The sequence below is a fragment of the Dactylosporangium sp. NBC_01737 genome (genome assembly GCF_035963215.1).
In the GTDB taxonomy this organism is placed as follows: Bacteria; Actinomycetota; Actinomycetes; order Mycobacteriales; family Micromonosporaceae; genus Dactylosporangium.
In genome coordinates, this window is the sequence record NZ_CP109153.1 from 1,490,919 (window position 1) to 1,721,604 (window position 230,686).

Annotated in this window: 190 protein-coding genes, 9 pseudogenes and 4 CRISPR repeat arrays (2 of these 203 only partly in view); of the genes and pseudogenes, 62 read left to right on the top strand and 137 right to left on the bottom strand. The window is 70.0% G+C overall.

The annotated features are described in order from the left end of the window. On the bottom strand, positions 1 to 658 hold the 5' portion of the coding sequence (locus OHA72_RS06430; RefSeq protein WP_327006934.1) for a helix-turn-helix domain-containing protein. Its footprint begins 413 nt before the window's first position; 658 of the gene's 1,071 nt are visible here — the first part of the coding sequence; it begins with the start codon at positions 656 to 658; its stop codon lies off the left edge, out of view. 392 nt (positions 659 to 1,050) lie between these two features. On the opposite strand from OHA72_RS06430, the gene OHA72_RS06435 reads away from it, so the two are divergent. Together OHA72_RS06435 and OHA72_RS06440 are read left to right on the top strand one after the other, a co-directional pair. Beyond that, positions 1,051 to 1,317: a hypothetical protein gene (locus OHA72_RS06435; protein ID WP_327006935.1), complete on the top strand. Its 267-nt coding sequence runs from the start codon at positions 1,051 to 1,053 to the stop codon at positions 1,315 to 1,317. 76 nt (positions 1,318 to 1,393) lie between these two features. Further along, entirely contained in the window at positions 1,394 to 1,846 is a 453-nt protein-coding gene (locus OHA72_RS06440; protein WP_327006936.1) for a GNAT family N-acetyltransferase, read from the top strand. Positions 1,847 to 2,135: 289 nt separating this feature from the next. On the opposite strand, the gene OHA72_RS06445 is transcribed toward OHA72_RS06440, so the two are convergent. From OHA72_RS06445 to OHA72_RS06465, 5 genes are all read right to left on the bottom strand, one after another. Further along, positions 2,136 to 3,068, bottom strand: a complete 933-nt coding sequence (locus OHA72_RS06445; RefSeq protein ID WP_327006937.1) for a hypothetical protein — start codon at positions 3,066 to 3,068, stop codon at positions 2,136 to 2,138. Between the two features lie 65 nt (positions 3,069 to 3,133). After that, on the bottom strand, positions 3,134 to 3,883 hold the full coding sequence (locus OHA72_RS06450) for an ABC transporter permease (protein ID WP_327004838.1): 750 nt from the start codon (positions 3,881 to 3,883) through the stop codon (positions 3,134 to 3,136). Next, positions 3,880 to 4,815: an ATP-binding cassette domain-containing protein gene (locus OHA72_RS06455; protein WP_327006938.1), complete on the bottom strand. Its 936-nt coding sequence runs from the start codon at positions 4,813 to 4,815 to the stop codon at positions 3,880 to 3,882. The genes OHA72_RS06450 and OHA72_RS06455 overlap by 4 nt, the downstream gene beginning before the upstream one ends. 65 nt (positions 4,816 to 4,880) lie before the next feature. Further along, positions 4,881 to 6,263 (bottom strand): class II fumarate hydratase, encoded by a 1,383-nt coding sequence (locus OHA72_RS06460; RefSeq protein ID WP_327006939.1) that lies wholly within the window; start codon positions 6,261 to 6,263, stop codon positions 4,881 to 4,883. A 30-nt stretch (positions 6,264 to 6,293) separates the two neighbouring features. Continuing rightward, the gene (locus OHA72_RS06465) at positions 6,294 to 9,191 is read right to left on the bottom strand and encodes an AfsR/SARP family transcriptional regulator (RefSeq protein WP_327006940.1); all 2,898 of its coding nucleotides are present in this window, start codon (positions 9,189 to 9,191) and stop codon (positions 6,294 to 6,296) included. A gap of 394 nt (positions 9,192 to 9,585) precedes the next feature. On the opposite strand from OHA72_RS06465, the gene OHA72_RS06470 reads away from it, so the two are divergent. Continuing rightward, a complete protein-coding gene (locus OHA72_RS06470) occupies positions 9,586 to 10,872 on the top strand; it encodes an esterase-like activity of phytase family protein (RefSeq protein ID WP_327006941.1) in 1,287 nt (428 codons plus the stop codon). Positions 10,873 to 10,957: 85 nt separating this feature from the next. Here OHA72_RS06470 and OHA72_RS06475 read toward each other — a convergent pair whose 3' ends face one another. Further along, the gene (locus tag OHA72_RS06475) at positions 10,958 to 11,653 is read right to left on the bottom strand and encodes a hypothetical protein (protein ID WP_327006942.1); all 696 of its coding nucleotides are present in this window, start codon (positions 11,651 to 11,653) and stop codon (positions 10,958 to 10,960) included. A gap of 19 nt (positions 11,654 to 11,672) precedes the next feature. After that, positions 11,673 to 11,954 (bottom strand): type II toxin-antitoxin system TacA family antitoxin, encoded by a 282-nt coding sequence (locus tag OHA72_RS06480; RefSeq protein ID WP_327006943.1) that lies wholly within the window; start codon positions 11,952 to 11,954, stop codon positions 11,673 to 11,675. 176 nt (positions 11,955 to 12,130) lie between these two features. On the opposite strand from OHA72_RS06480, the gene OHA72_RS06485 reads away from it, so the two are divergent. Beyond that, complete coding sequence (locus tag OHA72_RS06485) at positions 12,131 to 13,462, top strand: PQQ-binding-like beta-propeller repeat protein (protein WP_327006944.1); 1,332 nt, start codon at positions 12,131 to 12,133, stop codon at positions 13,460 to 13,462. Positions 13,463 to 13,465: 3 nt separating this feature from the next. Here the strand turns inward: OHA72_RS06485 and OHA72_RS06490 are convergent, their stop codons facing one another. Next, on the bottom strand, positions 13,466 to 14,017 hold the full coding sequence (locus OHA72_RS06490; protein ID WP_327006945.1) for a helix-turn-helix domain-containing protein: 552 nt from the start codon (positions 14,015 to 14,017) through the stop codon (positions 13,466 to 13,468). A gap of 93 nt (positions 14,018 to 14,110) precedes the next feature. On the opposite strand from OHA72_RS06490, the gene OHA72_RS06495 reads away from it, so the two are divergent. From OHA72_RS06495 to OHA72_RS06505, 3 genes are read left to right on the top strand one after another with little or no spacing between them, the layout of a single operon-like run. Continuing rightward, entirely contained in the window at positions 14,111 to 14,800 is a 690-nt protein-coding gene (locus tag OHA72_RS06495) for an AzlC family ABC transporter permease (protein WP_327006946.1), read from the top strand. Then, positions 14,797 to 15,105 (top strand): AzlD domain-containing protein, encoded by a 309-nt coding sequence (locus tag OHA72_RS06500; protein WP_327006947.1) that lies wholly within the window; start codon positions 14,797 to 14,799, stop codon positions 15,103 to 15,105. The genes OHA72_RS06495 and OHA72_RS06500 overlap by 4 nt, the downstream gene beginning before the upstream one ends. Positions 15,106 to 15,119: 14 nt before the next feature. Beyond that, a complete protein-coding gene (locus OHA72_RS06505; RefSeq protein ID WP_327006948.1) occupies positions 15,120 to 16,748 on the top strand; it encodes a fumarate hydratase in 1,629 nt (542 codons plus the stop codon). A 2-nt stretch (positions 16,749 to 16,750) separates the two neighbouring features. On the opposite strand, the gene OHA72_RS06510 is transcribed toward OHA72_RS06505, so the two are convergent. Beyond that, positions 16,751 to 17,548 (bottom strand): hypothetical protein, encoded by a 798-nt coding sequence (locus OHA72_RS06510; protein ID WP_327006949.1) that lies wholly within the window; start codon positions 17,546 to 17,548, stop codon positions 16,751 to 16,753. Between the two features lie 40 nt (positions 17,549 to 17,588). Continuing rightward, positions 17,589 to 18,104, bottom strand: coding sequence for an Lrp/AsnC family transcriptional regulator (locus OHA72_RS06515; RefSeq protein WP_327011473.1), 516 nt, complete (start codon positions 18,102 to 18,104; stop codon positions 17,589 to 17,591). A 66-nt stretch (positions 18,105 to 18,170) separates the two neighbouring features. On the opposite strand from OHA72_RS06515, the gene hppD reads away from it, so the two are divergent. Genes hppD through hisC form a run of 4 tightly spaced genes read left to right on the top strand, consistent with a single transcriptional unit; the run spans position 18,171 to position 21,976 of the window. Then, a complete protein-coding gene (hppD, locus tag OHA72_RS06520) occupies positions 18,171 to 19,328 on the top strand; it encodes a 4-hydroxyphenylpyruvate dioxygenase (protein WP_327006950.1) in 1,158 nt (385 codons plus the stop codon). Positions 19,329 to 19,338: 10 nt separating this feature from the next. Further along, complete coding sequence (locus tag OHA72_RS06525) at positions 19,339 to 19,989, top strand: RDD family protein (RefSeq protein WP_327006951.1); 651 nt, start codon at positions 19,339 to 19,341, stop codon at positions 19,987 to 19,989. After that, complete coding sequence (locus OHA72_RS06530) at positions 19,986 to 20,942, top strand: RDD family protein (protein ID WP_327006952.1); 957 nt, start codon at positions 19,986 to 19,988, stop codon at positions 20,940 to 20,942. Before OHA72_RS06525 ends, OHA72_RS06530 begins: the two co-directional genes overlap by 4 nt. Further along, entirely contained in the window at positions 20,939 to 21,976 is a 1,038-nt protein-coding gene (gene hisC / locus OHA72_RS06535; RefSeq protein WP_327006953.1) for a histidinol-phosphate transaminase, read from the top strand. The genes OHA72_RS06530 and hisC overlap by 4 nt, the downstream gene beginning before the upstream one ends. Positions 21,977 to 22,488: 512 nt before the next feature. Here the strand turns inward: hisC and OHA72_RS06540 are convergent. The 4 genes and pseudogenes from OHA72_RS06540 to OHA72_RS06555 all read right to left on the bottom strand — a co-directional run bounded on the left by OHA72_RS06540 (position 22,489) and on the right by OHA72_RS06555 (position 26,406). Further along, positions 22,489 to 23,088, bottom strand: coding sequence for a DUF305 domain-containing protein (locus tag OHA72_RS06540; RefSeq protein WP_327006954.1), 600 nt, complete (start codon positions 23,086 to 23,088; stop codon positions 22,489 to 22,491). Beyond that, complete coding sequence (locus OHA72_RS06545; protein ID WP_327006955.1) at positions 23,088 to 24,437, bottom strand: outer membrane protein assembly factor BamB family protein; 1,350 nt, start codon at positions 24,435 to 24,437, stop codon at positions 23,088 to 23,090. The genes OHA72_RS06540 and OHA72_RS06545 overlap by 1 nt, the downstream gene beginning before the upstream one ends. 106 nt (positions 24,438 to 24,543) lie before the next feature. Next, a pseudogene (locus OHA72_RS06550) lies at positions 24,544 to 25,570 on the bottom strand (fumarylacetoacetate hydrolase family protein). Next, positions 25,567 to 26,406 carry a hypothetical protein gene (locus tag OHA72_RS06555; protein ID WP_327006956.1) on the bottom strand — a complete coding sequence of 280 codons (840 nt, stop codon included), beginning with the start codon at positions 26,404 to 26,406 and terminating at the stop codon, positions 25,567 to 25,569. Before OHA72_RS06555 ends, OHA72_RS06550 begins: the two are co-directional and overlap by 4 nt. A gap of 83 nt (positions 26,407 to 26,489) precedes the next feature. Between OHA72_RS06555 and OHA72_RS06560 the strand changes: the two genes are divergently transcribed. Then, complete coding sequence (locus OHA72_RS06560; RefSeq protein WP_327006957.1) at positions 26,490 to 27,650, top strand: homogentisate 1,2-dioxygenase; 1,161 nt, start codon at positions 26,490 to 26,492, stop codon at positions 27,648 to 27,650. On the opposite strand, the gene OHA72_RS06565 is transcribed toward OHA72_RS06560, so the two are convergent. The 4 genes from OHA72_RS06565 to ispF form a co-directional block, all read right to left on the bottom strand. Next, a complete protein-coding gene (locus OHA72_RS06565; protein WP_327006958.1) occupies positions 27,647 to 28,753 on the bottom strand; it encodes a hypothetical protein in 1,107 nt (368 codons plus the stop codon). The two genes, OHA72_RS06560 and OHA72_RS06565, sit on opposite strands and share 4 nt — an antisense overlap. Continuing rightward, entirely contained in the window at positions 28,753 to 29,259 is a 507-nt protein-coding gene (locus OHA72_RS06570; protein WP_327006959.1) for a SigE family RNA polymerase sigma factor, read from the bottom strand. Before OHA72_RS06570 ends, OHA72_RS06565 begins: the two co-directional genes overlap by 1 nt. A gap of 73 nt (positions 29,260 to 29,332) precedes the next feature. Then, positions 29,333 to 29,701: a PPOX class F420-dependent oxidoreductase gene (locus tag OHA72_RS06575; RefSeq protein ID WP_327011474.1), complete on the bottom strand. Its 369-nt coding sequence runs from the start codon at positions 29,699 to 29,701 to the stop codon at positions 29,333 to 29,335. A gap of 12 nt (positions 29,702 to 29,713) precedes the next feature. Then, positions 29,714 to 30,190, bottom strand: coding sequence for a 2-C-methyl-D-erythritol 2,4-cyclodiphosphate synthase (ispF, locus tag OHA72_RS06580; protein WP_327006960.1), 477 nt, complete (start codon positions 30,188 to 30,190; stop codon positions 29,714 to 29,716). 110 nt (positions 30,191 to 30,300) lie between these two features. Between ispF and OHA72_RS06585 the strand changes: the two genes are divergently transcribed. Next, positions 30,301 to 31,041: a TVP38/TMEM64 family protein gene (locus OHA72_RS06585; RefSeq protein WP_327006961.1), complete on the top strand. Its 741-nt coding sequence runs from the start codon at positions 30,301 to 30,303 to the stop codon at positions 31,039 to 31,041. A gap of 560 nt (positions 31,042 to 31,601) precedes the next feature. Here the strand turns inward: OHA72_RS06585 and OHA72_RS06590 are convergent. From OHA72_RS06590 to OHA72_RS06600, 3 genes are all read right to left on the bottom strand, one after another. After that, complete coding sequence (locus OHA72_RS06590) at positions 31,602 to 32,108, bottom strand: hypothetical protein (RefSeq protein ID WP_327006962.1); 507 nt, start codon at positions 32,106 to 32,108, stop codon at positions 31,602 to 31,604. A gap of 2 nt (positions 32,109 to 32,110) precedes the next feature. Next, positions 32,111 to 32,782 carry a 2-C-methyl-D-erythritol 4-phosphate cytidylyltransferase gene (gene ispD, locus OHA72_RS06595; RefSeq protein WP_327006963.1) on the bottom strand — a complete coding sequence of 224 codons (672 nt, stop codon included), beginning with the start codon at positions 32,780 to 32,782 and terminating at the stop codon, positions 32,111 to 32,113. A gap of 96 nt (positions 32,783 to 32,878) precedes the next feature. Next, positions 32,879 to 33,364 carry a CarD family transcriptional regulator gene (locus OHA72_RS06600; RefSeq protein WP_033363204.1) on the bottom strand — a complete coding sequence of 162 codons (486 nt, stop codon included), beginning with the start codon at positions 33,362 to 33,364 and terminating at the stop codon, positions 32,879 to 32,881. A gap of 366 nt (positions 33,365 to 33,730) precedes the next feature. Here OHA72_RS06600 and OHA72_RS06605 point away from each other — a divergent pair, with 366 nt between their 5' ends. Then, entirely contained in the window at positions 33,731 to 34,510 is a 780-nt protein-coding gene (locus tag OHA72_RS06605) for a hypothetical protein (RefSeq protein ID WP_327006964.1), read from the top strand. Here the strand turns inward: OHA72_RS06605 and OHA72_RS06610 are convergent. Both OHA72_RS06610 and OHA72_RS06615 read right to left on the bottom strand, forming a co-directional pair. Beyond that, the gene (locus OHA72_RS06610; RefSeq protein ID WP_327006965.1) at positions 34,499 to 35,515 is read right to left on the bottom strand and encodes a type III polyketide synthase; all 1,017 of its coding nucleotides are present in this window, start codon (positions 35,513 to 35,515) and stop codon (positions 34,499 to 34,501) included. The genes OHA72_RS06605 and OHA72_RS06610 overlap by 12 nt on opposite strands. Before the next feature lie 20 nt (positions 35,516 to 35,535). Next, positions 35,536 to 36,246, bottom strand: coding sequence for a methyltransferase domain-containing protein (locus OHA72_RS06615; protein WP_327006966.1), 711 nt, complete (start codon positions 36,244 to 36,246; stop codon positions 35,536 to 35,538). 45 nt (positions 36,247 to 36,291) lie between these two features. Between OHA72_RS06615 and OHA72_RS06620 the strand changes: the two genes are divergently transcribed. The 3 genes from OHA72_RS06620 (at position 36,292) to radA (ending at position 39,372) form a co-directional block, all read left to right on the top strand. Then, the gene (locus tag OHA72_RS06620) at positions 36,292 to 37,113 is read left to right on the top strand and encodes a UbiA family prenyltransferase (protein ID WP_327006967.1); all 822 of its coding nucleotides are present in this window, start codon (positions 36,292 to 36,294) and stop codon (positions 37,111 to 37,113) included. An 86-nt stretch (positions 37,114 to 37,199) separates the two neighbouring features. Beyond that, positions 37,200 to 37,925, top strand: coding sequence for a hypothetical protein (locus OHA72_RS06625; protein WP_327006968.1), 726 nt, complete (start codon positions 37,200 to 37,202; stop codon positions 37,923 to 37,925). Positions 37,926 to 37,962: 37 nt separating this feature from the next. After that, on the top strand, positions 37,963 to 39,372 hold the full coding sequence (radA, locus tag OHA72_RS06630; RefSeq protein ID WP_327006969.1) for a DNA repair protein RadA: 1,410 nt from the start codon (positions 37,963 to 37,965) through the stop codon (positions 39,370 to 39,372). A 614-nt stretch (positions 39,373 to 39,986) separates the two neighbouring features. On the opposite strand, the gene OHA72_RS06635 is transcribed toward radA, so the two are convergent. Next, positions 39,987 to 40,577: a hypothetical protein gene (locus tag OHA72_RS06635; protein WP_327006970.1), complete on the bottom strand. Its 591-nt coding sequence runs from the start codon at positions 40,575 to 40,577 to the stop codon at positions 39,987 to 39,989. A gap of 122 nt (positions 40,578 to 40,699) precedes the next feature. Between OHA72_RS06635 and disA the strand changes: the two genes are divergently transcribed. Next, positions 40,700 to 41,821, top strand: coding sequence for a DNA integrity scanning diadenylate cyclase DisA (gene disA / locus OHA72_RS06640; RefSeq protein ID WP_327011475.1), 1,122 nt, complete (start codon positions 40,700 to 40,702; stop codon positions 41,819 to 41,821). 1 nt (position 41,822) lies between these two features. Here the strand turns inward: disA and OHA72_RS06645 are convergent, their stop codons facing one another. Genes OHA72_RS06645 through OHA72_RS06655 form a run of 3 tightly spaced genes read right to left on the bottom strand, consistent with a single transcriptional unit; the run spans position 41,823 to position 43,552 of the window. Next, entirely contained in the window at positions 41,823 to 42,479 is a 657-nt protein-coding gene (locus tag OHA72_RS06645; protein WP_327006971.1) for a hypothetical protein, read from the bottom strand. A gap of 60 nt (positions 42,480 to 42,539) precedes the next feature. Further along, the gene (gene def / locus OHA72_RS06650; RefSeq protein ID WP_327006972.1) at positions 42,540 to 43,043 is read right to left on the bottom strand and encodes a peptide deformylase; all 504 of its coding nucleotides are present in this window, start codon (positions 43,041 to 43,043) and stop codon (positions 42,540 to 42,542) included. Further along, positions 43,040 to 43,552 carry a glycine cleavage system transcriptional repressor gene (locus OHA72_RS06655; protein WP_327006973.1) on the bottom strand — a complete coding sequence of 171 codons (513 nt, stop codon included), beginning with the start codon at positions 43,550 to 43,552 and terminating at the stop codon, positions 43,040 to 43,042. Before OHA72_RS06655 ends, def begins: the two co-directional genes overlap by 4 nt. A gap of 17 nt (positions 43,553 to 43,569) precedes the next feature. On the opposite strand from OHA72_RS06655, the gene OHA72_RS06660 reads away from it, so the two are divergent. Together OHA72_RS06660 and OHA72_RS06665 are read left to right on the top strand one after the other, a co-directional pair. Then, positions 43,570 to 44,442 carry an iron-sulfur binding domain-containing protein gene (locus OHA72_RS06660; protein ID WP_327011476.1) on the top strand — a complete coding sequence of 291 codons (873 nt, stop codon included), beginning with the start codon at positions 43,570 to 43,572 and terminating at the stop codon, positions 44,440 to 44,442. 84 nt (positions 44,443 to 44,526) lie between these two features. Continuing rightward, positions 44,527 to 45,429, top strand: coding sequence for a polysaccharide deacetylase family protein (locus tag OHA72_RS06665; RefSeq protein WP_327006974.1), 903 nt, complete (start codon positions 44,527 to 44,529; stop codon positions 45,427 to 45,429). Here the strand turns inward: OHA72_RS06665 and OHA72_RS06670 are convergent. From OHA72_RS06670 to lysS, 4 genes are all read right to left on the bottom strand, one after another. Continuing rightward, positions 45,417 to 46,172, bottom strand: a complete 756-nt coding sequence (locus OHA72_RS06670; protein WP_327006975.1) for a hypothetical protein — start codon at positions 46,170 to 46,172, stop codon at positions 45,417 to 45,419. The genes OHA72_RS06665 and OHA72_RS06670 overlap by 13 nt on opposite strands. A 1,801-nt stretch (positions 46,173 to 47,973) precedes the next feature. Further along, the gene (locus OHA72_RS06675; protein ID WP_327006976.1) at positions 47,974 to 50,511 is read right to left on the bottom strand and encodes an ATP-dependent Clp protease ATP-binding subunit; all 2,538 of its coding nucleotides are present in this window, start codon (positions 50,509 to 50,511) and stop codon (positions 47,974 to 47,976) included. A 397-nt stretch (positions 50,512 to 50,908) separates the two neighbouring features. After that, positions 50,909 to 51,265, bottom strand: a complete 357-nt coding sequence (locus OHA72_RS06680) for a histone-like nucleoid-structuring protein Lsr2 (protein ID WP_033363218.1) — start codon at positions 51,263 to 51,265, stop codon at positions 50,909 to 50,911. Between the two features lie 90 nt (positions 51,266 to 51,355). After that, positions 51,356 to 52,810, bottom strand: a complete 1,455-nt coding sequence (lysS, locus tag OHA72_RS06685; protein WP_327011477.1) for a lysine--tRNA ligase — start codon at positions 52,808 to 52,810, stop codon at positions 51,356 to 51,358. A gap of 125 nt (positions 52,811 to 52,935) precedes the next feature. Here lysS and OHA72_RS06690 point away from each other — a divergent pair, with 125 nt between their 5' ends. Beyond that, positions 52,936 to 53,640 (top strand): class I SAM-dependent methyltransferase, encoded by a 705-nt coding sequence (locus tag OHA72_RS06690; protein ID WP_327006977.1) that lies wholly within the window; start codon positions 52,936 to 52,938, stop codon positions 53,638 to 53,640. Here the strand turns inward: OHA72_RS06690 and OHA72_RS06695 are convergent. Next, the gene (locus OHA72_RS06695) at positions 53,637 to 54,401 is read right to left on the bottom strand and encodes a type III pantothenate kinase (RefSeq protein ID WP_327006978.1); all 765 of its coding nucleotides are present in this window, start codon (positions 54,399 to 54,401) and stop codon (positions 53,637 to 53,639) included. The two genes, OHA72_RS06690 and OHA72_RS06695, sit on opposite strands and share 4 nt — an antisense overlap. A gap of 65 nt (positions 54,402 to 54,466) precedes the next feature. On the opposite strand from OHA72_RS06695, the gene OHA72_RS06700 reads away from it, so the two are divergent. Further along, a complete protein-coding gene (locus OHA72_RS06700) occupies positions 54,467 to 56,347 on the top strand; it encodes a hypothetical protein (protein WP_327006979.1) in 1,881 nt (626 codons plus the stop codon). 56 nt (positions 56,348 to 56,403) lie between these two features. Here the strand turns inward: OHA72_RS06700 and nadC are convergent, their stop codons facing one another. From nadC to OHA72_RS06750, 10 genes are all read right to left on the bottom strand, one after another. Continuing rightward, positions 56,404 to 57,282: a carboxylating nicotinate-nucleotide diphosphorylase gene (nadC, locus tag OHA72_RS06705; protein ID WP_327011478.1), complete on the bottom strand. Its 879-nt coding sequence runs from the start codon at positions 57,280 to 57,282 to the stop codon at positions 56,404 to 56,406. A gap of 20 nt (positions 57,283 to 57,302) precedes the next feature. Continuing rightward, positions 57,303 to 58,943: an L-aspartate oxidase gene (locus OHA72_RS06710; RefSeq protein ID WP_327006980.1), complete on the bottom strand. Its 1,641-nt coding sequence runs from the start codon at positions 58,941 to 58,943 to the stop codon at positions 57,303 to 57,305. Positions 58,944 to 58,974: 31 nt separating this feature from the next. Next, positions 58,975 to 59,820: a septum formation family protein gene (locus OHA72_RS06715; RefSeq protein WP_327006981.1), complete on the bottom strand. Its 846-nt coding sequence runs from the start codon at positions 59,818 to 59,820 to the stop codon at positions 58,975 to 58,977. Between the two features lie 42 nt (positions 59,821 to 59,862). Then, a complete protein-coding gene (locus OHA72_RS06720) occupies positions 59,863 to 60,753 on the bottom strand; it encodes a septum formation family protein (protein WP_327006982.1) in 891 nt (296 codons plus the stop codon). A 68-nt stretch (positions 60,754 to 60,821) separates the two neighbouring features. Next, complete coding sequence (locus OHA72_RS06725; RefSeq protein ID WP_327006983.1) at positions 60,822 to 61,733, bottom strand: septum formation family protein; 912 nt, start codon at positions 61,731 to 61,733, stop codon at positions 60,822 to 60,824. 97 nt (positions 61,734 to 61,830) lie between these two features. Beyond that, positions 61,831 to 62,751: a septum formation family protein gene (locus tag OHA72_RS06730; protein ID WP_327006984.1), complete on the bottom strand. Its 921-nt coding sequence runs from the start codon at positions 62,749 to 62,751 to the stop codon at positions 61,831 to 61,833. 16 nt (positions 62,752 to 62,767) lie between these two features. Then, positions 62,768 to 63,190 (bottom strand): aspartate 1-decarboxylase, encoded by a 423-nt coding sequence (gene panD, locus OHA72_RS06735; RefSeq protein WP_327006985.1) that lies wholly within the window; start codon positions 63,188 to 63,190, stop codon positions 62,768 to 62,770. After that, complete coding sequence (panC, locus tag OHA72_RS06740) at positions 63,187 to 63,999, bottom strand: pantoate--beta-alanine ligase (RefSeq protein WP_327006986.1); 813 nt, start codon at positions 63,997 to 63,999, stop codon at positions 63,187 to 63,189. The genes panD and panC overlap by 4 nt, the downstream gene beginning before the upstream one ends. Next, positions 63,996 to 64,940, bottom strand: a complete 945-nt coding sequence (locus OHA72_RS06745; protein WP_327006987.1) for a Rossmann-like and DUF2520 domain-containing protein — start codon at positions 64,938 to 64,940, stop codon at positions 63,996 to 63,998. The genes panC and OHA72_RS06745 overlap by 4 nt, the downstream gene beginning before the upstream one ends. Before the next feature lie 159 nt (positions 64,941 to 65,099). After that, complete coding sequence (locus OHA72_RS06750) at positions 65,100 to 65,645, bottom strand: TetR/AcrR family transcriptional regulator (protein WP_327011479.1); 546 nt, start codon at positions 65,643 to 65,645, stop codon at positions 65,100 to 65,102. A gap of 227 nt (positions 65,646 to 65,872) precedes the next feature. On the opposite strand from OHA72_RS06750, the gene OHA72_RS06755 reads away from it, so the two are divergent. Further along, entirely contained in the window at positions 65,873 to 67,165 is a 1,293-nt protein-coding gene (locus OHA72_RS06755) for a D-arabinono-1,4-lactone oxidase (RefSeq protein WP_327006988.1), read from the top strand. Positions 67,166 to 67,882: 717 nt separating this feature from the next. Here OHA72_RS06755 and topA read toward each other — a convergent pair. The 6 genes from topA to OHA72_RS06785 all read right to left on the bottom strand — a co-directional run bounded on the left by topA (position 67,883) and on the right by OHA72_RS06785 (position 76,009). Then, complete coding sequence (gene topA, locus OHA72_RS06760) at positions 67,883 to 70,708, bottom strand: type I DNA topoisomerase (protein WP_327006989.1); 2,826 nt, start codon at positions 70,706 to 70,708, stop codon at positions 67,883 to 67,885. A 253-nt stretch (positions 70,709 to 70,961) separates the two neighbouring features. After that, on the bottom strand, positions 70,962 to 71,945 hold the full coding sequence (locus tag OHA72_RS06765) for a hypothetical protein (protein WP_327006990.1): 984 nt from the start codon (positions 71,943 to 71,945) through the stop codon (positions 70,962 to 70,964). Then, positions 71,936 to 72,478, bottom strand: coding sequence for a hypothetical protein (locus tag OHA72_RS06770; protein ID WP_327006991.1), 543 nt, complete (start codon positions 72,476 to 72,478; stop codon positions 71,936 to 71,938). The genes OHA72_RS06765 and OHA72_RS06770 overlap by 10 nt, the downstream gene beginning before the upstream one ends. 87 nt (positions 72,479 to 72,565) lie before the next feature. Further along, positions 72,566 to 74,923, bottom strand: a complete 2,358-nt coding sequence (locus tag OHA72_RS06775; RefSeq protein WP_327006992.1) for a sodium-translocating pyrophosphatase — start codon at positions 74,921 to 74,923, stop codon at positions 72,566 to 72,568. A 230-nt stretch (positions 74,924 to 75,153) separates the two neighbouring features. After that, a complete protein-coding gene (locus OHA72_RS06780; protein ID WP_327006993.1) occupies positions 75,154 to 75,642 on the bottom strand; it encodes an ATP-binding protein in 489 nt (162 codons plus the stop codon). Positions 75,643 to 75,646: 4 nt separating this feature from the next. Continuing rightward, positions 75,647 to 76,009, bottom strand: coding sequence for an STAS domain-containing protein (locus OHA72_RS06785; protein ID WP_327006994.1), 363 nt, complete (start codon positions 76,007 to 76,009; stop codon positions 75,647 to 75,649). Between OHA72_RS06785 and OHA72_RS06790 the strand changes: the two genes are divergently transcribed. Continuing rightward, positions 76,008 to 78,725 (top strand): DEAD/DEAH box helicase, encoded by a 2,718-nt coding sequence (locus OHA72_RS06790; RefSeq protein WP_442788525.1) that lies wholly within the window; start codon positions 76,008 to 76,010, stop codon positions 78,723 to 78,725. The genes OHA72_RS06785 and OHA72_RS06790 overlap by 2 nt on opposite strands. Positions 78,726 to 78,962: 237 nt before the next feature. Here the strand turns inward: OHA72_RS06790 and OHA72_RS06795 are convergent, their stop codons facing one another. The 7 genes and pseudogenes from OHA72_RS06795 to ssd form a co-directional block, all read right to left on the bottom strand. Next, on the bottom strand, positions 78,963 to 79,295 hold the full coding sequence (locus tag OHA72_RS06795) for an Rv3654c family TadE-like protein (protein WP_327006996.1): 333 nt from the start codon (positions 79,293 to 79,295) through the stop codon (positions 78,963 to 78,965). A 71-nt stretch (positions 79,296 to 79,366) separates the two neighbouring features. Then, complete coding sequence (locus tag OHA72_RS06800) at positions 79,367 to 79,663, bottom strand: TadE family type IV pilus minor pilin (protein WP_327006997.1); 297 nt, start codon at positions 79,661 to 79,663, stop codon at positions 79,367 to 79,369. 110 nt (positions 79,664 to 79,773) lie between these two features. Next, on the bottom strand, positions 79,774 to 79,953 hold the full coding sequence (locus OHA72_RS06805; RefSeq protein WP_327006998.1) for a DUF4244 domain-containing protein: 180 nt from the start codon (positions 79,951 to 79,953) through the stop codon (positions 79,774 to 79,776). A 55-nt stretch (positions 79,954 to 80,008) separates the two neighbouring features. Beyond that, positions 80,009 to 80,614: a type II secretion system F family protein gene (locus tag OHA72_RS06810; RefSeq protein WP_327006999.1), complete on the bottom strand. Its 606-nt coding sequence runs from the start codon at positions 80,612 to 80,614 to the stop codon at positions 80,009 to 80,011. After that, on the bottom strand, positions 80,614 to 81,816 hold the full coding sequence (locus OHA72_RS06815; protein ID WP_327007000.1) for a type II secretion system F family protein: 1,203 nt from the start codon (positions 81,814 to 81,816) through the stop codon (positions 80,614 to 80,616). The genes OHA72_RS06810 and OHA72_RS06815 overlap by 1 nt, the downstream gene beginning before the upstream one ends. Continuing rightward, positions 81,813 to 82,979, bottom strand: a complete 1,167-nt coding sequence (locus OHA72_RS06820; RefSeq protein ID WP_327011480.1) for a TadA family conjugal transfer-associated ATPase — start codon at positions 82,977 to 82,979, stop codon at positions 81,813 to 81,815. Before OHA72_RS06820 ends, OHA72_RS06815 begins: the two co-directional genes overlap by 4 nt. A 92-nt stretch (positions 82,980 to 83,071) precedes the next feature. Continuing rightward, a pseudogene (gene ssd / locus OHA72_RS06825) lies at positions 83,072 to 84,200 on the bottom strand (septum site-determining protein Ssd). A 609-nt stretch (positions 84,201 to 84,809) separates the two neighbouring features. Between ssd and OHA72_RS06830 the strand changes: the two are divergent. Then, positions 84,810 to 85,622 (top strand): HAD family hydrolase, encoded by an 813-nt coding sequence (locus tag OHA72_RS06830; RefSeq protein ID WP_327011481.1) that lies wholly within the window; start codon positions 84,810 to 84,812, stop codon positions 85,620 to 85,622. 241 nt (positions 85,623 to 85,863) lie between these two features. On the opposite strand, the gene OHA72_RS06835 is transcribed toward OHA72_RS06830, so the two are convergent. After that, entirely contained in the window at positions 85,864 to 86,607 is a 744-nt protein-coding gene (locus OHA72_RS06835) for a Fic family protein (protein ID WP_327007001.1), read from the bottom strand. Positions 86,608 to 86,758: 151 nt separating this feature from the next. Here OHA72_RS06835 and acs point away from each other — a divergent pair, with 151 nt between their 5' ends. Continuing rightward, the gene (acs, locus tag OHA72_RS06840) at positions 86,759 to 88,723 is read left to right on the top strand and encodes an acetate--CoA ligase (RefSeq protein WP_327007002.1); all 1,965 of its coding nucleotides are present in this window, start codon (positions 86,759 to 86,761) and stop codon (positions 88,721 to 88,723) included. 791 nt (positions 88,724 to 89,514) lie between these two features. Here acs and OHA72_RS06845 read toward each other — a convergent pair. The 3 genes from OHA72_RS06845 to OHA72_RS06855 all read right to left on the bottom strand — a co-directional run bounded on the left by OHA72_RS06845 (position 89,515) and on the right by OHA72_RS06855 (position 94,332). Then, the gene (locus tag OHA72_RS06845) at positions 89,515 to 90,876 is read right to left on the bottom strand and encodes a DUF1501 domain-containing protein (RefSeq protein WP_327007003.1); all 1,362 of its coding nucleotides are present in this window, start codon (positions 90,874 to 90,876) and stop codon (positions 89,515 to 89,517) included. 26 nt (positions 90,877 to 90,902) lie between these two features. Further along, complete coding sequence (locus OHA72_RS06850) at positions 90,903 to 92,906, bottom strand: DUF1800 domain-containing protein (RefSeq protein WP_327007004.1); 2,004 nt, start codon at positions 92,904 to 92,906, stop codon at positions 90,903 to 90,905. 274 nt (positions 92,907 to 93,180) lie between these two features. Continuing rightward, positions 93,181 to 94,332 carry a C45 family autoproteolytic acyltransferase/hydrolase gene (locus OHA72_RS06855; protein WP_327007005.1) on the bottom strand — a complete coding sequence of 384 codons (1,152 nt, stop codon included), beginning with the start codon at positions 94,330 to 94,332 and terminating at the stop codon, positions 93,181 to 93,183. A gap of 50 nt (positions 94,333 to 94,382) precedes the next feature. On the opposite strand from OHA72_RS06855, the gene OHA72_RS06860 reads away from it, so the two are divergent. Both OHA72_RS06860 and OHA72_RS06865 read left to right on the top strand, forming a co-directional pair. Beyond that, entirely contained in the window at positions 94,383 to 95,306 is a 924-nt protein-coding gene (locus tag OHA72_RS06860) for an alpha/beta fold hydrolase (protein WP_327007006.1), read from the top strand. A 44-nt stretch (positions 95,307 to 95,350) separates the two neighbouring features. Then, positions 95,351 to 96,583, top strand: a complete 1,233-nt coding sequence (locus OHA72_RS06865; protein WP_327007007.1) for an IS4 family transposase — start codon at positions 95,351 to 95,353, stop codon at positions 96,581 to 96,583. A gap of 203 nt (positions 96,584 to 96,786) precedes the next feature. Here OHA72_RS06865 and OHA72_RS06870 read toward each other — a convergent pair whose 3' ends face one another. Further along, the gene (locus tag OHA72_RS06870) at positions 96,787 to 97,149 is read right to left on the bottom strand and encodes a UCP033725 family protein (RefSeq protein ID WP_327007008.1); all 363 of its coding nucleotides are present in this window, start codon (positions 97,147 to 97,149) and stop codon (positions 96,787 to 96,789) included. Continuing rightward, the gene (locus OHA72_RS06875) at positions 97,146 to 102,206 is read right to left on the bottom strand and encodes a hypothetical protein (protein ID WP_327007009.1); all 5,061 of its coding nucleotides are present in this window, start codon (positions 102,204 to 102,206) and stop codon (positions 97,146 to 97,148) included. Before OHA72_RS06875 ends, OHA72_RS06870 begins: the two co-directional genes overlap by 4 nt. Before the next feature lie 340 nt (positions 102,207 to 102,546). Between OHA72_RS06875 and mycP the strand changes: the two genes are divergently transcribed. After that, the gene (gene mycP / locus OHA72_RS06880; protein ID WP_327007010.1) at positions 102,547 to 103,635 is read left to right on the top strand and encodes a type VII secretion-associated serine protease mycosin; all 1,089 of its coding nucleotides are present in this window, start codon (positions 102,547 to 102,549) and stop codon (positions 103,633 to 103,635) included. Between the two features lie 186 nt (positions 103,636 to 103,821). Here the strand turns inward: mycP and OHA72_RS06885 are convergent, their stop codons facing one another. Beyond that, complete coding sequence (locus tag OHA72_RS06885; protein WP_327007011.1) at positions 103,822 to 104,118, bottom strand: WXG100 family type VII secretion target; 297 nt, start codon at positions 104,116 to 104,118, stop codon at positions 103,822 to 103,824. An 18-nt stretch (positions 104,119 to 104,136) separates the two neighbouring features. Further along, entirely contained in the window at positions 104,137 to 104,454 is a 318-nt protein-coding gene (locus OHA72_RS06890; protein ID WP_327007012.1) for a WXG100 family type VII secretion target, read from the bottom strand. A 126-nt stretch (positions 104,455 to 104,580) separates the two neighbouring features. Between OHA72_RS06890 and OHA72_RS06895 the strand changes: the two genes are divergently transcribed. Continuing rightward, positions 104,581 to 105,378: a DNA adenine methylase gene (locus OHA72_RS06895; RefSeq protein WP_327007013.1), complete on the top strand. Its 798-nt coding sequence runs from the start codon at positions 104,581 to 104,583 to the stop codon at positions 105,376 to 105,378. On the opposite strand, the gene eccB is transcribed toward OHA72_RS06895, so the two are convergent. Further along, on the bottom strand, positions 105,372 to 106,703 hold the full coding sequence (eccB, locus tag OHA72_RS06900) for a type VII secretion protein EccB (protein WP_327007014.1): 1,332 nt from the start codon (positions 106,701 to 106,703) through the stop codon (positions 105,372 to 105,374). The two genes, OHA72_RS06895 and eccB, sit on opposite strands and share 7 nt — an antisense overlap. 68 nt (positions 106,704 to 106,771) lie before the next feature. Between eccB and OHA72_RS06905 the strand changes: the two genes are divergently transcribed. The 4 genes and pseudogenes from OHA72_RS06905 to rarD all read left to right on the top strand — a co-directional run bounded on the left by OHA72_RS06905 (position 106,772) and on the right by rarD (position 110,923). Next, positions 106,772 to 107,812 carry a type VII secretion protein EccE gene (locus OHA72_RS06905; RefSeq protein ID WP_327007015.1) on the top strand — a complete coding sequence of 347 codons (1,041 nt, stop codon included), beginning with the start codon at positions 106,772 to 106,774 and terminating at the stop codon, positions 107,810 to 107,812. Between the two features lie 80 nt (positions 107,813 to 107,892). Beyond that, positions 107,893 to 108,486, top strand: a complete 594-nt coding sequence (locus OHA72_RS06910; RefSeq protein WP_327007016.1) for a hypothetical protein — start codon at positions 107,893 to 107,895, stop codon at positions 108,484 to 108,486. Positions 108,487 to 109,477: 991 nt separating this feature from the next. Further along, a pseudogene (locus tag OHA72_RS06915) lies at positions 109,478 to 109,837 on the top strand (phage holin family protein); the annotation flags it as partial. Between the two features lie 156 nt (positions 109,838 to 109,993). Beyond that, the gene (gene rarD, locus OHA72_RS06920; protein ID WP_327007017.1) at positions 109,994 to 110,923 is read left to right on the top strand and encodes an EamA family transporter RarD; all 930 of its coding nucleotides are present in this window, start codon (positions 109,994 to 109,996) and stop codon (positions 110,921 to 110,923) included. A 26-nt stretch (positions 110,924 to 110,949) separates the two neighbouring features. Here rarD and OHA72_RS06925 read toward each other — a convergent pair whose 3' ends face one another. From OHA72_RS06925 to OHA72_RS06930, 3 genes and pseudogenes are all read right to left on the bottom strand, one after another. Further along, positions 110,950 to 111,402, bottom strand: a complete 453-nt coding sequence (locus OHA72_RS06925) for a hypothetical protein (RefSeq protein ID WP_327007018.1) — start codon at positions 111,400 to 111,402, stop codon at positions 110,950 to 110,952. A gap of 255 nt (positions 111,403 to 111,657) precedes the next feature. Then, positions 111,658 to 111,732 (bottom strand): annotated as a pseudogene (locus OHA72_RS64555) (hypothetical protein); the annotation flags it as partial. Beyond that, positions 111,722 to 112,222, bottom strand: coding sequence for a sigma-70 family RNA polymerase sigma factor (locus OHA72_RS06930; protein WP_327011482.1), 501 nt, complete (start codon positions 112,220 to 112,222; stop codon positions 111,722 to 111,724). The gene OHA72_RS06930 and the pseudogene OHA72_RS64555, both read right to left, overlap by 11 nt. A 165-nt stretch (positions 112,223 to 112,387) precedes the next feature. Here OHA72_RS06930 and OHA72_RS06935 point away from each other — a divergent pair, with 165 nt between their 5' ends. Beyond that, positions 112,388 to 114,505: a PhoX family protein gene (locus OHA72_RS06935; protein ID WP_327007019.1), complete on the top strand. Its 2,118-nt coding sequence runs from the start codon at positions 112,388 to 112,390 to the stop codon at positions 114,503 to 114,505. A gap of 48 nt (positions 114,506 to 114,553) precedes the next feature. Here the strand turns inward: OHA72_RS06935 and OHA72_RS06940 are convergent, their stop codons facing one another. The 17 genes from OHA72_RS06940 to OHA72_RS07020 form a co-directional block, all read right to left on the bottom strand. After that, positions 114,554 to 115,330 carry an IclR family transcriptional regulator gene (locus tag OHA72_RS06940; protein ID WP_327007020.1) on the bottom strand — a complete coding sequence of 259 codons (777 nt, stop codon included), beginning with the start codon at positions 115,328 to 115,330 and terminating at the stop codon, positions 114,554 to 114,556. Positions 115,331 to 115,729: 399 nt separating this feature from the next. Beyond that, positions 115,730 to 116,803 carry a polyprenyl synthetase family protein gene (locus OHA72_RS06945; protein ID WP_327007021.1) on the bottom strand — a complete coding sequence of 358 codons (1,074 nt, stop codon included), beginning with the start codon at positions 116,801 to 116,803 and terminating at the stop codon, positions 115,730 to 115,732. A gap of 53 nt (positions 116,804 to 116,856) precedes the next feature. Then, the gene (gene nuoN / locus OHA72_RS06950; RefSeq protein ID WP_327011483.1) at positions 116,857 to 118,338 is read right to left on the bottom strand and encodes an NADH-quinone oxidoreductase subunit NuoN; all 1,482 of its coding nucleotides are present in this window, start codon (positions 118,336 to 118,338) and stop codon (positions 116,857 to 116,859) included. 47 nt (positions 118,339 to 118,385) lie between these two features. Next, the gene (locus OHA72_RS06955; protein ID WP_327007022.1) at positions 118,386 to 119,915 is read right to left on the bottom strand and encodes an NADH-quinone oxidoreductase subunit M; all 1,530 of its coding nucleotides are present in this window, start codon (positions 119,913 to 119,915) and stop codon (positions 118,386 to 118,388) included. Then, on the bottom strand, positions 119,912 to 121,822 hold the full coding sequence (nuoL, locus tag OHA72_RS06960; RefSeq protein WP_327007023.1) for an NADH-quinone oxidoreductase subunit L: 1,911 nt from the start codon (positions 121,820 to 121,822) through the stop codon (positions 119,912 to 119,914). The genes OHA72_RS06955 and nuoL overlap by 4 nt, the downstream gene beginning before the upstream one ends. A gap of 10 nt (positions 121,823 to 121,832) precedes the next feature. Next, positions 121,833 to 122,132 carry an NADH-quinone oxidoreductase subunit NuoK gene (gene nuoK, locus OHA72_RS06965; protein WP_033363255.1) on the bottom strand — a complete coding sequence of 100 codons (300 nt, stop codon included), beginning with the start codon at positions 122,130 to 122,132 and terminating at the stop codon, positions 121,833 to 121,835. Beyond that, entirely contained in the window at positions 122,129 to 122,902 is a 774-nt protein-coding gene (locus tag OHA72_RS06970; RefSeq protein WP_327007024.1) for an NADH-quinone oxidoreductase subunit J, read from the bottom strand. Before OHA72_RS06970 ends, nuoK begins: the two co-directional genes overlap by 4 nt. Further along, on the bottom strand, positions 122,899 to 123,447 hold the full coding sequence (gene nuoI, locus OHA72_RS06975) for an NADH-quinone oxidoreductase subunit NuoI (RefSeq protein WP_327007025.1): 549 nt from the start codon (positions 123,445 to 123,447) through the stop codon (positions 122,899 to 122,901). Before nuoI ends, OHA72_RS06970 begins: the two co-directional genes overlap by 4 nt. A gap of 82 nt (positions 123,448 to 123,529) precedes the next feature. Next, the gene (nuoH, locus tag OHA72_RS06980; RefSeq protein ID WP_442788700.1) at positions 123,530 to 124,882 is read right to left on the bottom strand and encodes an NADH-quinone oxidoreductase subunit NuoH; all 1,353 of its coding nucleotides are present in this window, start codon (positions 124,880 to 124,882) and stop codon (positions 123,530 to 123,532) included. Next, on the bottom strand, positions 124,876 to 127,335 hold the full coding sequence (locus OHA72_RS06985; RefSeq protein ID WP_327007027.1) for an NADH-quinone oxidoreductase subunit G: 2,460 nt from the start codon (positions 127,333 to 127,335) through the stop codon (positions 124,876 to 124,878). Before OHA72_RS06985 ends, nuoH begins: the two co-directional genes overlap by 7 nt. Then, positions 127,335 to 128,657: an NADH-quinone oxidoreductase subunit NuoF gene (nuoF, locus tag OHA72_RS06990; protein WP_327007028.1), complete on the bottom strand. Its 1,323-nt coding sequence runs from the start codon at positions 128,655 to 128,657 to the stop codon at positions 127,335 to 127,337. The genes OHA72_RS06985 and nuoF overlap by 1 nt, the downstream gene beginning before the upstream one ends. Beyond that, positions 128,654 to 129,442: an NADH-quinone oxidoreductase subunit NuoE gene (nuoE, locus tag OHA72_RS06995; protein WP_327007029.1), complete on the bottom strand. Its 789-nt coding sequence runs from the start codon at positions 129,440 to 129,442 to the stop codon at positions 128,654 to 128,656. Before nuoE ends, nuoF begins: the two co-directional genes overlap by 4 nt. Continuing rightward, entirely contained in the window at positions 129,442 to 130,758 is a 1,317-nt protein-coding gene (locus OHA72_RS07000) for an NADH-quinone oxidoreductase subunit D (RefSeq protein ID WP_327007030.1), read from the bottom strand. Before OHA72_RS07000 ends, nuoE begins: the two co-directional genes overlap by 1 nt. Then, a complete protein-coding gene (locus OHA72_RS07005) occupies positions 130,755 to 131,453 on the bottom strand; it encodes an NADH-quinone oxidoreductase subunit C (protein ID WP_442788526.1) in 699 nt (232 codons plus the stop codon). The genes OHA72_RS07000 and OHA72_RS07005 overlap by 4 nt, the downstream gene beginning before the upstream one ends. Further along, on the bottom strand, positions 131,450 to 132,121 hold the full coding sequence (locus OHA72_RS07010; protein ID WP_203849521.1) for a NuoB/complex I 20 kDa subunit family protein: 672 nt from the start codon (positions 132,119 to 132,121) through the stop codon (positions 131,450 to 131,452). Before OHA72_RS07010 ends, OHA72_RS07005 begins: the two co-directional genes overlap by 4 nt. Before the next feature lie 3 nt (positions 132,122 to 132,124). Beyond that, the gene (locus OHA72_RS07015) at positions 132,125 to 132,490 is read right to left on the bottom strand and encodes an NADH-quinone oxidoreductase subunit A (protein WP_327007031.1); all 366 of its coding nucleotides are present in this window, start codon (positions 132,488 to 132,490) and stop codon (positions 132,125 to 132,127) included. A 222-nt stretch (positions 132,491 to 132,712) separates the two neighbouring features. Continuing rightward, positions 132,713 to 133,987, bottom strand: a complete 1,275-nt coding sequence (locus OHA72_RS07020) for a geranylgeranyl reductase family protein (RefSeq protein WP_327007032.1) — start codon at positions 133,985 to 133,987, stop codon at positions 132,713 to 132,715. A 281-nt stretch (positions 133,988 to 134,268) separates the two neighbouring features. On the opposite strand from OHA72_RS07020, the gene OHA72_RS07025 reads away from it, so the two are divergent. Then, positions 134,269 to 135,171, top strand: coding sequence for a type IV toxin-antitoxin system AbiEi family antitoxin (locus tag OHA72_RS07025; protein WP_327007033.1), 903 nt, complete (start codon positions 134,269 to 134,271; stop codon positions 135,169 to 135,171). 1,619 nt (positions 135,172 to 136,790) lie between these two features. Here the strand turns inward: OHA72_RS07025 and OHA72_RS07030 are convergent. Then, positions 136,791 to 137,483 carry a demethylmenaquinone methyltransferase gene (locus OHA72_RS07030; protein WP_327007034.1) on the bottom strand — a complete coding sequence of 231 codons (693 nt, stop codon included), beginning with the start codon at positions 137,481 to 137,483 and terminating at the stop codon, positions 136,791 to 136,793. Beyond that, positions 137,480 to 138,742: a cyclic dehypoxanthinyl futalosine synthase gene (gene mqnC, locus OHA72_RS07035; RefSeq protein WP_442788527.1), complete on the bottom strand. Its 1,263-nt coding sequence runs from the start codon at positions 138,740 to 138,742 to the stop codon at positions 137,480 to 137,482. Before mqnC ends, OHA72_RS07030 begins: the two co-directional genes overlap by 4 nt. Positions 138,743 to 138,798: 56 nt before the next feature. Here mqnC and OHA72_RS07040 point away from each other — a divergent pair, with 56 nt between their 5' ends. After that, the gene (locus OHA72_RS07040) at positions 138,799 to 139,746 is read left to right on the top strand and encodes an aldo/keto reductase (RefSeq protein ID WP_327011485.1); all 948 of its coding nucleotides are present in this window, start codon (positions 138,799 to 138,801) and stop codon (positions 139,744 to 139,746) included. Here OHA72_RS07040 and OHA72_RS07045 read toward each other — a convergent pair. From OHA72_RS07045 to paaA, 7 genes are read right to left on the bottom strand one after another with little or no spacing between them, the layout of a single operon-like run. Beyond that, positions 139,736 to 140,434, bottom strand: coding sequence for an anti-sigma factor (locus tag OHA72_RS07045; protein WP_327007036.1), 699 nt, complete (start codon positions 140,432 to 140,434; stop codon positions 139,736 to 139,738). The two genes, OHA72_RS07040 and OHA72_RS07045, sit on opposite strands and share 11 nt — an antisense overlap. Continuing rightward, positions 140,434 to 141,042, bottom strand: a complete 609-nt coding sequence (locus OHA72_RS07050; protein ID WP_327007037.1) for a sigma-70 family RNA polymerase sigma factor — start codon at positions 141,040 to 141,042, stop codon at positions 140,434 to 140,436. Before OHA72_RS07050 ends, OHA72_RS07045 begins: the two co-directional genes overlap by 1 nt. Positions 141,043 to 141,091: 49 nt before the next feature. Then, a complete protein-coding gene (gene paaE, locus OHA72_RS07055; RefSeq protein WP_327007038.1) occupies positions 141,092 to 142,186 on the bottom strand; it encodes a 1,2-phenylacetyl-CoA epoxidase subunit PaaE in 1,095 nt (364 codons plus the stop codon). Then, on the bottom strand, positions 142,183 to 142,641 hold the full coding sequence (gene paaD, locus OHA72_RS07060) for a 1,2-phenylacetyl-CoA epoxidase subunit PaaD (RefSeq protein ID WP_327011486.1): 459 nt from the start codon (positions 142,639 to 142,641) through the stop codon (positions 142,183 to 142,185). Before paaD ends, paaE begins: the two co-directional genes overlap by 4 nt. Then, positions 142,635 to 143,378: a 1,2-phenylacetyl-CoA epoxidase subunit PaaC gene (gene paaC / locus OHA72_RS07065; RefSeq protein WP_327007039.1), complete on the bottom strand. Its 744-nt coding sequence runs from the start codon at positions 143,376 to 143,378 to the stop codon at positions 142,635 to 142,637. The genes paaD and paaC overlap by 7 nt, the downstream gene beginning before the upstream one ends. Next, positions 143,375 to 143,668, bottom strand: coding sequence for a 1,2-phenylacetyl-CoA epoxidase subunit PaaB (gene paaB, locus OHA72_RS07070; protein ID WP_327007040.1), 294 nt, complete (start codon positions 143,666 to 143,668; stop codon positions 143,375 to 143,377). The genes paaC and paaB overlap by 4 nt, the downstream gene beginning before the upstream one ends. Then, positions 143,634 to 144,656 carry a 1,2-phenylacetyl-CoA epoxidase subunit PaaA gene (gene paaA / locus OHA72_RS07075; RefSeq protein ID WP_327007041.1) on the bottom strand — a complete coding sequence of 341 codons (1,023 nt, stop codon included), beginning with the start codon at positions 144,654 to 144,656 and terminating at the stop codon, positions 143,634 to 143,636. Before paaA ends, paaB begins: the two co-directional genes overlap by 35 nt. A gap of 239 nt (positions 144,657 to 144,895) precedes the next feature. On the opposite strand from paaA, the gene OHA72_RS07080 reads away from it, so the two are divergent. Next, positions 144,896 to 145,780, top strand: coding sequence for a serine hydrolase (locus tag OHA72_RS07080; protein WP_327007042.1), 885 nt, complete (start codon positions 144,896 to 144,898; stop codon positions 145,778 to 145,780). A 418-nt stretch (positions 145,781 to 146,198) separates the two neighbouring features. On the opposite strand, the gene OHA72_RS07085 is transcribed toward OHA72_RS07080, so the two are convergent. Further along, on the bottom strand, positions 146,199 to 147,047 hold the full coding sequence (locus OHA72_RS07085) for a menaquinone biosynthetic enzyme MqnA/MqnD family protein (protein ID WP_327007043.1): 849 nt from the start codon (positions 147,045 to 147,047) through the stop codon (positions 146,199 to 146,201). A gap of 203 nt (positions 147,048 to 147,250) precedes the next feature. Between OHA72_RS07085 and OHA72_RS07090 the strand changes: the two genes are divergently transcribed. Next, positions 147,251 to 147,982, top strand: coding sequence for a serine hydrolase (locus tag OHA72_RS07090; RefSeq protein ID WP_327007044.1), 732 nt, complete (start codon positions 147,251 to 147,253; stop codon positions 147,980 to 147,982). On the opposite strand, the gene OHA72_RS07095 is transcribed toward OHA72_RS07090, so the two are convergent. Both OHA72_RS07095 and OHA72_RS07100 read right to left on the bottom strand, forming a co-directional pair. Further along, positions 147,888 to 149,135, bottom strand: coding sequence for an MFS transporter (locus OHA72_RS07095; RefSeq protein ID WP_327007045.1), 1,248 nt, complete (start codon positions 149,133 to 149,135; stop codon positions 147,888 to 147,890). The two genes, OHA72_RS07090 and OHA72_RS07095, sit on opposite strands and share 95 nt — an antisense overlap. A 45-nt stretch (positions 149,136 to 149,180) precedes the next feature. Continuing rightward, the gene (locus OHA72_RS07100; protein ID WP_327007046.1) at positions 149,181 to 149,771 is read right to left on the bottom strand and encodes an ArsR/SmtB family transcription factor; all 591 of its coding nucleotides are present in this window, start codon (positions 149,769 to 149,771) and stop codon (positions 149,181 to 149,183) included. A gap of 120 nt (positions 149,772 to 149,891) precedes the next feature. On the opposite strand from OHA72_RS07100, the gene OHA72_RS07105 reads away from it, so the two are divergent. Beyond that, on the top strand, positions 149,892 to 150,665 hold the full coding sequence (locus tag OHA72_RS07105) for a VOC family protein (protein WP_327007047.1): 774 nt from the start codon (positions 149,892 to 149,894) through the stop codon (positions 150,663 to 150,665). Positions 150,666 to 150,883: 218 nt separating this feature from the next. Here the strand turns inward: OHA72_RS07105 and OHA72_RS07110 are convergent, their stop codons facing one another. Further along, the gene (locus OHA72_RS07110) at positions 150,884 to 151,372 is read right to left on the bottom strand and encodes a MarR family winged helix-turn-helix transcriptional regulator (protein WP_327007048.1); all 489 of its coding nucleotides are present in this window, start codon (positions 151,370 to 151,372) and stop codon (positions 150,884 to 150,886) included. Positions 151,373 to 151,452: 80 nt separating this feature from the next. Between OHA72_RS07110 and OHA72_RS07115 the strand changes: the two genes are divergently transcribed. From OHA72_RS07115 to OHA72_RS07125, 3 genes are read left to right on the top strand one after another with little or no spacing between them, the layout of a single operon-like run. Beyond that, positions 151,453 to 152,496 (top strand): LLM class flavin-dependent oxidoreductase, encoded by a 1,044-nt coding sequence (locus OHA72_RS07115; RefSeq protein WP_327007049.1) that lies wholly within the window; start codon positions 151,453 to 151,455, stop codon positions 152,494 to 152,496. Further along, complete coding sequence (locus OHA72_RS07120; RefSeq protein ID WP_327007050.1) at positions 152,489 to 153,517, top strand: LLM class flavin-dependent oxidoreductase; 1,029 nt, start codon at positions 152,489 to 152,491, stop codon at positions 153,515 to 153,517. The genes OHA72_RS07115 and OHA72_RS07120 overlap by 8 nt, the downstream gene beginning before the upstream one ends. Then, a complete protein-coding gene (locus tag OHA72_RS07125) occupies positions 153,514 to 154,167 on the top strand; it encodes an NADPH-dependent F420 reductase (RefSeq protein WP_327007051.1) in 654 nt (217 codons plus the stop codon). Before OHA72_RS07120 ends, OHA72_RS07125 begins: the two co-directional genes overlap by 4 nt. 172 nt (positions 154,168 to 154,339) lie before the next feature. Here the strand turns inward: OHA72_RS07125 and OHA72_RS07130 are convergent, their stop codons facing one another. Next, on the bottom strand, positions 154,340 to 154,573 hold the full coding sequence (locus OHA72_RS07130; protein ID WP_327007052.1) for a hypothetical protein: 234 nt from the start codon (positions 154,571 to 154,573) through the stop codon (positions 154,340 to 154,342). 103 nt (positions 154,574 to 154,676) lie between these two features. Then, positions 154,677 to 155,660 (bottom strand): hypothetical protein, encoded by a 984-nt coding sequence (locus OHA72_RS07135; protein ID WP_327007053.1) that lies wholly within the window; start codon positions 155,658 to 155,660, stop codon positions 154,677 to 154,679. 550 nt (positions 155,661 to 156,210) lie between these two features. On the opposite strand from OHA72_RS07135, the gene OHA72_RS07140 reads away from it, so the two are divergent. The 3 genes and pseudogenes from OHA72_RS07140 to OHA72_RS07150 all read left to right on the top strand — a co-directional run. Beyond that, positions 156,211 to 157,152 carry a ricin-type beta-trefoil lectin domain protein gene (locus tag OHA72_RS07140; RefSeq protein ID WP_327007054.1) on the top strand — a complete coding sequence of 314 codons (942 nt, stop codon included), beginning with the start codon at positions 156,211 to 156,213 and terminating at the stop codon, positions 157,150 to 157,152. A 371-nt stretch (positions 157,153 to 157,523) separates the two neighbouring features. Next, positions 157,524 to 158,411 (top strand): endonuclease III domain-containing protein, encoded by an 888-nt coding sequence (locus OHA72_RS07145; RefSeq protein ID WP_327007055.1) that lies wholly within the window; start codon positions 157,524 to 157,526, stop codon positions 158,409 to 158,411. Between the two features lie 22 nt (positions 158,412 to 158,433). Next, a pseudogene (locus OHA72_RS07150) lies at positions 158,434 to 158,784 on the top strand (AAA family ATPase); the annotation flags it as partial. Between the two features lie 14 nt (positions 158,785 to 158,798). Here OHA72_RS07150 and OHA72_RS07155 read toward each other — a convergent pair. Both OHA72_RS07155 and OHA72_RS07160 read right to left on the bottom strand, forming a co-directional pair. Then, positions 158,799 to 160,055 (bottom strand): DUF6880 family protein, encoded by a 1,257-nt coding sequence (locus tag OHA72_RS07155; RefSeq protein ID WP_327007056.1) that lies wholly within the window; start codon positions 160,053 to 160,055, stop codon positions 158,799 to 158,801. Further along, positions 160,055 to 161,272 carry a hypothetical protein gene (locus tag OHA72_RS07160; protein WP_327007057.1) on the bottom strand — a complete coding sequence of 406 codons (1,218 nt, stop codon included), beginning with the start codon at positions 161,270 to 161,272 and terminating at the stop codon, positions 160,055 to 160,057. Before OHA72_RS07160 ends, OHA72_RS07155 begins: the two co-directional genes overlap by 1 nt. Before the next feature lie 151 nt (positions 161,273 to 161,423). On the opposite strand from OHA72_RS07160, the gene OHA72_RS07165 reads away from it, so the two are divergent. Next, complete coding sequence (locus OHA72_RS07165; protein ID WP_327007058.1) at positions 161,424 to 161,987, top strand: Uma2 family endonuclease; 564 nt, start codon at positions 161,424 to 161,426, stop codon at positions 161,985 to 161,987. 228 nt (positions 161,988 to 162,215) lie between these two features. Beyond that, positions 162,216 to 162,833, top strand: a pseudogene (locus OHA72_RS07170) (AAA family ATPase); the annotation flags it as partial. Positions 162,834 to 163,014: 181 nt separating this feature from the next. Here OHA72_RS07170 and OHA72_RS64560 read toward each other — a convergent pair. From OHA72_RS64560 to OHA72_RS07280, 22 genes and pseudogenes are all read right to left on the bottom strand, one after another. Then, positions 163,015 to 163,290, bottom strand: a pseudogene (locus OHA72_RS64560) (ISL3 family transposase); the annotation flags it as partial. 26 nt (positions 163,291 to 163,316) lie between these two features. Next, positions 163,317 to 164,417 carry a tyrosine-type recombinase/integrase gene (locus tag OHA72_RS07180; protein ID WP_327007060.1) on the bottom strand — a complete coding sequence of 367 codons (1,101 nt, stop codon included), beginning with the start codon at positions 164,415 to 164,417 and terminating at the stop codon, positions 163,317 to 163,319. Continuing rightward, positions 164,414 to 165,358, bottom strand: a complete 945-nt coding sequence (locus tag OHA72_RS07185) for a tyrosine-type recombinase/integrase (protein WP_327007061.1) — start codon at positions 165,356 to 165,358, stop codon at positions 164,414 to 164,416. The genes OHA72_RS07180 and OHA72_RS07185 overlap by 4 nt, the downstream gene beginning before the upstream one ends. Before the next feature lie 679 nt (positions 165,359 to 166,037). After that, on the bottom strand, positions 166,038 to 166,643 hold the full coding sequence (locus OHA72_RS07190; RefSeq protein ID WP_327007062.1) for a transposase family protein: 606 nt from the start codon (positions 166,641 to 166,643) through the stop codon (positions 166,038 to 166,040). A 502-nt stretch (positions 166,644 to 167,145) separates the two neighbouring features. Then, a CRISPR array of direct repeats spans positions 167,146 to 167,786; the repeat unit is 37 nt; unit sequence GTTGCGATCCTCGCCCGACCGGGAGGCCGGGCGCAGC. A 111-nt stretch (positions 167,787 to 167,897) separates the two neighbouring features. Next, positions 167,898 to 168,522: direct repeats of the CRISPR family, unit length 37 nt; unit sequence GTTGCGATCCTCGCCCGACCGGGAGGCCGGGCGCAGC. Positions 168,523 to 168,626: 104 nt separating this feature from the next. Beyond that, positions 168,627 to 170,426 carry an IS481 family transposase gene (locus tag OHA72_RS07195; protein WP_327007063.1) on the bottom strand — a complete coding sequence of 600 codons (1,800 nt, stop codon included), beginning with the start codon at positions 170,424 to 170,426 and terminating at the stop codon, positions 168,627 to 168,629. Between the two features lie 81 nt (positions 170,427 to 170,507). Beyond that, a CRISPR array of direct repeats spans positions 170,508 to 175,573; the repeat unit is 37 nt; unit sequence GTTGCGATCCTCGCCCGACCGGGAGGCCGGGCGCAGC. A 124-nt stretch (positions 175,574 to 175,697) separates the two neighbouring features. Beyond that, positions 175,698 to 176,006, bottom strand: coding sequence for a CRISPR-associated endonuclease Cas2 (gene cas2 / locus OHA72_RS07200; RefSeq protein WP_327007064.1), 309 nt, complete (start codon positions 176,004 to 176,006; stop codon positions 175,698 to 175,700). Continuing rightward, the gene (gene cas1c, locus OHA72_RS07205; protein WP_327007065.1) at positions 175,991 to 177,019 is read right to left on the bottom strand and encodes a type I-C CRISPR-associated endonuclease Cas1c; all 1,029 of its coding nucleotides are present in this window, start codon (positions 177,017 to 177,019) and stop codon (positions 175,991 to 175,993) included. Before cas1c ends, cas2 begins: the two co-directional genes overlap by 16 nt. After that, the gene (cas4, locus tag OHA72_RS07210) at positions 177,012 to 177,656 is read right to left on the bottom strand and encodes a CRISPR-associated protein Cas4 (protein WP_327007066.1); all 645 of its coding nucleotides are present in this window, start codon (positions 177,654 to 177,656) and stop codon (positions 177,012 to 177,014) included. The genes cas1c and cas4 overlap by 8 nt, the downstream gene beginning before the upstream one ends. Beyond that, the gene (gene cas7c / locus OHA72_RS07215) at positions 177,653 to 178,516 is read right to left on the bottom strand and encodes a type I-C CRISPR-associated protein Cas7/Csd2 (RefSeq protein WP_327007067.1); all 864 of its coding nucleotides are present in this window, start codon (positions 178,514 to 178,516) and stop codon (positions 177,653 to 177,655) included. Before cas7c ends, cas4 begins: the two co-directional genes overlap by 4 nt. Next, the gene (cas8c, locus tag OHA72_RS07220; RefSeq protein ID WP_327007068.1) at positions 178,513 to 180,339 is read right to left on the bottom strand and encodes a type I-C CRISPR-associated protein Cas8c/Csd1; all 1,827 of its coding nucleotides are present in this window, start codon (positions 180,337 to 180,339) and stop codon (positions 178,513 to 178,515) included. Before cas8c ends, cas7c begins: the two co-directional genes overlap by 4 nt. Next, positions 180,339 to 181,028: a type I-C CRISPR-associated protein Cas5c gene (gene cas5c, locus OHA72_RS07225; RefSeq protein ID WP_327011487.1), complete on the bottom strand. Its 690-nt coding sequence runs from the start codon at positions 181,026 to 181,028 to the stop codon at positions 180,339 to 180,341. Before cas5c ends, cas8c begins: the two co-directional genes overlap by 1 nt. A 907-nt stretch (positions 181,029 to 181,935) precedes the next feature. Next, positions 181,936 to 184,197 carry a CRISPR-associated helicase Cas3' gene (gene cas3, locus OHA72_RS07230; RefSeq protein WP_327007069.1) on the bottom strand — a complete coding sequence of 754 codons (2,262 nt, stop codon included), beginning with the start codon at positions 184,195 to 184,197 and terminating at the stop codon, positions 181,936 to 181,938. Between the two features lie 294 nt (positions 184,198 to 184,491). Next, positions 184,492 to 186,226: a CRISPR direct-repeat array (repeat unit 37 nt; unit sequence GTTGCGATCCTCGCCCAGCCGGGAGGCCGGGCGCAGC). A gap of 179 nt (positions 186,227 to 186,405) precedes the next feature. Further along, positions 186,406 to 187,221 carry a phosphotransferase gene (locus OHA72_RS07235; RefSeq protein ID WP_327007070.1) on the bottom strand — a complete coding sequence of 272 codons (816 nt, stop codon included), beginning with the start codon at positions 187,219 to 187,221 and terminating at the stop codon, positions 186,406 to 186,408. An 86-nt stretch (positions 187,222 to 187,307) separates the two neighbouring features. Next, positions 187,308 to 187,475 carry a hypothetical protein gene (locus OHA72_RS07240; RefSeq protein ID WP_327007071.1) on the bottom strand — a complete coding sequence of 56 codons (168 nt, stop codon included), beginning with the start codon at positions 187,473 to 187,475 and terminating at the stop codon, positions 187,308 to 187,310. Beyond that, positions 187,472 to 188,593, bottom strand: coding sequence for a radical SAM protein (locus tag OHA72_RS07245; RefSeq protein ID WP_327007072.1), 1,122 nt, complete (start codon positions 188,591 to 188,593; stop codon positions 187,472 to 187,474). The genes OHA72_RS07240 and OHA72_RS07245 overlap by 4 nt, the downstream gene beginning before the upstream one ends. 177 nt (positions 188,594 to 188,770) lie before the next feature. Then, the gene (locus OHA72_RS07250; protein WP_327007073.1) at positions 188,771 to 189,619 is read right to left on the bottom strand and encodes an SAM-dependent methyltransferase; all 849 of its coding nucleotides are present in this window, start codon (positions 189,617 to 189,619) and stop codon (positions 188,771 to 188,773) included. 35 nt (positions 189,620 to 189,654) lie between these two features. Beyond that, the gene (locus OHA72_RS07255; RefSeq protein ID WP_327007074.1) at positions 189,655 to 191,982 is read right to left on the bottom strand and encodes a hypothetical protein; all 2,328 of its coding nucleotides are present in this window, start codon (positions 191,980 to 191,982) and stop codon (positions 189,655 to 189,657) included. 351 nt (positions 191,983 to 192,333) lie between these two features. Continuing rightward, the gene (locus OHA72_RS07260) at positions 192,334 to 192,570 is read right to left on the bottom strand and encodes a helix-turn-helix domain-containing protein (protein ID WP_327007075.1); all 237 of its coding nucleotides are present in this window, start codon (positions 192,568 to 192,570) and stop codon (positions 192,334 to 192,336) included. A gap of 215 nt (positions 192,571 to 192,785) precedes the next feature. Further along, positions 192,786 to 193,526 carry a GOLPH3/VPS74 family protein gene (locus OHA72_RS07265; protein WP_327007076.1) on the bottom strand — a complete coding sequence of 247 codons (741 nt, stop codon included), beginning with the start codon at positions 193,524 to 193,526 and terminating at the stop codon, positions 192,786 to 192,788. A gap of 6 nt (positions 193,527 to 193,532) precedes the next feature. After that, positions 193,533 to 194,531: an acetamidase/formamidase family protein gene (locus OHA72_RS07270; protein ID WP_327007077.1), complete on the bottom strand. Its 999-nt coding sequence runs from the start codon at positions 194,529 to 194,531 to the stop codon at positions 193,533 to 193,535. Continuing rightward, positions 194,528 to 195,820, bottom strand: a complete 1,293-nt coding sequence (locus OHA72_RS07275) for an APC family permease (protein ID WP_327011488.1) — start codon at positions 195,818 to 195,820, stop codon at positions 194,528 to 194,530. Before OHA72_RS07275 ends, OHA72_RS07270 begins: the two co-directional genes overlap by 4 nt. Positions 195,821 to 196,110: 290 nt before the next feature. Continuing rightward, the gene (locus tag OHA72_RS07280) at positions 196,111 to 196,314 is read right to left on the bottom strand and encodes a hypothetical protein (protein ID WP_327007078.1); all 204 of its coding nucleotides are present in this window, start codon (positions 196,312 to 196,314) and stop codon (positions 196,111 to 196,113) included. A gap of 492 nt (positions 196,315 to 196,806) precedes the next feature. Here OHA72_RS07280 and OHA72_RS07285 point away from each other — a divergent pair, with 492 nt between their 5' ends. Both OHA72_RS07285 and OHA72_RS07290 read left to right on the top strand, forming a co-directional pair. Continuing rightward, a complete protein-coding gene (locus OHA72_RS07285; protein WP_327007079.1) occupies positions 196,807 to 197,868 on the top strand; it encodes a helix-turn-helix domain-containing protein in 1,062 nt (353 codons plus the stop codon). Between the two features lie 13 nt (positions 197,869 to 197,881). Next, the gene (locus OHA72_RS07290; RefSeq protein WP_327007080.1) at positions 197,882 to 198,442 is read left to right on the top strand and encodes an HD domain-containing protein; all 561 of its coding nucleotides are present in this window, start codon (positions 197,882 to 197,884) and stop codon (positions 198,440 to 198,442) included. A 550-nt stretch (positions 198,443 to 198,992) separates the two neighbouring features. Here OHA72_RS07290 and OHA72_RS07295 read toward each other — a convergent pair. Together OHA72_RS07295 and OHA72_RS07300 are read right to left on the bottom strand one after the other, a co-directional pair. Then, a complete protein-coding gene (locus OHA72_RS07295) occupies positions 198,993 to 201,176 on the bottom strand; it encodes a GmrSD restriction endonuclease domain-containing protein (protein WP_327007081.1) in 2,184 nt (727 codons plus the stop codon). A gap of 10 nt (positions 201,177 to 201,186) precedes the next feature. After that, positions 201,187 to 201,852 (bottom strand): hypothetical protein, encoded by a 666-nt coding sequence (locus OHA72_RS07300; protein WP_327007082.1) that lies wholly within the window; start codon positions 201,850 to 201,852, stop codon positions 201,187 to 201,189. A 2,212-nt stretch (positions 201,853 to 204,064) separates the two neighbouring features. Here OHA72_RS07300 and OHA72_RS07305 point away from each other — a divergent pair. The 3 genes and pseudogenes from OHA72_RS07305 to OHA72_RS07315 form a co-directional block, all read left to right on the top strand. Then, positions 204,065 to 204,352, top strand: a pseudogene (locus OHA72_RS07305) (replication-relaxation family protein); the annotation flags it as partial. 199 nt (positions 204,353 to 204,551) lie between these two features. Beyond that, positions 204,552 to 205,436, top strand: coding sequence for a replication-relaxation family protein (locus tag OHA72_RS07310; RefSeq protein WP_327007083.1), 885 nt, complete (start codon positions 204,552 to 204,554; stop codon positions 205,434 to 205,436). Between the two features lie 116 nt (positions 205,437 to 205,552). Next, positions 205,553 to 206,158, top strand: a complete 606-nt coding sequence (locus tag OHA72_RS07315) for a DUF2637 domain-containing protein (RefSeq protein ID WP_327007084.1) — start codon at positions 205,553 to 205,555, stop codon at positions 206,156 to 206,158. 382 nt (positions 206,159 to 206,540) lie between these two features. Here OHA72_RS07315 and OHA72_RS07320 read toward each other — a convergent pair whose 3' ends face one another. The 4 genes from OHA72_RS07320 to OHA72_RS07330 form a co-directional block, all read right to left on the bottom strand. Continuing rightward, complete coding sequence (locus tag OHA72_RS07320; protein WP_327011489.1) at positions 206,541 to 208,601, bottom strand: HelD family protein; 2,061 nt, start codon at positions 208,599 to 208,601, stop codon at positions 206,541 to 206,543. Positions 208,602 to 208,874: 273 nt separating this feature from the next. Further along, positions 208,875 to 209,810 carry an ImmA/IrrE family metallo-endopeptidase gene (locus OHA72_RS64565; RefSeq protein ID WP_442788701.1) on the bottom strand — a complete coding sequence of 312 codons (936 nt, stop codon included), beginning with the start codon at positions 209,808 to 209,810 and terminating at the stop codon, positions 208,875 to 208,877. Positions 209,811 to 209,973: 163 nt separating this feature from the next. After that, positions 209,974 to 210,885 carry a hypothetical protein gene (locus OHA72_RS07325; protein ID WP_327007085.1) on the bottom strand — a complete coding sequence of 304 codons (912 nt, stop codon included), beginning with the start codon at positions 210,883 to 210,885 and terminating at the stop codon, positions 209,974 to 209,976. Positions 210,886 to 211,425: 540 nt separating this feature from the next. Beyond that, positions 211,426 to 212,946: a recombinase family protein gene (locus OHA72_RS07330; RefSeq protein ID WP_327007086.1), complete on the bottom strand. Its 1,521-nt coding sequence runs from the start codon at positions 212,944 to 212,946 to the stop codon at positions 211,426 to 211,428. Between the two features lie 49 nt (positions 212,947 to 212,995). On the opposite strand from OHA72_RS07330, the pseudogene OHA72_RS07335 reads away from it, so the two are divergent. Both OHA72_RS07335 and OHA72_RS07340 read left to right on the top strand, forming a co-directional pair. After that, positions 212,996 to 214,348: pseudogene (locus OHA72_RS07335) on the top strand (HelD family protein); the annotation flags it as partial. Between the two features lie 132 nt (positions 214,349 to 214,480). Further along, positions 214,481 to 215,230: a VOC family protein gene (locus OHA72_RS07340; protein WP_327007087.1), complete on the top strand. Its 750-nt coding sequence runs from the start codon at positions 214,481 to 214,483 to the stop codon at positions 215,228 to 215,230. 64 nt (positions 215,231 to 215,294) lie between these two features. Here OHA72_RS07340 and OHA72_RS07345 read toward each other — a convergent pair whose 3' ends face one another. The 3 genes from OHA72_RS07345 to mqnE form a co-directional block, all read right to left on the bottom strand. Continuing rightward, a complete protein-coding gene (locus OHA72_RS07345) occupies positions 215,295 to 217,085 on the bottom strand; it encodes a M14 family metallopeptidase (protein WP_327007088.1) in 1,791 nt (596 codons plus the stop codon). A gap of 44 nt (positions 217,086 to 217,129) precedes the next feature. After that, positions 217,130 to 217,411 (bottom strand): DUF4229 domain-containing protein, encoded by a 282-nt coding sequence (locus OHA72_RS07350; protein ID WP_327007089.1) that lies wholly within the window; start codon positions 217,409 to 217,411, stop codon positions 217,130 to 217,132. 145 nt (positions 217,412 to 217,556) lie between these two features. Beyond that, positions 217,557 to 218,726 carry an aminofutalosine synthase MqnE gene (gene mqnE / locus OHA72_RS07355; RefSeq protein WP_327007090.1) on the bottom strand — a complete coding sequence of 390 codons (1,170 nt, stop codon included), beginning with the start codon at positions 218,724 to 218,726 and terminating at the stop codon, positions 217,557 to 217,559. A 344-nt stretch (positions 218,727 to 219,070) separates the two neighbouring features. Here mqnE and OHA72_RS07360 point away from each other — a divergent pair, with 344 nt between their 5' ends. Continuing rightward, complete coding sequence (locus tag OHA72_RS07360) at positions 219,071 to 220,543, top strand: NlpC/P60 family protein (protein WP_327007091.1); 1,473 nt, start codon at positions 219,071 to 219,073, stop codon at positions 220,541 to 220,543. A 920-nt stretch (positions 220,544 to 221,463) separates the two neighbouring features. Here the strand turns inward: OHA72_RS07360 and OHA72_RS07365 are convergent. Together OHA72_RS07365 and OHA72_RS07370 are read right to left on the bottom strand one after the other, a co-directional pair. Next, on the bottom strand, positions 221,464 to 222,420 hold the full coding sequence (locus OHA72_RS07365; protein WP_327007092.1) for a hypothetical protein: 957 nt from the start codon (positions 222,418 to 222,420) through the stop codon (positions 221,464 to 221,466). 1,089 nt (positions 222,421 to 223,509) lie between these two features. Further along, positions 223,510 to 224,061 (bottom strand): hypothetical protein, encoded by a 552-nt coding sequence (locus tag OHA72_RS07370; RefSeq protein ID WP_327007093.1) that lies wholly within the window; start codon positions 224,059 to 224,061, stop codon positions 223,510 to 223,512. Positions 224,062 to 224,322: 261 nt separating this feature from the next. Here OHA72_RS07370 and OHA72_RS07375 point away from each other — a divergent pair, with 261 nt between their 5' ends. The 3 genes from OHA72_RS07375 to OHA72_RS07385 all read left to right on the top strand — a co-directional run bounded on the left by OHA72_RS07375 (position 224,323) and on the right by OHA72_RS07385 (position 227,051). Continuing rightward, a complete protein-coding gene (locus OHA72_RS07375; RefSeq protein ID WP_327007094.1) occupies positions 224,323 to 224,922 on the top strand; it encodes a hypothetical protein in 600 nt (199 codons plus the stop codon). 152 nt (positions 224,923 to 225,074) lie between these two features. Beyond that, a complete protein-coding gene (locus tag OHA72_RS07380) occupies positions 225,075 to 226,361 on the top strand; it encodes a DEAD/DEAH box helicase (protein WP_327011490.1) in 1,287 nt (428 codons plus the stop codon). 84 nt (positions 226,362 to 226,445) lie between these two features. Next, on the top strand, positions 226,446 to 227,051 hold the full coding sequence (locus OHA72_RS07385; protein WP_327007095.1) for a putative glycolipid-binding domain-containing protein: 606 nt from the start codon (positions 226,446 to 226,448) through the stop codon (positions 227,049 to 227,051). On the opposite strand, the gene OHA72_RS07390 is transcribed toward OHA72_RS07385, so the two are convergent. Then, on the bottom strand, positions 227,048 to 227,494 hold the full coding sequence (locus OHA72_RS07390) for an Lrp/AsnC family transcriptional regulator (RefSeq protein ID WP_327007096.1): 447 nt from the start codon (positions 227,492 to 227,494) through the stop codon (positions 227,048 to 227,050). The two genes, OHA72_RS07385 and OHA72_RS07390, sit on opposite strands and share 4 nt — an antisense overlap. 187 nt (positions 227,495 to 227,681) lie before the next feature. Between OHA72_RS07390 and OHA72_RS07395 the strand changes: the two genes are divergently transcribed. Next, complete coding sequence (locus tag OHA72_RS07395) at positions 227,682 to 227,909, top strand: BldC family transcriptional regulator (RefSeq protein WP_327007097.1); 228 nt, start codon at positions 227,682 to 227,684, stop codon at positions 227,907 to 227,909. Here OHA72_RS07395 and OHA72_RS07400 read toward each other — a convergent pair. Beyond that, positions 227,872 to 228,501 carry a UbiX family flavin prenyltransferase gene (locus OHA72_RS07400; protein ID WP_327007098.1) on the bottom strand — a complete coding sequence of 210 codons (630 nt, stop codon included), beginning with the start codon at positions 228,499 to 228,501 and terminating at the stop codon, positions 227,872 to 227,874. The genes OHA72_RS07395 and OHA72_RS07400 overlap by 38 nt on opposite strands. A 69-nt stretch (positions 228,502 to 228,570) precedes the next feature. Here OHA72_RS07400 and OHA72_RS07405 point away from each other — a divergent pair, with 69 nt between their 5' ends. Together OHA72_RS07405 and mqnP are read left to right on the top strand one after the other, a co-directional pair. Then, entirely contained in the window at positions 228,571 to 230,031 is a 1,461-nt protein-coding gene (locus tag OHA72_RS07405; protein ID WP_327007099.1) for a menaquinone biosynthesis decarboxylase, read from the top strand. After that, positions 230,028 to 230,686: the 5' portion of a menaquinone biosynthesis prenyltransferase MqnP gene (gene mqnP / locus OHA72_RS07410; protein ID WP_442788528.1), read on the top strand. Its footprint extends 253 nt past the window's final position; the window shows 659 of its 912 coding nt (coding positions 1–659); it begins with the start codon at positions 230,028 to 230,030; the stop codon falls past the right edge of the window. The genes OHA72_RS07405 and mqnP overlap by 4 nt, the downstream gene beginning before the upstream one ends.

Here is a 230,686-nt window from a genome sequence, read left to right on the forward strand (position 1 = left end):
GCGTGAGCAGGTCACGCGTCAGGACATTCCAGTCGACACCGCCGAGGACCACAAGGTGTGCCGTGTAGTCGTCGTCGCGCAACGCCGAGGCCAACCGCAGGTTGACCTGGCTGGAAGGATTCACCGCGCGGATGTGGCCATACAGTTCGAAGAGCGAATCAAGATCGGTATAGGTCAGCAGTTCGACATAATCCGGGCTCCGTGGGTCGGCATAAGGCATCGCGTCTCGCAGGTCATCGGGTAGCGGTGCACACACGATGGAAACGTCCATGCCCGGCTTGAACTGCCAGAAACCACTGTCGAGGGATGCACCGGCGGGTGAACGCAGGCCCGCGGGCGGCTCGATCTGGGTCAGCTCCACGAGCTCCTGCTCCAGCCTTGCGCGGCGGGCGCGCTCGCCCTCGTTGAGGTCGTGCTCGTCCGGAAGCTCGTCGCCGTCCGGGAACCGGTCGAGCGCGAACAGCACCGCAATTGCGGCGAGACGCTCGGGCGGTGGGATCTTCGGCGCGGCCAGGCTCTCCCAGGACGAGATCAGCGGAACACTCACACCCAGCGCCTTTGCGACGCGCCCCTGGGTGAGCTGCGGCCCTGGCCAGGTGTCTCTGCGCAGCTGGCGAAGCCGACGAGCCAGGCGGGCGTGGGTCTCAGACACGTCCATGTCCGACGCCTTCAGTGATTTCAGCTGAACTCTGAACTTCCATCAACCGATTGGCGGTGAGTGAACGGTGGGTCACGTGAATATGGCGTGATTCCTCATTCATGTAATCACCGCCTGCCAGATGGACCGCAGTCGTTGCTTCAGCACCTGCTGAAGCCTACCCTGAAATCACTATCAATCCAGCCCAACTTCAGCAACATCACTGAAGTCCAGGGAAGGATGATCATCATGATCCAGGTCGATCGGCAGCGGCGATCAAGGCCGCCACGGCGAGCGCGGGGTCCCCCCACCCGCGATGCGACATCACGGCGCAACGGCAGACGCCCCCGGATTGCGGCCGAGGGCGACTGCACAGCAACGACTCAACCCTGCATCCAGGCAAAGGAATCGTCATGCTCACATTAGCCCACCTGGCCATGCTCGAACACCATGCAGCCGCGGGCATCATGCTCGCGGTTGAACCGGACGCACAGCAACCAGTCGGTCTCATGGCGATCGCAGTCGCCGCAGCAACGGTCGCCGTGGTCGCCGGTCGGGCCCTCGCCCGACTGCTCGCCGTGATCGTCGAGACGATGCGAATGGCGCTCCGGCTCGCCGCCCTGCTCGCCGGCGTCCTCTTTGTGCTCGGCATCTCCATTGTGCAGCTGCTGCCGATTTAACTTCGTCACCCCACGTCGTGGAACAGTGCGCACACGGTTAACATCGAAAAGCATCATTGAGCGGGGGTGACTGCTCGTGAAGATCGACCTTGCCACCGAGGCGGACCTGCCGGCGCTCGTCGCCGACATGCCGCAGCAGGAGCTGCTCGCGGAACGGCTGCTGCGGCAGTCGCGCGGCGACGGCCAGCTGCTGGTCGCGCGCGTCAACCGGCGGCCGATCGGCATGGTGTACCTCTGGCGGGAGCCCGCGGACGAGCCCGAGATCCGCGAGCACCTGCCGGAGGTGCCACTGATCATGCACTTCGAGGTGCTCAAGGAGTACCGCGGCAACGGCATCGGCACCCGGCTGTTGCAGGACGCGGAGCAGCGCCTCCGCGATGCCGGACACAGCCGGGTGGCGCTGGGCGTCAACCCGAAGAACCAGGACGCCATCCGGCTCTACGTGCGGCATGGGTACCGGCAGTGGCCGCACGGCGATGTCACCACCGACAGCGACGAATACAGCATCTACGTGAAGGCCCTGGGGTGACTTGCGTCCGAGGGTAAAATGACGGCAGGGCTGGCAGGTGTTGCTTCGGGCGCCGTCAATCCCGCGCACGGCAACGCAAGACGTCGGAATCGCTTTTCACCGCGCCCTCCGAGCGGGCGGCCAGGTGAAGGGGGGCTTCGAGGTGGAGTCATGTTGTCGATGCCCTGGGTCCTGCTCGCCGTCGCTGTGCCGTCGGCCTTCCTGACGATCCGTTATGCGCTGTCGCTGGTCTTTGCCCTGATCGTCTACCTGCGCGACGGCAGGGAAGCGCTGAAGGACATGCAGCCGATCATCGACGCCGGTGCGCGCCTGCCCCTGCCGCATCAGACGCGGCAAGGAGATCGCCGAACTGCTGGCGCAGGGCGAGGAGGCCGAGATCGGTCCGGCCGGTCGCCTGCCGGATCAGCTCAGTGAGCGGCCATTGCGCGAGGTACCCGAACCGGACCGCGTAGACGCCGACCGTGTGCAGCGCGTACCGGTCGGAGAAGTCCATGAGCGCGTAGCCGAGCAGCTGGTACACGTCGGTGCTGGCGAGTGCCGGCGACCGCGTCCCGTCCCGGCGTGGCTTGCCGCCGCAGCCCGCCTTGAAGTCGATGAGCACACCATCGGCGACGAGGTCGGCGTCCGCTCCGAGGTATGCGCTGCCGTCGAACGTCGGTCCGGTGTGGACAGTGCCGGCCGTCAACCGCGGCAACAGGTGCGACAGGGCGAGATCGCGCATCGCGATCAGGTCGGCGACCTCGTCGTCGTTGGCGAGCGCCAGCAGGTCCGCCGCCGTGCTCCCCCGCGACAACGTGAACAGCCGCGATCCCGTGATCACCGGGTTGCGGAACCGCTCGACCAGCAGCGCCAGCGCGTAACAGACCCGCGCCCACCACTCGTCCGTCTCCGACGCGTGCACCGCGGGCTCGAGAATGGTCGGGCGGCGCGGGCAGAGCACGTCGAGCAGCTCCCGCCCCGCCCCGTCGAAGCCGGCCCCGCGATCCCACAGCCCCCGCATCGGCAGCTCAAGGGAGACCCGCCGGTCAATCAGCAGACGCAGCCACCAGTCGATCGCTGCGCCTTGTGTACCGAGTGCAACCGCCGTCGAAGGTGCGACCATCAGCCCACCCGCCGCCTCCCGAACACCTTGGCGCAGCGGCCCAAGGTGCGGAAACGTGGCCCGCATCCATTGACCGACCGGACTCTCGGCCTGCTGCACGGCGGCGGTGAGGCTCGACATGCGTGCAGCCTACGGACACGCCGAAGCGGTGGGTCTCGGCTGAGACCCACCGCTTCGCATGGCTGTCAGGCTCGCTTCTTGAAGGTGGAGGACGCCCACAGGTAGCCGGCGAGGGCGATGACCGCGCACCAGGCGATGGCGGGGATGACGTCAGCGGTCTGCGGTGTGCCGTTGAGGAGTCCGCGGAGGGTTTCGATGATCGGGGTGAACGGCTGGTACTCGGCGAACTGCCGCACGCCGGGGCCCATCTTGTCGGCGGGGACGATGGCGCTGCTGAAGAACGGCAGCATGATCAGCGGTACCGCGGCCATCCCGGCGGTCTCCGGGGACTTGGCGGCCAGGCCCAGGGCGACGGTGAGCCATGCGGCGGCGACGCCGAGCAGCACGATCATGCCGGCCACGCCGAGCCAGTCCAGCAGCCCCGCGTTGGGGCTGAACCCGAGCAGGAACGCCACCCCGATCAGCGCCGCGATGGCGATCAGGTTGGTCAGGACGCTGGCCACGACGTGCCCGGACAGCACCGCGTTGCGGGACACGTCCATGACCTTGAACCGGTTGATGATGCCCTTGGTCATGTCGGAGTTCACGGCGGTGGCGGTGGCGCCGAGGCCGTAGCAGACCGCCAGGAGCATCAGCCCCGGGGTGGCGTAGTCGATGTAGTCCACGCCGACGCTGAACGCGTCACCGAAGACGTACACGAACATCAGCATCATCACGATCGGCATCAGCACCGCGTTGAACACCGAGGTCGGGTTGCGGGTGATGTGCTTGAAGTCGCGGCGCAGCATGACCAGCGACTGGGACTTGGCGCTCATTTTGCAACAACCTCCGAGGAGTGGCCGGTCAGGGCGAGGAAGACGTCATCAAGGTCGGGAGTGTGCACGGAGAACTCCTCCGCGCTGAGCGCCGCGCTGTCGAGCCGGTCCAGCAGTGCGCGGAGGGACTGGGTGCCGCCGTCGCTGGCGACCCGCAGCGCGAGCGCGTCGTCGTCACGGGTCGCGCCGGGGAACAATTGCGTGGCCGCGTCGAGCTCGGCCATGCTGGTGAACCGGAACCGCACGTGGGTGCCGGGCAGCTGCCGTTTGAGCTCGTCGGGCGTGCCCTGCGCGACGATGCGACCCTGGTCCAGGACCGCGACGCGGTCGGCGAGCTGGTCGGCCTCCTCCAGGTACTGGGTGGTGAGGAAGATCGTGACGCCGTCGGCGACCAGGTCCCGGATGATCGACCACATCGTGCGGCGGCTGCGCGGGTCCAGACCGGTCGTCGGCTCGTCCAGGAAGATGATCCGCGGGTTCCCGACCAGGGTCATGGCCAGGTCGAGCTTGCGGCGCATCCCGCCGGAGTACGTCGACGCCGGCTTGCCCGCCGCCTCCACCAGATCGAACCGCTCCAGCAGCGCGTCCACCCGGCCGGCACGGGACGGCGCCCTGCCGAGGTCCACCATCAGCTGCAGGTTCTCCCGCCCCGTCAGCAGCTCATCCACCGCCGCGAACTGCCCGGTCACCCCGATCGCCGCCCGCACCGCCCGCGCCCCGGTGGCGATGTCGTGCCCCGCGACGCGCGCTGTGCCGCCGTCGGCACTCATCAGCGTCGTCAGCACGTTCACCGTCGTGGTCTTGCCCGCCCCGTTCGGGCCGAGCAGCGAGAACACCGTCCCCGCCTGAACGCTCAGGTCGATGCCGTCGAGCACGACCTTGTCCTTGAATGCCTTCCGGAGGCCAGAAACCTCAATCGCTGAACTTGTCATGCATCGAAGATTCGACGCCCGCTCTGACACCCACCTGTCACGGCACTGACACCGTCACTGACACCTCAGGGGTGGGTCATCGACAGCAGGTCGAGGGCCTCGTCGAGCTGCTCCTCGGTCAGGGTGCCCTTGTCGAGGTGGCCGCGGGAGACGACGACCTCGCGGATCGTGCGGCCCGTGGCGAGGGCCTCCTTCGCGATCGCGGCGGCCTCGTCGTAGCCGAGGTACCGGTTCAGCGGCGTGACGATCGACGGGGAGCCGGCGGCGTACGAGTGCAGCACCTCCTCGTTCGCCTCCAGCCCGTCGACGCAGCGGGACGCGAACAGGCGGGAGACGTTCGTGAGCAGGCGGATCGACTCCAGCAGGTTGCGGGCGATGACCGGCAGCATCACGTTGAGTTCGAAGTCGCCCTGGGAGCCGGCGAAGGTGACGGCCGCGTCGTTGCCGATGACCTGGGCGACGACCTGGCGGACCGCCTCGGGCACGACCGGGTTGACCTTCCCGGGCATGATCGACGAGCCGGGCTGCAGGTCGGGCAGGCGCAGTTCGCGCAGGCCGGCGCGCGGGCCCGAGCCCATCCAGCGGATGTCGTTGGCGATCTTGTACAGCCCGACCGCGATCGTCCGGAGCTGGCCGGAGGCCTCGACGAGGGCGTCGCGGGCGCCTTGGGCCTCGAAATGGTTGCGTGCCTCGGTCAGCGGCAGGCCGGTCGACGCGGCCAAGGAGGCGATCACGGCGGCGGAGAACGACGGGGGTGTGTTGATGCCGGTGCCGACGGCCGTGCCGCCGAGGGGCAGTTCGCAGACGCGGGGCAGGACGGACGAGATGCGCTCGATGCCGTAGCGGATCTGCGCGGCGTACCCCGAAAACTCCTGACCCAACGTCACCGGCGTCGCATCCATCAGGTGAGTGCGGCCGGCCTTCACCACAGATGCGAATTCGTCCGATTTATCGGACAAAGCCGACGCCAATACGGAGAGCGCCGGAATCAGCTCGAAGGAAAGCGCCGTAGCGGCGGCGATGTGGATCGACGTGGGAAATACGTCATTGGAGGACTGCGACGCGTTCACGTGGTCATTCGGGTGCACCGGCCGGCCCAGTGATCGCGATGCCAGCGTCGCCAGTACCTCGTTGACGTTCATGTTCGACGACGTCCCCGAACCGGTCTGGAACACGTCGATCGGGAACTGGTCGTCGTGATCCCCGCCGGCGACGGCTGAAGCCGCGGCAACAATGGCCTCAGCCACATCGGTGGGAAGCACGCCCAGCGACGCGTTCACCGTGGCCGCGGCCGCCTTGATCTGCGCAAGAGCCTTGATGTGGGAAGCCTCCAGCCGCCCACCGGAGATCGGGAAGTTCTCCACCGCCCGCTGCGTCTGCGCGCGCCACAGCGCATCGGCCGGGACGCGGACCTCGCCCATCGTGTCGTGCTCCACGCGGAATTCCATACGGTCTACATTGCCCCGCCGAGGGCTCCGTCAACGAGAAAGCGCGCTCAGATCACAGACGCCGAGCTCCTCGAACAGGGCGACCGCCTGGTCGTGCAGGCCGAGTCCGGCCAGGGCGCGGGCCTGCTCGTACCGGTCGCCGATCCGGATCGTCTTGGCCAGGGCCTCCTCGTTGAGCTGCCGGGCCTCCTCGTTCATGCCCAGCTCCCGCAGCGTGATCGCCAGGTCGTTGGCGGTGAGGCACTGCCCGGACACGTCGGCGACCTGCTCCATCAGCGACCGTGCGGCCCGCTGGCACGCCACGGCGTCGGCGAGCCGGCCCTGGAGACGGTGGGCGGTGCCGAGCTTGCTCAGCGTCTCCGCGGACCCGTACTGATTGACCGAATGCTGCTTGAGCACCAGTGCGCGCCGCAGCATGGCGGTCGCGACCGTGAGGTGGCCCAGGTGCAGGTGGACGAGGCCGATCTCGCCGAGCATGATCCCGAACGCCCGCAGGCCGCCCATGCGGCGGGCGACGGCGAGCCCGCGCCGGTTCGCGCTGAGGGCCTGTTGATAGTTTCCGGCCTGGGTGTGTACGAGGCCGATCATGCTGTTGATTTTGAACTGCAGGCTGGCGGGGACCTCGTCCATCTGCAGCGCCGCCGCGGCCTCGGCGGCGGCGATCGCCTCCGCGTACCGGCCGAGCTTGCTGTGCAGCATCGCGGTGTTGGTCAGGGCGGTGCCGACGAGGCGCGGGATGCCTTCGCGTTCGGCGATCGTGGTGACCAGCCGCAGGGTTGACAGCGCCTCCGCCATGCGGCCCATCCGGAAGTACACGGCGGCCAGGTAGTTGCGCGACTCCGCCTCCAGCTCGGGGCTGGGCAGGGTGGTCGCCGCGACGATCGCGCGTTCGTACAGGTCGAGCTGGGTCTCGCCGTAGCCGAAGCCGAACAGGAACGGTGACACGGCCCGCGTCATCAGGCAGATCTGCCGGTGCCGGCCGAGGTCGGACGCCAGGCGGGCGGCGCCGAGCACGTTGGGCAGCTCGCGCTCCAGCCAGCGCCGGGCCTCCGCGACGCCGCTGAACTCGCGCGCGGTCGGCGGCGGCACGTCCAGCCGCAGCACCGCCCGCGTGTCGGCCAGCTCCAGGAACGTGTTGGCGCTGGCCACGCTGTGCAGGTAGTGGTCGAGGAGCCGGTCGACGGCCGCGTCGCCGTCGACCGCGAGCTGCGCGGCGTAGTCCCGCAGCAGGTCGTGCAGCCGGTAGCGGCCGGCCGCCGGCGCCTCGACCAGGTGCACGTCGACCAGCTCTTCCAGCAGGTCCTCCGCCTCGGCGACGGGCAGCTGCGCCATCGCGGCGGCCACCGCCGGCTCGAAGTCGCCCGCCGGGTGCAGCCCGAGAAACCCGAAGAACCGCTGCAGGTGGACGGGCAGCTGCTGGTACGACAGCGCGAACGCGGCCGCCAGGGTGCGCCCGTCGACCGCGAGCTCCGGCAGCCGCCGGTCGGCGCCGCGCAGCCGGCGGGCCAGGTCGCTGACCGTCCAGCTGGGACGGTGCTGGAGCCGCGCACCGGCGAGCCGCACGGCGAGCGGCAGCCGGCCGCAGAGCTCGACGACCTCGGTCGTGCACGCCCGGTCGGCGAGGGCCCGGGCGCCGACGGTACGTTCCAGCAGCTCGATGCCCTCCTCGAGGGGCAGCACGTCGAGGGAGACGGGCTGGACGCCGTCGAGCCCGCCGAGCCGGCGGCGGCTGGTGATGATCACGCCGGTGTGGGCGGTGCCGGGCAGCAGCGGCAGCACCTGCGCGGAATCCAGGGCGTTGTCGAGCAGCACGAACACCCGCCGGTCGGCGAGCTCGGTCCGCCACAGCACGGCACGGTCGTCGAGCACGGCGGGCACACGCTCCGGGGGTACCCCCAGCTGCCGCAGCAGGGCACCGAGCGCCTCACCAGGGTCCAGCGGCGCCCGGTCGCTGTGTCCGCGCAGGTCGAGGTACAGCTGCCCGTCCGGGAACCTCGGCGAGACCGCGTGCGCGGCCCGGACGGCGAGGGTGGTCTTGCCGGTGCCGGCCATCCCGTCGATGGCGAGCACGGCGTGCCGGTCGTCGCTGAGCGCCGCGACGATCCCGGCGAACGCGTCGGCCCGGCCGGAGAAGTCGGCGATGTCGCGGGGCAGGCAGCGGGCGGCGCGGCGGGGTTCGTCGCCCGGCTCGACCGAGGCGAGCAGCAGCGTCACGTCGCCGTTGAGGATCCGCCGGTGCAGCTCGACGAGCTCGGCGCCCGGTTCGATGCCGAGCTCCTCGGCGAGCATGGTCCGCCCCCTGCGGAACACGGCGAGGGCGTCGGCGCGCCGGCCGGTCCGGGCGAGCGCGGTCATCAGGTGACCCCGGAACTGCTCGTGGTGCGGATACCGTTCGACCAGGTCGGCGACCTCGGCGAGGATCTCCTCGGCCGCGCCGAGCCGCAGCTCCAGGTCGAGGCAGAGCGACATCGCGGCGGTCCACTGCTCCTCGAGATGGGCGGCGGACGCGCGGACCGCATCGGAGTCGACATCCGCGAGGGGCCTGCCGCGCCACAGCGCGAGCGCGGCCCGCAGCTCGTCACGGGCGACGGCGAGATCACCGTCGGCGGCCGCGGCCCGGCCACGTTCGATCCTGCTGGCGAAGAGCGAGGCGTCGAGCTCGTCGGCGCCGACCTTGATGCGGTACCCCGAAGGCTCGGTGATCACCAGCTCCTCGGGCAGTCCCACCCGGCGGAGCAACTGGCGGAGCCGGGAGACGCAGCTGTGCACCTGGGCCCGCGCCGTGGTCGGCGGGTTGGTGTCCCACAGCGCCGAGATCACCTGCTGGAACGGCACCAGCTGACCCTCGCGCAGGAGCAGCAGAGCGAGGAGGATGCGTTCACGAGGCGCCGCAACCGTGATCTCGGTTACCGGTGTGCGGATCTGCACCGGCCCCAAGATCGAAAATCTGGTCGAATTGCGCATACCCACCCTCTGTGCGGCGCCTGCCTCCCCTCGAAGCTGCACGCGGTAATGCCCGATGGTAGTCAAATGAGAGCGGCGAAAGAGCAGCACGGTGGAGTCTTTTTCACGGAACGCCATGCGCATGCCGGAATGCGTCCAGGTCTTGCAGGGGGTTACTCCCAACCCAGTCAGGGACTACTGAGGTCCCACTCCTGCATTGCTCTGGACGAACGGGGATATTTCGGCCATGCGGGCGAAATCAATGAATGAGGGGTCGCGCCCAACGACGTGTGCGGCCCCCAAATTTCGCCCACCGAACCAACCGGTGTTCACGCCCCGGCTATACGCCGTTCGGCCGCCTCGCCCAACGTCCCGCGGTATGGCAATCCTGCTGCGTGCCGCCATGGCCGCCGTCCCCGCACTGGCCCTCACCGCACTCGCGGCCAGCCCCGCAGCCGCGTGGCCCGGCCCCTCTGCCAGGGTCACCTCGACGGCCACGCTCCCGTCGATCCCCCTGAGCCAGTTCGGCGTCGCCGACGACCGCGGCGTCAAGCTCGGCGGCATCGGCAGCGACATCTTCCCGACCGGCCGCCCCGGCGAGTACTGGACGATCACCGACCGTGGCCCCAACGGCCAGATCGCGATCGGCTCCGAGAAGCGGCGCACCTTCCCGACGCCCGACTTCAACCCCGTGATCGTGAAGGTCCGCGCCGCCGGCGGCGTCCTCAAGGTCGAGCAGACCATCCCGATCACCACCGCCACCGGCAAGCCCGTCACCGGCCTGCCCAACCAGCTCCCGCACGACGAGCAGCCCTACACCTACAACGCCGCCACCCCGCTGTCGATCAACCCGAACGGCCTGGACACTGAGGGCATCGTCCGCGCCGCCGACGGCACCTTCTGGCTCGCCGACGAGTACGGCCCGTCCCTGGTCCACGTCTCCGCACGCGGCCGGGTGCTCGCCCGGTACACCCCGATCGGCCTGGGCCTCACCGGCACCGACTACCCGGTGATCGAGGCGTTCCCCGCCATCTACGCATCCCGCAAAATCAACCGCGGCTTCGAGGGCCTCGGCCTCCTGCCCGGCGGCGATCTGGTCATCGGCCTGCAGAGCCCGCTCCTCGTCCCCAACAAGGCCGCCGGCGAGACCTCGCTCACCACCCGCCTGCTGCGCTTCTCCACCCGCACCGGCAAGGTCACCGCCGAGTACGCCTACCAGTTCGCCCCCGTCTCGGTCGTCGACCCCGGCCAGACCAACCCGGCCGAACTGAAGCTCTCCTCGATCGTCGGCATCGGCCCGAACACCGTCCTCGTCCAGGAACGCACCGACCAGGCCGCCCGCCTGTACCTCGCCGACCTGCGCAAGGCCACCAACCTCCTCGGCGGCCGCTACGACGACCCGACCACCACCCCGTCCCTGGAGCAGGACGCGTCAACGGTCAAGCTCGCCCCGAAGGTCCTCGTCCTGGACCTGAACACGGTCCCCGGCACGCAGAAGAAGATCGAGGGCGTCGCGGTGGTCAACCCGTGGACGATCGCCCTGATCAACGACAACGACTTCGGCATGACCGACGGCCCGGCCGCCTTCGACGCCGCTGGCCGCCTGGTCGACAGCGGCATCAAGACCACCCTGGTCACCGTCAAACTCACCCACCGGCTGCACTGACCCCGACCTCACCGCCGGGCCGCCCGTCTGGCGGCCCGCCGCGGCCATCACCGGACGACACTGCCAACCGTTGCTCAGCCATCGGTCAGTCCGCAGCGAACGGGTCCCGGCCGAGCGCCGTCTTGATCGCCTCCCGGAGCGAAACCACCGTGGCTGGATGTGCTGCCGCGTCGTCCGCTTGGTTCTCAAGCTCGCGAGCGATTGCCCGCAGTTCATCTGGCGAAGCGACCACTGAGGCCGCCTCGCCGCGAGGTGTCGACAGGACGAGGCCGGCCAGACCGCCTTGGGTGCTCACGGTCACCAGGCCCGTGCTGAGTGCCCGCTTGGCCGTCTCGACCTTCATCACCAGCCGGAGAGGGTCGCCCTTGACCGGCTGAAAGCCTCGGCGCTGGTAATACGTCGCCACCGGGTTGTTGATCGCATCAACCACGATCAGTCGGCCGCCGGCAACGGTGGCGGCTTTGGTGATGACCTCGATGGCGTCCAGCAGAAGGTCGTCGCTGAGGTGATGGCCTTGCAGCGACCGGTCCAGGGCGAATCGGGCCAGAAGGTAGGCAGGAACGATGGTGAAGCCGCCCGCTTGGCCGCCGGTCAACCCGGCCCGTTCGACCTGCGTCGGCGCGATCGAGTAATAGGCGACGACGTCGTCCGCGCCTTCCGGCGTCCATACGTAGGTGCGCGATGTGCCTGCGATTTGAGCGCGGCGAGCGTGTTCAACAAGCCAGACGTTGAGCGACGGCTCGCCGCAGTCGAACTTGCCGAGTTGGTGATGGTCCTTCAACCTGCTGGAAAGAAACACTTCACGCCCGCCGGAAGCGTCGGGGTCGGTTCGCGATCTCGGTGAGTGCCGGCGCCTCGTCCGCCTCGTCGAGCGATGCGATGAGCAGGTCGAACTGCTCTGCCGGCATGATCGTCCGGTGCGCCCGGGCCAGCACCTTGTCCGCCTCCGCCCGCGCCGACCGCACGACGAACGCCGACACGGGCTCGCCGAGCAACTCGGCCGCTTCGGAGATACGTGACTTACTCGTCTCGTCCGCTCGCACCTCGATGCGCTCAGTTTTTGGGCTCATCTGCGACTCCATCTGCCACCTTGCGCGTCCTCCCAATGTACGGCGGATGTACGGCACCGCAAAGGCGGTACCGCTGGCGAAGGTCACGGCCGTCCGGGTGAGACCGGAGCTCAGGCGGGTGAAATATCGCGACACGGGCTTATCGGGCGATCCCACGCAGTATCATCCCGCGCCGCTACGGTGATCGTGTGGCACGAGGAGCGGTCCGCAACTTCGAGACGGCGCTTGGCGCGATCGGTGTGCTGGCGCTCATCATCACGGCGATTCTGGTCACCGGCTGGAATCCGCTGCCCAACGTGTCCGGGAACATCAGTGACTGGTGGGAGAAGGTCGCGTCCAGCAGCGGGAAGCTGTCCGAGCCGGAGACGCTGTGGGCGGACCGGGTCGGGGGGCAGCCGTCGGCGGCCGTGATCGTCGGGGATGCGGTCGTCGTGCAGATGCGCGGGACGATCGAGGCTCGTGGGTTGCGCAGCGGGACCGAGCTGTGGACCAAGGAGGCCGACTGGGCCGCGGTTGCCGGGGACGGGGCGACGCAGGTCGTGATCGTCGGGCGGCGCGGCAAGGGGCTGGAGGCGATCGACCCCGCTGCCGGGACCGTGAAGTGGAAGGCCGGGGATGCGGTCGGGGCGTGGACGTACCGGGATGCCGTGCTGGCGTTGAGCTGTGGCGGCCTGTCGGACTGCACGCTGACGGCGCACGCACCGAAGGACGGCGCGCAGATCTGGAAGTTGGCGTTGCCCGGGATCGGCAGGGTGCTTGCCGGGGTCAACAGTGATCTGCTCGGCACGCGGCTGCTGTCGGACACGTTCGACGACGCGGTGAAGGCGACCCCGGGGGCGGTGCCGGCGATGCTCGGGTTTCCCATCGATCAGCGGGTACAGGTTGTCGACACGATCACGGGGAAGCGGCTGCGTACCGAGGAGCCGACGACGAGCAGCCGGATCGTGGTCGTCGGCGGGCGGGTGCTGGTCTCGACCGCGTCGCCGAAGGACGGGAACTGCCGCTACAGCCTCGAAGCGCGTGACGCCGGCACGGGCAAGGCGGTGTGGAAGAAGGACGGCTACGACCTGCGGACCTCGTCCGGGGCGGGCTGCGAGCAGCGACGGGACCCGGCGGGCGCGGACACGGTGATCGCGGCGACGCGGGGCGACAACCGCGAGGTGTTCCTGTCGCCGCGGGACGGGCGTGAGCTGTTCGTCGGCGGGCCGGGGGACTCGCTCGTCGCGGCCGACAGCCAGTACGGGCTGGTCCGCGGGGCCGACAAGAAGACGCTCCAGGTGATCAACCTGACGACCGGCAAGACCGCGTGGAAGCAGGAGATCACCGAGAAGGCGGACGTGGCGATCACCCGCTTTGCGGTGCTGGTCAACGATCCGGGGGCGGGGACGCTGAAGGCGTACAAGCCGGACAGCGGCACGCTGCGGCTGGAGGCGAAGACGACGTCAGACGTGCTCGGCGTCGGCCCTGACGGGCTGATGGTCTCGCGCGGGCGCACGCTGGGATTCCTGCCGTTCCAGTGACCGCTAACGGTGCTCCATCACCAGCGTGAAGGACGTGCCGGGAGTCAGGGCCTCGTACACGTGCGGCACGTCGCCGGGGAACGAGCAGTAGTCGTGCACGTCGAGGTCGACGGTCGCGTCCGCCGGGCCGACCCGGAGCCGGCCGCTCATCAGGACCACGTGCTCGACGGTGCCGGGCAGGTGCGCGTCGGCCTTGCGGGGGCCGCCCATGCCGACGTGCATCACATAGAGGTCGCGCTTGGCGCCGGGTGGGCAGGTCGCCAGCAGCGTGCCGCCGAAGTCGGCCTGCTCGGCCTGGACCGACGGGCCCTCGCCGGCGCGGATCACCCGCGGGGCGGTCGGCGCCGGCGGCTCGACCAGCCGGCTGAACGGCACGTTGAGCGCCACGGCCAGGGCCCACAGGGTCTCGATGTTGGGGTTGCCGGCGCCGGACTCCAGCTGGTGCAGCGTCGACTTGGCGATGCCGGCGCGCTTGGCGACCTCGCTCAGGGACAGCTTCTCGCGGTCCCGCTCGCGGCGCAGTGCGGCGGCGATGAACTCCAGCGGCGCACCCAAGGCAGACTCCCGTCACGCGTTCGGTGTATCGAACGGTGCATTCGGCTTGACGAACGCACGCTCATAGGTTCAGCATAACGAACTATGCGTTCGATGTCCCGAACGGCGTTGATGGCGGACCCGATGGTCCGTGACGTCGGAGCCCTGTGCGCCGCCGCGGTCGTGGTCGGCCTGTCGTTCGGCGCGATCGCCACCGCGGCCGGCCTGCCACTGAGCCAGATCGTGGTCATGTCCGCGTTCGTGTACGCCGGCGGCGCCCAGTTCCTCGCCGTCGGCCTGGTCTCCGCGGGCGGGACGGCCCTCGCGATCGTCCTGGCCGGACTGCTGCTCAACGCCAGGCACCTGCCGTTCGGCCTGGCGATCGGCAACGAGACCCTGGGCGACGCCCGCTGGCGCAGGATCGTCGGCAGCCACATCCTGACTGATGAGTCGGTCGCGTTCGCCCTCGCGCAGGATGATCCGGTACGCCGTCGCCGCGCCTTCTGGCTCACCGGCGCGGCGCTGTACGTCACGTGGAACATCTCCTCGACCGTGGGCGCGATCGCGGGCAGCGCGCTGGGCGACCCTGACACGTACGGCATCGACGCGGCGTTCCCGGCGGCGCTGCTCGCCCTGACCCTGCCGTCGCTGAAGGACAAGGTCGCCGTGCGGGTCGCCGTGGCCGGGGCGGCCATCGCGCTGGCGGCGACGCCGTTCCTGCCCGCGGGGCTGCCGGTGCTGCTCGCCCTGCTCGGCCTGGCCTTCGCCCTGCCGGTCCCGTCGCGGAAGGGGTCGTCGTCGTGAGCTGGATCGCGATCGTCGTGCTCGCCGTCGGCACCTACGCCCTGCGCTTCTCCGGGCCCGTGCTGCGCAGCCGGATCACCGTGTCACCTGCTGTCAGCCGGTACCTGACGCTGGCGGCGGTAGCGCTGCTGGCCGCGCTCATCGGTACCGCGGCGCTGCTCAACGGCACGGAGTTCGTCGGCGTCGCCCGGCCCGCCGGGGTCGTCGTCGGTGCCGTCCTCGCCTGGCGGAAGCTGCCGTTCGTCGTGGTCGTGGTGGCCGCGGCACTCACCGCCGCCCTGCTCAGGCTGGCCGGAATCCAGTAACTACAGTCGTGGGCATGCCAGAGTTCGCGTTCTCGCCGCTGCTGCCGCTCGGACCCGACACCACCGAATACCGGCTGATCACCAGCGACGGGATCGGCCGTGACGGGCGGTTCCTCACCGTCACCCCCGAGGCGCTGACGCTCCTCACCGACGAGGCGATGCACGACATCGCGCACTTCCTGCGCCCCGCGCACCTCGCCCAGCTCCGCGCCATCATCGACGACCCGCTGGCCTCGCCGAACGACCGGTTCGTGGCCCTGGACCTGCTGCGCAACGCCAACATCGCCGCCGGCGGCGTCCTGCCGATGTGCCAGGACACCGGCACCGCGATCGTCATGGGCAAGCGCGGCCGGTTCGTCCTCACCGACGGCCGCGACGAGGAGGCGATCGCCCGCGGCGTCTTCGATGCCTACACCCGCCTCAACCTGCGCTACTCGCAGCTCGCCCCGCTGACCATGTGGGACGAGAAGAACACCGGCTCCAACCTGCCCGCGCAGATCGAGCTGTACGCCGAGGGCGACGACGCCTACAAGTTCCTCTTCATGGCCAAGGGCGGCGGATCGGCGAACAAGAGCTACCTGTACCAGGAGACGAAAGCGCTGCTCAATCCCACCCGGATGATGCAGTTCCTGGAGGAGAAGCTGCGGCTCATCGGCACCGCCGCGTGCCCGCCGTACCACCTCGCGGTCGTCATCGGCGGCACCTCCGGCGAGCACGCGCTGAAGACCGCCAAGCTCGCGTCGGCGAAGTACCTCGACACCCTGCCGACCTCGGGTTCCCCCACCGGCCACGGCTTCCGCGACGTGGAGCTGGAGGCCGAGGTCCTGCAGCTGACCCGCGAGTTCGGCATCGGCGCACAGTTCGGCGGCCGCTACTTCTGCCACGACGTCCGCGTCGTCCGCCTCCCTCGCCACGGCGCCTCCTGCCCCGTGGCGATCGCCGTCTCCTGCTCCGCCGACCGCCAGGCCGTCGGAAAGATCACGGCCGAGGGTGTGTGGCTGGAGCAGCTCGAGCGGGACCCGGCCCGGTTCCTGCCCGACGTGACCGACGAGCACCTCGACGACGACGTAGTCGCCGTCGACCTGACCCGCCCGATGGCCGAGATCCGCGCCCAGCTGTCCGCCCTGCCGGTGAAGACCCGCCTGTCCCTCACCGGGCCGCTGGTGGTCGCCCGCGACATCGCCCACGCGAAGATCGCCGAACGGCTGGACGCCGGCGAGCCGATGCCGGCGTACCTCCGCGACCACGCCGTCTATTACGCGGGCCCGGCGAAAACCCCGGCCGGCTACGCCTCAGGCTCGTTCGGTCCGACGACCGCCGGCCGCATGGACGCCTACGTCGCAAAGTTCCAGGCCGCGGGCGGCTCCCTCGTCATGCTGGCGAAGGGCAACCGCTCGAAGCAGGTCACCGAGGCCTGCCACAGCTACGGCGGCTTCTACCTCGGCTCGATCGGCGGCCCGGCCGCGCGGCTGGCCCAGGACTGCATCAAGCACGTCGAGGTCATCGAGTATCCGGAGCTCGGCATGGAAGCCGTCTGGAAGATCGACGTGGTCGACTTCCCCGCCTTCATCGTGGTCGACGACAAGGGCAACGACTTCTTCGCCGAGGTCACCAAGCCCGTCCTCACCGTCGGCCGGCGGTGACCTCAGCCGGTGAGCCATTCCGGCAGCCGCAGCAGGAGGCCGGACACGAGGAGTGAGCCGGCGGTGTACAGCAGGATGTGGGGGAACGTGCCCATGTCCATGACTGTGGCGTGTGCGGCGGCGCGGAGGTCTTCGACCGGCCGGTCGGAGACTCCGCAGATGGCGGCCTTCGTCAGCAGGGTCGCCGGGCCGTCGCGGCTGGGGCGGCCCAGGACGGTGATCTGCCGGTCCGTCGGTAGGCGGAACTCCTGGATCCGGTGCCGGTCGGCCTGGCGGGAGCGCACGTCCAACCCGGCGTCACGCAGCATCGTGAGGGTCTTCGGGTGCCGCCCGTCGGGAAGCTTCTCCCACTCCAGCAGGCCGACGGCCAGGCCGGCGACGATGTCCTCGTCGTGCAGGCGGCGGTCGACGAGCCGGGCTGCGACCCGGACCTCGCCGCTGTCGTCCGCCACGGTGAACCAGTCGCAGCTGTCCCACTGGTAGACCGGGCCGGGAGTCTCGCTTTCCGGGTTGATCGCCACCTTGACGCGGTACCAGGCGCATTCCGCCCCGGAGATGGGTGCCACAACGGTCCCGGTCGGCTCGTGGCGGATGCGGCCGGCGATGACCACCTGGTTCGGCGTCGCCGACATGGTGGCCAGCGTGCCGCACCCGACGACCGGCGCCGCATCCAGTGCCTTCGCCAACGCCTCGCGGTGGGCGGCGATCGCGACCAGCAGCCCGCCGAGCAGTCCGGCACCGAGACCGAAGTGGATCAGCACGGCACCGATGCCGGCCATGACGTGCGCGGTGCCGGTCATATCCGAGATGGTAAATGTCCCACGCAACGGGACGGCACGGTCAGGTCGCGCGGGCGGCCGCGGCGACCAGGGGCAGGGTGCGGTGGGGGATCTGTTCGGCGAGGGCGATGATCGTCGAGGAGCGTTCGATCCCGTCGAACCCCATCACCCGGTCGATCACCCGCTGCAGGTCCGTGTTGGAGCGGGCCACGATGCGGCACATCAGGTCGCCCGAGCCGGTGATCGTGTGGGCCTCCAGGACCTCCGGGATCTCGGCCAGGTGAGCGGCGACGGGGTCGTGGCCGAAGCGCTGGCGGATCTCCAGGGTCACGAACGCGGTCACGCCGTAGCCCAAGGCCGCCGGGTCGATGTCCGGGCCGTAGCCGCGGATGACGCCGCGCTCCGTGAGGCGGTCCAGCCTGGCCTGGACCGTGCCGCGGGCGACGTGCAGGCGGCGGGAGCACTCCAGCACGCCGATGCGCGGCTCCAGGGCCAGCAGCCCGATCAGCCGTGCGTCGAGTGAGTCGATCGGATTGGGCAACTTGTCCACCCGTACCCCCGAAATCGTCGACAACATGAGCAACCTGACCATGCAGAATAGCGTTCCTTGCCCAGCTGCGGCGCGAGCGACGAGGCTGGGCACATGACCCGCGCTATCGAAGACGTCAACGAGCTCATCGGTGCTGTCGAGCACGACGTGTCGCATGACCCGTTCCCGCTGACCGGTCTCGATCACGTCCGGTTCTACGTCGGGAACGCCAAGCAGGCCGCGCATTACTATTCGACGGCGTTCGGCATGACGCTGGTTGCCTATCGGGGGCCTGAGCAGGGGTACCGGGACCACGCGGAGTACGTGCTGAAGTCCGGCTCGGCGATCTTCGTGCTCGCGGGCGGCGTGCACCGTCAGGCGGCGGCGACGCAGCACCACGAGCGGCACGGTGACGGGATCGCCGACATCGCGCTCGAGGTGCCGGACGTCGACACCGCGTATGCGCACGCGTTGCGGCAGGGCGCGACGGGCATCGAGGCGCCGCACGACGAAGAGGACGAGCACGGCACCGTGCGGGTCGCGGCGATCGCGACGTACGGCGAGACCCGGCACACGCTGATCGACCGGTCGCGCTACAGCGGCCCGTTCCGTCCCGGGTTCGTGGCGAAGCAGCCGATCGTGGCGCCGCCGGTCAAGCGGTTCTTCCAGGCCGTCGACCACGTGGTGGGCAACGTGGAGCTGGGCCGGATGGACGAGTGGGTCGAGTTCTACCGGCGGGTCATGGGCTTCACGAACATGGCCGAGTTCGTGGGCGACGACATCGCCACCGAGTACTCGGCGCTGATGAGCAAGGTCGTCGCCAGCGGGACCCGCAAGGTGAAGTTCCCGCTCAACGAGCCTGCCGTGTCGCGCAAGAAGTCACAGATCGACGAATATCTGGAGTTCTACGGCGGGCCGGGCGCGCAGCACATCGCGCTCGCCACCGGTGACATCCTGCGTACCGTCGACCTGATGCGTGCCGCAGGCGTGGAGTTCCTGGTCACGCCCGACTCGTACTACGACGACCCGGAGTTGCGGGCCCGCATCGGGCGGGTGCGGGTGCCGATCGAGGACCTGAAGGCCCGGGGCATCCTGGTCGACCGGGACGAGGACGGCTACCTGTTGCAGATCTTCACCAAGCCGGTCCAGGACCGCCCGACGGTGTTCTTCGAGCTGATCGAACGGCACGGCTCGCTCGGCTTCGGCAAGGGCAACTTCAAGGCACTCTTCGAGGCAATCGAGCGGGAACAGGAACGTCGCGGGAACCTGTAACACTGTCGGGGTGACGTACCCTCAACAACCCCAGCACAACCCATACACGCAGAGTCCACCGCCCAGTTACCCGCAGGGCGCCTACGGTGTTCCGGCGCAGGCCTACTACGGGCCTCCGCCGGTGCCGCTGGCGCCGAACGGGCTGCCGCTGGCCGGGTTCGGGGCGCGCCTCGGTGCGTACCTCATCGACGGTGTCGTCTTCATCGTGCTGTCGATGGCGGTGATGATCCCGGCGGCGTTCGCGATGATCGCCTGGGTCGGCTCGCTCGCCTCCCAGGTCGAGACCGACCCGGTCACGGGCGAGATCACCAACTCGCCCGACGCGGCGCTGTTCGTCGGCCCGCTCATCATCGGCTACGTCTTGATCTTCGTTGCGATGATCGGGCTGAGCTACGTCTACTACGTCGAGCTGTTCCCGAGCCGCCGCGGTGTCACACTGGGCAAGCGGGCCCTCGGTCTGGCGCTCATCCGCCTCGATGATCCGTCGGCGCCGATCACCCGTAGCGTCGCAGGCAAGCGCTGGTTGGTGCAGTACATCGTCGGCGTGATCGTCCCGTTCTTCAACTGGATCGACGGTCTGTGGCAGCTGTGGGACAAGCCGTTCCAGCAGTGCCTGCACGACAAGGCGGCACAGACGGTTGTGGTAAAGGTCAACAGGTGACAGCTCCAGGTTGGTACAAAGACCCCGTCGACCAGGCCGTCCAGCGGTACTGGGACGGTGAGGGCTGGATAGGCGACCCCATCCCGGCGGATGAGGTCCCACCGGCGGGGCCACCAGCCGTCGCCCCGCCGCCGCCACCACCGCCGCCGGCCATGCCGACCGCCCAGGCGGGGGCGGTGATCCTGCCGCCCGGGACACCGGTGCCACCCGGCGGTTTCCCACCCGGCCAGCTGCCGCCGGGCGCGATCGTGCTGCCGCCCGGCACGCCGCTGCCGCCCGGGCTGCAGCCGCAGGGGACGCTGCCGCCGGGCGGGTATCCGACCGGCGCGGTCCAGGTGCTGCTGCCGCCGCAGGCCCTCGCCGCCGGGCAGAACCCCGCCAAGCCGCACGGCCGGGAGGTCGCCCCGCTCGGCTCGCGGCTGCTCGCCCGGCTCATCGACATCGGCGTGCTGCTGCTGATCAACGCCGCGGTCACCGGCTGGTTCATCTACCAGTGGCTGGACGAGATGCTGCCGGTGTCCCGCGAGTGGTGGCGCCGCTTCCAGGCCAACGAGTCGACCAGCGACATCGTCCAGCCCGAGCGGGCCGGCACGCTGCAGGTGGTGATCCTGATCCTCATCGCCGCGCTCTGGTTCGCCTACGAGGTCCCCGCGATCGCCAACACCGGCCAGACCCTCGGCAAGCGCCTGCTGAAGATCAAGGTCATGCGGATGGAGAGCGAGGAGCCGCTGGGCTTCGGCCGCTCCATCCGCCGGTGGAACCCGCTCGGCCTGTCAGTGCTGTTGTGGACGTGTCTCGTCGGGTTCGTGCTGCAATTCCTCGACAGCATCTCCCCCGTGATCGACTGGCCGCTGCACCGCGCCTTCCACGACCGGTCGGCCGGCACCGTCGTGGTGCGGGACGTCCCGCCGTCATCACCGTCGCCATCACAGCCCACCGGAGACCCGTCATGACCCGCCTCACCCGCGCAGACCTCGACGCACTGCCCGCCTACGTCGCCGGCCGCACCGTGCCCGGCGCCATCAAGCTGGCCAGCAACGAGGTCCCCTACGGTCCGCTGCCCGGCGTCGTCGAGGCGGTCGCCGCGTCGATCGCCGGCGCCCACCGGTATCCGGATCCCGCCGCCACCGCGCTGCGCGCCGCGCTCAGCGACCGCCTCGGCATCGACGCCGACCGCATCGCCACCGGCTGCGGCTCCGTCGCGCTGACCGAGCACCTGTTCCGGGTGACCTGCCTCCCCGGCGACGAGGCCATCTACGCCTGGCGCTCCTTCGAGGCGTACCCGATCATCGCGGCCACCACCGCCGCCACCAGTGTCCGGATCCTGAACACCGCCGAGCACGCGCACGACCTACCGGCGATGGCGGCCGCGGTCACCGACAAGACCCGCCTCGTCATCGTCTGCAACCCCAACAACCCGACCGGCACCGCCTGCCGCAAGGCGGACCTCGACGCCTTCCTGGACGCCGTGCCGCCGACGGTCGTGGTCGCGCTCGACGAGGCGTACCGCGAGTTCGTCACCGACCCCGACGTGCCCGACGGCCTCGTGGAGTACGGCGACCGCCCCAACGTCGTCGTCCTGCGCACCCTGTCCAAGGCGTGGGGCCTGGCCGGCCTGCGGGTCGGCTACCTCATCGGCTCCCCCGAGGTCGCCGCCGCCGTGCGCAAGGTCGTGACCCCGTTCTCCACGTCGGCGACGGCGCAGGCCGCGGCCCTCGCCGCCCTGCATGCCTCCGACGAGATGCAGCGCCGGGTCGACCTGATCACCGCCGAACGCGAGCGGGTCGTGAACGCCGTCCGCAAGGTGTACCCGGACGTCCCCGACACGCAGTCGAACTTCTTCTGGCTGCCACTCGGCGACGCCACCACCGACTTCGCCCAGAAGTGCGAGGAGTCCGGCGTGATCGTGCGCGCCTTCGCCGGCGACGGCGTCCGGGTCACGATCGGCTCCCACGGCGAGAACGACGCCTTCCTCGACTGCATCTAAAGCGACAGCCGTCGATCGCTAGACCGGGGAGTACCACGCTCCGGACGGCGATCCTCGGCCCCGGTCATGATCGAAGGACAGCCGTGGCCGCCCGGACGGCCACCCGCATCCTTCGATCATGCGCCGGCTGGACGGAGGCCGAGCCGCTTGGCCGCATAGGCGAATTGCGCCACTTTCGAAGCCGGCATTGCCGCGATGCCCGCCCCCGACGTCCGCGGATCACGCGATGGCCGCGATCGGGCCATCACCTCGACACGACACCGCCCGCATCGCGCCCCGAACGCCGATCTCCACCCCCGCCCCATGATCAAAGGACGCGGGCGGCCGCCCGGACGACCACTCCGATCCTTCGATCACGGAGGATCCGCGCGCGAACCATTGCGGGTTGGTCGGTATGGGTGATTCGCGAAGGTGTTGCAGCCAGCGACGGTGTTGTAGCCGTGATGGCTCTTCTATTACGGGCATGTCGAACACGCACGCGAACCAGGACAAAAGACAACGAAGCGCATCGGCTACGGCAGCTTGTCGAGCAGCGCTTTCATCTCGGTGATCTCGCCGGTCTGGCTCTTCACGATCTCGCCGGCGAGCTGCTTCACCGCGACCCCCTGGGCCTGGGCCGTCGTCGCCGTCTCGACCGCGCCCTCGTGGTGCTTGATCATCAGGGTCAGGAAGAGCTTGTCGAACGCGGCACCCGAGGCCGCGCCCAGCCGGCGCAGTTCGGTGTCGGTCAGCATGCCGGGCATCCCGCCCATGTCGCCCATGTCGTGGTGCATCGCGTCCGGGCTCGGGACCGGCTCACCCCAGGCGGTGAGCCAGCCGGACATGGTGGCGATCTCCGGCTCCTGCGCCTTGCGGATCTTCGCGGCGAGCGCCTTGACCTCAGCGCTGGACGCCTTCGAGGCGGCCAGCGCGGCCATGTCGACCGCCTGCCGGTGGTGCGGGATCATGTCGGTCGCGAACTGCACGTCGGTCGCGTTGAAGGCAGTGGCCGCGACGGAAGGAACGGCGGAAGGCGTGGCGCTGGGCTGGGCGTGCCCATGGCCGTCGTCCGAGCCGCCGCCGCACCCCGCGACCAGCAGCATCAGGCCGACGGCAAAGACAGCAGCGCGCATCAGCCGATGCCCACCAGCACGACGGTGTTCATGCTGAAGTAGTACTTGTCGTCGATCTCCGACGCGTTGGTGGTGTGCAGGCGCTCGATCACGAGGTAGCCGCCGTGCAGGTACAGCTCGCTGAACACGAACCGGTCCTCCGGGCGGATGCGCAGCTCGGTGCTGGAGGTGACCGCGCCGGTGACCATGTTCAGGACCAGGAGCTGGTAGTCCTTGTTGATGAGGTACACGTTGCGCTGGTCGGCGCCGATCAGGGTGCCGGAGACCTCCGACATCCACAGGCGCTTGCCGGTGGCGCGGGAGAAGGCCCAGATGTAGCCGCCGACGACCTGCTCGGCGAGGACGTCACCGACGACGACGACCTTGTCCTTGTCGGGGACCAGTTCGGGCTTCACGATGTGGTCGATGCCGAGGGACCAGTAGCTCGGGGTGATGGTGCCGACACCTGAGGCCGCGTCGGCGTAGCTGACGACGTCGCCGGTCGGGGCGGCCTTGAACAGGGCGCAGCCCGAGCGGCCGAGCTGGCAGGAGGTCGGCTCCAGGAACCAGTTGGTGACGTTGTCGGGGCCGATCGACGCGCCCGGCGGCCGCCACGTGGTGAGCAGCGTGCCGGTGCCGGCGTCGTACACCTCGAGCGTGGCGGGCTTCGCGCAGGTGTCCTTCACGAAGTACGCGTCGAGGCTGGTCCAGTCCACGGAGTGACAGCCGGGGGTGGCCGCGAAGGAGTGGGTCCAGCGGACCTTGCCGTCGCTGGGGTCGATGGCCTGCACGACGTCCTTGCCGGTGGCGATGACGACCGGCTGGTGGTCCAGGGCGGAGGTGGTGACGAACAGGTCCTCCGGGGCGTACATGGTCTTCGCGCCGGTGCGGCGGCCCTTGAAGGTCTCGCCGTCGGCCGGGTCGATGCGGACCTGCCAGACGATGTCGCCCTTCTCCGCGTCGAGGGCGACGATCTCACCGTCGGACCACTTGGTCACCACGACGGAGAGGCCGACGCCGCTGGCCGGCTTCTCGACCGCGACGATGGAGACGACCTCGGCGGGCCAGCGCCGATACGCCCAGTGCGGCGTCATCTCCCGCTGCGCGGTCACGGGCGTGTCGGCGAAGACGCGCCGCTGCTCGGTGTAGACGCGCAGCCGGCCCTCGACGATCAGCGGGGCGGAGGGCAGCTCCGCATACTGGATCGACTTGATCGGCTCGGGCGACGGCACCGGCTTGTTGGCGCGGCTGACGGTCTCGGCCGGCTTGAGGGTCCGGTATGCCGTGACGCCCATCGCCGCGATGACCACGATCGCGAAGAGTGCGGTGAGGACCCGGCGCAAGGACCGGGGCCAGTTTCGTGGACGCACGCTGAATCGCCGCCCCGCACGACCCGTCCCCATAACCACCTCCGCCGGGCACCATACCCGGCGATAGTCGCATTCTGCTCACGGTGACCGTCGATCGCCGGGCTTCTCACACCCGCGTCACCACCGTGCCCCTCACCTCACCGAAGCCAACCATGGCGGCACCGGCCGGGCCACCTGGACACCACGCGGTAGCCGAAATCGTGACCGTGTCGCCATCGAGCAGAAAGCTACGGGTCGCACCGTCGTCGAGTCGGACGGGCTGTGCGCCGTTCCAAGTCCGTTCGATGAACGACCCGGTCTGCTCCGGTACGGGGCCCGAAATGGTGCCGGAGGCATACAGGTCGCCGGTGCGCGGCGGCACGGGCCGGCTCCAGGGCGTCCAGCGGCACCACCCACGGCGAGATCGACGTCGCGAAGGACTTGCCCAGGAACGGGCCGAGCGGCTGGTACTCCCATGCCTGGATGTCGCGGGCGGACCAGTCGTTGACGAGGACGGCACCGTACACGTGCTCGCGGAAGTCGTCGACGTCGATGGCACCGGCCGACGGTGCGCCGACGACGAAGCCGAGCTCGGCCTCGATGTCCAGGCGCTGGGACGGGCCGTAGCTGGGTCGCTCCTCGTCGGGTGCCTTGCGTTGCCCGTGCGGGCGCGGGATGTCGGTGCCGGAGACGATGACGGTGCCGGCGCGGCCGTGGTACCCGATGGGCAGGCTCTTCCAGTTCGGCAGCAGCGACGGCGAGTCGGGGCGGAAGAGCCGGCTGAGATTGTTCGCGTGCTCCTCGGAGGAGTAGAAGTCGACATAGTCCGCGACCTCGAACGGCAGCGTGAGCGCGGTGCCGGCGACCGGGTGCAGCATCGCGTCGTTGCCGGCCAGGCGCGGGCCGGTGAACAGGTCGGTGAGCTGCGCGCGGACCCGGGTCCAGGTGGGGCGGCCCGCGGCGAGGAACCGGTTGAGCGTGGCCGCGCGGGTGAAGGCACCGCCGGCGTCGAGCAGCCCGGCCTCCTCGGCCGCGCCGAGGTTGAGGATGAGGTCGCCGGCACGCACCCCGACCCAGCCGTCGCGGGTCGCGCACAGCGGCAGGTTGTGCACCCCGAACGGGTCACCCTCGGCGGGCTCGGTCCAGGCGGTCATGCGCGCACCTCCCGCGGCAGCAGACCCAGGTTGGTCAGGTCGGTGACGGGCTCGTCGACGCTGCAGCTGCCGAAGCCGACCCACAGCGGCCGCGGCTGGTCCAGCGCGCCGCGGATCGTGGCCGCCAGGGGGTGGCCGTCGGTGCCGGCGAGGATCCCGGCGAGCTCGGCGGGCTCGGCGCCGCCGACCGCGGCGAGGGTCGCGGCGAGCACGTTGAGGAACCCGTGATGGACCAGGCCGGTGTCCGGGTCCGTGTGCCGCACGGCGTGGTGCAGGCCGGCGGTCAGCTTGAACGGCAGCTCTCTGTCCCGGCAGGCGCAGATCACGGCGGCGAGCTCGACCGGGGTCGGGAACAGCTCGGCGGCCAGGCCACCGGTGCGGAACTTCGCCGCGGCCGGCAGCCCCTCGGCGCGCAGCTGCGCCAGCTGGTCCAGCGCTCGCATCAGCCCCCACGCGAGCGGAACCTCGAAGTACCAGCTCCAGGGCTCGTCACTCTTCTTGCGCATGAGGCCGGCGAGCTGGTCGATGCCGGGTGCCGGGTCCTCGCCACGCTTCGCGACGGGCGACTCGACCTGCCGGACAGTGAGGTGGCCGGGGATCGTCTCGAGGGCCCGCTCGACGGCGCCCGGCTCGCCGACCACACCGACGTCGACGGCGGCGCCGATCTCGGGCAGGTCGGCGGCGGGGACCAGCAGCGGGCCGATCATCGCCGCCCAGGGCCTGTCGCGGTGACCGAGGTGGGCCGGGACGGCGTCGGGCAGCGGGAGGCTCCCCGGCGGGAAGACGGCGGCGTCATCCACCAGGGCGGCCAGCAGAGGAGGAACTGCGTTTGACACGGCTTCCGAATCTAATGGACGCTATACAGGGCGGACAACTTCGTCCGCTATCCGGACGGATTCTCTCTTCCGGGAGGCAGCGGATGCCGTATTACCGTCGCGTGGGCGAGGTTCCACCGAAGCGACACACCCAGTTTCGCCAGCCGGACGGCTCGCTGTTCGCGGAAGAGCTGATGGGGCAGGAGGGTTTTTCGAGCGATTCATCCCTGCTGTACCACAAGCATCGACCAACAGCGATCCTATCCGCCACCACGGTCACCCCGTTCACCAGCACACGCGCGCCGAACCTGCCGCTCAAGCCGCGGCACCTCCAGACGCACAAGCTCGGCGGCGGGCCCACCGACGCGGTCCTCGGCCGGCAGCATCTGCTGGCCAACGACGACGTGCGCATGTCCTATGTGATCGCGTCGACGCCGTCCCCGCTGTACCGCAACGCGATCGGCGACGAGTGCCTCTACGTCGAGTCCGGCTCGCTGCTCGTCGAGTCCGTGTTCGGCGCGCTGGAGCTGCACCCCGGCGACTACGCGATCATCCCCACGTCGGTCATCCACCGGCTCGTGCCCACCGCCGAGACGCGGGTACTGGTGATCGAGGCGTCGGGGCACATCGGGCCACCGAAGCGGTACCTGTCCAAGCGCGGGCAGTTCCTGGAGCACTCGCCGTACTGCGAGCGCGACCTGCGCGGACCGTCCTCCCCTCTGCTCGAGGACGCCACGGAGGTGCCGGTCCTGGTCCAGCACCGGCGCGGCTGGACCGAGCACGTGTACGCCACCCACCCGTTCGACGTGGTCGGCTGGGACGGCTGCCTGTACCCGTGGGCCTTCTCGATCCACGACTTCGAACCGATCACGGGACGGCTGCACCAGCCGCCGCCGGTCCACCAGACCTTCGAGGGCCCGAACTTCGTGATCTGCTCGTTCGTGCCGCGCAAGGTCGACTACCACCCGCTGGCCATCCCGGTGCCGTACAACCACCACAACGTCGACTCCGACGAGGTGCTGTTCTACACCGGCGGCAACTACGAGGCGCGGCGCGGCTCCGGCATCGCCCAGGGGTCGATCTCACTGCACCCCAGCGGCTTCACCCACGGCCCGCAGCCCGGCGCCGTCGAGCGGGCGCTGGGCGTGGAGGCGTTCGACGAGCTGGCGGTCATGCTCGACACGTTCCGGCCCCTCGACCTGTGCGAGCCCGCACTGTCGGTCGAGGACACCGGCTACGCGTGGACCTGGGCCCGCACCGTCTAGCAGTCCCAGCGCGCCCAGGCTCCCGAGGTCGTCTCGCCCACCAGTTGCCGGCCGTCATGCCGGACGGCGCGCAGCTGCACCCGCTCACCGTCGAACGTCTCCGTCATCGGGTGGAAGGTGCCGTTGATCCAGACCACCTGCCGGTGCTCGTCGGTGCTGGTATTGCCGTAGATCCGCCCATACACGTCAGGAATGCCCGCGCCGTCCAGGCCCTTGATCACCTCTGCCTGGCCGGTACGGATGTTCCACCGCACGTCCGGGCCGACCGCCCAGTCGCCGGCCAGGCCGGTGACCCCGCCGTCCTGGCCCAGCTCCGCGGGGCGCGGCAGTGGTTCACCGGCGCCGTCGGGGTGCCACAGGTACGACGTGAGGCTGGCACCGTCGAACACCTCGCCCACGACGGTGCCGTCCCAGGCGATCCCGTACGCGCGCGAGGACATCCCGGCGGGGGTGTCGAGCACCCTCGGCCGATCCGGACGGCCGTGGGTCCAGACCACCGCCTCGCGCCGTGAGACGTCCGCCGGAGTCACCGTGCCGAGCACGTCACCGGCGTCGTTGATGTCGACCAGTTCGATCTTCCTGGCGCCGCTGGGCAGGGCGAGCTCGGCGAACATGCCGTTGCGGTACACCCAGCCGCGCTCCTCCCGATAGTCGGTGGCGGTGAAGTCGCCGGCCCGGTTCGCGCCGCCCAGCGCCCTGAAGTCCACCGGCGCGTTCTCGATCCGTTCCCTCCGGCCGTCGACGTAGCGGATCACCCACCTCGTGCCTTCAAGGTGCACGGCGACCCGCCAGGTGTCGTCGACGACCGCCCGCGGGCGTTCGCTCGCGTACGGCGGGTTGTCCTCGCTGAGCGTGCACTCGCCCAGGGGCGGCGCGACCGTCGAGGTCGGCAGCGGCGGCCGGTTCGCGGGCATCGACTGCGGCCGGCCGCTCAGCGTGCCGATCACGACCGTCGTGGCGAGCACCGCCGCCGCGGCCAGGCCGGCCATCGCCGCGTGCCGGACCCGGCGCCGCCGGCGGCCGGTCCGGATCGCCAGTTGCAGATCGACCCGGGGCGGGCGCACCTCGGCGTCCCGCAGCGGGGTCAGCAGGTCCTCGATCATCACGCACCACCCCCGGCCGGCGCGAGCACGCCGAGCTTCTTGCGCAGCTTCGCCAACCCGTCCGACGTCTGGCTCTTCACGGTCCCCTGCGAGCAGCCGACCAGCGCGGCGACCTCGCTCACCGGCAGGTCGCACAGGAACCGCAGCACGAGGACCGCCTGCTGCTTCGGCGGCAGCGCCCGCAGCGCCGCCCTGATCTCCAGCCGCTCGTCGGCCGGCTGCCCCGTGACAGCCGGACGATCGGGCAGCGCCTCGGTCAGCACGACCCGGGACCAGAAGCGGCGGCGCTCGCTCAGGAACGCATTCACCACGCTGCGGCGCACGTACGCGTCGAGGTTGTCCACCTGGCGCACCTGCCGCCACCGCGCGAACAACGCCGTCACCGCCGCCTGCACGATGTCATCGGCGCGGTCGGCGTCACCGCAGAGCATCACCGCCAGCCGATGCAGCTGTGGCAGCCGCGGCTGGAAGTACTCCACGTACTCCTGTTCCAAGTCGTCGCGCACATCGCCTCCCGCCGCAATGACGCGAGCCGGCGGTGCGGCGGTTGGGTGTCAGTGTTCGACGATGTCGGGCCCGTCAGTGTTCGATGATTTTCGTGGCCGTCACGCGGCAGACCACGCGCGTGACGCCGGGGACCTTCTCGACCCACGGCTTGCCGTCGTAGGCGCGGCTGAGCTCGTCGATCAGCTCCGGGCCGCCGTCGGTGACCATGCCGACCGTGCCGCGCACCTCGACGTGGCGGTACGGGTTCGCCGGGTCGTACACGCAGATCGACACCCGTGGGTCGCGCTCCATGTTGCGGGTCTTGCGGCGGCCCCGGATCGTCGAGAACACGACATCGTCGCCGTCGTGCTTCGCCCAGATCACGCTGGACTGCGGCGCGCCGTCCGGGTTGATCGTGCTGAGCACCAGAAACGCCCGGCGGTCCAGCAGCTCACGCAGCATCTCGTTCAAGGCCTACTCCTTCGGTACCGGATAGATCAACGCGACGGCGGTGGCGGCGAGTCCCTCGCCCCGGCCGGTGAAGCCGAGCCCGTCGGTGGTGGTGCCCGACAACCGGACGATCGCCCCGATCGCCTGCTGCAACGTGTCCTCCGCCTCGGCGCGGCGCCGGCCGACCTTGGGAGCGACGCCGATGACCTGCACGGACACGTTGCCGATCTCGTAGCCCGCCTCGCGGACCAGCCTCGCGGCCTCGCGCAGCAGCGTCACCCCGGACGCGCCGGCCCACTCCGGCCTTCCCGTGCCGAAGTTCGCCCCGAGATCACCCAGCCCCGCCGCGGACAGCAGCGCGTCGCAGATCGCGTGGGCCGCCACGTCGCCGTCGGAGTGCCCGGCGAGCCCGTCGACACCGTCCCATTTGAGCCCCGCGACCCAGCACTCCCGCCCTTTTTCGAACGCGTGCACGTCGGTCCCGTTGCCGATCAACATCATGCCTGGATCACTTTGGGAGGGTACGACGATCGGTGCACGATCGTGAACTTCCGGTTGCCGAGTCGTCATCGGACTCGGCATCCTGGCGTTCCGGGCCTAGGCTGGGTCAGGTGCGCAGCGACCTGACGACCCCGAAAGCCCCACGGCAGTGGTGGCGCACCGGAGCCGCCTTGCGCTTCGGGATGCTCGCCCTGCTGGTCGCGACGTTGTCCGTGGTGATGTTGATCATTCACCCGGACAAGTCGTCGCTCACCCATGCCGTGGGCCCTGACCATCCGTTCGGCCCGGCGATCGCCGTCATCGGCGCCGCCCTACTCACCACCGCCCTGGTCCCCCGGACCCTCCTCGCCGGCGTCGGCGGCGTCCTGTTCGGCTTCGCCGGCGGCGTCCTGTACATCCTGGCCGGCGTCACCCTCGGCGCCCTGATCGCCTACACGATCGGCCGCTTCCTGGGCCGCGAGTTCATGGCCCGCCACCTCAGCGGCCGCTTCCTCGCCGTCGAGCAGGCAGTCGCCAACCGCGGCATCGTGGCCGTGATCATCTCCCGGATGATCCCGTTCGTGCCCTTCTGCGTCGCCAACTACGCGTTCGGCACCACCCGCGTCCGCCGCAGCACCTTCATCACCGGCACGATGCTCGGCGCCCTGCCGGCCACGATCGCCTACGCGGCCCTCGGCTCAGCAACCGCCCGCGGCGACGCCCTCGGCATGTCCCTGGCGGGCGTGATGATCGCGACGCTGGGCGTGGGCGGATCGATCGGCACCTACCTGGTGTGGCGCCGCCGCCCCCGCAAGCCGAAGGCCGCTCCGGCCGCCCTGGCGGCAACCCCGGTCTCGGCCGCTCCCGCCTGACACCCATCCGACTCCGGCCCCGTGGCGCTCCTCGCCCCGGGGCCGCCGTCTGCCAGCAGCCGCTTTGCCCTGGCCATCCCCACGACCACGAGTCACCTCCGATCACCCAACGGGGTTGGTCAAGGGCGCATGATCACGGAACTTCCGTCATCCGACCTGCATCAAGGTGACATTCGATCTTGGCCACGTGATCAAAGGACAGCCCTGGTCATCCCCACAACCAGGACTCGCCTTCGATCACAGACGTCGAACGACGACTGCCGCCTCGGATGACCGGGCCCGGACGGCGGCGTCCCACGCGTGATCATTGGACCTTTCGTACCGCCCCGGGCAACCCGAAGTCCGGTCCGCAACCGGAAAGGTCGCCAGATGCATCGCGCCGCCCGCACTCCTGCCACCGGTGCAATCTCGGCCACGTGATCAAAGGACGGCCCTGGCCGTCCGCACGACCGGGACCAGACTTCGATCACCAGTCGGGTCAGGTCCACAAAGACCTCCGGCCGTGGCGTCGGACAGCGGCCGACCCGCCCGAGTGGCGGAGCCGTGGACCGGCAGGCAGGTCAGCTGCGGGTTCGGTGGGCGAACTCCTCGATCCTGGTCAGGTCCCGTGGACGGAGGCCGCGGCGGGGGTGCGGCCGGATGAGCAGGGCTCGACCGCCGGCAGTCAGCGCTGTGGCCAATGGCCCAGGCAGAGGGACGGCGGTGTCGTCGGTCCAGATGAGGCGGCGGCGGGCGGCGAGGACCCGGCGGGCCGCGGCCAGCTTCAGCAGGTCGGTGTCCTCCGCGGTGTCCAGGTCGGCGGGGGTGAGCGCCCGGGCGTACGCGGGCAGCCCGAACAACCGCTCCAGCGCATCGGCGTCCGGGCACCACGTCGAGCACCACCGGACCTCGACGAGGCCGGCGGCGGACAGTCGGCGGATGCGGGTGATCAGCGCCGGCGCCCACCGCAGAGGCCAATCGACGCCCTCGGAGCGCGCCACGCCGCGGCACAGCTGCGGGCCCCACAGGGGGCGGCGGGTGTTGATGACGCCGTCGACGTCCAGGAGCCAGACGGGCGGACGGCGCACGGTCAGAACAGCAGCTCGGCGACGGCCAGGTCGAACGGGCGGGTGATCTTCATGGCCGCCTCGGAGCCGGGCACGGTGTGCACGGGGACGCCGAGCTTCTCGGCCATGCCGGCGTCGTCGGTGTGCTCGTCGACGGCGGCGGCGTGTGCGCTGGTCAGGACGTCGCGGCGGAAGCCCTGGGGGGTCTGGACGGCGCGCAGGACGGAGCGGTCGACGGTGCCGACGACGACGCCGAAATCGTCGACCTGCTTGATGGTGTCGACCACTGCAAGAACGGGTATGACGGCGCCGTGCCCCCCTCGCACCGCGTCAGCGACTGCCTCCACCAGCTCAGGTGGGGTCAGCGCACGCGCCGCGTCATGGACCAGCACGATGCCGAATTCCTCGGGTACGGCGGTCAGCGCGGCCGCCACGGAAGCCTGCCGGCTCGTCCCGCCCGCGACCACGAACAGCTGGCAAGTTCCCAGCGCCGGCTCAGCAACACCACAGGTCTCACCGGCAACAATGGGACTCAGCAGCTCACGGACGTCGTCGACGGCGTCTGCGGGGGCGGCGACCACGATGCAGCCGACGCTGGGGGCGGCTGCCACCCGGCGGACGGCGTGCACGAGCAGCGGCTCCCCTCGCAGGAGCCGCAGTGCCTTCGGAGCACCGGGGCCGAGTCGGACCCCCATACCCGCAGCAGGCACGAGGACCGCGACGTCACCACGCACACTGGGGTGCGCCGTCACGTCGCGGTCCTCGTCTTCAGGATTAGCCGGGCTGAAATGTCAGGCCTCGGTCAGCACCTTGTCCAGCAGCGTCTCGGCCTCATCCTTGGTGCTCTTCTCGGCGAGCGCCACCTCGCCGACCAGGATGTCCCGAGCCTTGGCCAGCATGCGCTTCTCGCCGGCCGACAAACCACGCTCCCGGTCACGGCGCCACAGGTCACGCACGACCTCTGCGACCTTGAGCGGATTGCCGGAGGCCAACTTCTCCAGATTCGCCTTGTAACGCCGCGACCAGTTGGTCGGCTCCTCGGTGTGCGGAGCGCGGAGGACGTCGAAGACCTTGGTCAGGCCTTCCTCGCCAACCACCTCGCGCACGCCGACGATCTCGGCGTTTTCGGCGGGCACCCGCACCGTCAGGTCACCCTGAGCGACCCTGAGGACGAGATACTGCTTCTCCTCGCCCCTGACGACCCGAGTCTCGATTGCCTCGATGAGTGCGGCCCCGTGGTGGGGGTAGACAACGGTCTCGCCGACACTGAAAACCATAGGTTCGAAACCCCTTTCGCTGTGTCTAGGGTAACACGGTCACGCGCTGTCGTCCCACCCCAGAGAGCAGCATTCGCGCAGGTCAGAACACATGTGAGTCCCCTTTCTCCCGCTTGACATGAATCGTGGAACCTGCTGCGTAACGGATCAACAACCCGGAGTGCGCGCAAATGCGCAGGCAGTAGGACATATCTGATTGATTGCCGCGAGTGCGTACAGATCACGCGGCAGGACTCCGGAACACCACTCTCCGTGATGCAACCAGCGGCGGAGCGTGGGAAACTCTTCAAACATCTCGATGTGTGACCCCTCTGGCGCGCGGGCGCCAGGTGAGGGAAAGTTGAGGCAGGTGCGAGGAGAACAGCGATGGGCACGCTGCGCGGCGACAACGGCGGTGGTGAGCGACCGCAGGATGGTGGCGGCCTGCCCGACCTGCCCCCTGAGTGGGGCACGATCATCATTCCCGACGATGCGGGCGCACTCGACGACGAAGGCACATCGATCCGCCGACAATTCCGCCGTGCGGCAATCCGTCGCACCTGGCGGCGCCGGCTGCACCTGAGGCCGGAGCCGGTCGGCCGGGCCACCGACGATTCTCCCGGGCTTGCGGTGCCGTTGCTGATCATGTCGATCGCCGTCATCGCGACGCTGGTGAGTCTGTTCGCCGTCGCGTGGCCCCGGCGCAATCCCAACGGCACGCCACAGCTCGCACCGCCCTCACCGGCCGCGGCGGTGAGCCTGGCGGGACTCAGCCTGTTCGACCCCAAGGGCGTGGCGGTCCAGGTCCGCGACCTCACTCCCGCGGTCATCCTGCTCGTCGAGGGGTGCAGCTGCGAGGAGCTCATCACCGGCGCCGTCGAGGCCGTCGCGGCCAGCAAGGCACCGTCCGCGCTGGTGCTGGTCGTCGCCGTCCGGGCCCCGACGCTGCCGTCGGGGCTGAACGAGAAGGTGAAGGTCCGCGCGCTCGCCGATCCCAACAGCTCGGTCCGCGCGGCGGTGCCGTTCCTCGCCCCGAGCCGCACCACGGCCGCCATCCTGGTCGGCGCCGACGGCAAGGTGCTGCGGGCCGTCAGCTCGGTGACGAGTGCGGACTCCTTCGACACCGAGCTGGCCAACCTCGCGGTGACCCCGTCGTCAACCGCGTAGGAGCGTTCCGTACAACGTGAGCCCCGGGCCGAACGCGAGGGCCACGGTGTTGCGTGGCGGGCCTGCCGCGCGCCGGCGCAACGCGTCGATGATCAGCAGGACGGTCGGGGACGAGCAGTTGCCGTGCCCGGCGAGTGTGGCGCGCGACTCGGCCAGGGCGGACTCCGGCAGCGCCAGCTGGTCGCGGACCACGTCGAGGATCCTCGGGCCGCCGGGGTGCACCGCCCAGCCGTCCACGTCGGCGAGGGTCAGCCCGTGCCTGGAGAGCAGGTCGCCGACCAGGTCGGCGACGTAGATGGACAGGACGTCGGGCACCTTCGGCGACAGACCCATCCGGAAGCCCAGGTCGGTCACGTCCCAGGTCATGTGGTCCGCCGTCGCGGTGTCCGTCACCGCCGCGATCTCGGCAACTGCCTGGCCGGAGGCCGTCGGTACCAGTACCACGGCCGCCGCCGCATCAGAGAACAGTGCGTGCGCCACGATCTGCTGCGGATCCTCGCTGGGTGGCTGGACGTGCAGGCTGGTCAGCTCCAGGCAGAGCAGCACCGCCGGCCGGCCGCGGGCCGACACGAAGTCCGTCGCGGCGCCGAGCCCGGGCAGCGCGGCGTAGCAGCCCATGTGCCCGATGAACAGCCGCTGCGTGGTGGGCGCCATGCCCAGGTCGCGGGCCAGGAGGATGTCGAGGCCGGGCGTGGCGTACCCCGTACACGAGCACACCACGAACAACCCGATCTCATCCGGTCGCAGTCCGGCGGCGTCCAGGGCGCTGCTCACCGCGTCCTTGCCCAGGGGCAGGGCCTCGGTCAGGTAGCGGCCCATGCGTTTCGCGGTCGACCAGCCCGACGCGTCCTCCATGAGCGGGTTGACCGCCCCGTGCCTGCTGACCACGCCGGAGTTCTCGAAGATCCGCTTGGCCAGCCCCTTACGGGAGCCGTTGTAGTGCCGCTCGAAGAAGCCCGACCACACCTCGTCCTGGCGCATCGGGCCCGGGAATGTCACACCCATGCCTGCGATCGCGGCACCTGTCACTGGGTCCCCTTTCTGCCGCGCCCCTGGTAGAGGACCGCGGTGGTGAACGTCGGCACGATCGGCACAGCGTTACGGCGGGTCACCAGCCAGCGGGCGAGCGCGGGCAGCGTCGGTCGGACGCCCCGCACGTCGAGTGGCACGCCGTTGCGCGCGCACGCCTGTTTGAGCGCGCGCGGGTCGACGAACATGGCTGGGTCGTGGATGCCGCGGACCGCCGGGATGATCGCCTCGGCGAGGCGGACCGCGATCAGCCGGGACGCGGCCGTGTCGGCAAGGGTGTCGAGAACCAGCCAGCCACCGGGTCGCAGGATGCGGCACGCCTCGGCGACCACGGCCGGCCAGTCGGAGACGTGCTCCAGCAGTTCACCCGCGCTGACGACGTCGACGGTACCGTCGGCGAACGGCAACCACCGCGCGTCCGCCAGTACCGGTGCGACACCGTGCGCCGCGGCCTGCTCCAGTCCCGACACGATGAGGTCGACGCCCACGTGCCGGTAGCCCTTGTCGGCGATGTGGGGGGCGAGCAGCCCGCCGCCGCAGCCGAGGTCGACCAGGACGGCGCCGTCGCGCTCCGCGGGCGGGATCAGCCGGGCGCGGGCGCGGGCCAGCCAGTACAGCATCGACAGCGGCGAACCCGGACGCCACCACTCCCCGGCCAGGTCGTCATACTGACCAGGATCGTTACGCGCCCGGCGCGTCGCTCGCATGGGTCGAGACTGACACGGAACCCCTCCGACAGCCACACTTGCCGGATGTCCGTAGCTCGCTCAATCGTCCGCGCCAGCCATCCTGAGCCTGCGGTCGCGGTCACGGCGGTCGCCGCGCTCCTGTCATTCGGACTCGAAAGACCCTGGCCGGGTGTGGTGGCGGCTGCTGCGACGGTACTGCTGAGCCAGCTCTCCATCGGTTGGGTCAACGACGCGCTCGACGCTCCGCGGGACGCCGCCGTGGGCCGTTCGGACAAGCCGGTCGCCTCCGGGGCGGTGTCGCGGCAGCTGATCTTCGTGCTCGGCGGCCTTGCGGCTTTCTTCATGGTTCCGCTGGGTTTCTTGTCTGGCATGGCCGCCGGTTTTGTGGCTTCAGCCGCTCTGGTCTCCGCGCTGCTCTACGACTGGCCGCTGAAGTCCACGCCGGTCTCGGTGCTGCCCTATGCGGTGTCGTTCGCATGCCTTCCGGCGTTCGTCGTCCTCGGCGCCGGGCTCACCCCACCGGTGTGGCTGCTCGCCGCCGGTGGCCTGCTCGGCGCCGGCGCGCACTTCGTCAACACGCTGCCGGATCTCGACGACGACGTCCGCACCGGCGTGCGCGGCCTGCCACACCTGATCGGCCGGCGCGGGTCGCTCGGCGCCGCGGCTGTGCTGCTGCTGCTCGCCACTGTGTTCTTGGCATTCGGGCCGCCGGGGCCTCCGCCGCTGCTGTTCTGGCCGACTCTCGCGGTGGCCCTGGTCGCGCTCTCCTTCGGTGTGTACGCCATGCGCCGCGACCCCACGTCCCGCGTCCCGTTCCTGTCGGTCATCGCCGTGGCGCTCATCGATGTGGTATTTCTGCTGGTCAGCGGCTTGAATCTGGACTGAGCGGTGCAGAGTCAGGGTGCGCGTAATCGGCCGATCAACGGCATCTAGGCTGTAGTCGGCCGCCCGATCCAGATGGAGGACCTAAGGTGACGCGTACGATTCCGGCTGCCCGCCGCCGCTTGGTGCTGGGCGCCGCGCTGCTGGCTTCCGCCGCGCTCGGCGTCGGCCTGCTCTCCGGGTGCAGCGCCGGTCAGATCACGCAGACGGACAACCAGGTCGCCGCGGTGCCGGGCGTCAGTGCCCAGAGCGCCGACGGGCTGATCGCGCTGCGCGAGGGCGTCGTGGCGTATGCCGACGCGTACAAGCCGGGCAGTGTCGTGCCGATCGAGGTCCGGCTGTTCAACAACGCCCGGCAGTCGGTGAAGCTGACCGGCGTGACGGCCGGTTCGGCCGGCAGCGTGGTGCTGGTGGGCGGTCCCTCGGCCGCGCCTTCCCCTGCTGCTCCTTCTTCTACTGCGCCGTCTTCTCCTGCAGTTTCTTCCTCTGTTTCCAAGTCTGCCTCTTCCTCCCCGTCTGCGTCGAAGTCTCCTACTCCGTCGCCCACGCCCGCCGTGGTCGGCTCGTCAAAGATCGGCATCGAGATCCCCGTCGGTGGGTTCGTGGCGCTGAGCCAGGGCACCAAGACGTACCTCGCGGTGGAGAAGCTCTCCGGCGAGGAGCTGCTCGCCGGTTCCGCACTGGCGGACGTGACGTTCACCTTCACGTACGCCGACGGCACCACCACCACGATCAAGCTGCCCGAGCTGCCGATGACGGTGCCGGCGAGCCCGCTGCCGAAGCCGAGCTCGGTCGTGGAGCACGAGGAAGAGTAGAAGCGTTTTTGTCATACCCGTGGGCTAGCTTTCGGGGGTGACGAAGACGAAGGGCGCTGCCTACCAGTGCGACGTGTGCGGGCACCGGCCGGCCAAGTGGATCGGGCGGTGCCCCGAGTGCGGTGAGTGGGGCTCGATCATCGAGTCCTCTCCGTTGGCCGCCCTTGGCCCCGCCGCCCTGCGCGCCGTCCCGAGCCGCGCCCCGCTGGAGCCGGCACGCCCCATCGCCGAGATCAGCGCCGCCCCGGCCCAGGCCCGCCCGACCGGCGTGGCCGAGTTCGACCGGGTCCTCGGCGGCGGCATCGTCCCCGGCGCGGTGGTCCTGCTCGCGGGCGAGCCCGGCGTCGGCAAGTCCACCCTCCTGCTCGACGTCGCCCAGCAGTGGGCCAAGCACGGCGACACCCCGTCCCTCGTCATCAGCGGCGAGGAGTCGGTGAGCCAGGTCCGGCTGCGCGCCGAGCGCATCGGCGCCCTGCACGAGCGGCTCTACCTTGCCGCCGAGAGCGATCTGGGCGCGGTCCTCGGCCACCTCGACGCGGTCAAGCCCGGCCTGCTCATCCTCGACTCCGTGCAGACCATCTCCGCCCCAGGCACCGACGGCGTCGCCGGCGGCGTCACCCAGGTCCGCGCCGTCACCGCCGCCCTCGTCGCCATCGCCAAGGAGCGCGGCCTCGCCACCGTCCTCGTCGGCCACGTCACCAAGGACGGCAATGTCGCCGGCCCCCGCGTCCTGGAGCACCTCGTCGACGTCGTGCTCAACTTCGAGGGCGACAAGCACTCCTCGCTGCGCATGGTCCGCGGCCTGAAGAACCGCTTCGGCGCCGCCGACGAGGTGGGCTGCTTCGAGATGCACGAGGGCGGCATCACCAGCCTGCCCGACCCGAGCGGCCTGTTCCTCACCCGCTACGCCGACGCCGTCTCCGGCACCTGCGTCTCCGTCGCCATGGAGGGCCGCCGCGCCCTGGTCGCCGAGGTCCAGACCCTGATCGGCGCACAGACCCCAGGCTCGCCCCGCCGCACGGTCAGCGGCCTCGACTCCGCCCGGCTAGCCATGATCATCGCCGTCCTCCAGCAGCGTGCCCAGATCCAGCTCCACGACCGCGAGGTCTATGCCGCGACGGTCGGCGGCCTGAAGGTCACCGAGCCGGCCATCGACCTGGCCCTCGCCCTGGCCGCCGCCTCAGCCGCCCACGACCTGCCGATGCCCCCGGACCTGGTGGTCGTGGGCGAGGTCGGCCTGACCGGCGAGGTCCGCCGCGTGGGCGCGGTGCCACGACGGCTGGCGGAGGCGGCGCGGCTGGGGTTCCGGTTCGCCCTCGTCCCACCGGGCTGCGGCCCGGCCGCCACTGGCGTCACGCCGCCGGGGATGCGGGTGCTGGAGGTCGGCGACGTGCGGACGGCGCTGCATTATGCGGTCAAGGCCGCCAGTGAGGTCGACCCCCGCTGACGCCCCGGCGCTCGTCCGGCTTGCACCGCATCCGGCTGCTCGCCACCGGCCGGCTCCTCGCTGGGCCAACTGCCCGCCGCTCGTCTCCTCACCGCACTGGCTCCTCGTTGCGCCGCATCCGGCCGCTCACCGTAGACGCCCGGCGACGCCCCGACGCTCGTCCCGGCTTGGACCGAATCCGGCTACTCACTTCCCGCCGCTCCGCCGCCCGGCTCCTCGCTGCGCCAGGTGCCCGCCGCCCGACTCCTCGCCGCGCTGGCTCCTCGTTGCGCCGCATCCGGCCGCTCACCGTAGACGCCCGGCGACGCCCCGACGCTCGTCCCGGCTTGGACCGAATCCGGCTACTCACTTCCCGCCGCTCCGCCGCCCGGCTCCTCGCTGCGCCAGGTGCCCGCCGCCCGACTCCTCGCCGCGCTGGCTCCTCGTTGCGCCGGCTCCTTGTGCGCCGGCTGCGGCGAGCAGCACGACGGCCAGCGGGATCGTCCTCGGGCGCTTCTCCGCCTCGCGCCGGGCTCGCGGCCCGGATGATCCTGCCGTCGGGCGTGATCCAAGGACGGATCTGGTCACCCGCAGGGCTGAATACGTCCTTTGATCATCAGAGAGACGGACAGGGGTCAGCCGCGGGACGGGTTCAGGTGGTTTGCGATCAGGACCTGGTCCGGGGCGAACGCGGCCAGCGCCGCCAACTGGCCGTCCGGGCCGCCGACGAAGTCGCGCAGGCGGACCGCGACGTCGAAGCCGCTGGCGCGTTTCGAGGGGGTCTTCGACAGTTCGCGGATGACGTTCTGGTCCAGCCAGGCGGGGTTGGTGCCGGTGCGGTCCAGACCGGCCCTGAGCCTGACCAGCAGGTACCGCTCGCCGCCGATCTCCATCAGCGTCACCTGCGCGACCCGGGACCAGGGTAGAACGAGGGTACGGATCCAGCCGGGGCGGACGGTGAGGGCGAAGTGGTTGGCGCCGACGCGGGGGCGGCGGGCGACGGCGAGGACGAACGGGGTCGCGCCGACAGTGGCGAGGGCGACCGTCCACATCGGAAGGTCGGCGAGGGGGTTGTCGGCGCCGGAGGCGAGGATCTCGGGCTCGTCGGCGAAGAGGCCGCGGACGATGCCGACGGCGAGGGAGGCGGAGAGCACGTACCACGCCAGGGTCACCAGGGAGCGGGACGGGAAACTGCGCCGCCATTCGATCCGCTCCGGACCGGCCACCGGTGGGACCTCACAGACATCAACTACGATCCATCGGCTGATGGCGTCGGCCCACTCTACGGGCTGGGTCGATACCGCACCAGCACCGGATGTCCGACCATCCGTAGACTGTGCGGGTGCCGATAGACCGCGAGCCCAGCAGGGGCGGTTCCCATACCGGCCTCAACGGGGCCTGGGCCGTTGCCGACCCGTTACGTGCGACGCTCGCCCTGATGGCGCCGGGGACGGTGCTGCGTGACGGGCTGGAGCGCATTCTGAGAGGACGCACGGGCGCCCTGATCGTGCTCGGCTACGACAAGGTGGTCGAGCAGTTGTGCACCGGCGGGTTCCCGCTGGACGTCGAGTTCTCCGCGACGCGGCTGCGTGAGCTGTGCAAAATGGACGGTGCTGTCGTCCTGTCGAGTGACGGCACGAGAATTGTCCGGGCCGCGGTGCACCTGATGCCGGACCCGACGATCCCGTCGGAGGAGTCGGGGACGCGGCATCGCACGGCGGAGCGGGTCGCGAAGCAAGCGGGGTTCCCGGTGATCTCGGTGAGCCAGTCGATGCGGATCATCGGCCTGTATGTGAACGGGCAGCGGCACGTGCTGGACGACTCGGCCGCGATCCTGTCCAAGGCGAATCAGGCGTTGGCGACGCTGGAGCGGTACAAGCTGCGCCTCGACGAGGTGAGCGGGACGCTGTCGGCGCTGGAGATCGAGGATCTCGTGACCGTTCGCGACGCGGTGGCGGTGGTGCAGCGGCTGGAGATGGTGCGGCGCATCGCGGACGAGATCGCCGGCTACGTGGTGGAGCTCGGCACGGACGGGCGGCTGCTGGCGCTGCAGCTCGAGGAGCTGATGGCGGGGGTCGAGGCGGACCGGACGCTGGTGATCCGCGACTACCTGCCGTCCGGGCGGCGCAGCCGTTCGTCGGACGACGCATTGGACGAGCTGGACGCGTTGACGGCGACGGAGCTGATCGACCTGGTCGCGGTCGCGAAGTCGATCGGCTACCCCGGGGCGAGCGACGCGCTGGATGCCGCGGTGTCGCCGCGTGGATTCCGGCTGCTGGCGAAGGTACCCCGGCTGCCGACGCTGGTCGTGGACCGGCTCGTCGAGCACTTCGGCAGCCTGCAGCGGCTGCTCGGCGCGACCGTGGAGGACCTGCAGACCGTCGACGGCGTCGGCGACGCGAGGGCGCGCGGCGTGCGCGAAGGCCTGAGCCGGCTCGCCGAGGCGTCGATCCTGGAACGCTACGTATAGCTCAGGTCAGCTGGACCTGGACCGGCGTGCTGAGCTTCGTGTCGAGGCGGCCGACCAGCTCATACTTGCCCGCCGGCGGGACCTCCCGGTTGGCGCAGCCGTTGTTGGTGGCCTTGCCGTTCCAGGTGGTCGAGAACGAGACCTCAATCGAGGGCTTCAGCGTCGTGGGCTGGCTGCCGTGCGGCGCGTCGCACTGGTCCGACGACCACATCTTCAGCGCGCCGACCTGCAGGTACAGCTCCTGGAAGTCGGCGCCGAGGTCACGGGTGCAGTCGCGGGCCGAGACGTTCTTGATTTTGAGGAAAAACTTCAGGTATGCCCCGCGGAACTGCACCGGCTGCTCGGGCGACGCGACCAGGGACAGGTCGGCGTCGGCACAGACCGGCAGCGTCGAGGCGACGGCCGGCGCGGACGAGGTCGACGACGCGGGCGCGCTGGTGACGGCGTCGCCGGTCGTCGGGGTCTGCACGGTCGGCGTCGGGTCGGCCGTGGCGGTCACGCCCGCGGACGGGGACTGCGCCGAGGCGGGAGTCCGCTTCGGGTCGGGTCCGGAACACTGCGCCCACAGCAACATCACCACGATGAGCAGCGCCCCGCCGATGATGGCGCGACGCCGCCAGTACACGCCAGCGGGAAGCGGGCCAACCGTCAGCTTCATGATGTACTCACCGTATCGAGGGAACGGGTAGCGCAGGGGGCGGCGCGCCGTGTAGACCGCTCAGAGATAGACCTTGCGGGCGTAAACGGCATGCGCACCGGCGACACGATCGAGGAACAGTAACCCAGCGCAATGGTCGATCTCGTGCTGCAGAGCCCGCGCCTCGAACGCGTCGGTAGTGATCTGGATCTCTTCTCCGGTGCCGGGTAGCTGACCGGCGACGACGAGCCGGTTGGCGCGCTTCACGTCGCCGGTGAGGTCGGGCACCGACATGCAGCCCTCGCGGCCCTTCTGCCACTGCGAGGCCTCGACGACCCGGGCGTTGCACAGCACCAGCGTGCCGTGCACGGTGCGGGCCTTCGGGTGCCCGGTCACGTCGACCGCGAACACCTGTGCGCCGACGCCGACCTGCGGCGCGGCGAGCCCGACGCAGCCGGGCGAGACCCGCATCGTGTCGACCAGGTCCGTGGCGAGCTGGACGATGTCCTCGGCGAGCGGGTCCACGACCTTGCCCGCCGCCCCCAGCACCGGCGCGGGCGCCTGGACGACCTGCAGGACGGTCACATCAGGTCCGCTTCGGCGGCCCGCAGCGTCGCCTCGACCCCGAGGTCGGCCGCGACCCGGTCGATCGCGGCGGCGAGGTCGTCCATCGCCCCGGGCGCGTCGACCTCCGCCACGACGACGTAGAGGTTGCCGGCCAGCCTGGTCGTCAGGTCGGTGATGTTGCCGCCCGCTGCCGCCACGGTACGGCTGAGCGCCGCCACGATGCCGAGCCGGTCCGCGCCGTGGACGGTCAGCACGTAGTGCGCGCCTTGCGGGGCCTCGACCAGATCCTCGCCGACCTCGCGGACGGTGACCAGCAGGGTCCGGTCGGCGGTCAGCGGCGCGAGGGCCGACTCGACCTCGCCGGCGGACACGGACCCGGCGCAGACCAGCGTCATCGCGAAGTGCCCGCGCAGGCGGGTCATCGTCGAGTCGGTGAGGTTGAGGCCCAGCCCCGCGAGGATCTCCGCGACGTCGGCGATGATGCCGGGGCGGTCATGGCCGATGACGGTGACGGCATACTCGTTCACCTGGCTTATCCTTCCTTATCGCCTCTCTCGCCCTTTCACAGACCGTCACCCGTTGGTACGACGCCAACGCCCGTGACCTCCCGTGGCGGCAGCCCGACGCGTCAGCATGGGGTGTGCTGGTCAGCGAGGTCATGCTGCAGCAGACCCAGGTGTCCAGGGTGGATCCCGCCTGGCGGCGCTGGATGGAGCGCTGGCCCACGCCCGCGCACCTGGCCGCCGACCCGCCCGGCGAGGCCATCCGCGCCTGGGACCGGCTCGGCTACCCGCGGCGCGCCCTGCGCCTGCACGCGTGCGCGACGGCGCTCGTGGAGCGGCACGGCGGCGAAGTGCCCGACGACGTCGACGAGCTGCTCGCGCTGCCCGGCATCGGCATGTACACGGCCCGGGCGGTCGCCGCGTTCGCGTTCCGCCAGCGTCACCCCGTGGTGGACACCAACGTCCGCCGGGTCGTGGCCAGGGTCGTCGACGGCACCGCTGACGGCGGCGCGGCGACCACCCCCGCGGACCTGCGCGCGGTCGAGGTGCTGCTGCCCGAGGACCACGAGGCGGCGGCCCGCGCCTCCGTTGCGTTCATGGAGCTGGGTGCGGTGATCTGCACCGCCCGCGCCCCGCGCTGTGAGGAGTGTCCCCTGCTGGCCGTCTGTGCCTGGCGCATCGCCGGCTCGCCGGCGTCCACCGGGCCGAGCCGGCGCACCCAGCGGTACCACGGCACCGACCGTCACGTGCGCGGCCTGCTCCTCGCCGTGCTGCGGGCCAGCGACGACCCGGTGCCCGCCGCGCGACTCGACCTGGTCTGGGACGACGAGGTCCAGCGCGGCCGGGCACTGCGCGGGCTGCTCGAGGACGGGCTGGTCCGGGAGCGCGCCGGGACGTTCACGTTGCCAGGGTGAGCCCGAGGGTTGCAGCCGGTTCATCTAGTTTTTCCCACACTTTCCGGGCCTCCCTTCACGGCCATCCATGGATAGGCTCGCGGCGTGCTCATCCCTCACGCCAGGGCACGCCGGGCCGTCGTCGCGCTGCTCGCCGCCGCGACGCTCGCGAGCTGCGGCAGCCACCCGTCCGGCGGTCCCCAGTCGACGGACGCCGGCGCATCGCGGGCCCCGTCACCCAGTGCGTTCCCGGCGTCACCGACCGACTCTGCCTCGCCGGCCGCCTCGCAGTCGGCGTCGTCGTCACCGTCGTCCAAGCCTTCCGCCTCGAAGACGCAGTCCACCGCCGCGGCGCCACCCGGCGCCAACTACGCCGACCGGCTGCCGAAGTTCGACCGCCCGCCGAAGGCCGACAAGGTCCACCTGCCCGAGGGCGCGTCGGTGCCGTACTACGCCCGCATCCCGACCGAGCAGGCCGTCGCGTTCATCACGATCGACGACGGCCAGATCAAGCGCCCCGAGGCCCTGGAGCTGATCAAGCAGGCCGGCGTACCCGTCACGCTCTTCCTCATGATCGACGCGATCAGGAACGACCCTCCGTACTTCAAGCGCCTCCAGGACGCCGGCGCCGTGATCGAGGCGCACACGGTCACCCACCAGAACCTGAAGGGCAAGTCCTACACGGTCCAGCGCAGGGAGATCTGCGACTCCGCCGACAAGCTCGGCCAGTGGTACGGCCGCCGCCCCGTCCTCTTCCGCCCTCCCTACGGCGACAAGGACGACACGACGCTCAAGGCAGCCCACGACTGCGGCATGCACGCGGCCTTCTTCTGGAAGGAGACGGTCGACAAGGGCATCGTGCGCTACCAGTCCGGCAACACGGTCCAGCGCGGCGACATCATCCTGATGCACTTCCGCGACCGCTTCGTCGACGACTTCATCGCGGCCCTCCAGGCCATCAAGGCCGCCGGCCTCACCCCCGCCCTTCTCGAGGACTACATTCCCTGAAACGCCTCCAGCAGCGCCCGCCGTTCCCGCTCATCCAACGGCAGGCGCTGCTGGATCGTTTCCCGCAGCGGCTCCGGTACGGCATAACGCCCCCCACTGCCGATCACCGGCAACACGATGGGCGGCAACCCACCCAGGTCCTCGGTCAGATCCAGCGCGTCAGCGGTGGCGGCGTCAATGGCCGGCAGGTGCGCGAGCCGCCGGACGAACTCCCGCTCGTCGTGGTGCAGCGCCTGCAGCAGCACGCCCACCAGGTGCTCCTGCAACGGCCCGTCAACCCTGGCCAGCTGCCGCAGGCTGGTGGCGCGGTCCGCCGCCGGCAGCCGCGCCAGCCACGCCGCCGCCAGCCCGACCAGCGCCGGCCATCCCCCGGTCAGCAGATGCAGGTCCGGCGCGAGCTTGTCGGCCCCCGCCGCGTCCGCCAGCGCCGCCGCCAGCACCTGATACGTCTCATCCTCGGCAAACGCCAGATGCCCCGCCCCCAGCCGATCCACGGCAGCCACCGGAATCGGCTCCCGCCCGCTGAGCACCAGCGGAACAACCCCCACCAGCTCGACGACGCTCCGCCACCCCGGCCCGTCCACCGGCAACCGCTCAACACCGTCCAGCACCACCACGGCCGTCCCGTCGACGGCGGCCGGCACCCGCCCGTTCTCCAGCTGGACCATGACCGCCCGCCGAGCCTCAGCCCACTGCGCCAGCAGCATGCTCTTCCCGGCCCCGCCGCCCGCCACAACGGTCACCACCGGTTGCGTCCCGTTCCCGGTCCCACGCTCATCGCCCCGTGCGCCCCATCCAGCCGTGCCGCCCCCGGGCAGGTCGCCACCCGGCGCGGCCCCACGTTCACCGCCCCGCGCGCCCCATCCAGCCACGCCGCCCCCGGGCAGATCGCCACCCGCCCCAGCCCCATGCTCGCCCCATCGGGCCGCGTTGCCCCCACTGCCGCGCGGCCCCGCACCGTCCCACGGACCCTGCCGCACTGCATCGAGGCCACCCTCACGCAGACCAAGCCCGGCCGGGTCGTGCCCGCCATCGCGCATGCCCCGTCCGGCTGCCTCGGACCAACCGTCATGCGGGCCCCGCCGCGCCTCGCCCGCCGCACCGTCCCGCGCCCCCTGACGAGCCGAGTCGAGCCCGCCGTCACGCAGCTCCCGCCTCGCTGGGTCTTGCCCGCCACCACCTGGACCGCGCCCGGCCGGATCGGGTCCACTGTCGCGCAGACTCCTCACGGCCGCGGCTGCCCCGTCACGCGGGTCAGCTCCGGCCGGATCGTGCTCGGCGAACGCGCGGTCGAGCCGGGCCAGCAACGCGGGCCGGACGATCGGCCGCGGCGAGGCCGGCCGCCCGAACCGGGCCGCCCCGAAATCCCGCCACCACCCAGTCACGCCACGCAACGTATCCCGGCAACCCGCTCCGCGGATCCCCGAAGACCCCCACGTCGTCACCAACCCCACCCGCGCGTGACACCCCTCCTGCCCCATGGCGACCCGGCGAGCGCCAACCCCGGCCCAAGCCCCGGCGCACGCCCGTCACCGTGATCACGGAACTTCACCGGCGCCTGGGTGTCACCGAAGTTCCGTGATCACGGGCGCGACGTGCACGCCGTCGCGGCCCTCGGCCCAGGCTCAACCCTCGGCGCGTGCAGCGGATCCGATCGTGCCGTCGTGATCGAAGTCGCCCGACGGCCGCCCACGCGACCAGCCCGCGACTTCGATCTGACAGGTGCTGGTGGGATGTGTGGTTCATCCGTCGGCGGGTGGTGCCGATGGTGTGCAGTGCTGCGTTGAGAGTGTCGCCACCGCGGTTGAGGCGGTGGCGTTTGACGGGGCCGACGCCGGCTTGCGCGGGGGCTGGTCCCGGCGAAGGCGGTGGACGCGGCTTCGCTGCGAACGCAGCCGTGGCGGGGCCAGGCGGCGAGGAGGGCGGAGGGTGGCGGCGCCGACGTCGGCTTGCGCGGAGGGCTGGTCCCGGCGAAGGCGGTGGACGCGGCTTCGCCGCGAACGCGGCCGTACCGAGACCAGGCGGTGAGGAGGGTGACGGGCCGACGCCGGGCAGGTCGAGCAGGCCGGGGCAGGCGTGCCCGACGAGGAGGCCAGCAGGCGTTTCGCTTGCCACACGACGCGACCAGGACGCATCTCCGATCGCCAGCCGCCGCAGGCCGCCGCCGTGGAAGAGGCGCGTGAAGTGCCCAAATGCTGACTGGCGCCCCTGCTGGATGACCCGACATCGGTGCGGCGCTCCGGTCAGCGGCATCGGGGCGCCCCGGAGGACGGCAGGCGCGCGAAACGCCCAGATGCAAACGCCGTACAAGGTGGACGGCCCGGCATCAGTGTGGCGGTGAGGTCAGCAGCATTAGAGCGCCGCGGAGGATGGCAGGCGCGCGAAATGCTCAGATGTGAACGCCGTACAAGGTGGACGGGCGGGCGTCGGTGCGGTGGGCCGGTCAGCGGCATGGGTGCCGCAGAGGACGGCAGAGGCCCCCGACCAGATGGTCGGGGGCCTCGCTCAGTGCTCATCCGCGCTGTGCGCGAATCGTGCGTGTGACTACGCCGCGGATTCCTCGGTCGAGCCGCCCTTGGTCAGCTCGGCGGGGACGCCGTCCGGGACGTCGCCCGGGCGGTCGGCGCCGCTGAAGACCAGCTTGGCCTTCTCGAACTGGGCCGGGTCGCCCTCGCAGTCGATGACGACGATCTGGCCCGGGCGGAGCTCGTTGAACAGGATGCGCTCAGAGAGTGCGTCCTCGATCTCCCGCTGGATCGTGCGGCGCAGCGGCCGCGCGCCCAGCACCGGGTCATAGCCCTTGTTCGCCAGGAACTTCTTGGCGTTGTCGGTCAGCTCGAGGCCCATGTCCTTGTTGCGGAGCTGGGACTCGATGCGGGCGATCATCAGGTCGACGATGCCCAGGATCTGGTCCTGCATGAGCTGGTGGAAGACGATCGTGTCGTCGATGCGGTTGAGGAACTCCGGGCGGAAGTGCTGCTTCAGCTCGTCGTTGACCTTCTGCTTCATCCGCTCGTAGTTGGACTCGTTGTCCTCCGACGCCTGGAAGCCCAGGGACACGGCCTTGGCCACGTCGCGGGTGCCCAGGTTGGTGGTCAGGATGATCACCGTGTTCTTGAAGTCCACGATGCGACCCTGGCCATCGGTGAGACGACCGTCTTCGAGGATCTGCAGGAGCGTGTTGAACACGTCCGGGTGGGCCTTCTCGATCTCGTCGAAGAGGACCACGGAGAACGGCCGGCGGCGGACCTTCTCGGTCAGCTGGCCACCCTCGTCGTAGCCCACGTATCCGGGGGGCGCACCGACGAGGCGGGACACCGTATACCGGTCGTGGAACTCCGACATGTCGAGCTGGATCAGCGCGTCCTCGGAGCCGAAGAGGAACTCGGCGAGCGCCTTGGACAGCTCCGTCTTCCCGACGCCGGACGGGCCGGCGAAGATGAACGAGCCGGAGGGGCGCTTCGGGTCCTTCAGGCCGGCCCGGGTGCGCCGGATGGCCTTCGAGACCGCCTTGACCGCGTCGTCCTGGCCGACGAGGCGCTTGTGCAGCTCGTCCTCCATGCGCAGGAGCCGTGCGGTCTCCTCCTCGGTCAGCTTGTAGACCGGGATGCCGGTCCAGTTCGCCAGGACCTCGGCGATCTGCTCGTCGTCGACCTCGGACACGACGTCGAGGTCGCCGGCCTTCCACTCCTTCTCGCGCTGCGCCTTCTGACCGAGCAGCTGCTTCTCCTTGTCGCGCAGCTGCGCGGCACGCTCGAAGTCCTGTGCGTCGATCGCGGACTCCTTGTCGCGGCGCACCTGTGCGATGCGCTCGTCGAAGTCACGCAGGTCTGGCGGCGCGGTCATCCGGCGGATGCGCATCCGCGCCCCGGCCTCGTCGATCAGGTCGATCGCCTTGTCCGGCAGGAAGCGGTCGGAGATGTAGCGGTCGGCCAGCGTCGCGGCGGCCACCAGGGCGGCGTCGGTGATCGTCACCCGGTGGTGCGCCTCATAACGGTCGCGCAGGCCCTTGAGGATCTCGATGGTGTGCGCCAGCGACGGCTCACCCACCTGGATCGGCTGGAAGCGGCGCTCGAGCGCGGCGTCCTTCTCGAGGTGCTTGCGGTATTCGTCGAGGGTGGTGGCGCCGATGGTCTGCAGCTCGCCACGGGCCAGCATCGGCTTGAGGATGGACGCGGCGTCGATCGCGCCCTCAGCGGCACCGGCACCGACGAGGGTGTGGATCTCGTCGATGAACAGGATGATGTCGCCGCGGGTGCGGATCTCCTTGAGGACCTTCTTCAGCCGCTCCTCGAAGTCACCGCGGTAACGGGAGCCGGCAACGAGGGCACCGAGGTCGAGCGTGTAGAGCTGCTTGTCCTTGAGCGTCTCGGGCACCTCGCCCTTGATGATCCGCTGGGACAGGCCCTCGACCACGGCCGTCTTGCCGACACCGGGCTCGCCGATGAGCACCGGGTTGTTCTTGGTGCGGCGGGACAGGACCTGCATGACCCGCTCGATTTCCTTCTCGCGCCCGATGACCGGGTCGAGCTTGCCTTCGCGGGCAGCCTGGGTCAGGTTTCGACCGAACTGGTCGAGCACCAGGCTGGTCGACGGAGCGGCCTCGCCGGGGGCGCCGGTGCCGGCGGCAGCCGGCTCCTTGCCCTGGTAGCCGGAGAGCAGCTGGATGACCTGCTGGCGGACCCGGTTGAGGTCGGCGCCGAGCTTCACGAGGACCTGGGCGGCGACGCCCTCGCCCTCGCGGATCAGACCCAGCAGGATGTGCTCCGTGCCGATGTAGTTGTGCCCGAGCTGCAGCGCCTCGCGCAGGGACAGCTCCAGCACCTTCTTGGCGCGTGGCGTGAACGGGATGTGCCCGCTCGGCGCCTGCTGCCCCTGGCCGATGATCTCCTCGACCTGCTGGCGGACACCCTCCAGCGAGATGCCGAGGCTCTCAAGCGCCTTGGCCGCCACGCCCTCACCCTCGTGGATGAGGCCGAGCAGGATGTGCTCGGTGCCGATGTAGTTGTGGTTGAGCATCCGGGCTTCTTCCTGCGCCAGGACGACAACCCGTCGTGCTCGGTCGGTGAACCGCTCGAACATCCCTGCTCCTTCACGTGCCGTGTCCGTCGCCGCCGCCCCTGCCGCGGAACCCCCCTTGGGAGGTCGCCACGCCGAAGCTCTGTCGGACGCCAACGTGACCGTGCCATCACTCTATCGCCGTAGGCCGACACATTGCGGGTGTGCGCCATTGCCGCACCCCACCATCGGACCATGTCGCAGTCGTTGTGTGGTAGTTGCTTACCCGCCGGGAACGCGTGTACCCGGCGTTTTGCCCAACGCGAGCATCCGCTGCCTTGTTCCAGCGGGCGAAGCCGTACGCCAAGAGCGAAATCGACACCAGATGCAAGTCACCCACCGTAGTCAGTCGACCACGGTGGGTGCGGGCTCCTGAAAGAACCCCAAAACGACCGCTCAGGACGAAAACGGTCAACGATCGCTAACGGCCCGCTTCGGCGTTGTAGCGGTCCACGATTTCCTGCTTGATGCGGCCCCGGTCGGAGACCTTGATGCCCTTGTTCTGAGCCCATTCCCGAATCGCCTTGTTCTGCTCGCGATCCGCGGCGGCTCCACCGCGACCACGTGCACTGGCGGCACGTCCTCCGACCACGACGCCGCCCCGACCGACCTTCGTGGCCGCACCGAGGAACGGCCCGAACGCGTCACGCAGCTTCGTCGCGTTCTTCTTCGACAGGTCGATCTCATACTGAACGCCGTCCAGCGCGAACTTCACGGTCTCGTCGGCGTCCCCGCCGTCGATGTCGTCGACCAGCACGTGGATGGTCCGCTTGGCCACTGTCGTATTCCCTTCGAGGAAGTCCGCCCCGCGTTGTGCGAATGCAAAGATAACGCAATCAGGGACTACCTCGTCAACGGTACGCCGAAACTACTCCGGCCGCACCAGCGGAAACAGGATCGTTTCCCGAATGCCGAGCCCGGTGAGAGCCATGAGAAGGCGATCGATTCCCATCCCCATGCCGCCCATCGGTGGCATTCCGTACTCCATCGCACGCAGATAGTCTTCATCCAGTTGCATCGCGTCGGGATCTCCCTTCGCGGCGAGTAGCGACTGCGCGACCAAACGTTCGCGTTGCACAACCGGGTCGACCAACTCGGAGTACGCGGTGCCGAGCTCGAAGCCCTGCACGTACAGATCCCACTTCTCCGTCAGGCCCGGGGTCACGCGGTGCGCCCTGGTCAGCGGCGAGGTCTCCTCCGGATAGTCGAAGACGAACGTCGGCGCGACCAGCCCCGGCACGACGAGCGCCTCGAAGAGCTCCTCGGCCAGCTTTCCCGGGCCCCACTTCGGGTCGACCGGCACGTCGTGCTTCGCGGCCAGCTCCATCAGCCGCGCGTGCGGCGTTTCGACCGTGACGTCGGCACCCACCGCCTCGGAAAGCACGCCGTAAAGCGTCACGCGCCGCCACTGCCCGCCCAGGTCGAACTCGCTGCCGTCGGCATAACGGACCACGTGCGTGCCGGTCAGCGCAACGGCTGCGTCCTGCACCAGCTGCCGGGTAAGGTCGGCCATGTCGTTGTAGTCGGCATAGGCCTGGTAGGCCTCCAGCATCGCGAACTCGGGCGAGTGCGAGGAGTCGCTGCCCTCATTGCGGAAGTTTCGGTTGATCTCGAAGACCCGCTCGATGCCACCGACCACACACCGCTTGAGGAATAGTTCCGGTGCGATACGCAGATACAAATCCGTGTCGAGCGCATTGCTATGCGTGACGAATGGCCGAGCGGCTGCACCACCATGCAGCAACTGCAACATGGGAGTTTCAACTTCAAGGTAATCAAGGCCGTGCAGTGTGTTACGTAGACTGCGCACCACGGCCGCCCTGGTGCGGACCGTTTCACGGGCCTGCGGGCGCACGACCAGGTCGACATACCGCTGCCGGACCCGGGTTTCCTCGCCCATCGGCTTGTGTGCGACCGGCAGCGGGCGCAACGCCTTCGCCGTCATCTGCCACTCGTCGGCGAGAATCGACAGCTCGCCGCGGCGGCTGGTGATGACCTCACCCTTGACGCCGACGTGGTCACCGAGGTCGACCAGGCGCTTCCAGTCCTCCAGAGCCTCCGCGCCGACCTTGTCCAGCGACAGCATGGCCTGCAGCTCCGTGCCGTCGCCGGCGCGCAGCGTGGCGAAGGCGAGCTTGCCCGTGTTGCGGATGAAGATGACCCGGCCGGCCACGGCCGCGTGCTCGCCGGAGGCGGTGTCGGTGGGCAGCTCGCCGTAGCGGGCCCGGACCTCCGCGAGCGTCGCGGTCCGGTCGAACCCGACCGGGTAGGGCTGCTTGCCCTCGTCCAGCAGCCGGGCACGCTTCTCCCGGCGGATCTTCATCTGCTCGGGGAGATCGAGTTCCTGGTCAACGGCTGGCTGGTCCTTCACAGCGGCACAATCCCTCTACGAGAATTCCACGAATTACGTCGAGCCTACTCAACAACACGTTCGGTACTTTTGGCGACGTGGATTTCGCAGCACACGCTTCCTCGTTCGGCGCCGCAGCAGACCTGTACGACCGGATCCGCCCCCGCTATCCACGCGAGGCACTGGACTGGGCGATACCCGAAAAGTCGGATATCTGCGATCTCGGCGCCGGCACCGGCATCCTCACCCGCCAGCTCGCCGACCTGGGCCATCACGTGATCGCCGTCGAGCCGGACGACAAGATGCGCGCCAAGATCCCCGGCGACGCCCGCAAGGGCAGCGCCACCGGGATCCCCCTGCCGGACGGCAGCGTCGACGTCGTCACCGCCGGTCAGGCCTACCACTGGTTCTACGGTGAGCCGGCACACACCGAGATCGCCCGCGTCCTGCGCCCCGGCGGCCGCTTCGTGCCCATCTGGAACATCCGCGACGAGCGCGTCCCGTGGGTCGCGAAGTCCTCGACCCTGTTCGACGGCGCCCGGGAGCGCGACGCGTTCGACGAGACGGCCGTGAAGGACTTCGGGCCCCTCTTCGGCCCGGTGACGCTGAAGACCTTCGAGTGGAGCACCACGCACACGACAGCGTCGTTCATGGAGCTGATCAAGTCCCGCTCCTACTACCTCGTCGCCGATACGGAAGCCCGGCAGCGGCTGGAACACCAGCTGCACGAGCTGCTCGACCAGCTCGACGAGGAGTTCGAACTGCCGTACGTGACATACGCGTACACCGGCGAAAAACGCTAACCGCGGTTCCTGTCGAAGATCAGTCGCAGCCCGATCAGGGTGAGCATCGGCTCATGGTGCGTAACGGTGGCGCACTCGCCGATCACGATCGGGGCCAGGCCGCCGGTCGCGACGACCGCCTTCACCGTGCCACCCAGCTCCGCGGTCACGCCGCGCACGATCCCGTCGACCTGCCCGGCGAACCCGTACACCACGCCGGACTGCAGGCACTCCACGGTGTTCTTGCCGATCACCCGCGGCGGCTTGATCAGCTCGACCTTGCGCAGCTGGGCGGCGCGGGCGGCGAGCGCGTCGACGGAGATCTCGATGCCGGGCGCGAGCACGCCACCGAGGAACTCCCCCCGCGCCGACACGACGTCGAAGTTGGTCGACGTGCCGAAGTCCACGACGATCGAGGGCCCGCCGAAGAGCGTGAACGCGGCCAGGGTGTTCGCCACCCGGTCCGTGCCGACCTCTTTCGGGTTGTCGATTGCCAGTTGTACGCCGGTGCGCACGCCCGGCTCGACGATCACGGTCGGCACGCCCAGGTAGTACCGCTGCAGCATGGTGCGCAACGACCGCAGCGCCGCCGGCACGGTGGAGCACGCCGCGATGCCCGTCAGCGACACGGCGTCCGTGGCGAGCAGCCCCCGGTAGAGCAGGCCGAGCTCGTCCGCGGTGGCCCGCGAGTCGGTCTTGATCCGCCACGAGTGGACCAGCTTCTCGCCCTCGAACGTGGCGAGCACCGTGTTGGTGTTTCCGATGTCGATGCACAGCAGCACGCGGTGAGCCTAACGAAAGGCCCGCCAGCGCCGGGGTGAGCCTGGTCATCTACGATCCGGTTCCCATGATGCCGACGGCCCGCACGCTGCTCGCGCTGCTCCCGCTGGCCGCGCTGGTGTTCACCGTGTTCGCACTGCGCCCGGGCAGCCAGGACGCCCGTCAGGCGGTCATCCGGGCGGCGGCGACGGTGGCGGGGGTCACGGTCGTCGTCGTCGAGCTGCTGTCCCTCGTGGGGTGGATCTCGACCTGGCCGGTGATTGTCTACTGGCTGCTGTTCACGGGCGTGTCGGCCTTCTTCGCCAGGCGACAGCTGCGGGCCCCTTCGGGCTTTGTCCTGAAAAATTGGGACAAGTTACTCGTCGGCGCGATCGGTGTCCTCGTCCTCGCGGAGCTGGTGCTCGCGCTCGCCTCGTCGCCGAACAACTTCGACTCGAACCACTACCACCTCACCAAGATCGAGCACTGGATCGCCGACGGCGACCTCGACCCCTACCCCACGATCCAGAACCAGCAGATCATCCTGGTCCCCGGTGCGGAGTACCTGCTGCTGCAGGCCCGCCTACTGACCGGCGACGACTCGCTGTTCAACCTGCTGCAGTGGGGCGCGTCACTGCTCGCCGCGCTCGCCATCTCCCGCTGCGCCGCCCAGCTCGGCGCGGGGCGCACCGGGCAGCTGACCGCGGCCGCCGTGTTCCTCACCGCCCCCGCGGTCGTCCTGGAGTCCACCAGCACCCAGAACGACGTCGTCGTCACCGCGTGGGTCGTCTGCGCCGCCACCCTCGCCCTCGACAGCGCGCGGCGCGTCGCCACCGCCGGCGACGTGCTGTCCCTCGCCGCCGTCGCCGGCCTCACCGCCGTCACCAAGTCGACCGGCCTCATGGCACTCGCCCCGATCCTGCTCTTCTGGGGCATCTGCCAGCTCCGGCAGCGTCAGCTGCTGCGTACCGTGGGCGCCGGACTCGCCGTCCTCGCAGGCATGGCCGTCCTCGCCGGCCCGGCCCTGCTCCGCGTCAACGAGGCGTTCGGCTCACCACTCGGCCCGCCCGGCTACAGCGCCGCCCTGTCCACCGAACGCAAGGACCCGCCCGCGGTCCTGGTCAATGGCCTGCGCCTGGCCGCGTCCACGCTCACCACCCCGATCCCGGCGGTCAACGATCTGATGAGCGGCACCGTCATCGGCATCGCCCACCTCGTCGACGTCGACCCCAACGACCCGAAGATCACCCAGTGGCGCAGCGTTTTCCCCAGCACGCGATGGAAGCCCGACGAGGACCGCTCCCCGTATCCCGTGCAGTCCGCCCTGATCCTGGCCGCCCTCGCCGCCGCCCTGGTCTGGCGTCGGCTGCCCCCGCTGGTCCGGGCGTACGCGGTGACCGCCCTGGGTGCGTTCATCCTCACAGCGGCCGTCATCAAGTGGCAGGACTGGGGCAACCGGCTGATCCTGCCGGCGTTCGCGGTCGGCGCCCCGCTCACCGGCTACTGGGCCGACCGCCTCACGTCCCGTCGCGCTCCTGCCATCGCCGTGGTTGTCGCGATGGTTGCCGCCTTCGCCACCGGCGGCATCGCGGTCGCCTACGGTCAGCCGCGCCGGCTCGTCGGGCAGGGGTCGGTCTTCACCCTGTCGGACTGGGAGGAGCGCTTCGTCCGGCTGCCCGACCAGGCGGTGCCGTACCAGCAGGCGATCGACACGATCCGCGCCAGTGGTGTACGCCGGGTCGGGCTGGTCATGGACGGCGACCTGTGGGAGTACCAGTTCCAGATCTCGTTGCCGGACGTGGAGCTCGTGGCGGTGGAGTCGGTGATCCCGACCGCACCCGCGCCGCCGGTCTCGTCGGTGCAGGCGCTCATCTGCGCCGCGATGGTGGAGCGCTGCACGCAGATGGTGCCGCCGACGTGGCGCGTGCAGCGGTTCTCCGCCTTCGTGGCGGTCGCGTTCCCCGAGTAGGCGCTTGGGGGGTTGGCGCGCCCGGGATGGGTGATTGGGACGTCCGCCCCCGGTGGTCAGTGGGTGCGGAGGTCCATGGCGATGTCGAGGATCGGCGAGGAGTGCGTCAGCGCGCCGACGGACAGGTAGTCGACGCCCGTCGCGGCGTATTCGGCGGCGGTGGCCAGGGTCAGGCCGCCCGTCGCCTCCAGCTCGGCGCGGCCGCCGACCGCGGCGACCACCTCGCGCAGCAGGTCCGGCGACATGTTGTCCAGCAGCAGGAACGTCGCGCCGGCCGTGACCGCCTCGACGGCCTCGCCGACCGTGGTGACCTCGACCTGCACCGGCACGTCGGGGAACGCCGATCGGACCCGGGCGTACGCGGCCGAGATGCCGCCGGCGGCCAGCTTGTGGTTGTCCTTGATCATGGCTACGTCGTAGAGGCCCATGCGCTTGTTGGTGCCGCCGCCGGCGCGGACCGCGTACTTCTCCAGGATGCGCAGGCCCGGCGTGGTCTTGCGGGTGTCCAGGACGAGGGCGTGGGTGCCGTCGAGCAGGTCGGCCCACCGGCGGGTGTGGGTGGCGACGCCGGACATGCGGCACAGGAGGTTCAGCGCGGAGCGCTCGGCGGTCAGCAGGGCGCGGGTCGGGCCGGTGATGGTCGCGAGGACCGTGCCGCGCACGACGAAGGAGCCGTCGACGGCGTGGACGGAGACCTCGACCGCCGGGGAGACGGCCTCGAAGACGGCGGCGGCGACGGCGAGGCCGGCAACCACGCCGTCGGCGCGTGCGACCAGTTCGGCGGCGTCGACCTGGGTGGCGGGGATGGTCGCCACGCTCGTGACGTCGAGGCGGTCGGGGCCGAGGTCCTCGGTCAGGGTCCGTTCGACGATCTCGGCGACGGCGACCGGGTCGAGCCCGACCTTCCGCAGCGAGGCCTCGGTCTCGGGGGTCATGCCGGTGTCGGACAGGCGCGTCACGCGTCCTCCCACGTCTCAGTCAGGGTGCCGGTGTCGGACAGGCCGGCCAGGAAGTGGCCGCGGAACACGTCGCTGGCGTCCGGGAAGTCCTCGCGCCAGTGGCAGCCGCGGGTCTCCTGGCGCAGGTCGGCGGCGCCAACCAGGGCGCTGGCGACGGTGAGCAGGTTGGTCGCCTCCCAGCTGGCGAGGCCGGGAGCGGAGCGGTCGAGGGCGAGCTTGGTGAGGGCCTGCGCCGCCTGGTCGAGCGACTCGGCGCTGCGCAGCACCGAGGCGTGCGCCGACATGGCCGCCTGCAGCGGCGTGCGCAGCGAGGGGTCGGCGGACCAGGAGACGGGCGAGCCGGTCACGGGGTCGGTCTGGGCGGGCAGGTGGCGGGCGATGTCCTCCGCGATCCGGCGGGAGAAGACGAGGCCCTCCAGCAGCGAGTTGGAGGCGAGCCGGTTGGCGCCGTGCACGCCGGTGCAGGCGACCTCACCGCACGCGTAGAGGCCCGGGATCGAGGTGCGGCCGAGCAGGTCGGTGCGGACGCCGCCGGAGGCGTAGTGCGCGGCCGGGGAGACGGGGATGAGGTCCGCGGCGGGGTCGACGCCGGCGGCGCGGCAGGACGCGACGATCGTCGGGAAGCGGCCCTCGAGGAACTCGCGGCCCAGGTGGCGGGCGTCGAGCCAGACGTTGTTGGTGCCTTCGGCGCGCATGACCCGGTAGATGCCCTTGGCGACGACGTCGCGGGGGGCGAGCTCGGCGAGGTCGTGGCGGCCGACCATGAAGCGGTTGCCGTCGCCGTCGCGCAGGTAGGCGCCCTCGCCGCGCAGGGCCTCGCTGACCAGCGGCTGCTGCGAGTCGCGGTTGTTGAGGGCGAGCGCGGTCGGGTGGAACTGGACGAACTCGATGTCGGTGACGGCGGCGCCGGCGCGCAGGGCGAGTGCGACGCCGTCGCCGGTGGAGACGACGGGGTTGGTGGTGGCGGAGTAGATCTGGCCCATGCCGCCGGTGGCGAGGACGACGGCCCGGGCGAGGACCGCGCCGACGCCGTCCTCCGCGCCTTCGCCGAGGACGTGCAGGGTGACCCCGCAGGCCCGGCCAGCGGCGTCGGTGAGCAGGTCGAGAACGAGGGCGTGCTCGATGAGGCGGATCCACGGGTCGCGGTGGACCGCGGCGTGCAGGGCCCGCTGGACCTCGGCGCCGGTCGCGTCGCCGCCGGCGTGGATGATCCGGTTGGCGTGGTGGCCGCCCTCGCGGGTGAGCATGAGGGAGCCGTCGTTGTTGCGGTCGAACTCGGCGCCCCAGCGGATCAGCTCCCGGACGCGGGTCGGGCCCTCGCGGACCAGGACGTCCACGGCCACCGCGTCGCACAGGCCGACGCCGGCGACGAGGGTGTCCTGCGCGTGCGCCTCGGGGGTGTCGAGGGGGTCGAGGACCGCGGCGATGCCGCCCTGGGCCCAGCGGGTCGAGCCGTCATCGATGTTGACCTTCGTGACGACGGTGACGTGCAGGCCGGCCTCGCGCAGGTGCAGGGCGGCGGTCAGCCCGGCGACGCCGGAGCCGATCACGACGACGTCGGTCGGCTCGGCCCATCCCGGCTGGGGCCCGGCGAGTTGGCGCGGCAGTACGGGCAGCTCCATCACTCCAGTCAACATGACAAAAGGGCATCGCGCGCCGTGCCAAGGATCACGCGAGCGGCAGGGGGCCGGTGCCGATCTTGGCGATCGATGCCTTCAGCGGGCGGGCGCTCATCAGGTAGCACGCGAAGGTCTGGTCGCTGCCGAGCCAGTCGGAGGCGGTCTTGGGCCCGACGGCGGCGGCGGACAGGTCGGCCCGGTCGGCGGTCTCGGCCAGGCCCAGGTAGTGCAGGCCGACGCTGACGCAGCCCTTCGACGACGCGTTGCGCACCGCGGTCTCGTCGAACGGGGCGTCCATGGGGGCGATCGAGTAGCTGCCGGAGTACTCGCCGTCGTGCGGGGCGGCGCAGTCGACGTACTTCAGCGAGGCGATGCACCCGATCGGCAGTGTCGGCCCGGCCTTGGCCAGGCTGCCCTCGCGGGAGACGAACTCGTCGCCGGCCGGACCGGTCACCGGAGCGACCGCGCAGCCGAAGAAGCCGTCGGTGGCCGGGGTGATCCACGACGCGAGGATCTGGACCTTCGACTCGTGCCAGTTGCCGCCGAGGAACGCGGTGCCCTCCACGACGCAGGCGCGGCGGGCCTGGGCGTACAGGAGGTTCTGGGCGATCTTGACGTTTTCGCCCTCGGCCTCGTCGAGGCGGTGCAGCAGGTCCTCACCCGCCTGCCCGACGTGGAACACCTCGACGGTGTGGGCACCGGCGCAGTCGACGGGTCCGCCGGGCCACGGGAAGGCGGCCTTCGCGCCGGCGGCGTCGACCTTCCAGCAGGAGCCCGCCTGCGGCGCGCCGGCCGGCGGGGTGTGCGGGATCTTCCGGGAGGTGTCGCGCAGCAGCCAGTAGGCGCCGCCCCCGACGAGGGCGAGCACGACGACGATCAGGAGGACCCGTTTCATGAGGAAGGAGTGTGCCATTACCAGCCGGTAACGTCACCACCTTCAGATCGGAACGTTACCGTTCCCGCGCAGTGAGCGGCTCACCGAGAGGTTGCCCTCCAGCAGCATGTAGCAGCGGGCGGTGCGGTCGCCGTAGTTCCACCGGGCCGGGGTCGCGGTCGACCAGGCGAACGAGATCTGCTTGTTGGCGTCGAACGCGGCTTCGTTGAGGCCCAGGTACCGCGCGACGATCGTCTTGCAGCCCGGCTGCAGCAGCGAACGGCGGGCCGTCGCGTCGCTCGGGTACGGCCGCGCGTCGGGCGAGTAGAACGTGCCCGTGTATTCGCCGTTGTGCAATGTGTCGCACTTGGTCGGGACGAAGTCCTCGATGCCGCCGCCGCTGTCGGTCACGACCTTGACGCAGCCGATCTCGATCGGCCGGCTGCCGCGCAGCGTGTCCTTCAGCCCGGTCGTGCGGGGCGAGATGGTGTACGTGTCGTCGGAGACCTCGACCAGGTCGCACCGGTAGTAGTGTGCCTCGCCCTTCCACTGCCTCTCCGACGGCGGCAGGACCCGCAGGACCAGCCGGCCGTCGTGCCAGTCGCCGCCGAGAAAGTCGTTGGCCTCGGACTGGCAGGCGGCGAACGCGTCGGTGAGGTCGGCGCCGGTGGGCGGCGCAGACTGCTGGGCGAGGCTGCCGGAGAACTCGCCCACCTTGATCGTCTCGCTGGCGTGCGGGGTGCTGCACTCGACCTCGACCAGGTCGGGTCCGACGGCGAGCTTGTCGGCGTCGCCGGTGAAGGTCCAGCACTCGCCGACGGCGGGCTTCGGCACGGTCGGCGCGGCCATCGCGGTCCAGCCGTTGAAGAGGTCGCCGTCGGTGCCCGCGGGATTGCCGCAACCTGCGACCAGCAGCACCAGCGTCATGGACAGCCCGACGGTCCACCGCTTCATCCCGTGCACACCTTTACCTCGTCACACTGTCACTACCCGCGCGGGTGGTGACAGTGTGACAGAAGGGGTCAAATCTTTCCGGTGCCGAGGCCCTTCAGGGACCGGACGGTGCTCTTCTTGTCGTAGAGCATCGCGTAGCAGCGGGCGGAGCGGTTGCCGCGCAGCCAGTTCTCCTCGTCGACCATCCAGAAGCCGATGCCGACCTCCTGGTGGTTGTCCAGGGTCGACTGGGTCATGCCGAGGAACTTGGCGCCGAGGGCCTCGCAGCCGGTGCGCATGGCGGCGCGGCGCTCGTCGGCGGTCTTCGGGAAGGCCCGCTCGCCGGCGACGTACGTGCCGACGTATTCCATGTTGTGGGTCGCCGTGCACGCGGTCGGCTCGTAGTCCTCCCACGTCTTGCCGTCGGCCTCGTAGGTCTCCTGCGCGCAGGTCAGCGCGATCGGCTTGTCGCCGGTGAGTGCGCCCTTGAGGCTGCTGGTGCGGCTGACCGGCTTGCCGGCGTCGCTCTGCACCTCGGCCAGGTCGCAGCGGAAGTAGCGCCCGCCGCCGGACCACTGCGCCGAGGACGGCGGCAGCACGATGAGCTCGAGGCGACCGTCGTGGTAGTCACCGCCGAGGAAGGTCTGCGCCTCGGTGTTGCATTTGGCCCAGGCGTCCTTGAGGTCGGCGCCCTTCGGCGGCGACGTCACGCTCGCCGCGGTGCCGCTCAGCTCGCCGACATAGAACGTCTCGCTGATGTGCGCGGTGGTGCAGGACTCGGCCGCCTTGAAGGAGAAGATCGTGAGGGTGTCCGTCTCGAAATACGGCACGGTGCTGTCGTAGCACGACCCGACGGGCGGCAGCGGGACCTTGGGTGCGGCAAGCATGGACCACTCGTCGATGAGGTTCTTGTCGACCCCCGAGGGCGTCGCGCAGCCGGCCAGCATCACGACAGCGGCGACCGGCGCCACTGCCATCACGAGCCGTCGAAAACGCACCATGATCCAACCCCTCCCCCGGCGCACACAGCGCGGGTGCAGTGTGCCAATGATCAATGTGGTTGGCAACCCGGTCCAACTGCCAGATACAGGACACCACCTAGGCGATTGTGATCGGTAGACCTTTTGTACCCGCACCGCGCAACGAGGCATGCACGGGCTTCGGTGGCCACACGAAGCAGCGGACCCCGCGGTTGCCCAACTCCCAGGCCATCTTGTCGTAGGGCATCGTGACCAGACCAGTGCGGGAGCGGAAGTTCGCGTCGTCTGGCACGGCGACGAACCCGGCCACGACCGGCCGGCATCCGGCGAGGTTGGCGCTGCTGCGCGCGTCGCCGTCGGCGATGTACTCACCGGCCGGCGGCTCGTAGATCCCGGCGAACTCGCCCTCGTGCGGCTGCGTGCACGGGGCCGGGAAGATCCGGTCTATGGCGTTGGCGGCGCCGCCGGGCTTGGTGGTGACCTTCACACAGCCGATGCGCAACTCCCCGCCGTCGGGGCTCAGGGCGCCGCGCAGCGAGGTCGTCCGGCTCGCGATGCTGAACCGGTCGATGTCCTGCAACGCCTGCAGGTCGCAGCGGAACCAGCGGGCCCCGGCGTCCCACAGCAGCGGGCTCGGCACGTCCACGCTCAGCGATATCCGGCCGGACCGCCAGTCCGCGCCGAGCAGGGTCTTCGCGTCGTCGGCGCATCGGGTGTACGCCCCGCGCATGGCCGGGCCGCCGGCGCTCGGCGGCGTGGCCCGCTCGGCGTCGGCGCCGGTGAACCGCCCGACGGAGATCAGCTCGACCTCGTGCGGCGCGGTGCACGCCACCGGCGCCGGCCAGCTGGTGACGTCGGCGCTGGCGGTGCCGCCGGGCAGCGGATAGCAGGCAGGGGCGACCGGCTCGATGAGCGTCGCGGCGGGCAGCATCGGCCAGCCGTTGACCAGGTCACCGTCGGTGGCGGCGGGTGCCGGTGGCCGCGCGCAGCCGCCGAGCAGCGTCACCGCCGCGACGACCAGCACGACCGCACGCCGCACCGCACCTCCCCCAAGGCTATGCCCGGAGAAGGTCTCCCCTCACGGGCTCGCCCACCATACCCGGTATGGCGTCCGCAGGATCGTGACCGAGCTCGATGATTCCGTTCGCGCCGTCGACGTGCACGACCCGCGGCTGGTACGTCCTGGCGGCGGCGTCGTCCAGCTGCGCGTAGGAGATGAGGATGACCAGGTCACCCGGGTGGACCAGGTGCGCAGCGGCGCCGTTGATGCCGATGACGCCGCTGCCGCGGGGCCCGGCGATCACGTAGGTCTCCAGCCGCGCGCCGTTGGTGACATCGACGATCGCGACCTGCTCGCCGGCGAGCAGGTCCGCGGCGTCCATGAGGTCCTCGTCGATTGTTACCGATCCGACGTAGTGCAGATCGGCCTGGGTGACCGTGGCACGGTGGATCTTCGACTTGAGCATGGTGCGGATCACGGGAGCTGTACCTCGATGTTGTCGATGAGCCGGGTGCCGCCGACCCAGGCCGCCGTCAGCAGCCGCGCCGGGCCGTGTGCCGGGGCGGGGCCGAGCATCGGGTCGGTGAGCACGAAGTAGTCGAGTTTCACCTCGGGCTCGCCGGCGAACTCGGCGAGGCCGGCCGCGACCGGGTCGGGCGCAGTCGCGGCGGTCCTGAGCGCCCTGGACAGCACCAGCGCCGCCTGCCGCTCCGCCGGGGCCAGGTACCGGTTGCGGCTGGACAGCGCGAGACCGTCGGGCTCCCGCACGGTCGGCACGCCCCGCACGTCGATCGGCAGGTCGAAGTCGCGCACCATCGCCCGGATCATGCCGAGCTGCTGGTAGTCCTTCTCGCCGAAGTACGCGACGTCCGGGCGGGTCAGCTGGAACAGCTTGTTGACCACCGTCAGCACGCCGTGGAAGAACCCGGGACGGCTGGCGCCCTCCAGCTCGTTGCCGGCGGGCCCGGGGTCGACCCGTACCGTCGGCGCACCCTGCGGATACATCACGTCCCGGGTCGGCGTGAACGCGATGTCCACGCCGGCCTCGCGGGCGACGGCAAGATCCGCCTCCAGCGTGCGCGGGTAGCGGTCGAAGTCCTCGCCGGGCGCGAACTGCAGGGGATTGACGAAGATCGTGAGCAGCACCGTGTCGGCTTCGGCGCGCGCGGTACGCAGCAGCTCCGCGTGCCCCTCATGCAGCGCACCCATGGTCATGACGACGGCGACGGTGCCGCGGGCCGCGGCGCGGGCGGCCGCGAGCTGCTCGCGGGTCTCGACGACGTTCACGCCTTGCCTCCCGTGCCCTTCGCCTTCCTGCGGCCGCCGCGCTGCGCCGCGACCACCGGCGGGGCGTGGGCGCTGCCCAGCACGTCGAGCAGCGGCTCGGCGTCCATCGGGCGCAGGCGCCCGGCGGCGATGACCCGGTCGGCGGTGCGCCGGGCGAGCGCCAGATACGGCGGCACCGACTCGGGCGCGACCGACTCGAGGGCCTGGAGGTGCTTGGCGACCGTGCCGGCGTCGCCGCGGGACACGGGGCCGGTGATGGCGGCGTCGCCGAGGCGCAGCGTGTTGTCCAGCGCGGCGCCGAGCAGCGGGGCGAGGACCTGCTCCGGGTGCCGCACGCCGGCGTCGCGGAGCCGGTCGAGGGCCTCGTTGACCAGCGTGGCGAGGTGGTTGGCGCCGTGGGCCAGCGCCGCGTGGTACAGCGGGCGCCGTGCCTCGTCGATCCACTCGACCTGACCGCCGAGGTCGGCGACCAGGGAGGCGGCGAGGTCGCGCAGCCCGTCGGGGGCGGTGACGCCGAACGAGACCCCCTCGGCGAGCCGGCGCAGGTCCACGTCGGTGCCGGTGAACGTCATCGCCGGGTGCAGGGCCAGCGGCCTGGCGCCCACGGTGGTGACGGGCGCGAGGACGGCGAGGCCGTGGGCGCCGGAGGTGTGCGCGACGATCTGCCCGGGGCGCAGCGCGCCGGTCTCGACCAGGCCGTTGACCAGGCCGGCGAGCACGTCGTCGGGGACCGCCAGCAGCACGAGGTCGGCGGAGGCGGCGACCTGGTCGGCGGGGAGGAGCTTGACGCCCGGGAGCAGCTGCTCCGCGCGGGACTTGGAGGCGGCGGAGACACCCACCGCGGCGACCACCCGGTGGCCGGCGTTCACGAACGCGGCGCCGAGCACCGCGCCAACCCGCCCGGCGCCGATGATGCCGATGTTCTGCCTGTTCACGGCCATGTTCATCGCGATGGATCCAGTCCTCGATGTGGGGTACCGGTCGATCACGAGTATGCGCCGCGGTGCGCAAAGCGGACAGGTCGTGTGGGATTGTCAACAGCACGTTTCGGGCCCTTTACCGGCGCGCGACGCTGCCGATAAAGGGCCCGAAAGCGATCGTCAGAGGCGGTGGTGCAGGTAGTCCTTGATCAGGGCCTTCGCCTCGCCGAGCACGACCGGGTCGCCGTCCGGCGAGCGCCGGAACGCCATCTTGATCAGCGCGTCGGCCGCCTCGACCGCGATCGCCAGCACGAACTGCAGGCGGTCGGCGTCCACGATGCCGAACCGGCCGATGAGCAGCGCCGCGAGCTGCGAGACGATGACGTCGTTGTTGTCCCGCTCGTCGTCGAGCAGGTGAATGTCCACCACGTCACCGAAGTGCAGGGTGCGGAAGCCCGGCACGGTGCGGTGCATGTCGATGTACTCGTCGATGGCCGCGTCGACCGCGTCCCACCAGTGCGAGATGTCCTCTTCGGCCAGCCGGGCGCCGAGGCGCTCCAGGTAGCCCTCCAGGCTGCGCAGCGTGAGCGCCTGCACGATCGCCCGCTTGTCCGGGAAGAACTGGTAGACCGAGCCGATCGCCACCCCCGCCCGCTCCGCGAGCAGCGTCGTGGTCAGCCCGTCGTAGCCCACCTCATCGACGAGTTCGGCGCACGCGTCGAGCATCCGCCCGACCCTCGCCACACTGCGCCCCTGCACCGGCACCCGGCGCAGTGGCTTCGTCCCGGCACTGGCCACTGTCTGCGTCGCCACCCGGCAGTCCCCCTCAAGCTCGTCCCCACCTTGAAACCTACTCACGTCAACGAGCGGGCACGATCGGCGGATAGCCCATTTCACTCTTGTGGTTCAACGGGTCATTGACGGCGGGCATACGTGAAGGGTACTCAGGTTTCGTGACTTCTCCGTGGGCCAACTGGGCCGGCAACCAGACCGCGCGGGCGACGCGTGTCGCGCACCCGTCGACCACCGCTGAGCTGGCCTTCGTGCTCCGCGGCGCGGCGGACGAGGGACTCCGGGTCAAGGCCGTCGGCAGTGGACACTCGTTCACACCCACTGCTCTGACGGACGGGGTCCGGATCGAGCTCGACCGCATGGCGTCACTCGTCCGGGTCGAGGGCGACCTGGTGACCGTGCAGGCCGGGATGAAGCTCGCGGTCCTCAACGCGACCCTCGCGGCACACGGCCTGGCCATGCCCAATCTCGGAGACATCGACGCACAGACGATTTCCGGCGCGCTTTCCACCGGTACACACGGGACCGGCGCCGCCTACGGCTGCCTCTCGACGTTCGTCGAGGCCCTGGAGCTGGTGACCGCCGACGGATCGGTGCTGCGCTGCTCGGCCGATGCTCAACCCGACCTGTTCGCCGCCGCCCGCGTGAACATCGGCGCGCTCGGCGTGCTCAGCGAGGTGACCCTGCGCTGCGTGCCGGCGTTCACGCTGCGGGCCGACGAGCGACCGGCCCGGCTGTCCGACGTCTGGTCCGACCTGGACACGCACGTCGCCTCGAACGATCACTTCGAGTTCTACTGGTTCCCCTACACCGACCGGGTCCAGATCAAGCGCAACACCATCGTGCCCACCTCGGACCGCCCGCTCGCGGGCTGGCGCCGCTGGCTCGACGACGACTTCCTGTCCAACACGGTCTTCGGCGGTGCGTGCCGGCTCGGCCGGGCGCTGCCGTCGACGGTGCCGACCATCAGCCGCGTCTCGGCCCGGGCGCTGTCCGCCCGCACGTATACGGCCCCGTCCCACGAGGTGTTCTGCACGCCGCGCCGGGTCCGCTTCGTCGAGATGGAGTACGGACTGCCGCGCGCCGCCCTCCGCGAGGCGTTCGACGGGCTGCGGTCGGTGGTCGACGGGCTGCCATACAAGATCCAGTTCCCGGTGGAGGTCCGGTTCACCGCGGCCGACGACATCTGGCTGTCGCACGGCTACGGGCGCGACAACGCCTACATCGCGATCCACCAGTACGTCGGCGCCCCGTTCGAGGAGTACTTCCAGCGCTTCGAGGCCATCACGGCCCCGCTCGGCGGCCGCCCGCACTGGGGCAAGATGAACTTCCGCGACGCGGCGTCCCTGGCCACGGCCTACCCGCGCTTCGCCGACTTCACCGCGCTGCGCGACAAACTCGACCCGGGCCGCCTGTTCGCCAACGCCTACACCGACCGGGTCCTCGGCCCCTGATCCCACGCCCGCCACCGCACCACGCCGTCCGCGATCAAAGTCGCGCGCCGGTCGTCCAGGCGACCGCCGCTGTCCTTTGATCACGTCCGCAAGATCGTCCGTCAGCACCGAGCCGCGGCAGCCGGCAGGAGAACTCCCGTGCGCGGGCCGCCACCTCGCCACCTCGCCACCTCGCCGCTGCGCCGCTGCGCCGCTGCGCCGCTGCGCCGCTGCGCTGTGATCAACGCTGCGGGCCGGCCGTCCAGGCGGCCAGCCCGCGACTTCGATCGTGAACGGCCTTGCCAATCGGCGGTAGCGCCGGACCGCGCGGTGCCGGCGCCTCCCGGATCACTGCGAAGTCGCGGCCACCGACGACTGGACCGATGGGTGCCGCGCCCTTCCCCGGCCCCGCTTGATCGAAGGACGCCCCTGGCCACTGGGACGACCACCGCCGTCCTTCGATCACGGCCGCGAGATCGTCCAGCGGCTGCCCGTCGGCCGCGGCGACACCCGGCAAGGGCAAACACCAATCATCGGCGGGTCGGACCCGCGGCCGGCGCACGCCCAGCGGCCCGAACGCCAGAGCGCACCGCCTTGCTGCGATCAACGGCGCGCGTTGGTCGAGGCGGGCCGGTTCGAGCTTGTGGCCGTGATCGAAGGCGCGCGCCGGTCGTCCGAAACACGCCTTCGATCACCACAAGCAGGACCCGCCGACCATGCGGCGTCCGCGGTGAGATGTCACTCGGCCGGTGGGGTGGCCTTCTTCGCCGTCGTCGCCTTGCGCGGGGTGGCCTTCTTCGCCGGGGTCGCCTTCTTCGCGGCCGTCGTCGTCTTCTTTACCGCCGTCGTAGTCTTCTTGGCGCCGCCGGTCTTCTTCGCTGCCGCCGTCTTCTTCGCAGCGCCGGCCGTGCCGTCGGCGGCCTTCTTCGCCGCGGGGCGGGCCTTCTTCGGTGCGGGACCCTTGGCGCGCTTCTCGGCCAGCATCTCGCTCGCCTCGTCCAAGGTCAGCGCCTCGACCGTCTGGTTGCGGCGCAGCGAGGCGTTGAACTCGCCGTCCGTCACGTACGGGCCGAACCGCCCGTCCTTGATGACCAGCGGCTTCTCGGTCGCCGGGTCGGGGCCCATCTCGCGCAGCGGAGGCTTGGCCGCGGCGCGTCCCCGGGTCTTCGGCTGCTCCAGCAGCGCCAGCGCCTCTTCCAGGGTGACCGTGAAGAGCTGGTCCTCCCGCTCGAGGGACCGCGTGTCGCTGCCGCGCTTGATGTACGGCCCGTACCGGCCGGGCGAGGCGATGATGTCCTCGCCGGCCGCGTCCTTGCCGACGGTCCTCGGCAGGGTCAGCAGCTGCAGCGCCTCTTCGAGCGTCAGGTGCTCCGGCGACTGCGTGGACAGCAGCGAGGAGTTCTTCTCGCCGGTCGACACGTACGGACCGTAGCGACCCGACTTCAGCACGATCGGCTCGCCGGTCTCGGGGTGCTCACCGAGCTTGCGCTCGCCGCTCGCGCCGCCGATGAACAGCTCCGCGACCTTCTCCGGGGTCAGCTCGTCCGGGGCCAGCCCGTCCGGCACCGTCGCGCGGTCGCCCTCCTCGCCCTCGGGCGTGTCGGCGAGGAAACGCTGCAGGTAGGGCCCGTAGCGACCGACGCGCACGACGACGTCGCGGTTGGCCTCGTCACGAAACAGCGGGATCGAGTTGATCCCGCGTGCATCGATCTCGCCCAGCCGCTCGGTGACCATGCGCTTCAGCCCGCCCTGGCGGGGCACCGACCCTTCGTCGCCCGTGTCCCCACCGAAGTAGAACGGGCGCAGGAAGTCCACGGCGCTCTCGTCACCGTTGGCGATCTCGTCGAGGACGTTCTCCATCGACGCGGTGAAGTCGTAGTCGACCAGTCGCGGGAAGTGCTTCTCCAGCAGCCCCACGACGGCGAAGGCCAGGAACGACGGGATCAGGGCCTGGCCGCGCTTGAACACGTAGCCGCGGTTGTTGATCGTCTCCATGATGGAGGCATACGTGGAGGGGCGCCCGATGCCGAGCTCCTCCATCGCCTTGACCAGCGAGGCCTCGGTGTAGCGGGACGGCGGCTGGGTCGTGTGGCCGGTCGGGGTCAGGCCCTTCTCGGTCAGCGTCTGGCCCTTGACCAGCACCGGCAGGCGGCGCTCGGCCTCCTCGGCCTCTGCGTTCTCGTCGTCGGAGGACTCGACGTAGACGCGCAGGAAGCCCGGGTCGGTGATCGTCTTGCCGGTCGCGCTGAAGTCGACGGACTCCTTCGCCGGGGTCTCCGCGTTGATCCGCACCGAGGTGCTGTTGCCGACCGCGTCGGTCATCTGCGACGCGATCGTGCGCTGCCAGATCAACTCGTACAGCCGCAGCTCCTCGGCTGAAAGTTCCTTGGCCACGTCGCCGGGGGTACGGAACGAGTCGCCGGCGGGGCGGATCGCCTCGTGTGCCTCCTGCGCGTTCTTGACCTTGCCGGTGTACCGGCGGGGCTGCGGCGGCACGGCGGCCGGCCCGTACAGGCTGAGGATCTGCTGGCGGGCGGCGGCGATCGCGGCCTCGGACAGGTTCACCGAGTCCGTACGCATATAGGTGATGTAGCCGTTCTCATACAGTCGCTGCGCGAGGCGCATGGTCTGCGCGCTGGACAACCGCAGCTTGCGGGAGCCCTCCTGCTGCAGCGTCGAGGTGATGAACGGCGCGGCGGGCTTGCGCCGGTAGGGCTTCTCCTCGACCCGGGTGACCGTGAACGGCCGGCCCTCCAGGCGCGCGGCGAGACCGCGGGCGCCCTGCTCGTCGAGGTGGATCACGCCGGCGTTGGGCCGGACCTTGCCGGTCTCCGGGTCGAAGTCACGGCCGGTGGCGACCCTGTCACCGTCGATCGCGAGCAGCGTCGCGTTGAACGTGCGGGTGTCGCCGTCCGGCAGGAGCTTGGCCAGGATGTCCCAGTATTCGGCGGAACGGAACTTCATCCGCTGCCGCTCCCGCTCGACCACGATGCGGGTCGCGACCGACTGCACCCGGCCGGCCGACAGGCCGCCCTGGACCTTCTTCCACAGCACGGTGGACAGGTCGTAGCCATAGAGCCGGTCGAGGATGCGCCGGGCCTCCTGGGCGTCGACCAGCGCGCGGTTGATCTCGCGCGGGTTGGCGACCGCGGCCTGGATGGCCGGCTTGGTGATCTCGTGGAAGACCATCCGCTTGACCGGGACCTTCGGCTTCAAGGTCTCGAACAGGTGCCAGGCGATGGCCTCGCCCTCGCGGTCCTCATCTGTGGCCAGGTAGACCTCGCTGGCCGTCTTGAGCAGCTCTTTGAGCCTGGTGATCTGCTTGCGGCGGTCAGCCGAGATGACATAGACAGGCGTGAAGTCGTTGTCGACGTCGACGCCGAGGTATGCCCACGGCTTGCTCTTCAGGTCCTCGGGCATGTCTTTCTTGCCCACGGGCAGGTCACGGACGTGGCCGAAGCTCGCCTCCACGACGTAATTCGGGCCCAGATAGCCCGAAATCGTCTTGGCCTTCGCCGGCGACTCGACAATCACCAGCCGCTTCGTGTTGGCGGAGTTCGGCACAGCTCTCCCCGGTGCGGACGGACATGTGTCAAACGTAACGCGCGCCTACGCGCCGAGTTGCGTGATGCGGCACCCGGCGGTCGGCCTGCGACACGCCGATCGGCGCCACGGTACACCCAAGCAGAAGCGCTACCTGCCCGATCTTGCCATCGTGTCGCATCGGCTGCCGTATTTGTCACGCTTTGTCGACCGGCGGTGACCCTGATGGCGGGTGGAATCACACCGCGCGGCGCAGGGTCAGCCTACCCGGCGTTTACCTCGGCCAACTCGCCTGCGGTGCCCCCGCGGGAGGCTCACCGACGAGCTCCGCGAGGCGCGTCACACGGCGCAGTCCCACGATGCGGTATGCTGGGCCGCCGGCCTTGGGACCGACGAACACTGCGATCAGTCCCGCGGCGGCCAGAGCGTCCCCGACCACGACCCAGTTGTCAGCCACCTGGCGATCGATGGCGTTTTCGTCCTTGTTGTCGGTTTCATCTGGTACGTCCGCGCTCTCGGCCGCCGGTTCGGCGAGCGGATCGAGGTCGACGGTCGGCAGGTCCCCGACCCCGGAGTCGGGCCAGCCGTCGCGGTTGTCGTCGATCCAGTCCTCGATCTCCTCACCCAGGTCGACCGGGCCGGGATCGAAGGTGGAGATCAGCGGTGTGGCCTTCTTCTTCGGCTTGCCCGGCGGCGCCTCGGGCACGTCCTCGATCAATTCCTCGTCGGGCGTGTCGGGCTCCTGGGCCGGCGGACCGCCCGGCTCCTCAGATATTTCTGCAATCTCCGTCACGCCCTCCTCGAACGCCGCGACATCCTCGTCGTCGGGCAGGTAGGGGCGGCTGGGCGCGAGACGGAGCAGGTAGGCGCGCTGGCCGTCCCAGGCGCCCGCGGCCGCCACCCACAGCCGTAGCCGCCGCCCGTCGAGGACCAGGTCCCGGGGTGACACCTTGGCGGTGCCGTCCAGCCAGCGGGCCGCAAGGGGGGCCAGCAGCGCCGCATACGCCGTCCGCACCGTCCACCGGTCCTCGACCCCGGTCGGCTCGCACGACACGACCAGCCCCCGCTGCTCGCACTCGGTGCGCAGCACGCCTGCCCGCCACGCGTCCTCGACCTCGATCGACACCTTCGCGGTGCCGCCCATCCGGCCGACCTCGCCGGCACCGGCGAGCAGACCCTCCAGGTCCATCGGGGTCGGCGGGCGCGCCTCTACCCCGAACAGCGACAGTTGCCGGCTCCGGGCCGGCGTCACCGACACTCGGGCACCTCGTTGAAGGCCTTCTGCAGATCCTTCTGCCCGACGTGCTTGGGGTCGATGGCGCTCTGCTCGTATTCCTCCTTGAGCACGGCGAACGCCGACCCGACCGAGGTGTAGAACGCCTTCGCGTCGGTGGTCGGCAGAGCCTCGACGGAGCGCTTCGCGTTGCCATACGCGTCGCGGGCCTTCGACAGCGAGGCAGTGAACTGCTGGGCGACCTTGTCGCCGCCGGAGACGTCCGGCACCCCGGCGCCGCTGACCCCGAGCCTGGCCTTCTCGCTGGAGCTCTCCGCCCCGGCCAGCAGGTCCACGATGTTGGTCTTCGTCTGCGAGGCGGTCTTGGCCGCCTGCAGCTGCTGCTGGGCCTTCGTGGTCAGATCGGCGATCTCGGCCCGCCACGGCGCCAGCGCCGTGCACACCGACTGTGCCCACCGCTTCGGCGCTACGTCGCCGCTGCCGTCAGCGCCGCACCCACCCGTACCCGCCGAAACGAGGACGAACAGGAGGCCGATGGCGACGACGCGGAAGTGCATGAATGGAAGCCTAGAACCGATCGTCTGTTCGACAAATACGACGCCCCGGCCGGAATGATCCCGGCCGGGGCGTCGATGCGAACCAGATCAGGCGGTGACCCGCTCCGGAGCCGCCTCCTCCTCGGAGGCGCCGTCGCCGTTGCCGGCGTCGACCGAGACCGGCTTGCGCTTGTTGATGACCACCGCGGTGGCGATGATCAGCGCCGCGCCGATCGCGATGGCGAACCGGATCCCCGGGTTGCCGTCGCCCGTGGTGTAGACCACCACGGCAGGCGCGATCAGCAGCGCGACCAGGTTCATCACCTTGATCAGCGGGTTGATCGCCGGGCCGGCGGTGTCCTTGAACGGGTCACCGACGGTGTCACCGATGATCGTCGCCTCGTGCGCCGGCGAGCCCTTGCCGCCGTGCGTGCCGTCCTCGACGAGCTTCTTCGCGTTGTCCCACGCGCCACCCGAGTTGGACAGGAAGACCGCCATCAGCGTGCCGGTGCCGATCGCGCCGGCCAGATAGGCCGCGAGCGGTCCGACACCGAGGCCGAAGCCGACCGCGATCGGCGCCAGCACCGCGAGCAGACCCGGCGTGATGAGCTCACGCTGGGCGTCACGGGTGCAGATGTCGACGACCTTGCCGTACTCCGGGCGCTGCGAGTAGTCCATGATGCCCGGGAACTCGCGGAACTGGCGGCGCACCTCGATCACGACCGAACCGGCCGAGCGGGCGACGGCGTTGATCGCCAGGCCCGAGAAGAGGAACACGACCGCGGCGCCGATGAGCAGGCCGACCAGGTTGCCCGGGTTGGCCACGTTCAGGAACTTGTCGACCTCGACCTGCGAGAACTCCTTCAGGATCGAGTCGGTGTAGGACCCGAACAGCGCCGTCGCGGCGAGGACGGCCGTGGCGATCGCGATGCCCTTGGTGATCGCCTTGGTGGTGTTGCCGACCGCGTCGAGCTCGGTCAGCGTGCGGGCGCCGCGCTCGTCGATGTCACCGGACATCTCGGCGATGCCCTGCGCGTTGTCGCTGATCGGGCCGAACGTGTCCATCGCGACGATGACGCCGACGGTGGTGAGCAGGCCGGTGCCGGCCATGGCGACCGCGAACAGCGACAGCGTGATCGAGCCGCCGCCGAGCAGGAACGCACCGAACACGCCTGCGCCGATGACGAGCGCGGAGTAGACCGCCGACTCGAAGCCGACGCTGATGCCGGCGAGCACCACGGTGGCGGGACCGGTGAGCGCGCTCTTGCCGATGTCCCGGACGGGACGCCGCTCGGTCTCGGTGAAGTACCCGGTCAGCGCCAGGACGATCGCGGCCAGGACGATGCCGATGGCGCACGCGATGATCGCGGTGATGTGCGGGCCGAACGGCGGGGCGTCGCCGCCCGCGAGCGCCTTGATCGCCTTGACGCTGTCACTCTCGCCGTGCAGGCCGGACCACTTGGTCGGCAGGTAGAACAGCGCGGCGGCGGAGACCAGCACGATGGAGATGACGGCGGAAATGTAGAACGCCCGGTTGATGGCGACCAGGCCGTTGCGGTCCGAGGGGCGCAGGCGGGTGAGCGCCACACCGAGGATCGCGACGATGACGCCGATCGTGGAGACGATGAGCGGGAAGACCAGGCCTTCCTCGCCGAACGCGGCCCGGCCGAGGATCAGCGCGGCGACCAGGGTCACCGCGTAGGACTCGAAGAGGTCGGCGGCCATACCGGCGCAGTCACCCACGTTGTCGCCGACGTTGTCGGCGATGGTGGCGGCGTTGCGCGGGTCGTCCTCCGGGATGCCCTTCTCGATCTTGCCGACCAGGTCGGCGCCGACGTCGGCGGCCTTCGTGAAGATGCCGCCGCCGACCCGCATGAACATCGCGAGCAGCGCGGCGCCGAACCCGAAGCCCTCCAGCACGGTCGGGGCGTCACTCTTGAAGATCAGCACGACCAGCGCCGCACCGAACAGGCCGAGGCCCACGGTGAGGAAGCCGACGACACCACCGGTGCGGAAGGCGATCTGCATCGCCTTCTCGCGGCCGCCGTCTTCTCTGGCCGCCGCCGCGACGCGCAGGTTGGCGCGGGTCGCCAGCGCCATGCCGGCGCCGCCGATGAAGGCCGAGAAGACAGCACCGACGATGAAGAACGCCGACCTGCCGATCTTGATCATGGTCTCGTTGTCCCCGGCGTCACTCACGGGGAGCAGGAACAGCACCACCACGGCGATGACGACGAAGATGCCGAGGGTCTTGAACTGGCGCGTGAGGTACGCGGTCGCGCCCTCCTGCACCGCCCCGGCGATCTCCTGCATCTTCGGGGTGCCCCGACCAGTTGCGAGCACGGCCTTGACCAACGCGGCCGCGAAGCCCAGCGCCACGAAAGCGATGACGAGCGCGACGACGACGTAGGTCAGGTTGCTCCCGCTGAGGGAAATCTCGTCGGCTGCGACGAGTGTTGCGGACATTCGTTGTCCTCCTGTACCGACACATGACAGCGCCGCGAGCGGTCAGGCCGGCGGCGGGTTCTCCCCAAAGGGAGGCGTGCTGGACGGTCGAGGTACCCAGTGACCAGGCCCGTCATACACGATCGCCGTACTCTAGCCGCAGAGCGTGTCTGTGGTCACACCGACTTGCGCGTTTCAAGAGATCGCTTTTCGTCGATGGTCTACTTTGTCTTTGCGTGGAGGGACCTGTCCTACTCCGCCGGACGCTCCAACGGCCACGACATCCGGACCTCGGTGCCGACGCCTTCTGCCAGCTCGGACACGTTGAGATCATCGACGAGCCCCGCGAGCAGGGCCAGCCCCATCCGGGCCGCGACCGCCTCCTCCGCCAGCAGCTCAGGCGGGGTGGTCAGCGGCAACGCCGGGTCCGACAGCACCATCACGGAATCTTCATCCCCAGCTTCACCCCCCAGGCGGGCCGCGATCGCCCCGTTGGCGGCGCGGTCGATCACCCGGACGGTGAACCGGTCACCGTCGGCCATCGCGACGTCGACCAGGTCGTCCAGCCCGTGCGACCGGTGCAGCGCCACGGCGCGGGAGCAGGCCTCGCCGATGGCGAGCCTGACCTCTTCGAGCAGCTCCTCGGCCACCCCGGCCCGCCGCGCGACGGCCACACCGACCAGCCGGGCGGTGCGGACATGCGCGGCCGCCGGTGAGAACGACAGCCTGACTGTGGGCATGAACCTACGCCGTGGGTTCGGCGTCCGAGCTGGCCGCGGCGGTCGCGGCAGCTACGGAGTCATACAGGGAGAACACCCGATCCAACGCGGTGATCCGGAAGATCTTCAGGAGCCTCTCATGCGCGCACACCAGCCCGAACGTGCCGTTGACCGCTCGCAGCCGCTTCAACGCGCCGACGAGCACACCGAGCCCGGTCGAGTCCAGGAACTCCACCCGGCTCAGGTCGACGACGACATGGCGGGCGCCCGTCTCGACGAGCTCAACCAGCTTCTCGCGAAGCCGCGGAGCGGTGTACACATCCACCTCACCGCCGACTTCGAGCACTGTGTGGTCGCCGGAGTCGTACGTCGACAACGACAGCTCCATGCGGACCTCCTCCTCTGGCGGTTCGGGGCGTGTTGCGGGCACTGGCCCGCAAAGAGTCTCTCGGGCATCTAACCATCGACGCCCCCACAAGGCGACGCGTCCACCCTGTTTCCCACAATTGCCACACGCGTACCGCACTCCCGCTTCGAACATCTGTCTTAGAGTGCTCGACGTGACGGCTGTGCTTCCGCTCTTCTCTTTCCTACCGTCCCGCAGCGCCGAATCGCTCACCCACGTCGAGCACGTGGCACCCCGCCATGGGTCGACCGCCGCATGGCCCGCCTGGACCCCACCCGCACTGCGCGCCGCCTTCGCCGCCCGCGGTGTCGCCCTTCCGTGGACCCACCAGGCCACCGCGGCGTCCCTCGCCTGGTCCGGCACCCACACCGTCATCGCCACCGGGACCGGCTCGGGCAAGTCCCTCGCGTACCAGCTGCCGGCCCTCGCCGCGCTGCTCACCGATGACAAGGCGACGGTGCTCTACCTCTCCCCGACCAAGGCCCTGGCGGCCGACCAGCTCCGCTCGCTGCACGGGCTGGACCTGCCCGGCATCCGCCCCGCCACCTACGACGGCGACACCGCCCGGGAGGAGCGCGACTGGGTCCGCCAGCACGCCCGCGTCGTGCTCACCAACCCCGACATGCTGCACCACGGCATCCTGCCCAACCACGCCTCCTGGGCCCGCTTCCTGCGCGGCCTGCGCATCGTGGTCGTCGACGAATGCCACACGTACCGCGGCGTCTTCGGCTCCCACGTCGCCCACGTCCTGCGCCGGCTGCGCCGGGTCACGGGCCGCTACACGCCCCGGGGCCTTGCCGGCCCGTGTTTCGTCCTGGCATCGGCGACGTCCGGCGACCCGCGGGCGTCGGGGTCGCGGCTGGTCGGGCTGCCGATGACGGCGGTGACGGAGGACGCGTCGCCTCGGGGTGGGGTGACGTTCGCGCTGTGGGAGCCGCCGCTGCTGCCTGCCGCTCCGGACCTTTCCTCCGCCGGCTCTGCTTTCGCCAGTTCTGCCGTTGCCGCCTCTGCCGCCGCGACCTCTGCCGCCGCCGCCTCTGCTGCCGCCGCCTCTGCCGCCGCTGCCTCTGCCGTTCCGACCTCTGCCGCCGCCACCGCTGCCTTCCCAGCTGGCGCCGTCCGTGCCTCCGCAGCTGGCTCTGCCCTCGCGGGCGAGCCCGTCCTCGCGGAGAACTATGGCGTCGGCCCACATTCCGGGGTCGCCGTTGCGGTGCGGGACGCGGAGCCGGTGCGGCGGTCGGCGTTGCGGGAGACCGCCGATCTGCTCACCGAGGCGGTCGTCGCCGGCGTGCGGACCCTCGCGTTCGTCCGGTCACGCAAAGGCGCCGAGGTCGTCGCCAGCATGGCCCGCCGCTCGCTCGACCAGGCCGTGCCGGGCCTGGGCGATCGGGTCGCCGCGTACCGCGCCGGCTACCTCCGCGAAGAGCGCCGCGCCCTCGAACGCGACCTCATGGACGGCACCCTGCTCGGCCTCGCCTCCACCAACGCCCTCGAACTCGGCGTCGACCTCGTCGGCCTCGATGCGGTCCTGATCTCAGGCTATCCAGGCACCCTCGCCTCCCTCTGGCAGCAGGCCGGCCGCGCGGGCCGAGCCGGCCGCGACGCGCTGTGCGTGCTGGTCGCGCGGGACGACCCTCTTGACACGTACCTCGTGCACCACCCGGAAGCCCTCTTCGGCAAGCCCGTCGAGGCCACCGTCCTGGACCCCGCCAACCCGCACGTCCTCGCACCCCAACTGTGCTGCGCCGCCGCCGAAATGCCGCTCACCCCGGCCGACCTGCCACTGTTCGGCCCGACGGCCGAGGCCACGCTGGACGCCCTCGTCGCCGCCGGGATCCTGCGGAGGCGCCCCAGCGGCTGGTACTGGACCGAGCGCCAACGCCCCGACGTCGACCTCCGTGGCGCCGGTGGAGGCCCGATCGCCGTCGTGGAGGAGGCCACCGGCCGGCTGCTCGGCACGGTCGACACCGGCTCCGCGCACCACCAGGTCCACACCGGCGCGGTCCACCTGCACCAGGGCACCGCGTACGTCGTCGACAAGCTCGACCTCGCCGACTCCGTCGCCCTCGTGCACGCCGAGGAGCCCGACTGGAGCACCCATCCGCGTGACGTCACCTCCCTCACCGTCCTCTCGGTCCGCCAGACCCGCACCGCGGGCCCGGTCACGCTCTCGCTCGGGGAGGTCGAGGTGACCTCCCAGGTCGTCAGCTACCAGCGCCGCCGCATCTCCAGCGGCGAGGTCATCGACACCTGCCAGCTCGACCTCCCCGAACGCATCCTCAAAACCGTCGCCGTCTGGTGGACCGTCTCCCCCGAAGCCCTCGACGAAGCCGGCGTCGCCGAGGTCGACTGGCCCGGCGCCCTGCACGCCGCCGAGCACGCGTCGATCGGCCTGCTGCCGCTCGTCGCCACCTGTGACCGCTGGGACATCGGCGGCCTCTCGACCGCCCTGCACGCCGACACCGGTCTGCCGACCGTCTTCGTCTACGACGGCCACCCCGGCGGCGCCGGCTTTGCCGAACGCGCCTTCGACGTGGCCACCGACTGGCTCGGCGCAACCCGTACCGTCGTCGCCGAATGCCGCTGCGAGCAGGGCTGCCCCTCCTGCGTCCAGTCCCCCAAGTGCGGCAATGGCAACAACCCCCTCAACAAACACGACGCCGTGCAAGTGCTGTCGCTCGTCCTCTCCTCCCTGTAGTCCACGGCTCCGGAACCCGCCCGACCACCGCTCTCGACAACCCGAAAGATCCCCGATGCCAGAACCCCGGCAATCCTTCGGCCTGTCGTGAGATCACGGCGACCGCTGGGACGCTCGGCGACATCCCGCCGACCCAGGGCGCCGCCCCTCAACCGCGAACGCCAACCTCGCCGGCGAGCACCGCCCCACTCCTCAACCCCGAGCGCCAGCCCTCACCGGCGAGCGCGGCTCCACTCCTCAACCGCCGCCGTCGGCGGCCGCGCCGGTGTCACGGACCGGTCCCGCGCGGGCGCTCGCCCGGCCAGCCGGCATGCCGTCCGTCAGGCGGACCTCGACCGTCACGCGGACGTCGAGCCCTTCGACCGAGCAGCTGACCAGCCTCGCGTCGTTGGCCGACACCACCCGCGCGGCGACCGCGCAGGCGTCCTGTGTCCCGCCGACCGCCCACACCGCACCGGCGAGCGCACCCGCGTCGGCCGCGTTCTGCGCCCGGTGCCGCGCGACGCGAGCACCGCCCAGCCCGATCCCGGCGACGAGCGCCACGACGAACACGATCCCGATCGCAACCATCAGCAACGAGATCGACCCACGGTCCCGGGCCACCGGCACAGTGCCTGCATTCCGGCCGCTCAAGGCCGCTCTCACGGGTCCTCGCTCTCGGGCTCGACCAGCGCGACCGCCTCCTCCCGCAGGGTGATCGACGGCAGCGGGCCGAGGCTGACCCGCTGCCGCACGGTCACCCGCACGAGGTCGCCGTCGCGTTGGACCGAGATCGTGACGCCCGCCGGCATGGCGCCGCGGCCGATGGACTCCGGCTCGCCGCGGGCCGCCGCCCTTGCCGCCAGACCTGCCGCGTCGGCGAGGCGCACCTTGGCCGCTAAGGCGCTCCACCCGGCGAGGAAGATCAGCAGCAGGACGACGACTCCGGGAAGTGCCACGGCGAACTCGACCGTCGCCGACCCGCGATCGTCGGCGCGGCCGGCGCGGGAGCTCCATCTCCGGCGGCGCCACGGACCCCCACGGCGAGCGCCACGATCCCGGTCGCTTCTCATCCCAATGCCCCGCCGACCAGGCGGAACATGGCGTTGTACGTCGAATCCGACATGACGACCTTCAGCAATACGGCGGCAAGTGCCACCCCGACGCCGATGACCAGGACGTATTCGATGCTGTGCGACCCACGATCTCCCCTGCGGAAGGCACGGAGACGGGCGCGGAGGTTGTGCACTGGTGCTCCTTCACGATGACGCTCGACCAAACCAATCGATGAAACGAAATACGATTCACAGGGCCCTCAACACGTCGCGGATGATCGCGGCGACCACCGGCACCACGCCGATCAGCACGAACGCGGGCAGGAAACACACCCCCAGCGGCAGCACCACCAGCACGCCGACCCGGCGCGCCGACGCCTCACCGGCCGCCGCCTTCTCGACCCGCAGGTCGGCCGCCTGCCGCTCCAGGACGACCGTCAACGCCGTGCCCCGGTCGGCGCTGCGGGCGGCGACCCGGGAAAGCCGCCGCCCGCCGGGCAGGTCGGCCAGGTGCGCCCAGGCATCCCGCGGCGACGCACCAAGCCGCAAGGCCCGTCCGACGAGCGTCAACCTGGCCCCGACCGGCCCGCCGACCGCCTCCCCGACCACGATCGCCGCGCGATCGGGTGGCGCGCCGGTCCTCAACGCGGCGGCGAGCAGGTCCGTCGCGAACGGCAGATCACCTCGGGCCCTGACCCGCTCCTCGCGCGTCCGCGGCGACTCGACCCGTCGCAACGCCCGCTCCGCCGCGACCACTGTGACGAGCCCGACCGCGATGCCCGCGATCCCGCCCAGCAGCAGCCCGACAGCGATCCCGCAGCCTGCCGCATACAGCCACCGCCGCCGACGGCTCATCACCGCACCTCCGAGACGACCGAGCGAACCATCCGCCCGGTCCACAGCAGCCCGGCGCACTGCAGCGCGACAGCCGTGATCGCACAGGCCGCGCCGAGCGGGGTGTGCAGCAGCTGCCCGACGGGGTCGACGCCGATGCCGGCACCGAGCCACAGACCGCCCGCGGGCAACCCGACCAGCAGCGTCGTCGTGGTCTGCGCACCCGAGGTCTGCGCGGCGAGGTTGAGCCGCAGGGCCTGCCCGGCCCGCAGGTCCGCCTCCACCTGGTCGAGAAGATCGGCAAGCGGGGTGCCGAGCGCCTCGCTGACCCGGTGCGCCGCCTCGAGCCTGGCCAGCGCCACCGAGACGGCCGCATCCTCCCGCCGCCGCCGTCGGCCACCGAGCACGGGCAGCGCCCGGCCAGCCGAGCCGACCCGACCACCGCCGGCCGCCCCTTCCTCGACCCCACTACGGCCCGCCGCCCGACCACGGTCCGTCACCCAGCTCCCGTCGAACGCAGCGCCCTTCGACGCAGCACCGTTGACCGGACCACGGTTGACCGCAGCACCGTTGACGACAGCGCCGCTGACCACGCCACGGTTGACCGCGCCACGGTTGACCGCAGCGCCGTTGACCGGGCCACTGTCGAACCCGCCGCCATTGACCAGATCGCCGTTCGCGGGTCGACGGCCGTTCTCATCCGCCGCCTCCCAGATCCGGCGAACGGTCGCACCCAGACCGCTCTCGCCGGGCGGGCGGACCGGGCCGGGCGCGGCATACAGCGCCACGTCCGCCCCACCCGGATATGGCGCGGCGGTCGCATAAGGCACCACACCGGCCCTCAGGTCACCAACCGCGTCCTCGATCGCGTCGAGCAGCTCGGCGACGGCCCGGTCGGCTGCCCGGCGCATCAGGCGGTGACGCACGCCGATCAGCCCGACCGCCACATACGCCACGGCCAGCACGGCAGCGACCGGACCACCCGCCAGCAGACCGATCCCGCCCGCGACCGCACCGCCGGCCGTGACGGCCACACCGGGCCGGTCGACGAGCACGGCCGTGAGCCGGTCCGTCGTCGGCCATTGGCGTCGAGCGGCGGTGGTCCTGCGATGTCGGGAGAGCCGGTCGAGCCTGGTCCGGGCTCTACGCCGGCGGATCAGCAGCAGCCCGAAGCCGACGGTCGTCGCCCCGCCCGCGGCGAGGGCCAGGTCGATCGCGTTCATTGCCAGCCCTTTCCCTGCACGTATCGCCACGGGCCCGACGACCGGGGTGGTGTGACGCCCCGGTCGGCGATCAACATGTCCAGCTGGTCGGCCGCCTGCGCCCTGCCGTCACCGCGCCGCCATGCGGTGAGCACGACGGTGGTCCGCTGCTCCGGGTGTGCGTCCAGGACACAGATCTCGCTCAGGAACCGGGTGCCGTCCGGACCGCGCTGCAGGTGCACCACGATCCGCAGCGCCGCGTGGACGAGGGCGTGCAGGGCCGCTCGCGGCACGCCGCCCAGCAGTCCGAGCGCCTCCAACCTGGCCGGCACGTCGGCCGGCGAGTTGGCGTGCAGCGTGGCGGCCCCGCCCTCGTGGCCGGTGTTGAGCGCGCCGAGCAGGTCGACGATCTCGGCGCCGCGGCACTCGCCGACGACCAGCCGGTCGGGACGCATCCGCAGCGCCTGGCGGACCAGGTCCCGCAGGGTGATCTCGCCGGCACCCTCTACGTTGGACATCCGCGACTGCATCGAGACCACGTGCGGGTGCGCGAGCCGCAGCTCGGCGGCGTCCTCGACGATGACGAGCCGCTCGGCGGGCGGCGCCAGGGACAGCAGGGCCGCCAGCACGGTGGTCTTGCCGGTGCCGGTGCCGCCGGTCACCAGGAACGGGATCCGTGCCGCGATGATCGACGCCAGCAGCCGAGCGGCGCCGGGGTCGAACGTGCCGCGCGCGATGAGCTCGTCGATGGTGAACGTCTGCCGGCGGAACGTCCGCAGCGACAGATACGGACCCTCGCGCCCGATCGGCGGCAGCACGGCGTGCAGCCTGGTGCCGTCGGGCAGCTGGGCGTCGACGAACGGCGAGGCGTCGTCCAGCCGCCGTCCGGCGCTGGCCGCGAGCCGCTGGGCGAGCCGGCGCACCTCGGCGGCGTCGCCGAACCGCCCGGTCGCCCGCCGCAGGCCCGCACCGCGGTCGACCCACACCTCGACGCCGTTGACCAGCACGTCGGTGACGGAAGGGTCCGCGAGCAGCGGGGCGAGCCCGCCGGCGCCGAACATCTCGCCGATGAGGCGGTCGGCGACCTGCCGCAGGGTGCCTTCGCCGAGCAGGGCCGCGCCCGGCTCGGCACGCACCGCCGCCAGCACCGCACCTGGCGTCGGCTCGACGCTGTTGACCGTCATCCGCAGCCGGACCCGCTCGACGAACTCGTCGATGGGCACCGTGACCGTCCCGGTCCTGGACGCCACGACCCGTCCCTCAAGCACCAGCGTGCTCATGCCGCCACCCCGCCCGCCAGGCCGAGGTCGCCGATGATCCGGCGGCACAGGTGTGCGAGGGGGCCGCGGCCGTTGCCGGCCGGTGGGGTGCCCTGCTCGAGGCGCCTGGGCAGGTCGGGCTCGGCGCGCAGCGTCCCGGCGACCGGCAGGCCCAGCGACCGGGCGATCTGCCTGGTGCGCAGCCGGCCCGGTGCGCGGGCCGCGCACGACCAGCCGCAGCTCGTCGGTGTGCGGCGCGACGGTCGCCGCGACCCGTGCGGCCGCCACGCAGGCGCGCAGCTCCGCCGGCACCACCAGGAGCACCTGGTCGGCGGCGCGCAGGGCGAGAACCGCGGCGTCGTCCAATGAACGGGGCAGGTCGGTGACGACGAGGTCGCGGCCGCGGCTGCCCGCGTCGAGGGCGGCGGCCATCGCGTCCTGCGAGAGTCCGCCGGGCTCGCCGCGGTCGCAGGACAGCACGGCGACGTCGCCGCGGCTCGGCAGCGCGGAGACCAGCGCGGGCGGGTCGACGGCGCCGCTCGTCGCGGCGAGGGCCGGCCAGCGCAGGCCGGCGACGTCTTCCCAGCCGAGGATCAGATCGGCGCCGCCGCCGAGCGGATCCGCGTCGACGAGCAGGGAGCGCAGACCGACGTTGCCCGCGGTGATCGCCAACCCGGCCGCCAGGACGCTGGCGCCCGCGCCGCCGCGGCCCCCGAGGACGGCCAGGATCCTGCCGCGGGCGGCGACCGTGACCGCGTGCCGCTCGGCCACGGTCGCGAGGCGGTCCATGAGCCATCCGGCGCCGTCGGGGAAGCGGACGATCTGCTCGGCGCCGACCGCGTCGGCGAGTGCCGTCACGCGGTCCATCCGCTGGTCGCGGGTGAGCAGCACGACCCCTCGCCGGCGGGGCAGCATGGCCCGGGCACAGGCCTGCGCCGCGGCGTCGCCGATCAGGACGATCGGCGCGTCGGGATATCGGGCCCGGGCAGGTTCCGGGCCGGGCTCGACGTCGACGTCGAGCGGGACCCCAGCGGCGAGGCTGAGCACGTCGTCAAGCAGGTCGAGGTCGTCGGTGACGAGCAGCGGTCGATGTCGGGCCACGGCGTGCTCCACGGTGTAGACGGGCTGGTGGACTGCGCACACCATGGCTCCGACACCGCCGCTGCGGCTGGGCCGCCGACCCGTTTCTGTGGATAACCCGCCGCTTGTGGATAACCCCCGTGCACACAGTCGATCTGCTATGCCAGCCATGACAAATCGGGCGCAACTCGGCGTCGGGCGCGCTGGGAGTACCCACGAAATTCGAAGCAGTGGCAAACCAGCCGAAGAGGCAAATTTCGTGAACGCTCAACAAAGCATCCAGCGTCAATGCTCTATAACCCGACCATTAGTCGGGCAGGTTGCAAAAGGTCATGTGGCTGATGACATACAAGGGGACGACCCCCGCCGGGGGGTGACGGGGGTCGCCGGGGGTTCGGCTCCGGGGGGGTCGAGCCGAACCCACTCAGCGGCTACGGGGGGTGCAACCGCTGAGGGTCGAATAACGGGTCGCTGTCGCTCGGACGTGAAACCTCGTCGCAAACATAAGCATGCCTGAGTCGACCGCCATACGTCGAGTAGGACTGGCCCGCAACACGCCCAGAACGCCAATCAATATTTCACGCTGCGGTAATCATCCGTGATCAAACCCACGCCGAGAGTGATCCACCAAGCCTGGGCCCCACGCCTCGTCCCGCAACGCTACACTTGCCCGCCGTGGGGCGTAGCGCGGCGTTTTTCGACCTGGACAAGACGGTGATCGCCAAGTCAAGCGCCTTGGCCTTCGGCCGACCGTTCTATCGCGATGGGCTGATCAGCCGCCGCGACGTGATCAAGGGTGCCTATGCGCAGCTGCTCTTCCGCGTCGGCGGAGGCTCAGACGAGCAGACCATGGCGAAGACGCGGGACTACCTCGCGGCCCTGGTCAAGGGCTGGCGTGCCGAGCAGGTCCGGCAGATCGTGCGGGAGACGCTCGAGGAGTTGATCAGTCCGTACATCTATGCGGAGGCCGTGCTGCTGATCGAGGAGCATCGCGCCGCCGGCCGCGACGTGGTCCTGGTCTCGACCTCCGGCGACGAGATGGTGCGCCCGATCGGCGAGCAGCTCGGCGTCACCGACATCATCGCGACCCGCATGGTCATCGGCGACGATGGCTGCTACACCGGCGACGTCGACTTCTACGCGGCCGGGCCGAACAAGGTCGTTGCGGTCAAGGAGCTCGCCGCCGAGCGCGACTACGACCTCGCCGCGTGTTTTGCGTACTCCGACTCCGTGACCGACGCGGGGCTGCTCGGCCTCGTCGGGCATCCGACGGCGGTCAACCCCGATCGCGGACTGCGCAAGATCGCCGTCGAGCGCGCCTGGCCAATGCTGGCGTTCCGCCACCCGATCCCGCTCGGCCGTCGCCTGCGGGAGCGCCCGGCGGTGCCCGTGACGGCCGCCGCGATCGGCGTCGGCGTCGGGCTGGCGATCGCGTTTGCCCTCTACAGCAAGCATCGCCGGACCAAAGCGGCGATCACCGCGGCATGATCCCAGCAGCACCATCCGTCACATTCTGCGGCCGGGGGCTTCCGCTCATGGAGGCCACGGCGTAGAACGGAAGGGCGGGATCTGACACAGATCTCGTGCACGGCCACCGGGCACCCACGAGCGATCAGCCGCGGTAGGCGCGTTGCGGCGGCTCCGCAAAGGACCGCCGATAACGGACTCAGAGTGCACGCATGGTAACCCGGTAGGACGTGTGTGACGGCGCCTCTCGACGAGGCGCCGTTCACTGTGCGTAGGCGGCGCTCTCGCAGATGTCGACCAGTTCCTCCGCCGCGCGCTCGGCGGCGCTCGCATAGTGCCGCAGCCATGAGCGCAGCCCGTCCGGCGTCCCCGTCGCGAAGGCGTTGGCCGCGCCGACATACTCCGGCTCCCGGCTGCGATGCCCGACATCCATCGCCAGCAGTCCACGAGGATCCAACCCGCCGCCGATCAGCGTCAGCCGCGCCGCGGCACGCGCGACCACTCCGTTCGGACCCTCAAAAGCCTTGAGCGCCAAAAGCTCCCCGTGTACGACTGCCGCCTGCACCAGCACAGGAACCCTCGTGCCGCCCGTGACGAGGGCCGACAGTGCCTCGAGCCGCGCGGCGGCCTCCGGCTTGACGGGGCGGCCGAGCCACGCCTCGGGCACGACGTCACGGGCGATGAGCGTGTGGAGCCTGGCGAGCACCTGGCGCGGCGCCTTGGTCCATGTGCCGGTGAGGCCGTCCAGGGCCGCGGTCGCCCGCAGCGCACCTTGGACGACAGGGTCGGTGACGACGCCGGCCCGCACCCCTTCGAGGTCGAACCCGTGCGTGTCCAGCGCCGCACTGGCAACGGACGAACGCAGCGCCACCTCGGCGGCGACGGGCCCGCCGGAGCGGCGCAAGGCCCGGTGTCGCATTGCCGAGTCGACGGCGGCGCGGGCGGCGTCGAAGGCGGGCCGGACATCGGCGAGCTCAAGCAGTGGAGCGAGTGGGTCAACCTGCACGGGCAAACGGTATCGTGCCTCTACTGGCAACAATACTTACAGAAGAGCCCGGCGCTCCACAGGCGCCACTCAGCGCAGAAGACTCGCAAACTGTCACACCCCCCAACTAGCCTGCTTGCGAGAGCTGGACCACATCGAGGAGCCATCACCGATGAGCGAGACCTTGGAAAACCTTCTCAACGAGACACGGCAGTTCCCGCCGTCTGCCGAGTTCGCCGCCGCCGCCAACGTGACGGAGGGTGCCTATGCCGAGGCCAGGCAGGACCGGCTCGCGTTCTGGGAGCGCCAGGCCCACCGGCTGAGCTGGGCCAAGGAATGGGACCAGGTGCTTGACTGGACCAACCCGCCGTTTGCGAAGTGGTTCGTGGGCGGCCAGCTCAACGTGGCCTACAACTGCCTCGACCGGCACATCGAAGCAGGCCGCGGTGACAAGGTCGCCATCCACTGGGAGGGCGAGCCCGGCGACACCCGCACCATCACGTATGCCGACCTGCACCGCTCGGTGTGCCAGGCCGCCAACGCGCTGACCGACCTGGGCGTCACCGCCGGCGACCGGGTCGCGATCTACATGCCGATGATCCCCGAGGCGGCCGTCGCCATGCTCGCCTGCGCGCGGATCGGTGCGACCCACAGCGTGGTCTTCGGCGGCTTCTCCGCCGACGCGCTCAGCGGCCGCGTCGACGACGCCAGCGCCAAGGTCGTCATCACCGCCGACGGCGGCTTCCGCCGGGGCAAGCCCAGTGGTCTCAAGACGATCGTCGACGAGGCCGCGGCCAAGTCACCCAGCATCGAGAAGGTGCTCGTGGTGCGCCGCACCGGCCAGGACGTCGACTGGGACGACAGCCGCGACCTGTGGTGGCACGAGGTCGTGGAGACCGCCTCGGCCGAGCACACGGCGCAGCCGTTCGACGCCGAGCACCCGCTGTTCATTCTGTACACGTCCGGCACCACCGCGAAGCCCAAGGGCATCCTGCACACCACCGGCGGATACCTGACCCAGGCGAGCTACACACACAACGCGGTGTTCGACCTGAAGCCCGACAGCGACGTGTATTGGTGCACGGCCGACATCGGCTGGGTGACCGGCCACAGCTACATCGTCTACGGGCCGCTGTCCAACGGCGCCACCCAGGTCATGTATGAGGGCACGCCCGACACCCCGCACCGCGGCCGCTTCTGGGAGCTCATCCAGAAGTACAAGATCACCATTCTGTACACGGCACCGACCGCGATCCGCACGTTCATGAAGTGGGGCGACGACATCCCCGCGGGCTTCGACCTCTCCTCGCTGCGCCTGCTGGGCTCCGTCGGCGAGCCGATCAACCCCGAAGCCTGGATGTGGTATCGCGAACACATCGGCGGTGACCGCTGCCCCGTCGTCGACACCTGGTGGCAGACGGAGACCGGCGCCATCATGATCTCCCCGCTGCCGGGCGTCACCGCCACGAAGCCGGGCAGCGCCATGCGCCCCCTGCCGGGCATCTCCGCCGACGTCGTCGACGACCAGGCCCAGTCCGTTCCAGACGGCGGCGGTGGCTACCTGGTCCTGCGCGAGCCCTGGCCGTCGATGCTGCGCACCATCTGGGGCGACGACGAGCGCTTCAAGGAGACCTACTGGTCCCGCTTCCAGGACATGTATTTCGCCGGCGACGGTGCCAAGAAGGACGCCGACGGAGACCTGTGGCTCCTGGGCCGCGTCGATGACGTCATGCTCGTCTCGGGCCACAACATCTCCACCACCGAGGTCGAGTCCGCCCTCGTCAGCCACCCGAAGGTCGCCGAGGCCGCCGTCGTCGGTGCCACCGACCCGACCACGGGGCAGGCGATCGTCGCGTTCACCATCCCCCGCGGCGGCGTCGAGACCGAAGGCGAGGCCGGCGAGGCGCTCATCCAGGAGCTGCGCAACCACGTCGCGAAGACCCTGGGCCCGATCGCCAAGCCCCGCCAGATCATGCTCGTCCCGGAGCTCCCGAAGACCCGCTCCGGCAAGATCATGCGTCGCCTGCTGCGCGACGTCGCCGAGAACCGCAGCCTCGGCGACGTCACCACCCTGCAGGACTCGACCGTCATGGATCTGATCTCCTCCGGCCTCCAGTCCGGCAAGTCCGAGGACTGACGCCACTGCGCTCACGGCCCCGGGCCGGCGATCCTTCACGCCGGCCCGGGAGCTGAGGCTCGCTCGCCGGCCGCGCGACCGAGGGGCTTGTCGGCCGCGGCCGAGGGCTCGACGGCGGCGGCTGCGCGGGCGTGTTCGCCTCCAGAGCATGACGGGGCGGGGCACCGCGCCCACCGTCCGACGAAGCTGTCGTGCCGGCGCGTCCGCCGCGGACGCCAGCACGACGGGCCGGGACACCGTGCCCGCCGTGCGACGGAGCTGTCGTGCCGGCGTCTCCGCTGCGGACGCAAGACGATGACGGAGTTTCTCGGGTGACGTTGCACCCAAGAGCGAACGGCAAGAGGCGCGCCACCCACCGAGGCGTCCCGTAACAGGCGCGCCGCCCACAGAGGGGTCCCGCACCATGGCCCGGTCGCAGTGCCCGCGTCCAGGTGCGGGTCGGGCATGGTCCTGCGGTGAAGATCGCCGTCCGACGTGTGGTCTTCTCGGCCGTCGTCGACTCTGATCATTTCTGATGATCACGGAGCTTCACGGGGCTGGGGTGCCACCGAAGGTCCGCGATCACGGAGACCGGCATGCGCCGTGCCAGCGCTCGAGCCCGTTTCACCCAGATTCGATCGGGCTACCGGTGATCGAAGTCGCCCAGCGGCCATTCACACGACCAGCCGGCCACTCCAGCGCGTGAGCCGCAGGCTTCGTGGCGCGCCGTCCATCCTTGGCCTGCCCTGCACCGCCAGAGGAAAGGGGCGGCCCCCGGGACCGGGGCCGCCCCTATGCACGCGTAGGTGGAGCTACGCGTAAATCTTCAGTGGTGTGTAGGTCTGGCGGGGGAAGATCTGCCCGACCTCGGCGTCCGTCAGGCCGAACCGGCCCTGGGCCACTGAACCGAACACGCTGAACATGTTGTTCATCTCGGGCAGGTCGCCGTTGACGAGGGTGCCGGTGCCGTTCCAGGTGCCGATGAGCTTGCCGGCGAGCTTCTTGCCCGACAGGACGATGACGCCGCCGCCCTTGCCGTGGTCGGTGCCGCCGCCGTTCTCGGCGACGCGCCGGCCGAACTCGGTGGAGACCATGACGGTGACGTTGCCGGCCAGGTCGCCCAGGTCGTCGAAGAAGGCGGCCATGCCGGAGGCCAGCTCGCCGAAGTGGGTGGCCACGTAGCCGCCGCGGGTGCCCTGGTTTTCGTGGGTGTCCCAGCCGCCCATGCCGATCGTGGCGATGCGGACGTTGGCGCCGCCCTTGATGAGCTGGGCGAGCTCCTTGAAGGCGTTGCCCACGCCGGTGTACCTGACGCCCTCGGCGGGCGTGTAGCCCTTCTGGGCCAGGGTGGAGGCCAGGGTCAGCGCGTCGATGCCGGCCTTCACCGGGGCCTCGATCGGGTGGTTGGTGCCGGTGAAGAGCTTCTGGATCGCCTCGACGGTCGGCGTCTTGTACTTGCCGTCGCCGTTGACGTTCAGGGAGGCGACGTTGTTGAGCGCGAGGGCGCCGCCGCCGCCGACGAGGGAGCGGGGCAGGGTCGAGCCGATGCCGATGGCCCGGAAGGCGGTGCCGGGGCCGAGCTTGTCGGCGAGGTTGGTGAGCCAGCCCATGCCGCCGGTCTCGGCGGGGAGGCCGCCGAGCTGGCAGATGTCGGTCGCGGCGAAGTGGCTGCGGTCGAGGCGGCGGTCGCTGACGGCCGGGATGAAGGCCAGCTGGCCCGCGTCCAGGTACTTCTTCAGCGGCGTGAACGACTGGTTGAGGCCGAACCCGCGCTCGAGCGGGATCGAGCCGTTCTCCGGCAGCGTGAAGCTGGGCCGGACCCGGTTCAGGACCGCGTCGTTCATGGGGGCGAACAGCGAAAGCCCGTCGGCGCCGCCGTACAGGAACACGTGGATGAGCGTGCCCGTCGGGGTGGCCGCGAAGGAGGCCTGCGTGGTCAGGAACTGGCTGGTGGCGAGCGCGGTCGTGGTGGCCGCCGCGCCGACGAAGAACCGCCGGCGGGTGACGCCCTTGCCCTCGTCCTGCTCGTCCTCCTGGCGGGCGAGCTCGAGGTACTGGTCGCGGGTCGCCTTCTGCTCCTCCTGGACCGCCACGGCTTCGGCGCGCAGCGCGGCCTCGAAGGGGTTCGGGCCGAGCTTGAGCAGGTCGGGGCATTCAGGGTGAAGTGAGCGCACTGTCTTCTCCATTGGTATGCCTCGACTTACCGGAGGTGGTGGTGGGGAGTGGCGAAGATGGCCCGGACCACCGATGCGATGGCGCCGTTGAACGTGGCGTCGACCGGCGTGCTCGCCGTCATCGTCGGGCTGACGATGTGCAGGATCGCCAGGCGGCGGTCGTTGTCGAGCGTGACGTTGATCAGCTTCTTCGTCAGGGCGTCGAGGTAGGCGCCCGCGGTCGCCGGCGGGCTGGCGATGATCGCCTCGGGCTTCTGCCAGGTGAACTGGCGCCGGCCGCCGGTGATCGCGGTGTACGCGTCGTTCCACTGGTTGACCATGGTGCCGGCAGAGGTCCACGCCACGTAGACGTCGGCGTAGCCGTTGGGGGTCGGCAGCTCCATCGGGGCGTGGCCGTACTCCTCCAGCTTGCGCTTGATGTCGCCGAGGCCCTGGACCATCGGGCTGACGTTGGTGTTGTTCGACGTGAAGCCGGCCGGAGCGTCGGCGCCGATCTCAAGGGCGCGGTACGTGGCGGTCAGGTACTCACCGGGGCGGCGGACCTTCTGGCCGACGGACGCCCAGAACTCGGTGCGGCTCAGCATGGTCATGAGCACGGCCGGGATGTTGCTCTTCTTGTCGAGGTAGGTCTTGGCCATCGCGTCGACCAGCGTCTTCGGCGGCACGTCGGAGACGAACCTGGTCGCGAGGTTCTGCGCCATGTACCGCGCGGTGTTCGGGTGCAGCGCCAGGTAGCGGAAGTACGCCTCCTGGACCGCCTCGCCACCTTCGGCGGTCGGGTTCGCGTGCGAGAAGCCCATGATCTTGATCGGGCCGACGTAGTGCTGCTCCGGGCGGTACACGTACTGGTTGTCCCGGACGCTGCGGCCGGTCTGCAGCATGGCGGCCTGGCGGACGTCGACCTCGGTGTAGCCGTTGAAGGCGCCGACCGTGTAGAGCTCGAGGTTCTCGCGGGCGAGGTTCTCGTTGATCGCGTCCTTGGTCGACTCGTTCTGGTCGAGGTACTTCAGCAGCGCCGAGTGCTTGTTGCCGGCGACGAACATGTCGACGTAGTTGCCGAGGGCGTGCTTGCGGATGACGTCCCGCTCGAACGACGCCCGGGTCAGCTCGTTGCCCTCGTGGAAGGCAGCGACGTGGAAGTAGTCGCCGAAGAAGTCGACCATCATCTCGAAGAGCTGACGGTCGGAGAAGAGCTGCTTGGCGATCGCGTACCGGACGTTCTGCTCGTCCGCCTGGATACCCTTCTTGTCCAGGTCCTCGCGCTGCGCCTTGAGCTGCTCGTAGGACATGGCCCAGGTGACCAGCTCGGCGTCGGCCTTCTGCTCGCCACGGGTCAGCGGGATCGTCTCGGGCTTGAGCTGCTTGGCGATCCAGCCGTTGATGCCGAGCTTGTTGATGTCGGCGATCGTCTTGCTGTTGGGCCCGAAGGTGAGGCGGCCGGCGAGATGGCGGACCGGGTCCTTGGTGGGCAGCACCGTCTTGGCGGTGACCTTGGCGTTCTTGGCCGCGTCGGCGGGGGTGCCGAACGAGTTGCCCGTCGTCGGCGTGTTCTTGCGGATGCCGAGACCGGCCTGGCCGTTCATTAGGCTCTGGTTCTGGTCGACATACGCGGGGGCGGCGGTGTCGACGGGCACCTCGGCGGCGGTGTTGGCCGGGTCGGTGCCTTCACCGAAGAACTGGGTGACGGCGTAGGCGCCACCACCGATGAGGGCGGCCGCGCCGCCGCCGATGGCGATCATCGCCGTACGGCGGCGCCAGTTCGACGGCTCCTCGTCATCGAAGTCTTCGTCCTCGATGTCGGGCAGGCCGGCACCGCGGCTCCGGGCGGCGCTCGGGTCGTAGAAGTGCGGGCCGGAGCCGCCACGATCGGCGGGCATCGCCTGCCGGTCGAAGCCGCGGGGGCCCGGCGCGCGCCGACCGGTGCCGGTCTGGTCCTCGTAGCCGGACTCGTAGTACGAGTCGACGTACGGGTCGTAGTTGCCGTCAGGGCCCTGTCCCGGGCGCCGTCTCGGCACGTCTCGCTCGTTCATCTACAAATCCCGATTCCGACGATGTGGGGGCTCACGTGCGTCGATCCGGAAGTTAGTGGGTGCCAAGAGCAGGGACAAGCCGCGTATGAAGCGCTCTGACCAGGACTTAAGGAGCCTTGCGGCGACCCGGGGTGAAGATCAACTTGGCCGGGCCGGAACTAACCTCGTTGAGCTGCGGAAACGACCGTTTCAGGCGCCCCCGCGGACCGTCGCGGCGGCGTGATCAGCACAGATACATTTAAGGTGATCCTGCACCGCCACCGCCGCGACGAGATCAGGTGAAAAGTCCGGAAAGCCGGACCTCGTGATACGTATCGGCCCGGCAGGGCGGACCTGCCGCGATCGACATCCGGCGCTCGTCGAGGTCCAGCACGACGGCGTAGAGCGACTCCGAGCGGTCCTCCTCGGACAGCGCGTCGACGTCGTGCCGGCAGATGGACTGCGGGTAGCCGCCGTGGTCCGCGAGCACCAGCTGGAGATCCTTCTCCGCGATCGGCATCGGCCCCGAGCCGAGCAGCCGGCGCGCCCGTGCGCTGCGGAAGAACGAGGAGCTGCCGATGTCACGCAGCGTGTCGTGCACCGTCGGCAGCGCCTCGAAGTGGTTGGCGTGGGTCACGAGCCCGTCGACCGGGTTCAGCACGCCCACATCACTCGGAGCGACCTCCACATCGACGATCTCCCCCGGTACACCCGCGGAGAACGCCTGGCCGAGCAGCAGGTTGATGCTCGCGCTGCGCGGGGTGGAGCACGCGACCCGGAGTGCGGACCCGAGCACGCGCTGCTCGAGCACGGCCCGGAGCAGGACGTGATAGGGCACGCCACCCGGCCGGCCGTCCCGGTCGCTGGTGAGCATGTTGACGCAGACGCCCAGGCCGGCGTCGTTGAACCCGGCCTTGGCCAGCATTCCGGCCTCGGTCAGCGTGAGCACCGTCGATCCGTGCTCGTCCCGGGTGGCCAGCAGGAGCGTGAACGGCCGCTGCGCCGGGTGCCAGTCCCAGTTCTGCGCGAGCACGGTGTGGCCCGACGCCGTCCGTGCGTCCAGGACGCCGATCGAGGTGCACTCGGTGGCGCCGTTGCCGTAGAGCAGCTCGGTCCGCGCGTTGAGTGCGTAGATCTCCTCGACCGGTACGCCGGCACCCTCCGCGACGCCGTCCAGCATCTGCGCGACGCGCGGCGCGTGCTGTCGGGACGCGGCGCGGAACAGGCTCCCCGCGCGCCGGACCGCCGGCCGGTCCAGGCCCGTCGCCGCGAACCGGTCCAGATAGTTCGCGGTGTTCGCGGCGATCAGGGATCGAGCGGCGGCACCGTAAGCGACGCCACACTCACCGGGTGTACCCTCGACTTCGATCAACGGCAACGGCAGGTCCATGCGCTGAACGCTAAGCGTGACCAGCCCTTGCACAGAACCCTCGACGTTGCGGATCACAGCCGGTCACCTGGCAGAGATCTTGGCCGCGGGGCCCTACGCTGAGCCACATGAACCTCCCGGTTGACGACACGTGCGTCATGATCGACGGGCCGTGGTTGCACCGCTTCGTCAGTGCCAACGGCACGAGGTTCCACGTCGTTGAAGCGGGCACCGGTCCGCTGGTGCTGTTCCTGCACGGCTTTCCCGAGTTCTGGTACGCGTGGCACAACCAGCTGGCCGCGATCGCCGACGCCGGGTTCCGGGCCGTCGCGGTCGACCTGCGCGGCTACGGCGCGAGCGACAAGCCACCGCGCGGTTACGACGGGTACACGATGGCGGGCGACGTCGCCGGCCTGATCCGCGCACTCGGCGAGCGCACCGCGTACATCGTCGGCGCCGGCTACGGGGGCATGATCGGCTGGGCCACGGCGGCGTTCCACCCGAAGCTGGTCCGGCGCCTGGTCGTCCTCGGCGCGGCCCACCCGCTGCGGCTGCGTGCCGCTCTGATCGCCGACCCCCGCGGCCAGCTCGCCGCCGCCCGGCCGGTGCTGAAGTTTCAGCTGCCGCGGTTCGAGCACGTCCTGACCAGGAACAACGCCGCACTGGTCGGCGAATACCTGGCGATGTGGGGCGGCCCGGACTGGGTCGGCACCGACGAATACCGCGACTATGAGCGCTGCTGCCGCGAGGCGATGCGCATCCCGCAGGCGGCGTTCTGCGCGCTGGAGACCTACCGGTGGGCCGCTCGTTCGGCGCTGCGATTGCAGGGGTACCGCTTCGTCAAGCAGCTCCAGAAGCCGATCATGGCGCCCACGCTGCAGCTGCACGGCGCTCAGGACACGGCGGTCCTACCGCGCACCGCGCAGGGTTCGGGTCGCTACGCGCTGGCCGAATACGAGTGGCGGCTGCTGCCGGGGGTCGGACATTTCCCGCATCTGGAGCAGCCGGAGCTCATCACAGGCGAGATCCTGCGGTGGATCAAAGCGGGCTAGACCCAATACCGCTGACTTAAGCGTGTTGGCTGCTACAGTGCGGTGTGCCGCGTGCTGGACAGGTGAAACCGCCGCTGGGTGAGCGGTTGTCGGATCGGATTGCGATCGGGTTGTTGACCTCGACGTTTCCGCCGGAGTTGGTGGATCGGGTGGTCGCTGAGGCGGGTCGTACGCAGCAGCGCAGCCGGTTGTTGCCGGCGCGGGCGGTGGTCTACTACGTCCTGGCGATGTGCCTGTTCTTCGGTCAGGGCTACGAGGAGGTGGCCCGGTTGCTGACCGAGGGCCTCGGTTGGGCGCGTGGCTGGCGGGGTTCGTGGCAGGTGCCGACCACGGCGGCGATCACCCGGGCCCGGGTCCGGTTAGGCCCGGAGCCGATCAAGGCGTTGTTCGCCTCGGTCTGCCGGCCGGTGGCCACCCCGGCGACGGTCGGTGCGTTCTACCGGGAGTGGCGCCTGGTCGCGGTGGACGGCACCACCTTCGATCTGCCCGACACGGTGTCCAATGTGGACTTCTTCGGCCGGCCGGGTTCGGGCCGCGGCAACGGCAGAAGCGCCTACCCGCAGGCTCGGGTCGCGGCGATCGCCGAATGTGGCACCCACGCCATCTTCGCTGCAACGACCGGGCCATTATCCACTCATGAGACCGTCCTGGCGCAGCAGCTATTCGGTGCGCTGGGCCCGGGCATGCTCCTGCTGGCCGACCGTGGATTCCTCGGCTTCGATCTGTGGCGGGAAGCCGCCGCGACCGGCGCGGACCTGCTCTGGCGGGTCAAGTCCGTTGCCGTGCTGCCCGTGATCGAGCAACTGCACGACGGTTCGTACCTGTCGCACATCTTCGCCGCCCGCGACAAGAACCGCCACGCCGACCCGATCACCGTGCGGGTGGTGGAATACACCATGCCCGGCCAGGCCACCGTCTACCGGCTGATCACCACGATCCTGGACCCGGACGCCGCTCCGGCACTCGACCTGGCCGCGTTGTACGCCCAACGCTGGGAGATCGAAACGTCCCTCGATGAACTGAAAACCCATCAAGGCCAGCCAGACATGGTCCTGCGCTCGCAGACCCCGACCGGGGTCGAACAGGAAATCTACGGCTTCCTCCTCGTGCACTACGCCGTGCGCACCCTGATGCATCACGCCGCAGCCGGCGCCGACATCGACCCCGACCGGGTGTCATTCACCCGCACCCTGCGCCTCGTACGCCGCCAGGTCACCGCCCAAGCGGCGTTTTCCCCCCTCACGACTGACCCGGGCACTGCGCCGAGGCGTCCGTGAAATCCTGCGGCACCTGACCACCCGCCGCGCCCGCAGCAACCCGCGAGTGATCAAACGCAAGATGTCGAACTGGAAACTCAAACGAGCACAACACCGCGACCCAGCACGTCCCGATCACAGCATCACCATCGTGGAAGCCACCAAACCCAACCCCACCAAGCGAAAACCACGGGCAACGACCGCCTAAGTCAGCGGTATTGGGGCTAGACCCGATATTCCCGTAGTTCGCTGACGTCGGCGCGGGGCGCCCAGCCCTGATACACGCCGTAGTCGAACTCTTCCAGGCCGAGCTCGGCGGCGACGGTCGACTTGCCGCCGGTGTACTCGACCCGCAACCATCCGTCATGCTCGCCGAGCACGATGAACGGCTCGTCCCGCCAGAAGCACGTGGTACGCACATAGGCGAAGTCGACCTCGCTCAGCGGCACGACCCGCCGGAACCGGCCGGCCCGCACCTCTTCGAAGCCTTCGCTCGGGTCGGGCCGGTACAGGCGGACGTTGTCGCCGTCGGGGCTCGCCTCGTACTCCGCGCCCTGCCAGCGGGCCGCGTAGCCGTCCCGGATCACAGCTCCTTGCCCTTCCGCCACGCCGGCCCGTCCGCGTCGAGGCGGGCGATCAGCTCCTGCTGACCGTCGCGCCGCAGCCGCCACAGCTCCGCGTGGTGCGGCAGCCGCGCGCTGTCCACCTTGAACTCGGCGATCACGTCGCTGGTGTCACTCGGCGCGAACCCGTTGCCACGGAACGGCGGGCGCTCGATGACCCAGCCCTCCATCGCCCGCATCGCGGCCTCGTGCGGTCCGCCATATGGGATCCGGTACAGGTCGCCGCGGTACGCCTTCCAGCGCAACACGTACGCCTCCTCGGCGTCCGGCTTGAACGACGATCCCGCGTACCCGAGACCCAGCGCCTGATACAGCTGCTCAGGCGTCTGCAGGTGCCCCACCTCGCCGGCCCGGTGCACGAACCCGGACACCCGGTCGTACCCGCGTTCCAGATAGTAGGACAGCTGCTCGGGCGAGATCGGCTTCTGCATCAGCAGCGGCCCGCTGGACACCTGCGGCTCGAACGTCGGCCGCGGCTGCTGCGCCGGCGTCGCGGCCGCCGTCGGCGCCTCTGGCTCGTCGACGCCGAGCCCCAGCTCAGCGGCCCATGTCGCGAGCTGCACGACCTCCGTGCCCGGCAGCACCGCCCCGATCGGCGAGTCCGGGTTGACCGCGAACGCCAGCTGATCACCGGGCGGCCAGTTGCGGATCAGCCGCGTGAACTTGATCCAGCTGCCCTGCGCATCGGCGCCGAGCCGGTCCGCCAGCCGCTCCGCGGCCGTGAACACGACCAGGTGCGGCAGCCCGTTCATGTGCTCGGTCCGCCACGACGCCGGGTCGATCGGCCCCTCGCCGGACCACTCCGGCACCAGGATCTTCGCCAGCAGCAGCGTCGACAGGAACCGGTCGGTGCTGTTGGCCTGCACCGCCTCGAACAGGTCCTGCTCCACGGTGTTCGCCGGCCGGAAGTCCCGCGCCTGCGCCGCCGCCGACTTCACCGGCACCGTCACGGCCGGCGTGACGACCTCCGCGTCGACGATCTCGGCGTGCAGCCGCACTGGCGCCTCGTTGACGACCTCGGGCTCATACACCGACTCGAAGAACGACCTGACGTCCTGCGAAGGCGCCGCTGCGGTCGCATTTTCCGCCGGTGTACCGCCATCCGCCCCGCCGAAGAACGAGACCGGGGCGCCGCGGTCGGCTGCCGGCCGCCCGATCGCCTGGGTGGACTCGGTGTCGTGCCGGTCGGCCGGCTGGTCCCCTTGAGTCGCGCTCCACGGCTCTGCCCGGCTGCCGGCCTGCGCGGCCTCGTCGGTCGCGTAGGTCCGGGAGCCGCTCTCGCCGGTCGTGCTGGACCTGGCGACCCGCTCCTCGATGGCCCGCAACTGCTCGGCCAGCTCGCGGGCGGCGACCTCCTCGGCCGCCTTGGCCTGCGCGGCGCGCTCCTCGATCGCACGCAGCTCCGCGGCGAGGTCGAGGCCGGCGGAGCCTTCGGAGGGCCGCCAGGGCTCATACGCTGCCTGGCCGCCCGCGAGTCCGGATCCGGCGTCCTGCTCCTGGGCCAGCCAGCTCAACGCCGCCCGCTGCTCGGCGGCGCGATCCAATGCCGCTCGGTCCCGTTCGAGCTCGGCCCGGTCGCTGGCGGCCCGCTCGGCGTCGGCCTTCTGCGCGGCAAGGTCGCGCGCCTGCTGGTCGGCCAGCTCCTGTTCCCGGGCAGCCCGCTCCTGGGCGGCCTGCTGTGCTGCCTCCTGTGCGGCTTCCCGCTCAGCTTGCTCACGTGCCGCTTCCCGCTCAGCCAGCTCACGCGCAGCTTCCTGTGCGGCCACCTCACGCGCTGCGTCCTGCGCGGCCAGCTCACGTGCGGCTTCCTGTGCTGCAAGGTCGCGGGCGGCTTCCTGTGCGGCCAGCTCCTGGGCTGCTTCTCGCGCGGCCTGCTGGGCGGCGATCTCCCGGGCCGCTTCGCGGGCGGCTTCCTGCTCAGCGAGCCGGCGGGCCTCGTCGCGGGCGGCCTGATCACGAGCCTCCTGCGCGGCCTGCTCGCGGGCCGCCTGCTCACGGGCGTCCTGCGCGGCCTGCTCGCGGGCCGCCTGCTCACGGGCGTCCTGGGCCGCCTGCTCGCGGGCCGCCTGCTCACGGGCGTCCTGCGCGGCCTGGTCACGGGCCGCCTGCTCCCGTGCGGCCAGCTCGCGCGCTGCCTGCTCCGCGGCGGCGTCCGGTGCGGCCTGGTCACGGCCGCCCTGCTCGAACGCGCTCGGTCCCCACGGCGCCTGCTCCCGCAAGGGCTGCTCAGGTTGCCCGAACAGCCGGCCCGCACCGTCGAACTCGGACGGCTCGCTGTCGGCGAAGAACGGATGCTCGTCCAGGTCGGGGACCCGCCCGAACCCGGCGGCCTTGGCCCGACCCTTGACCGGACCGAACAGCGACCCGGGCTCGTTGACCGGCGCCTCGACCGAAGCAGCGGGCGGCTCGTCGACCTCAGGCGCCTCGATGTCCAGCCTGCTGAACCCGGGCCGGTCGAACGGCAACGGCGGCTCGCCCTGCGTCCGCCACGGCGGCTCTTCGCCCCGCGCTCCGCCGAACGCCTCGCCACGAGACGCAACATCACCACGCCCGGCAACGTCGCTACGGGCCGCGACCTCGCCACGCCCCATGACCTCGCCGCGGACCGCGTCACCACGGGATGCGAAGTCGCCGCGGGACGTGAGGTCGCCGCGGGGGGTGGGATCGCCTGGGGTGGACAGGAATCCGCTCTGGTCGCCGGGGCGGGAGCCGAGGTCGCCGGGACGGGATCCGGGGTCGCCGGGGCGGGAGCTTGGGTCGCCGGGGCGGGAGCTTGGGTCGCCGGCGCCGGAGACGGGGTCGTCGCCACGGAACGTGGCGGGCTCGCCGGCCCTGGCCCGGCCGGCCGCCAGGAACCCGCTGGGCCCTGGCTGCAGGAACCCGCCCTCGCGGGACTCGGGCCGGCCGCTCTCGCCGGGTCCGAAGGCACCGGGATCGACCAGCCCAGGACGCACGGGCAGCACTCCGGCATCGGACGGCTCGACACGCGGCGGCAGCGGCTCGGATGGCCGCGACACCAGGTTGCTCGGCCGACCCGGCAGGGCGCCCGGACCGCCGGCAGCGGGCCGCGACGGCAACGAACCCGGATCGCCGCCGCCAGGCCGCCGGGACGGGAAGGAACCCTGATCGCCGGGACCGGGCCGCGACGGGAGGGAGCCGTGATCACCGGCCCGCGGCGGGAGAGCGCCCTGGTCGCCGGCGCCGGGGCGGGACGGCAGGGCGCCGCCTTCGCCGGGCCGGAAGGCGGCGTCGGGGCGGTCGCCCGGCTGGCGGGTCGGCAATGGCGGAGCGGTCGACAGCGGAACGACGGGCGGCGGTTGCCACGCGGCCGGGATCACGGGGTCGGCATGTTCGGTGAAGATCTCGCCGAGGCTGCGGGCGGGTTCGCGGCGTGGCCAGTATCGACGTGGGTCGCCGTCGCGGTCGTCCTGCTCCGGGCCGTCGGCACCGGCGGCGCCGCGCGAAGGCAGCGCACCGCCGAGGCCACCGGTCGACGGGGGCCGGGCGGGCAGTCCGGACGAATCGGCGGCGGGCGAGGTCGGCCGCATCGGCAGGCCGCCGGAGCCCGGAGCCGGCGAGGTCGGCCGCATGGGCAGCCCCGACGAACCAGCGTCACCGGGCCGGCTGGGCAGCCCGGACGCGCCGAAGTCCGCGGCGCCAGGCCGGCCCGGCAACCCCGACGAACCGGCATCCCCGGCGCTAGGACGACTCGGCAGGCCGGACGAACCAAGCCCGGACGAACCAAGCCCGGACGAACCAAGCCCGGACGAACCAAGCCCGGACGAACCAAGCCCGGACGAACCAAGCCCGGACGAACCAAGCCCGGACGAACCAGGCCCGGACGAACCAGGCCCGGACGAACCAGGACCAGCGGAGCCAGGGCCAGCGGCGCCGGGTCGGGTCGGCAGGCCGGACGGACCGAACTCGCCGGCACCAGGCCGCGCAGGCAACCCGGACGAACCAGGAGCGGGCGATGTCGGCCGCATGGGCAGGCCGGCACCGCCAGGCTTGGACGGCGGTGCGGGACGGGTGTCCGCGCCCGGCGACCATCCCGGCGAACGGCCGGGCACGTCAGGCTTCAGGTCCCCGAACAGCTCCCGCTCGCCCGGCACGTCCAGCGAGGAGCGGTCCGACTCGTCGAAGAGCCCGGGGCGGCCCGGCGCCGCAGGAGGCGCCGCGGCCGCGGGAGGCACAGGGGTGGCCGGCGGGCGGGGGCGGCGGAAGTCGGCGGGCCGTTCATAACCCGCGGCGCCCGTCGTGCGCTCATAGTTGATCGGGCGGTCCGCCCGCGTCGGCAGGAACGCTCCGGGCGGCGCCACGTCGGGCGGCGGCACGTCACGCTTCGGCGGAGGACCGGACGGGCCGGACAGTGGGCGGCCCGCGGCGGAGAACCCGCCCGTGCGGGCCCCGGGCTGGCCGAGCGGAGGCGCGGACGTGGGCGCGGGTGGTGCCGAGGTCGGCGAAGGTGGCGCGGAGGTCGGTGCCGGCGGCGCGGACTCGGCCTTCATCCGGTGGCGCTCGATCGGCGACGGCGCGGGCTGGTTGGGCACGCTGCGGACCGGCACCTGCGCGGTCGCCCGGGCGCGCGAACCGGCGGCCTGCTCGATCCTGGCGCGGGCGCCGAGCGTGCGGCCGGGCAGCCGGACGTCGCCTCGAGTGATCTGGGTCACGAACCACGACGGCAGGTAGCCCTCGATCGGCAGGCCGGGGTTGACCGCGAGCCACCACTCGACATTGGGCCAGATGCTGGTGAGGTCGCGGAACGGCACGCGCCGATGCGTGCCCGGGTGGCCGGCGAGGCACTCGCGGAGCGCCTCGGGCGACGTGAACGCCAGCACGTGGGTGCGGCCCTCCGTCGTCCAGGTGCCCCAGCCGGAGTCGCCGTTCTGCACGCCCTCGGGCGCGATGGGCAGCAAGATGTCCACCCGGGCCAGGATGCGGAAATACTGCTCCTGGTCATTGGCGCGCAGGGCGTCACGCATGGCGCCTTCGGCCTCGGTGGCCGGCTCCCACTCGCTCACGGCCACCCCCTCTGTCGGGCTCGGAACCGCCGCGCTCGCGAAACTTAACCTATACGGCCACGGCAATCCGAGGGGTGCGACCCTGCAAGCGCTCCAGCCAGCATAGCGATCGAACCGCCTCCGAACCCAGGCCTGTCCCACGAGCGTCACCGTCCGAGGGCCGAACAATTACCATCTGCACATGCCTCGTCCCGTCAGGCTGGCTGTTTTGACCGTTTCATGCTGCATCGTCGGTTTTGGTGTCGCACCTTCGACGGCTGAGGCTCAGGCTCCGCCGGCATGCCCAGGGCCGATCCGCCCGCCCGCGCCGGCACCGACCGGGATTCCTTGGCCTTCGCAGGTGTACGACCAGCGAAAGCTCTCGCCCATCGCCGACGGCCGTGGTGTGACGGTCGCCGTGGTCGATTCGGGGGTCGACGCCCGGCACCCGCAGCTGCAGGGCGCGGTGCGGGCGGGACCCGACCAGCTCGACGACGGAGGCTCGCTGCTCGACTGCGTCGGGCACGGCACCGGCGTGGCGGGCATCATCGCCGCCCGGCCGGTCGCCGGCTCGCCGCTGCAAGGGCTCGCGCCGGCCGCCACGATCCTGGCGCTGCGGGTGAGCGAACTGGTCGAGCTGGAGGACGGCACGACCGCCGGCCGGCGCGGCACCCCGGCAGGGGTCGCGGCGGCGATCCGGGCCGCCGTCCAGCAGGGCGCCGGGGTGATCAACCTTTCGCTGGTGTCGTACCAGGACAGCGCCGACGTGCGCGAGGCGGTCCGGTTCGCGGTGTCGCGGGATGTGGTGCTGGTCGCCGCCGCCGGCAACCGGTTCACGGAGGGCAACAGGACGCCGTACCCCGCGGCGTACGAGGGGGTCATCGGCGTCGGCGCCGTCGGCCCGGACGGGCAGCGCCTGCCGGGCTCGCAGACCGGCCCGTTCGTGGATCTCGTCGCGCCGGGCGCCAGGGTGGTGACGACGGCCACACCGCAGGGCCTGACGACCGTGGAGGGCACGAGCTTCGCCGCCCCGTACGTCGCGGCCACCGCGGCTTTGCTCCGCCAGTACCGACCGGACATGACGGCACCGCAGATCGCGGCGCGGCTCACGGCGACCGCCGACGGTGGTGTGGCCGGCCCGGGCTTCGGCGCCGGCGTCCTCAACCCCTACCGTGCGCTGACGGAGGAGACCGGCACGCCGGCGCGTCCGGGAGGGCAGACGCTCGCTCCGGTCGCGCGGGACCCTCTGGCGGCACAGCGGGTCGCCGCGCAGGACCGCACGCTGCTGCTGTCCGGGCTGGGTGTCGGGCTGGCCGCGCTCATGCTGCTGGTCGCGGTCGTGGTGCCGCGCGGGAGGCGCCGCAGCTGGCACCCGGGCGTCCGGCGCCCGCCGCGACCGTCGGACGCGGCCTCGGGCGACCGGACCGCTGCCGCGTTCGGCAGCCGCTGACCACGTCGACCGCAGGCTCAGGCCCGTCCGCCACCGACCGCGCTTCCGGCATGCCCTGGCCCGTTGCCACCGGCAGGCTTTGGCCCGTTGCCACTGGCAGGCGCTGGCCCGTTGCCGCCGGCCGCGGCGGTGGCATGCCGGAGGCCCGGTCCGCGAACTCGTCGCGAACCGGGCCGTCACGGCCGCTCAGCGCTGCGGGAACAGGTGCCTGTTGCGCTGCTCCGTCTCCAGATACCGCCGCATCGACTCGTCCAGTGCGACCTTGATCTCGCGCAGCGTCGCGGCCAGGTCGGCGCCGGCCCGCTCCCAGTTGGCCTGGCGGGCCGAATAGGCCTCCCGCGCCTCGCCCTGCCACCCCGCGGTCAGTCGCCGGCCGAGTTGCGTGACCTCTTCGAGCCGGGCATTGAGCGTGTTGAGCGCGCTCTGGATGGACTGCCCGGCGTGATCCATAGCGGCGAAGTTGACCACCAGTGTGTCGTCCATGACCGTCTCCCGTCCGGCTCAGAGCGGCAGGTGCTGGGTGCCGATGCCCCGGAAGCGGGCTCCGGCGTCGGCGTCGGTGACCTGATAGTTGCGGCCGGCGGACCTGAGGCCCTCGGCCGTCTCCAGCAGGTTCTTGTTGAGCGTCTCCTGGTCGCGGTTCCACGCGTGCTTGACCGTGTCGAAGGACCGGCCGCCCGCGCCCTGCCAGCCGGTCCTGGTCGTCTCCAGCTCGCGCATCAGCGTGCTGAGCATGCTCTGCAGCTCGCCGTTGACCTGCTCGAACCGTTGAGCGGCCGAATGCAGCTCGGCCTGCTGCGCCTGTGTCGTCTGTGCCACGGTGCTCACCCCGTCTCTCGTGTCGCGGACCTGCCGACGGTATCGGCAGTCACCGATCGGCAACCAGACGTAATTCCTTCCTGTGGATAACTTCCGGCATTTCGCCCTTCCTCTACGATGTACCGCGTGGCGGATGGCCGGTCGTTCATCAAGTGGGCCGGCGGGAAGACCCGCTATGCGGCGCAACTGGTTGCCGCGGCACCGGCGTACACCGGCTGCTATTGGGAGCCGTTCATGGGCAGCGCCGCCGTGTTCTTCGAGTTGCGGCCGGTCAAGGCGGTGCTGTCGGACGCCAATCCCGAGCTGGTTGCCTGCTTCCGCGCCGTGGCCGCGTGGCCCGAGGCCGTCATGGAGCAGCTCGACGCGCTGCCCAACACGGCGCAGCGGTTCGCCGAGGTCCGCGCGCAGGATTCCGCCGGCATGAGCGACGTCGAGCGGGCCGCCCGGGTCATCTACCTGAACAAGACCGCGTTCCGAGGGCTGTGGCGGGTCAACCGGCGGGGCGGGTTCAACGCACCGTACGGCGCCTACGACCGGCCGTACTACCGCCGGGAGACGCTGCTCGCGGCCTCGGCGGCGCTCGCGGGGGTGGAGATCAGGCTCTGTGACTTCGAGGAGCCGCTGCGCGAGGCGGCGGCCGGCGACTGGGTGTTCCTCGACCCGCCGTACCTGCCGGAGGGTGGGTTCGCGGACTTCAAGCGGTACACGGCGGGGCAGTTCCGTGACGCGGACCATGAGCGGCTGGCCGCCGCGATGCGGGACGCCACGGGCCGCGGGGTCCTGATCACCATGACCAACAGCGACACGGACGCGACCCGCCGCATCTATGGCGACTTCACCGCGACCACGATGGCGACGCGCCGCGACATCAACCTGCGATCCGACGCCAGAGCCAGCTCGGACCTGATTCTCACGAACTATTGAGCATGCGCCGCCAGCTCCGGATCGAGTGCCGGCCCGACCGGGAGGAGACCGACGAACTCGCCCGGCACGGTGACCGGCTCCACGCCCTGGTAGCCGAGGCCTGCCAGGACGCCGGCCACCGGTAGCGCGTGCCGCCGGCCGAGATCGGTCACCAGCGTGAGGTTGCCGGTGTCGGTACGCACGAGCGCGCCACCGCCCGGTGCCACCACGATGCGGTCCGCCAGAATGGTGCCCGTCTGCGACGTCTCCGGGACGCGGGTCACGTCGGGCAGCGCGTTGCCGGTGGTGATGGTGGCTTCGCTGGTCGTACACACGGCGCCGGAAACAGCGTCGAGCAACTGCGGCACCGTGGCCGGCAGGCCGGCACCGGCCGGGAACGGGCGGACCTGGCGGTCGTGGACCAGCGCGGCGAACTCGCCCGGCGTGAGCGGAAGCAGCTCGCCGCGGCCCTGCACCGCGGCGGTCTCCGGGGCGGCGAGCAGCAGCGCGGCCTGCATCGGCGTCACGGAGGCGAGGCCGTCGGCGGTCATCACGAACGCGTCCACCCTGTCGCCGCTGCGGACCCCGAACAGCTGTCCGGCGACCTTGCCGGCCACCTTGCGGCCCCGGCCTTCCACGGCGGGCGTGACCAGGTCGGCGCCCGACGGCACCGCGTGCAGGAACGCCTGCGCGACCGCTGTCTGCGGCCGGCCGGACCAGACGAGCGCGGGGAGCACGGCGCCGGGCTGGCGGATGAGGTGCTTGCGTCCCTGGACCAGCAGGTACTGGGCGTTGGTGGGGCCGGTGACGAGCAGCCCACGGTCGCCGAGCGTGGTGCCGTCCCTGGGCCCTTCGGGGGTGATGAACACGACCGATGCCGCGGCTTTTGTGCACATCTTCCATGGGTCTCTGTGCAGGCGTTGCGCGGTCGGCAGCGAGGCGGGTGCGCCGGGGATGCCCAGTGTCGCGCCTCTCGGGGCCTCGGCCAGGGCCTTCGTGGAGACCGAGATCGTCTTCACCCCGGGCTGATTGAGGATGAGCAGTGCGGATGTCTGATTGAGGACGGGATGGAGGCGTTCGTCGCGGTACACGAATAGCGCACCCGACTCTTTCTCCACGATGAGTGCCCGTTCGTTGCGCCATTTGCCAGAAGTGCCGGGCACGATCAGTGCATAGGCCGCCGCTCCCCCGACGCCGAGCGCGGCGAGCAGCACTCCGACCAGCGTCGCCCCTGCTACGCGCCGAAACGGCGATCTCGGCGGGTCCGTCTCGCGCGTGACCAATGCGGCGACGACGCGCTGCACCATGAACTGGTACGAATGCAGCTGGTCCTGCCGCGACGCCATGCTGTCCCCCCAAAACTGTCGTACCGGCGCCCTACGATATTCCCCAGATCGCATAGGCGGGGGGCGATATGAGGAAGGCTGTGCGGATCGTGCTCGCGCAGGTCGCGTCGGCATTGTTGGTCTTGGGGTGGACGCATCATCCGGCCTGGGCGTTGGCCGCCGCGGTGCCGTTCGGGCTGCAGGTGCGGCCGCCGCGTCGCCGCAGGTCACCGCCGGCGGGCGCCGGGCTGCTCGCGGTGGTCCGACCCGGCGCCGTCATGGCGCCGCTGGACATCGACGGCGTGGACGTCGGCGTGGTCGAGGACGCCGACGGGCTCACCGCGATGATCCGGGTCGGCGACCTGAGCGACCTGCTCGGCGACGCCCCGCCACCGGTGCCGCCACTGAGCGCGCTGCTCCCGCCTCCCGCACCCGACCTGCCGGAGGCACGGATCCAGCTGCTGGTCAGCGCGACCGCCGCGCCCGACCCGGGTGCCGGCGCGACACCGTCGGCCACGTCCTACCGGCAGCTCACCGACGGCCACATCCCCGCACGCCGCCAGGTGCTGCTCAGCGTGCGGATCCGTCGAGCCGGCGGCTATCAGCGCGAGGACCTGGAGCGCAGCCTCGTCGCCGCGGTCTGCCGCGCCTGCCGCCTGCTCGGCAAGGCCGGCCTGCCGGCCCGCCCACTGTCGCCGCAGTCGGCACTCACGGCGCTGGCCGAGGCCGCCGGGCACCGCCCCGACCGGCCTGTCCGTGAGACCCGCCGCGGCCTGGAGGTGGGCGGGCTGCGGCAGGCGGTGTTCCGGCTGCGCCGCCGGCCGCAGGACGGTCCGCTGGCCGACCGGCTGCTGACCCTGCCCTGCTCCGCGGTGACCGTCGCGCTCACCGCCACCGGCGGCGAGGACGCCTGCCGCGCCGAGCTGACCATCCGCCTCGCGGCGCCCACCCTGACCGCGCTCGACCAGGCGACCGCGGCGCTGCACCAGCTCGCCACCGCGCTCGGCGCCCAGGTGGCCCGCCTCGACGGCTCACAGTTCGACGCCCTCGCCGCGACGCCCCCCTGGGCGGCGGTGCGCCGGCCGACGCCGCCGCTCTGGCCGGCCTCCTCGCCGGCCGTGACGACCTGACCCTCGACGGCAGCGCCGCCCAGCTCGTCACCGCCGCCCACCTCGCCTCGCTGGCGCCCGCAGCCGGCGGCGACGGCCTGATGCTCGGCGTCAACCGGCACGGCACCCCGGTGGTGATCCGCCCGTTCCGCGCCGAGCCGACCCGAGCGGTCCTGATCGGCGGCCTGCGCTGCGCCGAGATGCTGACCCTGCGCGCCCTCGCCGTCGGCGCCCACGTCACCGTCCAGTCGACCCGCCCCGCCGCGTGGTCCCCGTTCCTGCGCGGCCTCGGCGACGAGCCGATCACCCTGCTCCCAGCGGGCCGGCCCGCCGACCCACCCCCGCCGACCGCGACCGCCCCGCAGCTGCTGGTCATCGACACCGGCCCCTCCGACGGCCGCCCCATGCCCGCCGTCACCGAGTCCGCCTGGCGCGCCACGCTGATCGTCCGCGACGACCTCACCGCAGCCGAAGCCGACCTGCTGACCCGCGCCGACCTCGTCCTCCTGCAGCCCCTGACCCCGGCCGAGGCCACGATCGCCACCGACGCGCTCGGCCTGACCGAGTCGGCCGCCTGGCTCACCCGCATCGCCCCCGAGATGCTCGGCATCGTGGTCAGCCGCCGCACCGTCCGCTGGGCCCACCTGTCCCCGACACCGGTCGAACTCCACCTGACCGGCGGCCCTGCCCGCTAACCATCCCCCCGCCTCCACCTCAACCCGACCCGACTGCAAGGAGGAGCTGATGACGGCGTCGACGCCAGCGGGGCACCCGCAACAGAGCCGCCCACCGACCTGGCTCGGCCCGGCCCGCGACCACCGCCTCAACTCCACTCGACCGCGAGGAGGCACCCACAGGCGACGGTGATCGGCGGATCGGCCGTGATCAAAGGACGGATATGGCAGTCAGCAACCGGATCCGTGATCGAAGTCGCCCCGGGGTCGCCCGGGCGGCCGATGCACACCTTCGATCACGGTGGCATTGCATGCGGCGAACCGACAGCAATCCGCAGGCAGGAGCCCGCATCGATACCCGCACGCTCGGCGTGACATGGGCACACCCCGCGCGGACCCCTGGCGTGATCGGCAATCCCGCACCGCCGACTGCTGCCACAGCGGTCAGCGCATTGATCGAAGCCGCCCCACGGCCGCTCCGACGACCAGCACGCGCCTTCGATCACGGTCGTGGTGAGCCACCCGAAGCAACCTGCACGCCATGACCCCGCTCCGGCGACCACACGTGCGACACACCCTCCGCGCCTCGCCGGCCCGAGCATGGCAGTGTTCCTGCCTGCGGCCGCGGTTCGGTGCCGACGGACGATCTTGCGAACGTGATCAAAGGACAGCAGTGGCCGCCCCAGCGACCACGGGCGTCCTTCGATCAAGCAGCGAGGTGAAGATCGTCGCTGGAGCGTGGTACTCCCCGGTCCAGTCATCGACGGTCACGACCTCCCTCTTCATAAATCGAAGTCGTCCTATGGCTGCCTGGACGACCGGCAGACGGCTTCGATCACGATGGCGGCGCGGGCGACGACCCAGACGGCGACCGCCGCGCCGCGATCCCACGTCGGAAACCGTTGTTTGGCGTGGGGGTGGGGCGGTTGTGGTGGGGGTTGGGGGAACTCTGGTGCTGGTCGGGGTGGGCGCGGGGTATCCGCGGTTGGAGGGGCGTGGCACGATCACCGGCATGGGAATCCTCATCCGGCTCGGCGTGAGTGCGTTCACGGTGTGGCTGGCCACGCTGGTGATCCCGGGCATCACTGTTGAGGGGACGACCGGGCGCACGGTGCTGACCGTGCTCGTCGTCGCCGCGATCTTCGGGATCGTGAACGCGGTGTTGCGCCCGATCATCAAGACCATTGGTTGCTGGGCGTATCTGTTGACGCTTGGGCTGATCTCGCTGGTCGTCAACGGGTTGCTGTTGATGCTGACGAGTTGGATCGCCGAGAAGCTGGACCTGGCGTTCCACGTCGACGACTTCTGGCCGTCGGCGGTGCTCGGGGCGTTGTTCATCGGCGTCGTCAGCTGGGTCATCAACCTCGTCATCCCCGACGGGGGCGACAAGGACAGGAACCGCCGCCAGCAGCCTCCGCCTCCGCCGCCCCGCCAGCAGCAGTACTACCCGCGGAACTACCGGTAGCAACGAGCGGACTGCACGACCCGGTGAGGGGCGGTTGGCCGACCGCCCCTTACGGTAAGAGGCGTGGAACCGCTGCGCCGTGGGTATTTGTCCGCATTGTCCGCCAACATCTTGTGGGGCGTGTTCCCGCTGTACTTTCGGGCGTTGCGGCCTGCGGGGGCGGTCGAGGTGCTCGCGCATCGGATCGTGTGGTCGCTGATCTCCGTGGCGGTGCTGCTGACCGTGCTGTCGCGGTGGCAGACGCTCAGGGCGCTGTTCAAGGACACGAAGCGGCTGGCCGGGATCTCCGTGGCGGCGGTGTTCATCGCGGTCAACTGGGGTGTCTACATCTTCGCCGTGGACACGGACCGGGTGGTCGAGGCGTCGCTCGGATACTTCATCAACCCGTTGTTCGTCATTCTGCTCGGTGTACTGGTGCTGCGGGAGCGACTGCGGCGGTTGCAGTGGGTGGCGCTCGGGGTCGGCACCGTGGCCGTGGTCGTGCTGAGCGTGGACTACGGGCGACTGCCGTGGATCGCGTTGACGCTCGCGGGGTCGTTCGGCACGTACAGCCTGATCAAGAAGCGGCTCGGGCTGCCGGCCGGTGAGGGGCTGTTCCTGGAGTCGGCGGTGCTGACGCTGCCCGCGATCGGGTATCTGGCGTGGCTGGCCTCGCGGCATCAGGAGACGTTCGGCACCGTGTCGGCCTGGCACACCGTGATGCTGGCAGGCAGTGGGCTGCTGACCGCGGTGCCGCTGCTGCTGTTCGCGGAGGCGGCCAACCGGGTGCCGCTGTCGGGCCTGGGAATCCTGCAGTACCTGACGCCGACGCTGCAGCTGGTCCTCGGGGTGCTGGTGTTCCACGAGCCGATGCCGCCGGCGCGGCTGGCCGGGTTCGTGATCGTGTGGTGCGCGCTGGCGATCTTCACGTGGGACGCGATCCGGCACAGCCGGCAGCGCAAAGCGGAGAAGGCGGCCGCCGTCGAGGAGACGGTGGCCGCCCAGCCGGTCTAGCGGTGTGAGTGAGACGAGGACGAGCTTCAGGCGTTGAGGACGAGCAACGGCGTGCCGTCGCCCTTGCGGATCTCGATCTTCTGGATGTCGGCGCGCTGGTACCGGGTGTGGGCCTTGAGCTCGTACTCGTCGCCGACGCCGGCGGTCCACGAGTCGAGTTCCTCGGGCTCTCCGGTCTTCGGCACCACGTAGAGCTTGTAGGTCCACTTCCCGGAGCCGGCGGCGCCGGTCGGCTTGTACGCGCACTGCATCCGCACGAGGGTCCCGCCGGGCTCGCCTTCGAAGGCCAGGCTGGCGGTCACCGGTACCGTGGCGGAAACCTCCTGCATAGCGACGAAGTCCGGCTGTCCCACCCCCGCGGATCGCACCCCGATCACGGCGAGCACGCCGAGGCAGGCGGCGACGAGCGCGGTCCCGGCACTCTGCCAGCGGCGGCGCCGCCGCTCGGTGCGCCGGCTGCGCTGCGCCCGGTCGAGCACCCGAGGAAGCAGGGGGTCGGTCGCAGAAGCGGCAGGAACCGCAGGAACCGCAGACGGCCCAGCCCAAGCAGCGGACGGACCGGCCCAGGCAGCCGATGCGGGAACGGCCGACGGACCGGCCCATCCAGCTGGCGGGGCGTCCTGCGCGGCGAGTGCCTGCGCAACGTCCGGGTCCAGCTTGCCGAGCAGCCCAGGCAGCTCGCCGAACTCCGCCACCTCCGCGCGGCACTCCTCGCAGTCCGCGAGATGCCGCTCGTATGTCTCGCGCTCCGGCGGCGACAACGCTCCCAGCACATAGACAGCCGAGTCATGGAGGTGTTCACACCTCATTGCTCACCCCCAACTCCTCCAGAACGACCTTCAGCGAACGCAGTGCGTAGTAGGTCCGCGACTTGACGGTGCCCGGGGGCACGCCCAGTCGTTCGGCCGCCTCGGCGACCGAACGTCCCTGGTAGAAGCACTCCACCAGGACCTCGCGGTGCGGTCGGGAAAGTCGGGTCAGCGCCTCCGCCAGGACCCAGGACTCCACCGCGCGCTCGGTCTCGTCGACCGCGACCGGGGACTCCGGCATCTGGTCGGTGAAGACCTCGCCCACCCGCGCGGAGCGTCGCCGCCACGCGTCGATGGCGAGGTTCCGGGCGGTGGTGAAGAGCCAGGCACGCACCGAGCCGCGGGCCGGGTCGAGCGCCTCCGGGTGTTGCCAGGCCCGGAGCAGAGTCTCCTGCACCAGGTCCTCGGCCCGTTGGCGGTCTCCGCCGGTCAGTCGCAGCGCATGGGCGAACAGCGCATCTCCGTGCTCCTTGTGGAGCGCCTTCAGCAGCAGGTCAGCATCGTCTGTACTCACGCTTAGGCACTATCCGTATCCCTTCCATTGGCTTCTACGCACTAATACGCACAGCGGTTCAAGGCGGCGTCACATGTCATTCACCCGACATCCCTAGGGTGCCGTTCGTCCCCCGTCGCTGTTCAGGATCAGGAGCCCGTAATGTCGGATAACCCACGGCGGACGTTACCGATGGCCGTTGCGCACGGCGGCGGTCGCGATCGTATGACCTGCCTGTACCGATGCGGCATCGCCTGTGAGCACCCGGTGCCGAACCAGTCGGCCAACCCGTACTTCACCGATGAGATGAACGCGGTGTCGCGGCGCGGTGTCATGCGGGCCGGCGCGCTCGTGCTTGGCCTGGCCGGCGCCGGGGTCGCCGCGGGGACGCCGGCGTTCGCCTCGCCGGCCGGGGAGGTGGGCGAGCCCGACGTCGTTATGCCGGAGGTCGACTCGTTCGCGACGAAGTCCCCCGAGCCGTCGCAACTGACGTTCAAGGCCGTCACGCCCAACCAGGTGGACGGGGTCGTGGTGCCCAACGGGTACGACCACGCCGTGGTCATCCGGTGGGGCGACGAGGTCGTGCCGGGTGCGCCGCGGTTCAACATCGCGAAGCAGACCGCGGACGCCCAGGCGAAGCAGTTCGGCTACAACAACGACTTCGTCGCGGTGCTGCCGCTGGACCGCCGCGGCGAGCGGGCGCTGCTCGTGTGCAACCACGAGTACACCAACGAGGACCTGATGTTCCCGAACTTCCCGGGCATCGACGGGCTGTCGGTCGAGCAGCTGCGCACCGCGATGGCCGCGCACGGCATGTCCGTGGTCGAGTTGGAGCGGGTCGGCGACTCGGGCCGCTGGACGCCGGTGTCGCGCGGGTGGCGGCGTTACAACCGCCGGGTCACCGCCCTGTCGACGCACTTCAAGGTCACCGGCCCCGCCGCCGGCAGCGACCTGATGAAGACCTCGGCCGACCCGTCAGGCCGGGATGTCATCGGTACGCTGAACAACTGCGCGGGCGGCGTCACGCCGTGGGGCACGATCCTCTCGGGCGAGGAGAACTTCAACCAGTACTTCGTCGGTGCCGAGACGGCTGTCGAACCGGCGAAGACGCGGTTCAACCGGTACGGCATCGACACGGTGAACCGCTACCCCGCCGGCAGCCGCAAGTGGGACCGCGCCGACGCCCGCTTCGACCTGACGAAGCACCCGAACGAGGCGAACCGCTTCGGCTGGGTCGTCGAGATCGACCCGTTCACGCCCGGCTCGACCCCGCGCAAGCACACCGCGCTGGGCCGGGTGAAGCACGAGGGCGCGAACGTCATCATCGCCAAGAGCGGCAAGGCCGTGGCGTACATGGGCGACGACGAGCGCTTCGACTACCTGTACAAGTTCGTGTCGGACAAGAAGTTCGACAGCGGTAAGTCCTACTTCGCCCGCCGGCACAACCTGACCCTGCTGGAGTCGGGCTCGTTGTACGTGGCGAAGCTCGGCTTCACCTCCGCGGCGGAGATCGACGGCAGCGGCAAGCTGCCCGCCGACGGCGCGTTCAACGGTACCGGCGAGTGGGTCGCGCTGGTGAAGGACGGCAAGTCGCAGGTGCCCGGCATGTCGCTGGAGGAGGTGCTGGTCTTCACCCGCCTCGCCGGTGACGCGGTCGGCGCGACCAAGATGGACCGGCCCGAGGACGTCGAGCCCAACCCGAAGACCGGCAAGATCTACGTCGCGCTGACGAACAACACGGCGCGCGGCCCGGCCGGCAAGGCCCCGGCCGACGAGGCGAACCCGCGCACGAACAACAAGCACGGGCACATCTTCGAGATCACCGAGAACAACGGCGACCACACCGGCACGGCGTTCACGTGGACCATCCCGATCGTCTGCGGCGACCCGAAGGACCCGGCGACGTACTTCATGGGGTACGACAAGAACCAGGTCTCGCCGATCTCCTGCCCCGACAACGTGGCGTTCGACGGCGCCGGCAACCTGTGGATCTCCACCGACGGCAACGCGCTCGGCACCAACGACGGCCTGTTCGCGGTGCCGCTGGAAGGCCCCGAGAAGGGTCACCTGAAGCAGTTCCTGACGGTGCCCTACGGCGCGGAGACCTGCGGGCCGTGGATCCACGGCGACAACAAGAGCGCGTTCGTCGCGGTGCAGCACCCCGGCGAGATCAGCGGCGCGTCGGTGGAGAAGCCGGCGTCGAACTGGCCCGACGGCGACTTCGCCAAGCCGGGCATCGCGGTGGCGTGGCGCCTGGACGGCCACAACATCGGCGTCTGACCTCGTTCGCAGCGGGCGTCTCCCAGGTACCGCGGGAGACGCCCGTTGCTATTCGGCCAGGACCGTCGCCAGGTGGTGTGCGGTGGCGAGCAGCCTGGTCCGCACGACCTTCGCCGAGGACATCAGCTCGGCGGGCGGCAGCGCGCAGGCCAGCACGACCCGGCGGTCCGGGTCGCGGTCGGTGACCACCATGACCGCGGCGCACGCGAGCCCCTGGCGGAACTGGCCGATCTCGATCTGCATGCCACGGCGCTCGCCGGCGGCGAGGTCCGAGTCGAGGGCCTCCGGCGACGTCAGTGTCGCCGAGGTGTACGCGCGCATCCCGTACTCCTTCAGGAAGCGCCATCGCTGATCCGCGCTCATCGTGGCGAGCAGCGCCTTGCCCAGTGCCGTGGCGTGGGCGGCGTCGTCGTAGCCCGGCACCAGTTCGTCGTACGGCGGGGTCCGTGGACCCTCCGCTGACGCGGTGACGGCGATCCTGCCGCCGATGAAGCGTCCCAGGAAGTGGCTGTAGCCCGTCTCCGCGGCAGCCCGGCGCAGCCGGTCTGTGACGGCGCTGGGCCCCCGGAACGCGAGCACCAGCTCCCGGTAGCGGTCGGCGATCTCCAGCCCGACCACGTAGGTGCCGTTCTCACGCCGTATTACGTAGCCCTCGTATGCCAGGGTGCGCACGAGGTGGTAGGTCGTAGCGACCGTGAAGTCACATCGTCGGGCGATCTGCTTCACGGTGAGGCCGCGTGGTGATTGACCCACGGCCTCCAAGACTCGTAGTGCCCTCGACACGCTCCGGATGAGGTCCGAGGGTTCGGCCTGTGGATCCCGCACCGCCGCCCTCCCCAGCCGCAGCAGTAACTGGATTCACACCATATGAAACTGGAGCTGGTCCAGGGAACAGTTTGATCATTTGTGGCGTCAGGTCAGGGAATCCGACCGCTCTACACATAGCGATGAATGGCTCAATCCGGACATCAGTTGTGTGCAGTCATGCTAGCGACACGCCGAGTAACGTAAGTATCACTCAATCTTGAGTCATGATATCTGTGTAAGTAAAGCGCTTATGGTTGAGTAGGCAAAACGCGCGTGCTGCAGGACCACTCCTGGCTGTCATCACGTCGTTGCGAGTTGTCGCCGAGGCAGGTAGCAGTGCCGCATCGCATTGAGCAATGTGGCATCCAGCAGTCAGCGGCGGCAGAATGCCGCCGCTGCGCCGTCCCCGGAGAAGAATCAGTTGGTGCGATCAGCGATGAAGTCGCACAGAGACTCCATCGCGACCCGCGCCGGCACGTGCGGCAGGGGCGCCAGGCACGCCCTGGCGCGGTCCGCATAGCCACGGACGGTCTCGCGGGCCTGCTTCAGCGCCGCGGACTCCCGCAGCAGCGTCAGCGCCTCCGCGTGCAACGCGTCGTCGGTGACCGGCCCCGCGGACAGGATCTCGCGGAGGCGGATCGAGGCGGCGTCGTCGTCGCCGGAGGCCAGCGCGTAGAGCACCGGCAGCGTCGGCACGCCCTCACGCAGGTCGGTGCCGGGAGTCTTGCCCGACTGGGTGCTCTCGCTGGCGATGTCGATCAGGTCGTCGGAGAGCTGGAACGCGATGCCGAACGTCTCGGCGAACGTCGCGAGGGCTTCGATCTCCTCGTCGGTGCAGCCGCCGAACATGCCGCCGAAGCGGGCGCTGGTCGAGATCAGCGAGCCGGTCTTCTGCGAGATGACCCGCAGGTAGTGCGAGATCGCGTCCTCGCCCTGCAGCGGGCCGGCGGTCTCGGCGACCTGGCCGTGCACGAGGCGCGAGAACGTGCTCGCCTGGATCTTGACCGCCTCGAGCCCGAGCTCGGTGGCGACGGCGGCGGCACGGGCGAACAGGTAGTCGCCGATGAGGATCGCCAGCGAGTTGCCCCAGCGGGAGTTGGCGCTGGGTGCGCCGCGGCGCACGGCGGCCTCGTCCATGACGTCGTCGTGGTAGAGCGTCGCGAGGTGGGTCAGCTCGACCACCGCGCCGGCCAGCACGACCTCACGCGCGGTCGGGTCGCCGAAGTGTGCGGCGAGCGCCACGAGCAGCGGCCGGAACCGCTTGCCGCCCGCGTTGACCAGGTGGCGGGCCGCCTCGGTCACCAGCGGGTTGGCACTGTCGACGGAGTCGACCAGCACCGTCTCGACGTCCCGGAGGATCGCCATGACGCTGCTTTCCAACGCCGGATCGGCGAAGGTCAGGCCGACAGACGCACCCGATTGCACGGTTCCCGTACTCACCACAGCTCCAACGATGCCATAGCCTGTCCGAACAGCTTGCGGCGCCCTCATGCAGCGACGTCCCCGCGTGGGACACCACGGGGGGACGTCGCAGCGTGCGGGGCCTATTTCAGGAAGTTCCCGGCATGCTCCGTCGCTTCGAGCAGCACGCTCGGAGCAACGCCCAGCACCAAGGTCGCGACGGTCCCGATGACCAGCGCCGCTGCTGTCATCGCGCCCGGGATCGACACCGCAGGGGTCGTCTCGCCCGGCTCCGACAGCCACATCATGACGACCACCCGCAGATAGGGGAAGGCCAGAATGGCGCTGCTCACCACGCCGGCGATCACCAGCCAGGTCTGATCGGCGTCGATCGCGGACGCGAACACGCCGAACTTCGCGGTGAAACCGCTGGTCAGCGGTAGACCGGCGAAGGCGAGCAGGATGAACGTGAACAGCGTCGCGTACAGCGGAGAACGCCGCCCGAGTCCGGCCCAGCGTGACAGGTGCGTCGCCTCGCCGTCGGCGTCGCGGACCAGCGTCACCACGGCGAACGCGGCGAGCACCGTGAAGCCGTAGGCGACCAGGTAGAACATCGAGCTGGACACGCCCTTGTCCATCGCCAGCACACCCACCAGCAGGTAGCCGGCGTTGGCGATCGAGGAGTAGGCCAGCAGTCGCTTGATGTCGGTCTGCGTCACGGCCAGGATCGCGCCGACGAGCATGGTGATGACCGCCACCGCGCCGAGCACGTCCTGCAGCGCCCACTCGGTGCGCGGGAAGCCGACGTTGACCAGCCGCAGCAGACCGCCGAACGCGGCGACCTTGGTGCAGGCCGCCATGAGCGCGGTGACCGGCGTCGGCGCGCCCTGGTAGACGTCCGGGGTCCACACGTGGAACGGCACCGCCGCGGCCTTGAACAGCAGGCCGACCGCGAGCATCGCCAGGCCGACATAGAGCAGGATGTCGTCGTTGGCCGAGGCCACGATCGCGGTGTTGATCGCCCGGAAGTCGACCTGGCCCGCGTAGCCGTAGATCAGCGCGATGCCGAACACGAAGAACGCCGAGGCGAACGAGCCGAGCAGGAAGTACTTGAGCGCGGCCTCCTGCGACAACAGCCGCCGACGGCGGGCGAGCGCGCACAGCAGGTACAGCGGCAGCGAGAAGACCTCCAGGGCCACGAACATGACCAGCAGGTCGTTCGCGGCGCAGAAGAGCAGCATCCCGGCGAGCGCGAACATCGTGAGCGGGAACACTTCGGTCGCGCCGGTGGCGCGCGCGGCCTGCTCGCGGTCGGCGTCGGTGTTGGCGGTGACGGCGGCCTGCGCGACGAACGCGCCGCCGGTCTCCAGGCTCCGCTCACCGATCAGCAGCAGCGACACGATGCCCAGCACGATGATCGCGGCCGACAGGAACATGCCGGGGCCGTCGATGGCGACCGCGGTCTGCGCCGTGAGCGTGTCGGTGTTGCCCTCGCGGATCACCATCACCAGCGCGGCGACGAGGCCGAGCAGCGACAGGGACAGCTGCACGGTGTGCCGCAGCCGCCGCGGCACGAAGCCCTCGACGAGCACCCCGATGCACGCGACCCCGAACAGGATCAGCATCGGCGAGAGCGCCGCGTAATCCAGGTTCGGCAGTTGGAGTTTGTCGTTCACTTGCCGGCCTCCACGGTGCCTGCGGTGGCTTTCGGGTCGGTGACCTGCATGTCCGTCATCGTCGCCTTGATCGCCGGGTTGATCACGTCGATGACCGGCTTCGGGTAGAAGCCGAGCACGATGATCAGCGCGATCAGCGGCGTGACGACGGCGGCCTCACGCAGCGACAGGTCCCGGCTCATCGCCTTGATCTCGAGCAGCTTCGGGTTCGTGGTGCCCTGCGTGGTGCGCTGGATCATCCAGAGCACGTAGCCGGCGGCCAGGATGATGCCAGCAGTGGCGATGACGGCCACCGTCTTGTTCACCGTGAACGTGCCGATCAGTACCAGGAACTCCGAGACGAACGGCGACGTGCCGGGCAGGGCGAGCGAGGCGAGACCGGCGACGAAGAACACGCCGGCCAGGACCGGCACGAGCTTGCCGGCGCCGCCGAAGTCACTCACCAGCGCGCTGCCGCGGCGGCTCACCAGCATGCCCACGACCAGGAACAGCAGGCCGGTCGCGAGGCCGTGGTTGACCATGTACAGCACCGCGCCGGTGCCCGCCTGGGTGGTGAAGGCGAAGATGCCGATGCCGATGAACCCGAAGTGGGCGATCGACGTGTAGGACACCAGCCGCTTCAGGTCCTGCTGGCCGATCGCCACCAGCGCGCCGTACACGATGCCGACCACCGCGAGCGTCAGCCCCAGCCAGGCGAAGTGCTTCGAGGCGTTGGGGAACAGCGGCAGGCAGTAGCGCAGGATGCCGAACGTGCCGACCTTGTCCATGACGCCGACGAGCAGCGCGGCCGAGCCGGCCTGCGCCGCGCCACCGGCGTCGGGCAGCCAGGTGTGAAACGGGAAGAACGGCGCCTTGATCGCGAAGGCGAGGAAGAAGCCGAGGAACAGCCAGCGCTCGGCGTTGACGCCGAAGTCGGCGGACAGCAGCGTCGGCCAGTCGAAGGTGTGACCGCCGAGGACCCACAGCCCGACCACCGCGGCGAGCATGAAGAGCCCGCCGACGAGGGAGTACAGGAAGAACTTGACCGCCGCGTACTGCTTCTGGTGACCGCCGTAGGAGCCGATGAGGAAGTACATCGGCACGAGCATGACCTCGAAGAACACGTAGAACAGGAACACGTCCTGCGCGGCGAAGACGCCGATCATCGTGGCTTCGAGGGCCAGCAGCAGCGCGAAGTACGCCGGCACCGACCGCTTGCTCTTGTCCGCGTCGTGCCAGGACGCGAGCACGACCAGCGGCACCAGCAGCGCGATCAGGGCGATCATGACCAGGGCGATGCCGTCGACCGCGAAGGTGAACTTGGCGCCCCACTGCGGGATCCACGTGTAGGACTCGCGGAACTGGAACCGCTCGCCGGTCGGCTTGAACTGCAGCCACAGCCCGACGGTCAGCGCCAGGATCAGCAGCGACCAGCCGAAGGCGGCGCGTTTGGCCAGCTCCGGTTTGTCCTTGGGCAGGAACGCGATCCCGGCCGCGCCGACGAGCGGCGCCACCGTGAGCACGGTCAGATACGGAAAGGAGCTCATCCGAACGTCACCGCCAGCATGGCGGCCACCACGAGCACCGCGCCTCCAAGGATGGACAGGGCATAGGAGCGCACGAAACCGGTCTGCGCCCGGCGGAGCCGGCCGGAGCCGCCGCCGATCCCCGCGGCGAGGCCGTTGACCAGGCCGTCGATGCCGCGGTTGTCGAGGTAGACCAAGGCCCGCGTCAGGTAGCGGCCGGGCGCCTCGAAGACCGCCTCGTTGAACGAGTCGGTGTAGAGGTTCTTGCGGGCCGCGGTGACCAGCGCGCCGGCCGGCTCCTCGGCGAGCGCGGTGCCGTTGCGGAACAGCGCCGCCGCCAGACCCGCGCCGGCGAGCGTGACCGCGATTGACAGCACTGTGATCAGCGTGTGGTTCAGCACCGGCTCGTGCTCGGTGTGCTCGCTGCCGTAGACCGGCGTGAGCCACTCGGGCACCGACGTCGACAGCAGGTAACCGGCGCCGAGCGAGCCGATCGCCAGCAGGATCAGCGGGATCGTCATGATCTTCGGCGACTCGTGCGGGTGCCGGATGTCGTCGGTCCAGCGCTCCGGTCCGTGGAACGTGAGCACGAACAGCCGCGTCATGTAGAACGCGGTCAGGCCGGCGCCGAGCAGCGCGGCACCGCCGAAGAGCCACGAGGTCCAGTCGCCGCGCTCGAACGCCGCGGCGATGATCGGCTCCTTGGAGAAGTAGCCCGACAGCGGCGGGATGCCGATGATGGCCAGCCAGCCGCACATGAACGTGATCCAGGTGATCTTCATGTACTTCCACAGCCCGCCGAAGCGGCGGATGTCGACCTGGTCGTGCATGCCGTGCATGACCGAGCCCGCGCCGAGGAACATGCCGGCCTTGAAGAAGCCGTGCGCCAGCAGGTGGATCAGGGCGAGCGCGTACGCGGCGCCGCCGAGGCCGACACCCAGGAACATGTAGCCGATCTGGCTGACGGTCGACCAGGCCAGGACCCGCTTGATGTCGTCCTTGGCGGCGCCGATGATGCAGCCCATCAGCAGCGTCAGCGCGCCGACCGCGACGACGACCGTCTGCGCCGTGGAGTTGGCGTCGAAGATCGGGTGCGAGCGGGCGATCAGGTAGACGCCGGCGGTGACCATCGTCGCGGCGTGGATGAGCGCCGACACCGGGGTCGGGCCCTCCATGGCGTCCGGGAGCCATGCCTGCAGCGGGAACTGGCCGGACTTGCCGGCGGCGCCGAGCAGCAGCAGGAGCGCCATGGTCAGGACCACGCCGCTGCTGAGCTTGTGCACGCCGTTGAAGACGCCGGCGTAGTCGACGGTGCCGAGGTAGGCGAACATCATGAAGATGGCGATCGCGAAACCGGCGTCACCGACGCGGTTCATGAGGAACGCCTTCTTACCGGCGGTCGCCGCGCTGGGCTTCAGATACCAGAAGGAGATCAGCAGGTAGGACGCGAGGCCGACGCCCTCCCAGCCGAAGTACAGCATCACGTAGTTGTTGCCGAGGACCAGCAACAGCATCGCCGCGACGAACAGGTTGAAGTAGCCGAAGAACTTCCGGCGGCCCGGGTCGTGGTCCATGTAACCCACCGCGTAGAGGTGGATCAGTGAGCCGACGCCGGTGATCAGCAGGACGAACATCGCCGACAGCGGGTCGAACAGCAGACCCAGGTCGACCTTGAAGTCCCCGACGCCGATGTAGTCCCACAGCTTCAGCTCGACGCCGCTGCGGTTCTCCAGCCCGCGGAGCGTGAAGAAGTAGGTCAGCCCCAGCACGAAGGACGCGGCGACGCTGAGCACGCCGAGCCAGTGTCCCCAGCGGTCGGCGCGCTTGCCGAGCAGCAGCAGCGCTGCCGCGCTGGCCAGCGGGATCGCGGGCAGCAGCCAGAACGTGCCCAGCCACCCGTTCGCCGCCGTGTAGGCGATTGGTTCCACAACCCGCTCCCTAGTACTTCAGCAGGTTCGCGTCGTCGACGCTTGCCGAGCGTCGAGTCCGGAAGATCGACATGATGATCGCCAGGCCGACGACGACCTCGGCCGCCGCGACGACCATGACGAAGAACGCCATGATCTGGCCGTCGAGCGTGCCGTTGATCCGGCTGAACGTGACCAGCGCGAGGTTGGCCGCGTTGAGCATCAGCTCGATGCACATGAACAGCACGATCGCGTTGCGCCGGATGAGTACACCCACCGCGCCGATCGTGAACAGGATCGACGCCAGGACGATGTAGTACGTCGGTGTCACTTCTCGGTCCCCTTAGGTGCGACGTCTGCCGACGTCAACTCCCGGGTCGGGAGGATCTTGGAGATGCTGCGGTCCGACGGCGTGCCGTCGGGCAGCCGCGCGGGCGTCGCCACCGAGTCGGAGGTGGAGAACACACCCGGGCCGGGCTTCGGCGCGGGGTAGCTGCCCGGCTGGAACCGGGCGAGCATCCGCTCCGGCTGGCTGATCTTGTCTTCCTTGCGCTTCTCGATGTGCGCCAGGATCATCGCGCCCACCGCCGCCGTGATCAGCAGCGCCGAGGTCACCTCGAACACCCACACGTACTTGGTGAAGATCAGCTTGGCCAGGCCGGTCACGTTGCCGGCGGCGTTCGCCTCGGTCAGGCCCTTCGGGTCGCTGTCGCCGAGCGCGTGGTACAGGGCGATGCCCAGCAGCAGCGACAGCCCGACGCCGAGCAGGATCGCCACCATCCGCTGGCCGCGCAGTGTCTCGATCAGCGAGTCCGAGGAGTCCCGGCCGACCAGCATCAGCACGAACAGGAACAGCATCATGATGGCGCCGGTGTAGACGATGATCTGCACCATGCCGATGAACGGGCCGGCCTGCAGGACGTAGAACACGCCCAGGCACAGCATCGTGATCACCAGGAACAGCGCGGAGTGCACCGCGTTGCGCGCCCAGACCATGCCGATGGCGCCGAGCACCGCGATCGGGGCGAGGATCCAGAAGGTGACGGCCTCGCCTCCCTTCACGTCACCGGCGGCGGCCAGCAGTTCCAGGGAGAGGTTCACGACTGACCCCCCTTGTAGTGCTCGGCGCCCGCGGACGTGCCGGGGTTGTCGAGCGCGCCGACGTAGTAGTCCTTCTCCGTCTCGCCGAGACGCATGTCGTGCGGCGGGCGCTCCATACCGGGCAGCAGCGGCGCGAGCAGCATCTCCTTGGTGAAGATCAGGTCGCGCCGATTGTCGCGGGCCAGCTCGTACTCGTTGCTCATGGTCAGCGAACGGGTCGGGCAGGCCTCGATGCACAGACCGCAGAAGATGCAGCGGGCGTAGTTGATCTGGTACGTCTGGGCGTACCGCTCACCGGGCGAGAAGCGCTCGTCCTCGGTGTTGTCGGCGCCCTCGACGAAGATCGCGTCCGCGGGGCAGGCCCACGCGCACAGCTCGCAGCCGATGCACTTCTCCAGGCCGTCCGGCCACCGGTTGAGGATGTGCCGTCCGTGATACCGCGGAGCCGGCGGCTTGCGCTGCTCCGGGTACTCCTCGGTGACCACCTTCTTGAACATGTGCGAGAAGGTGACCCCGAACCCCTTGAGTGTTCCACCGATACTCATGCCGACCCCTCCGCTTCGCTCCGGCGCCGGCCTGAGCCAAGCTGCAATTCCAATGAGCGGCCCGAGCCGCTCCGCTGGCCGCTCATGAGTTCTCCTTGCCGGTCGAGACGGGCTCGCGCTCGGCGATCACAAGCTTGGCCCGCGGGCTCGGCGGCACCTCGAGGTTCATAGGCGGCAGCGGGAAGCCCTTGCCGCCACCGACCCGGCCGCCTGGGTGTGCCTTCGGCATCTCGACGACCGTGACGTTGCGGCGCGACAGCGCGATCGCAACGAAGCCGAGCGCCAGAGCCGCCACGATGATCGCGACGGAGACGCCGATCTTGCCACCGGTGCTGAGGCTGTCGCTGTCGATCGTCAGCAGGATGCCGGCGAGCGACAGGATCCAGATCAGGTTGGCCGGGATCAGGACCTTCCAGCCGAACCGCATGAACTGGTCGTAGCGCAGGCGGGGCAGCGTGCCGCGCAGCCACACGAAGACGAACAGCAGCAGCAGGACCTTGATGGTGAACCACAGGACCGGCCACCAGCCCTGGTTGGCGCCGTCCCACAGCGAGATCGGCCACGGTGCCCGCCAACCGCCGAGGAACAGTGTCGTGCAAAGGCCGGAGACGGTGACCATGTTGACGTACTCGGCGAGGAAGAACAGCGCGAACTTCAGCGAGGAGTACTCGGTGTGGAAGCCACCGACCAGCTCCGACTCGGCCTCGGGAAGGTCGAACGGCGCCCGGTTCGTCTCGCCGACCGCGGCGGTGAAGTAGATCAGGAAGCTCGGCAGCAGCAGGATGCCGTACCAGGCGGGCAGGTCCGCGTTCCAGCCGCCGATGTCGACGGTGCCGTTGCCGGCCTGCCCCTCCACGATCTGGGAGGTCGACATCGTGCCCGCCACCAGGAAGACCGAGACGATCGACAGGCCCATCGCGACCTCGTACGAGATCATCTGGGCGCTGGAGCGCAGGCCGCCGAGCAGCGGGTAGGTCGAGCCGGAGGCCCAGCCGCCGAGCACGACGCCGTAGATGCCCATCGACGAGCAGGCCAGCACCAGCAGCACGGCCACCGGGATGTCGGTGAGCTGCAGCGGGCTGTGCGTACCGAAGATCGACACCGTCGGCCCGAACGGGATCACCGAGAACGCGGTGAACGCGCAGATCGTGGAGATCACCGGCGCGAAGAAGAAGACGACCTTGTCCGCGAGGCGCGGCATGATGTCTTCCTTGAACGCCAGCTTCAGGCCGTCGGCGAGCGACTGCAGCAGACCGAACGGCCCGTTGCGGTTCGGGCCCGGCCGGACCTGCATCCGGGCCACGACCTTGCGCTCGTACCAGATGGCGAAGAGCGTCATGACGACCAGGAACGCGAAGATCACGACGACCTTGGCGAGCACCAGCCACCAGGGGTCTTTGCCGAACTGGTCGAGGTTCTCGGCGAGGATCATGATTTGGTACCCCCAGTGCTGATCTCGACCAGCGCACCTTCGGCGACACCGAGCGTGCGGCGCAGGGTCGAGCCGGGTGAGTTCGTCGGGACCCAGACGACCCCGTCGACCATGTCGGTGACCAGCGCCGGCAGGGTGATCGCGCCCCGCCCGGTGCCGACCGTCACCGCGTCACCGTCGGCGACCCCGAGGTCGGCGGCGGTGCTCTTGGAGATCCGCACGACCGGCGTGCGCGCGGTGCCGGCCAGGTGGCCGTCGCCGTCCTGCAGCGAACCGCTGTCGAGCAGGTGGTGCCAGGACGCCAGGACCGCCTGGCCGCTGGTGGGCGAGGCGGCCGAACCGGCGGCCACCGTGGGCACCGCGACCCGCACGCTGGCGCGCAGGGCGGTCCCGGCCGTGGCGGTCCCGGGCAGCGGCAGCTCCGCGAGCGTGGCGAGCTGCGCCCGCGCCGCGGCGACGTCGCCGACGCCCAGCTCCAGGCCGAGCTCGCGACCGAGCGCGTCCAGGACGCGGGCGTCGCTCATCGCGGCCGTCTTGAGCACCGTGTCGAACGGGCGGACCCGGCCTTCCCAGTTGACGTACGAGCCGGTCTTCTCGACCGCCGGGGCGATCGGCAGGACCACGTCGGCCCGCTTCGCCACGGCGCTGAGCCGCAGCTCCAGGCTGACCACGAAGCCGACCGCGTCCAGCGCCTGCTCGGCGGCCTGCGGGTCGGACAGGTCGGCCGGGTCGACGCCGCCGACGAGCAGCGCGCCGAGCTGGCCGGCCCTGGCGGCGGCGATGATCGCGTCAGCGTCGCGGCCCGAGGCGCTGGGCAGGACGCCCGCGTCGAGCTGCCACGCGGCCGCGACCTCGCTACGGGCGGCCGGGTCGTAGACCGGGCGGCCGCCGGGCAGCAGGGTCGGCAGCGCGCCGGCCTCGACCGCGCCGCGGTCACCGGCGCGACGCGGCACCCACGCGAGCTTGGCGCCGGTCTCCTCGGCGATGCGCGCCGCGGCGGACAGGCCGCCCTCGACGCTCGCCAGCCGCTCGCCGACGAACAGGATCGCGCCGTCGGCCGACAGCGCCTCGCGCAGCTGCTCGGACGCGCCGAGCACCTCCGCCTCGGCGCCGGGCGCGGTGAGGATGACGGTCGAGCCGAGCTTCTCGAACCCGCGGCTGACGAACGGGGCGACCGCGTAGCTGGCCAGTCCCCGCTTCAGGTACGTCTTGCGGGCCCGAAGGAAGATGATCGGGCACTCCTCCTCGGGCTCCAGCCCGACGAAGACGACCGCGCCGGCACGCTCGATGTCGGCGTACGTGACGTCGACCCGGCCCGCGACGGACGAGCCGAGGAACTCGGTCTCCTCCGCCGACAACGGCCGGGCCCGGAAGTCGATGTCGTTGGTGCCGAGCGCGACCCTGGCGAACTTCGAGTACGCGAACGCGTCCTCGACCGTCAGCCGGCCACCGGTCAGGACGCCGACGCCGCCGTTGTCCTTCGCGGCGGCGAGCCCGGCGGCCGCGACCGTCAGGGCCTCCGGCCAGCTCGCCTCGCGCAGCTCACCGGTCTTGCCGTCGCGCACCAGAGGCTTGGTCAGGCGGTCGGTGGCGTTGGTGTACTGGAACGCGAAGCGGCCCTTGTCGCAGTTCCACTCCTCGTTGACCGCCGGGTCGTCGCCCGCCAGGCGGCGCATGACCTTGCCGCGGCGGTGGTCGGCCCGCTGGTCGCAGCCGGCGGCGCAGTGCTCGCACGCGTTGGGCGTGGAGACCAGGTCGAACGGCCGGGCGCGGAAGCGGTACTGCGCACTGGTCAGCGCGCCGACCGGGCAGATCTGGATCGTGTTGCCCGAGAAGTACGAGTTGAACGGCGCGTCGTCCTCGGGCGACTCGGGGTTGCCCCGGAAGACGCCGATCTGCTCGTTGGACGAACGCTCCATGAGGTCGATGAACTTGTCGCCGGCGATCTCGTCGGAGAACCGGGTGCAGCGCTGGCACAGCACGCACCGCTCGCGGTCGAGCAGCACCTGGGTGCTGATCGGCAGCGGCTTCGGGAACTCCCGCTTGTGCTCGACGAACCGGCTCTCGGACTGGCCGTTGCTCATCGCCTGGTTCTGCAGGGGACACTCGCCGCCCTTGTCGCAGACCGGGCAGTCGAGCGGGTGGTTGATCAGGAGGAACTCCATGATGCCCTCTTGGGCCTTCTTGGCCACTTCAGAGGTCACCTGGGTGCGGACCACCATGCCCTCGGCCACCGGCTGCGTGCACGAGGCCACCGGCTTGCGCTGGCCCTCCACGTCGACCAGGCACTGGCGGCACGCGCCGGCGGGAGCCAGCAGCGGGTGGTCGCAGAAGCGGGGGATGGAGATGCCGATCTGCTCGGCGGCCCGGATGACGAGGGCGCCCTTGGGTGCCTCGACCTCGATGCCGTCGATGGTCAGCTTGACCGTGTCGACCTTCGGAACGACGTCCGTCATCAGTGGGCTCCTACCAGTTCGCCCTTGAACATCGGGGTCTTGCGGCCCTCGATGTAGTCCAGGTAGTCCTGCTTGAAGTACTTGATCGAGGACGTCACCGGGCTGGTCGCGCCGTCGCCGAGCGCGCAGAACGAGCGCCCGAGCAGGTTGTCGCAGGCGTCCAGCAGGGTGTCCAGATCCAGGACCGTGCCCTGGCCGGCGAGGATGCGGTGCAGGATCCGCACCATCCAGTAGTTGCCCTCGCGGCACGGGGTGCACTTGCCGCACGACTCGTGGTGGTAGAACGCGATCCACCGGTACGTGGCGTACACGATGTCGTCCTGGTTGGAGAACACCTGGACGGCGGTCGTGCCGAGCATCGTGCCGACGCCCGCCATGCCCTCGAAGTCCAGCGGCACGTCGAGGTGCTCGTCGGTGAGCATCGGCGTCGAGGAGCCGCCCGGCGTCCAGAACTTCAGCTCATGGCCGGGCTGCATGCCACCGGCCAGGTCGATGAGCTGCCGCAGCGTGACGCCGAGACCGCACTCGAACTGGCCGGGGTTGTTGACCCGCCCCGAGATCGAGTAGATCTTCGGCCCGGGCGACTTCTCGGTGCCCATGCTGCGGAACCAGGCCGAGCCACCGAGCACGATGTACGGGACGCTCGCGATCGTCTCGACGTTGTTGACGACCGTGGGCGAGGCGTAGAGCCCGTGCGTGGCCGGGAACGGCGGGCGCAGCCGGGGCTGGCCGCGGTAGCCCTCCAGCGAGTCCAGCAGCGCCGTCTCCTCGCCGCAGATGTAGGCACCCGCTCCACTGTGGACGACCAGGTCGAGGTCGAAGCCGCTGCCGAGGATGTTCTTGCCGAGGTACCCCTTGGCGTACGCCTGCTCGACCGCGGCACGCAGGCGCCGGGCGGAGTGGACGGCCTCGCCGCGGATGTAGATCGCGGCGAAGTTGGCCCGGATCGCATAGGAGGCGATGATGACGCCCTCCACCAGCGAGTGCGGGTCGGCCATCATGAGCGGCAGGTCCTTGCAGGTGCCCGGCTCGCCCTCGTCGGCGTTGACCACGAGGTAGTGCGGCTTGCCGTCGTTCTGCGGGATGAAGCCCCACTTCATGCCGGTGGGGAAGCCGGCGCCGCCACGGCCGCGCAGGCCGGAGTCCTTGACCAGCTGGATCAGCTCGTCAGGGTGCGCCTTGAACGCCTTGCGCAGCGCGGTGTACCCGTCGAGCCGCTCGTAGACGTCGATCTTCCACGCGTCGGGCGAAAGCCAGCGCTTGGTGAGCACCGGCGTCAGCTTCGACAGCGACTCCCGCGAGGGCTGGTAGTCGAGGGTCACGGCTTCGCCTCCTCTTTCTTTTGAGGCAGCGGGCCGTCACCGGCCGGCTTTCCGTCCGAGGCGGCCTTCGGCAACGTCTCGGACGGCTTCGGTGCTTCTTCGGCCTTCTTGGTGATCGGCGTTTCCGGGTCGAAGCCGGGGACGGCGATGCCGAACCGCTCCGCGAGCCGGTTGCCGGCCAGGGTCGGCTCGCCCGCGGGGCCGTCGGCGATGACGTCGTCGCCCCGGTCGTCGGCGAAGCCTGCCAGCTGGACCGCCATCTCCTTGAGCGTGCACAGCCGCGTGCCGCGGGTCGGCTGCGGACGCTCACCGTTCTGCAGCTGCTTGACCAGCGTGAGCGCGCTGTCCTCGGTGATCTGGTCGAAGAACTCGTAGTTGACCGTCATCACCGGCGCGTAGTCGCAGGCGGCGAGGCACTCGGCGTGCTCGAGCGTGATCTTGCCGTCCGACGTCGTCTCGTCGTGGTCGACGCCCAGGTAGTCGCGCAGCGCCTCGTAGGCCTTGTCGCCGCCGAGCACGCCGCACATGGTGTTGGTGCAGACGCTGACGAGGTAGTCGCCGGTCGGCTTGCGCTTGTACATCGTGTAGAACGTCGCCACCGCGCCGACCTGCGCCTTGGTGATGTTCAGGACCTCGGCGCAGAAGGCGATGCCCTCCGGCGAGACGTAACCCTGCTCCGACTGCACCAGGTGCAGCAGCGGCAGCAGTGCCGAGCGCGACCGGCCCTCGGGGTACCGCGCGATGATCTGCCGCGCGCGTTCGCGCGTGACCTCACTGAACGCCATTAACGATCACACCCACCCATGACGGGGTCGAGCGAGGCGCCGCCCACGATGACGTCGGCGAGCAGCCCGCCCTCGGCCATCGCCGGAATCGCCTGCAGGTTGATGAAGCTGGGCTCCCGGTAGTGCACCCGGTAGGGGCGGGTGCCGCCGTCGGAGATCGCGTGGACGCCGAGCTCGCCGCGGGGCGCCTCGATCGGCACGTACACCTGGCCGGGCGGCACCCGGAAGCCCTCGGTGACCAGCTTGAAGTGGTGGATCAGGGCCTCCATCGACTGGCCCATGATCTTCGCGACGTGGTCGAGGGAGTTGCCGAGACCGTCGCCGCCGATCGCGAGCTGCGCCGGCCACGCGATCTTCTTGTCGGCGATCATGATCGGGCCGGGCTCGAGGCGGTCCATGGCCTGCTGGATGATCCGCACCGACTGGCGCATCTCGTTGAGCCGGACCTTGTAGCGGCCCCACGCGTCGGCGGTCGTCTCGGTCGGCACCTCGAAGTCGTAGGTCTCGTAACCGAGATACGGCTGCTGCTTGCGGACGTCCCAGCCGAGACCGGCAGAGCGCAGGACCGGACCGGTGATGCCCAGCGCCAGGCAGCCTGTCACGTCCAGGACGGCGACGCCCTGGGTGCGCTGCTGCCAGATGGTGTTGCCCGAGAGCAGCTCTTCATACATGTCGATGCGATCGGGCATCCAGCCGAGGAACTCGCGAATCTTCGCCAGCGCCTCGTCGGGCACGTCCTGCGCGACGCCGCCCGGGCGCACGTAGGCCATGTTCATCCGCAGGCCTGAGATCATCTCGAAGATGTCGAGGATGTACTCCCGCTCGCGGAAACCGTAGATCATCATCGACAGCGCGCCGAGCTCCATGCCGGTCGTCGCCAGCCACACGAGGTGCGACGCGACCCGGTTGAGCTCCATCATCAGCACACGGATCGTCGTGGCGCGGGGCGTGATCTGGTCCTCGATGCCGAGGAGCTTCTCCACCGCCATGCAGTAGCCGGTCTCGTTGAAGATCGGCGCCAGGTAGTCCATGCGGGTGACGAACGTGGTCCCCTGGGTCCAGTTACGGAACTCCAGGTTCTTCTCGATGCCGGTGTGCAGATAGCCGACGACGGTGCGGGCCTCGGTGACCGTCTCGCCCTCGAGCTCCAGGACCAGCCGGAGCACGCCGTGGGTCGACGGGTGCTGCGGGCCCATGTTGACGACGATGCGCTCTTCGGAACCCGCCTCGTTGACAACCGTGTCCCAGTCGCCACCGGTGACGGTGAAGACCTTGCCTTCCGTGGTCTCCCGGGCGCTGGCGTAATCGGTGCTCACTGGTAACTCCTCCGCTGGTCCGGCGGTGGGATCTCGGCGCCCTTGTACTCGACCGGCACGCCGCCGAGCGGGTAGTCCTTCCGCTGCGGGAAGCCCTCCCAGTCGTCGGGCATGAGAATGCGGGTCAGGTTGGGGTGGCCGTCGAAGACGATGCCGAACATGTCGTACGTCTCCCGCTCCTGCCAGTCGGCGGTCGGGTAGATCTGCGTGACGCTCGGCAGGTGCGGGTTTTCGGCGGTGATCGCCGCCTCCAGCCGGATCCGGCGGCGGAACGTCATCGAGGTCAGGTGATAGACGGCGTGCAGCCGCCGGCCGTCGGAGCCCAGGTAGTCGACACCGGACACCGATGACAGCAGCTCGAAGCGCAGCGCCGGGTCGTCCCGCATGATCTGCGCGACCTCGGCAATGCGCTCGGGCACGATGTGCAGCGTCAGCTCGCCGCGGTCGACGACGACCCGCTCGATCGCGTCGTTGAAGCCCGGGTAGGCCTCCTCGAGCCCGTCGACGACCTCGTCGAAATACCCGCCGAACGGGCGCGGGGAGTCCAGCTCGACCTCCCGGCGCCGGCGCAGACCGCCGAAGCCGGAGGTGTCGCCGGTGCCCTGCACGCCGAACATGCCCCGCCCTGCGGCGCTGGACGGCGGAAGCTGCGCCGGGGCGCCGAGCTCGGCACCGACCGGTTCTACGTCAGTCACTTCGCTCCTCCGGACAGGTTCGCCCGCTCTTCCATCCACTTCTGGATGCGCAGCTGCTCCTCGCGGCCCTGAGCGACGGCCTTGGTCCACTCGGCACGCTTGGCCTTGTCGAACCGATAGCTCGACGGCATTGCGCCAGGTGCCACGATCGGCGGACCGTCGCGCTCGACCCGGGCCTCGATCATGCGGCGGCGCCGGTCGCCGAGCGGCTCGGCCATCACCTTGTCGTGCAGCCGCAGGATCGCGTCGATCAGCATCTCGGGCCGCGGCGGGCAGCCGGGCAGATACATGTCGACGGGCACGATGTGATCGACGCCCTGCACGATCGCGTAGTTGTTGAACATGCCGCCGCTGGACGCGCAGACACCCATCGAGAGCACCCAGCGGGGCTCGGGCATCTGGTCGTAGATCTGGCGCAGGACCGGGGCCATCTTCTGGCTGACCCGGCCGGCCACGATCATCAGGTCGGCCTGGCGGGGGCTGGCCCGGAAGACCTCCATGCCGAAGCGCGCCAGGTCATAGCGGGCGGCGCCGGTCGCCATCATCTCGATGGCACAACAGGCCAGACCGAACGTGGCGGGCCAGAAGCTGGCCTTGCGCGACCAGTTGACCAGCTTCTCGACGGTGGTCAGCAGAACGCCGGTCGGTACCTTTTCCTCGATGCCCATGGCTCAGTCCCAATCCAGCCCGCCGCGCCGCCACACGTAGGCGAACGCGACGAACACCGTGACGATGAACAGGACCATCTCCACGAACCCGAAGACCCCGAGCATGCCGAAGTTCACGGCCCACGGGTACAGGAAGATGATCTCGATGTCGAAGACGATGAAGAGCATCGCGGTCAGATAGAACTTGACCGGGAAGCGACCACCGCCGACGGGCTGCGGAGTGGGCTCGATGCCGCACTCGTAGGCGTCGAGCTTCGCCTTGTTGAAGCGACGCGGCCCGACGAACGGGGCCGCCGCCACCGAGAACAGCGCGAAGGCTGCGGCGAGGGCGAAGAGTCCGAGGATAGGTACGTACGGCGCGAGCGACACTGTGCTGCTCCGTCCTTTCGGCGAGCCCGGCGGGGCTGCCGCCCCTGGGGACCACTCAAGCTGTATGCGGTTTAACACTATTCGGTGTTGTCCGGACGGCTTCGTCCGGGGCACCCCGAATGCGGCTTTGGGCTGTGGTTTTGTCTGTGCTTCTTGGTCCGTGCGCTGTCTTGCTTCTTGGTCTGTGTGCTCTGTCTTGCTCTGTCTTGCTGCGCCTGACGCTCAGGCTGCGGGTGCCATGCGGGTCATCGCGTTGATCACGCGGTCCATGGCGTCGCCGCCACGCGGATCCGTGAGGTTGGCGAGGAGCTTGAGCACGAACCGCATGAGCATCGGGTGGGGCATGCCGTGCTTGGTGGCCATCCGCATCACCTGCGGTTGGCCGATGAGCTTCACGAAGATGTTGCCGAGCCGGTAGTAACCGCCGTAGCGCGCCTTGAGCTCGGCGGGGTAGTTGGCGAGCACGCGCTCACGCGAGGTGCCCTGCGGGCGGGCGAGGGCCTGGATGGCGATCTCCGCGGCCAGCTCGCCGGACTCCATGGCATACGCGATGCCCTCACCGTTGAACGGGTTGACCATGCCGCCGGTGTCGCCCACCAGCAGCACACCGCGCGTGTAGTGCGGCACCCGGTTGAAGCCCATGGGCAATGCGGCACCCTGCGGCTTGCCGTCGGCGTTGGCCGGGTCGGACAGGCCCCACTCGGCCGGCGTGTTGTCCAGCCAGTCGCCGAGCAGCGTCTTGTAGTTGGTCTTGCCATACGCCACGCTGCTGTTCAGCACGCCGAGGCCGACGTTGACGCGGCCGTCGCCGAGCCCGAAGATCCAGCCATAGCCGGGCAGCAGCTTGTCGCCGGACTCCCGGCTGCGCAGCTCCAGCCACGACTCCAGGTAGTCGTCGTCGTGGCGGGACTCACTGCGGAAGTATTGCCGGACCGCGACGCCCATCGGCCGGTCCTCGCGCTTGGCGATGCCCAGCGCGAGCGCGAAGCGACCCGAGACGCCGTCGGCCGCGATGACCAGCGGCGCGCGGAACTCCAGCGGCTCCTTGTCGGGCCCGGTCGCGGTCACGCCTACCACCCGCCCGGTGCGGTCGAGGATCGGCCCGGTGACCGGCGTGCCGGTGCGCAGGATCGCGCCGGCGTCGGTCGCCGCGGTCGCCAGCATGTCGTCGAAGTCCATGCGGGTGCGGGTCAGGCCATAGTCGGGGTAGCTGGCGAGGTCGGGCCAGTCGAGCTCGAGCCGGATGCCGCCGCCGATGACGCGCAGGCCGCGGTTGTGCAGCCAGCCCTTGTCCTCAGTGGTGTCGATGCCCATCTTGATCAGCTGCTTGACCGCGCGGGGGGTCAGACCGTCGCCGCAGACCTTCTCCCGGGGGAACTCGGTCTTCTCCAACAACAGCACCCGCAGCCCGTGCCGGGCAAGGTGGAACGCGGCGGACGACCCGCCGGGCCCAGCGCCGACGACGATGACATCCGCGTCTTTTCCAGTGTCGGTCACAGCCGTCACCTCCTGCCCTTCGTCACGCTGACCGGTCGTTTCCGGCTCGTGAAAGTCTTCACAAAGTCCCTCTGGTGGGAGTCTAGAACCGTGAAGAGGCCCCCTGTCGGTTAGGCGACCCTAAGTTTTCACCCGGGCAGTCACCTAGATCCGCAAATCGGACGACAGGGCAGCGGACGGTCCAGTTCGACACTTGGCAAATAGCGATCATGACGCTGAGTTATCCACAGAAAATTCTTGTCCGTCGACAGACGGTTGGTGCATGACGATCCTCGGACATCATGAACCCCGGGCAGCCGGACCGTGACCGGCTCGACGCATACGCCGCTGACCAACGCGGACTCTTTACTCGTACACAGGCATTGGGCTGCGGATATACGAATCCGCGGATCAGGACCAAACTGCAGTCAGGCGACTGGACGGCGGTCGTCCGCGACGTCTTCGCCGACCGCGGCCTGCCGGTCACCCCACGCCTGCGCGACGTCGCCGCCCAGCTCGCCCTCCCCGGCGCCGTGCTCGCCGGCCCGTCCGCGGCCCGCTGGCACGGCTGGGACGTGCCGAGCGCCGAGACCTTCGTGGCGCTCCAGGCGCGCCGCCCCCGGCTCCGGCACGTGCACGTCGTGCCCCAGGAGGTGCCGGAGACGGATGCCTGCGTCGTCGACGGCCTCCGCGTCACCAGCCCCGAGCGCACCGTCTTCGACTGCGCCCGCCTCCTGCCCGACGGCGCGGCCTCGGCACTGCTCACCACGGCCCTGCAGGAGTGCTGGACGACCATGCCCGACCTGGCCACCCGCATCCGCGACGCGACCGGCCGGCACGGCACTCCACGGCTGGTCCGCCTGATCCGGGTGGTCGCACTCGGCAACCGCACCTCCGCCCAGAAGCTGGCCGGCAAGCTGCTGCAACGGGCCGGGATCTGGGGCTGGAGCCCTCACGAGCCGATCAGCGACCGCTGGGGTCTCATCGGCCTCGGCGACCTGGTGTTCCCCGAGGCGAAGCTGGTGATCGAGCTCGGCATCGACGAGCTGGAGGCGCCGGCCCCGCTGCGGGAGCGGCACACCCGGCTCGCCGCCGCCGGCTGGACGGTCGTCACCTATTCATGGAGCGACCTGACAACCCGGCCGTCCGACCTGGTGGCGGAGCTGCGCCAGCACCTGGACCGCCTGACCCCGGTCCGCTGGTGACCACGATGCCGCCGCCTCTACTGCTGCCGCCGGCATCGTCGCCGCTGCCGTTGCTGCGCCGGCCCCCTCGGCGGGCGTCGCTCCACCGAAAACCACGCCCGACGGCCCGCCCACCCCCAACCTCACTCCGGCACCCGCCGGCCCGCCCAGCCACCGCCGTCCTGCCACTAGCCACCGTCATCCGCTGTTCTGCCACCCACCGTGCCACCACTCACCGCCCGCGTCCGCCACCCGCCGTCGCACCATCCGCGGTCCCGTCGCCCACGGTCCCGCCGCCCTGCCGCCCTGCCGTCCGCCGTCCCGCCCGCCCGCGGTCCCCGCACGCTGCCGCCCTGCCGCCAGCCGTCCCGCCACCGCGGTCCCGCCGCCCACCGTCCTGCAGCCCACCATCCGCGGTCCCGCCGCCCTGCCGCCCTGCCGCCAGCCGTCCCGCCCACCCGCGGTCCCACCGCTCACCGTCCTGCCGCGCTGCCGCCCTGCCGCCAGCCGTCCCGCCCACCCGCGGTCCCACCGCTCACCGTCCTGCCGCGCTGCCGCCCTGCCGCCAGCCGTCCCGCCCACCCGCGGTCCCACCGCTCACCGTCCTGCCGCGCTGCCGCCCTGCCGCCAGCCGTCCCGCCCACCCGCGGTCCCACCGCTCACCGTCCTGCAGCCCACCATCCGCGGTCCCGCCGCCAGCCGTTCGCCCACCCGCCGCCCACCATTCGCGGTCGCGCCGCCCGCCATCTCGCCCACCCGCCGCCCACCATTCGCGGTCGCGCCGCCCGCCATCTCGCCCACCCGCCGCCCGCCGTCCGCCGCCCTGCCACTAGTGGTCCCACCATCCACGGTCCTGCGGGCCGCTGTCCTGCCGCCCGCCGTCCGCCGCCCTGCCAAGTGGTCCCACCATCCGCGGTCCTGCCGGCCGCTGTTCTGCCGCCCGCCGCTCTGTTACTCGCCGCCCGTTGCCCTGCCGCCCGCCTGTCGACCAGGTGGCCCGGTGGCTGTCGGCCCGTCGCCGCTGGGTCGTCTCGCGCGGGCGCCGCCATGATCGAAGTCGCCCACTGGCCGTTACGGCGATGGAAGACGTGGTCTGAAGGGGCTTGTCGATCGGTGATGGTGTCGCCGGTGGCAGTGGGGTTTCCCCGCGTGCCGGAAGTCGCGACCGTCGATGACTGGACCGTGGAGTACCACGCTCCGGGCGGCGATCTTTCACCCGCCGGCATGATCAAAGGAGGCCCCTGGCCACGGGGACGACCGCCGCCGTCCTTCGATCACGCTCGCAAGATCGTCTCCAAGTCACTCGCCGCCCGCCGCGACGAGCGGCGGCGGAAAACGGCGATCAGGCGGGCAGGTGTGCCACGAGACCGTCGCCGAAGGCCGCCGCACTCCGGCAAGCCGCGCCCGTCCCACGCGCCGAGTGGCGATCTTCGGCCAGCCGGCTTGATCAAAGGAGGGCCCTGGCCGCCCAGGGCCGGTGCAACCCCGCCATGATCCAAGATACGAAGCCAAAGAACGGCAAGGAGCTGAGCGACCACCACCGGATGCCGCACGCCCACGCAGGCAGTGCGAGCGTGGGGTGAGAGTCCCCCGGGGAGCCGCGGGCGGAGCCTGCGGAAAGCGGAAAGAGGAGCAGCCTGCTAGATGCGGAAGCCGCGGTGCAGGGCTACTACGCCGCCGGTGAGGTTGCGCCAGGCGACCTTGCGCCAGCCGTTGGCGGTGACGCGGGCGGCCAGGCCTTCCTGGTCGGGCCAGGCGCGGATGGATTCGGCGAGGTAGACGTAGGCGTCGGGGTTGCTGGAGACGCGCTTTGCGACCTGAGGGATGGCCTTGACCAGGTAGCCGAGGTACGCGCCGCGGAAGGGGCGCCAGGTCGGGTGGCTGAACTCGCAGATGACGAGGCGGCCGCCGGGCTTGGTGACGCGGGCCATCTCCTGGAGCGCGGCGTCGGTGTCGACGATGTTGCGCAGGGCGAAGGAGATGGTGATGGCGTCGAAGGTCTGGTCGGCGAAGGGCAGGGCGAGGGCGTCGCCGGCGAGCAGGGGGACCGCGGGGCGCTTCGCGTGGCCGGCCTGGAGCATGCCGATGGAGATGTCGACGCCGACGGCCTGGGCGCCGGACTTGGCGAGCTCCTCGGTGGAGACGCCGGTGCCGGCGCCGAGGTCGAGGACGCGTTCGCCGGGCTTGAGGCCGAGGGCCAGCCGGGTCTCGCGGCGCCAGATGCGGTCCTGGCCGCCCGAGATGACCGTGTTGGTGAGGTCGTAGCGGCGCGCCACGCCGTCGAACATGGCGGCGACCTCGTGGGGCTGCTTGTCCAGCGAGGCGCGGCTCATGACGACACCGGGGTGAGCGGGATGGAGCGGCCGGTGCCGCCGCCGGGGATGGCGATCGAGGAGAAGTGTGACTGCACGCGGTCGTCCGTCGGGTCGTCGGCGGGGGTCCAGTGGACCCGCAGGTGGCGGTACTGGGTGTCCCGCTGGGCAGGGATGCGGTCCGAGTCGCGGATCATCTGGACCAGCTCGGTGAGGCGGGAGCGGTGGCGGGCGCCGGCGGAGGAGATGACGTTCTCCTCCAGCATGATCGAGCCGAGGTCGTCGACGCCGAGGTGCAGGGAGACCTGGCCGACGTCCTTGCCCGTGGTGAGCCACGAGGACTGCAGGTGGGCGATGTTGTCGAAGAACAGGCGGGCGACGGCGACGAGGCGCAGGTATTCCAGACTGGTCGCCTGGGTGCGGCCCTTCAGGTGGTTGTTCTCCGGCTGGTAGGTCCACGGGATGAACGACCGGAAGCCGCCGACGGTGCCGGCGAGGTCCGCGTCGACCGTGTAGCCGTTGGCGACGGCCTTGTCCTGCACGTCGCGGATCATGCGCAGGTGCTCGATGCGCTCGGCGTTGGTCTCGCCGGTGCCCATCATCATCGTCGCGGTGGAGGAGACGCCGAGGCGGTGGGCCTGGGTCATGACCTCCAGCCAGCGCTCGCCGGACTCCTTGAGCGGGGCGATCGCCTTGCGGGGGCGGTCGGGCAGCATCTCGGCGCCGGCGCCGGCGATGGAGGCCAGGCCCGCGGCCTTGATGCGCTGGATCGCCTCCTCGATGGAGACGTCCGACACCTTCGCCATGTGCAGGACCTCGGACGGTCCGATGGAGTGGATGACCAGCGAGGGGAAGGCCTGCTTGACCGCGGAGAACAGCTGCTCGTAATACTCGACGCCATACTCCGGGTGGTGGCCGCCCTGCAGCATCACCTGGGTCGCGCCGAGGTCGACGGCCTCCTGGCAGCGGTGCAGGATCTCCTCGGTGCTGTGGGTCCAGCCCTCGGCGTGCTTCGGCGCCCGGTAGAAGGCGCAGAACTTGCACGCCGTGACACAGACGTTGGTGTAGTTGATGTTGCGGTCGATGAGGTACGTGACGATGTTGTCCGGGTAGCGGCGGCGGCGCACGGTGTCGGCCGCCTCGCCCAGGGGGTGGAACGGGGCGTCGGTGTAGAGCAGCAGCGCCTCTTCCGGGCTGATCCGTCCGCCGTCGGCCGCGCGCTGCAGGATGTCGCTGATCACCGGAGTCTCCGTCACGCCTTCGAGACTACGTGGGTTCATTCGGTGCGCGGCAGGCCCCCGCGATCTGTCGTGCCTAGGATCACCAAGTGACTGACATGCGCTATCGACGCCTCGGCGCCTCGGGCCTGACCGTCTCGGTCGTCGGCATCGGATGCAACAACTTCGGCGGCCGCATCGACTCGGACCGCGCGGCGGAGGTCGTCCACGCCGCGATCGACCTCGGCGTGACCCTGTTCGACACCGCCGACATCTACGGCGCGACCCCGGGTGCCTCGGAGGAGGCGCTGGGTGCGGCGCTGGGCAAGCGGCGCGACGAGGTCATCGTCGCCACCAAGTTCGGGATGGACGCACGCGGCTCGAACGGGCCCGACTGGGGCGCCCGGGGCAGCCGGCGATACATCGCAAGAGCCGTCGAGGCGTCGCTGCGGCGGCTCGGGACGGACTACATCGACCTGTATCAGCTGCACTTCCCCGACCCGCAGACGCCGATCGAGGAGACCCTCGACGCGCTCAACGCGCTGGTGCAGGCCGGAAAAGTCAGATATATCGGGCACTCGAACTTCTCCGGCTGGCAGGCGGCGGACGCGGCGTGGACGGCGCGGACGAAGCACCTGGCACCGTTCGTCAGCGCACAGAACTCCTACTCGCTGCTGGAGCGGTCCGTCGAGAAGGACCTGGTACCGGCGCTGGAGCACTACGGCGTGGGGCTGCTGCCGTTCTTCCCGCTCTCCCACGGACTGCTGACCGGCAAGTACCGGCGCGGCGAGTCCGCCCCGACCGGCACCCGCCTGGCCCGGGACGGCTTCGACAAGGTCCTCGCCGCCGCACCCTGGGACACGATCGAGCGCCTCGAAGCGGTCGGCAAGGAGCGCGGGGCCGACCTTCTCGCCGTCGCGATCGGCGGCCTGGCCGCCCGGCCGGCGGTCACCAGCGTGATCGCCGGTGCCACCAGCGCCGAGCAGGTCAGGGCCAACGTGACCGCCGGCGCCTGGGTCCCCACCGTGGAGGACCAGGCCGCCATCGAGGCCGCGCTCACAGCTTGATCTGACCCACGAGCGGTGAGGAAGGCGTTTCCGCGCCACCCGTGCGTTCCTTCGTGACGCCGAAGGAAGGGGCGAGGCCGTTGATGTACTTACGACCCGTCCCGCCCGGGATGACACCGACATCACGTGCGGTGTCGCCGATCATCCACAGTTGGTAGTCCTTGTCGGACCCGGGGTCCTCGAGGCCGTCCAGGACCGCGACCGCGGCGTTCCGCGACGGCGACACGATCAGCGTCACCCGGCCGCCCGCCATCTCGGAGGAGACCAGGCGGGCGTCCGGGGCGGCGAGCACCGCGTCGATCCGCGCGTTCTCCTGCTGGTTCCCCTGCTCGACGACCGCCCACGTCCCGACCCCGACCCCGGCCGCCAGCACCGCCGCGGCCACCAGCCCGGTGCCCCAGCGCCGCAGCCGGTCCCGCCTGGACCGTGCCGGACTCGAAGCGCTCCGACGCGGCCGTTCCTGGGCGGTCCGGCCGATCTCGGCCAGCACCGACTCCCGCAGCCGCGGCGGCGGCGGCGAAGCGACCGCGTGCGTCAGCCAGGACGCCGTCTCCCGCAGCTCGGCGACCTCGACCGTGCACGCGCCGCACTCGCGCAGGTGCCGGTCGAACGCGGCCCGCTCCAGGTCGTCGACCGCGTCGAGCGCGTAGGCGCCCGCCAACGCGTGGATGTCCACCGTCTCGGTCATCAGAACGCCACCCCCAGGCAGTCCCGCATCCGGATCAGCCCGTCACGCATGCGTGTCTTGATGGTCGGCAGGGCGGCGCCGAGCAGGTCGGCGACTTCCCGGTAGCTGTTGCCGTTGTAATACGCGAGGGTGATCGCCTCGCGTTGCAGCTCCGTGAGACCGTCGAGACAGCGCCGCACCTGCTGCTGCTCGATGCGGGCGGTGGCGGCCTCGACCACGTCGTCGTACGGCGTGTCGACGCTGCTCGCGGCCACCCGCTGGGCCCGGTCGTTGCTGGCCTGCTCGGAGCGGACCCGGTCGACGGCGCGGCGGTGGGCGATCGTGAAGACCCACGCCGTCGCGGTGCCCCGGGTGCCGTCGAAGCGGCCGGCGTTGCGCCACACCTCGACCATGACCTCCTGCGCCACCTCCTCCGACTGGGCGGGGTCGCGCAGCACGCGGCGGATCAGCCCGTACACGCGTGGCGACAGCAGGTCATAGAGCTCGGCGAAGGCCCGCTCGTCACCCCGGGCGACCCGGCTCAGCAGCTCATCGGCGTCGACGCGCCGCTGCGGGGTCGGCACGGCGACGAGCCGCTGGGTGGGCAGCTCCTCGTGTTCGGGTCTCATATCGTTCATTCGGAGCAACCACCACGCCGGATTGGACCGGACCCAAGCCTCATGCGTCGTAGTCCACCACGACCTTGTCCGTGATCGGCAGGGCCTGGCACGTGAGGACATATCCGGCGGCGACCTCGTCGGGTTCGAGGGCGAAGTTGCGCGCCATCGACACCTCACCCTCCACGACGCGAGCGCGGCAGGTGGAGCAGACGCCGCCCTTGCACGCGTACGGCAGCTCGGGCCGCTGCCGCAGCGCCGCGTCGAGAATCCGCTCATCGGGGGCCATCGCCACGCGGGACGTGCGCCCGTCGAGAATGATGTCGACCGTCACACCCGAAATGTCCGAAGAAGGAGACGCCCGCTCCACTGGTACATCGGCGACATGAAACAACTCCGTGTGCACGACGTCGTCCGTGACGCCCCGCAGGCTCAACGCGACCCGGGCGTCCAGGACCATGCCGTGCGGCCCGCATAGGAACCACTCGTCGACGGTGCCCGCGGGCAGCAGCGTGTCGAGGATCGCGCCGACCCGCTGCTCGTCGAGGCGGCCGGACAGCAGCGCCGACTCCTGCGCCTCGCGGGACAGCACGTGAATGACGTGCAGCCGCTCCCGGTGCCGGTCCTTGAGGTCGGCGAGCTCCTCGCCGAACATGACGGTGCCGGCAGCGCGGTTGCCGTAGACGACGGTGAACCGGCTCGACGGCTCGACCTCCAGGGCGGTCGCGACGAGCGAGAGGACCGGCGTGATCCCGGAGCCGGCGACGAGCGCGGCGTAGTGCCGGGTCCGCGACGGGTCGAACGCGCTGGTGAAGTGGCCCAACGGGGGCATGACGTCGATCTCGTCGCCAGGGCAGAGGTCGGCGACCGCGTAGGACGAGAACGCCCCGCCGGGCACCGCCCTGATCCCGACCCTCAGGACCCCCTCGGCGGCCAGCGTCGACGGGGTGGAGCAGATCGAGTAGGAACGGCGGATCTCGGTGCCGCCGTCCCAGCGCCGGACGGTGAGGTGCTGCCCGGCCTGGAACGCGAACGCGGCCCGCTGCCCGGCCGGCACGTCGAAGGTCACCACGACCGAGTCGTCGGTCAGCGGTTCGACGTCCACAACGGACAGTCGCTGGAACGTGGGGCGGCGCAGCTTGAGCCGGGTCGTCATATCGCCTTCACCGCGTCGAAGGGTTCGAGGCAGGCCGTGCAGCGCCACAGCGACTTGCACGCGGTCGAGCCGAACCGGGACAGCTGCTCCGTCGCCGGCGACCCGCACCGCGGGCAGCGCACGGACAACTGGACGGTCACCCTGGTCGAAGAAGGTGGCGCGATCCCGGCCGCGGCCAGCTTCGACCGGCCCTCGGGAGTGATCATGTCGGTGGTCCACGGCGGGTCGAGGACGGTCTTGACTGATATCTCCGACACACCCGCGTCGTGCAGCGCGGACTCGATGTCGGCGCGGATCAGGTCCATCGCCGGGCAGCCCGAATACGTCGGGGTGATCGTCACCGTGACGGCCTCGCCGTCGACCGTGACGTCGCGCAGGATGCCGAGCTCGGCGACGTTGAGGACCCGCAGCTCCGGGTCCTTCACGGCGGCGACCACGTCGAACAGCGTCACCAGCGGGCCCCCGGATGCGCGCGGTGCAGCACCTGCATGTCGGCGAGCAGCTTCGCGAGCGCCTCGGTGTGCACGCTGCGGCCGCCCCCCGCCTCCTCGATGAACGCGGGCCGCGTCAGCGTCGCCTCGGTGAGGACCGCGTCGACCGCCTCCAGCCATGCCGGGCGCAGCGTCGCCGGGTCCACCACGACGCCGGCGACATCCAGTGCGCGCACATCCTGATCGTGGTCGAACAGCTGGCCGGCGTACGGCCAGACCAGGTCGATCGCGGCCTGCATGCGCCGGTGCGACTCCTCGGTGCCGTCGCCGAGCCGCACGACCCATCGGGAGCTGTGATCGACGTGATACGCCGACTCCTTGCGCGCCTTTGCGGCCACCGCGGCGAGCCGCTCGTCGCCGACGCCGATCGACCGGTCATACAGCAGCCGCTGGTAGACCGACAGGAACAGCAGCTTGGCCATGGTCACCGCGAAGTCGCCGTTGTCGAGCTCGACCAGCCGCACGTTGCGGAACTCGTGCTCCGAGCGCAGGTAGGCCAGGTCATCCTCGGTGCGCCCCTTGCCCTCGAGCTCGCCGGCGTAGGTCAGCAGCATCCTGGCCACGCCGAGCTGGTCGAGGGCGATGTTGGCCAGGGCGATGTCCTCTTCCATCTCTGGCGCGCGCGAGCACCACTCGCCGAGCCGCTGCGCGGTGATCAGCGCGTCGTCGGCGAGGCCCAGGATGTATCCGGCGTGGCTCATATGTGTGCCGCGCCTTCCGGCACGTCATAGAACGTGGGGTGCCGGTACACCTTGTCGGCGGCCGGCGCGAAGAACGCGTCCTTCTCGTCGGGGCTGCTCGCCGTGATCTCCGTGGCCGGGACGACCCAGATCGACACGCCCTCCTGGCGACGGGTGTAGACGTCACGGGCGTTGCGCAGCGCCATCTCGGCGTCGGGCGCGTGCAGGCTGCCCACGTGCGCGTGCGAGAGGCCGCGCCTCGGTCGGACAAACACCTCAAACAGCACTTTTCCGCACCTTCTTCGAGGCATAGGTCGCTGCGGCTTCGCGGACCCAGGCGCCGTCTTCGTGCGCGCGCCGCCGGTGCTCCATGCGCTCCTGGTTGCACGGCCCGTCGCCCTTGATCACCCGCATCAGCTCGTCGTAGTCGGGCTGGGTGTAGCGATGCTGCTGATGATCCTCGTCCCATCGCAGGTCAGGGTCGGGAATGCGCAGGTCCAGCACGCCCGCCTGCTGCACGCACATGTCGACGAACCGCTGCCGCAGCTCGTCGTTGGAGAACCGCTTGATCTTCCAGGCCATCGACCGCTCGGAGTGCGTCGAGTCGCCGTCGGGCGGCCCGAACATCGCCAGGGACGGATACCACCACCGGTCGACGGCGTCCTGCGCCATCGCCTTCTGCTCCGGGGTCCCGTGCGACAGCGTGTGCAGGATCTCGAACCCCTGCCGCTGGTGGAACGACTCCTCCTTGCACACGCGGATCATCGCCCGCGCATACGGCCCGTAGGAGCAGCGGCACAGCGGCACCTGGTTGACGATCGCGGCACCGTCGACCAGCCACCCGATCGCACCGACGTCCGCCCAGGTCAGCGTCGGATAGTTGAATATGGAGCTGTACTTCTGCCGGCCGTCGATCAGCATCTCGACCAGCTCGTCGCGGGAGATGCCGAGCGTCTCGGCGGCGGCGTAGAGATACAGCCCGTGCCCGGCCTCGTCCTGCACCTTGGCCAGCAGGATCGCCTTGCGCTTCAGCGACGGCGCCCGGGAGATCCAGTTGCCCTCCGGCTGCATGCCGATGATCTCCGAGTGCGCGTGCTGCGCGATCTGCCGGATCAGCGTCTTGCGGTACGCCTCGGGCATCCAGTCACGTGGCTCGATCTTCTGATCCGCCGCGACGATCGTGTCGAAGTAGTCCTGGAGATCGGATCCGGCCGCCACGTCACGGCCGGCGGCCTGCTGCAGGTCCCGCTCGGCGCTGTCCACCTGCTCGAGGAGCGGGGCGAAATCGTTGCCGTACACCCTCCCAGTGTTACAGCAACTGACCGACTCAGCAAGAAGGTGTCACAAGTCGTCGAGCCAACTACCAGCAACTTTTGAGCGCGTCCGGGATGCGGGCCGCGCGTTGGAAGGAGAGACTGTCCGGGTTCGTCACGTCGGGTCACCCCCTGATCTCTTACGACGTGTTAACACCGGCAATACCTGTTTATGACCGACGGTCGATGCAATGGGTGCGACCGCCAGGGAGGGACCACCGACCCATGGGCAAGCGCGTCGGATTCACCGTGTTCATATTGCTCGCCGTCGCAGTGATGGTCGGCGTGCCGTACGTGTGGGGCAGCGACATGCTGGACGACATCGGCGCCAGCGCCACCGCGCCCGCCGCCGTCGCCGCGACGTCGTCCGCCTCGCCGTCGGACGCGCCGTCCCGCAAGGCCAACCCCGCCGCGCCGACCGCTCCCAACCTCCCGCCGGCGCTGCTGCACCCCGCCCCGGTCGCCGTCGACGCCACCGGCTTCTGGTCCTGGACCGTGCTGGACCGCCGCACCGGCGCGATGGCCGGCTCCGACAACGCCGCCACCACCCAGCGCACCGCCTCGATGATCAAGGCCTGGCTGGCCGCGGACTACCTGCGCCGCACCCCCAACCCCAGCGCCACGAACCTCCGCCAGCTCACCTCGATGATCCGCAACAGCGACAACACCGCCGCCTCGTACTTCTGGAGCCTCAACGGCCGCTCGGCCAGCATCACGCGGCTCGTGCAGATGTGCGGCCTGACCGACAGCAAGGCGTACATCGACTGGGCCAGCACCATGGTCTCCGCCCGCGACGCCGCCCGCATGGGCGCCTGCATCGGCGACGGCCGCGCCGCCGGCGCCAAGTGGACCGACTGGGTCCTCAACGAGATGCGCAACGTCAGCGGCAGCCAGGAGTTCGGCGTGGTGCCCGCGCTGCCGGCCGCGGAGAAGGCGGCGACGGCGGTCAAGAACGGGTGGATCGCCCGCAGCGACGGCAAGTGGCACGTCAACTGCATGGCCATCGGCACCGACTGGGTGCTGGGCGTGCTCACCGTGTACCCCTCGTCGAAGGGCATGAACTACGGCGCGGAGATCTGCTCCAGCGTGACCCGCCAGTTGCAGGCATAGCGTTGTTCCTGCTCCGGTCCGTCGTGGGCGCGCTCCGTCGCTCCCGTCAGACACCGGTCGGCCGTGAACGGCCTCCCTGCCACCTCCGCGTGCAGTTGCGCCGCCACGACCTGCGGTCGTGACAAGCCCACGGCCGCGAACGGCCGCGCCGCGACCTCCGGCCGCGACACCCCGCAGCCGCCTCCACGGCACGAGCACGACCCTGACCAAGATCCACCAGGACAACCGCTTGATCAAAGGACACGGGTGGCCGTCCGCACAGCCAAGCCCGTCCTTCGATCACGGGCCAGGCCGGAAGATCGCCGCGCGGAGCACGCCACTCCCCAGCCCCGGTCGTCGACCTCGACCGCTTTCTCGTGATCACGGAACTTCACGGGCGTCGGGGGGAGGGCTGGCATCGGCGATAACGAAAGGTGCCCTAGCCGACGAAGAACTCCGGGCCGTCGGATGGCAGCGCCGGCACCGCACCCCGCTCAGCCGCCCGGCGGGCGAACTCGCGAATCCCCGCCACCTGACGCTCCCCGAGCGAGAAGTCCAGCACCCGGAAGTAATGCGCAAGCGTCGACGCCGACAGTGTCTCCCAGCGCGCCGCGGCCTCCGCGACCTCGTCGAGCTCCGTCAAGCAGAGATCCTTGGAGCGCAGGAACCCCTCGTGCACGTCCTTGACCAGCCCGGGATGGGCCTCGGCGAAGGACCGCCGCACCCCCCACGCCGCGAACACCATCGGCAGGCCGGTCCACTCGCGCCAGGCCTGGCCGAGGTCGGTGACGGTCCAGCCGTGCTGCGGCGCGTCGTGCAGGGCGCGCAGCGCCACGTCGCCGATGATGACCGCCGCGTCGGCCTCGTCCAGCATCCGGGCCAGGTCGGGCGGGCTCTGGAAGTACGTGGGCGTGACGCCGAGCTTCGATTCCAGGTACATCTGCGCGAGGAGGACGCCGGTGCGCGACGTGGCGCCGAGCGCGACGCGACGACCGGACAGGGACGACAGCGGGACGGTCGACACGAGGTTGACCGACAGGACCGGGCCGTCGCTGCCGACCGCGATGTCCGGCAGGAGGAGCAGGTCCTCGGCGTTGCGCAGGTATTCGACGAGCGAGATCGGCCCGATGTCGAGGTCGCCGGCGACCAGGGCGGCGTTGAGCCGTTCGGGGGAATCCTTGTGCAGGTCGACGTCGATCAGCGCACCCGAGCGCATGAGGCCCCAGTAGAGCGGCAGGCAGTTCAGGAACTGGATGTGGCCGACGCGGGGCCGCTGCAGTGCAGGCACACCGGTAATGGTGCCCCAGACCGGGCCGTTCAAGCGGGCGGGGCGGCCATTGTCACAGCGCGTACCCTCATGGGGTGCGACGCCCCCTCGCAGTGCTGGCCTGCGCCATCGTATTGGCGGGATGCAGTACGCCCCCCGGAGAAAAGCCCCAAAACGCCCAGCAGCAGGCGGCGGCGACGGGCGAGGCAACGCCGAGCGAGAGCGTGAGCCCCAGCGCCGGTCCGAGCGCCAGTGGGCCGCTGTTCACGCCGACGCAGCCGGTGACGATGAACGTCAAGGGCTTCTGGTCGTGGGCGTTCTACGACCTGAAGGAAGACAAGCTGTACGGGTCGACGCCGTACACGACGAGCGACACCGCCAGCATGGCGAAGGCGTGGGTGGCCGCCGACTGGCTGCGGCGGCAGGCGGAGCAGAACAAGCAGCCGGCCGCGGCCGCGCTGACCGAGTTGTCGAGAATGATCCGCGACTCGGAGACGGAGAACACGTTCAAGTATCACGTCCAGAACGGCAACCTGACGTCGATCAAGCGGATGGTCACGACCTGCGGGCTCACCGAGACCAAGGGCACCCAGAACTCGTGGAGCCTCACGCAGATGTCGGCGCGGGACGTGGCCCGGCTCGCCAGGTGCATCGGGGACGGCCGGGCGGCGGGCCCGAAGTGGACCGGGTGGCTGCTCAACGAGATGCGCAACGTGCGCGGGCCCGGGCGGTTCGGGCCGATCGAGGCGCTGCCGGCGGACGTGCAGAAGACGACCGCCATCAAGAACGGCTGGCTGGCCCGCGACGACGGTCAGTGGCACATCGCGTGCATGGCCGTCGGCGACGGGTGGACGATCGGGATCATGGCGCACTATCCGAGCACGCTGGGGAAGGACTACGGAACGAAGACGTGCCGGGAAGTGACGAAGCAGCTGCTGACCCAGCCGCCGCGCTGACCCGCCACATCCAGCCGCCGAAGGCCGAAACGGCGACGAGACCGGCCACGCCGCAGCCGATGACGATGTGGCGCGGCTCGAACCGGCCGACCAGGACCCCGCCGGCGGCGTAGCCGAGCAGGTTGGCGGCGTTGACCACGGCGCCGAAGCGGGCGAAGAAGGCCCCGCGGACGGCGGCCGGGACGCGCCTGGCGGCGATGACGCCGAGGAAGTTGTTCTCCGCGCCGTTCACGGCGCCGCCGAGCAGCCACAGCGGATACAGCAGCAGGACCGCACCGACGAAGCCTGACGCCAGCACGACGAGCGCCGTGGCCAGGTGCATCAGGACCAGGGCGCGGCCGAGCGCGCCGTCGTCGCGGGCGCGGGCCGCCGCGAGCCATCCGCCGGCCAGCATGCCACCCGTCCACGCGGCCTCGACCAGCCCGAACTCGGCCGGGCTGCCGCCGAGCGTCTCCCGGATGTAGAAGACGCCGACCACCATGTCGACGTTGATCGCGAGCACGATGCTCCCGACGAGGCACACCATCGCCAGCAGGAATCTGTCGTTCCGGATCTTCCACGGTGTACGGGCAGCGCCCGGCGCCGCGACCGCCGCCTGCCGGCGGGTGTGCAGCAGCAGCCCCGCGACGACCACGGCCAGGTAGGTGGCGGCGTCGATCAGCAGCGGGACCCGCAGCCCGAAGGCGCCGACCAGCACGCCCGCGAGGGCCGGACCGGCGAGCGAACCGATGGAGTTGGCGGTCTGCCCGATCGCCATCGCCCGGCCGACGCCGTCCGGGCCGGCCATGTCCGGCAGCAGCGCGTTGAACGTGGGAGTGGTGACCGCCACCCCGGCGGCGAGCAGGCCGACCAGCAGGATCAGCAGCCAGGTGCTGGTGGTGAGCGCCATCGCGGCGCAGCAGGCGGCCTGCCCGAGTCCGACGGTGGTGAGCAGCACCCGGCTGTCGACCCGGTCGACGAGCCGCCCGACCAGCGGGGCGAGCGCGACGACCGGCACCACCGACGCGATGAGCACCGCGGCGACGGCCGTCCCGCCGGCCCCGCGCTCCTGCAGCGCCAGCACGATCGCGGTCGCGGCCATGAAGTCCCCGAGGAACGAGACACCCCGCGCGACCGCGAGCAGGTACACATCACGAGCAGATGTGAAGGACATGCTTCGAAAATAATCCTTCACATCCACTGATCGCTAGAGGTTGTCCTAAGTACGGGGAAAAGACCGGTACGTCACGTTGACCTGGCGGGACCCCTCGGGTGGATCGGCGCGGCGGGACCGGGCGTACCGGTCGAACAATGCGAACACCTGGTCGTTGAGCTCCCGCAGCTCGTCGGCGGTGACCTGGATCTGCAGGTCGGCCGAGGCCGCGGCGGTGTACCACTCGTAGGGCTCCGCGTCGCGACGGGCCAGCCACGCCCGCGCCCGGGCGTCCTCGATCTCCAGGAACATCGTGGACAACTCGCGGTCTGCCGCGCGCTCCGCCGCCCCACCCTCCGGGCCGGCCTCGATGTTGAGCCCCTGCAGCTGGCTGCGCCACACCCGCTCGCGCCCGTCGCCGCGGCTCGGCGCCTGCTCGATGAGGTTGACCTTCGCCAGCTCGCGCAGGTGATAGCTGGTCGCGCTGGGCGACAGCCCGCAGACCTCGGCGAGCTCGGTCGCCGTCGCGGGCTCACCCCCGTCGAAGAGCCGATCGAGGATCGCGATCCTCGCCGGATGCGCCAGCGCACGCATCGTCGCCGCGTCACGGATCTGCGCACGGTTCGGATCGAGCCGGACCGGGGTCTCGTCAGCCACGCAACCAGCGTATTCGGCGGCCCTTTCGACATCCGATCCGTGACCCTTCGGATGATCTAAGGTCAGACCTTTTTCCTTATGGTGAGTGATCGTTCCGGGTCCGGCTGAGAGGAGCCGTTCGTGCGAGTACGTGGCTACGCCCCCGCGACACCGTGCTGGACGGTGCTCACCAGCGCCGACCCCGGAGCCTCCGCGGACTTCTACGGCGGCCTGTTCGGCTGGCAGACCGCCGCGGCCGACGACGGGACCACCACGTTCCTGCTGCGCGACCTGGCCGTGGCCGGGCTCGCCGCGGCACCCGGCCGCCCCTCGGCGTGGCTGACCTACGTGTCCACCGAGGACATCGAGGCAACCGCCGGCCTCGTCGGCGACGCCGGCGGCACCGTGCTCCTGCCGCCGACGCAGGCCGGCACCCGCGGGCGCACCTCTTTGTTCGCCGACGCCACGGGCGCGGTCTTCGGCGCCTGGCAGCGCGGCACGTTCGCCGGCACCCAGGTCGTCAACGAGTCGAACACGATCTGCTGGAGCGAGGTCGTCACCCCCGACGTCCCCGCCGCCGTGAGCTTCTACGGCAAGGTCTTCGGCTGGACCGAACGCGCCGGCTCGGCGGGCGCCCACCAGGAGTATCACGAGTGGGTCGCCACCAACCGCGTGGTCGGCGGCATGAGCCCGATGGGCGCGATGTACCCGCCCGGCACGCCCGCCCACTGGCGCACGATCATCCTGGTCGACGACTGCGCCGCCATCGTCGCCCGCGCCGGCGAACTGGGCGGCCGCCTGGTCGCCGGCCCGGTCGACGCGGGAATCGGGCAGGGCGCCTTCCTGCTGGACCCGACCGGCGCCGCGTTCCTCGCCTTCGAACTGATCCCCGAGCTCCGCGACACGATGGCCTGACCGCGGCGCCGCCGCGCCACGATCGTCGCGGTCGCGGTCGCGGTCGCGGTCGCGGTCGGCGGCGCCGCGCCGGTCGCGGTGCGCCGTGCCACCCGCCCTGTCGCGATGGGCTGGGCCAGCCGTCCGTTGCGGTGCGCCGGACCAGCGGTCCGTTCCGGTGAGCCGGGCAGTTTTCCGTTGCGGTGCGCCAGGCTAGCTTTCCGTTGCGGTGAGCCGGGCTAGCCTTCCGTTGCGGTGAGCTGGGCGCGGAGTGCGGCGGCGAGGTCGCCCGCGGCGGCGAGCTGGGCCGGAGTGAGCGCGTCGACGAACAGCTCGCGGACGGCGCGCAGGTGCGGCACCGTCGCGCCGCGGAAGGACTCGGCGCCGCCCGGGGTCAGCACGACCTCGGCTCCCCTGTTGTCGGTGGCGCACTCCTCGCGGTGGATCAGGCCGCGCTTCTCCATGCGGGCGAGGTGGTGCGACAGCCGGCTGCGCTCCCAGCCGATGCCGGCGGCCAGCTCGGAGGAGCGCATCCGCCGGTCCTTCGCCTCGCTCAGCGCCAGGAGCACCGCATAATCGCCGGGCGACAGCGAGGTCTCGGTCTGCAACCGGGACGTCAGCTCTGACCGCAGCGCGTCCGCGGTCTCGATGAAGTCGCGCCAGATCCGCAGCTCGTCGGCCGTCGGCAGCTGCCGCCCCCGCCGCTGCCGGGGTGTGTCCTCCGTCATCACGCCTCCAATTGACGTGTCAATCATACGGTGCACATAATTGACACGTCAATTACCGGAGATCCCGGGCAGGAGGAGACATGACGACCTTCCAGCTGGGTCTGAACTCGTTCGGCGAGGTGGCCACCGACGGTGACCGTGTTCTGAGCGACGCCGAGACCCTGCGTCTGCTGGTCGAGGAGGCGCGGCTCGCGGAGTCGGCCGGTCTCGACGTGTTCAGCGTGGGCGAGCACTACCGTGCCGGCCACAACGACTCGGCGACGCCCGTGCTGCTCGCGGCGATCGCCACGGCGACCGAGCGGATCGGGCTCGGCACGTCGGTCACGGTGCTCAGCACCAACGACCCCGTCCGGCTCTACCACGAGTTCTCGACCCTGGACGCGGTGTCCGGCGGCCGGGCGCAGCTCGTCCTCGGCCGCGCGTCGGCGACCGAGTCGTTCCCGCTGTTCGGCTACGACCTGGCCGACTACGAGCAGCTGTTCGAGGAGAAGCTCGACCTCTTCGTCCGGCTGCTGCGGCAGGACGCGGTCACCTGGTCGGGCACGGTCCGCGCCCCGCTGGTGGAGCAGGTGCTGCACCCCCGGATGCGACCGGGCGGCATCCCGACCTGGATCGGCGTCGGCGGCAGCCCGAACTCGGTGGTCCGCGCCGCCCGCCACGGCCTGCCGCTCATGCTCGCCGTCATCGGCGGCCGGCCGCAGCGCTTCGCCGGCCACGTCGAGCTGTACCAGCGGGCACTGGCGCAGTTCGGGCACGCCACCCTGCCGGTCGGGCAGCACTCGCTCGGCCTGGTCGCCGACACCGACGAGGAAGCCACGGAGACCTGGTGGCGGTACTGGCAGCCGGTGGTCGCGGCGCTCGCCCGGGAGCGCGGCTTCTACGCACCGACCCGGGAGCGGTACGAGGCCGAGCTCGAGCACGGGGCGCTGTTCGTCGGCTCGCCCGAGACCGTCGCCCGCAAGATCGCCGCGACCGCCCGCGACCTGCGGCTCAACCGCTTCGACCTCAAGTACGACGTCATGCACCTGCCCCGTGAGGCCCGCGCCCGCACCGTCGAGCTGCTCGGTCGTGAGGTCGCCCCGCGGGTCCGCGAACTGCTCACGATGGAGCCCAGCCATGTCTGATCTTCAGTTCGGCCTCGACACCTTCGGCGACGTGCCGACCGACGACGCCGGTCGACCGGTCTCCCACGCCGCCGCGATCCGGCAGGTCGTGGACGAGGCGGTGCTGGCCGACCAGCTCGGCGTCGACGTCATCGCCCTCGGTGAGCACCACCGCCCGGAGTACTCCGTGTCCACGCCCGAGACCGTGCTGGCCGGCATCGCCACCCGCACGTCGCGCATCCGGCTCGCGTCCGGCGTCACGGTGCTCAGCTCCGACGATCCCGTCCGGGTGTTCCAGCGCTTCGCGACGGTCGACGCGCTGTCGCACGGCCGCGCCGAGGTCATCCTCGGGCGCGGCTCGTTCACCGAGTCGTTCCCCCTGTTCGGCTACGACCTGGCCGACTACGACGTGCTGTTCGAGGAGAAGATCGAGCTCTTCGCCAAGCTGCTCGACGAGACTCCGGTCACCTGGAGCGGCACGGTGCGCGCCCCGCTCGTGGACGCCGACGTCTTCCCGAAGACCGAGTCGGGCCACCTGTCCACCTGGGTCGGCGTCGGCGGCTCGCCGCAGTCGGTCGTGCGCACCGCCCGCTACGGCCTGCCGCTCATGCTCGCCGTCATCGGCGGCCGTCCGACCCGCTTCGGCCCGTACATCGACCTGTACCGGCGCGCCGCCGACCAGCTGGGCACGACCGCGCACCCCGTCGGCATGCACTCGCCGGGCTTCGTCGCCGACACCGACGATGAGGCGAAGGAGATCTTCTGGCCGCACTACCGGGTCATCCGCGACCGGATCGGCGCCCTGCGCGGCTGGCCCCCGATCCGCCGCGACGAGTTCGACTTCGAGGTGGAGCACGGCTCCCTGTACATCGGCGCACCGGAGACCGTCGCCCGCAAAATCGCCACCACGGTCGGCGGCCTCGACGTCGGCCGCTTCGACCTCATCTACACCGCCGGCGCCCAGCCGATCAGCGCCCGCCTGCGCGCCGTCGAGCTCTACGGATCGAAGGTCATCCCCATGGTGAAGGACCTGCTGTCATGACCGTCGTCGGGATTCTCGGCGCGGGCAAGGTGGGCACGGTGCTCGCCCGGCTCGCCGTCGCCGCCGGCCACCGGGTGCTCATCGCCGCGTCCGGCGACCCGTCGGACATCGCGCTCACCGTCGAGGTGCTCGCCCCCGGCGCGGTCGCCACCACCGCCCACGACGCCGCCACCCGCGCCGACGTGGTCATCCTGGCGCTGCCGCTGGGCAAGTACCGCAACGTCCCGGCGGACGCGCTGCGCGGCAAGCTGGTCATCGACGCCATGAACTACTGGTGGGAGGTCGACGGCGCCCGCCCCGACCTCACCGACCCCAGCACGTCCTCGAGCGAGACCGTCCAGGCGTTCCTCCCCGGATCGCGCCTGGTCAAGGCGTTCAACCATCTCGGCTATCACGACCTCGAGGAACGGGCGCGGCCGTCCGGTACCGCGGACCGCACGGCCATCGCGATCGCCGGCGACGACCCGGCCGATCTTCTTGCCGTCTCCGCGCTCGTCGACGCGCTCGGTTTCGATCCGGTCGTCGCCGGCCCGCTCGCCACAGGCGCCCGCTTCGCACCGGGCACGGAACTCTTCGGCGCCGCCGTCACCGCCGCCGAGGTCCGCACGATGCTCGCCCGCTACCCGTCCGCGTTCAGCAGTTCGACGTAACCCCTGACCGCTTCCGCAGGCGATCCTCGGGATAGCCGCCGCGGGACGGGTTGAGACGGCCCCAGCGGCCGAGTTCCCCGTGAGCCAGCGGGGGGGCAGGCCCGGTCATCCGGCCGGAGCGTTGGGCTGCGCCGAGGGATGACTCGCTCGCCTACCAGCGGATCAGCGACGGCTACCGGGCTCCGACCGGCGCGGTCGTCAGGCACGCCGGTCGGGCCGTCGTCGGGCTGCTGACCAGGTACTTCTCGGTCGGTGGGCCGGCGCTGCTCCGGGCGCTGTTCGCCGAGGCCGGACTGCGGGTCGAGCGCTTCACCAGCTGGCAGGCGCGACCCGGCTCGGCTCGGTCGGGACGCTGCTCGCCGTCGAGCTGCTGCCCCTGGCCGACGCGGTCACCGCGGCAGTCCACGATCGCATCACCGTGGACTGCCGCGGCGCGCTGCGGCCCTTCACCGGGCCCGACGGGTCCGTCGCCGCGCCCATCGAGGTACACCTGGTCGTCGCTACAAGACTCAGTAGCCGTAGGTGATGACCATCGGTGCCGGCTGGAGCGCCATGACCTGCTCCGGGGTCATCAGCTTGTGCTTGGACTCAAGCTGGTAGAAGATCTTGAACCCGCCGTACTTGAAGTTCTGGAACCGCTGCATGCCCTGGGCGACCCACTTGGTGTACTGCTCGGTCTTCACCTCGATGTCGCCGGGCCAGCCGCCCACCGAGTCGACGTGGATCACGAGGTCCACGCGGCTGTCGTTGAGCAGGTTCTTCTTGTCGGCGATGATCGCCGCGCCAGGGTTGTAGGGGTTGGCCAGGTCGTCGCCGTCCGGCCGGTACTGGTGGATCATGAAGATCTTGCGCGGCACCTGGTACTCCGCCGGCATCTGCGCGACCGCGCTGATGAGCGGGTTGAGGTCGGAGGCGCGCACGTTGGACAGATTGACGCCCGGGACACCGTTGTGCCGCGGGAACATCCATTCCGGATCGACGGCGACGTGCACGAACGGCAATTTGAGGTACGGCCGGAAGAAGTTCAGTTCCGCCACCGGGTCGGACCAACCGAAATTGAGGTCCAGGAACAGCAGCAGGTTGTGCTTCCGGCAGAATTCGACGTACGTGTTGATTGTCGCCGCGTCCACGCGATGGCTGTACGTGCCGGCCGGCCCGGGTCTCCTGTCCGGCACGCTGACGACGAGATCGATGCCGGCCAGCACCGGATGCGCCGGGTCGAGCTGCTGATAGACGGCCGCCTGCTGCTTGAGCCGGGTGAGCATCGCATCGGTCAGCTCATGTGCCGGACCGGTGACGGAGGCGCCGGGCACGGCGTAGAAGGCCACGACGCGGTTCTGCGGCAGTGCCGCACCGGCGTCGGGATCGAACCGCGGCGACGGTGACGGCGACGCGGTGGGCGTGGAAACCGGCGCCGAGGCGGCGCGGGTCTGGTCGGCACCGGCGTTTATGAGATAGCTGGTCATCGACACGATCAGCACGAGCGTGAGCACCGCCGGCACAATCATTATCGGTCGGTTCAGACGGCGCGGTTTCGGCGTCCGGGAATGCGGTGGCGAATCAATCATGGAACAGGTGTCCTTTGTTTCTGGAGTCGCACGCGGATCGCAGCCCTGCGAGTCCAGCCGTGCGTCCGCTCCAGTCCGGCCCCACCTGAGATGCCGGCGTCAACTCCCCGTGACGCACCGCACCAAACCACCCGCGTTCGGTGACTGTTTCTTCACCCGAAAACACCCGGAAACCGGCCGCCGTGTGAGGTCCGGGCCAGCCGGCGGCATTCGGCGGATGCGCGTCGACGGTCGGCGTACCGTGGCCGAACACTTGACGTCCGCGACGTCGCCATGCGCTGGGTCGCCTTCGACACAGTCACCCGTCGCGGGTGAGTTCAAGGGTGAATTCACAGGTTCACCCTCCGCAATCTCATCAGCACACAGCGATGGCCGCTACGTTCGGCGCCATGCGACCCGGGACGCTGCTCATGACGTTCGACGACTGCCGTCCGCGGCTGCACCGGCAGCCCAGGGCGGAGCGGGCGGCCGGCGAATGACCTATTTCGACGTGACGGATGCGGGCGCGGTCGGGCCGGAGTTCGACGACGAGCCGCTGCTGATTCGTCCGTACGTCCGCCTTCTTGAGCACCAGCACCCGGTCGAAGAATTCTTGGGCGGTGCACCGACCTCCGCCAAGGAAGACGAGGAGGACGGGGAAGACGGGGAGGACGGGGAAGACGGCCAACCCGAGTACGACGGCCGGCACGCATGGACGTCCGCCGCCACGGCTCCCGCACCGGCTGCCCCTCCGGTCAAACGTGGCCGACATCGCTTCCTTGCCGTCGGCTCGGGCGTGCTGATGCTCGCCCTGGGCGCCACCGTGCTCGTGCTGAGCGTCGGCGAACGGCCCGCGGCTCCCGCTCCGGGCGCGGCCGGGACTCCAGCGCGGAGGGGCGGTCACTTCGGGACAGCTGCCGTGCCGGCCCCACCGGCGTCGCCGGCGTCGAACACGCCGGCAGCGGCGGGAGCCTCGTCCGGCTCCGGGGAGCCGCCCGGGGTGTCACCCAACGGCTCGCCGAGCGTCGACCCCGCACTCGGCGGCGGCGGCCAGGCTGTCCTCTCGCCTCCGCATGAAGGCGGGTCCAGCACCGGCCGGATCACCGGCGTCACCGGGCTCTGCCTTGATGGCAACGCCGGCCCGAACGGCGGCGGGATCCGGAGGTGGGATTGCAACGGCACCCCCGGCCAGGCATGGACCGTGGCGGGCGGCACCATTCAGGCCCTTGGTCGATGCCTGCAAGCATCGAGTGACCAGCTCGGTCTGCAGAACTGCGATGGTGGACCGGCCCAGCAGTGGCGGTCAGGACCTGCGGGCTCGCTGATCAACCAGGCGTCGGGGCTGTGTATCGGAGGTCCGGGCGACGCGGACAGCAAGGCCCCACAGCGGATGGCGTCCTGCAATCAGTCCGATGCGCAACGATGGATCTTGCCCTAGCCCGAGGGAGACGCCCCAGCAGGGGGCCGGCCGGGGGCGGCGGCCACTGCGATGGCCGGTCGGAGCGACACCGACCGTCACCGACGGCGGCTTGCGGAGGAAACGTTCCGTAACGGACAGATTACCGATGATCACGCTCGGCAGGTACCGCGTGTAACACCGCGGGCACGTAGAGCGCTGTTTCGGGAGTGGCGCAACTTCCGATGTGGCATCGGCATTGGCGCGGGTAGCGCTGAATGACGCCCGCGGCGACGCTGGGCGGACCGATGGCACCTCGGCATCCTCGCTGTCCTGGACCCCGCCGATGAGGTGCACTGATGCCTACCGCATTACGACTGACCTGCAAAACCACGCCCGATCTCGCGGCAACCATGCAGCTGCAGATCCCCGCCCTGGCCTGGCACACGACCGGGGACGGCGTATGGCAACGCACCTTCCACCTGCGTGGGCAGGGCATCCGGGTACGGGTCGAGGCAGACCCTGGCGGGCTGCAGTTCTCGTTCCGGACCGGCACGGAAGAAGAGCTGTTGCGTGACCTGCTGACCGCCACGTTCCGTAACGGTGCACAGGTCGGTGCCATGGCCCTTGTGGGGCACCCGGCGTTGCGAACGCTGCGCCGGCATCACCAGGGCACGATCCTGCTGGCCGGCCCGCCGTTCGAGACGCTCGTCCTGGCCGTCCTGGCCCAGGCCCGACCCGTCGCGACCGTTCGGCAGGTGTTCCCCCGGCTCGCCGCCGAATGCGGTGGACTCACCCCTCGACGACTTTCCGCCCTGCCATTGCCCAGGCTGGCCCAGTTGGTCAGACCGCTCGGCGTGGTCAAGGCCTCCCGCCTGCACGCCACCGCGTCGATCCTCAGCAGGCGGGGCGTGACGATATTCGACCGGCTGATTGCCGACTCCGACTCGCAGGCGCTGAACTACCTGCTGCCGTCGTTGCCCGGCGTCGGCACACACACCGCCGCCATCGTGATGGCGATCGTCAACGACGACCCGGACACGGTGCCGGTGGACCAGCACCTGATGCGGGTCGCCTACCGGCTCGGCCTCACCGACCACGACGGCGGCTACACCAAGCCGGGTCGCCGCCGGGTCGCCGCGGACCTCCTCGCCTACGGCCCGGACCTGGCGCGCGTTCACCCACTGATCCAGCAGGTCGCCCACGACACCTGCACCGTGCAGACCCCGGACTGCCGGCGCTGCTTCCTCGTCGAGTCCTGCCGCCACGCGGCCCGTACCGCATCCGGGAACTCCTCGTAGCGCAAGGCTGGAAAATCGGTGGATGCGGCACGTCACCGACGTGGCCGGGGAGCCGATGGTGCTCGACTGGCGGGCGCCGATCTCGCGGAAGTTCTATCAGGCCAGCATCAAGGACCCGCAGGACGTGCAGACCCGGCGGCGGTTCGGGTTCGTCAAGGGCGAGCTGACCAGCTTCGAGGACGAGCACCTGCGCGCCGGGGAAGAGCTCGGCACCAGCCGGATCCTGCTGGAGGAGATCGAGCGGCCCCGCGTGGGACCGATGCGGGACATCGTCGCCACGATCCAGCCCGAGCAGGACGAGCTGGTGCGGGCCGAGCTGGAGGAGTCGATCTGCGTGCAGGGCGCGCCCGGCACCGGGAACCCCAACCCCGGAAACTGACACACTGCCTATGCGCCGAAACCGGCGCCGTCGAGCGTCTTGATCAACGTCGGCCTGCGGCGGTGCCGTTCGCGAAAGTCGATCAGATAAGCGGCGAACCGATCGTCCTGACCAGCTGCCCGGCAGACCGCTTGCAGGGCCGAGATGAGCGGCAGCGCCCGCCGGTACCGGTGCTTGTCGCCGCTGTCTCTCACCTGCACCTCGACGAGGTCCTGGTACGGCTCAATCACGTCAGCCGGGTCGACACTGCTCCGCTGTGCGAGCAGGGTGAGCCACCGCTGCCGGCCCAGCCGGTTCGGGTCGGCCTTGCCGACAGTCCAGGCCTCGTCGTGTGCGCCAGTCGCCACCAGGATGTCCACCAGTTCGGTCATGTAGGCGGGCTGCTCAGTGGCGCGCCGCCGCAGCCGCTCCACCGCCGCCGACGTCGGGTCAGCGACGCCGGCCTGCGCCGACGTGCTCACCCATGCTCGGTAGGAGGCGAGCGTCGGATTCCGCTCGAAATCGGCACGGCGCATCTCAAGCGCCTCTTCGATTTGGCCTTCTTCGAGGAGTAATCCCACGAGCGTGTTGCGTAGCTCATCCGTGTGCGGCCAGCCGACCTTCTCCGCCAACCCACGCCGCGCCCAGGCGGCCGCCTCGACCAACCGGCCCGCCGAACACAGCGCGTCCACGATGCGTGCGTACTGCACCGCGCTCGCCAGATGCTCGGCCAGCACCTGGACATAGCGGTCGACATCACCGGACACCTCGGCCAACTGCTCCCGCAGGCCCCGAATCGCGAACTGCCCCGACCACGACTCCGGATCAGCAGTCTCGGCTCGCTCGGCGACCAAGTGCTCCACCTCGACCAGACCGGACGCACCCAGCGCCGGAGCGAAGTCGCGCAGCAGGATCCGCGGCCATCCTGGACCGTCGCACTCCACCTTCACCAGCCAACTGGCCAGCCGCTTCGGGTTCGGCGGTGCCGCGACGCAGGCCCGTGCGTACAGGTCCATGATCCGCTGCAGGTCGTCCCCGACGATGCCGGACGAGTCGTCCATGTACATCAGTGCGGTCGTCATCCGGTCGGCCGCCTTGCGCAGCACCGGCACCACCGTCACCGCCTCACCGGCGTCGATCAGCGCCTCACACCGATCCGTCAGATCCCGGGCCGCGTGCGAATACTCCTGCCGTCCGCGGTACGGATCCGTCCGGCGATCGCGGCGGAGCCGGTCCACCAGGCCGGCCAGGTCATCGACTGAGCCCGATGGCATCTGTATCTGCATCAGTGCGGGCCAGCCGCGGCCGCCGCCAAGGAAGCCTCAACGAACTCGGCGGGCAGACCGGTCTCGGCCGCGTTCCAATGGATCCACTCGGGCAGCAGTTCGCGCACCCGACCGGCGATGTCGTCGTCCATCCAGTCGCCGACCAACTGCAGCAAGAACTGCACCCGACGCGGCGACACAGCGTGCTCCGTGCCGGGCAGCGCGCCTTCCAGCCACTCCGCCGCCAGCGCCTCGGTCGGCTCGGGCGCGGGAGCCTGCCCATGGCGAGCCGTGTACCACACGGTGAACGCCTTGACCGCCGGCTCTACGTCGAGGTCAGCAGCCAGCGAGCGCGACGGCGGTAGCACCACTCCACGCCGTGCGAGCGCCTCGATCAGGTCATCGACGCGACGCTGGGATCGGTACCAGTTGTCCATCACAGTGCGCGGCTCGTTGCCCGTAACGAACAGCTCACCCATGTCCCAATGCGTCAGCATCTGGAGGTCTGCTCCGTCATCAACCAGACGAGGCTCAGCGTTCACCGCGGCCGGCCTCACCTCGTCCCGCCACGCCGCAGCAGCCTGCTGAAGGTTGTCGTGCACGCCTGCGGAGGCCAACACGGGGAAGCCCGAGATGTCGAGGTCGAGCAGGTAAACCGTTGGCTCAGCCGGCTCCGGATAGCGGAAGCCGGCAATCAACCCGACCCGGCCGCCGTACACGTCGATCAACCGCCACAGCTCACCCGTCGCCGACACCTTCGGCATGTCCGCCAGCCAGCCCGGAAGCTGCGCCCTGGCCTCCTGCGGCAGCGACGGGCGCAACTCCCCGACGACCTCGCCAACCCACTCCGCCATCCCGGCGGGAGCGATCGACAACAGACCGTGCAGGCAGTACCACGCACCCAGCCACGACTCCGCCTCCCCTTCAAGGACCCGATCGGCGAGCACACCGACCAACTCCTCCGTCCAGGCACCGTACCGCGTGGCACCCAGACCGTCGGCAGCATGCAACTGTGCCCCGATCAAACGCGCTGTCGCCTCCTCCAGCGCCCGTGGACTGTCCGCAGGGACCAACCCGGCCGTCTCGGCGACGGCGGCGGCAAGCGCCGGATCGAACCAATCCGGACGCCCGACCGGCCGAAGCAGATCCGTGGCGAACGGCGACCCCCGCAGAGGCTTCCGACCACCTCCGGACTTCTTGCGCTTCTTCGGCTTACGACCACGCGAGACCGGTGACATGGCCGAATATCCTACTCGAGACTCGACCGTCCGATCCGAAGCACATTACGACTCGCCATGAGGCGGCGCGACCAGGCTCGACGCGGCGGCCATCGTCGCCGGGACCGTTCGCATGGCAGACTTGTGTCGCACCAGCTAGGAGGTGAGTCGTGTGAGCGTGGCCGTGCTCGATCACTTCGGGCCTTGGAGCGAAGATGAATACTTCGCGCTCGGTGAGACACCCAATCGGGTCGAGCTGATCGACGGAGGTTTGTGGGTGAGTCCGGCGCCGAGCCTTCCCCATCAGGACATCTCTTTTCTCTTGATGTCCGTGATCCGTCCAGCCGCTCGGGCGGCCGGGCTCAGGGCGTATGAAGCGGCCAACGTCCGTTTGGGTAGCAGCCGCATCGTCATACCGGACCTGGTGGTTGCCAGCCCCGACCCGAAGAGCGGGATTGTCGACGCCTCAGAGGTTGTCCTGATCTGCGAGATCGTCTCACCCAGCAATGCGTCGACTGACCGAGTGCAGAAGATGCACTTCTATGCCGTGGCACGGATCGGCTGGTATCTGCTGGTGGAGCCGGACCTGGCCGACTTCGAGTCGGTGACGCTCCGGCTGTTCCGTCTCGAGGGTGAGCACTACGTGACACATGCAGTCGCGGCCGGAGGCCAGACGCTGGCATTCGACGGGTCTTTCACCTTCCAGATCGATCCGAACACGTTGCTGGACTGGTAGTCGACTCTGGCGGGCAGGTAGCGGTCGGCTGCTTTCACGCTCTCTACCCTTCGATACAGGCACCACAAGCTGTCCATAATTTGGTGGAGTCGCGCCGCAGCGAGGCGTAATATAGTTGGCCGCTTGACGGCCGCGGTGAGGTAGGCACCGCAGCGGACGTCCCGACGCGCCGGGTTGCCCTGGATACGCGAGCGAGCAGCAGCTGAGATTCCCCTGAAGGAAATCAACGTGCCCGCACTGGAAGACGAGCTCGCCGCTGAGCGAGCGCACCTGGAAGCCTCACGCAAGGCCCTGCGCCGGATGCGCGAGCATGCCGAGGACCTCTTCGCCACCGGTGACCAGGTCGCCGGGGATCCGTTCGCGGCCGAGACGCTCGGCCGCCACCTGGCCCGGCGGATCGCCGAACTGGCCGACAGCCCCGACACTCCCCTGTTCTTCGGCAAGCTGGACATCGAGGCGGTCGACGCCGACGAAGGCGGCCGGTTCCACGTCGGCCGACGGCACGTCACCGACGTGGCCGGGGAGCCGATGGTGCTCGACTGGCGGGCGCCGATCTCGCGGAAGTTCTATCAGGCCAGCGTCAAGGACCCGCAGGACGTGCAGACCCGGCGGCGGTTCGGGTTCGTCAAGGGTGCGCTGACCAGCTTCGAGGACGAGCACCTGCGCGCCGGGGAGGAGCTCGGCACCAGCCGGATCCTGCTGGAGGAGATCGAGCGGCCCCGCGTCGGACCGATGCGGGACATCGTCGCCACGATCCAGCCCGAGCAGGACGAGCTGGTGCGGGCCGAGCTGGAGGAGTCGATCTGCGTGCAGGGCGCGCCCGGCACCGGGAACCCCAACCCCGGAAATTGACACACTGCCGGCCAGACCGGAGTCAGGCCACCTTGAGTTGCTCATCACCGAAGTCGGCGATGAGCTTCAGCGTGCCGCCGAGCGCGGCGATGTAGCGGCCCAGCTGGACTCGAGACTCGGGTTGCGGTGTGGATGGCGCGGCGGTCTCGGCGGGTGGGTCGGTCAGGCTGGCGCGGTGGGCGACGACGACGGCCTCGACCGCCTCGCCGAGGTTGTGCCAGACATGCCACCGATCAGCCACCTGTATCGCGTCCGGAGCACCGGTGCGGGCGCCGTCGGCATAGGCGCCGGCCCGGTCCCGGCAGATGATCTCGGCGCCCGGATGGGTCCGCAGCCACGCGGCAAGGATGCCGGCCTCCCGGTCGGGCAGCACATCAACCGGCCGGCGGGTCTCCATATCGAGCAAGATCGTTGCATACACCTGTCCTCGGCGCAGGGCGAAATCATCGACTTATCCCGACGTCGGGATAAGTCGACTTATCCCGACCTTGGGATTATCCCGCGGTGGTCGAGCCTGGGGCCGGAGGTGCGGGTGGCGCCTTGGTTCCGGAGGTCGTGCGGGGCATGGTGGTCGGGATAATCACAGACTTTCCAGGAAGGCGAGCAGGTTGTCGGTGGGGCGGTATCGGCCGGGCTTGATCGTTGGTGGTGTGGTGTGGTGCGGGCGAGGGCTCGTTCTTTGATGGTCATGTCGGCGTGGAGGTAGAGCTGGGTCGAGCGGGTGTCGGCGTGGCCGAGCCAGAGTGCGATCACCGCGGTGTCGACGCCGGCGTGCAGGAGCGACATGGCGGTCGTGTGCCTCAGGACGTGCGGCGTGACGTTCTTTGCCGTCAGGGAGGTGCATTGCTGCGCGGCGCGGTTCTTGTGGACGGTGATGCGGCGTTCGACGGCGTCGTCGCTGAGCCGCCGCCCGGTGCGGGTCGGGAAGAGAGGGTCCTCGCGCAGACCGGCGCGTTCGCGGAGCCAGACCCGTAGCACCGCGGTGGTGGAGGCGGTGAGCGGGACGCAGCGTTGTTTGCGGCCTTTGCCGGTGCAGCGCACGTGTGCGCCGGTGCCGAGTTGAACGTGGCTGTTGTTGAGGCCGATGAGTTCGGACAGGCGCAGACCGGTCTGGACGGCCAGGGTCATCAGGGCGCGGTCCCGGCGGCCTTCCCAGCGGCTGGTGTCCGGGGCGGCGAGCAGAACGTCGACCTCGTCGGCGGTCAGGAGGGACACCGTGGTGTGCCGGTCGAAGCGTTTCTGGGGGATGGCCAGGACTTGTTGGATGAGCTGGGCGTGTTCGGGATGCCGCAGGGCGGCGTAGCGGAACAGGGAGCGCAGTGCGGCCAGCCGGGCGTTGCGGCTGCGGGCGTTGTTGTGCCGGTCGGTCTCGAGATGATCCAGGAAGGCGGAGATCACGTCGGTGCCGAGGTCGGCGAAGTCCAGATCGGACGGAGCTTTGCCGGAGTGGTCCTGCACGAACCGCAGCAGGAGCCGGAACGTGTTGCGGTAGGCGGTGATCGTGCGAGGGCTGGCCTGGCGTTGTCGGGTCAGTCGCTCGGTGAAGAACAGCTGTAGGGTCGGGGCGAGCGACGTCATGATCGGGCCTCCTGGACGGCTTGCAGCCGGGCCGCGGCCAGCGCGAGCAGGTCGGGCGCGGCCGACGGATACCAGTAGGTGGAGACCGGGTCGCGGTGGCCCAGATAGATTGACAGCCGCGGCAGCATGGCATTGACGTCGTGGCCGGCTTGATACCAGGCGATCAACGTGTGGACCGCGAACGAATGCCGCAGGTCGTGGATGCGAGGTCGGGTCGGTGAGGTGGCGCCGACGCCGGTGGCGTTCACCAGTCGGCGGAACTGCGCGCCGAAGTGGGGATAGCGAACGGCGGTGCCGGCTGTGGACACGAAGAACGTCGGCGTTGACGGCCGGGGCTGGGCGTGGTCACGGTGTTCGGCATACCGAGCGAGAGCCTGCATGGTCGACGCGGTCAGGGGAAGCTCCCGGGGCTTGCCGAATTTCGAGGCCAGCACCGTGATGACACCATCGTCCCAGTCGATGTCGCTGCGGTGCAGCCGAAGCGCCTCACCGACGCGCATGCCTGTGGCCGCGAGCAGGCCGATCAGGGTGTGATAGCTGGCCGCTCGCAGCGGGTCACGGATGACCTGAACGGCGTGGGCCATCAGCATCTCGATGTCGGCGCGCTGATAGATGAACGGAGGCCGCCACTGCTTGCGGAAGGAGACCGGGCGGCCGCCGCGCAGATACGCGGCGAGCGCCTCACCGACCTCGACGATCAGCGGCAGTCGGTCCTCGCGCCGTGCCTTGCCCCGCACCAGGAGCTCTCCAGCACGCCAGTCGATGTCGTCCAGCCGAAGCGCGGCGACCTCGCCCGAGCGCAGACCCAGCCGGCCCAGCAGGCAGAGCATCGCAAAATCCCGCAGCCCGGCCGATGTCGAACGGTCGCACCCGGCCAGCAGCGCAGCCACCTGCGCACTGGTCAACGTCTCGGGCAGCCGGGCGTCCTTCCAGCCCGCCACCGGCGGGCATCGCCGTTCCAAGATCCGTGACCGTCATTCCCCGCAAATACAGGAACCGCAGCAGCGACCGCAGGTCGGCAGCTTCCCGCTTGGCGGACTCGAGTACCAGCCGGGACCGGCATTGCAACAGATAGCCATGAACCTCGTCGGCGTCCAGACCTTCGACCAGCACGCCGCCCGGCCGCTCGGTCCGCGAGGAAACGCCTGGCCATCCGCTGATACCGCACCACGGTCAGCGGCGCCAACCCCCGATCACCGACCAGATAACGACCGTAGTGACCCAGCAGGTCATCCAGGGCGGTCGCCTCCGGTGGCCGCGCCGGAGGTAGGACATGCAAGTCCTGCAGATACTCCAACAGCGGAGCCAGCATCCGCATCGTCGGCATCCGTCGCCGCCCGGCCGCCCGCTGATCTACGAGGAACACCTCGGCCCGATCCCGTGTCAGCTCCTCAACGCCGACTCCGCCGGCCGCAAGCCACCGGTCCAGCCAGCCCATCAGCGATACGTGATCCCTCACCGACCTGGCGGAGTGACCGCGCCGCCCCAGCAGACACCGGTAACCATCGACGAACGCCGTCAACGGTCCGTCGTCATGAACCCACGTCTGAGCCATCTCACCTGCCCCTTTCCGAAGCGCTCCGCTCCGACAAGGACAGCCTCAGCCGCGGCGACCGCAAGCTACAACCGTGCGATTATCCCGACCACCATGCCCCGCACGACCTCCGGAACCAGGGCGCCACCCGCACCTCCGGCCCCAGGCTCGACCACCGCGGGATAATCCCAAGGTCGGGATAAGTCGACGCCGAGCACGCGAGGCGACGTGGTCAGCGTCTGTTCCGGCTCGCTGCGCAGCAGCCGCAGCAGCGTGCTCCGAGACACGCCCATCGTGAGCCTGGCCGCCAGCCGCACGCCGGCACGGCCGGCCAGGGCGGCGCTGATGCCGTGCAACAGCTGCTGCGAGGGCTGGCTGCGCTGCCGGCGTCTGGCGGTCAGGCCGGGGATCTGCTCGACAAAGGTCCGGGTCGCGCAGCCGGCGGTACGGCAGTTGAACCGGCGCACGTCCAGTAGTAGCCATACCGGCCTGCCACCGACCGGCGTGTCCGTCAGCCGCCGCTGGTAGCGGCTGCGCACCGAGGTGGACACCGTCGCGCAGACCGGGCACGACACGGCGGCCGCGCGGGCCCGGACGAACAGGACGGTGCCCGCAGCGGCGGACTCCACCCGCTCCACCACGACACCGGCCAGGTGCGGCAAGAAGAACCCGCCAACTGTCTGATCATGCACCGCGACATGATCGCGGCCTACGGACCATCCGCAAAGCGTTGCTGGTCAAACACTCTGGCCTGCTGAAACCGCGAACTTGTCCACAATCGACACTATCAAAGAGTCCTGGCCCACCGATCGGACGCCACGGCACTCGACCGCCTCGCCACGCTTCATGTGACAGAACCGAATTTCATGAGCGACGACAGTCGGGAAGGTACGCCTGTCCGGGCCGCCGATGTCGTTGCGATCCTCGCCCGACCGGGAGGCCGGGCGCAGCCACGAAGTTACTGTCATCGACGTACCGGACGCGCATGCTGTTGCGATCCTCGCCCGACCGGGGGGCCGGGCGCAGCCAAGCGGGTCCAGCGCGAACGGACGGCCGGCTGGCGGTTGCGATCCTCGCCCGACCGGGAGGCCGGGCGCAGCACGCATCCTCAGCGAGGCCGAGTTGCGATCCTCGCCCGACCGGGAGGCCGGGCGCAGCGCCGGGAGTCGGGGACACCATCGACGCTGCGGCGTAGTTGCGATCCTCGCCCGACCGGGAGGCCGGGCGCAGCGTCGACGTTGCCGAGCTCGCCGCGGGCGTTCTGGCCGTGTTGCGATCCTCGCCCGACCGGGAGGCCGGGCGCAGCGCCTGCGGGCCGTACTTGTCGACGGTGAGGTACTCGCCGTTGCGATCCTCGCCCGACCGGGAGGCCGGGCGCAGCCCGACTGCGTGCCACCGCCGTTGTACAGGCCGAGGCCGAAGCAGTTGCGATCCTCGCCCGACCGGGAGGCCGGGCGCAGCGCGCCACGCGACGATCTAGGGAGTGGGCCCGTCATGGCTGTTGCGATCCTCGCCCGACCGGGAGGCCGGGCGCAGCGTTCCCCACGCTCATTGCCATCGCCAGTTACGCCGATGTTGCGATCCTCGCCTGACCGGGAGGCCGGACGCAGCCGGCGCAGGCCCGGGTACAGGTAGCGCCCCTCCTTGTAGTTGCGATCCTCGCCCGACCGGGAGGCCGGGCGCAGCGCCGGACGCCCGCACGGTCATCGCCGCCGAGCCGGCGTTGCGATCCTCGCCCGACCGGGAGGCCGGGCGCAGCCAGGTGGTGCACTCGTCCATCGTGGACCCTTCTCTCGTGTTGCGATCCTCGCCCGACCGGGAGGCCGGGCGCAGCACCGTGGCGCCGGCCAGCGACTGGGCGGCCGTGCCGAAGTTGCGATCCTCGCCGGACCGGAGGCCGGGCGCAGCGCTGCGCTCGCTGCCGGCGGACTGGTGTGGCTGTACTGGTTGCGATCCTCGCCCGACCGGGAGGCCGGGTGCAGCGGCACGTCGGCCACGCCAAGAACCGTCTGAAGTGGAGGTTGCGATCCTCGCCCGACCGGGAGGCCGGGCGCAGCGGCACGTCGGCCACGCCAAGAACCGTCTGAAGTGGAGGTTGCGATCCTCGCCCGACCGGGAGGCCGGGCGCAGCATTGTTCAGCACGTACGGCACCGACATGGGTTCCGGAGTTGCGATCCTCGCCCGACCGGGAGGCCGGGCGCAGCAGAGCACGGCCCCGGCGAGTGGTGCCGCCACGATGTGTTGCGATCCTCGCCCGACCGGGAGGCCGGGCGCAGCCCGGACTGGCGCCGCCGGTTGAGCCACACCCGCTCGTTGCGATCCTCGCCCGACCGGGAGGCCGGCGCAGCGTGTCGCTGAAGCTGTCGGTGCCGACGGTCATGATGTCGTTGCGATCCTCGCCCGACCGGGAGGCCGGGCGCAGCACCGGTCCTTTTGCAGCAGTGCGTTCCAGGCCAGATAGTTGCGATCCTCGCCCGACCGGGAGGCCGGGCGCAGCCGGCCCGGACAACGGCGTCCTGTGCTGGACGTACCTGTTGCGATCCTCGCCCGACCGGGAGGCCGGGCGCAGCCTGCCGCGGTTGCCGCCGCAGGGGCGGCATGTCGGGTTGTGTCGTGTGCGGTGTCGCGACATGCTTGACAGATTGTTCGTGGGACATCATGGACATGATCGGGTTCAGGTCCGCGTCGTTCCGTAGGCTCTGAACCTTGTCACGGGCCGGTTCTCGAGTCTGGGATGTAGGGCGAGGTCCTCGCCGTTGTGGACGACTCGGAAGTGAGTGTCCTCGACGAAGATCGTGACGATCTTCCCGGCGTGGGTGCGGCCGACGCGGATGCGTTGCCGGGTGATCATGACGACACCGTCGGCCGGGACTCGTCGTTCGACCTGGATCGGACCGATCGGGGTGGCGGCGATCTGCCCGGTGGCAAGCCGGGCGCCGCGCAGCTGTCCGCGCTGCTCCACGGGAATGGGTGAGGGCAGCGTCTTGGCGAGGGCGCCGTCGGCGACGACGTGGACGAGGTGCCCGTCGAGGCGGACGGTGACACGGCGGCCGGCCAGGTGCGCGCCGAGGAGTAGGGCGTGTCCGCCGAGCGTGATGCTGCCGTCGGCGTTGACGGTGCGGTCCACCTCGACGGCCGCGCCGGCAGGCAGCAGACGGTTGCGGGTGGCGGGGTTGGCCGGTGGCGGCCCGGCCGGGACAGCGCCGCGCAGCCGCAACTCGTGGATGTCCTCTGTGGACAGACTCGACGGGACCGTCCGAACGTGCTGTCCGCCGATGAGGACGTGGACGCTGTGTTCGTCGGCCCAGACATGGGCGAGTTGCCCGGCGTGAGCCAGGCCCAGCTTGACTCGCTGCGCCCGTGGCAGGACGTTGAGCACCCCGGACGCGGCGATGACGGTGTCGAACTCGACTGCGTTGACGCCGGCGGGCAGCAACGGCGCCGTCGACGCGGCGGGTGGCCGCGGCAGCGGAGCGGGCCGTGTCGGCCCTGGTGCCGGCCCTGTTGCCGGCGCGGTCGACGTGTGGGGCTGCTGCTGGCGGGGCTGGAACAGGCTTGCTGGGGTGGCCATGTTCAGCGACTGGTGCGGGCGGACGTGGTTGTAGGCGTGCACCCACGCGTCGACGGCCGCCTGCGCGGCCGGGAGGTCGGCGAACGGGCCGGCCTCGTCCAACAGTTCGCGGCGCAGCGTCTGGTGGAAGCGTTCGATCTTCCCGGTCGTGGTCGGTGAGCGCGGCTTGGTCAGCAGGGCGGTGATCCCGTGCTCGCGGCAGACCCGCTCGAACAGCACCTCCGCCGGCATCGGCTTGGTGAACCGGCCGGTGAACTGCTTGCCGTTGTCTGTCAGCACTTCCGACGGAACGCCATAGCGGTGCATCGCGACGGTGAACGCCTCGCATACCGCGCGCCCGTTCGGCACGGCGAGCACCGCGGCCACGACGACGTACCGGGAGTGGTCGTCGATCCCGGTCAGCAGCTTGAACTCCCGCCCGTCGGCAAGATACAGGCCGCCGACCAGATCCAGCTGCCAGAGATGCATCGGAGTCTCCCGCTGCCACCGCTTGTACTTGCGCGGATGGTGCTGCTCTTCGGCCTGGACCAGACCGTTACGGACCAACGCCCGATGCACCGTGGCCTGCGACGGCACTCCCGTCACACCGCGGCGAGCGAGCTCGAACACCAGCCGCCGGGCACCCCACCGTCGGTGCGAGCGCCGCAACTCACACACCAGCGCCTCGATCTCGGCGGCGAGCCGGTGTGGGCTGTGATGTGGTCGCCGGGACCGCTCCTCAAGCCCGGCCAGGCCCTCGAGCTCGTACCGCGCCTTCCACGTATACACCGACTGCCGTGACGCCCCGTACCGCAACGCCACCTCGACCACCGGTGACCCGTTGCGGACCTCCAGCACCGCCCGATAGCGATGCTCAACCTGCCACGACCGACCCGACGCATCGACTGCCTTGTCCGAAGTCACGAGCGGACCAACGACACCACCATGTCCAGGATGTGCCTACAACAAAACGTCCACCTTGTCGTGAAACTCCACACGACACGGGTTGCGATCCTCGCCCGACCGGGAGGCCGGGCGCAGCGGCGCCCAGGTCGATCTCCAGGGTGCCGTTGCCCTGCAGGTTGCGATCCTCGCCCGACCGGGAGGCCGGGCGCAGCTCGACGTCGACTGCCCCGACTGCCTTGGTACGGCAACGTTGCGATCCTCGCCCGACCGGGAGGCCGGGCGCAGCGTAGCCGGTTCTGACCTTGACCTGTCCGAAGCCCGCGTGTTGCGATCCTCGCCCGACCGGGAGGCCGGGCGCAGCATCACGGGTTGTTGGCGGTCTGCTCCGCGTCGAAGGTGTTGCGATCCTCGCCCGACCGGGAGGCCGGGCGCAGCAACGGGCGGTCCTCCATGCCCTCAGCGCTGTACCAGGAGTTGCGATCCTCGCCCGACCGGGAGGCCGGGCGCAGCGCGCAGATTTTGGAGCAGGGTCCCGAGACGGTGTCGGTGTTGCGATCCTCGCCCGACCGGGAGGCCGGGCGCAGCTTGGCAAGGTGCGCAAGGTTGCTGGTGACTACTCGACGTTGCGATCCTCGCCCGACCGGGAGGCCGGGCGCAGCCTTCAGCGGCATGTGGGACAGCTTCCGCAGCAACCTGTTGCGATCCTCGCCCGACCGGGAGGCCGGGCGCAGCCCGGGGTGGTGCCGGCTGCCGCAGCGCCGCGCGGCAGGTTGCGATCCTCGCCCGACCGGGAGGCCGGGCGCAGCCGGTGAGCCCCGTGCGCTGCATCGCCGACCAGGCAAGGTTGCGATCCTCGCCCGACCGGGAGGCCGGGCGCAGCGTAGATCTGCGACCGGAGCCCGTCGGCGGTTTCGGTGTTGCGATCCTCGCCCGACCGGGAGGCCGGGCGCAGCCCATGGAGGCGCTGTCGCCGAAGGTCATCCGGCTGGTGTTGCGATCCTCGCCCGACCGGGAGGCCGGGCGCAGCTCCTCGCCTACCTGCCCAACCCGCACGACCCGTACGAGTTGCGATCCTCGCCCGACCGGAAGGCCGGGCGCAGCGGGCATGTGCCGCTCCGCACCCGATCGGCCGCCGAGGTGTTGCGATCCTCGCCCGACCGGGAGGCCGGGCGCAGCCGACAACCCGCTCAGCCCCTACTACGGGCTCATCGACCAGTTGCGATCCTCGCCCGACCGGGAGGCCGGGCGCAGCCCCCGCAGACCTGCCAGCCCATACGCGGCTGGGGGTTGCGATCCTCGCCCGACCGGGAGGCCGGGCGCAGCACCGGCGCCGGTTCTCGCTCGCCAGCTGCTCGTACGGCGTTGCGATCCTCGCCCGACCGGGAGGCCGGGCGCAGCTCGCGACGGTTTGCCAGCTCGACGTCCGCGGGGACGTGGTTGCGATCCTCGCCCGACCGGGAGGCCGGGCGCAGCGAAGTGAACCTCGTGCAGGGCGGCCTCGTCCCATGGGCGTTGCGATCCTCGCCCGACCGGGAGGCCGGGCGCAGCAACCGTAACGGGCTCGACGTCAACAAGCCGTTTGCGGTTGCGATCCTCGCCCGACCGGGAGGCCGGGCGCAGCGCCGCCGATCGGAGGACCATGCACCACGACCAAGTCGGTTGCGATCCTCGCCCGACCGGGAGGCCGGGCGCAGCGTGCTTGCCCATCGGCTCGCCGGCCCGGTACACGTACTTGTTGCGATCCTCGCCCGACCGGGAGGCCGGGCGCAGCCCACACACACCCCCGAAAACCTCCGACCCCTAACGGAGTTGCGATCCTCGCCCGACCGGGAGGCCGGGCGCAGCTGCCGCCCCACGCCTGCCGCATCTGGTCATGGGAGTAGTTGCGATCCTCGCCCGACCGGGAGGCCGGGCGCAGCCGCGCGAACCGGCTGGCGTCACGGATGGCGTTGTTGAGGTTGCGATCCTCGCCCGACCGGGAGGCCGGGCGCAGCGAGCTCGGGCCAGCGGTCCTTGTCCCGGGCCCGGAACCGGTTGCGATCCTCGCCCGACCGGGAGGCCGGGCGCAGCTCCGGTACGCGTCGGAGGAGCTGCAGCGGTACTGGTCCGTTGCGATCCTCGCCCGACCGGGAGGCCGGGCGCAGCCAACCAGTCTTTCCATGCCCAATGACCCCCCGACGGTGTTGCGATCCTCGCCCGACCGGGAGGCCGGGCGCAGCTTCACCGCCCAGGTGCACGAGCAGACCGAGCAGGGCGGTTGCGATCCTCGCCCGACCGGGAGGCCGGGCGCAGCTTGCCGAACGTGTACTGCATGAGGCCCGAGCAGTCGTTGCGATCCTCGCCCGACCGGGAGGCCGGGCGCAGCGCTGCAGCGCCGCCCCGAGGACGTTGGACACCGTACCGTTGCGATCCTCGCCCGACCGGGAGGCCGGGCGCAGCGGCCTCGGTCACGTCGAACGCGCCCGCATACAGGGGTTGCGATCCTCGCCCGACCGGGAGGCCGGGCGCAGCCAAAGCCCCGCCCGCCTTGCAGCGTTCGGGGCTAAGTTGCGATCCTCGCCCGACCGGGAGGCCGGGCGCAGCAGCGCGCGTTCCGACAGGTTGCCGACGCCGCGGCGGGCGTTGCGATCCTCGCCCGACCGGGAGGCCGGGCGCAGCCAGCCGGCGCGGACCGTCAGCTCCGCGACCTTGGAGTTGCGATCCTCGCCCGACCGGGAGGCCGGGCGCAGCGTCACCCGGTGCTCCAACAACTACGGGCACTACCAGTTCGTTGCGATCCTCGCCCGACCGGGAGGCCGGGCGCAGCATTCGGCCGGTCCGAAGAGCCGTGGCGCGACCCGGAGGTTGCGATCCTCGCCCGACCGGGAGGCCGGGCGCAGCCCCTGCGTCGTCGCCCTTCGGCTTCCGCTTCGAGCCGTTGCGATCCTCGCCCGACCGGGAGGCCGGGCGCAGCCGTGCACCGCCGGTCGATGCGCGGCGAGTCGGACCGTTGCGATCCTCGCCCGACCGGGAGGCCGGGCGCAGCCTTGGCCGGCTTCTTTCGCGATGTCGGCGACCCGGTCGTTGCGATCCTCGCCCGACCGGGAGGCCGGGCGCAGCCTCCCGGCGCACCGCGGAGTTCCGCGTCGACCTGGAGTTGCGATCCTCGCCCGACCGGGAGGCCGGGCGCAGCTCATCGCGTACGTGTTCAAGCCGGCCGGCTGGCCGAAGTTGCGATCCTCGCCCGACCGGGAGGCCGGGCGCAGCGGTCCCGGTCGGCCTGTGACGTCGCGGTGATGTCCCGGTTGCGATCCTCGCCCGACCGGGAGGCCGGGCGCAGCGATCCGGCCGACCGGCGGGCAGGGCTGGCCGTTGGGCGGTTGCGATCCTCGCCCGACCGGGAGGCCGGGCGCAGCCCCCGCTGCAGGGTGCCCGCCGGCGTGCAGTGCAGGTTGCGATCCTCGCCCGACCGGGAGGCCGGGCGCAGCGCCGGCTGCGTGCTGCGCGAGCTGCTGCAAGGTCGCATGGTTGCGATCCTCGCCCGACCGGGAGGCCGGGCGCAGCGGTGGGAGTAGGCACCGCAGTCAGCGTAGGCACAGTTGTTGCGATCCTCGCCCGACCGGGAGGCCGGGCGCAGCCCGCCGAACGGACCTGCGGCGGCCGGTACCACGGCAGGGAGTTGCGATCCTCGCCCGACCGGGAGGCCGGGCGCAGCTCGTCGGTCGCGGCGCTGCCGGCGCCGGCCTTGACGTTGCGATCCTCGCCCGACCGGGAGGCCGGGCGCAGCGTCAGGCGATCGAGGCGTCGATCGGCGACGCCATGCGGTTGCGATCCTCGCCCGACCGGGAGGCCGGGCGCAGCACCTTGAGGTAGTCGTCCCGGGCCTGGGTCGTCGCGTTGCGATCCTCGCCCGACCGGGAGGCCGGGCGCAGCGCCTCACCGACGCCCTCGGCGGCAGCGCCGTCTTCGCGTTGCGATCCTCGCCCGACCGGGAGGCCGGGCGCAGCTTCCTGCCGATCCCCGGCCGCGGCTTCTTGTTCGAGTTGCGATCCTCGCCCGACCGGGAGGCCGGGCGCAGCGATCCGGTACCGGCTTGCGTGAGATTCTCTGAGTCGGGTTGCGATCCTCGCCCGACCGGGAGGCCGGGCGCAGCCGCGCGCACGTCGGGCGGCACCAACTCATGGTGGATGGGTTGCGATCCTCGCCCGACCGGGAGGCCGGGCGCAGCTGCCGCGGTCGCGCAGGTGCCCGCCCCGGCGGTCACCACGTTGCGATCCTCGCCCGACCGGGAGGCCGGGCGCAGCTGGTTGGTTGCGTGTCCGACCACGACGACCGCTGAGGTTGCGATCCTCGCCCGACCGGGAGGCCGGGCGCAGCGCGTCGGTGTCTACACCGACAGCGTCACCATCAACTCGTTGCGATCCTCGCCCGACCGGGAGGCCGGGCGCAGCGCTCGGCAGCGGCGCGTCCTGGTCGAGGGGTTGGCGGTTGCGATCCTCGCCCGACCGGGAGGCCGGGCGCAGCACACGCGTTCGGCGGCGATCGCCGCGGTTCAGGCGGTTGCGATCCTCGCCCGACCGGGAGGCCGGGCGCAGCCAGTGCGTTGAGCCGGGCCGCGGCGAACGCTGACGTTGCGATCCTCGCCCGACCGGGAGGCCGGGCGCAGCGTGGGGCTCCACCCTCGGCGCCAACAGCCACTTCCAGTTGCGATCCTCGCCCGACCGGGAGGCCGGGCGCAGCGCGTGGCGGGGTGACGACAAGCGGTGGTGGCGTGGTGAGTTGCGATCCTCGCCCGACCGGGAGGCCGGGCGCAGCTTCTTCGTCACGACCGCGAGCCGGCCGAAATTCATCGTTGCGATCCTCGCCCGACCGGGAGGCCGGGCGCAGCCTGCCCGGGGTCATCGCTGACGCCGGCCTGAACGTGGGGTTGCGATCCTCGCCCGACCGGGAGGCCGGGCGCAGCCACCGACGGCACGGGCACCCGGGACCCGAAGCAGTTCGTTGCGATCCTCGCCCGACCGGGAGGCCGGGCGCAGCTAGGGGTCCGTTCGGATGCTGGCCTCCGGGTAGGTCCAGTTGCGATCCTCGCCCGACCGGGAGGCCGGGCGCAGCCGTTCAGGACGGCGTGCGCGCCCACGCCGAGGCTCACGTTGCGATCCTCGCCCGACCGGGAGGCCGGGCGCAGCGGTTCACGAACAGTAAAAATAGCTATGCAACGATTGCCTCACCCAATCTCGACATTGGATTTGCAGGGTTCTGTCCGAATTTTCGGTTCGGAACCTGCGGCAATCGCATGTGTGCCTACGGTTCCTAGATCACTAGCGGGCCGCGCGGATCGATGGCGCGGGGTCTGCCGAGATGTTCGACTTCGTCGAGCGCGTTGGCGGGGAGTCGGTAGATCCGAACGCTGTCTTGCAGGGGGTCGATGGCGGCATGTAACGCGGCGACGAGGCGGATCTTGTCAACGTCTCGGCAGACGACTTCGAACACTGATTTCTGTACGCGGTGCCCGTACGCTTCGCAGATCTTCGCGACGTTGCGTAGCCGGCGTTGGCCTTGCGGGGTGACGGTTTCGACGTCGTAGGTGACCAGGAGGTCCACGGTCAGTTCACCGTCCACGGCTGGTAGGTGTCCAGATCGCCTCGTAGGTGACGGGCGAGGAGCCGGGCTTGGACCAGTGGTAACAGCGCTGCGGGGACATCTCGGTTGAGTTGGGCGTGGCGCCAGTTTCGCTGACGGCTCTGTTGCCATGCCTGCAGCACGGTCTTGCGACCCAGGTCGGTCAGTCGGTATCCGCTGTTCGGTAACTGTTCGAAGTCGTTCCGGGCGACCTCGCGGCGGTTGAGCATGGTGATTGCGAGCCGGTCGGTGAGCAGCGGCCGGAACTCTTCCATCAGGTCCAGCGCGAGCGCCGGCTTGCCCGGACGTACGCCGTGGAGGAAGCCGATATACGGGTCCAGGCCGACCTGCTCCAGTGCGCCCTGGACGGAAACCCGGAGCATCCCGTACAGAAAGGACAGTAGGCAGTTGAGTGGATCGGTCGGGGGACGCTTCGTTCGTCCTGACGCGTTCCATTCGCTGCTGTTGGTCAGTAGGTAGGGCATTGCGGCGAAGTAGTCGCGGGCGGCGATGCCCTCGACGCCGAGCACTTCGTTGGCGCTCGCCACGTTGCTGAGCAACGCGAGCCGTTCGGCCATGAGTTCCGCGCTGGCGCGCAAGGCCGTCTGCCGGTGACCAGAGGTGTCTCGGGCCGCGCGCAGCAGCACCTGGCGGGAGTTGTGTATTTTGCCAGCGATCATGGAAACGGCGAGTTGTAGCCGCTGGTCGACAGCGTCGGCGGCCCGATGCTGGGCTTGGCGCAGCAGTGGATTGCCGCTGATCGGGCCGACGATCCGGGCCCGGAAACGGCCGCTACCGGTCAGCCAGCTCACGGATCGACCATCGTCTGCGCAGCGGAGGAGCAGATCGTCGGTGGGGGTGACGCCGGTGAAGAGCACCAGGTGGTCGAGGCGGACGAGCGGCAGCAGGCGGCGTCCGGTCTGGTCGGGGTGGAACACCCGTACTGTGTCGCCGTCGAGGTGGAGGCTGGTGCCCGGGGTCTGTACGTAGAGGGTGTTGAGTAGTTCAGTCACTCCACGGTCCCAGTGGTCGCGGGGTCAACAGGTCAGGTTCGACGCGCCGACGTCGGTCGGTCAGCTCGGGCAGGCAGTCCTCGCGTAGCGAGCACCTGCGGCAGCGGGCGTCGTTTCGTGCCGCCGGCAGTGTCGCGGCGGCCAGGATTTCGCGTATGGCGGCGGTGGCATGGACTACCCGGTCCAGCAGGACAGGGGTGATCGGTACGGGGTGCCGCCGTCGTTCGGTGACCGAGTAGATGTGGCCGGTCGGTACGTCGAAGCCGGCCTCGATCAGGCAGAGCGCCTGTCCCGCGAGTTGCAACTCGGCTGGGCCGCCGGGCTGGTGGCGGCCGACCTTGTACTCGACGGGCGTGGCGGTGCGGTTCTCGAACTCGACGACGTCGCAGATGCCACGCAGGCCGTGGATGTCGCTCCAGACCGGCAACGATCGGATCGTGGTGAGGCCTCGGCGGCGTTGGATGCCGGGCAGGTCGACGACGGTGTGGCTGAGGTCGCCGCGGACCGTTTCGGCGTTCTCGGACCAGACGCCGTCGACATGGATCAGGGCTGTCTGCCGGTGGCAGTAGTCGTAGTGTTCCAGGGCGGACAGCGGCACCTCGCGGAGGCCGCTGTCCGCCTCTGAGTATTCGGTCACGGCCAGAGGTCGACCAGTTTGGTGAGTTCGACGCCGTCGGGTAGCGGTGCGCCGGCCCAGGTCCGTGTGTAGTCGGTGTGGGCGCGGGGGGGCTTGTCGGGGTTGGTGCGGGCGAGGGTGAGTCGCTGGGTGAGGCTGGCGGACGCCGCGACGCCGAGGGCGTCGGGGTGGCTGAACACGTACAGTCCGCAGAGTTTCATCTCGCCGCGGGTGGCGGCGCGGTCGTGGTCGAACATCATGCTGATGGCCTGCCAGAGTGCGGCGAGGTCCTCGCTGGTCACCCCGGTTTTGCCTGCGCGAGGCGCGGAGAAGAACGCGTGTGCGCGGTACAGGCCGTATGGGACGGTCCATTTGGAGCCGATCTCGGTGCGTTCGCCTTTGTCGACGTCTTCCTGGCGGGTCTGGGTGACCCGGGTGATGGTGTGGTCGGTCGGCAGGATGGGGTCGATGCTGCGGGCGAAGGTCAGCTGGAGCGGGCCGCGGACCTGGCCGGCGCCGCCGCCCTTGCCGGTGCTGAGCACGGCGCCGAACATGCGGATGTCGAAGTAGTGCTGGCAGAGCCACTGCTGCGCGTCGTCGGCCTTGCCGGGGTTGGCGGTGAGAGCGGCTTGGATGCGGGTGTTCAGGGCGTGGCCGGCCTCGACGAAGATGCCGTAGCGGGGGTCGTCGCCGCGCAGCAGTGACACGGTGTCGCGGATCTTGCGTTTGATCGCGACGTCGGTGACGAGGCCCTGCCCGGTCTCGTCGTCGGTGCGTGGCTGGTTGCCCGCGTCGGGGTCGCCGTTGGGGTTGCCGTCGGCGACGTCGAAGAGCAGCACGGCGTCGTGGCGGCGGGTCGGGTCCAGGTGGGCGGCGGTCATGCGTCGTCTCCTTCGTCGGGCGTCGGTGCCTGCTCGTCGGGCTCCGGGGGCAGGTCGGTCTGCTGTCGCTTGGCGGCTGCTGCGTTGCGTTCGGCGCGCATGGCGGCGCGTTGCTGGTGGTAGCCGAGGATGAACTGGGCCTTGCCGGTCAGCACGGCGCTGGCGGGGATCGTGTCGAGCTGGGCGAAGAGGTCGTCGAGGCGGTGCTCGTACGCGGCCGCCCAGCCTGGTCGGCGCAGCGGCCCGCGGAGGCGTTTGAGCCAGGCGGTGACGTTGCGCCGGCCGGAGACCAGCACGACCTGCGGGTTGTCGACGGCCCGGGCGAAGTAGCGCTCGGCGAAGGTGGTGTTCAGGTTCTGGTCGGCGATCCTGGATACGGTGCGTTGCAGGTCGTCCATGACCGCGAAGATCCGGCCGGAGATGTAGGCCGGCGGTGCGTTGTTGTCCACATTCAAGGTCGGCGTCAGCCTTTCTCGGTCGGGGTCGGGCAGTCCTGGGTGGCGGCGTAGCCCGAGCCGGATCAGGGCGGCGCGGGCGGCGTCGAGCCGGCCGTCGGCGCGGATCCGGTTGATGACGTGGTTGAGCAGCTTCGGTGGCAATGGCCGGTGCAGCACAGCTGCGCCGAGGAGACCTTGGAAGAGGTCTGGTGGGCGGTCCTCGCCGGAGGCGCCGAACTTCATCCAGGTGCCGTTGGCGCCGTTGCGGCCGGGCTGCCAGCGGCCGGCCGCGCGGGCGAGCTGGGTGATGCGGGGGTGGACGGTTTCGCCGGTCCACTGATCGGCGATCTCGCAGTCGAGGAACCAGGCGGCGATGTTGTCCTGGATGGTGGCCAGTGGCTGTTCGACCCAGTCGCGGACCACGACGCGGGCGACGTTCCCGCCGACCGTCACCGAGCAGTACGTCGACAGGTCATCGACGCTGCTCGTCGAGCCTGTCACCGGTCTGGCGATCAGGTGCTGGATGGCGGCTTCGTCGGGCTGGTCGAGCGTGGCCCACGGGTCGAACGTGGATCCGCCCAGGACCCACCAGGCCAGCCGGGCGTTCTGCCCGGACAGGGTGGTGCTGTGCCGGGGGTCGGCGAGCAGCCCGGTGAGCGCCGACATGAACTTCAGGCCGCAGTCGGCGCAGATCGGCGTGTGGATCAGGAACTTCTGCAGGTCGTAGCCGTGCACCGCCTCGTTGACGCTGACCAGTGACGCGCCCTGGGTGGCGCCGGGCAGCAAGCGCCGCGGGATCTGCTGCGGGATCGTCTTCAGCAGCGGCTGCGTCAGGCCGCAGACCAGGCAGCGGCCGGTGTGCCCGGAGCTCTTGCGGTCCCCGGCCACCGTGGCCCAGAAGCGCCTCGCCGCGCCGGATTCAGCCGCGTGGGTCCCGGCCACCCGGAACCCGATCAGGTCACCGCGGCTCCAGCCGTCCGGCGATTGCAGCGCCTGATGGTGGCCGTTGCGGTAGAACGCGTCGATGGCCTGCGCGGGGCTGTCCGGCTCGGCTGCCGCCCATTGCCTGACCAGGTCACGGAAGGCGTCATGCTGTTTCGCCACCCGATCGGGCTTCGCACCCTCGGAGGGCCAGCCGAACAGGTACTCGGCGTTGTCGACCGCGAGCGCGGGCGCGATCCCGACGGTACGGGTCACCGCTGGGACGAGGCGGGCAGTGCCGAATCTGCGTTGCGGGTCGGACCGGTCGGCGGTGTCGGTGAACCCGCCGTCTGGGGTGCCGTCCTCGTTGATGTCGAGGGTCCACCGGACCGGTTTGTAGGCGTAGAACGGCGGGATGAACTCGCCGCTGGTGTCGGCGTACTCAACGAGGCGTTGCAGCAGCACTACACCACCTGGCCTTCTGGCAGCGCCAGCTCGATCCCGCGTTCCGGCACGTACAACACCCCGGCCTCGACCCGGGCGGCGAACCACTCCATCCGCGGCTGCCCACCTTGGCCGTCCCGCCGGATCGAGTGCAGCATGATGCCGACCTCCTCGTTGACCGTCACGCAGCGCGGCGTGTCATCCGGCCAGCCGAAGTCGGCGCTGAACTCCCGCGTACCGAGGTACGGGCGCTGGAAGCAGGCACCCTTACGCACCCGCCGGCGCAACTGGTCCCGATACGCGGCAACCGGCTTGTCGGCATGCGCGGCAAGATCGATGTGGGCATGGATCCGGTACGCCACGTCCCGCAGACAGACCGCGTTGCGCTGATCCCGCCTCGCCGCCGTATCCACCCGCCGAGCGCCCTTGATCGCTTCAGCCAGCGGCGCCACATCCGAGGTTTCGTTGCGCCTGACCGTGAACTGCCGGACCGGCTTGAGCACCTCGACCGCCACGATCTGATAGCGGATTTCCGGCTTCCAGAAGATCGACTCCAACACACCGACAGCGGCGGACGGCGTCATCACCGGATAACTGACCCGCTCCACCTTCAACTCAGGCCGTGAGAAGAGCGCGGACTCCCCGCTCACCTGCACCACCACCGGAAGATCTCCGTCAGGGCTACGACGCAGAACCAGCCCATTGACCACGTCCGTCGTCACGACACGGGTACCTCCAATCAAGACCAACAACAAGAACCACAGATCGCACGGGTCATGCCCGTCCGGAGCGGCTGACCCTCAGTCGACGCCAAGCATCCACGATGGGTACGACACTTTTTGACATCGAACTCCTGATCATCGATTCGGAAGATCAGGATTGACCGAGTCACCTCGGCGATACCCGGTCATCGGACAGCGGGGCGAGGCGGTGCTTTTAGTCAGCCAGGCAGGGGAATTCCAGTCAAGCATTCCCGCGGCCAATTCGGGCGGACCGATCGGTGTGGGCCGGGCGGCGCCCGGCCCACACCGATCTGCTTCCTGCGGCGCTCGCCCCAGCTTCCATGTTGCGATCCTCGCCACGTCAACGTGACGTGACGCAGCGTCCAGCCCGAACGCTGGAAGTCAGCATCGACCCAAGTGGACCATGCGGGTTCCGGCCCGACCGGGCTGCATTTCGGCAGCCTACCACGGTTCAAACTTCATGGAAGCTGGCGCTATCGCGATCACTACGTTGAGTATGCGATGGTTCCCCCGTCACACAGCATCAGCGAAAGCCGATCCTGGTGGAAGCCGCCACGTATGGGACGGCCCGCCGCTCGAACAGCGGACCGCCGGGTTCCCCATTAGTCGATAGCCGAAGGGAACTGGATGTCGGCAGTTCGGAGAACTAACTCTCAGCGACGTCGGTCGCAGTATGACGCCGGACCCCCGCAGCGCTTACCGCTACGTTGGGCAGTCATTCTGGGTCTCAGCACGGTGCTGGGTGTATCGGTAGGAGCCGCTCAGGGTCTGGCAGCTGGCGTAGTGGCAGCCATCTTCGCGATCGGCGCATTGCATTCATTCTTGGCGTGATCAGGCGCCGGTCAACGCTGCACCCACCACGCAGATGTTCAATCTACAGAACGAAGTCCTCGAGTCTGGGATCGAAGTCGATACCGGTGCGACGGTCATATTCGCCACACCACTCGACCAGTGCACCTCGGCGGACATCAGTACCGAGGATCGGCCGCAGCAACGCACTGACACCTGCGATCCGTAACGCGCTCGGGTGAATGGTCGTGGTGTACGGCTGCAGCAGACGTAGTTTGGCAAGGTCCGGCACAGGATCACGCCGCAGCTGGTCGATGAGGGCTTGGACTTCCTGCTGCCGCTCGGGTGTCTCGGCGCCTTGCGGTGTGACGACGGAAATGCCGTCGTCGTCGATCATCCGGAATGCCAGTCTCGCGTCGCGTCGTCCGGTGCCGGCATCGAGCGGGCCGTCGGCGACGGTCTGGAACGCCCACAGGTCGCGAGCCTGCTGGATGCGCTGGCCGACGTGGTGGCTGTCGGCGAGGTTCAACGCGTCGTACACGTCGCTGTAGTAGCGCGGCAGGACGGTCGGGTCGTCCGGGTTGCTCTTGCCCGGGCCGAAGTGCCGGCTCGTGCAGTCGACCAGCGTCTTGTACGCCGGCGGCTGTCCGCCGTCAGCGGGCGCGAAGATGACCACCCGCCCGCTGGCGAGCAGTCCTTCCCGGTTGGCTCGGCCGGCCGCCTGCAGCAGCGAGTCGGCGGGAGCCAGCGCACGGAACACCGCGGGGAAGTCGACGTCCACACCCGCTTCGATGAGCTGGGTCGCTGCGAGCAGGACCCGTTCGCCGTCGCGGAGCCGCCGCCGTACCTGCGTGAGCACCCGCTGCCGATGCTCCGGGCACATGCGGGTGGACAGGTGCCAAGCCACGCCCTCGGTTTCGGTGTCGCGCCACCGATCGAACACCGTCTTCGCATCAGCGGTCGTGTTGGTCACCACCAGGCCGCAGCCGCCGGCCGCCGCCTGCTCAGCGATGCCGGCCAGGGTCGGTTTCGGCTCGATCTGCCACTCGAACCGGACCCGCCGCAGGTCGTTGACCAGCTTCGGGGTGTCCTGAATCAGATCGGTACAGGCAACGTCGCTGAACTCGTCCAACGCCCAGAACTCCGGCTGCGTCGCCGAGCACAGCAGCACGGTCGTCCCGAAATGCTGCACCAGCACCCGGAGCCCGTCGAGGATCGGCGCCAGCATCTGATGCGGCAACGCCTGCACCTCATCTAGCACGATCACCGAATTCGCGAGCCGGTGCACCCGACGCATCGCCGCAGGCTTCCGCCCGAACAACGACTCGAACAGCCGCACGAACGTCGTGACCACGAACGGCGCATCCCAGTTCTCCGCAGCCAGACGCGCCCAGCGACCCGCCTGCCCGTCATCGAAGTTCGCCTGACTGTGATGCTCCAGCACCACCGGCGCCCGGCCCGGCTCGTCCAGCATCCGCCGGTACACGCCCGCGTTTTGCTCGGTGATCGTCAGGAACGGCACCGCCACGATAACCCGACGCTTGGCATGCGTTGCGGCATGCCGCAACGCGAACCCCGCACCGGACAGCGTCTTCCCCGCACCGGTCGGCGCACCCAACCGGAACACACCAGGCGGCCGATCGGCTGCAGCGACACAGTCGGCGTAGACCCGCTCACGCAACGAATCGACCGGCGCGGCGCCCCGCCCGGCCAGGTCCTCGCCCCGGCGCCGCTCGAACAGCCGGTAGAGATGATCGAAGTCGGCGTCCCCACCGACCCGCGGCGCCGGCAGTCCCTGAAAATGCGCACCGGTGTCGAGGCTGTCAGCATCCACCAGAGCGCTGAAGCACAACCGCGCTGCGATTTCTCCCACCCGGGTGTCCTGCCGCCACACCTGCGGAACCAGCCCTCCGAGAGCCGCCGGCAGATCCGGCAACAACCAGGGCAACTCCCGCTCCGCAGACGCGACGGTGGCCGCATTCTTGACCAGTCGGCCCTTCATCTCCGCGTTCAGAGTCTTGGCGTCGATCAGTCCACCGTGATGGCCGTAAACGGCGACCGCCAGAGCACCCAACCCACGCTCAACCGCGATCCGAGCACCCAACGCCTTATGGTCAATTCCCACTGGTCGATCGGTACCGGCAACCGCCGCGAGTTTCGTCTGCCAGTCACAGCCGGCCTTGCCCACATCGTGCAACGCACCCAGCCAGTACGCCACATCACCGCCACCAAATTCCACCGCAAACCGCCTGGCCAACTCGGCCGTCCCACGCAAATGCTCCGGCAACCCATGCCAACGACCACTACCCGGAGCGGGACTATGCGCCCACAAGAGCGACCCAGACACACGAAACCCTTCCCGAGGCCCGATGCCCTGGCGCAGCGCGCGACCTAGCAGGCGCGGACATAATACGGGCAACGATGTGATCCTCACCCCGGGCGGAAGGCCAGGCGCAGCAGGCGCGGGTGCCGTAGATCCACAGCTCGACCGTGGCATTGCGACCCTCACCCAGCCGGGAGGCCGGGCGCAGCAGGCCGTCGTACTCGCCTTTAACGTCGGTGACGTGGTTGCGATCCTCGCCGGCCGGGAGGCCGGGCGCCGCTCGGCGTCGAGGTTGTGGACCTCGGCGTACGCCTCCTCGTTGCGATCCTCGCCCGGTCGGGAGGCCGGGCGCAGCGTGCCAGCGCGCCGACACGTACTGCGCCACCGCCAGGTTGTGATCCTCGCCCAGCCGGGAGTCCGGGCGCAGCGGCCGGGCCTTCACGGCTTCACCGCCAGGATGACCTGGTTGCGATCCTCGCCCAGCCGGGAGGCCGGGCGCAGCGTGGTCCCAGGCGTCAGGCTCGGTGGAGTAGGTGACGTCGTTGCGATCCTCGCCCAGCCGGGAGGCCGGGCGCAGCCTTTCCCGCCGGGCGGGCCCCCACTGGCCACCCGGGCGTTGCGATCCTCGCCCAGCCGGGAGGCCGGGCGCAGCAGGACGGCGTGGTTGACGGCATCGCTGACCTGTTCGTTGCGATCCTCGCCCAGCCGGGAGGCCGGGCGCAGCCTTGTCCGAGAACTGGTCCAGCAGGGTGAACGGCAAGGAGTTGCGATCCTCGCCCAGCCGGGAGGCCGGGCGCAGCGGCGGGGACGGCCGTGAAAGTGCCGCTGCACGTTCGGGTTGCGATCCTCGCCCAGCCGGGAGGCCGGGCGCAGCCCTCGATCGCTGCCCGCTCCCGCCGGGCCTCGGAGTTGCGATCCTCGCCCAGCCGGGAGGCCGGGCGCAGCGCGGCGGCGGCGGTACCGTCCCGTACTTCTACGGGACGTTGCGATCCTCGCCCAGCCGGGAGGCCGGGCGCAGCGGTAAAGACGTCTCCGTGGTTCGGGAGCAGACGAACGGGTTGCGATCCTCGCCCAGCCGGGAGGCCGGGCGCAGCGTGCCCTTCGTCCACAGGTCCGCTTCGATCTGACGGGCGTTGCGATCCTCGCCCAGCCGGGAGGCCGGGCGCAGCGACGGGGGAGCATAGCCCGCGCCGCGCGCTGCTCATCGTTGCGATCCTCGCCCAGCCGGGAGGCCGGGCGCAGCGGGCGACTCGCGCCTGCTCGGTGACGTCCTCGGCGGTGTTGCGATCGTCGCCCAGCCGGGAGGCCGGGCGCAGCTCGGTCGGCGGGAGCGGCTCCTCACGGCCGTCGTTGTTGCGATCCTCGCCCAGCCGGGAGGCCGGGCGCAGCGCGAGTAGGGGAGTCGAACCCCTGTCTCCGCGCTGAGTTGCGATCCTCGCCCAGCCGGGAGGCCGGGCGCAGCGTTGGCCCACGATCGGCTCATGCGGAATCCTTCCAGGCGTTGCGATCCTCGCCCAGCCGGGAGGCCGGGCGCAGCGCGTAGAAGACAAGATCGATAAGGTCGAGGACCTGGTGTTGCGATCCTCGCCCAGCCGGGAGGCCGGGCGCAGCCTTGGAGGAGATGACGACATGCTGACCTCAGAAGAGTTGCGATCCTCGCCCAGCCGGGAGGCCGGGCGCAGCGGCGCGGTAGTCGTCGAGGCAGACGCGCTGCGTGGCGGTGTTGCGATCCTCGCCCAGCCGGGAGGCCGGGCGCAGCAAGACCGTCAAGTCCATTGACGTCGCCGCGTCAGCCAGTTGCGATCCTCGCCCAGCCGGGAGGCCGGGCGCAGCCATGGCGTCACCGCAACCACGCCGTGGGGCATGTGGAGTTGCGATCCTCGCCCAGCCGGGAGGCCGGGCGCAGCGACCTTCGACGTGCCGTTCGGCACCACCGCAATCCCGTTGCGATCCTCGCCCAGCCGGGAGGCCGGGCGCAGCCATGAGTGACATCATTGATGCGCACTGCGCATGGCTGTTGCGATCCTCGCCCAGCCGGGAGGCCGGGCGCAGCGCTTTCCGAGCAGTACAAATAGATGAACAGCGACAGTCTCAGCGCCAGATCAAGGTCGGATTTGCAGAGCTCTGTCCGGATCTATGAGTTCGGAACCTGCAGCCAATCGTACGTGTGCCTACGGTTCCTAGATCGCGTGAGGGTCGCCCGGAAACGTCGTTTCGTAGCTTGAACGGCGGTCATGCGTCTGTTGACTGTCGCAGCCGGAACTCGTACCAGTCCTGTGCGGCCGTCATGATGTGTTTGGTCCACGGGTCTGGGCGGTCGCCGCTAATCTCGGTCCAGAGTCGTGTGTTGGCGGCTGCGAACGCGTTGAGTCCTGCGGTGCTGGTGGTTTGCCATGATGGGATCTGAGCGGCGTGTTGTTCGGCGGATGCTGGGGTGTGTCCGGCGGCGATGAGCCAGATCGTCCAGTAGGCGGTGTCGAGCCAGGGTGCGCCTCGGGTGGCCCAGCCCCAGTCCACGATCCGGGTGTCGTCGCCGATGATGAGGTTGCTGGGGTTCCAGTCGGTGTGCAGCAGGGTGTTACCCGCGAAGTGCTGGAGGTCGTCGTCGTGGGTGACGTAGGCGGCCAGGCGTTGGGTTGCGTCGCGTAGCTCGATCGGCGGTGCCGGGAGTTCACCGATGCGGCGGATGAGGTCGGCGACCTTGGGCAGGTCGGCGGAGCCCGGCCGGTAGTCGGCGTGGTGGCCGGGCAGGGCCTCGAAGATGAGGATGTGCCATCCGCTGGTCACGGTGTGGGCGGTCAGTGCAGGGGCGAGGAAGCGCACGTATGGGGCGACGTCGGCCTCGCGCTGCTGTGTCCAGACCCTGCGATGGTCGCTCGGTAGCGCCTTCACGAAGTATGTCCCGGTTGCGGTGTGGAGCTTCGCCGCGACGGCGCTGTTCCAGCCCTCCGAGGTCGCTTCGGTGGACGCGATGGGTCCTGTCGTCGCTTCGATCGCCGCGAGCGCCGCTGGTGGGAGGTTCTCGTACGGGATGCGGGTGGTTGACACGGTTGTTCCTCAAAGGGAGCGGTGCCGTGGGCGGCGCCGCCATGGCTCGGCAGCCGCCCACGGCCCCTGACGTCTAGGTCCGGGGGTCAGCGGTAGGGGTTGTCGTCGCCGCAGCCAGGCTGGTTGGTGCGGGTGAGTGCCTCGACGTCGGCGATGATGACGATGCTGGTGGGCTCGGCGGCGCGGCTGGCGAACACGGGGGTGGTGCTGGTCGGTGCCGGGCGCCGGGTGATCTGGACAGCGGTGACGGTCATGCTGGGTTCCTCTCGCTGTGCTGACAGTAGTTTTGCAGTGGTGCCTTCGCCGCCTGGTACACGCGGGCCATGGGTCGGCATACCCGGCAGGTGGAGGAGAGCGTGCAGCCGCTGCATCCTCCGGTGCGAAGCATTTGGGCGTCTGCGATTCGGGGCAGGCGCAGCAGTCCTTCGGGGCCTTCTGCGGTCAGGTCGATGGGGTGGTCGCGGCCGACTTTGCACATCGTGGCGAGGCCGTGCGGGTCGACGTGGAACGACGTGTGCCCGGCGGGGCAGCCGGCGAAGACGGCGCTTTTGTCGAGGTGGCCCGGCGCCTGCGTGTCGAGGGTTGCGCCGTTGCCGGTGTAGGTCGGGGAGATGGATCCGTACTCGTTGCGGGGCACGCCGATCTCGTCGATCAGCGCGCGCATGTCGTCGAGTTCGGCGACGTTGTGTCTGGTGATGATGATCGTCACCTGGACGGGCAGGCCGGCGGCTGCTGCGGCCTGCACGCCGCGGTACATGTTCGTGAACGCGCCTCGGGTCTGGGTGAGGGCGTCGGCGGTGTCGGGGCTCGCCCCGTACATCGAGACGGTGATCTTGTGCGGGCGGCGGGCGGTGAACATGGCGAGGTGGTCGCGGCGGGCGAGGCGCGAGCCGTTGGTGAGGATCTCGAGCATCATCCCGGCGTCGTGGGCGTGTTCGTAGGCGGGTGGGAAGTCGGGGTCGATGAGGGGTTCACCGCCGGTGATCTGCAACCAGAGCACGCCCATGTCCCGCAGCATGTCGATCAACGCCAGCTTCCCGTCCAGCGGCAGCCCGCCGAACGGTCGTTGTTCGAGGTAGCAGTGTTCGCAGGCGAAGTTGCAGCCTTTGTTGATCTCCCACGAGGCGCGGCTGTAGGTGACCGGTGCGGTGGAGCGGTGCCGTACCGCCACGACGCTGCCGGTCGGGCGTCCGGTGAGGTCGATCTGCCATGCTTGCTGTGCAGCGGCAGCGAACCACGAGGGCACCGGCTGCCCGTGCGTCGCCGCCACGGCGAGTTCCTCGTAGTTCGCCCGGGGAAGCTGCATCCCTGCCTGCGCACCGGGTCGTACGGCGAGGTAGATGTCGTCCTGCGGGCTGACGATCACGTGCATCTGTGCCCCTTTCGGTCCTTCGCCTCGAAGCGGCTTGGTGTGCCGTGAGAGCGGCTCAGCGGCGGATGGAACGCAACAACATGGAACGCAACGACGTTGGGCTCCGGCTGTGATCGACGTTCGCGGGAGTGCCCGCACGTCTGTCCGCGCAGCTCGTCCGACGACGGGCCATACACCTCATGGCAGCCTCGCCACCGCGACGTCGAACGCCGCGTGCTCGGCGGGTGCCTCGGGTTTCGGGTCCTCGTCCGGATGCCAGTCGACGACCGATACGAGGCCCGGCTCGACGAGGTCCAGGCTGCTGACGAACTGTGCGATCTCGTCGCGGGTCCGGGCGCGGAACGTTCCGTGCCCGGCCGCTGGTTGGGCGAGGGCGGTGAGGTTGCGGGTTGTGTCTTCGGGCAGCGGGTCGAACGTGACGTGCGACAGGGCGAGGAAGCTGCCGGGTGGTAGCCGTTCGATGAGGGTGTTGACCGCTGTGTAGGGCTGGTCGGTGTCGTCGAGGAAGTGCAGCACTGCCACCAGCAGCAGCCCGATCGGCTGTCCGAAGTCGAGGGTGGTGCGTGCCTGTGGGCTGTCCAGGATCGTTGCCGGGTTGCGCAGGTCTGCCCGTAGGTAGCCGATGGCGTCGGGTTCGGGGCTGGTCAGGAGGGCGCGGGCGTGGGCGACGACCACCGGATCGTTGTCCACATACAGCACCCGGCTGTCCGGGTTGATGGCGCGGGCGGCTTCGTGCACGTTGGGTGCGGTGGGGTAGCCGGTGCCGACGTCGAGGAACTGGCGTACCCCGGCCCGCGCCAGCCACCGCACGGCGCGGATCAGGAACCGCCGGTTCTCCTGGGCGGCGGTGCGGATGTGCGGGAACGTCCGGGCGAGTTCGTCGGCCGAGGCTCGGTCGGCGGCGAAGTTGTCCTTGCCGCCGAGCAGATAGTCGTAGCGGCGGGCTGGGTGCGGTCGGGTGATGTCGACGCCGAGCCGGTCCAGGTCGACCGGGAGCTCCGGCACGCCGGCTTGCCTCGCGGTCATCGTCTTCCCGTCGGCGCGCGGGGGTCGCGGCGCGGTCATGCGGGTGCTCCAGTGAGCCGGTCACTGAGCATCCGGTGCACGATTGCGGCGATCTGTGCGTCGTGCTGCTCACACGTCCCGTCCGGGTGGTAGTCGGCGGCGTCGTGCCGCTCGCGGCGTTGCACGATGGCAGCATTGGCGAGCTGCCAGCGACGCTCCCGATCGTCGGCCTGCGGGCCGGTGTCAGGTTCGGCGGTGTAATGCCGGATGGCGGTGTCGAGCGTGTCTGTGGCCTGCTGGTGGCGGTGGCAGTCGCCGTGCAACGCCCCGACCCCGACGCCGACGAGGAGGGCGGCGAACCGTTCCTCAGCGATGGCCGGGTTGTAGTGGCGCTGTGCGTCGGTCCAGGCGGTGACCGCCTCGGCGGCGGCTTCGTCACAGCGGCCGGCCGCCTGCAGCGCGTCGGCGAGGTCGACGCGGGCGGTGATGGCGTCGGCGGTGCCGAGGGTGGCCACCTGATGGTCGAGGACTTCGCGGGCGATCTGGATCGCTTCGGGATGCGCGCCGCAAAGGCCCGCGGCGCGCGCCACGGTCCGGCTCGCGCTGATCCACTTCAGTCGGTGGGGGTCCAGTTCGTCCGCCGCGCGGCGCGCGTATCGACCCCAGGCCAGCACCAAGGGCCGTGCTGCTGCGGCGTGGACAGGGTCGCTGCTGGCGTTGGCAGTGAACGCGGCGCTGTCGCAGTAGAGCAGCGCGAGCCCGGACAATGCCTCGGACGCCGGGCTGCTGTCGGGGTCGACGGTGGCGAGGTGTCCACCGATAGTGGTGGCGACCTCTCCGAACTGTCCTTCCTCGTAGCGGGGTGTGATGGTGCGCAGGAGATGCCGGTGCGGGATGTCGTTGGCGACGGCGAACTCGTCGCGGCACCTCTGGTCGGCGCACCCGGCGTAGGGGTGATACGTGCGGGCGTGCTCGGCCATCACCGTCAGGCCCTGGCCGTACAGCGTCAGCAGGGTGGCGTTATCGCCGTCGTCGAACGCCGAGATGTCGATGGGGTGGGCTACAGGGTGCTCGCTGTGGCGGTGGCAGCCGTCGAACAGCAGATCGGCCCGGACCATGGCGATCATCCCGGCGAGGGTGCTGCGGGTCTGCTGTGCCCACCAGGCGGTGACGGCCGCGTCAGCGGCGGCGAGCGCCTCATCGCAGCGCCCTTGCTGGTAACGCTCCTCCGCGATGGCCATGCGGCAGGTGACGGCGCTGTCAGGGTCGAGGCGATCGGTGAACGCGGCCAGGTGCCGCCACGCCTGGTCTGCATCGAGCGGACGGCCGAGCCGCTGGAACGTGCCGGCGGCTTCGCGGGTCCTGCTGAGCGCTTGCGACCAGTCCAGGCCGGTGATCTGGAGGGCGGCTTCGTGGGCGTACCGTGCCCAGTCCAGCGGCGACACGGTGCATCCATCGGGGTTGAGGTCGGCGACCGCCGCGTATCGGCTGGCGACGTTGATGAGGACCGGGTGCGGTGCCGCGCTGGCCGGGTCGTACCCGGTCAGGAGCAGGCCGAGGAGCCGGGCTGTCATCGCTCGCTGCCGTTCGGCGGGCGGGGTGCTGTCGGTCGGGTCCTGCACGGGGCAGTCAGCGCGGTCGCAGACGGCGGCGGCGTGGACGCGGGCGGTGTGCTGCACGCCGATGCCGGTGTGCTGCCCGACGCTGTCCAGGACCTCGTCCACCACGTTGCCGGCGTCCAGGTCGGTCACCCGGATCCGGGCCGCGACGGTCTCGGCCTGATCGTGACGGTGACAGATCTCCAGACCGAACAGGATCGGCAGAGTCCGGACGAGGCCGATGACGCTGGTCTCGGGGTGGCGCGCATACCGCTCGGTGAGCGCGGTGAGCACGTCGCGGCTGGCGTCGTCGCAGCACCGGTCGTGTTCCCCGACGGCGAGGAGGATACGGCGGTCCACGACGTCGTCGATGTCGCCGCGGGCGAAGGCGACGTCGATACCTTCCCGAGCGGCGGTGAACGCCTCGTCGTGGCGTTCGAGCCGGTGCAGGGCGCTGGCGTAGGCGTCGGTGCTGGCCTGCCGTCGGTCGAGGTCCGGGGTGTTGCCGGGCAGGGCGCGGCTGGCGTCGTAGGCGTAGCGTGCCCACGCTAGTCGCGCCGGGTACGTGGCCGGGTCCTCGCCGGTGAGGTGGACCCAGAGGACAGCGGCGTCGATCAGCCGCCGGTCCGGTGCCGCACCGACCGGCGGCACCGGCGGCAACGCCTTCTCCAGCAGCGTTCGGGCCTCCGCCGTCCGGCCTTCGTCCAGCAGCCTGCCAGCACGGCTCACAGCGGCGCGGCGGGCGTCCAGGCGAAGGATCCGGGACTTGCCAGGACGGCGGTTCATCGCAGGACCTCCAGACGATCAGACGCCGCAACCGGCGTGGACAGCGGTTCCCGCCCAGTCGTGCAGGCGGGATGTGGGCATGTCGCCGGGCTCATCGCACGAGGTCCCGCCAGACAGCGCCGCGATCGGCGGGATGCAGCGGTCCGCTCGGCGCCTGCGGCTGCTCGCCGCTGAGGCGCTGCGGGGTGGGACGGTTGGGGTCGAGGACGGTGTCGCCGCCCGTGCGCGGGGGTGGACACCGCAGAGGAAGGGTCACTGCTGGCTGCCTCGTCTAGTTCCGGTGCGTGCATGGTCAAGTTGCTTGCTGGTGATCGCTACCAACGGTCGGGACCTCGGCGGTGCGCGTGGTGCCTACGACGTGCGCCGCTTGCGGCGGTAGCCGCCGCCTTTCGGCCGGAACTGCACCTTCGCCTTCGTCAGCACCAGGTGGGCCGTGCCGTAGGAGCACCCCATCGCGCTGGCAATTTGGCGCACTGACTGCCCTTGCTGGAGGTAGCGGCGCTGCATCTCGTCGCGGACCTGCGCGGTCCTCCAGTCCGGCTTCCCGCCCGTGGTAACGGACTGGGCAGCGCCGTTGCTGTTGCTCATGTCGGGTCCATTCGAGGTATGCGACGGGCAGTGCGCGAGACGTCGAGGTGGTTGCGGGGTGGCCCGGTGCCTGGGGAGACGCGGTCGGGGCCACCCCGCAGGGCAGCGGCTCGCCCCCGGCGGTGAAAGGGGTTGACGCCGCTGCCCGGCCGCCCCGTCCCGGGCCGGACGCAGACTGGCCCGGGACGTGCACACACCGCCTGCTGCGAGGCCGGTCATCCGTACACCGGTACCGCCGTTTCGGCGATCAGGTCTTCGGTGGCGGTCAGGATCTGGTGGACTACCGGGTGGAACTCCTCGACCCGAGCGCACATATGTCGGAGCAGGTCCCGCAGGTCGGGCCGGTCGAGGTACAGCGGCTCCGTGAGGTTCAGGGCCTGGATCAGCCCGCCGAGCGCGTCGGTCTGCGGGTCGGGTTGGGTATTGCCGGTCAGGACGCTGCCCAACCGGCCGCGTACCCGGGCGATGTTCGCCGGGTCGGTCGGCGGGTACAGGCGTCGTCCACGACCCAGACCACGCTTGATCACCTCGCGGGCGAGATCCCCGGCGTACAGGCCGGCGGTGGTGCGTTGGTAGGCGTGCACGGCGAGGGCGCGGATCGCGTCCCGCACCGTCAGTGACCGTTGCCGTTCGGACACCGATCTGACCCGACCGCCGCCGAGCGCGGTGATCGCCCAGTCCGCAACAGGGTCACCGGATACGTCCGGGTTGATGACGATGATCTGTGGGCCGACCATGCGGAGCCGTTCCAGCGGCTGGAGCTGCTGGGCGTGGCTGGGCCGCCACAAGGGCCGGAGGAGATGATCGACGAGGATCGCCGCAGCCAGGGCAACGGCAAGGGTACCGACGTGGGCGAGAGGCTCACCGGCCTCGGAATGGGTCAGGAAGAACAACTCCACCCGCAGCGGCTGCCGCAGGTTCGGCGGTGGCGCCTCACCGATCGGATAACTCGTCATGTCGGGTCACCACATCGCCCCGGCGAGGGCACGCAACTGCTGGTGCACGCCTCCGTAGCCCGTCGCGCCGCGCAGTACGGCGGTGTCGATCGCGGCGTGCATCGTGTAGTTCGGGTCGCACACGTTGCCCGGCGCCGCGCGCCCGGCCTGCGAGACGAGCTGGTACGCGTCCAGGATGTCTAGGCCGGTCAGTTCCACGACCCACGTGACGAGGTCGTGTTGGCTGATGCGGTAGGCGTCCTCGAGCGGCCGGGCCGCGCCGACAGACATCAGCTGGTGGTCGGTCTCGATCCTCGGCCACGGCGTAGCGGTACCTTTGATGACATCGACCGCCAAGGTGACCCGCATCGCGCACTCGACCCCGCAGACCTCGCCCTGGCCCTGGCGGGCGTGCCCATCCCCGAACGCCAGCAGCGCGCCGGGCACGTTGACGCCAAGGTAGAGGGTGGTCCCGGCCCGCAGCTCCGGCACGTCGAGATTCCCGCCGTGAGCGTCTGGAACGATCGACAAGCGAGTCTCCCCGCCCGCCGGCGCGACCCCGACCGTGCCGAGCATCGGATCGAGCGGCAGCTCAGCCGTGAAATCCGAGCGGCGGGCGTGGTAGCGGAGCACACCGGCGTGCCGGTCGATGTCGTACTGCCAGACCCGCTCCTCCAAGGGCGGGTGCAGCATCGCCGTGGTGCGCGTCGCGGTCAGGGCGCCGAAGTGCGGGAACGTCGCCGACATCCCCCAGTCCCGCGCCGGGTCCAACGTGATGAGGTGCACGGCGAGGGTGTCACCCGGTTCCGCGCCCTGGACGTAGAACGGGCCGGTGACCGGGTTGAACTGCTCGCACACCTTCGATGGGAGGTCGTCCACGGTCAGCACGGCACCGCTGAAGCAGTCCTCGGTGGTCGTGCGCAGGACCTGCCCGGGGCGGAGCATCGTCACCGGTTCCGCGCCACCGAAGGTGTACAGGGTCGGCTCGTCCTGTGCGTAGTCCACGACGCTGATCGCCTCGGTCATGGCCGGCCGTCCCCGTTGAGACCGGACAACGTCGGACGGCGACCGGCGGCGTACAGGCCGATCAGGACGACGGCGCCGACACCGATCCAGACGAACCCGAGCTGCTGGGCGGCGATATTGGCGTTGATGACGACGTAGCCGAGGATCGCGAACCCGGCCGCCGGGACGAACAGATGTGACCAGAGGTTCCGGGACCGTTTCCGGATCAGGTAGTGCCAGACGACGGCGACGTGCAGCACGAGGAACGCCGACAGCGCGCCGAAGTTGATCAGCGAGGAGAGCAGTGCGATGCCGTCGGCGCGCCAGGCCATGTACAGGCCGATCGCCACCGACAGCACCCCGGTGAGGGTGATCGCGTTCGCCGGGACACCGTGCCGGACTGAGATCTTGCGGAGGAACGTGGGGAGCTGCCGGTCCCGGGCCATGGCGAACAACAACCGGGACGTGGCGACCTGCGCGACGAGCGAGTTGGCGACACCCCAGGCGATGGCGGTCGCGACCGCGCACAGCGTCGCCAGCCACGCCCCACCCGCCTGCCGGGCGGCGTCGTAGAACGCGACACCATCCGGGTCGCCGTTGGCCAGGAGACCGGCCGGGTCGGGGACGAGGAGCGCCGCGACCCACGTCTGCACGATGAACAGCACGCCGGCGAGGGCGAGCGCGGCGGCCATCGCTCGACCGATCTGGCTCGGGCCGCCCTTGTTCTCCTCAGCCAGCATCGAGATGCCATCGAAACCCAGAAAGCTCAGGACCGCGATCGACACGGCGCCGAACACCAGCGGCCACGTGAAGGTACTGCTGTTGAACAACGGCTCCCACGAAAACCCCCGACCGCGGCCCTCCAACAGCGCGTTCACACCGATGCCGAGGAAGACCGCCAGGACGATGAGTTCACCGACCAACATGACCCTGGTGATCAGGGCGGTCATCCGGATACCGAAGAGGTTGACGGCCGTGTTGAACACGACGAAGCCGAGCAGCCACGTCCACACTGGTACCGCCGGGACGGTGGCGTGCATCGCGACCGCCGCGATCAGGTACAGCAGGCTCGGCACGAGGAGGTAGTCCAGCAGGATCGCCCACCCGGCGAGGAACCCGACCGGCGCGCCGATGCCCCTCCCGGCGTAGTTGTAGACCGACCCTGCGAGGGGGAACGCCTTCACCATCTGGGCGTAGGAGGCGGCGGTGAACACCATCGCCACCATCCCGATCAGATAGGCGAGCGCGACCATGCCGCCGGAGCCGTTGTACACCGACCCGAAGATCCCCATGGGCGCGATCGGCACCATGAAGACCAGGCCGTAGAAGACCAGGTCACGCAGCCCCAACGTCCGCCGAAGCCCTGGCTCATTCCCCGTCGCTGCCGCCGGTCCCGGCCTGCCGTACTCGACTGGTAGACGCTGTCTGGCACTCATCGCTGTCGTCCTCCCCATTGGTGAACATCACCGTCCGCCTTAAAGCGGGCGGGCATGACTCATCAGCGCGCGTCATCGCCTGCGCGCGAACGATCGAACACTTGACTTAGCGGTCCAGGCTGTTCGCCGCCCCGCGGCCTGCGCAGGGACGGCGAACAGGGCTCCTAGATCCGCCACACGTACGCCAACTCCTCAACGCCGCCGCCTACCCGCACCTGCGCGAACAGGCTCTTGAACACCGCACCGAGCCCGTCAGGCTCCGGGTTGGCCAGCCACGTCGACTCCGCCTCCACCCGGTCCTGCACGAGTCGCTCCACCAACTCCGCGTCGATCACATCGCGCAAGCAGCCGCACAGGAACAGGTACACGCGCCGACCATCCGTCGCCCGGGAGGGCTGTAATGGCCGGTCACACCCGCCGCAGATAAGCAGCGACGTCAGACTGAACCGGGGCAACTCGAAGTTGCTGAGCCGCCGGTCCATGGCCGGGGTAGCCACCGGATCGGAAGGCCATCGGCGTGGTTCAGCACCGAGGAAGTGGCGCGTCGAGGCGTGCGGCGTGAGTGAGCGTTGTAGCTGGTCCATCCGTAGTCCCCGCTGATTCGTTGGTGATGCATCTCGTACCGCCATCGATGCCGTCTCCGCCAAGTCGTGCTGGTTTCGACCTGTCGGCTGGCTTGGTTCCTGCTGGCTGGCGGTGCTGCGTTCATCGGTGACATGAGGCTACGATCGCGTCACGGAGTGCAGAACTGACTGTCAGTGCGGGTACCTTGCGCGGCAAAGCAGATGATCCGGGGGAAGGCCATGGCACGCGGGCGGGCAACACTGACCGGGAGTCCGGGTTCGCGGACGATCGGTGTGGTGTCGGGCTTTGTGCTGAAGCTCGCCCGGCAATCAACCGCACTGACCCAGGAACGCCTCGCCGAGCGGCTCGGTGTCGACCTCAGCACCATCCAGGGCTGGGAGTCCGGCCGCCGGCCACTTTCAGCCGTCAGCGCGGGCGACTTCCTGCGGTTGTGCGGCCAGCTGTCGCGGTTGGGCGCTCCGGCGTCCACAGGGCGCCATCTGCGCGAGGCGATCGAAGCCGATCAGGTGCTCTCAACCGGCATTTCCGCAGGCACCGCATGGGTACAGCCAGATCGACACCCGCTCGCTGCGAGCGTCCACCGCTGGACCGTCACCAACTTGATCACGTGGCCGATGCTCGGAAAACAGCCGCAGCATCTGCACGAGTTCACGCCCCCGCCGTCCCAACGTGGCCCTACACCGATCCAGCCAGAACTCGCTGTCGAGGAACGGGACCGGTTCTTTGACCACCTGCTGACCGTGGCGCAGCGCGCTGAACGCGCCGACGAGGCCCTGCTGCGGCGACAAGCGGTGTACCTGCTCGGCTTCGACGGCCGGCCGGAAGCCGTCGACTGGCTCCGCAGCGAATGGCATCGCGCCGGACGCCGAAGGGTCCCAGCCGGAGACATCACCGGCCTGCTGGAGGCCCGCTCCGCATCCGTGGCTCTCGCCGCCGCCGGAGACAGCACACACCTGTATGACTTCGTCGAGCACATGACCGACGAGCCGGGGGAAGCGGCGAACCTCAACTACTGGGCGTACTGGATCGGCGAATTGAACGACGAGCAAACCAGCGACAGATTCATGCTGGACGCCGACACTCGGTCCTGGACCGGCGCGCGGCTGCTTCACCACCTGCTGCGCCGCCTCGACCCCGAGTCGCCTCACCTGCCGTTGAACATCTGCACCCTGCACACCCTGGTCGCCTCTCGGCCCTCGCTACTCAACGGCCACCCCACCGTCCGCGCGTCGCTGGGCGAAGCGCTCGGTAAACTCGCCGCCACCGGAACGCTGGGCCAGGTTGAACGCAACCAGCTGGCCGGCCTGCAATACGCGGTCCGCATCGCTGACCGCTAGAGAGGACTTCGACGTGCCAGGTGACGCCGAGGCGCTTGCCGCCTTCGGGTACGAACTCGGCCTGCTCAAGCGCATACGACGTTCCGGTTGGTGGCATGTCGGCGTTCGCGACCCCGAGTCAGTAGCCGAGCACACGATGCGGACCGCCCAGCTCGCCGCGATCATCGCGGCTGAAGAAGGAGGCGATCCCTCCCGCGCCGCGTTCCTCGCGCTCTGGCACGACACCCAAGAGACCCGCACCGGCGACCTGCCACACACCGCCACCGCATACCTGAACAAGCCAGAGCCGCGCCGGATCACCGCCGATCAGACCCAGCAGCTGCCCGCACGTAGCCGCGACGCGATCCGCGATGCGGTCGATGAGTACGAGTCACGGCAGACGCTGGAAGCGGTGTGCGCGAAAGACGCCGACAAACTGGAGATGCTGTTGCAAGCCGTTGAGTACCGCGACACCGGCTTTCATCGGGTCGATGCGTGGATCGCCTCCGCACGCGACAGCCTCAAGACCGAGACCGCTCGACGGGTCGCCGAGGCCGCAACCGTTCTGTCTCCACTGACCTGGCGCGACCGGTAAACCAGACAACTGGTTGGCTACTGCCAGCGAGGCCGATTCAGACGGATACAACGCTGAAAACTGTTGATCCGGGACGCAGGGATCTTGCCGACCTTCCGATGTTCCGAGTTCGCTACCACTTCGGCACCGCCACCTCCACCTACCGTTGGACGAACTTCGCTTACGCACCGTGACGAGCAAGAATGCCGGGCGCGCGTTGTCTGCCATGAGCGGATGGCAGCGCAGATCGCGCTCGGGGGAGGAGCAGACCCTTGCGGTCGTGGCCGGTTCATGGCCTCGGGTTCGGCGATCGATGTGCAATCGCCCTGCACCGCCGTCGGCATGGACGCCATGCGCGGCACGCTGGATCACATCGTCGGAATGCTGGACCAGTTGATTGAATGCGGCGACAGTTGGCCGTTCCAGGGGCGGCGGGCACGCGCCGCGCGACCTCGATCAAGTCAGCGGAGGCGTACGCACGGTTCCGGTCATGGGGCACGGCGCCTCCCCGATTGGGCGATGCCGGTCGCCGCCGGTGACATGTGGGCGATATCGGCCCTGCGACGCGGCCCTACCGTCCGAAACGATCCAGGTAGCGTTGCCGGACCGCGTCGAGCCGATCGCCCGTTCCCTCGACCTGCCAGAAGCCCCAGGGGTCTCGCGCCGACCCGACAACATACTCCATCGCTTTGGTGGGCGAGGCCGCAACGGAACCCTCCTCGGTCTCGATGGTTCCCTCCGGACGCACGCGGGCGTAGTGCATCTCGCTGCGCCGGCGACCGATGAGGCGATCGCCGGCATTGATGAGGCCCGCCTCCACCAGATCCTGGAACCGGACCCCATAGCGCGTGCGCTTGGCGGGTGCGGCCGGCCCAGGAGGAATCGAAGCCGTCAACCCGAGCTCGTTCAGGCTCCAGATCTGCTTGGCGATTTCGAGGTAGAACTGTCCACGAGCCTCGATAAACGGTTCCAGTGGGGTGCTCGCGTCATAGGTGGCTACCATCTGGAACACACCCTTGCCGCGAAGGAACTTTTCCAACGTGCCGTTGCTGCGTCGGAAAAAGTCTGCGTTGAGCATCCCGGCCAGCCGAGTGTCTTTGCGATACCGCACCAGTTTGTCTTCGAGGAGCATCCCGCCGTATTTCCCGTTCTCCGCTCCTTCGAGGAGCAGCAGCGCGCCAATCGAGTTACGCAGATGGCCGTACAGCCGGGCGTTCGGTACCTTATGCGCATACGCCGACGCCGTGCTGGTGAACAAATGTTCGATCTCGAAGTCACGATCCCGAACTCGACGCATGAGGAAGCGCTCGGTGGGATCCACCTCGCCGTTGCTGGCGCCCATCTCCGCCCACGCCGTAAGGCGTGTCAGTACGTAGTGTACAAATCTCCGCTTGGTGTCGTAACGAAGGTCCGGGATGCGGTCCAGCCGGGCGGGCCAGTCGGCCGCGTGTTCCCCGAGAACGCGACTCAGTTCGTCCGCCGACTCGGACAGCCGTACCCGGGGCATGACCGTCGATACCAGCTCATCGATGTGTTTCTGCTCGACCGGTTCGTCGTAAAGGGTCTGCGTCACGTAGAACAGGTCGAGGAAGTTGGCCACCATGCTTGCCTTCTGCTGCCATACCGCCCTCTCGTCGCCCGAGCGCAGGGCGGCGACGGTTAGGTCGAACTGTTCGACCATGCCGTTGAAGGCGTTGTACCGGACAGCCCGCAGATGCGTGTTGAGCTGGGACCGTGCCTTCAGAAGCTCGGCGTAGACCTCGTGGAACGGGTGGAGTACTTCTGTGAGCAGGCGGGCCCGGTCACCGTTCTTCCGGTTGGGCCAGATGTCGTCCTCGTGTACCCGCACCCACTCGGAGGTTGCGTCGTTCAGACTCGGCCCAGGCATTTGCGCAACCTCAGGGAACCTGGCTCGGAAGACAGTCCTCAGATAGGCGAAGGCGGCGCCCCGCTCGACCTTCTCTAGGGCTGCCACCATCTCAGTCCACGTTCCCTCAAAGGCACGGGGATCCTCGCCGGCGTCGCTAAGCAACAAACGCTTGAGATGATCCATGGGTGAAAGGCGAAGCCCAGTGTCGTTGATCGATTGGTACATCTCGTCGGCGCGGACGCGATCCCCCGCGTCCATTACAACCAGCGAAACCCGATAGAGCAACCATTCAGCGAACAGGATTAGTACATCGCCACGGAGCTTTTCCTTGAAGTGGATTTCGATGAGCTGATACGCCCGCCAGATTCGATGGATAGCGGCAGAAGAGTTGTCGAGGTTGGGATTGTGCCCGTTCAGCAAGGCGTTGAAGCAGTCGGCGTACTCGTCGACGTCCACGCGGAAAGTCTTCTTGCCGAACCGGTCGTTCATGATCAACATGTGGAGTTGGGCGGTTTTGCCGGCCGCTCTCGGCATTGCCGCCAACTGCCGTCGCATATAGATCAGCATGAGCAGAAGGGTGATGATTCGCTGCTGGCCGTCAACCAGGAATGCCTTGGTCCCTTCGGAATGCATGATGTACGGACCGAGGAAATAAGGATCGTATGACCTCACGTCATTCAGAGAGTGTTCTTCACTCCACTGATCCAGGAATTTTCGGGAGAGGTCACTCACCAGTCGCGCGACCTGCTGCTCCTCCCAGACATAGTCACGCTGGTAAGAGTCGAGAAGGAACCACTTGTTGTTGAACGCCGCCTCGATAGACTGATCACGGGCTCGGACCAGTTCCTTCGGTTCGCCCTTGCTAGGTTTGCTTCTCCTGGCCATGGCGCTGCGGCTAGACGCCTACGACAGCTTTGGTTGCCGCGATGGGCTCACCGCCGCCGCGCCATACGTAACCGGAACGAACCACCCGAACAGCCGTTCCGGGATCGGGTGCCTCCCCCTCGGCCTCATGCGTAGCCGGGTCGAACGGGACGGTATCGCCCGGTTTGCCGAGCTGCCACAGCCGTTTCCGCCTAGCCTCCTCGGCGAGGAGTTTGGCGACCTCGGTGATGGTGTCACCGCGTGCCTGGAGCACCTCGACGGCGACTGCCAGCTCGGCCACAAGCCTAGCTTGCTGGAACTGGTGTTCTGCCCATCCGGCGTCGGTGGCCCCGGCCTGCGCGAGGGCGTCTGTCACGTTCTGCACCCACGGGGTTGTCAGCCACCGCGGTAGCCTCGCGGTCAGGCGGTGGGCCAACAGATCCAATGAACTCTGCGCTGACCGCCGTTCGGCCAGCCACTCGTATTTCCTGTTCGCCATGGTGATCTGCGGATGCAGTCTGATCACGCGTTGGATCCGTGTCCAGTGGCGGTCGATGTCGTCCTTCTTCATACCCGCGTCGATCAGCTGCTGCTTGATGTCCTGGGCAGGGATCGGTTTGGGTGAGACGCGGATGATGTCGACAAATACGGAACCTGGATCTTTCCCGAACTGTCTGACGAGGGCTTCTGCGTCCATGGCGTACCGTCCCTCAGTCCGAGTTACGTATTCTCGGATGGTAATCACATAAGTGGAGACTGCGAGTGTCGGCTGTGCGACAGGCGCCATCCGTTCCGATCAATTCGACGTTGCGCTATGGACGCCCCGCGGCGGTCGCGACTCCGCGGCTACCCGCGCGTGCCCCACACCGATGTGCAACAACCAGCGCGGTCCCGACCTGGGTTGGTCAAGCCGACCACCACGCCGATGACCCCGCCACGAGCCACAACAGGCCGGGACGCGCTGCGCTCGGGCCTGGCCGTAGAGCCCAGACCCCACCCCGATCACCATGTCGGCAAGGAAGGGCGAAGGCCGCTTGAGTTCCTTTCCGTCATAAAGCAGATCTCGACACAACACCCTTCGTCTGTCACCAGGACAGGGTCATTGCGTTTCCATTTCCGCAGGGCAGACGGTTTCGAAGTTCCGGAATCGATCGTGGAAGCGCTAAAAGATCTCGTCGAGGGGTCGTCCGACCTCGACAGCGCTCGAAAGCGGCGCTGGTTCCAAGCGTTGATATGCAAGTCGGGTGGATATCCCCGATATGACACCTCCTCTCTGCAGCGCGGCACGGGTGACTTGCGCCGGCATCGATCGCGGGTCTTCTGGTGTCGTCTGCGACTTGACCTTCATCCGAAGGCAAGCGTCGATCGGTGTGTCGCCGTTCGGTTCGCGGACACGCCTCCCAGGCCCTCGGGCCGGACGGTGACCTTCACGCCGGTCCAGTTGGAGGTCGAGCCAAGTGTTGTACGCGTCGCGTCAGTCGTCGCCCGGTGGTCGGATGCGGCCGTCGAGGCGTCGTCGCCCACCTGCCGATGTCGTTGATGTGCTGCTGTGGCAGCTCGCGGTTGACGTCGCTGCCGCGCACCGCGCCGATCGTGGCGGCAACTGTACGAACCTCGCCTGCCGGGGAGTCCTTGGCCGCTGTGCCGCTGCCCGGCACGCCGAGCATGCCTTGCGGCTTGCCTGCCGACCGATGGGCGGTCAGCCCACCGCACCGACGGGCCCGCCGCAACGCCGCAGCACGTCACGGCACACTGAGCCAGTCCCGCAGCTGGCCAACCCGACGCCGCCCCGAACGCGGGCCGCGTCCCCGCGAGCAACGCCGGCAATCGGCCGAGCCGCGACGGCCGGGCCACACGCCGGATTCGCCGGGTGGTTCACCAGAACGGCCACCTCTACGTACATGCAATCGCGGCCGGCCGACGACACATTCTTTGATCAACTACCGGCAGCCCTTCAAGCTGCGGCCTGACCGAGCCGCCCCGTTTTCGCTGCTAGGACCGCAGAAGGGCTCGTTCGGCCGCTGGACGGGACGGCTCGAATCGCTACCCGCCGACACGGAACGAACTGAAACAGCACGATGTTCGAACAATGTCAAGAGTCGTTGCCAATTCGTTATATTCGAGGTGTTGACCGGGACACTGCCGCTGTTGCCTACTGGTGGTACATCCCCGTGCAGCGACCTCAATCGCTGGGCCACATACGTTCGGCCGATGCGGGCGCTCCCTCGGGAGCGCCTGTTGTCGTCAACGCCGAACCTCGTGGACGCGTCCCGGGTGCACCGATCGACAGGAGGCCCACCATGAAGGACCCGCACTCGGCGAACTGATCCTCGCCAACCGCCATCCGCTCACACCGAGCAGATGCCGGACATGCAGTGACCGGCGCTCTCGGTCCCCGGCCAGCGGTGCAACCTGGGTCGTTCGTCGCTGCCCTGCCCCTTGTTCGAAGCGGCCACGCTCGCGTGGTCCGCGTGACGAACCCTGCCCGCGCTCTTTGGTTGCCTCCGGTACGCCGGACGGCCGCGCTCCTTGAAAAGTCCACAGTGGAACCACCCGCACCGCCAACCGCCCGGCCGGGCGTTACCCGGCAGGCTCCCGCCTGCCCAGCAACCGGACCCAAGCCCGCAGCCATCCAAACCCTTTGAAGATCAGGAGAACCGTTGCCCCACCCCCATCCCATCCCTCCCGGCACCGGTGACAGCGACAACAGAACCGGTCCCGGCCTCCATGAGAGACTCCACCTCGACCTCCACGCCGGCGTCCATCTTGACCAGGGCACCCGGACGGACCCCACCCAGCCGCTCACAGCGCAGGACACCGCCGCTGTCAGCGATCCCGCCCGCGACGCGACTGACCCTTCCAGTCGGGTCCTGTCCTGGGGTAGAGATACCCGTCGGCGGCGATACCCGGTGACCGATCCGGTCCTGCGGGTGCAGTCGCACCTGACCAACCGCGACCACACCCTCCTCGGGTGGCTCGCCAAGCACGCTGTGCTGACCTCGTTCCAGATCGCCGACGCGCTGTTCCCGTCGCGGGACTTCGCCCAGGAACGGCTGCGGACCCTCACCCGGATCGGCGTGCTGGACCGGTTCCGGCCGCAGCGACCCGACGGCGGTTCCTACCCCTACCATTACATCCTTGCCCAGCTCGGGGCCAAGGTCGTCGCAGCGCAACGCGGCGACGACCTCCCCCGCCGGCGATCGTTCCTGCTTGACCTCCATCCGACCGTCCCGCTCCCAGTCCTGGTCGACCTCCGACTTCGACCGGACACCCAACTGGACCCGTGGAATCGGCTCACAGCCCAGGTCAACGGCGCTGTCAGCCACAGCGACAATGCTGCGACAGACCCTCATGTCTGGGTCTTCCCTCGGGTAGCTCCGTCGTCTGGGGTTGCCCATGGGTGACCCTGTTCTGCGAGTCCAGGCTCAACTGACCGACCGCGACCACCTGCTGCTCGGCTGGCTCGCCGACCACGGCGTGCTGATCTCGTTCCAGATCGCCCGTGCGCTGTTCCCGTCCATCGACTACGCGCAGGAACGGCTGCGGAAGCTCACTGCCCTCGGGGTGCTCGACCGGTTCCGGCCGCAGAGGCCTGACGGCGGCTCGCACCCCTATCACTATGTCCTGGCTCAGCTCGGCGTCGACGTGGTCGCCGCGCAGCGCGGCGAGGACGTGCCGAGACGTGACTACGCGCGTCGGCGGCGTTGGCACCTGACCCAGCGGGCCAACCTGCCGCACCTGCTGGGCACCAACGGATTCTTCACCGACCTCGCCGGCCACGCACGAACCCAGCCAGGTTGCGAGCTGCAACGCTGGTGGTCGGCTGCACGCTGCCAGGGCATGGGTGCGTTCGCCCAAGACGGCGACGACGTTCACGTCCGCGCGTACGTCGCCAGCGTCCGGCCCGACGGCCACGGAGTCTGGGCGGAGCACGGTCGTGCGGTGCCGTTCCTCCTGGAGTACGACACCGGCACCGAACGCCCCCTCAGCCGCCTCGTCGACAAGCTCGACGGGTACACCCATCTCGCCCGCGTCACGGGCAGGGTGTGGCCGGTGCTGTTCTGGCTGCACTCCGCCGGCCGGGAGCGCCGTCTGCACCAGCTTCTCGCCGATCGTGGCGGCTACCCGCTGGTGGCCACAGCAACGTACGACGCGGCTACCGCAGCCGGCAGCGGCGATCCTGCCGGTGCGGTGTGGTGGCTGTACCGGCACGCCGGTGGACCTCTACCTCTGGCCAAGCTTGCTGATCACATCCCCGCGTCAGCGGCGGGCCGCCGCTGATGAGGACTGAGAGAACGACCGTACTTGCTGACAGCGCCGAACCTGCTGAACTGACAGCGTCCAGAGGTAGCATCCGCTCTCCGCGTCGGGCCGAGGGCATCGTCCAGGTCGTCATCATGCTCGCGATCGGTAGCGCTGCCGGCGCCGCGAGCTTCACCCACGTCCATAATGTCGCCGCCTCGCACGGGCAACCGGGCTGGCTGGCCTGGGCCGACGCCATCGTCCTCGAGCTGATGAGCATCGCGTCCGGACTGGAGATGCGACGCCGTAAGCGTGCCGGCACCTCCCTCGTGTTCCCGTCGCTCGTGCTCGGCTTCGCCGTGGCGCTGTCGCTCATGGCACAGGTCGTCGAGGCCGAGCCATCCGCGATCGGCTGGATCGCCGCCGCCGTACCAGCGCTCGGCTTCCTCGTCATGGTCAAGATTGCGCTCGGTCGTGCCGGTGCGCCGTCCGCAGCGGACCGAGTCGAAGCGGTGCGGACGGTCCGCCCGTCCGCTGGGGACGGAAAGCGGACCGCGCAGGGCCGCAAACCGTCCACCCGCAGCAACCCCGACATCCAGGCGCTGCTGCCCGCCGCGCGGCGAGCGAGCCAGGAGCTTGCCGCGGACGGTCAGAGGCTCACCCGCGAGACCCTGGCCGAGAGGCTCCGCGCGGACGGCTACACCGTCGCCAACGCCCGCGTATCCACCCTCGTCAGGACCTTGAAGACCGAAGCACCGTAACTCCAGCATCTCGCCCTACGTACGGAAGGAGACCGATCGAGCCATGTCTACGACACCCGCCACTCGCCTCAGTAGACGCCGAGGAGTCCCATGCAGCCACGCAGTCCGCGTGCTGCCGCACGCCGTACTGCACCACGTCCACGCCGGACGCCCGAGACCCAGTCCGAACCATCCGCCGACACCGACTCCGCTGCCCCGCCACCGTCGAAGACCGACCTTGCGATCGAAGCAGCCATCAAGGCGCTGGTCGAGACAGCTCCACCCTTGAGCCAGGAGACCCGCGAACGCCTCGCCGACCTGCTCTCCGCAAGCCGGCGAACGATCCGTCCGTAGCCAAGCCGTCGGTCGGGACCGGCATCGATTCGGTCCCGACCCACGGTCCTCAGTCGGTGAGCGCGGCGGGCAGTGGTTCCCGGTGCAGGACGCTGAGCCGGGAGACTGCGCGGGTGAGCACGACGTAGAGGCGGTGCAGGCCGCGTGGTTCGGCGGCGACGATGGCGGCGGGTTCGATCACGATGACGTGGTCGTACTCCAGGCCCTTGGCAAGGCTCGCCGGCACCACCGTGACCTGTCCGGCGGCGGGGCTGTCGAGGGCGGCGGGCTTCATGCCGGCTGATTCCAGCGCCGTGCGTATCAGGTCGATCTGGTGGTCCGCGGCGATCACGCCGATCGAGCCGAGGTGCGTCATGGCGGTCTTCACCTCGGTGACCACTGCGACTGCGAGGTCGTCGACGGCCTGTACGGTCAGTTCGCCGTCGCGGCGCAGCGAGACCGCGGGTGGCACGTTGACGTTCAGCGCGGGCAGCAGCCGGTTGGCGAGCGCGACGACGACGTCGGGCACGCGGAAGCCGACGCTCAACGGGACGACGCCGGCCTCGGGTTTGCCGAGGTGGCGCAGTGATTCGGTCCAGTCGGTGGCGGCCCATGGGGCGGTGCCCTGGGCGAGGTCGCCGAGCAGGGTGATCGAGCCGTGTGTGCTGCGGCGGGCGATCGCGCGACACTGCATCGGCGAGAGGTCCTGCGCCTCGTCCAGGACGATGTGACCGACGCTGGCCTGACGTTCGAGGAGACCGGCGGCCTCGTCGATGAGGACGAGATCGGCGCTACTCCATTTGGTGGCGCGGGCGGTGCGGGGCGGTTTCGCCCAGACGACTGCAGCCTGCTCGTCGGCGGTCAGGATGCCGTCCGCGGCCAGCGCCAGCCCTTCGGGGTCGCGGAGCAGGTCGAAGACGAGCCCTTCGGGCGTCACCGCCGGCCAGGCCGGGTCCAGGACCTCCAGCACGGGCCGGGCCTTGCCCATCTTGCGGGCCCAGGTTTCGGGGGGCGACTCGCCGGACTTGGACTCCGCTTGGCGTTGTAGCAGCGACACGATGCGGGCTCGGACCCGTTCTCGTCCCAGCGCGTACGGCGGATCTTCGCGCCGGACGTCGTCCACGACCCGGCGGAGTGCTTCGACGGTTACCCGCCATCGGTATGCGCCGTCGGAGACCTGCAACGGCTCCTCGGGGCGGGCCAGCCGGGACCACAAAGCTCGGTGCAGCACCGTCGCCATCCGCGGATCGTTTTTGACCATCTCCGTCTCGACCGGATCTGTCGCGCGGACCGGTACCCGAGCGATGAGGTCCTCGATCGTGGACTGCTGCACTTCCAGCTCACCGAGGGCGGGAAGGACGGCGGCGATGTAACCCAGGAACGCCTGGTTCGGGCCGACGATCAGTACACCGGCTCGGCGAAGGCGCTCACGATGCAGATACAGCAGGTACGCGGCGCGGTGAAGCCCGACGGCGGTCTTTCCTGTGCCAGGAGCGCCCTGAACGCAGATCGAGACATCGAGGTCCGCGCGAACGAGTTCGTCCTGCTCGGGCTGGATGGTGGCCACGATGTCGCGCATCGGACCGACGCGGGGGCGCTCGATCTCCTCGGTCAGGATTCGGCTTGCCGTGCCCAACTCTTCGCCACGGTCGAGGCGCTCGTCCTCGAAGCTGGTCAGCGCGCCTTCGGCGAAGCCGAACCTGCGGCGGATCTGCACGCCCTGCGGGTCCCGGGCGCTTGCCCGGTAGAAGGCGCGGCTGACCGGAGCGCGCCAATCGAGGACCAGCGGCTCGCCGCGCTCGTCGGAAACGTGGCGACGTCCGATGTGGAACCGGCCACTGAGCTTCTCATCGACGTCTGGAGCGCCGCCGGTCTGGGGACCGCTGATTGGCGCACCGTCGAGGTCGAGACGGCCGAAGAACAGTGGAGTGCGGGGATCATCGGCCAACTCGGCGACCCGCCGGGCCAGCGTGATGCCGAGCGTCTCCGCTGCGAAGGGGTCGCCGGCGACGGATGCGCCACTGGCGTACAACTGCTCGGCACGGAGCCGCATCGCGTGCAGCGCGGCGCGCGAGGCTGATAGGTGGGTTCGCTCAGCGTCGAGCTGAACATCGAGGTCGGTGGACGGCATCGGGTTCGGCACCTCCCGGGTCGATGAGTTGACCTGGGCCGCCCGGCCTCCCGCAACGTGCGGTACCGGCAGTGCCCGGCGCAGCGATGCCGCGCACGAGCCGACCATCATAGCCTCGGTGTCGAGACCATGCATGCGCTTTCCGGCACCGTCACACCAGGAGACCTGCCGGCCACAAGCGGGATCGACGCCATGGGGGGTCGAAACGGTAGTGCGCGGAGAGAACGCCAAATATCGGGCTATTGTCCAGACGTACACATGCAACTTGATCGGTCAGGCGCACTCTCGACACAGCGGAGAATCTTTGTCGAACATACCCAACCCATATACGAAATTGCACTTGGAACAGCGCCGCTCATTTGCTCTCTGCCCGCAAGCACACATTCCGCAGCGCCAGCACCGTGATGCGTGACAATTAGGACAGTCATCTGGTACAGCCTCTGCCACGAGTCCACAGACGTGGCATTCCCATCCAGGTTCCACAAATGACTTGGAACGCTGCGTGTAGGACGGCAACCAGGGTGGAACCTCGTCAGTTAAGACGGTGTAGACGTAGCGGAATGAGGGGTCTCTGACGGAGTCAGCGTATAGGCTAGACCACCGTTTACCGCTCGGGAATGAGATCCAGGCATCCTCACTTTGGGCACTACCGAAGGTCGCGGCCCGCAAAGAGATATGATCATCGCCTTGGTATGTTCCCGCCGTGGGCGGAAATCTGTCACCCGACACTGCGGAGAAAACCACGGTTCCTGACATGTCAGATAAAACTACCCAGCCAGCCACAGGAAGCAATTGAGCAACCTTGACACAACAAGCAGAGCGCGATGCCTGACTGGCGTCAAAGAGCTGCTGGACAGATGTGGCAGTGATTATCCCACTGCCTAAGACCCGTTGATGTAAGTTGCTCCCGAGCAGCACCTCCGCCGCGAACGCGTCGCATACCTGCTCCTCTAAGCGGCGCCCAAAATCGGGCTGCTTCGCTAGCGCACCGTCGACCCATGGAGGGTCGTTTTGCTGCAGATAGTGGCCTATTTCATGCAGAAGGGTAAACGTTCTTCGGCCCGGGCTAAGATCGTTCGCGATCGTTATCTCTGCCGGTGACACACGTAGATTGCATTGCCCCGCCACCGAACAGTCTCCGTTGCCGCTTGAGGCGACCGTGTGGACAACAACTTCTGGCCAGCGCGCGATCTCCGACCAAGCGTCCATCTGCAGGCTGGAGATCACGTCAGACTTCAGAGCCGCGAGCCCCTCGCACAAGCGCTCTGCTGCAAGCTGAACTTGGTACTTAAGGTAGCGGCCATCAGAAAGACGCGAAAGATCGAACTGCTCCGCCACGGAAGACTCCTGAGGAGGAATTATCAGAACAATCTCACGATTGTAGGTGCTGGTCGAGGTAGAGGTCTACCCTTGACTCCCAGTCCGGGTCACTCCCTGCCCCCACCTGCCTCGCCGCAACCGGCTTCAAGTCTCGAACGATATGAATACGCGCCGCAGCTTCATCCTCATGGCGAGTCGCAGCAAGCGCCTTAATTCGGCTCTTCCGACTAGGAGTATTAAGAGCACGCACCAGAGGTCGTAGCCGTTCCACCAGGCGGGGACCTGAATTCGGTGGATGGGTACGGAGTCCGTCACCAGCGAGAATCGATATTTCGTCCGGAGTCAGCGTTCGGTCACCGCGAATTATTGCGATCGCATCGGGCAGTGAGACGCTGAGAATCCGCGCAAGCCGACTGGGTTCAAAAGTGGCGGCATCTAGGATGCTAGAAAGGTTCAGCGAGTCGCCGAGTTCTGAGTGCTCAGACCACTCTTCATCGCTGAAACGAGCGAATGCGTCGGCGATTAGGATCGAGCGGGCTACACCGGCATCCGTCGAGGCGGCTAGGTCGGCAACACCACGAACAAAGTCTAGATGAGCTTGTTCACTTTCGTGAACATCAAGAGCATCGCCCAGATAGCTATCCAGCATGTGAATACCGAGCCCGGTTTCCACACCCCACCAGACTGTAAGATCGACGACTAGATCGTGCAGACGAGTGTCGATGGTTTGCCCATCAGAAACCAGGGACTTCGCGGTTGCCGGGAATCCGAGGATGAACTCATCATGCACCGCGCTGATAACGACAAGCGCGCGCAAATCGTTCCATCCAATGGCCCAGCATTGACCAACAGAAGGAATCGCGTTCCTGCCGTTAATTATTCGATCATAGAGAACGCGCTCCTGGAAGCTTCCTCGCTGGAGCTCATCAACCTCAGCCGACAGAATGGCTGCAGAATCGTTCATAGATCTGCCCTTCCTATCGCCTTCTCTGTTGAGATCCGAGTGCTTTTCGCATCTTTGCCTCAAGCGTTGACCGTTCAAGGATTCTGGCCATCTCGCCCGCATAGGGCTGGGGAAGCGCCCCCATGAACGGAAGATCAACACTCCCGAACCGGTTGACCGCAACCGTCCTCTGATAGCGAAGAGCGAAGACACCGTCTTCATCGAGGCCGGAAACCAGACCTGCTGGGGTAAAGACGCCCTTCTGCTGAGTGCTGGTTGTGCGCCCTAGTACAACAACCTTTCCCGCCACACCTTCTCGAACAACTCCAACTGGACGGTTCGGGCGTGGGTCTGCTGGGTGCAGTACCCGATTGTTCGACATGTACACGTCTGCAACATGAGGCGTCGAGCTCGGCACCCCTGCAACTTAACGGTCGGAACTCCAACAGGAAACCCAACGTAGGGGTGGTGATACATATTCGAACGTTTGTTCTATGATAGCTCCTTACCGCACCCTTGACAAGGTGGATGAACTGGTACATACCGTTCAACATGCATTCGTCAGCTTGGTATCCCCTCACTCCGGTAGACGTTCGAAGTACCCTGATGGTGGTGTGTTTGTCTCCAAGTAATCTCCACCGTCGAGGGATCGAAGCCGCGCCCCTTCCGTCCGGACGGAAGAATCCGAACGGTCATCAACTCCTTGACCACTAGCCGCTGGTGGCTGAGCGGCAGGCCGTCCCACACTGCCTTAACATCGTCCGCTCCGATCAGCGGACTCAACGGCGAATCCACGACTGCCGCCTGCAACTGACTCTCGATCTCCGCCTGCCGCTCCTTGCCCTTCGTCGTCGCAGCCAGCAGTTGCCCCCGATCGATCAGCCCGAGCGCCTTGTCAGCGGCCAGCTCGTTCAGGTTCTCGCGGATGGCCTTCGCCTCGGCCCGCAGCGCCGCAACGTCGACTTCAGGATTGGCCGGCGCCACAAGATCCGCCGCATCCTCACGGGCCAGACGCGCAAGGACTGCTCCGACCACGTATTCGTCCGTATGCTTCACCGACCGCACGAGGTGTGCGTACTCGCCGCACCGATAGGCGGGCACTCGCGCACCGACCCGCACATGGCAGGTGGTCCGGACACTCAGATCCTCCCGCGTGCAGATCCCGCAGAGGTAGAGCCGACTCCCGAGCCACTTCGGCGCCGCGCCAGGGTTGATGACCCGCCCAGGCTCGGTCAAGATCCGCTGTACCGCCCGGAACAATTCCAGCGGCACGATCGGCGCCCAGGGCGCGTCGCCGATCTCTTCGCCTCGGTACACGATCCGCCCGGCGTTGCGTGCCCGCAGCAGCACCTCACGCAGCCCTTCGGCCCGCCACGGAGCACCAGCGACGGTGACCGACTTCCGCCGGCGAAGGTCGAGTGCGATAGACCGCAGCGATGCCCCTTGCACCAACCGCTGACTGGACTCGGCAATGATCGCTGCCTCGGAAGGTCGGATGGTTCGACCATCTTCCTCAAAGCCGTAAGGCCGCCGCCCACCGCCGTACCGGCCGGTCATCGCCTGGCGCTCACGAGCCGCCGCGACCCGGCGAGCGGTGTCACGAGAGGACTTGTTCGCCATCGCCACCATGACCCGCGCCATGGTGATGTCGGCATCAGTGGCGAGCCGCAGTGACCCAGTCACCGACTCGACCGGGATCTTGAACTGCTCGGCAAGGTCGATCAGATCCTCAAGGTCCCGAGGATCTCGCACCACCCGGTCGAGGTCGAGCGCCAACAGCCCGTCGTGGGCGCCGGACGCCAGCAGCGCGAGACTCTCCCGGAACGCCGGCCGGAAGGTCCGCCACTCGCTACGACCGTCCGGCAACTTCACCTTCCGCCGCTTGAACGCCGACACGCCGCGCACTTTGCCGTCTGCCGAGGCGACGTCGTTCTCCACGATCACGCGAGTGACATTCCATCCGAGTTGGGTGCCATGGTCGCGGACACGCTGTTCCTGGTCGACAAGTCCGCGGCCCAGACCAGCTTCGTTGAGGTCCACTTCCCGCAGGTCAGACAGTCGCACGAGCCCCAGGGCATTCATAGGTTTCAACACATCAACGATGATTGCTCCGTTAGTGTGGCGAAATCAAGGGTCCGGGAAGACCGCTGTCGGGCTGCACCGGGCGGCGTACCTGCTGTATCTGCACCGGGAGCGGCTGCGCCGGTCGGGGGTGCTGATCGTCGGGCCGAACAGCGCGTTCTTGAGCTACATCGCCAGCGTGCTCCCGGCGCTCGGTGAGATCGAGGTGCAGCAGTCGACGATCGACGCGCTGCTCAGTACACCGGTGAAGGCCGTCGACACGGACGCCGCGGCCGCGGTGAAGCACGACCCGCGGATGGCCACGGTGCTCGCGAAGCGGCTCAACGGCAAAGTGAAGAGGCCGGAGGCGCCGTTGCAGGTGTCCGACGGGTCCTACCGGTGGCGGGTGTCGACGGAGGCGCTGCGGCGGGTCGTCGACGACGTGCGGCGGGAGGCGCCGCCGTACGGGATCGGGCGGGAGCGGGTCCGGGCGCGGATCGTGTCGCTGCTGATGCGGCAGTCGGAGGCGCGGCGCGGTGACTCGCCGAGCGAGGGGTGGCAGCGGCGGATGGGCCGTTCGCAGCCGGTGCTGGAGGTCCTGGATCACGCGTGGCCGGCGGTCACCCCGGAGCAGCTGGTGTTCGAGGTGCTCAGCGACCCGGCCGACGAGTTGCTCGAGCCGCACGAGCAGGCGGCGATCGGGTGGGCGAAGCCGCCGAAGACCGCGAAGTCCGCGCGGTGGACGGCGGCGGATGCGGTACTGGTCGACGAGGCCGCCGGGCTGATCGACCGGGTGCCGTCGTTCGGTCACGTGGTGCTGGACGAGGCGCAGGACCTGTCGCCGATGCAGGCGCGGGTGATCGCACGGCGCTCCGAGCACGGCTCGATCACGCTGCTCGGCGACCTCGCGCAGGGCACGGCGCCGTGGGCGGCCAGGGAGTGGCGCACACTGCTGGAGCACCTCGGCAAGCCGGCCGCGCGGGTGGTGCCGCTGACGACCGGGTTCCGGGTGCCGGCCGTGGTTGTCGCGCTGGCCAACCGGCTGCTGCCGGCGCTGGGCGTCGACGTGCCCGAGGCGCGGTCACTGCGGACCGACGGGGCGCTCACCATCGGTGCCACGTCGTTGGCGGATGCGGTACACCGGGCGCTGCAGTTCGAAGGCTCGATCGGCGTGATCGCGGCTGACGCGACGGTGCCGCTGATCGTCGCCGCCGGGATCGAACACGAGCGGGTCACGGTGCTGCCGGCGAGCCTCGCCAAGGGTCTCGAATACGACCATGTCATCGTCGTGGAGCCGGCCGACATTGTCGATGCAGAGCCCCGCGGACTCAACCGGTTGTTCGTGGTTCTGACGCGGGCCGTGTCGCGGCTGGACGTCCTGCACGAACGTCCGCTTCCTGCTCCGTTGGATAGGGTGTCGTGATCTCTGTCCGGATGTCACTATCTCGAAACAGCTTGAGTGGGAGCGCAGCGACCACGTGGGGTGGGAACCCCCACGGAACCGTGTGCGAAGCCGCCGGAGCTGGAACCTGTGTGACAACCGGAGGGACGCGGAATGCGAGTAAGGGGTTACGCGCCGGGTACGCCGTGCTGGGCCGAGGTCGCCAGTCCCGACCCAGTTGCCGCGCGCGCGTTCTACGGCGGTCTCTTCGGCTGGCAGTTCAACGATGACGGGCACTTCACGCTCAACGGGCGTGCCGTGGCCGGCCTGCGCACCGCCTCCCGCGGCGGGCCGGCCGCGTGGCTGATCTCGATCGCGACCGACGACCCGGCCGGCACCGCGGAGGCGGTCCGGCAGGCCGGCGGGACCGTGAAGGTGCCCCCGACCAGCGTGCGGGACCTGGGCACGATGTCGGTCGTCACCGACGCGGGCGGTGCGGTCTTCGGCATGTGGCTGCGCAGCAGGTTCGGCGGCGCGCAGGTGTCGTTCGAGCCGGGCGCGATCTGCTGGTATGAGCTGGCGTCCCATGACCTGGACCGCACCGGCGCCTTCTACGGCGAGGTGTTCGGCTGGCACGCCGTGCAGACCGAGAACGCCGAGCCGTACTTCGAGCTGCACCACCACAACGACGCCGTCGGCGGGCTGGTGCCGATCGACGACCGGTTCCCGGCCGGGCTGCCGGAGCACTGGACGGTGTGCTTCATGGTCGACGACGCGGTCACGGCGTGTGAGCGGGTGGCCGAGTTGGGTGGCACGGTCGCGCGCAAGCCGATGCTGTCATCGGCGGGCTGGTACGCCCGTGCCGCCGATCCGTCCGGTGCACATTTCGCACTCATCGAGATTTCCGACGAATACGGCTTTTAGGCTCCGTCGGCTCCGCCAGCGGTGCCGTGGGGCCCATGCTCGCTGCGCTCCCACTCGTTCCCTATCAGGACTTCGTGACCGTGACGTCGTCGACGGCAGCCTCGATGAGGCTGGCGCCGGCGGCGTCGGTGGCCTCGATCAGCAACTGGATGGTCTTGCCGGCGTAGGGCGTCAGGTTGGCGCTCGCCTCGGCCCAGGCCGCGTCGCGGTCGCTCGTCGCGCCGGCCTTGGTGAAGATCACGGTCTTCGCGCCGTCGTGCAGCACGCTGACCTTGAAGAGGTCGCTGGCGGAGGCGTTCGCGGCGTGGGCGAAGTACCAGGACCAGTCCAGCGTCAGCGTGCCGCCGGCCGGTAGCGGGATCGACGGTGACCGCACGCCCGTGGTGCCGCCGTCGACGTCGTAGCTGCCCGCCCCCGAGCCGGCCTTGCGGCCGGTCACCAGGTCGTTGTCGCCGCTGACGGCGCCGCCGAGCTGCTTCGGGCCGTTCTGCGTGGTCGACTCCGGGTTGCCGCGCTCCCAGAGTCCGCTGGTGGCGGTGCCCTTGGTGACCGTCCAGCCCTTGGCGCTCTCGAAGTCGTCGGACCAGACCGCGCCGTTCTCGCAGTACTGGGCCTGCTTGCCGATGATCCGGTACACGCAGTCGGCGAACTCCGCGAGTTGCAGGCTCGCCTCCTTGTTGCGGCTGGTCTGCGCCGTGATCACGCTTGCCGGCGGGTAGAAGCCGTTGGTGCTGGTGTCGGCGCCCGGGTACATCTCGAACGTGAAGGCGAAGATGCCCTGCGTCGCCCACAGCCAGTCGATGATCGAGCCGTCGGTGATGTAGAGGTCGCTGGACTGCTCCGGGGTGTAGCCGTTGGAGTTCGCCATCCGGGTGCCGAGGCTCTTGAACGCCGCCTGCTGGTCGGCGTTCAGCCCGGTCGCGGTGTCGGCGGTCGTGTAGCCGAACGGCCAGAGGATCAGCTCCGAGTACGTGTGGAAGTCGATGCTCGTCCTGATCTGCTGCACGCCGCCGACGCGGCGGCTGAGCACGAAGTCCCGCAGGTGCTGGATCTCCGGCGCGGAGAACGCCGACGGGCCGTGGTACGTCTCGGACGACGGGTTGGCCGACGAGCCGCCGCAGCAGGCGAACCGGAAGCTCCAGTTGCGGTTCAGGTCCGTGCCGACGCTGCTCGATCCGGGGGTGGGCTGGCGGTTCTTGCGCCAGCTGCGGTACGACCCGGTGGCCACGTCGTACTCGCCGCCGTCAGGGTTCAGGTCGGGCACGATCCACAGCTCACGGCCGTCGACCAGTTTCGTGATGCGAGGGTCCTTGCCGTAGCCGTCGGTGTACAGCTTCACCAGGTACAGCGCCATCTCGACGGTCAGGTGCTCGCGGGCGTGCTGGTGGGCGCCGTAGAGGACCTCCGGCTCGTCCTCGTCCACCGCGACGTTGTCCGAGATCTTGATCAGCGGCATGTCGCGGCCCTCGTAGGACTTGCCGAGGCTGGTCCTGCGGATGATCGCGGGGTGGGCGGCGACCGCCTTGTCGAGCTCGGCGATCATCTGCGCGTAGTTGTGGTACGCCTTGTCGGCGGCCGGGAAGTCTTCCTCGTGCTGCTCGGTGACGAGGAAGCCCTGGTCGCGGAGCATGCGCACCTCGGAGGGCAGCGCGGTGATCTCGGCGCGGCCGTGGTCGATCGCATCGATGGCGGCGCCGCTGCGGGCGACCTGGTTGCGGTCGTCCAGGGTCCGCACGCCCTCGACCACGTACTGGCCCGACTCCTCCGCGGGCGCGGCGCCGGCGGGATTGACCCCCACGAGCACCAGCAGCCCTACACCGGCGAGCGCGAGCGATACCGAGAGCCTGCGGCCCATCGAGCCTCCTTGGGTGGTCTGCACCATCCAAGGCTTAAGTGCTATTAGTCCGCTTTGGTGGTGCTTTCACCCCCATCATCATCCCCGTTGAGCGCGGCGCGCAGTCGTTCACGCTTTTCGGTGCGGCGCTGGGCGGCGCCGACCGCCTGCACGGAGGCCTCCTCGCGGAGCCCCTTCAGCAGGAAGTAGGCGAGCGCGGCGGAGACCACCACGGCGATCATCAGCTTGAGCAGGGTGCTGACGTCGAGCGGGACGGCCAGCAGCGCACCGCCCACGAGAACGAAGAGGCCCAACCGGGCGAGTGTGTACTTCAACAGCGCAGACATGGTCTGGCCAGGATATCTCCGCCCGCTCCTACCACGCACAGCCGCCCGACATCCGAGCTTTGGATCACGGGAGGGGTGCAATGGTCACGACCGCAGGTCGTGTCCGCGGCCGGTCACGGCCGCGGACACGAGCATGCCTGCAGGGTTACGCCCAGACCTGCTGCGGCTCGGCGCGGCGCTCGGCGAGGGAGGTGGGCTTGTCGTATTCGCGCACGACCTCGTAGCGGGTGTTGCGCTCGACGGGCTGGAAGCCGGCGTCCCAGATGAGGTGGAGCAGGTCCTCGCGGTGCATGGTGTTGGGCGTGCCGTAGCTGTCGGCGTCGTGGGTGATCTTGTACTCGACGACCGAGCCGTCGAGGTCGTCGACGCCGAAGTTGAGGGAGAGCTGGGCGACGGACAGGCCGTGCATGACCCAGAAGCACTTGACGTGCGGCACGTTGTCGAACATCAGGCGGGACACGGCGAAGGTCTTGAGCGACTCGGCGGGTGAGGCCATCTTCGTGCGGGCCTGCAGCCGGTTGCGGACCTTGCCGTCGGCGGAGTCGACGAAGTCGTGCTGGTAGCGCAGCGGGATGAAGACGGTGAAGCCGCCGGTCTCGTCCTGCAGCTCGCGCAGTCGCATGACGTGGTCGACGCGGTGGCGGGGCTCCTCGATGTGGCCGTAGAGCATCGTCGAGGGGGTGCGCAGGCCCTTGCTGTGGGCGAGGCGGTGGATCCGCGACCAGTCCTCCCAGTGGGTGGCGTGGTCGACGATGTGCTGGCGGACCTCCCAGTCGAAGATCTCCGCGCCGCCGCCGGTGAGGGACTCCAGGCCGGCGTCGATGAGCTCGTCGAAGATCTCGTCCGCGGGCAGGCCGCTGATCTTCTCGAACCACTGGATCTCGGTGGCCGTGAACGCCTTCAGCTTGACGTTGGGCAGGGCGGACTTCAGCTCGCGCAGGACCTTCGGGTAGTACTTCCACGGCAGGGTCGGGTGCAGGCCGTTGACGATATGCAGCTCGGTGAGCTGCTCGTCCTCCATCTCCTTGGCCTTGGCGACCGCCTCGTGGATGCGCATCGTGTAGGCGTCCTTCTCGCCCGGCTTGCGCTGAAATGAGCAATATGCGCAGCTGGCGGAACAGACATTGGTGAGATTCAGGTGACGGTTGACGTTGAACATCACCCGGTCGCCGTTGAGCTCGGTGCGCTTGTGGTGGGCCAGCCGACCGAGCCAGACGAGGTCGTCACTCTCATACAGAGCGACGCCGTCTTCCCTGCTCAGCCGCTCGCCGGCGACGACCTTGGCCTCGAGTTCACGCTTCACACCTGCATCCACGTCGCCAGCGTACGTCGGCTCCGAGCGGACCTCGCCGGGCCCCGCGTTAGTGCGGCATTCATCTCTCCGGGCGCAGACTGACATTGATCAGCTCTCGACGCTGATTGCTTCGGTGAGGTAAACAAAAGTGGGCAGAAACACGGTCGGGCGGCAGACCGACTGATCGATCGAACTTGATCGACCATTGGCGGGGCTTACCGACTGGGGACGGTGGCATGGACGGACTGGTATTGAGAGCGGCGAGTTATCCCGGTGACAGCTGGGAGCCGCCCGCCGAAGCAGAGGCATCCGCGCAGGTCGCGGCGATGGTCCCCCGGCAGCGGGGCAGGCACAGGCGAGGGCCGATGTTCGTCGCGGCCGTCGTCTGCACGTTGCTGTGCTCGTTGGTGCCGCGTCCCGCGTACGCCGATCCGGCCGGCACGATCCCGGACACGGGCTCGCGGCCGATCGCGTCCGGCACGCTGCTCATGCCCGGGCAGGGCGGCACGTCCGCGCCGCCGGCCGTCGGCGGGAGCACCGCCACGCTGCGTGGCCCGCTCGCGACGCAGCTCGCCTCGCTCGAGGTCACCGTCAGCACACTGGGGCAGAAACGGCTCCAGGCGCAGATCAACCTGGAGACGGCACAGGCCGCGGCCACCGATGCCCAGGACAAGCTGCGCGCCGCCACCGCGCAGGTCGCGGAGCTGCGCAGCCGGGCGGACTCGGCCGCCGCCGAGGCGTACAAGCGCGCGACGGGTCTCGGGCCGCTCGACGGGTACGCACACGACCTGCACCAGTTCGGGCTGCTCGCGCCGGGCCTCGGTCAGCAGCCGGGCAGCCAGCAGGACGCCCGTGACCTGCTGCGCGCCGAGCAGGAGGAGGCGGCCGCCAAGCAGCAGTATCAGCTGGCGCAGTCGGCGTACCTCAGCGCGCAGAGCGCGTTCGCGCCGATCGACGCGGAGTTCCAGACGCAGAACGCGGCCTACGTGAAGCTCAAGGCCGACAACGAGCAGGCCGTGCTGCAGATCGCCGCGCAGGAGGACGCAGCCGAGCAGAGCCGTGGCACCACCGCGGTGGCCAACGTGCCGATCGACGGCATGGTGGCCAACCCGAAGGCCATCCAGGCGTTGAACTACGCCCTCGGCAAGATCGGCAGCTGGTACGTGTGGGGCGACGAAGGCCCCAACACCTTCGACTGCTCAGGGCTGGCGTACTGGTCCTACGGGCAGGTCGGGGTCCGCGTGCCGCGCGTCGCCAACGACATGTACCACGGCACCCCCGCGATCCAGGCGACCAAGGTCAGCCTCGGCGACCGGCTGCTCCCCGGCGACCTGGTGTTCTTCGCCAGCGACTCCGGTGACTGGCGTTCGATCTACCACATGGGCATCTACATCGGCTCCGGCAAGATGGTCCACGCGCCGACGACCGGTGAAACGGTGAAGATCGGGCAGGTCAAGTGGTCTCGGTTCTTCGGCGCGACCCGGATCTTCCCGGCCGTCGCGGCGCCGGGCTCGACCGCCACTGCCACGGCGACGGCCACCGCGACGGCCACCGCGTCCGCCACCGCGTCGCCTACGGCGTCCGCCACCGCGTCGCCGTCGACCTCGACGTCCGCGTCTCCGTCGGAGTCCACGTCACCGTCGGAGTCCACGTCACCTTCCCCGAGCGCGACCACCACTTCGGCGCCGCCGCCGGAGCCGGACCCGACGGAGGAGACGACCAAGGCGCCCAGCACGCCGGCCACGACCGCGGCGTCACCGGCCAAGTCGTCGGTCGAGCCGACGTCCACCGGCGCGAGCACGGCCGCGCAGACCACGGCGTCCGCGGCGGGCGACTGACCTAGCAGCACCGGGCCGGCCCACGGGTCTCCCGTGGGCCGGTTCGTTCGTTCCCGGGTGATCTTCGTCCGGTTCGTGATCCAAAACCCGACGCAGTCCGGTCCAGCGTTCCGTGACTCGATGTGGCACCGTGGAGCCGTGACTGGCGGAGGGGGCACGCCGGGAGCGTGGTGACGCCCGGGCAGGGCACGGTCATGGAGGGCAGCAATGGACGAGCGGGAGACACGGGACGGCGCACGCAACGAGGGGGTGCGACCCGACTCCCCATTCGGGTTCACGCCCGGCGCGCAGCCGCAGGCGACCAGTCCGGAGCCCGACGCGCTCGACGGTGGCGATCTGCCACCGCTGCCGCCACCGCCGCCGGTCGGCGCGGAGCTGCCTCCGGACACGCCGGAAGAGGTGATTCCTGACGCGGCGTACGAGCTCCCGCCCGCACCCACCGACGGCGCCCTCTGGCCGGGTGGCGACCCGTTCGCGGACGCCGACGACGAGGAAGAGGACGACCCGGAGGTCGCGGCGATGGTCGCGGCGTTCAACTCGACCGACGCTCCGGCCGGTGTTTCGGCCGGTGTTTCGGAGGCGCCGGAGGCTCCTTCGGGGCTGGAAGCCGGCGTGAGCGCCGCTGCCGGGGCTTCGGGTCTGGACGCCGGGGTTTCGGGCGCGGACGCCGGGGTTTCGGGCGCGGACGCCGGAGCTTCGGGGGTGAGCGCCGGGGGTTCGGGGGTGAATGCCGGGGTGAACGAAGCGCCGGAGCAGCCGGTCGGCGGGCCTGACGGGCCGCGGCGCCGGGCGGAGCCCGAGGCGGACGTCATCGCCGCCGCGCTTGCCAGTGAGCCGCCGGTGTACCAGCTGCCCAACTTCGACTCCGTCGCCGGGACGTATGGGCCTCCACCTGGGGAGTCGACGCCGTACTCGGGGATTCATCCCGCGGAGCCGGTGTCCTCGGACGTGGCGGCGCCGCCGTTCGCACCGATCCCGGTTTCGGGGTTCGGCGCGCCGGCCGCGTCCGTCGAGGAGCCGGTTTCTCCCGCGGCTCCGCCCGCTGACGAGCCGCTGCCGCCGTTGCCGAGCCGGACCCGCGCGCCACGGCAGTTGCCGGAGTCGTCGTGGGACGCGTTCGCGCGGCCGTGGAGCGCGCCGGAGACGCCCGCGGCGGACGTGGAGCCGGCCTCGTCGAGCTCCACGGCGGCACCGGCCTTCGAGCCGGCCGCGGTCGAGCCCGCTTCACCGGCGGTCTCGTCGCCGGAGCCCTCGGTGGTGCATCCGTTCGCGGTGCAGAGCCGGCCCGCGGCCGAGGTCGCCCCGCCGGCCGAGCCTTTGCTGGCGCCGATCGACCGGCCGGTCGTCGAGGTGTCGGCCGAGCCCTTGATGGCACCCGCCTCGCCGGCGCCGCCGGTCGTGCTGCCGGCCGCCGGGGCGTTCGCCGCCGCCGTGGTCGCCGCCCGGGCGAGCGCGTCCGTGCCCGGTGTCCACTCGGTGAGCGCGGAGGAGGCCTCGCAGGCCGCCCGCAGCACCGCGACGCCCACGGTGTACCGCACCTCCATGGCCCTGCCGCAGTCGATGGCCAGCGCCTCCGCGTCGGTCAGCGTTCCTGCTGCCTCTTCCGGCACGGACGTCGAGCCGGTGTCGGACGCGCCCGTCGAGCCGTTCCCGACCCCGGAGCCGACGCCGTTCCCCAGCCCGGAGCCGGTGCCGTCGCCCGAGCCGTCGCCGTTCCCGCCCGCGCCGGAGCCCGAGCCGATCCCGACGCCGTACCCACCGGCGCCACCCGCCCCGACGCCGCCGCCCCCGGTGCCGAACCCTGAGCCGACACCGCCGCCGTTCCCGGGACCTGGGCCGCAGCCACCTGCACCGTTCCAGGCGCCGGCGCCGTACACGACGCCGTCCTCGCAGCATCCGTGGGGTACGGGCGACTCCGGCCAGGCCGCGGCCGCCGCGAGTGGGTCGGGCGCGGCCGGTCCCAGCTGGGCTCAGCCGGCGGCGCAGGGCTGGGCGCAGCCGCCCGGCACTCAGCAGCCGGGGCAGCCGCCGGTCGGTCAGCCGCCCGTCGGTCAGCCGCCAGCCGGACAGCAGCCGGTCGGGCAGCAGCCCTATGGCGCTCCGCAGCAGCAGTGGCCGGCGGCCGGGCAGCAGCCTGTGTCGACGCCGCCCGCGCAGGGGTGGGCGCAGCCGCCCGCGCCGCAGCAGCAGTGGCCGGCTCCGCCTGGGCAGCAGCACCCCGCCCCGGGCGTGTACGGCACGCCCGCTCAGCAGCCACCCGGGCAGTACGGCACGCCAGGACAGCAGCCCGCGCCGGGCCAGTACGGCACGCCCGCCCAGCCGGCCCAGGGGCAGTACGGCGTTCCGGGCCAGCCTGGGCAGTACGGCACGCCGGGCCAGCAGCCTCCGGGCCAGTACGGTGCACCCGGGCAGCAGCAGCAGCCTGGCCAGTACGGCACGCCGGGTCAGCCGGTCCCCGGCCAGTACGGCACGGCCCAGCCGGCGCCCGGGCAGTACGGCACGCCGCCGGGCCAGCCTGGGCCGGGCCAGTACGGCACACCGCCCGGGCAGCAGCCGGGTCAGTACGGCACGCCGGCCGGGCAGCAGCCCGGGCAGTACGGCACGCCGCCCGGCCAGGCGCCGGGGCAGTACGGGACGCCTGGGCAGCAGGCGCCTGGCACGTACGGGACGCCGGGGCAGCAGGGGCAGTACGCCGCGCCGGGTCAGCCTGGCTGGGCCACGCCGCCCGGGCAGGGCGCACCTGGGCAGCCGGGCTGGGCGACCCCGCCGGCGCAGCCGGTGTCCACGCCGCCCGCGCAGCAGGGCTGGGCCGCGCCACCGGCGTCCACGCCACCGGCGTCCACGCCGCCCGCGCAGCAGGGTTGGGCCGCGCCTCCGGCTCCCGCGCAGCCCAGCTGGCAGCAGCCTCCAGGGCAGCAGCAGCCCGCCGCCGCACCGGGTGAGCAGGGCTGGGCGACCCCGCCCGGTCAGGGTTGGGCTCCGCCGCCCGCCGCTGCCGCACCGGCGTCGGGGCCGCCGTCGTCCTCGGCACCGCCCGCCTTCTCACTGCCCAATGCCGCGCCGCTGGGCTCCGCGCCCGCGTCCGCGCCGCCGGTGTCGGGCGGTCCCGCCTTCTCACTGCCCAACGCCGCGCCGCTGGGCTCCGCGCCCGCGTCCGCGCCGCCGGCGTCGGGCGGTCCCGCGTTCGCACCGCCGACGTCCGCGCCGCCGTCCTCGGGTGGTCCTGCGTTCGCGCCACCGGCCACGAGCGGTCCGGCCTTTGCGCCACCGGCCACCAGCGGTCCCGCGTTCGCACCGCCGACGTCCGGGCCGCCGCCCTTCGCGCCGCCGGCCTCGACGCCGCCCGCCTTCGCACCGCCGGCTTCAGCGCCACCGGCGTCGGCGCCGCCCGCGTTCGGGGTGCCGGGTTCGGGGCAGCCGTCGTACACCATGCCGAATGCGACGCCGTCGGAGTCGACGCCGCCAGTGTCCGGGCCACCTGCGTTTTCGATCCCGTCGGCGAACCCGTCGGAGTCCACGCCGCCCGTCTCGGGCGCACCCCCGTTCGCTCCGCCGAACTGGGCTCCGGCCGGGCAGGCATCCGCGCCGCCGGCACCGAGCTGGGCCCAGCCTCCGCCGGCCGGTGAGTCGGTGTCGGCACCGTTCGCGCCGAGTTGGGCGACCTCGCCGGCTCCGGAGACCGCCGCGCCCGCCGCGGCGCCGGGCTGGGCTCCCCGCCACAGGAGGAGCCCGCGGCCGCGCCCGCTTGGGCTCCGCCGCCTGCCGAAGGACAGCAGCCGATGTACTCCGTGCCCAGCGCCCAGTCCGACCTGCCGCCGTTGCAGCAGACGGGGTGGGGCGCGCCGGCGTGGGGAGCGCCGGAGCCGCCGTCGTCGGGTCCGGAGCGGGATGACCGTCCGGCCACCGACAGGGCGCCCGGGACGGTCTACCCGTCGAGTGGGGCGCCGGCCAACCCGGCCCCGCCGGCGCATCAGCAGCCGCCCGCGATCCCTCCGCCCGAAGCGGAGGAGGACAACCAGGTGGTGAGCGACGCGGGCCCTTCGCCCGCGGCGGACAGCTACGGGAAATGGGCACGGAACCAGCGCAGCTCTGCGGGCACAGTCTATGGCGGGCAACGCGTCACCTCGGTGGCGACGGCCTCGGCCGACGGCGGCAGCAGCCCTCTGGAGAACTCCGGCTCGCTTACCGGGCACATCTTGAGTCAAGGTACGCAGGAAGCGGACGAGGACGACGAGGACGAACCGGCCAAGTCCAGCAACCTGAAAGTCATGATCATCATCGCGATCATCGTGGTGGCGCTCGTGGCGGGCGGCTATCTCGCCGTCACGTTCTCAAAGTCGTTCATCGATGAGATGTTCAGCGGCGTACCAACGAAATAGTGAACCGCGACACCTCGGCGCGGGGTCAGTGGGTGAGATCGGATAGGCTGAAGGGTCTCCAATCGGAAGGTCCCAGCTCCTTGCTGCTCGCTGACCCCAGTTCGTACCCCTCCATCTTCGAAGCTACCGATGAGTTCGAAGCCGTAGAGGAAATCCAAGGGCCCGGTTTCGCCGGGCTCGGCCTGCCCAACAAGTTGGTGCGCGCGCTTGCCAACCAGGGCATCAATGACCCGTTCCCGATCCAGGCCGCCACGATCCCCGACGTGCTCGCGGGCCGTGACGTGCTGGGCCGGGGGCAGACCGGCTCGGGCAAGACGCTGGCCTTCGGCCTGCCGATGCTTGCCCGACTGGCGGCGAGCGGACGATCCCGTCCGCACTCGCCCAAGGCCCTGGTCCTCGTGCCGACGCGCGAGCTCGCCATGCAGGTCAACGACGCGTTGACCCCACTGGCGAAGACACTCGGCCTGTTCTGCAAGACCGCCGTCGGCGGTGTGCCGTATGACCGGCAGATCTGGTCGCTCGAGCGGGGGGTCGACGTGCTCGTCGCGACGCCCGGCCGCCTCGGTGACCTGATCAAGCGCGGCGTCTGCCGGCTCGACTCGGTGGAGATCACCGTGCTCGACGAGGCCGACCAGATGGCCGACATGGGCTTCCTCCCGGAGGTCACGGAGATCCTGCAGCAGACGCCGACCACCGGTCAGCGCCTGTTGTTCTCCGCGACCCTCGACAAGGACGTCGACTCGCTGGTCAAGCGGTTCCTGATCGACCCGTCCACGCACTCGATCGAGCCGGCGACGGCCTCGGTGGAGTCCATGGACCACCACATGTTGCTGGTCCCGCCGAACGACAAGTTCGCCATCGCGGCGTCGATCGCTGCCCGCAAGGGCCGCACGATCCTCTTCGTGAAGACGCAGCTGGCCGTCGACGAGCTGGTCGACCAGTTCGCGGCCGTCGGCGTGCGGGCGGGTGCCCTGCACGGCGGCAAGACACAGCGGGTGCGCACGCGCACGCTGGCCGAGTTCAAAGAGGGCACGTGCGACGTGCTGGTGGCGACCGACGTCGCCGCTCGCGGTATTCACATCGACGACGTTTCGCTGGTCGTACACGTCGATCTCCCGAGAGACCAGAAGGACTACCTGCACCGCGCCGGTCGGACCGCGCGGGCCGGGGCAACGGGCACGGTCGTGACGTTGGTGCTGCCGCGGCAGCGTCGTCGGGCCACGGCACTGCTCGCGAAGGCCGGGGTCACCCCGACCGAGCTCCGGGTGCGGGCCGGTGACCCGGCGTTGGCCGAGGTCACGGGCGCTCGGCAGCCCAGTGGCGTGCCGGTGCGGATCCAGCGCAGCGCTCCCAGCGCTTCGCATCACGGTGGCGCCTCGCATCACGGCCGGCCCGGTCGGCGGCCGCAGCACGAACATGATCGTCGTCCACGGCGTTAGGTGACGACAGGGCGGTCCGCCGAATGGTGCGGACCGCCTTCTTGTTGCCCTGCTTTTGTCGTACCCGTCGGATAGCTTCGATGCATGACGGTGCTTCCTCGGGCGTTCGCCTGGCAGCGGACGGACACGACCGGCGGTGAGTTCGTCACCCTTGACGACCGCCGGGGGCTCTATGCCAAGGGCACGGCGTTCGCCGCCGACAACGCCCTGTATACGTGCCGCTATGACCTGCACACGGACGACGGCTGGGCGAGCACGCGGCTCGAGGTGACGGCCGAGGGCGCGGGCTGGCGGCGCACGCTGCGGATGGAGCGGGCCGCGGGTCGCTGGCGGGTCACCACCGGCGAGCAGGGCGACCTGGAGCGGGTGCTGCCGACGGCGCCGTTCTCCGGCATCGAGGATCCCGATCGGTTGCACCGGGTGCTCGACGTGGATCTGTATAACTCCCCGCTGACCAACACGTTGCCGGTGCGCCGGCTGGGCCTGCACCGCGCGGAGCCGGGCCGGGTCTCGACGATCGAGGCGGCCTGGGTGTTGTTGCCGAGCCTGGCCGTGCTGCCCCTGGAGCAGGTTTACGAGGTGCTGCCGGGCCGGCAGGTCCGCTATTCGACGGAGGGTTTCACAGCGGTCCTGCAGCTCGACGCGGAGGGCTATGTCGTGGACTATCCGGGGCTGGCGACGCTGGCTTAACAGGCGGACTGCGAGCGGCCCTCCCACTTCGTGGAGAGGGCGATCGCGGTGCGGGTGCGGGCGACGCCTTTGACGCGGTTGAGGTCGATGATGAGCCGTTCAAGGTCGCCGATGGTCTTCACCCGCGCCTTGCACAGAAACGATTCCTCGCCCGCCATGAAGTAGCACGACTCGATCTCTCGATGCCCTCGCAGGGCCTCGAGAATGTCGTCGGTGTCGCCGCTGCTGTCATGCACGATGCCGATGACGGCGGTCAGCGGCAGACCCACCGCCTCCGGGTGGATCTCGGCCCGGTAGCCCAGGATGACGCCGGAAGACTCGAGCTTGCCGACGCGCTCGTGCACGGCCGGCGCCGAAAGACCGACCTTCCGCGCAAGCTCGGCATATGGAAGGCGGGCGTTGTCTCGAAGCAGGTCGATAAGTTGTCGATCGATCGCATCCATCGCGTCCAGCCTAATGGTCGGCGTTTTAGCACAGCTAATTACCCAACACGTGCGATTTCCTCGTTTCCCGGACACGGCACGCTAGCGGTGCTGTAATGGGCGTACATCCCAGGATGACTCGTGCTTTCAGCTTGCCGCATGGGGGTGCGCGGGCCCGATCGAGCCACCCATGGGTTAAGGAGGGGCCGTGGAGACGGGAGATCGTCTGCTGACGCCCGGCGAGGTCGCTGCCTTGTTTCGTGTGGATCCGAAAACGGTGACACGCTGGGCGGCGGCCGGCCGGATCAGCAGCATCCGAACCCCGGGAGGACACCGGCGGTTCCGGGAATCCGAGGTGCGGGCGCTGCTCGAAGGAGACGACGCGCTCGACGACACCTCTAACGGGAATGGCCGAGGTCACCCGACCAACGAGTGAACAAGGTATGAGACACGCCGGCGGCGTCGAGGACTTTGCCGGCGATGAAGTCGACGAGTTGGGCGGCCGTGGCCGCCGCTCCGGCCGAGTAGAAGCCGGGGCTGGCGGGGAGGACCACGGCGCCGGCGTCGTGCAGGGCGATGAGGTGCTCCAGGTGGCTGCGGGTCACCGGGGTCTCCCGCGGGACGACGACGACCGGTCGACGCTCCTTGAGGTTGACCTCGGCCGCACGCTGCAACAGATCCTTGGACAGGCCGATCGCGATGCCCGCGCACGCCGCGGTGCTCGCCGGCACCACGAGCATGCCCTTGGCCTGATAGGAGCCGCTGCTCGGGCCGGCGGCGAGGTCACCGGCGGGCCAGTAGACCACGTCATTGATGGAGCGTCCGAGCCACGTGGCCAGGTCGTCCTTCCAGTGTGCGTCGCGGAAGGGCGCGCCGGTCTCGTCGAGGATCGTGAGCCGGGCGGCGCGTGACACGACCAGGTCGACGGCCTCACCCGCGTCGAACAGCGCCCGGATCACCGCCGCCGCATATGGCGTGCCGGACGCCCCGGACACCCCGACGACCCACGGCCTGCGCTGATCAACCACGCCGTCAACTCTGCCACAACTGACCAGCCCGCTCGGAAACTGTCGTACCGGGTTGGCAGGATGGTGTGCATGGCACGCGGCTTCCCATATGCGGATCTCAACGAATTCCTTGCCGCCCTTCAACGGGCCGGTGAGCTGCATCGCGTGTCCGCACCCGTGGACCCGCACCTGGAGATCAGTGAGATCGTCACCCGGACCGTCCGTGCGGGCGGGCCGGCACTCGTGTTCGACCGCCCGACCCGCGGTGACATGCCGGTCGCGATCAACCTGTTCGGCACCGAGCGGCGCATGGCGATGGCGCTCGGCGTGTCCCACCTCGACGAGGTCGGCGAGCGCATCGGGGCCCTGGTCAAGCCGGAGCTGCCGGTCGGGTGGGCCGGCATCCGCGATGGCATCGGCAAGCTGCTCCAGCTCAAGGCCGTGCCCCCGAAGCACGTGAAGACCGCACCGTGCCAGGAGGTCGTCTACAAGGGCGACCAGGTCGACCTCAACCGGCTGCCCGGCCTGCAGATCTGGCCCGACGACGGCGGGATCTACCACAACTTCGGCCTGACCCACACCAAGCACCCGGAGACCGGGAAGCGCAATCTCGGGCTCTATCGCCTCCAGCAGCACAGCCACAACACGCTCGGCATGCACTGGCAGATCCACAAGGACTCGACCGCGCACCACGCCGTGGCCGAGCGGCTCGGGCAACGCCTGCCGGTGGCGATCGCCATCGGCGCCGACCCTGTCGTGTCCTATTCGGCGAGCGCCCCGCTCCCCTCCGACATCGACGAATACCTGTTCGCCGGGTTCCTGCGCGGCGAGCGGGTCGAGATGGTCGACTGCCTGACCGTGCCGCTGCAGGTGCCGGCCAACGCCCAGATCGTGCTGGAGGGCTATCTGGAGCCCGGCGAGCGCCTGCCCGAGGGCCCGTTCGGCGACCACACCGGCTTCTACACGCCGGTCGAGGACTTCCCGGTGCTGCACGTGGAGTGCATGACCACCCGCAAGCAGCCGATCTACCACTCGATCATCACGTCGAAGCCGCCGCAGGAGGACCTCGGCCTCGGCAAGGCGACCGAGCGGATCTTCCTCCCGCTGCTGAAGATCATGATCCCCGACATCGTCGACTACGACCTGCCGGCCGCCGGCGTGTTCCACAACTGCGTGATCGTGTCGATCCGCAAGCGCTATCCGAAGCACGCCCAGAAGGTGATGAGTGCCATCTGGGGCGCCCACCTGCTGTCGCTGTCGAAGCTCATCGTGGTCGTCGACGACGACTGCGACGTGCACGACTATGCCGAGGTCGCCTTCCGCGCCTTCGGCAACGTCGACTACAAGCACGACCTGCTGCTCACCGAAGGCCCGGTCGACCACCTCGACCACGCGTCCTATCAGCAGTTCTGGGGCGGCAAGGCGGGCCTCGACGCGACGCGCAAGGGCCCGACCGAGGGCTACCATCGCGGCTGGCCGGAAGAGATGGTCATGTCACCCGAGGTCGTGGCGCGGGTCGACAAACGCTGGAGAGAGTATGGGTTCAAGTGACGCTCGTTGAGGCACCCCGGAGCCGGGTCAAGGCATTCCTGCGGCTCGTCGCGATCGAGCACTCGGTGTTCGCGCTGCCGTTCGCCTATCTGTCGGCGCTGACCGCCATGACCGTCGGTGCCGCCGGGGGCGGCCACGTCAACTGGGCGGACCTGCTCCTGGTGACGGTGGCGATGGTCGGCGCCCGCACGTTCGCCATGGCCGCCAACCGGATCATCGACCGCCACATCGACGCCCGCAACCCGCGCACCTCCCAGCGCGAGCTGGTCACCGGCGCGGTCAGCGTCCGCACCGCGTGGACCGGCGCCGCGGTCGCCCTCGTCGTGTTCCTCGGCGCGGCCGCCCTGCTCAACCCGCTCTGCCTGGTCCTCGCCCCGCTCGCCGTGGTGCCGCTGGTGCTCTATCCGTATGGCAAGCGCTTCACCAACTGGCCGCACGCCCTGCTCGGCCTCGCGCAGATGGTCGGTCCGGTCGGCGCATGGCTCGCCGTCACCGGCGACCTGCGCGGCTCCGGCGCCGCCTGGGTCCTCGGCGCCGCTGTCGGCCTGTGGATCGGCGGCTTCGACCTCATCTACGCCTGCCAGGACGCCACCGTCGACCGCGAGATCGGCGTCCACTCCGTCCCGTCCCGCTACGGCATCCCGTTCTCCCTGCA

Coding starts and splice junctions, on each gene's coding strand:
- OHA72_RS06710 (WP_327006980.1), bottom strand. CDS start 58,943: ATGTTGACTGGAGTGATGGAGCTGCCCGTACTGCCGCGCCAACTCGCC.
- OHA72_RS07310 (WP_327007083.1), top strand. CDS start 204,552: ATGGGTGACCCTGTTCTGCGAGTCCAGGCTCAACTGACCGACCGCGAC.
- OHA72_RS06935 (WP_327007019.1), top strand. CDS start 112,388: ATGTCGGATAACCCACGGCGGACGTTACCGATGGCCGTTGCGCACGGC.
- OHA72_RS06615 (WP_327006966.1), bottom strand. CDS start 36,246: ATGCGAGCGACGCGCCGGGCGCGTAACGATCCTGGTCAGTATGACGAC.
- OHA72_RS06750 (WP_327011479.1), bottom strand. CDS start 65,645: ATGCTCGACGCGTGCGCCGAACTCGTCGATGAGGTGGGCTACGACGGG.
- OHA72_RS06560 (WP_327006957.1), top strand. CDS start 26,490: ATGCCGTATTACCGTCGCGTGGGCGAGGTTCCACCGAAGCGACACACC.
- OHA72_RS07245 (WP_327007072.1), bottom strand. CDS start 188,593: ATGCACGTGATCGTCAGCCCGCAGGACGACATCTACCTCGCCGTACGA.
- hisC (WP_327006953.1), top strand. CDS start 20,939: ATGACCCGCCTCACCCGCGCAGACCTCGACGCACTGCCCGCCTACGTC.
- hppD (WP_327006950.1), top strand. CDS start 18,171: ATGACCCGCGCTATCGAAGACGTCAACGAGCTCATCGGTGCTGTCGAG.
- OHA72_RS06985 (WP_327007027.1), bottom strand. CDS start 127,335: ATGACGGACGTCGTTCCGAAGGTCGACACGGTCAAGCTGACCATCGAC.
- OHA72_RS06795 (WP_327006996.1), bottom strand. CDS start 79,295: ATGGTTGCGATCGGGATCGTGTTCGTCGTGGCGCTCGTCGCCGGGATC.
- OHA72_RS07125 (WP_327007051.1), top strand. CDS start 153,514: ATGACCGTCGTCGGGATTCTCGGCGCGGGCAAGGTGGGCACGGTGCTC.
- OHA72_RS07110 (WP_327007048.1), bottom strand. CDS start 151,372: ATGACGGAGGACACACCCCGGCAGCGGCGGGGGCGGCAGCTGCCGACG.
- OHA72_RS07045 (WP_327007036.1), bottom strand. CDS start 140,434: ATGACCGAGACGGTGGACATCCACGCGTTGGCGGGCGCCTACGCGCTC.
- OHA72_RS07240 (WP_327007071.1), bottom strand. CDS start 187,475: ATGACCGTCACCGCTGTCCAGATCACCCGGCGCCCGGCACCGACCAGC.
- OHA72_RS07030 (WP_327007034.1), bottom strand. CDS start 137,483: ATGAGCCGCGCCTCGCTGGACAAGCAGCCCCACGAGGTCGCCGCCATG.
- OHA72_RS06955 (WP_327007022.1), bottom strand. CDS start 119,915: ATGAGCTCCTTTCCGTATCTGACCGTGCTCACGGTGGCGCCGCTCGTC.
- OHA72_RS07325 (WP_327007085.1), bottom strand. CDS start 210,885: ATGAACGATTCTGCAGCCATTCTGTCGGCTGAGGTTGATGAGCTCCAG.
- OHA72_RS07050 (WP_327007037.1), bottom strand. CDS start 141,042: ATGAGACCCGAACACGAGGAGCTGCCCACCCAGCGGCTCGTCGCCGTG.
- OHA72_RS06945 (WP_327007021.1), bottom strand. CDS start 116,803: ATGAGGGCGCCGCAAGCTGTTCGGACAGGCTATGGCATCGTTGGAGCT.
- OHA72_RS06575 (WP_327011474.1), bottom strand. CDS start 29,701: ATGCTGCGTGAGCTGCTGGACCGCCGGGCGTTTCTGGTGCTCAGCACG.
- OHA72_RS06775 (WP_327006992.1), bottom strand. CDS start 74,923: ATGTCCGCAACACTCGTCGCAGCCGACGAGATTTCCCTCAGCGGGAGC.
- OHA72_RS06565 (WP_327006958.1), bottom strand. CDS start 28,753: ATGATCGAGGACCTGCTGACCCCGCTGCGGGACGCCGAGGTGCGCCCG.
- OHA72_RS06720 (WP_327006982.1), bottom strand. CDS start 60,753: ATGAAGCGGTGGACCGTCGGGCTGTCCATGACGCTGGTGCTGCTGGTC.
- acs (WP_327007002.1), top strand. CDS start 86,759: ATGAGCGAGACCTTGGAAAACCTTCTCAACGAGACACGGCAGTTCCCG.
- OHA72_RS07040 (WP_327011485.1), top strand. CDS start 138,799: ATGCGCTATCGACGCCTCGGCGCCTCGGGCCTGACCGTCTCGGTCGTC.
- OHA72_RS07385 (WP_327007095.1), top strand. CDS start 226,446: ATGACGGTGCTTCCTCGGGCGTTCGCCTGGCAGCGGACGGACACGACC.
- OHA72_RS06435 (WP_327006935.1), top strand. CDS start 1,051: ATGCTCACATTAGCCCACCTGGCCATGCTCGAACACCATGCAGCCGCG.
- OHA72_RS06905 (WP_327007015.1), top strand. CDS start 106,772: ATGAGGAAGGCTGTGCGGATCGTGCTCGCGCAGGTCGCGTCGGCATTG.
- OHA72_RS07375 (WP_327007094.1), top strand. CDS start 224,323: ATGTACTCCGTGCCCAGCGCCCAGTCCGACCTGCCGCCGTTGCAGCAG.
- OHA72_RS06770 (WP_327006991.1), bottom strand. CDS start 72,478: ATGCACTTCCGCGTCGTCGCCATCGGCCTCCTGTTCGTCCTCGTTTCG.
- OHA72_RS06725 (WP_327006983.1), bottom strand. CDS start 61,733: ATGGTGCGTTTTCGACGGCTCGTGATGGCAGTGGCGCCGGTCGCCGCT.
- OHA72_RS07360 (WP_327007091.1), top strand. CDS start 219,071: ATGTTCGTCGCGGCCGTCGTCTGCACGTTGCTGTGCTCGTTGGTGCCG.
- OHA72_RS07275 (WP_327011488.1), bottom strand. CDS start 195,820: ATGGTGCCGATCGCGCCCATGGGGATCTTCGGGTCGGTGTACAACGGC.
- mqnC (WP_442788527.1), bottom strand. CDS start 138,742: ATGAACCCACGTAGTCTCGAAGGCGTGACGGAGACTCCGGTGATCAGC.
- OHA72_RS07095 (WP_327007045.1), bottom strand. CDS start 149,135: ATGTCCTTCACATCTGCTCGTGATGTGTACCTGCTCGCGGTCGCGCGG.
- OHA72_RS06790 (WP_442788525.1), top strand. CDS start 76,008: ATGCGGACCTCCTCCTCTGGCGGTTCGGGGCGTGTTGCGGGCACTGGC.
- nuoN (WP_327011483.1), bottom strand. CDS start 118,338: ATGCTGATCCTGTTCGGGGTCGCGTGCATCGGGGTGCTCGTCGAGGGC.
- OHA72_RS07295 (WP_327007081.1), bottom strand. CDS start 201,176: ATGGCCAGGAGAAGCAAACCTAGCAAGGGCGAACCGAAGGAACTGGTC.
- paaB (WP_327007040.1), bottom strand. CDS start 143,668: ATGCCTCGAAGAAGGTGCGGAAAAGTGCTGTTTGAGGTGTTTGTCCGA.
- OHA72_RS06515 (WP_327011473.1), bottom strand. CDS start 18,104: ATGTTGTCGACGATTTCGGGGGTACGGGTGGACAAGTTGCCCAATCCG.
- OHA72_RS07160 (WP_327007057.1), bottom strand. CDS start 161,272: ATGTCACCGGTCTCGCGTGGTCGTAAGCCGAAGAAGCGCAAGAAGTCC.
- OHA72_RS06810 (WP_327006999.1), bottom strand. CDS start 80,614: ATGAGCCGTCGGCGGCGGTGGCTGTATGCGGCAGGCTGCGGGATCGCT.
- OHA72_RS06780 (WP_327006993.1), bottom strand. CDS start 75,642: ATGCCCACAGTCAGGCTGTCGTTCTCACCGGCGGCCGCGCATGTCCGC.
- OHA72_RS07270 (WP_327007077.1), bottom strand. CDS start 194,531: ATGACCGAGGCGATCAGCGTCGTGGACTACGCACAGGACGAGCCGACC.
- OHA72_RS06610 (WP_327006965.1), bottom strand. CDS start 35,515: ATGGGTGTGACATTCCCGGGCCCGATGCGCCAGGACGAGGTGTGGTCG.
- OHA72_RS06470 (WP_327006941.1), top strand. CDS start 9,586: ATGGCAATCCTGCTGCGTGCCGCCATGGCCGCCGTCCCCGCACTGGCC.
- OHA72_RS07405 (WP_327007099.1), top strand. CDS start 228,571: ATGGCACGCGGCTTCCCATATGCGGATCTCAACGAATTCCTTGCCGCC.
- OHA72_RS06605 (WP_327006964.1), top strand. CDS start 33,731: ATGGGCACGCTGCGCGGCGACAACGGCGGTGGTGAGCGACCGCAGGAT.
- eccB (WP_327007014.1), bottom strand. CDS start 106,703: ATGGCGTCGCGGCAGGACCAGCTGCATTCGTACCAGTTCATGGTGCAG.
- OHA72_RS06785 (WP_327006994.1), bottom strand. CDS start 76,009: ATGGAGCTGTCGTTGTCGACGTACGACTCCGGCGACCACACAGTGCTC.
- OHA72_RS07260 (WP_327007075.1), bottom strand. CDS start 192,570: ATGAGCAACAGCAACGGCGCTGCCCAGTCCGTTACCACGGGCGGGAAG.
- OHA72_RS07350 (WP_327007089.1), bottom strand. CDS start 217,411: ATGTCTGCGCTGTTGAAGTACACACTCGCCCGGTTGGGCCTCTTCGTT.
- paaE (WP_327007038.1), bottom strand. CDS start 142,186: ATGACGACCCGGCTCAAGCTGCGCCGCCCCACGTTCCAGCGACTGTCC.
- OHA72_RS07080 (WP_327007042.1), top strand. CDS start 144,896: ATGGGCAAGCGCGTCGGATTCACCGTGTTCATATTGCTCGCCGTCGCA.
- OHA72_RS07115 (WP_327007049.1), top strand. CDS start 151,453: ATGACGACCTTCCAGCTGGGTCTGAACTCGTTCGGCGAGGTGGCCACC.
- OHA72_RS07340 (WP_327007087.1), top strand. CDS start 214,481: ATGCGAGTAAGGGGTTACGCGCCGGGTACGCCGTGCTGGGCCGAGGTC.
- OHA72_RS06620 (WP_327006967.1), top strand. CDS start 36,292: ATGTCCGTAGCTCGCTCAATCGTCCGCGCCAGCCATCCTGAGCCTGCG.
- OHA72_RS06715 (WP_327006981.1), bottom strand. CDS start 59,820: ATGAAACGGGTCCTCCTGATCGTCGTCGTGCTCGCCCTCGTCGGGGGC.
- OHA72_RS07250 (WP_327007073.1), bottom strand. CDS start 189,619: ATGACCGCGAGGCAAGCCGGCGTGCCGGAGCTCCCGGTCGACCTGGAC.
- OHA72_RS06540 (WP_327006954.1), bottom strand. CDS start 23,088: ATGCGCGCTGCTGTCTTTGCCGTCGGCCTGATGCTGCTGGTCGCGGGG.
- OHA72_RS07320 (WP_327011489.1), bottom strand. CDS start 208,601: ATGCCGTCCACCGACCTCGATGTTCAGCTCGACGCTGAGCGAACCCAC.
- OHA72_RS07140 (WP_327007054.1), top strand. CDS start 156,211: ATGACCTATTTCGACGTGACGGATGCGGGCGCGGTCGGGCCGGAGTTC.
- OHA72_RS06455 (WP_327006938.1), bottom strand. CDS start 4,815: ATGACAAGTTCAGCGATTGAGGTTTCTGGCCTCCGGAAGGCATTCAAG.
- OHA72_RS07145 (WP_327007055.1), top strand. CDS start 157,524: ATGCAGCTGCAGATCCCCGCCCTGGCCTGGCACACGACCGGGGACGGC.
- OHA72_RS06445 (WP_327006937.1), bottom strand. CDS start 3,068: ATGTCGAGCCTCACCGCCGCCGTGCAGCAGGCCGAGAGTCCGGTCGGT.
- OHA72_RS06820 (WP_327011480.1), bottom strand. CDS start 82,979: ATGACGGTCAACAGCGTCGAGCCGACGCCAGGTGCGGTGCTGGCGGCG.
- OHA72_RS06495 (WP_327006946.1), top strand. CDS start 14,111: ATGTCCCGAACGGCGTTGATGGCGGACCCGATGGTCCGTGACGTCGGA.
- OHA72_RS07025 (WP_327007033.1), top strand. CDS start 134,269: ATGAACCCCGGGCAGCCGGACCGTGACCGGCTCGACGCATACGCCGCT.
- OHA72_RS07345 (WP_327007088.1), bottom strand. CDS start 217,085: ATGGGCCGCAGGCTCTCGGTATCGCTCGCGCTCGCCGGTGTAGGGCTG.
- OHA72_RS07265 (WP_327007076.1), bottom strand. CDS start 193,526: ATGACGAGTTATCCGATCGGTGAGGCGCCACCGCCGAACCTGCGGCAG.
- OHA72_RS06645 (WP_327006971.1), bottom strand. CDS start 42,479: ATGAAGCTGACGGTTGGCCCGCTTCCCGCTGGCGTGTACTGGCGGCGT.
- OHA72_RS07180 (WP_327007060.1), bottom strand. CDS start 164,417: ATGACGTCGCTCGCCCCGACCCTACAGCTGTTCTTCACCGAGCGACTG.
- nuoI (WP_327007025.1), bottom strand. CDS start 123,447: ATGAGTATCGGTGGAACACTCAAGGGGTTCGGGGTCACCTTCTCGCAC.
- OHA72_RS06815 (WP_327007000.1), bottom strand. CDS start 81,816: ATGAACGCGATCGACCTGGCCCTCGCCGCGGGCGGGGCGACGACCGTC.
- OHA72_RS07010 (WP_203849521.1), bottom strand. CDS start 132,121: ATGGGCATCGAGGAAAAGGTACCGACCGGCGTTCTGCTGACCACCGTC.
- nuoE (WP_327007029.1), bottom strand. CDS start 129,442: ATGGCGTTCAGTGAGGTCACGCGCGAACGCGCGCGGCAGATCATCGCG.
- OHA72_RS07390 (WP_327007096.1), bottom strand. CDS start 227,494: ATGGATGCGATCGATCGACAACTTATCGACCTGCTTCGAGACAACGCC.
- OHA72_RS07330 (WP_327007086.1), bottom strand. CDS start 212,946: ATGAATGCCCTGGGGCTCGTGCGACTGTCTGACCTGCGGGAAGTGGAC.
- OHA72_RS06910 (WP_327007016.1), top strand. CDS start 107,893: ATGCTCGGCGTCAACCGGCACGGCACCCCGGTGGTGATCCGCCCGTTC.
- ispF (WP_327006960.1), bottom strand. CDS start 30,190: ATGATGTTGATCGGCAACGGGACCGACGTGCACGCGTTCGAAAAAGGG.
- OHA72_RS06460 (WP_327006939.1), bottom strand. CDS start 6,263: ATGGAATTCCGCGTGGAGCACGACACGATGGGCGAGGTCCGCGTCCCG.
- OHA72_RS06600 (WP_033363204.1), bottom strand. CDS start 33,364: ATGGTTTTCAGTGTCGGCGAGACCGTTGTCTACCCCCACCACGGGGCC.
- OHA72_RS06510 (WP_327006949.1), bottom strand. CDS start 17,548: ATGACCGGCACCGCGCACGTCATGGCCGGCATCGGTGCCGTGCTGATC.
- OHA72_RS06860 (WP_327007006.1), top strand. CDS start 94,383: ATGAACCTCCCGGTTGACGACACGTGCGTCATGATCGACGGGCCGTGG.
- paaC (WP_327007039.1), bottom strand. CDS start 143,378: ATGAGCCACGCCGGATACATCCTGGGCCTCGCCGACGACGCGCTGATC.
- OHA72_RS06745 (WP_327006987.1), bottom strand. CDS start 64,940: ATGGCCGTGAACAGGCAGAACATCGGCATCATCGGCGCCGGGCGGGTT.
- OHA72_RS06450 (WP_327004838.1), bottom strand. CDS start 3,883: ATGAGCGCCAAGTCCCAGTCGCTGGTCATGCTGCGCCGCGACTTCAAG.
- ispD (WP_327006963.1), bottom strand. CDS start 32,782: ATGGGGGTCCGACTCGGCCCCGGTGCTCCGAAGGCACTGCGGCTCCTG.
- OHA72_RS06675 (WP_327006976.1), bottom strand. CDS start 50,511: ATGTTCGAGCGGTTCACCGACCGAGCACGACGGGTTGTCGTCCTGGCG.
- OHA72_RS06700 (WP_327006979.1), top strand. CDS start 54,467: ATGATGCCGACGGCCCGCACGCTGCTCGCGCTGCTCCCGCTGGCCGCG.
- OHA72_RS06850 (WP_327007004.1), bottom strand. CDS start 92,906: ATGAACGAGCGAGACGTGCCGAGACGGCGCCCGGGACAGGGCCCTGAC.
- cas7c (WP_327007067.1), bottom strand. CDS start 178,516: ATGACCGCCGCCCACCTGGACCCGACCCGCCGCCACGACGCCGTGCTG.
- OHA72_RS07255 (WP_327007074.1), bottom strand. CDS start 191,982: ATGAACCGCCGTCCTGGCAAGTCCCGGATCCTTCGCCTGGACGCCCGC.
- OHA72_RS07300 (WP_327007082.1), bottom strand. CDS start 201,852: ATGGACGCAGAAGCCCTCGTCAGACAGTTCGGGAAAGATCCAGGTTCC.
- OHA72_RS06885 (WP_327007011.1), bottom strand. CDS start 104,118: ATGGACGACACACTGGTGGTCAACTTCGCCGCTATGGATCACGCCGGG.
- OHA72_RS06480 (WP_327006943.1), bottom strand. CDS start 11,954: ATGGAGTCGCAGATGAGCCCAAAAACTGAGCGCATCGAGGTGCGAGCG.
- OHA72_RS07155 (WP_327007056.1), bottom strand. CDS start 160,055: ATGCAGATACAGATGCCATCGGGCTCAGTCGATGACCTGGCCGGCCTG.
- OHA72_RS64565 (WP_442788701.1), bottom strand. CDS start 209,810: ATGGACGCTTGGTCGGAGATCGCGCGCTGGCCAGAAGTTGTTGTCCAC.
- nadC (WP_327011478.1), bottom strand. CDS start 57,282: ATGACCCCCGAGACCGAGGCCTCGCTGCGGAAGGTCGGGCTCGACCCG.
- lysS (WP_327011477.1), bottom strand. CDS start 52,810: ATGAAGATCCGCCGGGAGAAGCGTGCCCGGCTGCTGGACGAGGGCAAG.
- OHA72_RS06505 (WP_327006948.1), top strand. CDS start 15,120: ATGCCAGAGTTCGCGTTCTCGCCGCTGCTGCCGCTCGGACCCGACACC.
- OHA72_RS07120 (WP_327007050.1), top strand. CDS start 152,489: ATGTCTGATCTTCAGTTCGGCCTCGACACCTTCGGCGACGTGCCGACC.
- OHA72_RS07315 (WP_327007084.1), top strand. CDS start 205,553: ATGCTCGCGATCGGTAGCGCTGCCGGCGCCGCGAGCTTCACCCACGTC.